The 230,686-nt window shown below is 62.5% G+C and carries 203 protein-coding genes and 4 pseudogenes (2 of these 207 only partly in view); 111 read left to right on the top strand and 96 right to left on the bottom strand.

Features of this window, described 5'->3' with window-relative positions:
- The 4 genes from A3AI_RS45740 to A3AI_RS0104095 all read right to left on the bottom strand — a co-directional run.
- Positions 1-397, bottom strand: the start of a protein-coding gene (locus A3AI_RS45740) for a GAF domain-containing protein (protein WP_024514344.1). Its footprint begins 4,139 nt before the window's first position; only the first 397 of its 4,536 coding nucleotides appear in the window; the start codon lies at positions 395-397; its stop codon lies off the left edge, out of view.
- Positions 398-677: 280 nt separating this feature from the next.
- Positions 678-893 (bottom strand): hypothetical protein, encoded by a 216-nt coding sequence (locus tag A3AI_RS47215; RefSeq protein ID WP_156927622.1) that lies wholly within the window; start codon positions 891-893, stop codon positions 678-680.
- A gap of 287 nt (positions 894-1,180) precedes the next feature.
- Positions 1,181-1,975, bottom strand: a complete 795-nt coding sequence (locus A3AI_RS0104090; RefSeq protein WP_024514346.1) for an adenylate/guanylate cyclase domain-containing protein — start codon at positions 1,973-1,975, stop codon at positions 1,181-1,183.
- 113 nt (positions 1,976-2,088) lie between these two features.
- Positions 2,089-2,922: a universal stress protein gene (locus tag A3AI_RS0104095; RefSeq protein ID WP_024514347.1), complete on the bottom strand. Its 834-nt coding sequence runs from the start codon at positions 2,920-2,922 to the stop codon at positions 2,089-2,091.
- A 394-nt stretch (positions 2,923-3,316) separates the two neighbouring features.
- Here A3AI_RS0104095 and A3AI_RS0104100 point away from each other — a divergent pair, with 394 nt between their 5' ends.
- Both A3AI_RS0104100 and A3AI_RS0104105 read left to right on the top strand, forming a co-directional pair.
- Positions 3,317-5,104, top strand: coding sequence for a PHA/PHB synthase family protein (locus A3AI_RS0104100; RefSeq protein WP_024514348.1), 1,788 nt, complete (start codon positions 3,317-3,319; stop codon positions 5,102-5,104).
- 84 nt (positions 5,105-5,188) lie between these two features.
- A complete protein-coding gene (locus A3AI_RS0104105; RefSeq protein WP_024514349.1) occupies positions 5,189-5,989 on the top strand; it encodes a class I SAM-dependent methyltransferase in 801 nt (266 codons plus the stop codon).
- A gap of 219 nt (positions 5,990-6,208) precedes the next feature.
- On the opposite strand, the gene A3AI_RS0104110 is transcribed toward A3AI_RS0104105, so the two are convergent.
- Positions 6,209-7,192 carry an ABC transporter substrate-binding protein gene (locus A3AI_RS0104110; protein ID WP_245286825.1) on the bottom strand — a complete coding sequence of 328 codons (984 nt, stop codon included), beginning with the start codon at positions 7,190-7,192 and terminating at the stop codon, positions 6,209-6,211.
- A 111-nt stretch (positions 7,193-7,303) separates the two neighbouring features.
- A complete protein-coding gene (locus tag A3AI_RS45100; RefSeq protein WP_156927623.1) occupies positions 7,304-7,648 on the bottom strand; it encodes a sugar phosphate isomerase family in 345 nt (114 codons plus the stop codon).
- 189 nt (positions 7,649-7,837) lie between these two features.
- Between A3AI_RS45100 and A3AI_RS0104120 the strand changes: the two genes are divergently transcribed.
- Both A3AI_RS0104120 and A3AI_RS0104125 read left to right on the top strand, forming a co-directional pair.
- Entirely contained in the window at positions 7,838-8,938 is a 1,101-nt protein-coding gene (locus tag A3AI_RS0104120) for a TIGR03617 family F420-dependent LLM class oxidoreductase (protein WP_024514350.1), read from the top strand.
- 38 nt (positions 8,939-8,976) lie between these two features.
- A complete protein-coding gene (locus A3AI_RS0104125; protein WP_024514351.1) occupies positions 8,977-9,837 on the top strand; it encodes a TIGR03620 family F420-dependent LLM class oxidoreductase in 861 nt (286 codons plus the stop codon).
- Positions 9,838-9,859: 22 nt separating this feature from the next.
- Here A3AI_RS0104125 and A3AI_RS0104130 read toward each other — a convergent pair whose 3' ends face one another.
- Positions 9,860-10,750 carry an LLM class F420-dependent oxidoreductase gene (locus A3AI_RS0104130; RefSeq protein WP_024514352.1) on the bottom strand — a complete coding sequence of 297 codons (891 nt, stop codon included), beginning with the start codon at positions 10,748-10,750 and terminating at the stop codon, positions 9,860-9,862.
- A gap of 105 nt (positions 10,751-10,855) precedes the next feature.
- On the opposite strand from A3AI_RS0104130, the gene fgd reads away from it, so the two are divergent.
- The 4 genes from fgd to cofC are packed head-to-tail and all read left to right on the top strand — an operon-like array spanning position 10,856 to position 14,272.
- Positions 10,856-11,860: a glucose-6-phosphate dehydrogenase (coenzyme-F420) gene (fgd, locus tag A3AI_RS0104135; RefSeq protein ID WP_024514353.1), complete on the top strand. Its 1,005-nt coding sequence runs from the start codon at positions 10,856-10,858 to the stop codon at positions 11,858-11,860.
- 17 nt (positions 11,861-11,877) lie between these two features.
- Positions 11,878-12,651 carry a coenzyme F420-0:L-glutamate ligase gene (cofE, locus tag A3AI_RS0104140; RefSeq protein ID WP_024514354.1) on the top strand — a complete coding sequence of 258 codons (774 nt, stop codon included), beginning with the start codon at positions 11,878-11,880 and terminating at the stop codon, positions 12,649-12,651.
- Complete coding sequence (gene cofD / locus A3AI_RS0104145) at positions 12,648-13,598, top strand: 2-phospho-L-lactate transferase (RefSeq protein ID WP_024514355.1); 951 nt, start codon at positions 12,648-12,650, stop codon at positions 13,596-13,598. Before cofE ends, cofD begins: the two co-directional genes overlap by 4 nt.
- A complete protein-coding gene (cofC, locus tag A3AI_RS0104150) occupies positions 13,595-14,272 on the top strand; it encodes a 2-phospho-L-lactate guanylyltransferase (protein ID WP_024514356.1) in 678 nt (225 codons plus the stop codon). The genes cofD and cofC overlap by 4 nt, the downstream gene beginning before the upstream one ends.
- Here the strand turns inward: cofC and cofH are convergent.
- Positions 14,269-16,635: a 5-amino-6-(D-ribitylamino)uracil--L-tyrosine 4-hydroxyphenyl transferase CofH gene (gene cofH, locus A3AI_RS0104155; protein WP_051382285.1), complete on the bottom strand. Its 2,367-nt coding sequence runs from the start codon at positions 16,633-16,635 to the stop codon at positions 14,269-14,271. The genes cofC and cofH overlap by 4 nt on opposite strands.
- A 113-nt stretch (positions 16,636-16,748) precedes the next feature.
- Between cofH and A3AI_RS45105 the strand changes: the two genes are divergently transcribed.
- Positions 16,749-17,711: an LLM class F420-dependent oxidoreductase gene (locus A3AI_RS45105; RefSeq protein ID WP_198030056.1), complete on the top strand. Its 963-nt coding sequence runs from the start codon at positions 16,749-16,751 to the stop codon at positions 17,709-17,711.
- Positions 17,712-17,824: 113 nt separating this feature from the next.
- On the opposite strand, the gene A3AI_RS0104165 is transcribed toward A3AI_RS45105, so the two are convergent.
- From A3AI_RS0104165 to A3AI_RS0104180, 4 genes are all read right to left on the bottom strand, one after another.
- Positions 17,825-18,679 carry an LLM class F420-dependent oxidoreductase gene (locus A3AI_RS0104165; RefSeq protein WP_024514359.1) on the bottom strand — a complete coding sequence of 285 codons (855 nt, stop codon included), beginning with the start codon at positions 18,677-18,679 and terminating at the stop codon, positions 17,825-17,827.
- Positions 18,680-18,736: 57 nt separating this feature from the next.
- Positions 18,737-19,693, bottom strand: coding sequence for an LLM class flavin-dependent oxidoreductase (locus A3AI_RS0104170; RefSeq protein WP_024514360.1), 957 nt, complete (start codon positions 19,691-19,693; stop codon positions 18,737-18,739).
- A 20-nt stretch (positions 19,694-19,713) separates the two neighbouring features.
- Positions 19,714-20,736 carry an LLM class flavin-dependent oxidoreductase gene (locus tag A3AI_RS45110; protein WP_051382286.1) on the bottom strand — a complete coding sequence of 341 codons (1,023 nt, stop codon included), beginning with the start codon at positions 20,734-20,736 and terminating at the stop codon, positions 19,714-19,716.
- Between the two features lie 121 nt (positions 20,737-20,857).
- Positions 20,858-21,895, bottom strand: coding sequence for an LLM class F420-dependent oxidoreductase (locus A3AI_RS0104180; protein ID WP_024514362.1), 1,038 nt, complete (start codon positions 21,893-21,895; stop codon positions 20,858-20,860).
- Between the two features lie 229 nt (positions 21,896-22,124).
- Between A3AI_RS0104180 and A3AI_RS0104190 the strand changes: the two genes are divergently transcribed.
- Positions 22,125-22,586, top strand: a complete 462-nt coding sequence (locus tag A3AI_RS0104190) for a nitroreductase family deazaflavin-dependent oxidoreductase (RefSeq protein ID WP_156927624.1) — start codon at positions 22,125-22,127, stop codon at positions 22,584-22,586.
- Between the two features lie 359 nt (positions 22,587-22,945).
- Complete coding sequence (locus A3AI_RS0104195) at positions 22,946-23,635, top strand: nitroreductase family protein (RefSeq protein WP_024514364.1); 690 nt, start codon at positions 22,946-22,948, stop codon at positions 23,633-23,635.
- Positions 23,636-23,962: 327 nt separating this feature from the next.
- Here the strand turns inward: A3AI_RS0104195 and A3AI_RS0104200 are convergent, their stop codons facing one another.
- The gene (locus tag A3AI_RS0104200) at positions 23,963-25,138 is read right to left on the bottom strand and encodes an LLM class flavin-dependent oxidoreductase (RefSeq protein WP_024514365.1); all 1,176 of its coding nucleotides are present in this window, start codon (positions 25,136-25,138) and stop codon (positions 23,963-23,965) included.
- A 661-nt stretch (positions 25,139-25,799) separates the two neighbouring features.
- Between A3AI_RS0104200 and A3AI_RS0104205 the strand changes: the two genes are divergently transcribed.
- The 4 genes from A3AI_RS0104205 to groL all read left to right on the top strand — a co-directional run bounded on the left by A3AI_RS0104205 (position 25,800) and on the right by groL (position 29,981).
- Complete coding sequence (locus A3AI_RS0104205) at positions 25,800-27,596, top strand: NAD(P)/FAD-dependent oxidoreductase (protein WP_024514366.1); 1,797 nt, start codon at positions 25,800-25,802, stop codon at positions 27,594-27,596.
- Between the two features lie 441 nt (positions 27,597-28,037).
- A complete protein-coding gene (locus A3AI_RS49210; RefSeq protein WP_245286827.1) occupies positions 28,038-28,142 on the top strand; it encodes a KUP/HAK/KT family potassium transporter in 105 nt (34 codons plus the stop codon).
- A gap of 16 nt (positions 28,143-28,158) precedes the next feature.
- Positions 28,159-28,278 (top strand): hypothetical protein, encoded by a 120-nt coding sequence (locus A3AI_RS47220; RefSeq protein ID WP_198030057.1) that lies wholly within the window; start codon positions 28,159-28,161, stop codon positions 28,276-28,278.
- A gap of 62 nt (positions 28,279-28,340) precedes the next feature.
- Positions 28,341-29,981 (top strand): chaperonin GroEL, encoded by a 1,641-nt coding sequence (gene groL / locus A3AI_RS0104215; protein ID WP_024514367.1) that lies wholly within the window; start codon positions 28,341-28,343, stop codon positions 29,979-29,981.
- A 284-nt stretch (positions 29,982-30,265) separates the two neighbouring features.
- Here the strand turns inward: groL and A3AI_RS0104220 are convergent, their stop codons facing one another.
- The 5 genes from A3AI_RS0104220 to A3AI_RS0104240 form a co-directional block, all read right to left on the bottom strand.
- A complete protein-coding gene (locus A3AI_RS0104220; RefSeq protein ID WP_024514368.1) occupies positions 30,266-30,490 on the bottom strand; it encodes a dodecin in 225 nt (74 codons plus the stop codon).
- Between the two features lie 28 nt (positions 30,491-30,518).
- Positions 30,519-31,847: an MFS transporter gene (locus A3AI_RS0104225; RefSeq protein ID WP_024514369.1), complete on the bottom strand. Its 1,329-nt coding sequence runs from the start codon at positions 31,845-31,847 to the stop codon at positions 30,519-30,521.
- A 503-nt stretch (positions 31,848-32,350) separates the two neighbouring features.
- Positions 32,351-33,307, bottom strand: a complete 957-nt coding sequence (locus A3AI_RS0104230; protein WP_084800826.1) for an MBL fold metallo-hydrolase — start codon at positions 33,305-33,307, stop codon at positions 32,351-32,353.
- A gap of 52 nt (positions 33,308-33,359) precedes the next feature.
- Positions 33,360-33,755 (bottom strand): cupin domain-containing protein, encoded by a 396-nt coding sequence (locus tag A3AI_RS0104235; RefSeq protein ID WP_024514371.1) that lies wholly within the window; start codon positions 33,753-33,755, stop codon positions 33,360-33,362.
- Positions 33,756-33,803: 48 nt separating this feature from the next.
- Positions 33,804-34,559, bottom strand: a complete 756-nt coding sequence (locus tag A3AI_RS0104240; RefSeq protein WP_024514372.1) for an SDR family oxidoreductase — start codon at positions 34,557-34,559, stop codon at positions 33,804-33,806.
- A gap of 291 nt (positions 34,560-34,850) precedes the next feature.
- On the opposite strand from A3AI_RS0104240, the gene A3AI_RS0104245 reads away from it, so the two are divergent.
- The gene (locus A3AI_RS0104245; protein ID WP_024514373.1) at positions 34,851-36,428 is read left to right on the top strand and encodes a winged helix-turn-helix domain-containing tetratricopeptide repeat protein; all 1,578 of its coding nucleotides are present in this window, start codon (positions 34,851-34,853) and stop codon (positions 36,426-36,428) included.
- 36 nt (positions 36,429-36,464) lie between these two features.
- On the opposite strand, the gene A3AI_RS0104250 is transcribed toward A3AI_RS0104245, so the two are convergent.
- The gene (locus A3AI_RS0104250; RefSeq protein ID WP_024514374.1) at positions 36,465-38,252 is read right to left on the bottom strand and encodes an adenylate/guanylate cyclase domain-containing protein; all 1,788 of its coding nucleotides are present in this window, start codon (positions 38,250-38,252) and stop codon (positions 36,465-36,467) included.
- Positions 38,253-38,479: 227 nt separating this feature from the next.
- Between A3AI_RS0104250 and A3AI_RS0104255 the strand changes: the two genes are divergently transcribed.
- From A3AI_RS0104255 to A3AI_RS0104280, 5 genes are all read left to right on the top strand, one after another.
- Entirely contained in the window at positions 38,480-41,860 is a 3,381-nt protein-coding gene (locus A3AI_RS0104255) for an adenylate/guanylate cyclase domain-containing protein (protein ID WP_024514375.1), read from the top strand.
- Positions 41,861-42,478: 618 nt separating this feature from the next.
- Positions 42,479-42,658, top strand: coding sequence for a hypothetical protein (locus tag A3AI_RS49215; protein WP_024514377.1), 180 nt, complete (start codon positions 42,479-42,481; stop codon positions 42,656-42,658).
- 265 nt (positions 42,659-42,923) lie between these two features.
- On the top strand, positions 42,924-45,485 hold the full coding sequence (locus A3AI_RS0104270) for a hybrid sensor histidine kinase/response regulator (RefSeq protein ID WP_024514378.1): 2,562 nt from the start codon (positions 42,924-42,926) through the stop codon (positions 45,483-45,485).
- Between the two features lie 521 nt (positions 45,486-46,006).
- Positions 46,007-46,696: a sensor histidine kinase gene (locus tag A3AI_RS0104275; protein WP_198030058.1), complete on the top strand. Its 690-nt coding sequence runs from the start codon at positions 46,007-46,009 to the stop codon at positions 46,694-46,696.
- 57 nt (positions 46,697-46,753) lie between these two features.
- The gene (locus A3AI_RS0104280; protein ID WP_024514380.1) at positions 46,754-47,383 is read left to right on the top strand and encodes a response regulator; all 630 of its coding nucleotides are present in this window, start codon (positions 46,754-46,756) and stop codon (positions 47,381-47,383) included.
- A gap of 692 nt (positions 47,384-48,075) precedes the next feature.
- On the opposite strand, the gene A3AI_RS0104285 is transcribed toward A3AI_RS0104280, so the two are convergent.
- The 6 genes from A3AI_RS0104285 to A3AI_RS46000 form a co-directional block, all read right to left on the bottom strand.
- Positions 48,076-51,228: an efflux RND transporter permease subunit gene (locus A3AI_RS0104285; RefSeq protein ID WP_024514381.1), complete on the bottom strand. Its 3,153-nt coding sequence runs from the start codon at positions 51,226-51,228 to the stop codon at positions 48,076-48,078.
- Positions 51,225-52,472, bottom strand: a complete 1,248-nt coding sequence (locus A3AI_RS0104290; protein WP_024514382.1) for an efflux RND transporter periplasmic adaptor subunit — start codon at positions 52,470-52,472, stop codon at positions 51,225-51,227. Before A3AI_RS0104290 ends, A3AI_RS0104285 begins: the two co-directional genes overlap by 4 nt.
- 274 nt (positions 52,473-52,746) lie before the next feature.
- The gene (locus tag A3AI_RS0104295) at positions 52,747-53,232 is read right to left on the bottom strand and encodes a DUF992 domain-containing protein (protein WP_024514383.1); all 486 of its coding nucleotides are present in this window, start codon (positions 53,230-53,232) and stop codon (positions 52,747-52,749) included.
- 16 nt (positions 53,233-53,248) lie between these two features.
- Entirely contained in the window at positions 53,249-53,833 is a 585-nt protein-coding gene (locus A3AI_RS0104300) for a hypothetical protein (protein ID WP_024514384.1), read from the bottom strand.
- A gap of 7 nt (positions 53,834-53,840) precedes the next feature.
- A complete protein-coding gene (locus tag A3AI_RS0104305; RefSeq protein ID WP_024514385.1) occupies positions 53,841-54,962 on the bottom strand; it encodes an AI-2E family transporter in 1,122 nt (373 codons plus the stop codon).
- Positions 54,963-55,012: 50 nt separating this feature from the next.
- Positions 55,013-55,252, bottom strand: coding sequence for a hypothetical protein (locus tag A3AI_RS46000; RefSeq protein WP_084800829.1), 240 nt, complete (start codon positions 55,250-55,252; stop codon positions 55,013-55,015).
- Positions 55,253-55,761: 509 nt separating this feature from the next.
- On the opposite strand from A3AI_RS46000, the gene A3AI_RS0104310 reads away from it, so the two are divergent.
- On the top strand, positions 55,762-56,472 hold the full coding sequence (locus A3AI_RS0104310; protein ID WP_024514386.1) for a Bax inhibitor-1/YccA family protein: 711 nt from the start codon (positions 55,762-55,764) through the stop codon (positions 56,470-56,472).
- A 136-nt stretch (positions 56,473-56,608) separates the two neighbouring features.
- On the opposite strand, the gene A3AI_RS0104315 is transcribed toward A3AI_RS0104310, so the two are convergent.
- From A3AI_RS0104315 to A3AI_RS0104345, 7 genes are all read right to left on the bottom strand, one after another.
- Positions 56,609-57,112: a DUF1269 domain-containing protein gene (locus A3AI_RS0104315; RefSeq protein WP_024514387.1), complete on the bottom strand. Its 504-nt coding sequence runs from the start codon at positions 57,110-57,112 to the stop codon at positions 56,609-56,611.
- A gap of 167 nt (positions 57,113-57,279) precedes the next feature.
- Positions 57,280-59,061 carry a complex I subunit 5 family protein gene (locus A3AI_RS0104320; protein ID WP_024514388.1) on the bottom strand — a complete coding sequence of 594 codons (1,782 nt, stop codon included), beginning with the start codon at positions 59,059-59,061 and terminating at the stop codon, positions 57,280-57,282.
- Positions 59,061-59,402 (bottom strand): NADH-quinone oxidoreductase subunit K, encoded by a 342-nt coding sequence (locus tag A3AI_RS0104325; RefSeq protein WP_024514389.1) that lies wholly within the window; start codon positions 59,400-59,402, stop codon positions 59,061-59,063. Before A3AI_RS0104325 ends, A3AI_RS0104320 begins: the two co-directional genes overlap by 1 nt.
- Positions 59,402-60,343 carry a hydrogen gas-evolving membrane-bound hydrogenase subunit E gene (gene mbhE, locus A3AI_RS0104330; protein ID WP_024514390.1) on the bottom strand — a complete coding sequence of 314 codons (942 nt, stop codon included), beginning with the start codon at positions 60,341-60,343 and terminating at the stop codon, positions 59,402-59,404. The genes A3AI_RS0104325 and mbhE overlap by 1 nt, the downstream gene beginning before the upstream one ends.
- The gene (locus A3AI_RS0104335) at positions 60,340-60,633 is read right to left on the bottom strand and encodes a cation:proton antiporter (RefSeq protein WP_024514391.1); all 294 of its coding nucleotides are present in this window, start codon (positions 60,631-60,633) and stop codon (positions 60,340-60,342) included. Before A3AI_RS0104335 ends, mbhE begins: the two co-directional genes overlap by 4 nt.
- On the bottom strand, positions 60,630-60,920 hold the full coding sequence (locus tag A3AI_RS0104340) for an MrpF/PhaF family protein (protein ID WP_024514392.1): 291 nt from the start codon (positions 60,918-60,920) through the stop codon (positions 60,630-60,632). The genes A3AI_RS0104335 and A3AI_RS0104340 overlap by 4 nt, the downstream gene beginning before the upstream one ends.
- The gene (locus A3AI_RS0104345) at positions 60,913-61,407 is read right to left on the bottom strand and encodes a Na+/H+ antiporter subunit E (RefSeq protein ID WP_245286828.1); all 495 of its coding nucleotides are present in this window, start codon (positions 61,405-61,407) and stop codon (positions 60,913-60,915) included. Before A3AI_RS0104345 ends, A3AI_RS0104340 begins: the two co-directional genes overlap by 8 nt.
- 614 nt (positions 61,408-62,021) lie before the next feature.
- Here A3AI_RS0104345 and A3AI_RS0104355 point away from each other — a divergent pair.
- The 4 genes and pseudogenes from A3AI_RS0104355 to A3AI_RS0104365 all read left to right on the top strand — a co-directional run bounded on the left by A3AI_RS0104355 (position 62,022) and on the right by A3AI_RS0104365 (position 67,221).
- Positions 62,022-63,128: an efflux RND transporter periplasmic adaptor subunit gene (locus A3AI_RS0104355; protein ID WP_024514395.1), complete on the top strand. Its 1,107-nt coding sequence runs from the start codon at positions 62,022-62,024 to the stop codon at positions 63,126-63,128.
- Complete coding sequence (locus A3AI_RS0104360) at positions 63,125-66,187, top strand: efflux RND transporter permease subunit (RefSeq protein ID WP_024514396.1); 3,063 nt, start codon at positions 63,125-63,127, stop codon at positions 66,185-66,187. Before A3AI_RS0104355 ends, A3AI_RS0104360 begins: the two co-directional genes overlap by 4 nt.
- Positions 66,188-66,234: 47 nt before the next feature.
- A pseudogene (locus A3AI_RS49220) lies at positions 66,235-66,351 on the top strand (amino acid APC transporter); the annotation flags it as partial.
- A gap of 234 nt (positions 66,352-66,585) precedes the next feature.
- Positions 66,586-67,221, top strand: a complete 636-nt coding sequence (locus A3AI_RS0104365; RefSeq protein WP_024514397.1) for a response regulator — start codon at positions 66,586-66,588, stop codon at positions 67,219-67,221.
- Between the two features lie 23 nt (positions 67,222-67,244).
- Here A3AI_RS0104365 and A3AI_RS42165 read toward each other — a convergent pair.
- Positions 67,245-67,604: pseudogene (locus tag A3AI_RS42165) on the bottom strand (alpha/beta fold hydrolase); the annotation flags it as partial.
- A gap of 89 nt (positions 67,605-67,693) precedes the next feature.
- Positions 67,694-70,534 (bottom strand): ATP-binding protein, encoded by a 2,841-nt coding sequence (locus A3AI_RS0104375; RefSeq protein WP_024514399.1) that lies wholly within the window; start codon positions 70,532-70,534, stop codon positions 67,694-67,696.
- A gap of 330 nt (positions 70,535-70,864) precedes the next feature.
- Between A3AI_RS0104375 and A3AI_RS0104380 the strand changes: the two genes are divergently transcribed.
- Both A3AI_RS0104380 and msrA read left to right on the top strand, forming a co-directional pair.
- The gene (locus tag A3AI_RS0104380) at positions 70,865-71,533 is read left to right on the top strand and encodes a sensor histidine kinase (RefSeq protein WP_024514400.1); all 669 of its coding nucleotides are present in this window, start codon (positions 70,865-70,867) and stop codon (positions 71,531-71,533) included.
- Between the two features lie 129 nt (positions 71,534-71,662).
- Complete coding sequence (msrA, locus tag A3AI_RS0104385; protein ID WP_024514401.1) at positions 71,663-72,178, top strand: peptide-methionine (S)-S-oxide reductase MsrA; 516 nt, start codon at positions 71,663-71,665, stop codon at positions 72,176-72,178.
- A 128-nt stretch (positions 72,179-72,306) separates the two neighbouring features.
- Here the strand turns inward: msrA and A3AI_RS0104390 are convergent, their stop codons facing one another.
- Entirely contained in the window at positions 72,307-75,144 is a 2,838-nt protein-coding gene (locus A3AI_RS0104390; RefSeq protein WP_024514402.1) for an ATP-binding protein, read from the bottom strand.
- Positions 75,145-75,270: 126 nt separating this feature from the next.
- On the opposite strand from A3AI_RS0104390, the gene A3AI_RS0104395 reads away from it, so the two are divergent.
- Together A3AI_RS0104395 and A3AI_RS0104400 are read left to right on the top strand one after the other, a co-directional pair.
- Positions 75,271-76,260 (top strand): Bug family tripartite tricarboxylate transporter substrate binding protein, encoded by a 990-nt coding sequence (locus A3AI_RS0104395; protein WP_024514403.1) that lies wholly within the window; start codon positions 75,271-75,273, stop codon positions 76,258-76,260.
- 305 nt (positions 76,261-76,565) lie between these two features.
- On the top strand, positions 76,566-79,427 hold the full coding sequence (locus A3AI_RS0104400) for an ATP-binding protein (protein ID WP_024514404.1): 2,862 nt from the start codon (positions 76,566-76,568) through the stop codon (positions 79,425-79,427).
- Between the two features lie 124 nt (positions 79,428-79,551).
- On the opposite strand, the gene A3AI_RS0104405 is transcribed toward A3AI_RS0104400, so the two are convergent.
- From A3AI_RS0104405 to A3AI_RS0104445, 9 genes are all read right to left on the bottom strand, one after another.
- A complete protein-coding gene (locus A3AI_RS0104405; protein ID WP_024514405.1) occupies positions 79,552-80,187 on the bottom strand; it encodes a 2-hydroxychromene-2-carboxylate isomerase in 636 nt (211 codons plus the stop codon).
- A gap of 119 nt (positions 80,188-80,306) precedes the next feature.
- Positions 80,307-82,217 carry a flavin-containing monooxygenase gene (locus tag A3AI_RS0104410; protein ID WP_024514406.1) on the bottom strand — a complete coding sequence of 637 codons (1,911 nt, stop codon included), beginning with the start codon at positions 82,215-82,217 and terminating at the stop codon, positions 80,307-80,309.
- Positions 82,218-82,236: 19 nt separating this feature from the next.
- Positions 82,237-83,037 carry an SDR family NAD(P)-dependent oxidoreductase gene (locus A3AI_RS0104415; protein ID WP_024514407.1) on the bottom strand — a complete coding sequence of 267 codons (801 nt, stop codon included), beginning with the start codon at positions 83,035-83,037 and terminating at the stop codon, positions 82,237-82,239.
- Positions 83,034-84,530, bottom strand: a complete 1,497-nt coding sequence (locus A3AI_RS0104420; RefSeq protein ID WP_024514408.1) for an AMP-binding protein — start codon at positions 84,528-84,530, stop codon at positions 83,034-83,036. Before A3AI_RS0104420 ends, A3AI_RS0104415 begins: the two co-directional genes overlap by 4 nt.
- Before the next feature lie 152 nt (positions 84,531-84,682).
- Positions 84,683-85,393, bottom strand: a complete 711-nt coding sequence (locus A3AI_RS0104425; RefSeq protein ID WP_024514409.1) for an ABC transporter ATP-binding protein — start codon at positions 85,391-85,393, stop codon at positions 84,683-84,685.
- Positions 85,390-86,142: an ABC transporter ATP-binding protein gene (locus A3AI_RS0104430; protein WP_024514410.1), complete on the bottom strand. Its 753-nt coding sequence runs from the start codon at positions 86,140-86,142 to the stop codon at positions 85,390-85,392. Before A3AI_RS0104430 ends, A3AI_RS0104425 begins: the two co-directional genes overlap by 4 nt.
- Positions 86,139-87,092: a branched-chain amino acid ABC transporter permease gene (locus A3AI_RS0104435; protein ID WP_024514411.1), complete on the bottom strand. Its 954-nt coding sequence runs from the start codon at positions 87,090-87,092 to the stop codon at positions 86,139-86,141. Before A3AI_RS0104435 ends, A3AI_RS0104430 begins: the two co-directional genes overlap by 4 nt.
- Complete coding sequence (locus A3AI_RS0104440) at positions 87,089-87,988, bottom strand: branched-chain amino acid ABC transporter permease (protein ID WP_024514412.1); 900 nt, start codon at positions 87,986-87,988, stop codon at positions 87,089-87,091. Before A3AI_RS0104440 ends, A3AI_RS0104435 begins: the two co-directional genes overlap by 4 nt.
- A 7-nt stretch (positions 87,989-87,995) precedes the next feature.
- The gene (locus tag A3AI_RS0104445; RefSeq protein ID WP_036047429.1) at positions 87,996-89,231 is read right to left on the bottom strand and encodes an ABC transporter substrate-binding protein; all 1,236 of its coding nucleotides are present in this window, start codon (positions 89,229-89,231) and stop codon (positions 87,996-87,998) included.
- A 496-nt stretch (positions 89,232-89,727) separates the two neighbouring features.
- On the opposite strand from A3AI_RS0104445, the gene A3AI_RS0104450 reads away from it, so the two are divergent.
- The 8 genes from A3AI_RS0104450 to A3AI_RS0104485 all read left to right on the top strand — a co-directional run bounded on the left by A3AI_RS0104450 (position 89,728) and on the right by A3AI_RS0104485 (position 98,129).
- Positions 89,728-90,618: an N-acyl homoserine lactonase family protein gene (locus A3AI_RS0104450; RefSeq protein ID WP_036047430.1), complete on the top strand. Its 891-nt coding sequence runs from the start codon at positions 89,728-89,730 to the stop codon at positions 90,616-90,618.
- Positions 90,619-90,746: 128 nt separating this feature from the next.
- Positions 90,747-91,694: an ABC transporter ATP-binding protein gene (locus A3AI_RS0104455; RefSeq protein WP_051382288.1), complete on the top strand. Its 948-nt coding sequence runs from the start codon at positions 90,747-90,749 to the stop codon at positions 91,692-91,694.
- A complete protein-coding gene (locus A3AI_RS0104460) occupies positions 91,691-92,392 on the top strand; it encodes an ABC transporter permease (protein WP_024514416.1) in 702 nt (233 codons plus the stop codon). The genes A3AI_RS0104455 and A3AI_RS0104460 overlap by 4 nt, the downstream gene beginning before the upstream one ends.
- A gap of 9 nt (positions 92,393-92,401) precedes the next feature.
- Positions 92,402-94,015 (top strand): Gldg family protein, encoded by a 1,614-nt coding sequence (locus A3AI_RS0104465; RefSeq protein ID WP_024514417.1) that lies wholly within the window; start codon positions 92,402-92,404, stop codon positions 94,013-94,015.
- Positions 94,012-95,058: a DUF4340 domain-containing protein gene (locus tag A3AI_RS0104470; RefSeq protein ID WP_156927627.1), complete on the top strand. Its 1,047-nt coding sequence runs from the start codon at positions 94,012-94,014 to the stop codon at positions 95,056-95,058. The genes A3AI_RS0104465 and A3AI_RS0104470 overlap by 4 nt, the downstream gene beginning before the upstream one ends.
- Positions 95,055-96,146, top strand: coding sequence for a HupE/UreJ family protein (locus tag A3AI_RS0104475; RefSeq protein ID WP_024514419.1), 1,092 nt, complete (start codon positions 95,055-95,057; stop codon positions 96,144-96,146). The genes A3AI_RS0104470 and A3AI_RS0104475 overlap by 4 nt, the downstream gene beginning before the upstream one ends.
- Before the next feature lie 90 nt (positions 96,147-96,236).
- On the top strand, positions 96,237-97,028 hold the full coding sequence (locus tag A3AI_RS0104480; protein ID WP_024514420.1) for an SDR family NAD(P)-dependent oxidoreductase: 792 nt from the start codon (positions 96,237-96,239) through the stop codon (positions 97,026-97,028).
- A 171-nt stretch (positions 97,029-97,199) separates the two neighbouring features.
- The gene (locus tag A3AI_RS0104485) at positions 97,200-98,129 is read left to right on the top strand and encodes an RNA polymerase factor sigma-32 (protein ID WP_024514421.1); all 930 of its coding nucleotides are present in this window, start codon (positions 97,200-97,202) and stop codon (positions 98,127-98,129) included.
- Between the two features lie 48 nt (positions 98,130-98,177).
- Here A3AI_RS0104485 and A3AI_RS0104490 read toward each other — a convergent pair whose 3' ends face one another.
- From A3AI_RS0104490 to A3AI_RS0104505, 4 genes are all read right to left on the bottom strand, one after another.
- Entirely contained in the window at positions 98,178-99,140 is a 963-nt protein-coding gene (locus A3AI_RS0104490) for a GlxA family transcriptional regulator (RefSeq protein ID WP_024514422.1), read from the bottom strand.
- Positions 99,141-99,200: 60 nt separating this feature from the next.
- Positions 99,201-99,917, bottom strand: a complete 717-nt coding sequence (locus A3AI_RS0104495) for a response regulator transcription factor (RefSeq protein ID WP_024514423.1) — start codon at positions 99,915-99,917, stop codon at positions 99,201-99,203.
- Positions 99,918-100,217: 300 nt separating this feature from the next.
- On the bottom strand, positions 100,218-101,198 hold the full coding sequence (locus tag A3AI_RS0104500) for an agmatinase (protein ID WP_245286829.1): 981 nt from the start codon (positions 101,196-101,198) through the stop codon (positions 100,218-100,220).
- Positions 101,199-101,250: 52 nt separating this feature from the next.
- The gene (locus A3AI_RS0104505) at positions 101,251-101,892 is read right to left on the bottom strand and encodes a glutathione S-transferase family protein (RefSeq protein ID WP_024514425.1); all 642 of its coding nucleotides are present in this window, start codon (positions 101,890-101,892) and stop codon (positions 101,251-101,253) included.
- A gap of 438 nt (positions 101,893-102,330) precedes the next feature.
- Here A3AI_RS0104505 and A3AI_RS0104510 point away from each other — a divergent pair, with 438 nt between their 5' ends.
- From A3AI_RS0104510 to A3AI_RS0104545, 8 genes are all read left to right on the top strand, one after another.
- Positions 102,331-103,491, top strand: coding sequence for a transporter substrate-binding domain-containing protein (locus A3AI_RS0104510; RefSeq protein WP_024514426.1), 1,161 nt, complete (start codon positions 102,331-102,333; stop codon positions 103,489-103,491).
- Complete coding sequence (locus tag A3AI_RS0104515) at positions 103,488-104,150, top strand: ANTAR domain-containing response regulator (protein ID WP_024514427.1); 663 nt, start codon at positions 103,488-103,490, stop codon at positions 104,148-104,150. The genes A3AI_RS0104510 and A3AI_RS0104515 overlap by 4 nt, the downstream gene beginning before the upstream one ends.
- Positions 104,151-104,161: 11 nt before the next feature.
- Positions 104,162-105,400 (top strand): urea ABC transporter substrate-binding protein, encoded by a 1,239-nt coding sequence (locus tag A3AI_RS0104520; RefSeq protein WP_024514428.1) that lies wholly within the window; start codon positions 104,162-104,164, stop codon positions 105,398-105,400.
- 107 nt (positions 105,401-105,507) lie between these two features.
- The gene (locus A3AI_RS0104525; protein WP_024514429.1) at positions 105,508-106,380 is read left to right on the top strand and encodes an ABC transporter permease subunit; all 873 of its coding nucleotides are present in this window, start codon (positions 105,508-105,510) and stop codon (positions 106,378-106,380) included.
- Between the two features lie 22 nt (positions 106,381-106,402).
- Positions 106,403-107,455: a branched-chain amino acid ABC transporter permease gene (locus tag A3AI_RS0104530; RefSeq protein ID WP_036047518.1), complete on the top strand. Its 1,053-nt coding sequence runs from the start codon at positions 106,403-106,405 to the stop codon at positions 107,453-107,455.
- A gap of 3 nt (positions 107,456-107,458) precedes the next feature.
- Positions 107,459-108,175 (top strand): ABC transporter ATP-binding protein, encoded by a 717-nt coding sequence (locus A3AI_RS0104535; protein ID WP_024514431.1) that lies wholly within the window; start codon positions 107,459-107,461, stop codon positions 108,173-108,175.
- Positions 108,168-108,893: an ABC transporter ATP-binding protein gene (locus A3AI_RS0104540; protein ID WP_024514432.1), complete on the top strand. Its 726-nt coding sequence runs from the start codon at positions 108,168-108,170 to the stop codon at positions 108,891-108,893. Before A3AI_RS0104535 ends, A3AI_RS0104540 begins: the two co-directional genes overlap by 8 nt.
- Positions 108,894-108,924: 31 nt before the next feature.
- Complete coding sequence (locus tag A3AI_RS0104545; protein ID WP_024514433.1) at positions 108,925-109,914, top strand: acetamidase/formamidase family protein; 990 nt, start codon at positions 108,925-108,927, stop codon at positions 109,912-109,914.
- A gap of 174 nt (positions 109,915-110,088) precedes the next feature.
- On the opposite strand, the gene A3AI_RS0104550 is transcribed toward A3AI_RS0104545, so the two are convergent.
- Both A3AI_RS0104550 and A3AI_RS0104555 read right to left on the bottom strand, forming a co-directional pair.
- On the bottom strand, positions 110,089-110,691 hold the full coding sequence (locus A3AI_RS0104550; protein ID WP_024514434.1) for an ANTAR domain-containing response regulator: 603 nt from the start codon (positions 110,689-110,691) through the stop codon (positions 110,089-110,091).
- A complete protein-coding gene (locus A3AI_RS0104555; protein WP_245286831.1) occupies positions 110,688-111,905 on the bottom strand; it encodes a transporter substrate-binding domain-containing protein in 1,218 nt (405 codons plus the stop codon). The genes A3AI_RS0104550 and A3AI_RS0104555 overlap by 4 nt, the downstream gene beginning before the upstream one ends.
- Positions 111,906-112,226: 321 nt before the next feature.
- Between A3AI_RS0104555 and A3AI_RS0104560 the strand changes: the two genes are divergently transcribed.
- The 8 genes from A3AI_RS0104560 (at position 112,227) to A3AI_RS0104595 (ending at position 120,936) form a co-directional block, all read left to right on the top strand.
- The gene (locus A3AI_RS0104560) at positions 112,227-113,744 is read left to right on the top strand and encodes an amidase (RefSeq protein WP_024514436.1); all 1,518 of its coding nucleotides are present in this window, start codon (positions 112,227-112,229) and stop codon (positions 113,742-113,744) included.
- Between the two features lie 160 nt (positions 113,745-113,904).
- Positions 113,905-115,128, top strand: coding sequence for a transporter substrate-binding protein (locus tag A3AI_RS0104565; RefSeq protein ID WP_024514437.1), 1,224 nt, complete (start codon positions 113,905-113,907; stop codon positions 115,126-115,128).
- 70 nt (positions 115,129-115,198) lie between these two features.
- Complete coding sequence (locus A3AI_RS0104570) at positions 115,199-116,065, top strand: branched-chain amino acid ABC transporter permease (protein WP_024514438.1); 867 nt, start codon at positions 115,199-115,201, stop codon at positions 116,063-116,065.
- On the top strand, positions 116,062-117,132 hold the full coding sequence (locus A3AI_RS0104575) for an ABC transporter permease subunit (RefSeq protein ID WP_024514439.1): 1,071 nt from the start codon (positions 116,062-116,064) through the stop codon (positions 117,130-117,132). The genes A3AI_RS0104570 and A3AI_RS0104575 overlap by 4 nt, the downstream gene beginning before the upstream one ends.
- A gap of 4 nt (positions 117,133-117,136) precedes the next feature.
- Positions 117,137-117,859: an ATP-binding cassette domain-containing protein gene (locus tag A3AI_RS0104580; protein ID WP_024514440.1), complete on the top strand. Its 723-nt coding sequence runs from the start codon at positions 117,137-117,139 to the stop codon at positions 117,857-117,859.
- Positions 117,856-118,566 (top strand): ABC transporter ATP-binding protein, encoded by a 711-nt coding sequence (locus A3AI_RS0104585; protein WP_024514441.1) that lies wholly within the window; start codon positions 117,856-117,858, stop codon positions 118,564-118,566. Before A3AI_RS0104580 ends, A3AI_RS0104585 begins: the two co-directional genes overlap by 4 nt.
- A gap of 38 nt (positions 118,567-118,604) precedes the next feature.
- The gene (locus A3AI_RS0104590) at positions 118,605-120,119 is read left to right on the top strand and encodes an amidase (RefSeq protein WP_024514442.1); all 1,515 of its coding nucleotides are present in this window, start codon (positions 118,605-118,607) and stop codon (positions 120,117-120,119) included.
- Between the two features lie 61 nt (positions 120,120-120,180).
- Positions 120,181-120,936: an SDR family NAD(P)-dependent oxidoreductase gene (locus tag A3AI_RS0104595; RefSeq protein ID WP_024514443.1), complete on the top strand. Its 756-nt coding sequence runs from the start codon at positions 120,181-120,183 to the stop codon at positions 120,934-120,936.
- A 27-nt stretch (positions 120,937-120,963) separates the two neighbouring features.
- Here the strand turns inward: A3AI_RS0104595 and A3AI_RS45115 are convergent, their stop codons facing one another.
- The 15 genes from A3AI_RS45115 to A3AI_RS0104670 all read right to left on the bottom strand — a co-directional run bounded on the left by A3AI_RS45115 (position 120,964) and on the right by A3AI_RS0104670 (position 137,985).
- Entirely contained in the window at positions 120,964-121,710 is a 747-nt protein-coding gene (locus A3AI_RS45115; RefSeq protein WP_024514444.1) for a class I SAM-dependent methyltransferase, read from the bottom strand.
- A 90-nt stretch (positions 121,711-121,800) separates the two neighbouring features.
- Entirely contained in the window at positions 121,801-121,971 is a 171-nt protein-coding gene (locus A3AI_RS47230) for a hypothetical protein (RefSeq protein ID WP_156927629.1), read from the bottom strand.
- Between the two features lie 157 nt (positions 121,972-122,128).
- On the bottom strand, positions 122,129-123,247 hold the full coding sequence (locus A3AI_RS0104610; protein ID WP_024514445.1) for an endo-1,4-beta-xylanase: 1,119 nt from the start codon (positions 123,245-123,247) through the stop codon (positions 122,129-122,131).
- Positions 123,244-123,654, bottom strand: a complete 411-nt coding sequence (locus A3AI_RS42180) for a hypothetical protein (protein WP_024514446.1) — start codon at positions 123,652-123,654, stop codon at positions 123,244-123,246. The genes A3AI_RS0104610 and A3AI_RS42180 overlap by 4 nt, the downstream gene beginning before the upstream one ends.
- A 7-nt stretch (positions 123,655-123,661) precedes the next feature.
- On the bottom strand, positions 123,662-124,888 hold the full coding sequence (locus A3AI_RS0104620; RefSeq protein WP_024514447.1) for a glycosyltransferase family 4 protein: 1,227 nt from the start codon (positions 124,886-124,888) through the stop codon (positions 123,662-123,664).
- A 9-nt stretch (positions 124,889-124,897) separates the two neighbouring features.
- The gene (locus A3AI_RS0104625) at positions 124,898-126,175 is read right to left on the bottom strand and encodes a glycosyltransferase family 4 protein (RefSeq protein WP_024514448.1); all 1,278 of its coding nucleotides are present in this window, start codon (positions 126,173-126,175) and stop codon (positions 124,898-124,900) included.
- Positions 126,172-126,966 carry a WecB/TagA/CpsF family glycosyltransferase gene (locus A3AI_RS0104630; RefSeq protein ID WP_024514449.1) on the bottom strand — a complete coding sequence of 265 codons (795 nt, stop codon included), beginning with the start codon at positions 126,964-126,966 and terminating at the stop codon, positions 126,172-126,174. Before A3AI_RS0104630 ends, A3AI_RS0104625 begins: the two co-directional genes overlap by 4 nt.
- A gap of 275 nt (positions 126,967-127,241) precedes the next feature.
- On the bottom strand, positions 127,242-128,681 hold the full coding sequence (locus A3AI_RS0104635) for a lipopolysaccharide biosynthesis protein (RefSeq protein ID WP_024514450.1): 1,440 nt from the start codon (positions 128,679-128,681) through the stop codon (positions 127,242-127,244).
- Between the two features lie 3 nt (positions 128,682-128,684).
- Positions 128,685-129,734 (bottom strand): acyltransferase family protein, encoded by a 1,050-nt coding sequence (locus A3AI_RS0104640; protein WP_024514451.1) that lies wholly within the window; start codon positions 129,732-129,734, stop codon positions 128,685-128,687.
- Between the two features lie 30 nt (positions 129,735-129,764).
- Positions 129,765-130,862 (bottom strand): glycosyltransferase, encoded by a 1,098-nt coding sequence (locus A3AI_RS0104645; protein WP_024514452.1) that lies wholly within the window; start codon positions 130,860-130,862, stop codon positions 129,765-129,767.
- A gap of 8 nt (positions 130,863-130,870) precedes the next feature.
- Positions 130,871-132,271, bottom strand: coding sequence for a VpsF family polysaccharide biosynthesis protein (locus A3AI_RS0104650; protein WP_210163678.1), 1,401 nt, complete (start codon positions 132,269-132,271; stop codon positions 130,871-130,873).
- The gene (locus A3AI_RS0104655; protein WP_024514454.1) at positions 132,271-134,589 is read right to left on the bottom strand and encodes a Wzz/FepE/Etk N-terminal domain-containing protein; all 2,319 of its coding nucleotides are present in this window, start codon (positions 134,587-134,589) and stop codon (positions 132,271-132,273) included. Before A3AI_RS0104655 ends, A3AI_RS0104650 begins: the two co-directional genes overlap by 1 nt.
- The gene (locus tag A3AI_RS0104660; protein WP_245286832.1) at positions 134,570-135,712 is read right to left on the bottom strand and encodes an outer membrane beta-barrel protein; all 1,143 of its coding nucleotides are present in this window, start codon (positions 135,710-135,712) and stop codon (positions 134,570-134,572) included. Before A3AI_RS0104660 ends, A3AI_RS0104655 begins: the two co-directional genes overlap by 20 nt.
- An 852-nt stretch (positions 135,713-136,564) precedes the next feature.
- A complete protein-coding gene (locus A3AI_RS0104665) occupies positions 136,565-137,116 on the bottom strand; it encodes a polysaccharide biosynthesis/export family protein (RefSeq protein WP_245286846.1) in 552 nt (183 codons plus the stop codon).
- A 131-nt stretch (positions 137,117-137,247) separates the two neighbouring features.
- Positions 137,248-137,985, bottom strand: a complete 738-nt coding sequence (locus A3AI_RS0104670; protein ID WP_024514457.1) for a metallophosphoesterase family protein — start codon at positions 137,983-137,985, stop codon at positions 137,248-137,250.
- A 762-nt stretch (positions 137,986-138,747) separates the two neighbouring features.
- Here A3AI_RS0104670 and A3AI_RS0104680 point away from each other — a divergent pair.
- Positions 138,748-139,497: a sugar transferase gene (locus A3AI_RS0104680; RefSeq protein WP_024514458.1), complete on the top strand. Its 750-nt coding sequence runs from the start codon at positions 138,748-138,750 to the stop codon at positions 139,495-139,497.
- Positions 139,498-139,810: 313 nt separating this feature from the next.
- Positions 139,811-140,464, top strand: coding sequence for an FkbM family methyltransferase (locus A3AI_RS0104685; protein WP_245286833.1), 654 nt, complete (start codon positions 139,811-139,813; stop codon positions 140,462-140,464).
- A 56-nt stretch (positions 140,465-140,520) separates the two neighbouring features.
- Here the strand turns inward: A3AI_RS0104685 and pgm are convergent, their stop codons facing one another.
- Positions 140,521-142,161 carry a phosphoglucomutase (alpha-D-glucose-1,6-bisphosphate-dependent) gene (gene pgm / locus A3AI_RS0104690; RefSeq protein ID WP_024514460.1) on the bottom strand — a complete coding sequence of 547 codons (1,641 nt, stop codon included), beginning with the start codon at positions 142,159-142,161 and terminating at the stop codon, positions 140,521-140,523.
- 60 nt (positions 142,162-142,221) lie between these two features.
- Here pgm and A3AI_RS0104695 point away from each other — a divergent pair, with 60 nt between their 5' ends.
- From A3AI_RS0104695 to A3AI_RS0104745, 10 genes are all read left to right on the top strand, one after another.
- Entirely contained in the window at positions 142,222-142,428 is a 207-nt protein-coding gene (locus A3AI_RS0104695) for a hypothetical protein (RefSeq protein ID WP_024514461.1), read from the top strand.
- Between the two features lie 343 nt (positions 142,429-142,771).
- Complete coding sequence (poxB, locus tag A3AI_RS0104700) at positions 142,772-144,508, top strand: ubiquinone-dependent pyruvate dehydrogenase (RefSeq protein WP_024514462.1); 1,737 nt, start codon at positions 142,772-142,774, stop codon at positions 144,506-144,508.
- 33 nt (positions 144,509-144,541) lie between these two features.
- Positions 144,542-145,639 carry a mandelate racemase/muconate lactonizing enzyme family protein gene (locus A3AI_RS0104705; RefSeq protein WP_024514463.1) on the top strand — a complete coding sequence of 366 codons (1,098 nt, stop codon included), beginning with the start codon at positions 144,542-144,544 and terminating at the stop codon, positions 145,637-145,639.
- A gap of 149 nt (positions 145,640-145,788) precedes the next feature.
- The gene (locus A3AI_RS0104710; protein ID WP_024514464.1) at positions 145,789-146,268 is read left to right on the top strand and encodes a YidH family protein; all 480 of its coding nucleotides are present in this window, start codon (positions 145,789-145,791) and stop codon (positions 146,266-146,268) included.
- A 64-nt stretch (positions 146,269-146,332) separates the two neighbouring features.
- Positions 146,333-146,536, top strand: coding sequence for a hypothetical protein (locus A3AI_RS0104715; protein ID WP_024514465.1), 204 nt, complete (start codon positions 146,333-146,335; stop codon positions 146,534-146,536).
- Positions 146,537-146,954: 418 nt separating this feature from the next.
- Positions 146,955-148,421, top strand: a complete 1,467-nt coding sequence (locus tag A3AI_RS0104725; RefSeq protein WP_024514467.1) for a hypothetical protein — start codon at positions 146,955-146,957, stop codon at positions 148,419-148,421.
- Positions 148,414-149,250: a hypothetical protein gene (locus A3AI_RS45120; RefSeq protein ID WP_024514468.1), complete on the top strand. Its 837-nt coding sequence runs from the start codon at positions 148,414-148,416 to the stop codon at positions 149,248-149,250. The genes A3AI_RS0104725 and A3AI_RS45120 overlap by 8 nt, the downstream gene beginning before the upstream one ends.
- Positions 149,251-149,270: 20 nt before the next feature.
- Complete coding sequence (locus A3AI_RS42190) at positions 149,271-150,290, top strand: hypothetical protein (RefSeq protein WP_024514469.1); 1,020 nt, start codon at positions 149,271-149,273, stop codon at positions 150,288-150,290.
- A gap of 13 nt (positions 150,291-150,303) precedes the next feature.
- Complete coding sequence (locus tag A3AI_RS0104740; RefSeq protein ID WP_024514470.1) at positions 150,304-151,398, top strand: OmpA family protein; 1,095 nt, start codon at positions 150,304-150,306, stop codon at positions 151,396-151,398.
- Positions 151,399-151,521: 123 nt separating this feature from the next.
- A complete protein-coding gene (locus A3AI_RS0104745) occupies positions 151,522-153,135 on the top strand; it encodes an acyl-CoA synthetase (protein ID WP_024514471.1) in 1,614 nt (537 codons plus the stop codon).
- Between the two features lie 95 nt (positions 153,136-153,230).
- Here A3AI_RS0104745 and A3AI_RS42195 read toward each other — a convergent pair whose 3' ends face one another.
- The gene (locus A3AI_RS42195) at positions 153,231-153,482 is read right to left on the bottom strand and encodes a hypothetical protein (protein WP_036047436.1); all 252 of its coding nucleotides are present in this window, start codon (positions 153,480-153,482) and stop codon (positions 153,231-153,233) included.
- Positions 153,483-153,627: 145 nt separating this feature from the next.
- On the opposite strand from A3AI_RS42195, the gene A3AI_RS49225 reads away from it, so the two are divergent.
- The 4 genes from A3AI_RS49225 to A3AI_RS0104770 all read left to right on the top strand — a co-directional run bounded on the left by A3AI_RS49225 (position 153,628) and on the right by A3AI_RS0104770 (position 154,917).
- Positions 153,628-153,861 (top strand): hypothetical protein, encoded by a 234-nt coding sequence (locus A3AI_RS49225; RefSeq protein ID WP_024514473.1) that lies wholly within the window; start codon positions 153,628-153,630, stop codon positions 153,859-153,861.
- A gap of 113 nt (positions 153,862-153,974) precedes the next feature.
- Positions 153,975-154,193, top strand: coding sequence for a DUF6894 family protein (locus A3AI_RS0104760; protein ID WP_024514474.1), 219 nt, complete (start codon positions 153,975-153,977; stop codon positions 154,191-154,193).
- Between the two features lie 10 nt (positions 154,194-154,203).
- Positions 154,204-154,410, top strand: coding sequence for a hypothetical protein (locus A3AI_RS0104765; protein ID WP_024514475.1), 207 nt, complete (start codon positions 154,204-154,206; stop codon positions 154,408-154,410).
- 144 nt (positions 154,411-154,554) lie between these two features.
- On the top strand, positions 154,555-154,917 hold the full coding sequence (locus A3AI_RS0104770) for a PRC-barrel domain-containing protein (protein ID WP_024514476.1): 363 nt from the start codon (positions 154,555-154,557) through the stop codon (positions 154,915-154,917).
- A 72-nt stretch (positions 154,918-154,989) separates the two neighbouring features.
- On the opposite strand, the gene A3AI_RS0104775 is transcribed toward A3AI_RS0104770, so the two are convergent.
- Positions 154,990-155,250, bottom strand: coding sequence for an ATP-dependent Clp protease adaptor ClpS (locus A3AI_RS0104775; RefSeq protein WP_245286834.1), 261 nt, complete (start codon positions 155,248-155,250; stop codon positions 154,990-154,992).
- 175 nt (positions 155,251-155,425) lie between these two features.
- Positions 155,426-155,596: a hypothetical protein gene (locus tag A3AI_RS48670; RefSeq protein ID WP_198030059.1), complete on the bottom strand. Its 171-nt coding sequence runs from the start codon at positions 155,594-155,596 to the stop codon at positions 155,426-155,428.
- A 258-nt stretch (positions 155,597-155,854) separates the two neighbouring features.
- On the opposite strand from A3AI_RS48670, the gene A3AI_RS0104785 reads away from it, so the two are divergent.
- The gene (locus A3AI_RS0104785; protein WP_024514478.1) at positions 155,855-156,058 is read left to right on the top strand and encodes a hypothetical protein; all 204 of its coding nucleotides are present in this window, start codon (positions 155,855-155,857) and stop codon (positions 156,056-156,058) included.
- A gap of 177 nt (positions 156,059-156,235) precedes the next feature.
- On the opposite strand, the gene A3AI_RS0104790 is transcribed toward A3AI_RS0104785, so the two are convergent.
- The 3 genes from A3AI_RS0104790 to A3AI_RS0104800 form a co-directional block, all read right to left on the bottom strand.
- Entirely contained in the window at positions 156,236-158,548 is a 2,313-nt protein-coding gene (locus A3AI_RS0104790; RefSeq protein WP_024514479.1) for a molybdopterin-dependent oxidoreductase, read from the bottom strand.
- Between the two features lie 122 nt (positions 158,549-158,670).
- Entirely contained in the window at positions 158,671-159,690 is a 1,020-nt protein-coding gene (locus A3AI_RS0104795) for an amidohydrolase family protein (RefSeq protein WP_024514480.1), read from the bottom strand.
- A gap of 186 nt (positions 159,691-159,876) precedes the next feature.
- Positions 159,877-160,551, bottom strand: coding sequence for an RraA family protein (locus A3AI_RS0104800; RefSeq protein WP_024514481.1), 675 nt, complete (start codon positions 160,549-160,551; stop codon positions 159,877-159,879).
- A gap of 256 nt (positions 160,552-160,807) precedes the next feature.
- On the opposite strand from A3AI_RS0104800, the gene A3AI_RS0104805 reads away from it, so the two are divergent.
- Positions 160,808-162,280, top strand: coding sequence for a GH1 family beta-glucosidase (locus A3AI_RS0104805; protein ID WP_024514482.1), 1,473 nt, complete (start codon positions 160,808-160,810; stop codon positions 162,278-162,280).
- A 137-nt stretch (positions 162,281-162,417) separates the two neighbouring features.
- Complete coding sequence (locus A3AI_RS0104810; protein ID WP_024514483.1) at positions 162,418-163,434, top strand: L,D-transpeptidase family protein; 1,017 nt, start codon at positions 162,418-162,420, stop codon at positions 163,432-163,434.
- Positions 163,435-163,445: 11 nt separating this feature from the next.
- On the opposite strand, the gene A3AI_RS0104815 is transcribed toward A3AI_RS0104810, so the two are convergent.
- Positions 163,446-164,297, bottom strand: a complete 852-nt coding sequence (locus A3AI_RS0104815; protein WP_024514484.1) for a VOC family protein — start codon at positions 164,295-164,297, stop codon at positions 163,446-163,448.
- A gap of 231 nt (positions 164,298-164,528) precedes the next feature.
- Here A3AI_RS0104815 and bluB point away from each other — a divergent pair, with 231 nt between their 5' ends.
- Positions 164,529-165,188 carry a 5,6-dimethylbenzimidazole synthase gene (gene bluB, locus A3AI_RS0104820; RefSeq protein WP_024514485.1) on the top strand — a complete coding sequence of 220 codons (660 nt, stop codon included), beginning with the start codon at positions 164,529-164,531 and terminating at the stop codon, positions 165,186-165,188.
- Positions 165,189-165,425: 237 nt separating this feature from the next.
- On the top strand, positions 165,426-167,384 hold the full coding sequence (locus tag A3AI_RS0104825) for a DEAD/DEAH box helicase (protein ID WP_024514486.1): 1,959 nt from the start codon (positions 165,426-165,428) through the stop codon (positions 167,382-167,384).
- A 45-nt stretch (positions 167,385-167,429) separates the two neighbouring features.
- Here A3AI_RS0104825 and A3AI_RS0104830 read toward each other — a convergent pair whose 3' ends face one another.
- The gene (locus A3AI_RS0104830; protein WP_024514487.1) at positions 167,430-168,941 is read right to left on the bottom strand and encodes a helicase HerA domain-containing protein; all 1,512 of its coding nucleotides are present in this window, start codon (positions 168,939-168,941) and stop codon (positions 167,430-167,432) included.
- A 239-nt stretch (positions 168,942-169,180) separates the two neighbouring features.
- Positions 169,181-169,429, bottom strand: coding sequence for a hypothetical protein (locus tag A3AI_RS0104835; protein ID WP_024514488.1), 249 nt, complete (start codon positions 169,427-169,429; stop codon positions 169,181-169,183).
- Between the two features lie 406 nt (positions 169,430-169,835).
- Between A3AI_RS0104835 and A3AI_RS0104845 the strand changes: the two genes are divergently transcribed.
- From A3AI_RS0104845 to uraD, 3 genes are read left to right on the top strand one after another with little or no spacing between them, the layout of a single operon-like run.
- Positions 169,836-170,249: a DUF3830 family protein gene (locus A3AI_RS0104845; protein WP_024514490.1), complete on the top strand. Its 414-nt coding sequence runs from the start codon at positions 169,836-169,838 to the stop codon at positions 170,247-170,249.
- Positions 170,249-171,184, top strand: coding sequence for an allantoinase PuuE (gene puuE / locus A3AI_RS0104850; protein ID WP_024514491.1), 936 nt, complete (start codon positions 170,249-170,251; stop codon positions 171,182-171,184). Before A3AI_RS0104845 ends, puuE begins: the two co-directional genes overlap by 1 nt.
- 8 nt (positions 171,185-171,192) lie before the next feature.
- Positions 171,193-172,080 (top strand): 2-oxo-4-hydroxy-4-carboxy-5-ureidoimidazoline decarboxylase, encoded by an 888-nt coding sequence (gene uraD / locus A3AI_RS0104855; protein WP_024514492.1) that lies wholly within the window; start codon positions 171,193-171,195, stop codon positions 172,078-172,080.
- A gap of 619 nt (positions 172,081-172,699) precedes the next feature.
- Here uraD and A3AI_RS0104860 read toward each other — a convergent pair.
- Together A3AI_RS0104860 and A3AI_RS0104865 are read right to left on the bottom strand one after the other, a co-directional pair.
- The gene (locus A3AI_RS0104860; RefSeq protein ID WP_024514493.1) at positions 172,700-175,426 is read right to left on the bottom strand and encodes a molybdopterin-dependent oxidoreductase; all 2,727 of its coding nucleotides are present in this window, start codon (positions 175,424-175,426) and stop codon (positions 172,700-172,702) included.
- The gene (locus A3AI_RS0104865) at positions 175,423-176,253 is read right to left on the bottom strand and encodes an FAD binding domain-containing protein (RefSeq protein WP_024514494.1); all 831 of its coding nucleotides are present in this window, start codon (positions 176,251-176,253) and stop codon (positions 175,423-175,425) included. Before A3AI_RS0104865 ends, A3AI_RS0104860 begins: the two co-directional genes overlap by 4 nt.
- 242 nt (positions 176,254-176,495) lie before the next feature.
- On the opposite strand from A3AI_RS0104865, the gene A3AI_RS0104870 reads away from it, so the two are divergent.
- On the top strand, positions 176,496-177,842 hold the full coding sequence (locus A3AI_RS0104870; protein ID WP_024514495.1) for an 8-oxoguanine deaminase: 1,347 nt from the start codon (positions 176,496-176,498) through the stop codon (positions 177,840-177,842).
- A 102-nt stretch (positions 177,843-177,944) separates the two neighbouring features.
- Here A3AI_RS0104870 and A3AI_RS0104875 read toward each other — a convergent pair whose 3' ends face one another.
- The 3 genes and pseudogenes from A3AI_RS0104875 to A3AI_RS0104885 form a co-directional block, all read right to left on the bottom strand.
- Positions 177,945-178,433, bottom strand: a complete 489-nt coding sequence (locus tag A3AI_RS0104875) for a nucleoside deaminase (RefSeq protein ID WP_024514496.1) — start codon at positions 178,431-178,433, stop codon at positions 177,945-177,947.
- Positions 178,433-178,840 (bottom strand): annotated as a pseudogene (locus A3AI_RS46005) (ABC transporter ATP-binding protein); the annotation flags it as partial. The gene A3AI_RS0104875 and the pseudogene A3AI_RS46005, both read right to left, overlap by 1 nt.
- A pseudogene (locus A3AI_RS0104885) lies at positions 178,812-179,316 on the bottom strand (substrate-binding domain-containing protein); the annotation flags it as partial. The pseudogenes A3AI_RS46005 and A3AI_RS0104885, both read right to left, overlap by 29 nt.
- A gap of 401 nt (positions 179,317-179,717) precedes the next feature.
- Between A3AI_RS0104885 and A3AI_RS0104890 the strand changes: the two are divergent.
- On the top strand, positions 179,718-180,986 hold the full coding sequence (locus A3AI_RS0104890) for an allantoate amidohydrolase (RefSeq protein ID WP_024514499.1): 1,269 nt from the start codon (positions 179,718-179,720) through the stop codon (positions 180,984-180,986).
- A 162-nt stretch (positions 180,987-181,148) separates the two neighbouring features.
- Here the strand turns inward: A3AI_RS0104890 and dctA are convergent, their stop codons facing one another.
- The 4 genes from dctA to A3AI_RS0104910 all read right to left on the bottom strand — a co-directional run bounded on the left by dctA (position 181,149) and on the right by A3AI_RS0104910 (position 185,195).
- The gene (gene dctA / locus A3AI_RS0104895) at positions 181,149-182,471 is read right to left on the bottom strand and encodes a C4-dicarboxylate transporter DctA (RefSeq protein WP_024514500.1); all 1,323 of its coding nucleotides are present in this window, start codon (positions 182,469-182,471) and stop codon (positions 181,149-181,151) included.
- A 155-nt stretch (positions 182,472-182,626) separates the two neighbouring features.
- Positions 182,627-183,331, bottom strand: a complete 705-nt coding sequence (locus A3AI_RS0104900; RefSeq protein WP_024514501.1) for a DUF1045 domain-containing protein — start codon at positions 183,329-183,331, stop codon at positions 182,627-182,629.
- A 20-nt stretch (positions 183,332-183,351) separates the two neighbouring features.
- Positions 183,352-184,542: an alpha-D-ribose 1-methylphosphonate 5-triphosphate diphosphatase gene (locus A3AI_RS0104905; protein WP_024514502.1), complete on the bottom strand. Its 1,191-nt coding sequence runs from the start codon at positions 184,540-184,542 to the stop codon at positions 183,352-183,354.
- Positions 184,543-184,544: 2 nt separating this feature from the next.
- On the bottom strand, positions 184,545-185,195 hold the full coding sequence (locus A3AI_RS0104910; protein ID WP_024514503.1) for an LbetaH domain-containing protein: 651 nt from the start codon (positions 185,193-185,195) through the stop codon (positions 184,545-184,547).
- A gap of 184 nt (positions 185,196-185,379) precedes the next feature.
- Here A3AI_RS0104910 and phnC point away from each other — a divergent pair, with 184 nt between their 5' ends.
- The 4 genes from phnC to phnE (A3AI_RS0104930) all read left to right on the top strand — a co-directional run bounded on the left by phnC (position 185,380) and on the right by phnE (A3AI_RS0104930) (position 188,997).
- Positions 185,380-186,192 carry a phosphonate ABC transporter ATP-binding protein gene (phnC, locus tag A3AI_RS0104915; RefSeq protein WP_024514504.1) on the top strand — a complete coding sequence of 271 codons (813 nt, stop codon included), beginning with the start codon at positions 185,380-185,382 and terminating at the stop codon, positions 186,190-186,192.
- A 72-nt stretch (positions 186,193-186,264) separates the two neighbouring features.
- Positions 186,265-187,194, top strand: coding sequence for a phosphonate ABC transporter substrate-binding protein (phnD, locus tag A3AI_RS0104920; protein WP_024514505.1), 930 nt, complete (start codon positions 186,265-186,267; stop codon positions 187,192-187,194).
- Positions 187,195-187,270: 76 nt separating this feature from the next.
- The gene (gene phnE / locus A3AI_RS0104925) at positions 187,271-188,155 is read left to right on the top strand and encodes a phosphonate ABC transporter, permease protein PhnE (RefSeq protein ID WP_024514506.1); all 885 of its coding nucleotides are present in this window, start codon (positions 187,271-187,273) and stop codon (positions 188,153-188,155) included.
- A 5-nt stretch (positions 188,156-188,160) separates the two neighbouring features.
- Entirely contained in the window at positions 188,161-188,997 is an 837-nt protein-coding gene (gene phnE / locus A3AI_RS0104930) for a phosphonate ABC transporter, permease protein PhnE (protein WP_156927660.1), read from the top strand.
- A gap of 547 nt (positions 188,998-189,544) precedes the next feature.
- Here the strand turns inward: phnE (A3AI_RS0104930) and phnF are convergent.
- The gene (phnF, locus tag A3AI_RS0104935) at positions 189,545-190,270 is read right to left on the bottom strand and encodes a phosphonate metabolism transcriptional regulator PhnF (protein ID WP_024514508.1); all 726 of its coding nucleotides are present in this window, start codon (positions 190,268-190,270) and stop codon (positions 189,545-189,547) included.
- A gap of 133 nt (positions 190,271-190,403) precedes the next feature.
- Here phnF and phnG point away from each other — a divergent pair, with 133 nt between their 5' ends.
- Genes phnG through A3AI_RS0104980 form a run of 9 tightly spaced genes read left to right on the top strand, consistent with a single transcriptional unit; the run spans position 190,404 to position 197,398 of the window.
- Positions 190,404-190,880 (top strand): phosphonate C-P lyase system protein PhnG, encoded by a 477-nt coding sequence (gene phnG / locus A3AI_RS0104940; RefSeq protein WP_084800844.1) that lies wholly within the window; start codon positions 190,404-190,406, stop codon positions 190,878-190,880.
- A gap of 3 nt (positions 190,881-190,883) precedes the next feature.
- Entirely contained in the window at positions 190,884-191,492 is a 609-nt protein-coding gene (gene phnH, locus A3AI_RS0104945) for a phosphonate C-P lyase system protein PhnH (RefSeq protein ID WP_024514510.1), read from the top strand.
- A 3-nt stretch (positions 191,493-191,495) separates the two neighbouring features.
- Entirely contained in the window at positions 191,496-192,599 is a 1,104-nt protein-coding gene (locus tag A3AI_RS0104950; RefSeq protein ID WP_024514511.1) for a carbon-phosphorus lyase complex subunit, read from the top strand.
- Positions 192,596-193,480: an alpha-D-ribose 1-methylphosphonate 5-phosphate C-P-lyase PhnJ gene (locus A3AI_RS0104955; RefSeq protein WP_024514512.1), complete on the top strand. Its 885-nt coding sequence runs from the start codon at positions 192,596-192,598 to the stop codon at positions 193,478-193,480. The genes A3AI_RS0104950 and A3AI_RS0104955 overlap by 4 nt, the downstream gene beginning before the upstream one ends.
- Positions 193,473-194,273 carry a phosphonate C-P lyase system protein PhnK gene (phnK, locus tag A3AI_RS0104960; RefSeq protein WP_024514513.1) on the top strand — a complete coding sequence of 267 codons (801 nt, stop codon included), beginning with the start codon at positions 193,473-193,475 and terminating at the stop codon, positions 194,271-194,273. The genes A3AI_RS0104955 and phnK overlap by 8 nt, the downstream gene beginning before the upstream one ends.
- Before the next feature lie 9 nt (positions 194,274-194,282).
- Positions 194,283-194,981, top strand: coding sequence for a phosphonate C-P lyase system protein PhnL (phnL, locus tag A3AI_RS0104965; protein ID WP_024514514.1), 699 nt, complete (start codon positions 194,283-194,285; stop codon positions 194,979-194,981).
- 39 nt (positions 194,982-195,020) lie between these two features.
- The gene (locus A3AI_RS0104970; RefSeq protein ID WP_024514515.1) at positions 195,021-196,175 is read left to right on the top strand and encodes an alpha-D-ribose 1-methylphosphonate 5-triphosphate diphosphatase; all 1,155 of its coding nucleotides are present in this window, start codon (positions 195,021-195,023) and stop codon (positions 196,173-196,175) included.
- Positions 196,172-196,762 carry a phosphonate metabolism protein/1,5-bisphosphokinase (PRPP-forming) PhnN gene (gene phnN / locus A3AI_RS0104975; RefSeq protein WP_024514516.1) on the top strand — a complete coding sequence of 197 codons (591 nt, stop codon included), beginning with the start codon at positions 196,172-196,174 and terminating at the stop codon, positions 196,760-196,762. Before A3AI_RS0104970 ends, phnN begins: the two co-directional genes overlap by 4 nt.
- A gap of 24 nt (positions 196,763-196,786) precedes the next feature.
- Positions 196,787-197,398, top strand: coding sequence for a pyridoxamine 5'-phosphate oxidase family protein (locus A3AI_RS0104980; RefSeq protein ID WP_024514517.1), 612 nt, complete (start codon positions 196,787-196,789; stop codon positions 197,396-197,398).
- A gap of 18 nt (positions 197,399-197,416) precedes the next feature.
- On the opposite strand, the gene A3AI_RS0104985 is transcribed toward A3AI_RS0104980, so the two are convergent.
- Together A3AI_RS0104985 and A3AI_RS46010 are read right to left on the bottom strand one after the other, a co-directional pair.
- Positions 197,417-197,632, bottom strand: a complete 216-nt coding sequence (locus tag A3AI_RS0104985; protein ID WP_024514518.1) for a hypothetical protein — start codon at positions 197,630-197,632, stop codon at positions 197,417-197,419.
- Between the two features lie 1,243 nt (positions 197,633-198,875).
- Complete coding sequence (locus A3AI_RS46010) at positions 198,876-199,199, bottom strand: DMT family transporter (protein ID WP_084800831.1); 324 nt, start codon at positions 199,197-199,199, stop codon at positions 198,876-198,878.
- Between the two features lie 211 nt (positions 199,200-199,410).
- On the opposite strand from A3AI_RS46010, the gene A3AI_RS0104995 reads away from it, so the two are divergent.
- From A3AI_RS0104995 to A3AI_RS0105020, 6 genes are all read left to right on the top strand, one after another.
- Entirely contained in the window at positions 199,411-200,616 is a 1,206-nt protein-coding gene (locus A3AI_RS0104995; protein WP_024514520.1) for a BtaA family protein, read from the top strand.
- 155 nt (positions 200,617-200,771) lie between these two features.
- On the top strand, positions 200,772-200,957 hold the full coding sequence (locus A3AI_RS0105000; protein ID WP_024514521.1) for a hypothetical protein: 186 nt from the start codon (positions 200,772-200,774) through the stop codon (positions 200,955-200,957).
- 332 nt (positions 200,958-201,289) lie between these two features.
- On the top strand, positions 201,290-202,639 hold the full coding sequence (locus A3AI_RS0105005) for a c-type cytochrome (protein WP_024514522.1): 1,350 nt from the start codon (positions 201,290-201,292) through the stop codon (positions 202,637-202,639).
- Positions 202,636-203,133, top strand: a complete 498-nt coding sequence (locus tag A3AI_RS0105010; protein ID WP_024514523.1) for a (2Fe-2S)-binding protein — start codon at positions 202,636-202,638, stop codon at positions 203,131-203,133. The genes A3AI_RS0105005 and A3AI_RS0105010 overlap by 4 nt, the downstream gene beginning before the upstream one ends.
- A complete protein-coding gene (locus A3AI_RS0105015; RefSeq protein ID WP_024514524.1) occupies positions 203,130-205,355 on the top strand; it encodes a xanthine dehydrogenase family protein molybdopterin-binding subunit in 2,226 nt (741 codons plus the stop codon). Before A3AI_RS0105010 ends, A3AI_RS0105015 begins: the two co-directional genes overlap by 4 nt.
- A 67-nt stretch (positions 205,356-205,422) precedes the next feature.
- Positions 205,423-206,400 carry a quinone oxidoreductase family protein gene (locus A3AI_RS0105020; protein ID WP_024514525.1) on the top strand — a complete coding sequence of 326 codons (978 nt, stop codon included), beginning with the start codon at positions 205,423-205,425 and terminating at the stop codon, positions 206,398-206,400.
- A 257-nt stretch (positions 206,401-206,657) separates the two neighbouring features.
- Here A3AI_RS0105020 and A3AI_RS0105025 read toward each other — a convergent pair whose 3' ends face one another.
- Both A3AI_RS0105025 and A3AI_RS0105030 read right to left on the bottom strand, forming a co-directional pair.
- Complete coding sequence (locus tag A3AI_RS0105025; RefSeq protein WP_024514526.1) at positions 206,658-206,933, bottom strand: hypothetical protein; 276 nt, start codon at positions 206,931-206,933, stop codon at positions 206,658-206,660.
- A 162-nt stretch (positions 206,934-207,095) separates the two neighbouring features.
- Positions 207,096-207,716, bottom strand: coding sequence for a S24 family peptidase (locus tag A3AI_RS0105030; protein WP_024514527.1), 621 nt, complete (start codon positions 207,714-207,716; stop codon positions 207,096-207,098).
- Positions 207,717-207,863: 147 nt separating this feature from the next.
- Between A3AI_RS0105030 and A3AI_RS0105035 the strand changes: the two genes are divergently transcribed.
- Positions 207,864-208,400: a GcrA family cell cycle regulator gene (locus A3AI_RS0105035; protein WP_024514528.1), complete on the top strand. Its 537-nt coding sequence runs from the start codon at positions 207,864-207,866 to the stop codon at positions 208,398-208,400.
- Between the two features lie 47 nt (positions 208,401-208,447).
- A complete protein-coding gene (locus A3AI_RS0105040; RefSeq protein WP_024514529.1) occupies positions 208,448-209,026 on the top strand; it encodes a DUF6456 domain-containing protein in 579 nt (192 codons plus the stop codon).
- 146 nt (positions 209,027-209,172) lie between these two features.
- Here A3AI_RS0105040 and A3AI_RS0105045 read toward each other — a convergent pair whose 3' ends face one another.
- Entirely contained in the window at positions 209,173-209,568 is a 396-nt protein-coding gene (locus tag A3AI_RS0105045; RefSeq protein ID WP_024514530.1) for an SPW repeat protein, read from the bottom strand.
- Between the two features lie 114 nt (positions 209,569-209,682).
- Positions 209,683-212,037, bottom strand: coding sequence for an outer membrane protein assembly factor BamA (gene bamA, locus A3AI_RS0105050; protein ID WP_502685729.1), 2,355 nt, complete (start codon positions 212,035-212,037; stop codon positions 209,683-209,685).
- Between the two features lie 239 nt (positions 212,038-212,276).
- Here bamA and A3AI_RS0105055 point away from each other — a divergent pair, with 239 nt between their 5' ends.
- The 4 genes from A3AI_RS0105055 to A3AI_RS0105075 all read left to right on the top strand — a co-directional run bounded on the left by A3AI_RS0105055 (position 212,277) and on the right by A3AI_RS0105075 (position 216,006).
- Complete coding sequence (locus A3AI_RS0105055) at positions 212,277-213,344, top strand: hypothetical protein (protein WP_024514532.1); 1,068 nt, start codon at positions 212,277-212,279, stop codon at positions 213,342-213,344.
- 55 nt (positions 213,345-213,399) lie between these two features.
- Positions 213,400-214,077, top strand: a complete 678-nt coding sequence (locus A3AI_RS0105060) for a methyltransferase family protein (protein WP_024514533.1) — start codon at positions 213,400-213,402, stop codon at positions 214,075-214,077.
- 66 nt (positions 214,078-214,143) lie between these two features.
- Complete coding sequence (locus tag A3AI_RS0105065; protein WP_024514534.1) at positions 214,144-214,902, top strand: SPFH domain-containing protein; 759 nt, start codon at positions 214,144-214,146, stop codon at positions 214,900-214,902.
- 762 nt (positions 214,903-215,664) lie between these two features.
- A complete protein-coding gene (locus tag A3AI_RS0105075) occupies positions 215,665-216,006 on the top strand; it encodes a phasin (protein WP_024514536.1) in 342 nt (113 codons plus the stop codon).
- Positions 216,007-216,401: 395 nt separating this feature from the next.
- Here A3AI_RS0105075 and A3AI_RS0105080 read toward each other — a convergent pair whose 3' ends face one another.
- Positions 216,402-217,232: an alpha/beta hydrolase gene (locus tag A3AI_RS0105080; protein ID WP_024514537.1), complete on the bottom strand. Its 831-nt coding sequence runs from the start codon at positions 217,230-217,232 to the stop codon at positions 216,402-216,404.
- Between the two features lie 408 nt (positions 217,233-217,640).
- On the opposite strand from A3AI_RS0105080, the gene rocF reads away from it, so the two are divergent.
- Positions 217,641-218,618 carry an arginase gene (rocF, locus tag A3AI_RS0105085; RefSeq protein ID WP_024514538.1) on the top strand — a complete coding sequence of 326 codons (978 nt, stop codon included), beginning with the start codon at positions 217,641-217,643 and terminating at the stop codon, positions 218,616-218,618.
- Between the two features lie 2 nt (positions 218,619-218,620).
- Here the strand turns inward: rocF and A3AI_RS0105090 are convergent, their stop codons facing one another.
- Complete coding sequence (locus tag A3AI_RS0105090) at positions 218,621-220,168, bottom strand: FAD-dependent monooxygenase (protein WP_024514539.1); 1,548 nt, start codon at positions 220,166-220,168, stop codon at positions 218,621-218,623.
- Between the two features lie 460 nt (positions 220,169-220,628).
- On the opposite strand from A3AI_RS0105090, the gene soxC reads away from it, so the two are divergent.
- The 3 genes from soxC (at position 220,629) to A3AI_RS0105110 (ending at position 223,012) form a co-directional block, all read left to right on the top strand.
- A complete protein-coding gene (soxC, locus tag A3AI_RS0105095) occupies positions 220,629-221,918 on the top strand; it encodes a sulfite dehydrogenase (RefSeq protein WP_024514540.1) in 1,290 nt (429 codons plus the stop codon).
- Positions 221,911-222,468, top strand: a complete 558-nt coding sequence (locus tag A3AI_RS0105100; RefSeq protein ID WP_024514541.1) for a c-type cytochrome — start codon at positions 221,911-221,913, stop codon at positions 222,466-222,468. The genes soxC and A3AI_RS0105100 overlap by 8 nt, the downstream gene beginning before the upstream one ends.
- Positions 222,469-222,763: 295 nt before the next feature.
- The gene (locus A3AI_RS0105110; RefSeq protein ID WP_024514542.1) at positions 222,764-223,012 is read left to right on the top strand and encodes a hypothetical protein; all 249 of its coding nucleotides are present in this window, start codon (positions 222,764-222,766) and stop codon (positions 223,010-223,012) included.
- A gap of 166 nt (positions 223,013-223,178) precedes the next feature.
- Here A3AI_RS0105110 and A3AI_RS0105115 read toward each other — a convergent pair whose 3' ends face one another.
- Positions 223,179-224,393: a mandelate racemase/muconate lactonizing enzyme family protein gene (locus A3AI_RS0105115; RefSeq protein WP_024514543.1), complete on the bottom strand. Its 1,215-nt coding sequence runs from the start codon at positions 224,391-224,393 to the stop codon at positions 223,179-223,181.
- A gap of 170 nt (positions 224,394-224,563) precedes the next feature.
- Positions 224,564-225,334, bottom strand: a complete 771-nt coding sequence (locus A3AI_RS0105120; protein WP_245286835.1) for a transporter — start codon at positions 225,332-225,334, stop codon at positions 224,564-224,566.
- Positions 225,335-225,831: 497 nt separating this feature from the next.
- On the opposite strand from A3AI_RS0105120, the gene A3AI_RS0105125 reads away from it, so the two are divergent.
- Positions 225,832-227,664, top strand: a complete 1,833-nt coding sequence (locus tag A3AI_RS0105125; RefSeq protein ID WP_051382290.1) for a potassium transporter Kup — start codon at positions 225,832-225,834, stop codon at positions 227,662-227,664.
- A 250-nt stretch (positions 227,665-227,914) separates the two neighbouring features.
- A complete protein-coding gene (locus A3AI_RS0105130) occupies positions 227,915-229,261 on the top strand; it encodes an MmgE/PrpD family protein (RefSeq protein ID WP_245286836.1) in 1,347 nt (448 codons plus the stop codon).
- A gap of 23 nt (positions 229,262-229,284) precedes the next feature.
- Here the strand turns inward: A3AI_RS0105130 and A3AI_RS0105135 are convergent, their stop codons facing one another.
- Positions 229,285-230,686, bottom strand: partial view of an oxaloacetate-decarboxylating malate dehydrogenase gene (locus tag A3AI_RS0105135; RefSeq protein ID WP_036047542.1) — the 3' portion only. Its footprint extends 215 nt past the window's final position; 1,402 of the gene's 1,617 nt are visible here — the last part of the coding sequence; its start codon lies off the right edge, out of view; its stop codon occupies positions 229,285-229,287.

Below are 230,686 nucleotides of genomic sequence, written 5' to 3' on the forward strand. Positions count from 1 at the left end.
CAAGCCGGCCAATGGCAGTCTTTGGACCTGGCCGTATCGGCCCATGCTGATCCCAGAATGTGCGATAGGCCGGAGGGACGTCGTGCAAATGCACCGCGTGAAAACGCTCACCGTCGTACAGCAGGATGTGGCCGAATTTGGCGTCACAAATGCGCAACGCGTTTCCGAGCATTGCCTCAAATACAGGCTTCATGTCCCCCGGTGACGAACTAATTATCTTCAGGACTTCAGCGGTCGCAGCCTGCAGTTCCACCGCCTCGTCGCGTTCGCGCCTTAGGCGCTCCATGGGCTGCGCGTGGTCAACGGACGACTGCGCCGGCGGCGCCTTGCGAGTCGCCCTCGGCTTCTTCGCGCGCTGGCTCTTTGCGGGGCGTGTTGTTGCAGTGCGTCGCTGCATGTCGCTCCCTCATGGCGGCGCGTGATCTTAGCAAATCCCGAGTTTTGCGCCATGGCACGAAGGCCGCATTGGGCCAAAACCGGCAATGCTCTGATCGAGCGGAGGAGTTCTGTTTATCCTCAGAAGGCGGACATCTGCGCTTTTGGGCAAACGGCTGCGCCGCCTTGGTGGCCGCACGCAGGTGCCGCTTTCGAGCAGAAAGAACCAGCCTCGGCCCGGTCGCCAGATCAAGGCCGGCGTATTCGGCCGGCGAGCCCGTGGCGACTCTCGTCGGAAACAATCACGTGTGGCATTTGCCGCGAAAGGTATCGCAATTATCGCCGGCATGACAAAAGCGGTAGCGCCCTGAATCTCCGGCGTGACACTCACAGGTCTTCTTCGTGACAACCCCATCAGGACAATGAGGAAAGCGCTTGAATCTGATCGCGGAAAGCGCCGGCCCAGCCAATAGATAGGAAAGCAAGGCATATGCGAAAAGCAGCCCGAGCTTTCTCATGGTTCGTCTCCTGACTCGTTCTCGTTTGGACGACCTGTCGCAAGGGGTGGAATCTATTTTACTGCGATGACGCCGCGCGGTCGAGCGATGACGGCGTGCTGGACCTCAACGCAGACGTAGCGCGTTTGATGTCTGCTATGCCCTTAGCAGCGACCGATGCGGTGAAAAACCCGCCGTCAAAATGTCCTAACGCCTGGCCGTTCGCCATGTTGGCTCTCAGCACCTGCAGTCGCAGCATCCAACCGATCACAAGACTGATGTCCACCTCTCGCGGGACTTCTTAATATTCAATATTCGACCCGATACAGGCGCCATCGTTCCGGCACGCCTTTGAGTTGGTGAAGGCCGCGATCCTTGAAGCGGATCCCAGACTGCGACATCAGATCCTTGACCGCGCTCGAGACCAGGACTTCGCCGGCACGCGCTTTCGCCGCGACGCGCGCGCCGATGTGAAACGCGAGACCGAACACCTCCGCGCCGCTCACCTTGTATTCGCCCGCGTGCAGCCCCACCCTGACCTCTAGCCCAAGCGTGCGCACCGCCTCGCGGATTGCGGTCGCGCAGCGGACCCCCGCAACCGGCGCGACGAACGTTGCCAGCAGTCCGTCCCCCGTCGTTACGACTTCTTTTCCGCGCAAAGTCTTGAGCTCTCTACGGACGGCGGCGTAATAGTGATTCATCACCTGTGTCCAACGCGAATCGCCTAGCCGCGCGGCTTTTTCGGTGGACCGGACGATATCAACAAAGAGGATCGTGGCGAGCGTTTGTTCGAGCTCGGCGTCACGGGCGGCGGTTCGGCGCCGGTTCGCAATACTTCCAACCAGCAATTCATAGCGATGGTTGCGTCGCCGCGCGATCGCGGTTTTTGCATAGTCTTTGGCACGCTGAACCGTGCTGCAACGAATTGTCTTAGCCCTCGGCGGAAGCTTCCAGTAAACCTTCCGCCCATCTCCGACGCCATGAACCTCCACAGCGCCCCACTTCAGGAAAATCGTCGAGCCGACCCGTCGAACGCACCATGCCTTTGACGTGTAACCGGAAACGTTCGACTGATGGACTCCGATGCGAAGGAACTTGGGCATGGACCTGCGGCCGATCGAAAGACCGTTTGGGACTACCTGGGATGAAGCGTAGTCATACATTCCTGCGTTGGCAATGGTACGGCCGGCGGGCAGCTGACGCGGCCGATGATCGGCTAATGGGCCATTAGCACGGGCAGGTCAGCATGTTCCATAATGTGCCTCGTGGCGCCGCCGAAAATCATTTGCCGTAGTCTATTCCGGGTGAAGGCTCCTTTGATAAGTAGGTCGCAGCCTCTTTCTCGTGCTGCATCCAACACTGCCTCACCAGTGCTTCGACCTTCCAGTTGGACGCTCATCGATTCCGCGGCAATGCCGTTGCAATGCAATTGCTGGAGGATCTGATCGGCGGATGGCCCCGGGACGTCCTGCCCGCCGACCACGCTCAATACGGTGACGCGGTCGGACAAGTGAAGAAGCGGGGCGGCGAAGGCGTTTGCCCGAGCTTGCTCGGTGCTGCCGTTCCAATGGATCATGATGTTGGACGCGATTTGCCTGGGAGCCTTCGGCGGTGATAGCAAAACGGGTCTGCCGCTCTCGAACAGCGCGGCCTCGATCACACGATTAACCGGACCGGTGACCTCGGCGTCGGGCCTGGTTAGAACGATGATATCAAAAGCCCGCCCGTAGCTTCCGACAAAAGCCTCACCGTCCGGCGCTGCCGCCCGCCAGCCGAAACACGGTGGATGAAAATCGGTGGAGGCGCGCGGAATGCCATGTTCCTGCATGAAGGTCTCGAATAAGCGCCGGATCTCCTCGGTTTCTTGAGCAGCCGTTGCTTCATATTCGGCAAAGGGAACGACCAGCTCAGCGGCGGCGTACTGCGGAATGCCGAACCTGAATGCAAAGCCCTCGATATAGGCCCCGGTACGCTGCGCCAGCGTAACGGCCGTTTCTAGCGCGGACCTTGTGGCCAAACTATTGAACGTCGGAACCAGTATCGTTTTCATTCTAGGCTCTCTCTGCCACCTCAGGCACGCCCGGCGGATGATATTCCAGTCCACGAACCATTGGTGAAGAAGCCCGACCAGCGTGCCTGCGTCCCAGCCCTTCTCGAGGGCGTAAGAGATCGAATCTCCGCTCGCCTCCAACTTAATTGGGTCGGAAACGGCGGGACAATGCAAGAAAGAAGTCTCGCGGCGCACAAGGCCAAGCCGCGACGCACAACGTCGCGCTCGGGACGTCTCCACTCTCGGTAGCGGTATCTCTGTGTCGATGGACTTGGCGGCCGGTCAAACTCCATCATTCCCTCCAAATACCGATAGCAAGATGCTACGCTTCTAAAACACCCGAGCGTTTCCAATCCGACGTTCGGGCCAAGAGAGACGACCCAAGGGAAGAAACATGGCCAACAAAGCAACGCAGCCTGTGTGGGATCCCCTCGCACTTGCAGGGCAACTCCAAAACGTCGCTCAGCAAAGCCAGGCGCTGATGCAGCGCTTCTTGTCCAATCAGGCTGATGCCACAAAGCTCGGCATGGGCGACACGTCGACCCTCGGCTTCGATTTCGCCGACCTGATGACGCAGATGATGGCGGATCCGACCACGGTCGCGAAGGCGCAGATAGATCTTTTCAATGACAGCCTGGCTGTCTGGCGCAATACAACCGATCGCATTTTTGGACTCCAAACCCCTGAGGCAGACAAGCCAAGAGACAAGCGTTTCAAGCATCCTGAATGGACCAGGAATGCGGTCTTCAACTTTGTGAAGGAAAGCTATCTGGTCGCCGCAAAGTCGATCCTGTCGACCGTCCGGGAAGTCAAGGGCATGGATGAGGGGGCAGCCCGCAAGGTCGACTTTTATACGCGGCAGTTCGTCGATGCGTTGTCACCATCGAATTTCGTTGCGACCAATCCGGAAGTGCTCGCCATGACCGTCGAGACAGGCGGACAGAACCTGCTGCGCGGGCTGGAAAACCTTCTGGCCGATCTTGGGCGCGGCGATGGTCGCCTGTCGATTACGATGACCGACATGAAGGCGTTCCGTCTTGGCGAAAACATTGCCACCACGCCCGGCAAAGTCGTGCATCAGAATAATCTCATGCAGTTGATCCAATATACTCCTTCCACGACTGCGGTTCGGAAGCGACCGTTGCTCATCGTTCCGCCGTGGATCAACAAGTTTTACGTTCTCGATCTGCAACCGAGGAATTCCCTCATCAAATGGGCTGTGGACCAGGGACACACGGTATTCGTCATTTCATGGGTCAACCCCGACGAGAAGCTCGCCGAGAAGGGTTTTGAGGACTACATGCTGGAGGGGCCGATCGCTGCCCTGGACGCGATCGAGAAGGCAACCGGCGAACGTCACGTCAATACGATCGGATATTGTCTCGGCGGCACTCTGCTCGCATCGACGGCGGCGTATCTGGCGGCGAAAAATGATGATCGGATCGCAAGTGCGACGTATTTCGTTACGCTGGTGGATTTCACCGACGTGGGCGATATGGGCGTGTTCATCGACAACGAGCAGCTCGCCTCGCTCGAAAGGCGGATGCGCGAACGCGGCTATCTCGACGCCCAGGACATGGCGACATCGTTCAACATGTTGCGCGCCAATGACCTGATCTGGTCGTTCGTGGTCAACAACTACCTGCTCGGCAAGGAGCAACTTCCGTTCGATCTTTTGTTCTGGAATTCGGACTCGACGCGCATGCCGGCCGCGATGCACTCGTTCTATCTGCGAAAGATGTACCAGGAGAATCTGCTGGCGAAGCCCGGCGGCATCAATCTTGCGGGGACGGCGATCGACCTCTCGAAGATCACGATTCCGACCTTCCTGTTGTCGACGCGCGAAGACCATATCGCTCCGTGGCAATCGACCTATGCGGCGACCCAGCTTTACTCCGGCCCGGTCAAATTCGTGTTGTCTGCCTCGGGACATATGGCTGGCGTAATAAGCGCGCCGGGCAGCAAATACGGTCACTGGACAAACGACAATTTGCCGCGAAGCCCTGACGATTGGCTTTCCGGGGCAACCGCGCACCAAGGCTCCTGGTGGCCGGTATGGGATGAATGGATCACTCGGCTCGAGCCGGAACGTGTTCCTGCCCGCGAGCCCGGCGGCGGCAAATTGCCGGTGATTGAGGATGCTCCCGGTGCCTATGTTCGGGTAAGAGCTGTCGCCGCGTGATGGCTTTGGCGGGTTTCATGCGCATTACGGAGCAGGGGTCCTGGACTCGAATGTCAAGGATTTGGCGAGCGCGCGGAGGCTTCGATGGCATCGGAATTCAACGTCCACAACGCCGCCGGCTACGAGCAGCTCATGGGCCGCTGGAGCCAAAAACTCGCGCCCCTATTCATCGACTTCGCGGGGGTCGCCGAGGGCGAAAGAATTGTCGACGTCGGCTGCGGCACAGGTAGCCTGACCTTCGCGCTCGCCAGCGCCGTCGACCTCGCCGAGATTGCTGCAATCGACTACTCGCCAGTCTTTATCGCGGAAGTAATCCGGCGCAACACGGATCCGCGAATAAAAGTTCGGCAGGCGGATGCCTGCGCTTTGCCCTTCGCGGGCGGAACATTCGACCGCGCTTTGGCGCTGCTCGTGCTCCACTTCGTTCCCGAAGCGGGTAAGGCAGTAGCCGAGATGCGCCGCGTCGTTCGGCCGGGTGGCATTGTTGCAGCAGCCGTGTGGGACCATCTCGGCGGCATGCCCGGCATGCGCATGATGGTCGACACGGTCGCTGCACTTAGTGAAGGCGGGCGCCAGCTGCGCAATCGCTATTGCTTCCAACCGATGATGCAGCCTGGCGAAATGAGGCGGACTTTTGTCGGTCAGGGTCTCCTAGATATTACGGAAGTGCAGCTGATGATCCGTATGGACTACCAAAGTTTCGATGACTATTGGGCTCCGATTGCCGCTGGCGAAGGGCCGCTCGGCAAGTATGTGGCAACCCTCGACACTGCGGTCCGAGCGCATACTGAAGCCGCGGTGCGCGATGCCTACGAGGCCGGCCAGTCCGACGGCCCGAGATCCTTTGCGAACGTCGCGTGGGCCTGCCGCGGCATCGTTCCTTAACTCGACGGTCAGAGCAGTCTTTTCCAAAGAGTCCTTAGCCCCAAATCGTTCGTCTCGCCGCGAAGAGGCCCTCGATATTTTCGCCGATGGCGAGGTCAGCTTTCGAGTCAAAACCGCAACTTTGCGGAAGAGGGCAGCTTTCGGCGCAGAGCGGACATTCGGATCGGCACGTCGCACACGGGCCATCGACGGACTCATGTGGCGCAGCAAAAGGCATTTCTACTCAATCACCTCGTCCGCCCGGCCGCTTAGCGCAAGCGGAACGGCGATGCCGAGCGCCTTGGCTGTCTTGAGGTTGATAATCAGCTCTACCTTGGTCACCCTCTGGATAGGCAAATCACCCGGGTTCGCTCCCTTGAGAATTTTCCCGGTGTAGATACCGACCAGCCGGTAAGTTTCTGTTTCATCGGCTCCGTAGCTCATCAGTCCGCCGGCCGCTACGAACGGGCGATACGTGAAGATCGCAGGCACCGCGTAGCGGAGCGTCAGCGCCCCAAGCCGCTCCATGCGTGAATTGAAGAATAAATAGGGTCCGATGACGAGCGCATCGGTTCGTAAGGCTGCAAAGACCGCGTCCAGATCGCGATCGGTGCTCGCGTATAGAACATGGAGTTGCATTCCGAGGGCGGGAGCCGCCGCCTGCAGGGCGCGCATGAATTGCTCAGTAATAGTCGCAGAGGAAGGATTGACAAGTATGGCAATGTTGGTCGCCGAAGGCAGCAATTCGCGCAGGAGCTCTAGCTTCTTTTGCCCCACCTCGACGTTCAAATTGGTCACGCCCGTCAAGTTTCCGCCCGGCCGACTTAGGCTTGCTACAAGGCCGAGCGTGACCGGGTCACTGGCCGTCTCGAACACGATCGGAATTGTGGCAGTCGCCGCCTTTGCCGCCACTGACGCGGGACTGCCGCCCGCGGCAATCACCCTCACCTGACGGCGAACCAATTCGGCCGAAAGCACCGGCAGTCGATCGTCATGATCCTCCGCCAAGCGATATTCGACAACCACGTTCTGACCCTCGATATATCCTTCCTCTTTCAGCCCGACGGCAAACGCGTGCAGACGGGCCCTGTACCCTTGAAGCGACGTACTGCCGAGGAAGCCGATCACCGGCATCGCCGCCTGCTGCGCGCGGGCGGCTAGCGGCCCCGCGACTGCACCACCGAGCGCCGCTAGGAATTTTCGTCGTTCGATGTAGCTTGCCATGCGCCTCTCCGGTCGGAGGTCATTCATGGAATGGATGAATAATACCACGCTTTGATCGCTCGGTCCGCGACTAAGGCTGGGCAAGACCGCCTTAGGTCATTCGCTGCGGACCTAAAGCGGCCCCACGGCGCTCCCAGCGGCACCTAGGAAAGTGCGGCTGATCCTCATCTGGCTGACGGCTGCGGTGGCGACCGCGTCGACACAGCCGCCGACCAGAGCGTCCGCGCTTCCGCCAACGACGATCAGTTGGAGGTCTTTCCGCCGCAGTACGGCCGCCGCGATGTCGATCGCATTGGTCGCGATCACCAGGCCCGCATTCTCAGGCACGGCGTCGACGATTGCGAGGTTCGTGCTGCCGTTATCAAGGAACAGCAATTTACCCCTCTCAATGGTTGTCACCGCGGCGTGAGCCAGACGCATTTTTTCGGTTCGTCTTATCTCGATGCGCGCCGCCATCGGGATCGTCGCTGCTGTCAGCGGCAGAGCGCCCCCATAGACTCGGCGGCAGCGACCTTCGGTCGCAAGTTGGCGTGATGAAGCCTTGGCGTGATGAAGGGCACGATGAAGCCTTGGCACGATGAAGCCTTGGCACGATGAAGCCTTGGCATGATAAGATACAGCAGCCGTTCACCGTGGAGCGACGACGTGTTGCTGGAAACACTTCTGCCACTGGGCAAGGTCGACCCCGGCCTGCGCGCGCCCGAAATGCCTCTCGATCTCCATTCCATCGCCGCCGACGCGCGACTGCTGGAAGAGATCGGCTACGACGGACTGGTGGTCGAGGAAACCAAGGACGATCCGTTCATCGTGCTGGCGCTGGCGGCCCAGACGACGCGGACGCTGAAGCTCGGCACCTCGGTCGCCATCGCGTTTCCGCGCAGTCCGACCGTGACCGCGATGAGCGCGTGGACGCTGCAGAAGCTGTCCGGCGGCCGCTTTACTCTCGGCCTCGGCACGCAGGTGAAGGCCCACATCGAGCGACGTTTCGGCATGCCCTGGACGCCCGCCGGGCCGTGGATGCGCGAGTACGTGAGTGCCGTTCGCGCGGTGTGGGATTGCTGGCAGAACGGCACGCCGCTTGACGTCAGGGGGCCGCATTACAACATCAATCTGATGGTGCCCTTGTTCAATCCTGGCCCGATTGAGCATCCCGTCATCCCCATCCATCTTGCAGCGGTGAACCAGGTGATGTGTCAGGTGGCGGGCGAAGTCGCCGAGGGAATCCGGCCGCATCCAGTATGCACGCCGTCCTACATCGAGAAGGTCATGCTGCCGGCAGTGCGGGCGGGCGCGGCCAAGGCGGGGAGATCGCTGGATCGTTTTCAGGTCTGCATGAAGCCGCTGGTCGCCACAGCGGCCAACGAAGCGGAGTTGGCGCCCAAGGTGCGCGATGTGCGCGCGCGGATCGCCTTCTATGCCTCGACGCCGCAATATCGCGCCGCGTTTGACCATCTTGGTCTGGGTGATCTCGCGGACCGGCTGAAGCTGCTCTCGCGAGCGCAACGCTGGGAAGATATGCCTCAGCATATCAACGACGACGTCCTACACACTTTCGTGACGATCGCGACCCATGACACTATCGGCCGTAAGCTTTGCGACCGCTATGGCGGCGTCGTCACGAACTGCGAGTTCTCGATTGCGGTGAAGAACGACGGCGATCGCGAGCGTCTGCGCCAGCTCGCCAGCGACGTCCAGTCGGAAGGCGATGCGCGCGCCCGGCGCACTATTCTCGGAGGCGCAGCCTGACAGCGGCTCGCGCGCACCTTCAACCGGAGAAAATCGACATGAAACTCGGACGCCTTGGTGTGTGGTACGGCACCGATAAACTCGACGGATCGCAACTGCGTGAACTCGTGCGCACGGTCGAAAATAATGGCTACTCGACCCTGTGGTATCCCGAATCGCGGGGCTACGAGTCGATGTCGCTGGCGGCCTGGCTGCTGTCGAGCAGCGAGAAGCTGGTGATCGGCAGTTCAATCGCCAACATCTATGCACGCGATTCCTACACTGCGCAGCGCGCCATGGTTTCGCTGAACGCGCTCTACGGCGACCGGTTCGTTCTCGGTCTCGGCGTCAGCCACATTCCGATGGTCGAGGGTCTGCGCGGCCATCGCTACGACAAACCATTGGCCGCGATGGGCGCCTATCTCGACGGCATCAACAAGTTGGCGCCCGCCGGCGAACTGGCGCCGGTCGTGGTCGCAGCACTCGGACCGAAGATGTTGGCGCTGAGCGGCGCCAAGTCGCGTGGCGCCGTCCCATACAACGTGACGCCGCAGCATACGGCTGAGGCCGCCGCGATCCTCGGGCCTTCGAAGTGGCTCGCAGTGGAGCAGAAGGTCACGCTCGAGACCGATCCCGCGAAGGCCCGGGCGCTCGGGCGCAAGGAACTGTCCCGTTATATGGCGCTGCCGAACTATCGCAACAGCTGGCTGCGCCAGGGCTTCACCGAGGCCGAACTCGCCGACGGCGGTAGTGACCGGTTCATCGATGCGATGGTCCTGTGGGGCGACGCCGACACGATCAGACGCGGCTTGAGGGCGCACTTCACGGCCGGCGCCACGCATGTCTGTCTGCAGCCCGTCCATGCGGACGGCGATTTCGCCGCTCGCGATCGCATGCTGGCCGCGCTCGCCGACACCTGAGGCGCGCGCGTGCCGCCCTGACTCAGAGGAGATCGGCGACGGCGTTGCGGTAGCGGCGCATCGCGCCGACATGGTCGGTCATGCTTCGGCCGGCCATGCGCTTGTGGTGATAGCCGCCGAAGGTGTTGTGCAGCGTGACATGCGTGACGCCTGCCTTCTTCCAGAAGCTGATTTCCTCGCGCCAGTCCTTTTCGGTCCCCGTGCCGGTTGAGGTCCAGACCTCGATGCCAACCGACGCCGGATCGCGTCCCTCGGCTTCCACCAGGCGGCGCAGCTTGTCGAATTCCGCGACTGCCTTGGGTCCCGGCGGTTCAGACAGCATGATCCAGCCGTCGCCCCACTTTGCGGTCCGCTGCAGCGTCACATCCATGTGACCACCGAACCACAGCGGAATTCTGCGACGTGACGGCAGCGGATTGATCCCGGCGTCCTGGAGGCGGTGCCACTTGCCCTCGAACGTAACGTAGGGATCGGCCCACAGCGCGTTCATCACCTGGACCTGTTCCTCGGACCGCTTGCCCCTGTTGTGGAAATTCTCGTTGAGGCCGACGAACTCCAATTCATTCCAGCCCACGCCGATGCCGAACCGGAAGCGGCCGCCGCTGAGCACGTCGAGACTGGCAGCCTGCTTGGCGACCAGTACCGTCTGACGCTGCGCGAGGATCAGCACCTGGGTAGAGAGCTCGACCTTTTTGGTGCAGGCAGCGATGAAACCGAACGCCACGAAGGGGTCGTGGAACAGGCCGAGGCTACCCGCACGGCCGCTGGCGGGGTTGGCCGGGTTGCCGCCGAGCACGTGGTCCGCCAGCGTCAGGCCTTCGTAGCCTTCGGCCTCGGCGAGTTCAGCGAATTCGCGCACGATCGGGCCATCGCCACCGATATCGCCGAAAGGCAGGGCTATTCCAAGATGCATGGTCGCTTCCTTTTTGGCTGGTTGCCGGTTTCCCGCTAATCTATAGATTTCCGCGACGGGTAACCATGGCATCGGCATCGACCGGTGCCAGCCAGGAGACGTGCGGTGATCAAGCTCGGATACAAGGCATCGGCAGAGCAGTTCGCGCCGGGCAAGTTGCTGGGCTTCTCGTGTCTTGCCGAGGAGGTCGGTTTCGATTCGGTCTTCATCAGCGACCACTTTCAGCCATGGAAGCACGTCGACGGCCATGCGCCGTTCTCGCTGACGTGGCTGGGCGCGCTGGGTGCCAGAACATCGCGCGTCGTGATCGGGACCAGCGTGCTGACGCCGACATTCCGCTACCATCCTTCCATCGTCGCCCAGGCGTTCGGCACGATGGGCGTCATGTTCCCGGGACGCGTCGTGCTCGGCATCGGCACCGGCGAAGGATTAAACGAAGTGCCTTCGACCGGCCAGCCTTGGCCGGAATTCAAGGAGCGCTTCGCTCGCCTGCGTGAAGCCGTCGCGCTGATCCGGGCGCTCTGGACGCAGGAGCGGGTCAGCTTCGAGGGCCAGTACTACAAGACTGACAAGGCGACGATCTACGACCGCCCCGACACGCCGGTGCCGATCTATGTCGCGGCCGCGGGTGCCCTTGTGGCGCGTTACGCCGGCCGCGCCGCCGAAGGTTTCATCTGCACCAGCGGCAAGAACCCGGAACTCTATACCGAGACTTTGCTGCCGAAAGTCGCGGAGGGCATCGCGGCCTCGGAGGATCCGTCGCGGTCCTACGATCGCATGATGGAGGTCAAGGTGTCGTTCGACACCGACAAGGTGCGAGCGCTCGAGGACACCCGCCACTGGGCGGCGCTGGCACTGACGCCTGAGGAAAAGACGACGGTAGAGGATCCCGTCGAGATGCAGCGCCTCGCCGACGCGCTGCCGCTGGAGCGCGCCGCCAGTCGATGGATCGTGTCCAGCGACGCCGACGAGCACGTCGAGAGGATCGGTTACTATGCCGGTCTCGGCTTCCGGCATCTGGTGTTCCACGCGCCCGGACCCGACCAGGCGCGCTTCCTGAGGCTCTACGGCGAGCACGTGCTGCCGCGGCTGCGCAAGCGTTTCGGTTGAGTGCGCAGGATCGGCCGATGAAACGCAGCAACGTTGTCGAGATGCTTGCCGTCCCCGGCATTCCGCTGGTGCGTGAGGACGACGATCTCGTCGCCTTGATCGGCGAGGGGCTGGCGCAGGGTGGCCTCGTGCCTCGTGGCGGCGACGTCTTCGTGCTGACGCAGAAGATCGTGTCCAAGGCCGAGGGGCGCATGGTCGATTTAGCCACCGTCGAACCCTCGACCGAGGCGATCGAACTCGCCGGCAAGGTCCATAAAGATCCGCGCCTTGTCCAACTGATCCTGTCGGAATCGGTGCGCGTGGTGCGGGCAAGGCCGGGCGTTCTGATCGTCGAACACCGGCTGGGTTTCGTGATGGCCAATGCGGGCATCGACCAGTCCAACGTGGCCTCACCCGATGATCCCCAACGCGCACTGCTACTGCCGGTCGATCCCGACGGCAGTGCGGACATATTGAGGAAGCGCCTGTCGCTGAGGTTCGGGGTGCCAGTGGCGGTGATCATTAGCGACAGCTTTGGCCGTGCCTGGCGGCGCGGTACCTGCGGCGTCGCGATTGGCGCAGCCGGTTTACCGTCTCTGATGGACCTGCGAGGCTCGCCCGATCTGTTCGGCCGCGAGCTTCAGGTCAGCATCACCGGGCACGCCGACGAGATCGCGGCTGCAGCGTCGCTCGTGATGGGGCAGGGTGCCGAAGGCCAGCCTGTCGTGGTCGTGCGCGGTCTGACATGGCGTGGTCCCGACAATAGTGCGTCCGAGCTGGTGCGCCCAGCCGAAGAGGACATGTTCCGATGAGCAAACGACTTGTCGTGGCACTGTCCGGCGGAGTCGGCGGCGCCAAGCTGGCGCTCGGTCTGAGCCGCGTCCTGCCGGCCAACGAATTGCTCGTGGTCGCCAACACCGGCGACGATTTTGAGCATCTTGGACTGAGCATCTCGCCCGATATCGACACGCTGACCTACGTCCTCGCGGGCATCGACAATCCCGCCACCGGCTGGGGCCGGCGTGACGAGACGTGGTCGTTCATGGACAGCATCGGCGCGCTCGGCGGCGAGGACTGGTTTCGGCTCGGCGATCGCGATCTCGCGCTGCATGTCGAACGCACCCGGCGCCTCCGCCTGGGGCAGACACTGTCGGAGGTGACCGCCGACATCTGCCGGCGCCTCGGCATCGGTCCCCGCGTGGTGCCGATGAGCGACGACCGCGTGCGGACCCGCGTGCGCTCCGACGCGGGCTGGATCGACTTCCAGGACTACTTCGTACGCCAGCAGTGCAGGCCGGTTGTCCATGAGCTGGCTTTCGACGGCGTGACACTCGCCCGGCCGCATGCCAACATCGTGGCGGCGCTGCGCTCGGGCGAGGTGCGGGCCGTGATCATTTGCCCGTCCAATCCTTTCATCAGTGTCGAGCCGATCCTGGCGATCCCCGGCATGCGCGATGCGATCAAGGCCAGCGGCGCACCGGTTGTCGCGGTGTCGCCAATCATCGGCGGGCAGGCCGTCAAGGGCCCGACCGCGAAGATGATGCGCGAGCTCGGCCTCGAGGCCAGTGCCGCCGGCGTCGCCGCACGCTATGGCGACCTGCTCGATGGCTATATCGTAGATCACGCCGACGCCGATGGGGTCGGCAATGTCGGCGCGCGGGTCACGATCGCCAGAACCCTGATGAAAAGCCTGCAGGATCGGGAGACGCTGGCGCGGGTGGCGCTCGCCGCGGCGGATGCACTGGCCTCGCAGCGATGAGCGACATCTGGGCGGTCATTCCGGTCAAGGAGTTCGATGGCGCCAAGCATCGGCTGTCGGGCCTGCTGGCGCCGTCAGAACGCCGTCTTCTCGCCGAGACCATGCTGACGGACATGCTCGAGGCCGTTGCCGGCTCCCGGCTTCTGGCCGGCGTGCTGATCGTCACGCTCGATCCACATGCGACGGCTCTTGGCGAAAAGATCGGTGCGCGGATCGTGACCGAGGGCGCGCGGGACGGACATACCGGCAGCGTGAACGCCGGCCGCCGCCTTCTCGCGCGCGAAAGGCGCGACGGCATGATCACGATGCCGGGAGACATTCCAGCCACCCGCTCCGGCGAAATCGACGCGGTATTATCGGCGCATCTCGCCGCGCCCTCCTTCACGATCTCGCCGGCGCATGACGACCTCGGATCCAATGCTGTCGTCTGCTCGCCGCCGGAATCGGTGCCGCTTCGCTTCGGCGACAACAGCTACTTTCCGCACCTCGATGCCGCGCGCCGTCAGGGCATTGAGCCGACGGTGATCCGTAAGCCCGGAATTGCAATGGATATCGACCATCCGATCGATTTGGCGCTTTTCCTGCGTCTGCCGCAATCAGCGGGCACTCGCACTCGCGCGCTCCTCGACGAATTTGGCGTTCCCGCGCTGCTGGCCGCGCGCGGCATCGCCTAACAGACCGCCGTTTTCTTGCGCGGCGGCGTCTGCACGATCGGCTCCAAGTCGGCCGCGGTCATGGATGCCGCACGACGGTGTTCTGGCACCGGCCGATAGAGAGTGTCGCGTTGCATCGGTTCGCGGCCGATCGAGCGGATGAGCGCTTCCATCTGGTGCGGCGGAAACTCCTGACCGTGCTGGGTGCCGGCGGCGCGCGAGATGCTCTCGTTCATCAGCGTGCCACCGAGATCGTTCGCGCCCGAATTCAGGCAGACTGCCGCGCCGGCCGGCCCCATCTTCACCCAGGACGTCTGGATGTTGGGGATCATCGGATGCAGGACCAGGCGAGCGACCGAATGCATCATCACGGCTTCGCGGAACGTCGGGCCGGGGCGCGCCATGCCGAGGCGATACATCGGCGCTTCCATGTGAACGAAGGGCAGCGGCACGAACTCGGTGAAGCCGCCGGTTTCGGCCTGCAAGTCGCGGAGCGCGAGGAGATGTTTCGCCCACGAGCTCGACGTTTCGACGTGCCCGTACATGATGGTCGAGGTGGTGCGTAGTCCCGCCTTGTGGGCGGCGCGCTGCACGTTGAGCCACTGTCCGGTATTGATCTTGTCGGGGCAGATGATGGCGCGTATCTCATCTTCGAGGATTTCGGCCGCCGTTCCGGGCAGGGTGCCGAGACCGGCCGCCTTCAGCCTTACGAGGAACTCGTGGATCGCGAGTCCGAGCGTGGCCGCACCTTGCGTCACCTCCAGGGCCGAGAAGGCGTGGATGTGCATCTCCGGAACGACCGCCTTGATCGCCTGGCAGATCGCTTCGTACGTGGCGCCGGTATAGTCGGGATGGATGCCGCCCTGCAGGCACACTTCCGTCGCCCCGCGATCCCACGCCTCGATCGAGCGACGCGTGATCTCCTCGATGGCGAGATCATAAGGTGCGCCGCGCAGATCCTCGTGCGTGCGGCCTTTCGAGAAGGCGCAGAACTTGCACTTGAAGTAGCAGATGTTGGTGTAATTGATATTGCGGTTCACGACGTAACGCACGACGTCGCCACTGACCGCGCGTCGCAGCGCGTCGGCGGCCTGCGTGACGTACCGGTGGTCGGCGTCGCGTGCCGCGAACAGATGCACGATGTCGTTCGAGGCGAGCCGTTCGCCCGACGTAGCACGCTCGACGATTCTCGCGATGCGAGCGTCGACGATTCGGGCGAACGCCGGCGGCGCCGGCGGCGGCTTGGTGTTGCCGGGTGCCCAATCGTCGTCGCGCGCGAAGCCTTCGGCGTCGCTCATGCGCCGCGCGCGGATGGCAATGTCGGTAGCCAGCCAGGTATCGGCGGCGCGCACATAGGCGGGATAGATCGGCAGGCGGTTTACCAGCAGCTTGCCCGCGTCCGCGCTCTTGCGGGCGAGTTCGGCAATGGCAGGCCACGGCGCTTCGGGGTTCACGTGATCGGGCGTGACGGGCGAGATGCCGCCCCAGTCGTTGAGCCCCGCGCCGATCAGCTTTTGATAGACTCCGGGCGACAGATTTGGCGGGGCCTGGATATTCATGTCGGGCCCGAGAACGAGACGCGCCGTCGCGATGGTCCACAGCAGGTCGTCGAGATCCGGTTCCTGCGAATTGGCAAGCTTGGTGTCGGGCTTGGCCCGGAAGTTCTGGACGATGACTTCCTGGATGTGACCGTGGGCGGCGTGCAGGTCCCGGATGGCCTCCAGCGCGTCGATCCGCTCGTCGCGTGTCTCGCCGATGCCGATCAGGATGCCGGTCGTGAATGGAACCTTCAGTTCGCCGGCCAGACGCAGGGTTTCCAGCCTGACTGCAGGATGTTTGTCGGGAGAACCGTAGTGGACGCCGCCCTGCCGGCAGAGCCGCTCGCTGGTGGACTCCAGCATGATGCCCTGGCTGGCCGTCACCTCGCGCAGGCCGGCGATCTCCTCGCGCGTCATCACGCCGGGATTGGCATGCGGGAGCAATCCTGTCTCGCGCAGCACCAGCGCGCACATCGCGGTCAGATAGGAGATCGTGGTGTCGTGGCCGAGCGCCTTCAATCCGTCGCGCGCGGCCTGATATCGCAACTCGGGCTTGTCGCCCAGCGTGAACAGCGCTTCGGTGCAACCTGCGGCCGCGCCGGCACGAGCGATGCTCAGCACCTCGTCGGGGGAGAGATAGATGGGCTTGCCCGCACGCGGCACTTCCGCGAACGTACAGTAGTGACAGACGTCGCGGCAGAGTTTCGTGAGCGGAATGAAGACTTTGCGCGAGTAGGAAATCAGCCGGCCGTGGGCGGAATCGCGCAAGGCCGCGGCTTCCGCCATCAGTTGGGCGAGCGGAGCGTCGAACTGCTGCCGCGTCACCTGTCTACCGGTTGCCGTCATAATCCGTCGTTTCCGTCTTCAGAGGGGCGCATGTCGTCGCGGGACGCGCTTGCCGCCACCCGCTGATGGCCGCATGGTGTCGCATCGACGCCAGCGATGCAATACGAGGAGGGATGCAACAAATGCTGATCGGCTTCAACGCACCGACCGCCGGCCCCCTGTCGGCCGCGGATAACCTTTCGAAGATCGTGGTCGGTGGCGAGGCGTTGGGCTTCGACTACGCGACGTTCAGCGACCACGTGGTGATTCCGACCGCGATCGCAGCCGAATATCCCTATAGCGCCTCCGGGGAGTTCCCCAGCGGGTCCCGCGGCGAGCGGCACGAACAGCTGACGGAGATCGCCTGGATCGCCGCGAAGACGACGCGCCTGCGTCTCGTAACCTCCGTCATGGTGGTGCCGCATCGACCGGCCGTGCTGACCGCCAAGATTCTTTCCAGCATCGACGTTCTCTCTGGCGGCCGGTTGACGCTGGGTATCGGTGCGGGCTGGATGCGTGAGGAGTTCGAGGCCATCGACGCGCCGGACTTCGATGCGCGTGGAACGGTGACCGACGAATATGTGCGCGCCTTCGTCGAACTCTGGACGAAGGATGCGCCGAAGTTCGACGGCAAGCATGTCCGATTTTCCAACATCCTTCTTGAGCCAAAGCCCGTGCAGAAGCCGCATCCGCCGATCTGGGTCGGAGGCGAGAGCGGTCCGGCGCTGCGGCGGGCTGCCCGCATCGGCGATGCCTGGTATCCGATCGGGACCAATCCGCAGAATCCGCTCGATAGCCTGGCGCGTTTCAAGACCCAGGTGGACCGCCTGCGCAAGATGACCGCCGAAGCGGGGCGCGATCCAAAAGTGGTCGGCCTCAGCTTGCGTTGCACGGCGTTCGGTGAGACCGCGCCACCGCAGGCCAGTGATGGCGAGCATCGCCTGTTGGCCGGCGCGCCGGCGCTCGTCGCCGCCGACATCAGGGCGCTCCGCGACATGGGGGTTGGCTGCATCGATTTCGGATTCGGCGGCTCGACAGCCGACGAAGTCCTCGCCGGTATGCAGAAATTCAGAACCGAGGTCTTGCCGCTCGTCTAAATCGCGATGAGATTCGGTTGAATAGTCATCGCGCTTTAGGTCTTTGATTGAGCATGATCTTTTCGGAGAACCGCTACACTTCTCCGGATCATGTTTTAGCCTCTGCCGCCGGCTTAGCTGCCGAGCTGGCGGATCAACGTCGCCCAACGATCGAGTTCCGGCAGGATCGTATCGGCCTTGCCGGAATCGAGGCTGACCACCAGGCGCGAAACGCCGTCGTCGCGGTCGCGCTTGAGCATGTCGAGGTTCTCCTTGGCGCCCCAGATCGTGATCGGCATCGACGCCAGGTCGCGGCCGGCTTCAGCCGCCATCTCGCGGAACTTCGGCAGCAGGGCCTGCACGTCGGCATATTGGGTGCGTGCGCGGTGAGGCATCCAGCCGTCGCCGTAGCGCAAGGCCCGCCGCGCGCCGTGCGGGAAAGCGCCGCCGACGATGATCGGCGGGTGCGGTTTCTGGACCGGCTTCGGCCAGGCCATCATCGGCGCGAAGTTCACGAACTCGCCATGGTACTCGGCCTTCGACGCCGTCCAGATCACCTTCATGGCCTCGATACGCTCGCGTGCCAGCTTGTGGCGGCTCGCGAAAGCGGTGCCGTGGTTGGCCATCTCGTCCTCGTTCCAGCCGTTGCCGATGCCGAACAGGAAACGGCCGCCCGAGACCTGGTCGATCGAAGCGACCTGCTTGGCGGTCTGGATCGGGTCGCGCTGAGCGATCAGGCAAATGCCGGTCCCGAGCAGCAGCGTCTTGGTCACCGCCGCGGCGGCGCCCAGCACCACGAACGGGTCCATCACATCGTAGTACTTTTTCGGGAGATCGCCGCCGCTGGGGAAGGGCGACTTGCGCGTTAATGGAATGTGGGAGTGTTCGGGCACCCAGAGTGAATCGAAGCCGCGGTCCTCCAGCGCCCGCGCAAGTTCGGCTGGCGACATCGAGTAGTCGGTAAAAAACATGGCTCCGCCGATGCGCATCGTTCTCTCCCTCGTGGCGTCGCTCGCGGACCGGTTGGCCGGCGATGGATTTCGTCGTTATCTGTCGGTCGAGGCGACCTTCGGACGTCTCGGCCACCGCGCCGCCGCGCGCGGCAACACGTGCTCGATCAGCAAACGAGTCTGGGCCAGAATGGCGTCGTCATCGCCGCCCAATGGCCGCAAGATGAACTTCGACACGCCGACATCGACGTATTCGGCGAGGCGCGCGAGGATCGTATCAGCGTCGCCGATCGCAAACGCATGCGTGGCGTCGCGTCCGGTGCGTTTGGCGTAGGCATCCATCGCCCTGCCGACGACGGGCGTATCCTGGTTGCCGAAATGGAACGCGAAGCCGGCGCCGTAATGATCGTCGTCGATTGATCGGCCGGCTTTAGTAGCGGCGGCCTTGATCGCGGCTACGACGCGCCCCGCCTCGGCCGGCGGGTCGCCGCCAGCCTGCCAGCCGGTGCCGAAGCGCGCTGTGCGCCGGACCGCCGCGTCAGTCGAGCCGCCGATCCACATCGGCAGGTCGGGCTGCACGGGCTTCGGCGCGATTGAGACGCCCTTCAACTCGTAGAAGGCGCCGCTGAAGTCGACCGACTCCTCTCGCCACAGGCGGCGGATGATCTCGAGGCACTCGTCGGTCTTGCGACCCCGCGTCTTGGTGTCTATGCCGAGTGTCTGCCATTCGGGTGCCAGCGGGCTACCAATGCCGAAAGCCGGCAGCAGGCGGCCCTCGGACAGCACGTCAACGGTCGCACACTGCTTGGCCAGCAGCACCGGGTCGCGGAACGCCAGCGACACGACGTTCATGCCGAACCGCAAGCGCCGCGTGCGCCCCGCCAGGGCCGCCATCGTGGTCATCGATTCAAGGAACGGTTGACGGCCGACGATCCGGTCGGTCTGCCAGATCGAATCCACGCCGCCGGCCTCACACATGTCGATCCAGCGCCAATACGCCGCCGCGCCGGAAAACGGAAATTCCGCACAGCCCAGTCCGATTCCGACACCCATGCCCCGTCCCTTGTTCTGCTCTAGGCCGCGGCGGCGGCTTTGACGCGGGGCGCCACGTCGCGCACGAAGCGTTCGAGACTGCCGTTCATCTGGTCTGGCCGCATGCCCGGCGGCACCGCCCAGGTGACGAGGTCGGTGATGCCGTATTCGCGCACGAAGGACGTCAGTTCCTTCACGCAGTGCTCGACATTGCCGACCACCCACGTCTGCGGGATGCTGGCCTCCCGCGTGTTGCCCGAAACGCCGCCGGCCGCGCTCTCGTCCTTGTTGAAGCTGCGATAGACTTGTCCGCGATAGCGCTCGGCGGCGCGCACGGCCGGCCACTCTCGTTCGGCGTCGTCGGTTACGAGGCAGGAGCGGATGATGCCGACGCGATAGCTGTCGGGGTCGCGGCCCGACGCCTTCAGCGCCGCGCGCCACGGATCGAGCACCATTGACCGCGCACCCTGCGGCAGGAAGTTGCTGTCATTGCGTGCCGCGCGCTGCGCGCCGGGCTCCGACATCGCAGCGATCCAGAGCGGCGGCCCACCCACTTGCACGTAACGCGGCCTGATCACCACGTCGTCGAAATCGTAGCGCTTGCCGTGGAAACTGAACTTCTCGCCGGTGAAGCAAAGTCGCAGCACCTCGATTCCCTCGTCCGTCAGCGACACCCGGCGCGAGACGGGCAGACCGAAGCCGCGGAACTCGTGCGGTGCGTAGCCCATGCCGACGCCAACCTCGATGCGGCCATTACTGATATTGTCGAGCACGGCGAGGTCCTCGGCCAGCCGCAGCGGATGGTTGAACGGCAGCAGGCAGACGTCGCTCGACAGCCGCACACGCCTGGTACGCGCGGCGATCGCGGCCGCCATCGGTACCCACGACGGCAGGTAGCCGTCATCGAGGAAATGGTGCTCGGTAAACCACACGAGATCGAGCCCGAGCCCGTCGAGCATGGCTACCTGATCCATGATCGCGGCGTACAAGCTTGGCATGTCCATGCCTGATTCCGGCGTATTGCGGAAATCGTAGACGGTGCCAACGCGAAGGGGTGGACGCATGATGCTTGTTCTCCGCTCATCTCGATGTGCGCGTGGAGCACGAGCTAGTGGCGCGCTCCCGGAAGAGACCGCGCAGGGTTCACCGCGTGGCTGGCGCATTGTCCATCCGCCCGCTCGCAGCTCAGATCAGTCGTGCGGCCTTGGCCATCACCTCGATGGCCTCGGGCTGGCTCGATCGCACGCTGAGCGAATCCGCACCGCTGTCCTCCCAGGCGCGGTAGCGTTCGCGGATGCGGGCGGGTGGGCCGACCAGCGATTTCAGATCGACCCACTCGTCGGGCACGGTGGCGATGGCTTCTTCCTTGTGGCCGGCGAGATAGAGTTCCTGGATGCGCTTGGCGGCGTCGCCAAAGCCACGCCGAACCATGACGTCGTTGTGAAAATTCTTGGTCCGGTGACCCATGCCGCCCACATAGAGCGCCACCTCCGGCTTGAGCCGTGTCAGCGCCGCTTTCACGTCGTTGTCGACCTCGACATGGACGGAGGCCTGGATGGTGAAATCCTTCAGGCTCTTGCCGTTGCCGGCACGGCGGAAGCCTTCCTTCAGCCACGGGCCGTACTCCTCCATGGCGCCCGGCACGAAGCCCATCGGCAGCCAGCCGTCGGCGATCTCTGCCGTTAGCTTGACCATCGTTTCGCCGCCGGTTGCGAGATAGATCGGGATGTCGGGATTCATGTGCAGGATTGATTTCAGCGGCTTGGCCAGTCCGGCGGAGCCCTCGCCCTTGTAGGGCAGACTGATCTCGCGGCCTTCGTGTGTCACGGGGCCTTCGCGCTTGAAGATCTTGCGCATGATCGCGACGTAGTCCTTGACCCGATAATAGGGCCTGCCCCACGGTTGGCCGTACCACCCCTCGACGATTTGTGGTCCCGAGACGCCCAGGCCCGCTATGAAGCGGCCCCCGCCGGCCATCATGTCAATGCTGGCGGCCGACATGGCGGCATTGGCAGGCGTTCGCGCGGCCAATTGCATGATGCCGGTGCCGAGCTTGATGCGGCTGGTCCTGGCGGCCAGGAACGCGAGCGGCGTGATCGCATCGGAGCCATAGGCTTCGGCCGACCAGACCGAGTCGTAACCCAGTTCTTCCGCGCGCTGCACGAGTGCGACCGGCACCTCCAGATGTGCGCCCGAATGACCGATTGACAGACCAAGCTTCATCGTCACGTCCTCCGCGGCCCTAAGGATACGAAGGGCCGGGTCGCTTGAACAGTGTCGGCGAAGGCCGGGAGACTGCCATGAAGGGCGGCTCGCCGATGCGCTTGCCGCGCGCCATGATGGCGTTTGGAAGGCGCGATCCGGGAGTGCCAAATCGGCTCGCTCTTGAATCCGGATTTGGCCGATTCGGCGCCCGATGGTATATTCCCTGCAGCTTTAAACGGAGGGCACGATGGCTGAAGCGAAACTCGCGCCGAACCTGCCGGACTGGATGCTCGAGCACGCGAACCGCTATCTTGCTAGTGGCGGAACCGACGGGCATATGTACAAGGTAACCTTGCCCGAGCGAGGTGAGATCACGGCGCCAGCGCTGCTGTTGACCACCACCGGCCGCAAGTCTGGCGATAAGTTCATATTCCCGCTGTTCTATGGAATGGACGGCGGCAGTTACTTCGTGGTTGCCTCAAAGGGCGGCGCGCCCGAACACCCAGGGTGGTATCGCAACATTCTCGCGACGCCAGACGTCGAAGTACAAGTCGGGACCAAGAAGATGAACGCGCGGGCCAGGACAACGGAGGGCGAGGAACGCCGCCGGCTTTGGACAAAAGCGCTCGAATTCTGGCCGCCTTACGCCGACTATCAGCTCAAGACCGAGCGCGAGATACCGGTGGTCGTGCTGGACCCGGTCAATTAGGGTACGTGGCAGCGGGCAACCTCGGCGACGGTGCTGCGCGTACGGCTTTATCTCGCCGGCCTCGCCGGTTTCCATGGCGCATCGGAGTGAGAATCCGCGCTGGACTTCCCGCGATGATAATTCGACCATTGCGTCTGCTCTCCTAGCCCGCCAGAAATGAACGCGCATGAGATAGTCTTATCGAAGCCGGGCGCGGCCTTGCGAGAGACCCAATTCGTGTCCGTGACGAGATCGTCGGCCTGATTTGTCTCGATCTGCCCATTTACTTGAGCGCCAGCTACCAGCGTCCCGTTCAAGTCTCCGACCGACGAACATTCTCGGGCGCAGATCGAAGCTACAAAGACACTGTGAGGCTTGCGATGCTTGAGATCGGACTGTTCGACGCCATCTACTCCGCACGAGCGCTGCGCCGGCTCAAACCCGATCCCGTCCCAGACGAGATCATCACCCGCATTCTGGATGCCGCCATCCGAGCGCCCTCGGCGGGCAACACCCAGAACTGGGCATTCATCGTAGTGCGCGATGGCGAGCAACGGCGCCAACTGGGCATGATCTACCGCAAGGCTTCCGATATCGCGAGCGAGATGTACAAGGCGCGCAGTCGGCCTGCGCATATGACCGAAGAGCAGTATCGGCGCTTGATGACTTCCGGAGCATATTTGTGGGACCACATGGGTGAAGCGCCGGTGCTGCTGGTTCCCTGCCTGCAAGAGCGTGCCACGCCGGCGCGCGCAACGTTGCCGCCGTTTTTAGACGCGATGTATGAGCGAGAGCTTGCTTATGAACGGCGGATTCACGGGGCGAGCATCTATCCGGCTGTGCAGAACATCATCCTGGCATGCCGTGCGTTCGGATTGGGCACGTTGATTACGACCAACCACATCCGGTGCGAGGAAGAAGTTAAGGCGCTGCTCGGCTTGCCACCCGACGTATCGACCTACGCGTTAATGCCGATCGGCTATCCGCAGGGGAAATTCGGACCGCTGGCACGCAAACCGGTGAGCGAGGTGGCATATGTGGATCGTTGGGGCGTCGCGTGGCCGAGTTGATCGATGGTCGTGGGTGAGATCGTGGATCGCTTCGTATCCCAGCGCGGTGCAACGGCAGGTGGTCGCAAGATAAATCGTCGCAAAACAGGTCATTGCAAGGTTCCACCATGTTGCGCCATCGGCACGGGGTGTGCCTATTCAAAAGCCCGCTGCCGGCCCTTCACCCGGTCTTGAGCGAGGGATGTCTCCTTGCGGAATCTGTTACGTTCTGGCGACCGATAAAGAAATTCAGCGCCTGAACGAACTGAGCGCGCTGTGCGTATCGGGCGGGCGAGCGCCGAAGGGCGCTCGCCCGTAATGGCTAGATTTGCAGCGCTGCCGAACTGCTCAAGCCTGCCGCTTGGCCACTTCCGCGCCATAGCGCGCTCGGGCATCTTCGACGGCTTGCGCCTGTGCCGCCGCGAGGCTCTCGCGGACCTCCTTGGCGCGGCGCGCGGCATCAAGCGTTGCCTGCGCGTGGCCCTGGAACTGCGGCATCACCTCGCGTGCGATCAGTTCATAGCTGCGCATCGTTGCCGAAGGATTGGCCCAGTTGTGCGCCAGCAGGAGATAGGCGCCGAAGCCGCCGTTAGATTGTTGCCACAACCGCTCGATCTGGGCGGCGCACGCGTCCGGCGTGCCGATAGCACCGAGGCCTGAGCCGTTGATGAACTCAATCATTTCGGCGACGGAGTTGCCGACCACCGCCATTTGGGGGAATGCGGCGACCTGCTGGAAGTACCGGAACCAATGCTCGATGCCATATTCCACGTCGCGATACGCCTGTTCTTTGGTCTCCGCGATGTGGCACAGGCCAACAAGCCGCCACTTGCTCCGGTCGACGGTCTTGCCATGCGCCTTCGCCTCCGCACTCAGCACATCCCAGTGCAGCGCCAGGGCATCAAAGCCGGCGGCGGTGGTGGCGCCCACCGATAGCATGCCCAGGCCATATCGGCCGGCAAGCTTGGCGCCGGTCGGGGACGCTACGGCAGCGACAGCAACGTCGAACAGTGGATTGGAGTGAGGCCGCAGGTGCAGCCGCGCCTCGCGCAGGTCCCAGCGATCGTTTTTGAACGTGACCGGTTCGTCGCTGGTCAAAAGCTTGGTGATGATGGCAACGCCATCTTCCAGCAACCCGCGCGTCTGACTCTGCTGCAGCCCGATCATGGCGCCGTCGGTGGGTAACGAGCCTGGGCCGAGGCCGAGCATCGTCCGCCCCCGCGTCAAATGGTCAAGGAGGACGATGCGCTCAGCGACCCAAAGAGGGTTGTGGTACGAAACGCTGATCACCCCGGTGCCGAGTTTGATGTGACGCGTGCGCTCGGCTGCCGTCGCTATCATGATTTCCGGAGAAGCGGAGAGCTCGGTGCCAGCGGAGTGATGCTCGCCGAGCCACGCCTCATCATAGCCGCAGCGATCCAGCCATTGGATGAGATCGAGATCGCTCTGCAATGCGAGCGTTGGGTTGATGCCGGGCTTATGGAAAGGAGCGAGGAAAATGCCGAAGCGCAGGCGCTGAGTCATTGGGAAGGTTCCTCCGCTTTTATGATGGGGCCTTTGCTGGCCTCCTGATCCGGATCAAGCTGGCGCTTCATCCGCGGTCCCCCGATTAGGGGATTGGATCGACACGATAACCTCTCCCTGCAGCGAACTGCAAGACGTTGTTATTGCCGCAAAGCGGTCGTCCGCTCCAGCTTCCACGGTAGCAACGGGCCAGAGGCGAACATGACCCGATGCCTGCGCGATATCCACCTATCGCTCGAGCCCCCGTCGCTGACGCTGGCAAGCACGAATGAGCAAGTTAATGCGAACCAGGGTTTCGGCATGCGTAGCCGGAGACCTGCCGCTTGTCAGTCGCGGGAATAGGACGGTCCCGAGAGAAGCGGCACGTACGCGCTGAGCTTGCAATCCTGCACCGCGAGGCGAGCCGTCATCGGAAGCAGACGTGCCCGGTTCTCCCAAACTCAAATATGGCGATCACGGTGATCAAGGCAATATTTGGCACCATTTGCACATTCGAAACGTGCCCTCGTCGATGCGCGAATTCGTATCTTGGTGAGTGAACGCTTAGGAGCGCGAAAAAGGCCTGCTGGAAAATCGGACTGCGCGAGTCTGGATTCATCCAACAATTGAGATAACGTTGCTGTATCCGCAGCAAGCTGAAAAACGACACAGGGAGGAAATGATGCTCGACACCACGCTGAACGCGCGCATTCAGAGCTTTCTTGACAAATTTGATGCGGCACTTGCGGCAGGCGATATCGGCGCCGCGGTAGAGATGTTCGCGCCGGAATGCTACTGGCGCGATCTCGTTGCCTTCACCTGGAACATCAAGACCATGGAAGGCCGCGATCAAGTGCGACAGATGCTCAGCTCATGCCTTGCGCACGTACAGCCCCGCAACTGGAAAATCGCCGAGGGAGAAAGCGCAACCGAAACCGATGGCGTCACCGAATGCTGGATCTCGTTCGAGACTGGCGCCGCACGCGGCTACGGCCTGATCCGCCTGCAGAACGGCCATATTTGGACCCTTTTGACAACGTTGGTCGAACTGAATGGGTACGAAGAAAGGGCGGGGTATACCCGGCCGCTCGGAGCTCGGCACGGCGTCAATCCTGGCGCCAAAACCTGGAAGGAGCTGCGAGACGAGGAAACCGAGCAACTCGGCAACAAGACCCAGCCCTATGTGCTCATCATCGGCGGCGGGCAGGGCGGCATCGCACTCGGCGCGCGGTTGCGCCAACTCGGCGTGCCCACCATCATCCTCGAGAAAAACGAACGCGCCGGCGATTCCTGGCGCAGCCGCTATAAATCGCTCTGCCTGCATGACCCGGTCTGGTACGACCATTTGCCCTACATCGACTTCCCAAAGAACTGGCCAGTGTTCTCGCCCAAGGACAAGATCGGCGACTGGCTGGAGATGTACACCAAGGTCATGGAGCTGAACTACTGGACCGGTAGCACGGCCAAACGCGCGAGCTGGGACGACGCCAAAAAGGAATGGAACGTTGTGGTCGAACGTGGTGGCAAGGAGATCACGCTCAAGCCGAAACAGCTGGTGTTTGCGACCGGAATGTCCGCCAAGCCGAACATGCCACAATTCAAGGGCATGGACACATTCAAGGGCGAGCAGCACCATTCCTCGCGCCATCCAGGTCCCGACCGCTACAAGGGTAAGAGGGTCGTCGTGATCGGCTCTAACAATTCTGCGCATGATATCTGCGCCGCCCTATACGAGGCCGGCGTCGACGTGACCATGGTGCAGCGCTCGACCACCCATATCGTGCGTTCGGATTCGCTGATGGAATCGATCGCTGATCTCTACTCCGAACGCGCAGTGCGCGGCGGTATGACGACGGCGAAAGCTGATTTGATATTCGCCTCGTTGCCATACAAGATCCTGAATCAGTTGCAGAAGCCGGTCTACGACAAGATCCGCAAGGACGACGCCGATTTTTATGCAGGGTTGACGAAGGCCGGTTTCCGGCTCGACTTCGGTGACGACGATTCCGGGCTGTTCATGAAGTACCTGCGTCGCGGCTCCGGCTATTATATCGACGTCGGCGCCTCGCAACTTATCATCGACGGTAAGGTCAAGCTCGTGGCCGGCCAGGTCGAGGAAATCACGCCTAACGGCGTCAAGCTCGACAATGGCAAGGAACTGCCCGCCGATGTGATCGTCTACGCGACCGGCTACAGTTCGATGAACGGCTTTGTTGCCGATCTCATCAGCCGGGAAATGGCCGACAAGGTCGGCAAGGTCTGGGGGCTCGGCTCCAATACGACCAAGGACCCCGGCCCATGGGAAGGCGAACAGCGCAACATGTGGAAGCCGACGCAGCAGGAGGGCCTATGGTTCCACGGTGGCAATCTGCACCAGTCGCGCCACTACTCGCAGTTCCTCTCCCTGCAGTTGAAGGCGCGCTACGAGGGCATTCCGACGCCGGTCTATGGCCTGCAAGCCGTCCATCACAAGGCCTAGGGGCTTCATAACGCGCCGTGGGCTCGTGCAGTGGTCCAACAGCGCCCGGGCTTGGAGCGGCAATCAGGCTTTCGTTTCGAGACGCTGCGAACGGCAACGTGTGGGGCGGCCAACCATCCTGGCCGCCTCCTGCATTCCTTGCGTCTCAGATTCGCGCAGAGAGTGCGCACCTTGTTCGCGCCCAAACCCGATAATACCACAAGCGCCGCTTAGTTCGACCATCCTTAATCCGAAACTCAACAAATGTCGCGCTCTCTACGACCAGTCGTCGGCCCGTTTTCCGCAGTCGCGAAGGAGGGACGCGAAGCCGGGTAGCCGCCTCCTTCACAGCGCGCGTTTTCTACCCTACTCTGAATGCCTGAATGCTCTTGGTGCGGGATGTTCGGATGACCGCCCTTCAGACCGACCTGCCGCCCCCACACCCGCGTCCGGAAACTGCCGATGGTTGCGCTCCTTACCGCGCTCGGGGTTATCTACGGAGATGTTGCCGCGAGTCTGCTTTACGGTTTGAAGCAGGCGATTGCCGAGGGCGGGGGTCGCGCCTGAAACAGTGATAGGAGTCGTGTCCCCAATCTTATGGGTCATTTTCCTGATCGTTGGGCTCAAATACGCCATCCTGATCTTGCGCGCCGACAATACTCGAAGGATGAGGTTAGGACCCAACTCCATCTCGTTCTTCTAGGTGCCCGCTTCAAGAGCAGCACCTCAGGACGAAAGCCGAGATCAACTAAGGGGAAAACAGATATGTCAGCGAAAGAAGTCAAATTCGGCGTCGACGCGCGCGATCGCATGCTGCGCGGTGTCGACATTCTCGCCAACGCCGTGAAGGTCACCCTCGGCCCCAAGGGCCGCAACGTGGTGCTCGACAAGTCGTTCGGTGCGCCCCGCATCACCAAGGACGGCGTCGCCGTCGCCAAGGAAATCGAACTCGACGACAAGTTCGAGAACATGGGCGCGCAGATGGTGCGCGAAGTCGCCTCAAAGTCCGCTGACGCGGCCGGCGACGGCACCACCACCGCAACCGTGTTGGCGGCCGCGATCGTGCGCGAGGGCGCCAAGTCGGTTGCCGCCGGCATGAACCCGATGGATCTCAAGCGCGGTATCGACCTCGCGGTCGACGCGGTTGTTTCGGACCTCGGCAAGAACTCCAAGAAGGTCACCTCGAACGAGGAGATCGCCCAGGTCGGCACCATCTCGGCCAACGGCGATGCCGAGATCGGCAAGTTCCTTGCGGACGCCATGAAGAAGGTCGGCAACGAGGGCGTGATCACGGTCGAAGAAGCGAAATCGCTCCAAACCGAGCTCGACGTCGTCGAGGGCATGCAGTTCGACCGCGGCTATATCTCGCCTTACTTCATCACCAACGCCGACAAGATGCGGGCTGAGATGGAAGACGCCTACATCCTCATCAACGAGAAGAAGCTCTCCTCGCTGAACGAGCTGCTGCCGCTGCTCGAGGCCGTGGTGCAGAGCGGCAAGCCGCTCGTCATCGTCGCCGAGGACGTCGAGGGCGAGGCGCTCGCCACTCTGGTCGTGAACCGTCTGCGTGGCGGCCTCAAGGTCGCCGCCGTCAAGGCGCCGGGCTTCGGCGACCGCCGCAAGGCCATGCTGCAGGACATCGCGATCCTAACCGGCGGCCAGGCGATCTCGGAAGACCTCGGCATCAAGCTCGAGAACGTCACCCTCAACATGCTTGGCCGCGCCAAGAGAGTGATGATCGACAAGGAGAACACCACGATCGTCAGCGGCGCCGGCAAGAAGGCCGACATCGAGGCGCGCGTGGCGCAGATCAAGGCGCAGATCGAGGAGACCACCTCTGACTACGACCGTGAGAAGCTGCAGGAGCGTCTGGCCAAGCTCGCGGGCGGCGTCGCGGTGATCCGCGTCGGCGGCTCGACCGAGGTCGAGGTCAAGGAGCGCAAAGACCGTGTTGATGACGCGATGCATGCGACCCGCGCAGCAGTCGAGGAAGGCATCCTGCCGGGCGGCGGCGTCGCCCTGCTTCGTGCCTCCGAGCATCTCAAGGGCATTCGCACCAAGAACGACGACCAGAAGACGGGCGTCGAGATCGTGCGCAAGGCGCTGTCGTGGCCGGCCCGCCAGATCGCGATCAACGCCGGCGAGGACGGCTCGGTCGTGGTCGGTAAGGTCCTGGAGAAGGAACAGTACGGCTATGGCTTCGACGCACAGACCGGCGAGTACGGTAACCTCGTCAGCAAGGGCATCATCGACCCGACCAAGGTTGTCCGTGTGGCGATCCAGAACGCGGCGTCGGTTGCGGCGCTCCTGATCACCACCGAAGCGATGGTCGCCGAGCTGCCGAAGAAGGCCGCGCCCGCGGCCGGCATGCCTCCGGGCGGCGGCATGGGTGGTATGGACTTCTAAAGCGCGATGGGATCAGGTTGAATCGCCACCGTGCTTTAGCTTTTTGATTGAGCATGATCTTCTCGGAAAACCGCTACACACTTTTCCGGATCATGCTCTAAGTTCGACCGTTCAGCGCGCAAAAGAAAGAAGGGCCGGCGGTAATGCCGGCCCTATCTGCATTAGCCTGGCCACACGACCATCTCGGCGACGATAGCTGCATGGAGATGACCGCTCTCCAGGGATGAAGGTCATTCTCGCCAGTTTAATGATCTCAGATTCACTTCAGATTGCCCGATAAAACACTACTCCTCGAGTGTGAAGCCAACTCGCAAAGTGACCTGGTAATGTCGGATAGACCCATTTTCGATATGGCCTCTCGTTTGCACGACTTCGAACCATTTCATCTCGCGAATGGTCTTTGATGCGCGGGTGATGGCGTTTTGAACGGCATCTTCGATACTTTTTTCGGAAGATCCTACGAGTTCTAGAATCTTATAAACATGATCCTTCATTTCGATTGCTGGCATGGCGAACCTCCGCTGGTGAGCCAGTCTGCTACTTGACGCCACTTAGCGCGTCTCTACGAGCCCCCCGCAGTCGGCCAATTGGTACGCCGCACGCCCTATTGGCAAAAAACGCAACGGCACCCGAGGCAAGCGAGCACGCAGCGAGAAAGTAAAGGGCAATTTCAAAACTATTGGTCGAATCCTTGATCCAGCCCACGATGAAGGGGCCGACATAGCCTCCGAGATTCCCGATTGAATTGATCAGCGCGATGCCGCCGGCCGCAGCGGTTCCGCTCAGGAATATCGAGGGAAGCGGCCAAAAGGCAGGTCGTACGCCGTAGATCCCGGCGAGAGCGAGCGACATCGCCGCGAGCGACCAAAAGGAGGTTCCGAGCAATCCGGCAGCCACGAATCCAATAGAGCCCATCACCGATGCGCTGATCAGGTGCCATCGACGCTCCGGCCTTCGATCGCTCGACCAGCCCCAGACCAGAAGCGCGATCATGCCAACGAGAAAGGGGATCGCCGACGCAACGGACGTCATCAGATTGGACAGGCCGAGACCCTTCACGATTTGCGGCATGAAGAAGCTCGCCCCGTAGCCAGCCGTGACAGTCAGCACCCAGATGATCGAAAGGTTGATGACACGTGGGTCCATCAATGCCTTGCCGAGAGTCAATCGCTCGCGCGCTTCGAGCCTGTCTCGTTCCCCGGCCAACTCCCTTTCCAGCCATTGGCGCTCGTCGGCGGCAAGCCAGCCTGCGAGGGAGGGGCGATCGACCATGACTCGCAGCACGACGAACGACAAAATGACTGCTGGCGTTGCTTCGATGAGAAAAACCCACTGCCAGCCTCGCAGGCCGAGGACTCCGTTCATTTCGAGAATTGCGCCGGACACGACATTCGAGAGCGCGTTCGCGCCCGGCACGGCGAGGAACAGGGCCGCGATGATGCGGCCTCGATATCGATCAGGGAACCAGTAAGTGAAATAGAGCACAATGCCCGGAAAAAAGCCGGCCTCGGCAACGCCGAGCAGAAAGCGAAGCACAAAAAAGCTTTTCGGTCCGGCGATGAAGGCGCATGCCGCGGACAAAATCCCCCAGGTAAACATGATCCGGGCGATCCAGAGCCGCGCGCCCACACGCTCTAGAATAAGGTTGCTCGGGACCTCGAAAAGAACGTAACCCAAGAAGAATATGCCGGCCCCGAGGCCGTAGGTGAAGGCGCTGAAACCCAGATCCTTGTTCATGGTCAGTGCCGCCACGGCGATATTGGCGCGATCGACATAGGCCACGCAATAAGCGACTAAGACGAGCGGCAAGATGCGCCAGCATATCTTCTTGATGATCGCGGTTTCAAATGCCTTCGGCGCATCCATGGGCGCTCTCCGAAAAAAGGCAGCAGATAAAATAAATTCAAATAGGCCGCGGATACTGGCCGAATTGCAACGCTCTGACAAGCATCGGCGCGACCTGTCGGGTTCACTTGCGGACTTCTGCCTCTTCGGTGCGAAGTCTGCGCTGCTCGCATCGTAACAATTTTCGCTTAGTGACAGAATTGCTGTCCGATTTTCCAATGGTCGGTCATGTTGACCGACGATATGCTGCAACAAATCTGCGGAGGCCGCTCATTCGTTGCGCGCAGCATGCGCGCAACTGAATGTGGAACGGCGGGCTGTTGTCCGCCGCTGTCATTTCAGGCGCCTGCTTTACAATTCATAATTGTGTCGCCTGCTTCCGCGGCTCCCGTGGCGTTCGCGATGGGTAGGCACCGCCCGTCGGCTTGTGACTGTTATACGTCAATGATAATCGCCTCCCTACCGCCCGGCCATCCGTTTCGTTTAAACGCATGCGGTGGCCTCGTTCGGCACTAAACAAGCGGTCAGTACTCCCAGGGGCCCGGTACCCAGCGAAAGACGTCGCCGTCGACCGCCACATGGCAGACGGACGGGAACGACAGGTGAGTGGCCACCAGCGACTCTCGGTTCGCCGCCAGCTCCCGCAAAAGACTGACCCGGACGCGGGCCGCCTCCTCGGGGTCGTGTTCGAAGCCGTTGTACCAGTCGGGGTGCTCGAACCCGACCTGGAACACGGCGTCACCAGCGAACGTCAGCCGGCTGCTACCGGATGCCAGGCGGACCACGCTGTGCCCGGGGGTGTGGCCGCCAGTGCGTGTGACGAGCACCCCTGGCGCCACCTCGTGCTTCTCCTCGAACGTGCGCAACTGGCTCTGGTACTCGTGCAAGAACCGCTTGGCCGTCCGCCGAAGCGCGTCTGGGAATCCCGGCGGCATGGAGACGTGGGAGAAATCGGGAGACTCCCAGAACTTGGTTTCGGCGGCTGCCACGTGGATGCGCAGGTCCGGACGCAGCCGGTCCCTCACCCCGTCGACGAGCAGCCCGCCAACGTGGTCCATGTGCATGTGGGTGAGCACCACGTCGGTCACGGATGCGAGATCGATGCCGGCGGCCTCCAGTCGCTGGACCGTCCGCCCGGCCCGCGGCAAGTCCGGGAACTCCGCCCCCATCCCAGCGTCGATGAGTATGGTCCGGCCGCCGCTACGGACCACGACCACGTTCAGCGCCCACTCGAGCACGTCCGGCGGAAGGAACATGTCTTCCAGCCAAGCCGTCCGGACAGCCGGGTCGACGTTGTGGCCCAACATCGCGCCTGGCAGCGATAGCACCCCATCGCTGACCACCAGAACCTCAATGGCGCCGACCTTCAGCGCGTAGCGCGACGGAACCAACTCGGGCTCCGGTCTACCGTGGATGTCCTTCGCGTTCACCTTGTCGGCGCGGTACTTGACCGGGGGCTGCGAGGTGTTGTCCAAGCTCATGTTTGTCTCCTGCCGACTGCCTAGCTTTCGAGTAATTTGCGTTGCGCAATGGTCACTGTGCGGGCACGACCGCCGGGGCGCCCTTGTCCTTGATCAAGACCACCAGGAATTTCGCCGGCTGGGTGCCGCTGGCGTTGCGGTCGACGACATGAACGTCATCAGGGCCTTCATAGAAGCTTTGTCCTGGTGTCAGTGTCACCTGTTGTCCGCCCTTCAGCTGCATCACGACGGAGCCCTCCAGCACGTACACAAACGCATGTGCATTGTGCCGGTGGATAGCACTCGATCCGCCGGGCGCATGCTCGACCGTAATCATCAGGGCTTCCCTGCCGGGTGCCTCCGGAAGATCCTTGGACATGTGTGGCGTGACCTTAGGCTCCTGAGCCTGAGCCACCGCCGTGCCGGTCGTGAGGCACAGAAGAACCAACGCAACGAGTTTGATCGTCATAGTCGCCTCTTTCGTTCGTTGCCTGGGATCATGGTTATCTCCTGTGCCTCAGCTCTGAACCGCGTTGCGGCTGAGCCAGTCGTCGAAGCGGATGGAGCCGAGGCGGGGGCGATCACCGGGCGTCAGCGAGCGGTCGTTCAGCTCGGCTCCGAAGTAGCGCCAGTGCACGTCAGCGATCACCTTGCGCTGGTCACCGCTCGCCGCCAGGAATTTGCGCGCGAACTGGTCCATCGGACAGGCTTCCGGACCCGCAACCTCGACGGTGCCGTTCAGCGGCGGTGCGAGCGTCAGTTCGGCCAGGTTGGCGACCACGTCGTCCGAGGCAATCGGCTGGAACAGCGCCGGCGACAGCCGGACCACATTGCCCTCTGCGCCCGATTTGACGATGCCGCCGACGAACTCGAAGAACTGCGTCGAGCGCAGGATCGTATAGGGAATGCCGGCCGCCTTGATCAGATTCTCCTGCGCCACCTTGGCGCGGAGGTAGCCACTGTCGGGACTGCGATCGCTGCCGACGATCGACAGCGCCAGATGATGCTTGACGCCGGCGGCCTTTTCCGCGGCCATCAGGTTGCGGCCCGAGGTCTCGAAGAATTCGAGCACCGCCTTGTCCTCCCACACGGGCGCGTTTGCCAGATCGACGACGACCTGTGCGCCGGAGAGCGCCTCTTTCAGTCCCTCGCCCGTGATGGTGTTGACGCCGGTATTGGGCGAGGCCGCGATGGCATCGTGACCCTTCTCCTGTAGTTTCTTGACGAGCTTTGATCCGATGAGGCCGGTGCCTCCGATGACGACAATTTTCATGATTTTGCGCTCCAAGGGCATGCAGGGGGTGTCAGATCGCGTCTTATTCGATGCGCAAGGATGCCGGATCAGCGGCCGGAAAGCCTTGTGGCGGCCTTCAGGCGCGCTTGAATTTAGCCTGGATTTCCGTCCAAGACATCGGACAAAGGAGCAAAACGTGCCAACAGCGGCCGCTGTTCCGGCAATTTCCGCTTGCTTTACCGGCGCGACAACTCGCGCGAGCTTCGACGATGATCATCGTGCTATCAACAGCTTGCCGGCCATGCCGATGGGTGACGATGAGAGGGCGACGTGCAGTACGCGTTCGAAGACTACGTGATCGACTCGGACCGGCGGGAGCTCACGCGCAGCGCCGAGCCGATCGCCGTCGGGCCGCAGGTCTTCGACCTGCTGCTCCATCTGGTGCGGAACCGCGAGCACGTCGTCAGCAAGGACGAACTCCTGGATGCTGTGTGGGCCGGGCGGATCGTCTCTGAATCGACCCTGGCCAGTCACATCAACGCAGCTCGCAAGGCCATCGGCGACAGCGGGCAGGACCAGCGCCTGCTTCGAACCATTGCCCGCAAGGGATTCCGGTTCGTCGGCGATGTCAGCGAGATCGCCAGCCGCTCCGTTGCGGCCTGCACCGAGCCCGATGCACCGGGCAAGACCATCGCAGAGGCGCCGGCCCTCCCCGACAGGCCCTCCATCGCCGCGCTCCCGTTCCTGAACCTGAGCGGCGACATCGAACAGGAGTATTTCACCGACGGCGTGGTGGAGGACATCATCACGGCGTTGTCGCGCATTCGCTGGCTGTTCGTGATCGCACGCAATTCGAGCTTCACCTACAAGGGCCGCGCGGTCGACGTGAAACAGGTCGGCCGCGAGCTCGGCGTGCGCTATGTGCTGGAAGGCAGCGTGCGCAAGGCGGCGCACAAGGTGCGCATTACCGGGCAGCTGATCGATGCGACCACCGGGACGCATCTGTGGGCCGAGCGCTTCGAGAGCGCGCTCGACGATATTTTCGAGCTGCAGGATCAGGTCACCGAGGCCGTCATCGGCGCGATCGCGCCGCAGCTCGAGCGGGCCGAGATCGAGCGCGCGAAGCGCAAGCCGACCGAAAGCCTCGATGCCTACGACTACTATCTGCGCGGCATGGCGCACCTCCATCTGGGATCCAGGGAGTCAATCGACGCGGCGCTCGCCCAGTTCAGCCAAGCGCTCATGCGCGACTCGCATTTCGCGTCGGCCTATGCGATGGCGGCGTGGTGCTATTTCTGGCGCAAGGTCAATGGTTGGATGATCGATCGCCCGGGCGAGATCGCCGAAGGCGCCCGCCTGGCGCGCCGGGCCGTCGACCTCGGTCGGGACGATGCGGTCGCGCTCACCCGTGGCGGGCATGCGCTCGCCCACCTCACCGATGACCTCGCCGGCGGCATCGCCGTGCTCGACCGGGCGCTCGTGCTCAATCCCAATCTCGCGTCGGCCTGGTTCATCGCCGGATTCCTGCGGACCTGGAACGGCGAGCCGGACGCCGCTATCGAGCACTTCTCGCACGCCATGAGGCTGAGCCCACTCGACCCCGAGCTCTACCGCATGCAGGCCGGACTGGCGGTGGCGCATCTGTTCGCTGGGCGCTTCGACGCCGCGTCGTCGTGGGCGGAGAAAGCCTTCCGGGAGTTACCGAGCTTCCTGATGGTCGTCAGTGTCATCGCGGCGAGCCATGCGCTCGCCGGCCGGTCGGACGAGGCGCAGCGCGCGATGAAGCATCTGCGCGAGCTCGACCCCGCGCTACGCGTCTCCAATCTCGCGGATTGGCTCCCGATCCACCGGCCGGAGGACCTCGCGACCTTCGCGGATGGGTTGCGGACGGCAGGGCTGCCGGAGTGAGGCGCGGGGCGGATCAGGTACTGGCAAATAGAGACATCAGCCCTCAGGTACCCCGGCAATACGCATGCCCTGACAGATCCGCTCCACCCCGGCAAGGTACGTCAGATTGTCGTTTGATTTAGCTGCGGTGCGGAAGCGGCGGATGGTAAAGCCTGGATCGAGCGCAAGTCCGGCCTTTGCAGCGGCTCGCGCCTCATCCAACGCACCGAGCAAGCCCAAGGCAGCCGCCAAATGAATATGAGTGAGAGGAAAATTGCGGTTGGCCTCAATGCTTCGTCGTAGCCAATCGACGGCTTCGGCATTCGCGCCGAGTTGCATCTTGGCCCTCCCTAGAAGATGCATCCACCAGTAGGCAAAGGTATCGCGAGGAGAGAGGCGGAGAGCCTCAAGTATATGACTTTCCGTCTCGTCAGCGCGACCAATTAAAAATTTTGCCAAACCACGGGCGGCATGAGCGTCGGCTAGATTGGGATTGAGCACCAATGCCTGTTCGCATTCAGCAATCCCTTGCACAGCGCGGCTGGTGAAAATGTAGACACAACCCAGGATAAAGTGGGCCGGGGCATCATCCGGAGCCAACGAAAGCGCGTTGATCGCGTTCGTTTCAGCCGCCGAGAAGCGCACGCTCCGGTCGTCAGTTAGCAGGGCGGCCCCCACTGCCAGGTCGACGCTAGCGAGGCCGACCAGCGCTCCGACACTTCGGGGATCGATGGCCAGGGCGCGCTCGAAAAAACTACGCGCCTGGGTCAGGCGCTCGGGGGTCGTCCCCTTGTTCAAGCAGGCATTGCCTTGAAAATTCAGGTCCGCTGCGTCGGGATCGAGCGAGCGCCCCGCTCGTCGCGCCTCAGCCTCAACGAGTTGGGTATTCAGTGCGTTAGCGAGGCGAGCGACGATTTCATCCTGCATGTCGAACAGATCGGCGACAGGTTTGTCGAAACGGTCGGACCATAGGTGCGCGCCGGTTTCCGCCTCCACGAGCTGAACGTTTACGCGAAGTCGATCGCTGCCACACTGCACCGAACCTTCCAGCGCGTACCGAACGTTCAACTCTCGGCCAATTTGCTTGAGATCAACCGCTTTACCTTTGTAGGTGAACGCGGTGTGTCGGCCGATGACGAACGAACCGCTGATCCGTGACAAATCCGTAGTTAGGCTCTCGGTCACGCCGTCAACAAAGTAGTCTTGCTGCGGATCGCCGCTAAGGTTGGCGAAAGGCAGCACGACGATGGAAAGGCGAGGCGGTGAAAGCTGCTCTGATCTCACGGGCTCAGCTCGTGTTGCCGAGCCATCCCTGGCCACCGCATAAACTCTGACCGGAAGGGCGATGTTTTTGAGATTCTGCTCGCCTAGATCAGCGAACGTAGCTCCGACCTTTCCCCGGACGTAATCGCAGACGGAAGACGAGATGTAGATGCCGCCTGGCTCTGCGATGCTCTCAAGCCGCGCGGCAATATTCACGCTGTCCCCAAAAATGTCATGCGGCTCGACAATTACGTCGCCGATATTGATGCCGACGCGGAGGGCAATACGATCGCCTTCCGCGTCATCGATTGTAAGTTCATCAATATGGGCCTGAAATTTCATCGCGGCCCGAACAGCGTCGACCGCGCTGGGAAACTCCGCCAATAGCCCGTCTCCGGTGTTCTTCACGATCCTGCCGGCGTGCTCGGCGATGGCCGGTTGGACGGCTTCGGTCAGGAGCGCGGTCAGCCTGGCGTGCGTCGCCTCTTCGTCCCTATGCATTAGCCGCGAATAGCCAGCTACGTCGGCGGCCAATATCGCCGCCAACCTGCGCCCGACCCGCACTGGCCGCTCGTGCACCATGTCCGCAATCCAACCTTGGAGCCATTGTACGACGGATCAGAGAGGATGCCCATCCGACTGGTGTCGGTTATTGGCCCCAGCCCTTGTTCAAACGGCGGTTGGCGGAGACAGGCCTGCTTGAGGCGAGATCGGCGCGAATGATCCAGACCGATCATCCAGCAAGCGCTACTCTAGACAGGCTGTCTCACCTGGGGGATCATGTAGCACTGGGCTAACGGGGCGCCGCCATGGACGTCGGAAGTTGGCTGCGGAGGCTTGGCCTCGAACAATATGAGGCGGCATTCCGTGAAAATGAGATCGACGGCGAGGTCCTGCCGAGTTTGACGGCGGAGGACTTGAAGGAGCTTGGCGTCGCATCTGTCGGGCATCGCCGCAAACTGCTCGACGCCATTGCCGCCTTGCGGGCAGGGGTAAGCGCACCTCCACCACTATCCGAGGCGCCTCCAGCAACCGACAAAGCGGGCAAGGACACCGCCGAGCGCCGTCAGGTCACCGTGATGTTCTCAGATCTGGTCGGTTCGACGTCGCTCTCTGCACGCATGGACCCAGAGGACCTGCGCGAGATCATTTCGGCCTATCAAACATGCGTTGCCGGTGCTGTGCGCCGGTTCGAGGGGTTCGTCGCGAAGTACATGGGCGACGGTGTGCTCAATTATTTCGGCTATCCACAAGCGCACGAGGACGATGCCGAGCGAGCCGTTCGCGCAGCGCTGGAAGCGATTGCCGCAGTGGGCGCACTCAAATTGTCCGTTCCGCTGCAGACGCGCGTCGGCATCGCGACCGGAATGGTGGTTGTCGGCGATCTGATTGGATCAGGAGAGGCACAGGAGCGCGGCATCGTCGGCGAAACACCTAATCTTGCCGCGCGCCTGCAGGGCGTCGCTGAGCCGAACGCCGTCGTTATTGCCGAGAGCACCCGGAGGCTCCTGGGCAACCTGTTTGAACTGAAGGATCTTGGACCGCAGGACCTCAAAGGTATCCCGGGCAACATCAGAGCCTGGGCGGCACTGCGATCTTCTTCGGCCGAGGGCCGGTTCGAGGCGTTACACGCGGGCAGACGACTGACAGAACTCATAGGACGCCAAGAGGAGCAGGACGTACTGCTACGGCGCTGGTCGATGGCCAAGACCGGCCAGGGCCAGGTGGTTTTGCTTTCTGGAGAACCGGGAATAGGCAAATCACGGCTTACCGCAGCAGTCATGGAAGAACTGGCCTCCGAGCCGCATACGCGCCTGCGCTACTTCTGCACACCGCAGCATACAGACAGCGCGCTCTTTCCCATTATTGGCCAGATGGAGCGTGCGGCTGGACTGACGCATGACGATACCGCGAAAGCCAAGCTCGACAAACTCGACAACTTGCTCGTGCGGACTTTGACCTCGACCCAGGATACCGCGCTCTTTGCGGAGATGCTCTCGCTCCCGAATGATGGACGTTATTCCGCGCTCAAGTTCACCCCGCAGCAGCGCAGGCAGAAAACGTTGGAAGCGCTCGTCTCACAATTGGAGGCACTGACTCGCCAAAATCCAGTGCTGATGATTTTCGAGGACGCGCATTGGATCGATCCAACGAGCCTTGAAGCAATCGGTCGGGCGGTGGACCGGATCGTAAACTTTCCGCTGCTGCTGATCGTGACGTTCCGGCCGGAATTTGACCCGCCATGGATCGGACAGCCTCGCGTAACGGCTCTCACGATCAATCGACTCACACAGCCCGACGTAAATGCCATGATCGACGGGGTCGTCGGCGACAAGTTAATTCCGGCGAGCATCAGGCGGGATATCGTCGAGCGCACCGATGGCGTCCCGTTGTTTATAGAGGAAATGACAAAGGCCGTATTGGAGGCGGAGGGGGAGCGCGAGGCGCGCCGGATTGCAGCTGCAGTTCCGTCTCCAACCCAGGCGGTCCCTGCAAGCCTGCACGCCTCGCTGATGGCACGCCTCGACCGGCTAGGTCCCGCCAAGGAGGTGGCGCAGATCGGCGCCGTAGTCGGACGCGCCTTCTCGCACACGCTGCTGGCAGCCGTCGTGCGCAAGTCGGACGCGGAACTAGGATCAGCGCTCGATCGCCTTATCGCGGCCGGATTGCTATTTCGGCAGGGCATGTCGCCGCATGTGACGTACGTGTTCAAGCACGCCCTGGTGCAGAACGCCGCCTATGGCACGCTGCTGCGCGAACCGCGCCGCAAGCTTCACGCTCGCATTGCCGCAGTCCTTGAAATGCGGTTCCCCGAGGTTGCGGAGAGCCAACCGGAATTGCTGGCGCGTCATTGCACGGAGGCCGGGTTGACCGAAAAAGCTGCGGAGCTTTGGGGAAAAGCGGGACTTCGGTCACTCGCGCGCTCAGCGCTGGCAGAGGCCACGGAGCAACTCGCCAGCGCGCTTGCCCAGATTGCCGCCTTGCCGGGCACGACCGCTCTGCGCCGCCACCAAATCAAGCTACAGGTTGGGCTTGCGAACGCTCTCATGCATACCAAAGGCTATGCTTCGTCCGATACCAAAGCATCGCTCGACCAGGCACGTCTGTTGATCGAGCGAGCGGAAGCCCTTGGAGAAGCGCCCGAAGACCCGCTGCTGCTGTTTTCGGTTCTCTATGGCTTCTGGGTTGCGAGTTACACCGCGTTCAATGGCGACCTCGTGCGCGAGCTTGCGGCTCAGTTCCTCACACTCGCCGAAAAACGGGGCGCGACTGAGCCACTCATGATCGGGCATCGTGTCGCGGGGATTTCCCTGCTGGTTACCGGCGACTTCGCGCAAGGCCGAGCCCATCTCGATCGGTCGATCGCACTATACGAGCCCAGCAAGCACCGTCTGCTGGCGACGCGATTCGGCCAAGACAACAGCGTGGCGATCCTCTCCTATCGATCGTTGGCCCTGTGGGGGCTGGGTTATCCCACGGCCGCGCTCACGGACATCACGCATTTGGTCAGGGATGCGCGCGAGATCGGTCAAGCGGCCACGTTGATGTACGCGTTGTTCTATGCATCGTTGACGGTTGCTCTGTGCGGGGACTACTCGACGGCGAGCGCGCGCGCCGATGAAGTCGTCGCACTGGCTGACAAAAGCGGCTCATTGTTTTGGAAGACGGCCGGAATGATCAATCAAGGGACTGTATTGGCCTTGACCGGCAACGCGTCCGACGCAGTCGACTTGATTGCGTCCGCGCTCGCGAGCTATCGTTCGATGGGGGCACAGTTGTTTACGCCGTTCTATTTATCATGCCTGGCGCAGGCTCATGCCCAACTCGGCCATGCCAATGATGCTCGGCGACGCATTAATGAAGCGATGATGGCGGCGCAAACAACAAAGGAAAGATGGTATGAAGCCGATATCCATCGTATCGCCGGCGAAATCGCCCTGATGTCGCCGGAGCGGGATGCAGCAAAAGCCGAAGCCTACTCCGAACGGTCGCTCGCCATCGCACGTGCACGGCAGACGAAATCCTTTGAGCTGCGCGCGGCTACGAGCATGGCTCGGCTATGGCGCGATCAAGGGAAGCAAAACGAGGCCCGGGAACTTCTCGCTTCGGTCTACGGTTGGTTCACCGAGGGCTTTGACACGTTGGATTTGAAGCAGGCCAAGGCCTTGCGCGACGAACTGACCCAGTGAGGGCGTTGCGAACGATTTCGATCGCTTTGACCTGCAGTGCAGCCGAGCACGCGAATGGCGAGAAAGCTCAAGACGTGTCAAACTTCGTTAGGTTCTTCGATCTGGACGAACATGTCTTGTGAGATCGGAGCGTCGCTTCACCTGCTGTCCCTCGGCAATTCGTGATTTGTGAGTGAAGCTGACGCCGCTTGAACGCGGTCAGCATGATCACGATTGCGCAACAGACTGCATTGATCCCGTTGACCCATGCCATGGTCGGGTCATCCAAATTGTAGCCGGAGTAGACGGCTGTCGATGCATTTGCGGCCAGCCAGAGAATCCAAGTGGAATATGAAATCGCGGTCGCACCATTAGCGTCGCGTGCGATCGTGTATATTTGCGGCAAATACGAGACGAGTCGAAGCGTATTGAAGATCGTGAAGGAATAGTAGGAGACAGCAGCGAGCATCTTTGGCGTCTTCCAGTCCCGATGTTTTCAAACGATATCTCTCGGACTGGTTACGGCACGATGTCGGCACGGACAAAGGATATTACAATAGTATTTCCGCTAGTGTGTTTGCGCTGCGGAACCGCTTGGTGGCAAATCCGCATTTGGAAGCCAACTGAAGAACGGCTGAAATGGCGGTAACCCACTTCGACGCCGCGGGCGGCGTTCTTGGCAAGAAGCTCTCGCTCGATATCGAGCTCCAAATGACGCGCTGCGCAAGAGGCGCCGAATGGTCAGCAGGGCGGGCGCGTCGCGTCGCCTTAACGGCGGCGCCGCCACGTCGCATCGGTACACTCTCGCTGTCGCTTTGAAACAGGGCCAGGAGAGGGATACGTGTTGCCGTTGTAACCCGGATTCTCGATACCGAAATCGCCTCGAAACGAAGACAGTGCAAGTCCGTTCGAGTTTAAATGCAGAAAGGTTGAAGAAGAGATGATAGAGAGCCGCTGAAAAATGACATGAGCTCTTCAGCTGCACAGTATGTGGTGAGCGGCGCTCAGCGGACGTAAAACGCGCGTCGAAGGACATGAGTATAGCAGCTCGCCTCGGCTAGAGTTCCAACCTGAAAGGCCATCGGTGACTTTGTTGTCGCGCCTTTTCGTGCTGGTCGCGGTCGCTCTTTTGCCGGCAATCGCTATTCAGTCCCACAATGAATTTGACCTTCGTCGTTCGCGCCAAATCGAGGTACACAGGCAGGCGCTCAGCTTGGCTCAGCGCGCCGCTGCTGAACAACAGCGGATCATCGACGGCGTTCACCAGGTTCTTATAGCGCTCTCGGAATTGCCCGCGATCAAGGCGATGGACCCGCGGGCTTGCAGCGCATATCTGGTGGCAACCAAACGGAGATATCCGTTCTTTCTCGCCTTTATCGCTGTCGACATGGATGGCCAATCGTTTTGCTCCACGTCCGGCAAAAGCGTGAGCGTTGCGGGCCGAGTGGATTTCATGACCGCCACGAGAACCGGAAAATTCGCCGTCGGCACTTTATCGACCGGCGTATTGACCGGCCGTAAGATCATTCCATTCGCGCTGCCGTTTTATGCTGAGGACGGCCATATGGCGGGCGCCGTGATGACAGCAATCAGTCTGGATTGGCTCGCCAAGTTCATCGAACAAATGAGCGTTCCAGCTGGCGCTGCAGTCGCTATTGCGGATCGCGATGGAATCTATCTCGCTCGCTACCCCGATAATGATCGCTTTGTGGGCCGGACGATGCCAAGCGACCAATATCTGCTTGCGGGCTATCCAGGAACGACGGCAGCGCGCGACCTTGATGGGGTCGATCGCATTGTGGGCTATTCTCGTCTGTCGGAGGATCAGGGAGGGATTTTCGTCACGGCCGGCTTCGACAAGGCGCAAGCGTTCGGCGATATCCAAAAGAGGGTATGGCATGGGGTATCCCTAATTCTGTTGGGGGCATCGCTTGTGCTGATGCTGACGTGGTTGGGTGCACGTCGCTTTATCCATCGCCCGTTGGGGCAGTTGGTGGAGGCCGCCAACCAATGGCGACTCGGCGACTATTCACGCCGCGCCCAGATCGTGGATGAACACTCCGAAATAGCCACGGTCGCCGAAGCGCTAAATTCCATGGCCGATGCGCTGGCGGAGCGGGAGCGCGAACTATGCGAAGCCAAGGAGAAAGCTGAGCAATCGAGTGTCAGGATCACGAGGATATTTGAGAGCACGACGGACTGCGTCCTCGTCGTCGATCCCAATTGGTACGTCACTTATCTAAACGAACGGACCAAGGAGCGGTTTTGTGGAGGGCGCGACATCGTCGGGATGGCGGTATGCGACGCCTTTCCCGAGCTGGTCGACACCGACATCTCGACTTGGCTCGGTGCGACGACTTCGTCGCAGAACTGCGACTCTTTCGAAAGGTTCTGTGCCAGCCAGAATGCCTGGTATGAGGTCAAACCGTTTCCTTCCGACGAGGGCCTCGTACTCTTCCTTCGCGATATCACGGACCATAGAAACGCTGTGGAGGCTCGTCGCCTGATCGAGGAACAACTTCATCAAAGCCAAAAGATGGAGGCCATCGGTCAGCTGACGGGGGGAGTTGCCCACGACTTTAACAACTTGCTTTTGGTAATCTCCGCGAATCTCGAGCTAATCGAAGACCACATGGCCGAGAACGACCAGATCCGGGCACTCGTGGTAGCGGCGTCGAAAGCCACGGACCGGGGCATGAGCCTGATCGCACAACTCCTCGCTTTTTCTCGCCGGCAAAAGTTGAACCCAAGGCAAGTCTATGCGAACGCTCTCTTTCGTGACTTTCAGGGGCTCATCCATCGCGCACTCGGAGAAGGATACGCGATCGAGTTTATCTCCGATGATCAACTTTGGCCATGCCATGTCGATCAAGCCCAGTTGGAGTCCGCACTTCTCAATCTTGTTCTGAATGGGCGCGACGCTATGCCGGATGGAGGCGAGCTGGAGATTGAGGCGCAAAACGTGGTCTTGGACGAAAATGCCATCGCGGGTGCTGCACCCGGATCATACGTCCGGCTTTCCGTCAAGGACATAGGACGCGGCATGGCACCCGAAATCGTAGATCGAGTGTTCGAGCCGTTCTTCACCACAAAGGAGGTCGGCAAGGGCACCGGGCTCGGCCTCAGCATGGTTTACGGATTTGCCAGGCAGTCCGGTGGTGCCGTCACCATCGAGAGCAAACTTGGAGTAGGGACGAAAATTAGTCTTTACTTGCCTAGGTCAGCTGAAGCGCCTTTTCCGGAGATTGCGGCGGTGCGCCCGAAGGACGCGCCAAGGGGGGCAGGTCGGGTCCTCGTGGTTGACGATAACGAGGATGTTTTGAGCGTCACGTCGGTTATGTTAGAGGCGCTTGGCTATCAAGTGGCCTCCGCGCGCAATGGGGCCGATGCTATCCAGTTACTTAGAAGCGGCAAGCAGTTTGATCTCCTGTTCAGCGACGTTGTGATGCCGCAGGGCATTACCGGCCTTGAACTCGCTCGCGAGGCCAAACGGCAGTGCAACGGCATCAAGATTCTACTCACTTCGGGTAACGCAGAAGACGTATTGACACGGTATGGTGCAGCGAACGAGTTTCCGGTCATCGGCAAACCCTTCCGCCGGGCAGAGTTGGCGCGATGTCTACAGCTCTTGATGCGAGGAAAGTGACTGTCTTGTTGGACACGGCCGGCCGTTCCGGCAAAGGACCTGGCGGTCTTTCGACGGCGAAACCGCGAGTTTCGGGGCATTGTGGTATTTTTGAATTCGAAGTCGAAAGTCCCGGTGGTGAATCGAGGTTGGTCTGCCGGACCGGTAAGTAGTGCTGTCCTATCGTCTTTGGTCAACGTGATCCCGCCCGAACCGCGATGCCCGCGACGCGGCGTCAGCCGCTTTCCCTAAAATCTCTCATGGAGCAGATTGAGCGAAGGATATCGATCCAAGTTTGGTACGCTCCCACACAGCGCCGAGATTCTTTGCCTATAGGATTTCTACGTAGTGGTTTATACTGAGGGTGTAGCCAGATGATCGGCTCAACTTATGAGAAATTGCCTGAATTTGCGTCAGAACCAGCGCGTCATTAGTCGCTGGAGAAAAGCGAGTGCGTCATGACCCTTCAGAATTCGGTCGTCAGTCGCAATCTTCGAAATGTCTCTGGAGGTGTGAGACGAACTTGCAAGTTGGATTCGGAGTTGGAAACGCTGCGAGAAGAGCTTTATCGACGAATAGCGTCCGAACTTCATGATTCAACATGCCAGCATCTGATCGCAGCGAGCCTTGGCGTGATGCAGGTGAGAAACGCGCTGAGAGATCCAGTGAAGGCTGAGGAGCACTGCGAGCAAGTCGACATTTCAATCAATCTCGCCCTGAAGGAATTGCGTTCGCTCACCTATTTGCTCCACCCGCAGAGGCTGTTTGAGGGTGGGCTCAAAACGACAATCGAGCGATACGCGGAAGGTTTCGCAGTTCGAACATCCCTGATGGTCGCGGCCTCGATATCTCCGGCGGTGGACAATTTGCCACCGGAGAAGCAGCAATCGTTGATGAGAATTATCCAAGAGGGGCTGACGAACGTCTATCGTCATGCGAGGGCAACGACAATCGACATAACGATTGAGGCGAGGGAGAGAGAATTCCAGCTCGAAATTCGAGACGACGGGCAAGGCATGACGACCCGCAGTCGTGTGTGCCAATTCCGGTCGCCAGCGCTGGGGACGGGGCTTCGCATCATGCAAGCCAGACTGGAAGAGATGCATGGGCGGCTGGAGATCTTGTCCGCCCCGACAGCGGTGCGTCGAGGAACCACTCTGCGCGCGATCTTTCCGCATGCTTTTGTGGTCGAGCGGAACGGCCGCCGGTGTCCACAGAAGAAAGGCTGTTAACGGCGCCCTCGCGGCTCGTTTGGCTTTTCCCCGCAGCGGATCAGGGAGGTTCATCCCATGAAGCGGATCCTTATAGCTGACGATCATGATGCAGTACGATGTGGGATACGGGCCGTGCTCGAGCAGCGTCCAGGCTGGAATATTGTTGCCGAGGCGGCGGATGGAAGGACGGCGTTTGAGGCGGCTCTTGAAGAGCGGCCCGATGTTGCGATCATCGACTTCTTCATGCCTCGTATGACAGGAGTGGAGGTAACGAGAGGGATTAAAAAGCATCTCAAGGAGACGGAGGTGCTGATTTTTTCCGCGCATGAATCCGAAGTGCTTGCGCATGAGGCGTTTCAAGCTGGCGCCCGCGCATTTCTGGCGAAGTCCGATGCGAACAGGTTGCTGTTGGCAGCCGTCGAGGCCCTCTTGGCACGCAGGCCATTTGTGGGCGGACGATATTGTGTTCAACCGCGCCGGGAGCTGGAGGAAGTAAGTGAAGGACACGCGAGGCTCTCTCCGCGGGAGCGGCTCGTCGTTAAGCTCGTAGCTGAGGGCTATAGCAACAAGAGCATCAGTGCCATCCTGAACTCAAGTGTGAAAACCACGGAAACCCATCGGGCGTCAGCCATGGGGAAACTAGGCGTAAACTCGATCGCCGGACTTGTGCGCTACGCGGTCAGGGCCAAATTGGTCGAACCATGAGCGGCCGGTAGCGAAGCTCTATCCTACCCGATAGGCATAGGGATTAAACCGGAGCGGAATTTCATCCAAGCGACTTCCTCCAGGAGGGCGCTTTGGTCTTTTGATCGCAAGATCTTTTCGGAAGACCGCTACATACTTTTCCGGATCATGCCCTAGACCCATCGCCATCCGCAGCGACGTCGTCCGCGGTGCCACCAGCATACCCAGCGGCGCCGGCGCCGCCGCCGCGGTGGAGGAGGAGGAGATCCCCATCCCGGTCCCCAACCGGGACCAGGGCCCCACTGCACTTCGGTCACCAGGTTCGGTGGCGTTCCGGCCTTTCCGGGAAGGGGGGCGACCGGCATCGCCTGCGCAGCCTCAATGAACCGAACGCCGATGGCGCCGACTGCTGCGGCGGCAATGGCATTCTGCGCAAGACCGAGGAAAGTGCGGCGGGTAGGAGTGTTCATGATCGTGTGCCTTTCTCGTTGCGCAGTCTTCTTGTCAAGCAGCCTTCCGCACGGACTGAAGGGCGTAAAGTGGCCACGCCGCACCATTCGAGATCAGATCGCCCCCAAGCTGAGCTTGGCGGCACTTCCATTGGCTAGCGTGGATGGTAGCCGTGTGCCCGCAACGCCAACATCCGACGAAACCCTGAGTAGCACGATGGGGATACTCCCGGCGCCCTGAATGCCCGTCGGCGGTCGACTTTCCTATTGAGCGCTTTGGTCGATACGTCGGTTCCCAACCGGTGAACCGTGTTTTGCCTTCGTCCGCTCGCGCAGACGCTGGAACGTCACATAGAGCATCGGCACCATGAAGATTCCGATCGAACTTGCGGCGAGCATTCCGGCAAACACCGCGGTCCCGACCGCTCTGCGGCTCTGTTCGGCGGCGCCGGTTGCGATTACGAGCGGCAGGAGGCCGAGAATGAAGGCAACCGAGGTCATCATGACCGCACGGAACCGCATATGCGCGCCGAAGATTGCCGCGTCGGCGAGCGCCATGCCAGCCTCGCGTTGCTCCTTTGCGAACTCGACGATCAGGATGCCATTCTTGGCGGCGAGCGCTATCAGCACCACGAGACCGATCTCGCCGTAGAGATCAAGGGCAAGCCCGGAAAGCTTGATGCCCACGTATGAGCCGAGTACGCCGACGACGATGGACAGCAGCACTGGTATTGGGATCACCGCACTCTCGTAGAGTGCTACCAGGAACAGATAGGCGAACAGGACCGCAAGCATGAGCACGATGCCGGTTTGGCCGGAAGCTTGTTGTTCCTGGTAGGCGGTGCCTGTCCAGGCAAAGCTGTAGCCGGCAGGCAGCACGCTGTCGGAAATCTCCGTCATTGCCGCAAGCGCGGTGCCGGACGATACACCCGGCGCGGGACTGCCGTTCACGGTCACCGAACGATAATTGTTGTAGCGGGTAATCACCTGAGGTCCGGTTACGATCTTGATGCCGGCGAGCGACCTTATCGGCACCATCTGGTCGGCGCTGTTGCGCAAGTAGATCCGCCAGATATCGGAGATATCGGCACGGTCAAACTCCTCGCCCTGCACGTTGACCTGCCAGGTGCGCCCGTAAAGATTGAAGTTGTTGACATAGATACCGCCGAGCGTCGCCTGGAGCGCGGTGAAGATATCGCTGACATTGACCCCGAGCGCCTGAGCCTTGCGGCGATCGATGTCGAGATAGATGGACGGATTGGTCGCAGTGAACGTTGAGAAGACGCGCGCAAGCCTCGGATCGGCGTTGGCAGCGCTGATCAGCGCGCCGGTGACGCTCGACATGGCTGCAGGGCTCTGCCCCTCCAGCGCCTGGAGCTGGTATTCGAACCCGCCCGAGGTGGAGAGGCCGATGATCGGCGGCAGGTTGAATGGCAGCACGTTGGCCTGCTGGATTTGCGAGCCAGCCTCGGAGACGCGTCGGATCAGCGCCTGGGCCGAATCCGCAGCGGCTTTGCGGTCGGCGAACGGCTTCAGGCGTGTGACCACCAACGCACTGTTCGGTTCGGATGCGCCGTCGAGCAATGAAAAGCCGATCACGGAAAGGACGTGATCGACGGCCGGAATTTGTTTCAGGATATCCTCAATTTGCCGCGTCACTTCACCGGTGCGGGCCACGGACGCGCCGTCCGGTAGCTGCACGGAGGTGAAGAAAGCGCCTTGGTCCTCCTCGGGAAGGAACCCCGTCGGCGTGATCAGCGACATACCGAAGATGCCGCCGGCGAAAAGGGCGACGAGCAGGAGCGATAACGCTGCCATGCGCACGAGCCGGCGAACCCCTCCGCTGTAGCGGTCGCGTACCCAGTCAATGCCGCCGAGCACGCGTCCCATGACGCCGCGGCGCGGCCCAGCGTGACGCAGGAAGAGAGCGCAGAGGGCGGGCGAAAGCGTCAGCGCGTTCAGGGCCGAAATCAGCATCGCCGCGCTGATCGTTACCGCGAACTGGCGAAAAAGCACACCGGAAATTCCCGGAATGAAGGCGATTGGCACGAATACGGACAGCAAGACCAGTGTGATCGCGATAATCGGTGCCGTAATCTGCGTCATGGCCTTCTTGCTGGCTTCGATGGGCGAAAGGTCGGGCTCTTCCTCCATCACGCGTTCGACATTCTCCACCACCACAATGGCATCGTCCACGACGATGCCGATGGCGAGCACCATCGCGAGCAGAGATACCGTGTTGGCCGAATAGCCGAGCGTCAGCAGTACGGCGAAAGTGCCGATCAGGCTCACCGGCACTGCAACTGCAGGAATCACGGTGGCGCGGAGACTGCCGAGGAACAGGTAGACGACGATTGCGACCAGCACGAAGGCTTCGCCCAACGTGCGCAAGACTTCCGTGATGGTGTCGCGCACGAAAGTTGTCGAGTCATACTGCACAAGGTAGCCGAGGCCCTCGGGAAACCGCTTCGACAGCCGTTCCATCACATCGTGCACAGCCTGCGCGGTGGTCACGGCATTGGCGCCGGGCGCCAGGTAGATCGCGATCGGCACGGCAGCGCGTCCGTCGATCCGTGCCTCGCTGTCAAGATTTTGCGCACCCATCTCGACGCGTGCCACGTCCTTGACGAGCAGGGAGGAACCGTCGGGATTGGCGCGCAACACGATATTGGCGAATTGATCGACAGTCGCCAGCCTGCCCAAGGTCTGGACGTTGAACTGGAACTGCTGCTCGTCGCTGATCGGCCGCGCGCCGATGCGGCCGACCGGCGCCTGGACGCTTTGCGTCCGGATCGCCGCGATGACATCCGACGGCGTGAGATTGAGGCTGGTGAGCCTTTGCGAGTCGAACCAGATCCGCATCGAGTAGTTCATCTTGGCCAAAAGATTGGCCTGACCGACTCCCGGGGTGCTGGCGATCGCATCAAGCACGTTGATGATGGCATAGTTGGTGATGAAGATCGGGTCCTGCTGATTGTTGGCGCTGTAGAGGACGAGAAACTGCAGGATGGCCGACGAACGCTTCTGCACCGTCAGCCCCTGTTGCTGCACTTCCGTCGGCAGTTGCGAGAGCGCACTCTGCACGCGATTGTTGACATTGACGGTGTTGATATCGGGATTGGTGCCGAGCGCGAATGAAACCGTCAGCGTGTAGCTGCCATCATTGGCGCTGGTCGATTTCATGTATAGCGCGCGGTCGACCCCGATTACCTGTGCTTCCAAGGGTTGGGCGACGCTGGTCTCCACGACTTCCGCGGAAGCGCCAGGAAACCTGCCGGCAACAGTGACTTGCGGCGGCACGATGTCCGGGAACTGAGCCACCGGAATCTGTGTCAGTGCCAGCGCGCCCGCGATCGTGATGATGAGGGCGATCACCATCGCAAGCCGCGGACGATCGATAAAGACGGCGGATATCATGGCTTGTTGTCCGGCGGGTGTGCTCGACCAGAAGCACCATGGTCAGTCTGTGGCGCCGCCTCGTCCGCGCCAGACTTCATGTTCGACTGGATCAGCTGGCTTGCCGGCCCCGGCGCGACGGTCTGGCCCGCGCGAACACGCTGCAGTCCCTCGGCGATCACCTTGTCGCCGGGAACGAGTCCACTGATCACGGATGCGACAGTGGAGGTCGACTGCCCGAGCTGGATGCGGCGCTGCTCGGCCTTGTTGTCCGTGCCGACCGTGAAAACGTAGTCGCCCCGCTGATCGGAGAGCACTGCGGAGCGCGGGATCGCGAGGACCTCAATCGGCTCGCCACCTTCCAGCACGACAGTGACGAACTCGCCATCGGTCAGCTCGTGAACGGTAACGCCCGCCGCCGAAGGGGCTCTCAGAATCGGATTTGCAATCTCACCACGGACAGTGATCGTATCGGTGTTTTGCGCAATCGTATTGTCGACGAAATTCAGCTTCCCCGTCTTACCGTACATGCGACCGTCGGGCAGTCGCAGCCTGATCACCACCGCTTCCAGTCCGCCCCGTGGTCCATAGCGTTCGCGCAGTTGGAGGCCCTCACGCAGCGGCACCGGAAATGTGACATACATGGGATCCTGGCTGACAATCGTGGTCAGCACTCCGGAATTTGGGCTGACGACGTTGCCTTGGGTCACTGCCGTGCGGCCGATCTTGCCATCGATCGCGGCGCTGATCATCGTATAGTCGAGATTGATCTGGGAGGATTGAACCTGTGCCTTTGCAGCTTGCACTTGAGCTTCCAGGCTGAGCTGGCTCGCAAGCGCCGCGTCATAGGTCGATTGTTGTCCGGCCGGACCGCCCAGCAAGGTACGAGCGCGATCGGTTGTCAGTTTGGCATTGTCGAGGGTGGCCTGCAGTTGCGCGACCTGCGCTTGCTTGGCCGCGAGATCGGCTTCGAATGGCGCGCGCTCCAAGAGATAGAGCTGATCGCCCTTCTTGACTTCGGCGCCTTCCGTGAACATCCTCGCTTCGAGAAACCCGGTAACGCGCGCGACAACGTTGACTCGGTTCACCGCTTCGATCCGCCCGAGGAACTCGCTACTCTCCGTTATCGGTCGGGTGGCCGCTTCGATGACGCCGACCGCAGGTGGTGGCGCGTCTGAAGCCGGCTGCGTCCGGCCGGCTTCGCTGGTGACAACCGCAACGACAATCGCTGCCAGCAGTCTGATCGAGACTCCAGCAAAGGACATGTCCGCTCCTTGCTCCATCCCCAGAGCAAACCGCGGGATCAGTGCATCACCATAGCCTCGGTCACTACCGCATGTTCCTGCCACGCGTAACCAAGGCACTCTGCCGGATCTGCTGTCACGGACGGTTATGCCGTGTTCCCGAACTCAGTCGATCGTATCGACCAACACGCGCAAGATGATAGTTGGAACCCGCAGTTCCTCCATCCGAGGAAACCCTGAGCGGCAGAGAGGAACATTCTCCGGCGCATGGCGAGGTGGTCGCATCACGGATGAGTCACCTGCTTCGGCGAGAGTCCAGCGTCAGGTTGGTTACTCCCGCAGCGACGTTTAATCCAATCGCTCGCTCGACGGACACTGGTTGCAGCACGATCGTCCGGCGCGAGCCACCGATCAGGACGTTGACGCCGAAGCCAGGGCCCAATGCAACATTGCCGCTCGCGCCCACATAGCTTCCCCGCAAGGTGCCGGGGCCGATGCGAGAATTCCTGGCGAAAACCGCCCAGGACAACACGCCCCCGCTGGTCGCGCCGACGTCGAGACCGACCCGCCTGATCCGTCCGACATAGACATACTGCCGAGGCGGATTGCTCCCGTAGAATACACAGCGAAGCGATTGCGCCGATCCAACCACCAGTCCAATGCGTGACGTGCTGGAACAAAGCAGCCTCCCGACCCTGAACCTCTCGGCATGCGCGGGCGGCGCAATGGCACAGATCAAGGTGGTCGCGCCGATGGCTGCGAGAAGCAGGTTGTTTCGCATTCGAAGCTCCGTTTGGCTATTCGTCTGCGGAGGTCGCTCTCGGACGATGGTCTCGACTGAGCCAGAACGTGATGCCAAGGCCGATCAGCAATGCGGCGCCAAGCAGGAAGAAAATGACGGATTGCTGCAGCCAGGAGATCGCAGGAACCGCCAGTCCCATCGCAAGGCCGAGGAACGCGATCTGCAGCGAAAGGAGACTGACGCCTGCGAGGAATGTGCCGAGCGCGAGCAATATCAGGAGGATCAGGCTGGTTGCGGGGGTCGGGAGCAGTTGCTGAACGCCCGACAACAGCATGATGTTCATCGTGATCAGGACGGCAACCCAGTGCAGCGCCTGAGTCCAGATCAGTCGCCACCGGGCCTCCTTGCTATCCAATTCTGGCCACTTGTTGATGACACAGACGACGCCGATGGCAAGCGCCAGAAACTCCCAGTAGCGGACGAGAGGTTGATGCGAGGCGTTGGTGTAAGCGACGCCAGCAATGGCGAGCACCAGCGCAACAATATAGGGAAGTTGCTGCCACAGAAAACGAACCACGACGGAACGAGTCTGCGAGGATCCCGTACCATCGTCGTTTCGCTCGACCTCGGTTTCGCTCATGAATCGCTCATTTTCGATTGTCGTTTTGCTTGCGCATGTCGCCAAGGTAATCCTCGACGTAGAATCTGATGACTGCGACCCGGCCGACTGCTACCAGCGGCATGGCGAGCGCGATGCCCAGAACGCCGAACAGTGCGCCCAAAAGCACGATCGCAACCAACGTCCAGGCGGGCGGCGTGTCGACCGCCTGGCGCTGAATCAGCGGACCGATCACATAGCCTTCGATCGATTGAATGACCGTGTAGACGATGACCGCCCAGATCAGCAGTGAAGCGCCAAGCGGCATTGCCACAAGCGCAATCGGGATTGCCGCAACGATGGGCCCAAGATAGGGAATGAAATTCGACAGGCCTGCCTGAAGTCCCAGCACGAAGGGACCGGGAAGTCCGATGAGATAAAGCGCAGCCCACACGCACAGCGTCATCAGAACAATGCGGATGAGCTGTCCGACGAACCAAAACCGCAGAACGCTGCCCATCTCGTCCATCACCGCTCGCATCCGAGGGCGATATGATGGCCTGGCCAGTATCACCAGGCTGTCGCGGTGGCTGGCTGGAGCAAACGCAAAGAGGATCCCGAGAAAGACGATCACGAGCGCTCCGGTCAGGACAGTCGACGCACCGCCAAGGACGAGTTGGGCATGGCGGAGAAAGCGGCCCTGGTCGGAAAACAGCCATTGCGCCAAGTCGCGGCCCCATTCCGGCCCAAGCAGGTCGACGCCGTATGTCAGAAGATGCTGCTGAAGGACGTCAAGCTGACTGTCCATCACACTCAAAAGCAGCCGTGTTTGTTCCGGTAGCTTGGCCGCGCCCCAGATGATGCCAAGTCCCGTCAAGCCGGCAAGCAGCAGAAGCACGAGCGTCAGCCTCAGGGTACGGTTGAGCGGGAGGACAGGCGCCAATGCCCTCGCAGCGGCGTCCAGAAAGGCTGCGAACAGGACACCTGCGAAGACAATCAGGAGGCTGGAGGCGGTCTGCCACACCAGGAAGAGAACGACGCAGGCAACGAGCAACTTAAAGCCTGCCGCAAGAAGACCGCGCCGGTCGTCATCAGCTGGGATCAGTCCAGTGGGTTCGTCGTGGATCACAACCCTGCGAAACCGCTCCTGCCCCGTTCCGGTGTCGTTCATCGGCCGGCCACCTCGAAAAGGGCTAGGATAATCCGCGCCGAGACTTGACGCTAGGTACCAACGCGGCGGCTGCCATAATGGGGATGTCTACCGCCGCGATGACGCCAGTAGCGATGTTTCGTCGGGTTGGTGTTCGTATTGGGCGTCGTGCGGCCCGCCGCGGGGGCGCCGCTATCCTTTGTCGTCAACGCGCCCTTGTCGTTCGACTGGGCCAGAGACGCTGGACCTGGCGCGATCATTGCCGCGAGTCCTCCAAGGATGAGGGCACTGCAGACCGTTGAAATATTCATGCCGAACTCCTCAACAAGTGGCAACGGTGTCAGATCGCGATTGCGCCGCCCGCCAGCGCAAAAATGGCTGTGTATGCGCCAATCGGGATGCCGGCTAACCCTTTAGGGTATGACGTTAGAGGCAGCCTTCCAGAACCAAAATCAGTGATTCTCCGTAGAGAGCAGGGGCGGGAAACCTCATGCGAATTCGCAGCGGGACCTCGTCGTGAAGGGAGCGGCTGCGCCTTGGTCACGTCTGGACGTCGGTTGCCGACCCGGAGCCCGCTGCGAGCACGAAGCCCCGCGGAAAACAATTCACCGGCTTCTGCGAGCTCCACCGCGATGTGCTACGCGTGGAGAATTGCGGGCGCCCCGGTTGGCAAGTTCGCGTCCGGCTGGGCCGCCGGTGTCAGCATGAGAGTACCGCGGAATAGGGTAATCGTCGTTCCGGACTAGGGTAATCATCCGATGCCCTGAGCAGGGCGTGAGGCGTAGCGTGGCCCCGCTGCTCACGCGAGGGGAGATACGCGATGTCAAACTATGATCAAAATCTGGCGGCCTCCGGGGCCGGCAACACGGCGCTCGCAATCGACGCCGGTCTGCGCAGCTACATGTTGCGCATCTATAACCATATGGCCGCCGGCGTCGCTCTGACGGCGCTCGTCGCTTGGCTGACTTACCAGGTCACCGGTCCGGCACTGCTGCAGAATCCACTGATGTGGGTATTCATCCTGGCGCCTCTGGCACTGGTGTTCTTCATCAGCGCTCGCATCAACACCCTTTCGGTGACAACCGCGCGGGGGCTGTTCTTCCTTTATGCTGCCTTGGTGGGTGTGTCGCTTTCGATCCTGTTCCACATCTACACCAATTCCTCCATTACGCGCGTGTTCGTCATTACGGCCGCGACGTTCGGCGCGCTCAGTCTTTTTGGCTACACCACCAGGCGCGACCTTTCCGGATTGGGTACCTTCCTGTTCATGGGGCTGATCGGCATCATCATCGCAAGCCTGGTCAATCTCTTCCTGAGGTCGACGGGGCTCGATTGGCTGATTTCGGTCGTGGGTGTCGGCGTCTTTGCCGGCCTGACCGCTTACGACACGCAGCGGATCAAGGCGATGTACAACAGCACGGATGATGAACTCTCCGCGGGTCGCAAGTCGGTGATCGCCGCCTTATCGCTCTACCTCAACTTCATCAACCTGTTCATGATGCTGCTGCGCCTCGCTGGGGGGCGGCGCTAACCCGGATTTAGATTCTGGTTCGGTTCTCTCGGGAGGGCGAGGCGGAGCTTTGATAACGCGAGGAGCTAAAGCGCGAAGCGATTCAACCTAACCTGATCGCGCTTTAGGGACCCGACGTATCAGCCGAATGTCCGGTCTAGGCTGCGGGCTTCGCCGCTGCCTTCGCGAGCGCATCGCGCAGGACTTTTTCTTTTTCGTCATCGAGGGATGTTTTCAGCACGGTGCCGCCGGCGTCCTGAATTTCCCTGAGCACCTTGTCTGCGGTCATGTTCTTGACCAGGATGAACAAGGCGGCGTTGCCGGGCTGGATGCTCGTTGCCAAGCCCTTCATGAAGGAATCGTCGATGCCAAAATCGGTGAGCGCACCGCCAAGCGCACCCGAGGCGGCGCCCAGCGCGACACCCACGATCGGGTTGAGGAATAACACGCCAATCAGGAGCCCCCAGAAGCTTCCCGAGACCGCGCCCATCGCGGTCGTATTGACAAGCTGATTCAGCTTGATGTCGCCTGAATCGGTTTTGACGGCGATTACGGCATCACTTAGCGTTATCAAATATTCCTTCTGCAGGCCGAGAAGACGTTGGCGCACCTCTTCCGCCTTGGCTTCAGACGGATACACGATCGCTATGAGATCAGACATGAAAGGCCTCCTGCTCCACGATGCTGCCATCGACCGGGACCGAAGGGCGCTGGCGCGTTGTGGTTGAGGCTATCCGGCAAGCCGCGGTCGCGGCATCAGAGAAAACCCTCGGGCGCTCGGATGAATGTTCCCGCGCGGCGATCTCTGTGCTTTTTTCAGGTTACATATCACGGGCTTGCGAGCATAGATGCTGCGAACAACGCCGCCAGCGATAGGAGGCAGATGCATGCCGTGGGCCATTGACGAAGAACGTCATCGCATCTTCCGATGAGATCGCTCGGGGCAAGGGCTGCGCGACGGACCGGGTCGATCGCCTCCAGAAATGCCTTCCAGCGCGATAGATGTTCGGGCGGAAGCTCCCAGCGGCCCAGCAAGATCGCAACCATTGCGCCTCCCAGGAGCGGGAGGAGCGCTTTGGAAAGTGCCGCAAAGCCAAGCTTGTCCGAACCGCCGCCGAGCGGAATCGGCAGATAGGCCTCCCACGGCAGAAAGCCGAGCAATAGCGAGCACAGCGCCAGCGCAAGGGCTGCGACCTCTTGAATCCGCGGTGCGGCGCTGCCCGAGGTAGTTTGCCTGCCTGCAGGCACCATCGCATGTGCCAGCACCAGCACAACATAGGCTCCCGTGAAAATTCCGCCTGCGTGAAGCACCACAGCCCACCACCATTGTCCTTGCTCGGCTGCCGCCTGAAGCAGCAGCTCCTTGGCGAGGTACGCACCGCCCGGCGGCAGGCCCATCAGTGCAAGACCGCTTAGCGCGAAAGCGAGTACGCTGATGGGCAGTATCCGCCCGACGCCGCCCAACCCCGAGATGCGATCCTGACCAAGCGTTGCATAGATCGACCCGGCCGCCATGAACATCGCAGCCTTTGCGGTGGCGTGGGAGACGGCTTGCAACAGGCCGCCCGCCAATGCGCCTCCACTCTCAAGCTTTCCGGAGCTACCGAACGCAAGCGGAAACATCAGGAACAGATACCCGATCTGGGCGAGCGTCGAATATGCGATCAGGAGTTTCAACCGTTGCTGGCGCAGGGCTACAACGCTGCCGAGCACGATCGCCGCCGCGCCAAGCACGGCGAGCAATTGCGTGGCAGCGAAACCGGGCAGGCCAGGCATGACGTTGAACCAGAGCCGGACGACTATGAAGAAGGATCCCTTCACGACCAGGCCGGATAGGATCGCGCTGGCCGCCGACGGTGCCCCCGCGTGAGCGGGCGGAAGCCAAAGGTGCAGCGGGAAAAGTGCCGTCTTGGCGAGAAGACCCGCTGTCATCAAGGCAGCTGCAGCCAGCGCGGCAGGCTGTGCGCTGACGCGATGCGACAACAGCACGATGTCGAGTGTGCCATGCAGGCCATAGAGCAGCGCCGTGCCCAGCAGATAGAGCACGGAGCCGAGCAATGCAAAGAGCAGATATTGCATCGCGGCCCACAGCGTGTCCGCACGGCCCTCAAGCGAGACCAACGGCACTGCGGCAAACGTCAGCAACTCGAGGGCGACATAAAGGGTAAAGAGATCTCCACCCAGGAAGATCGTATTGAGCGCCCCCCAGATCGCCAGTAGCAAGATCCAGAACGCAAATGACGCGCGGGTTTTGGTCGCGGTGGGGGGAAAATCAGCGGCGGCAAAAGCGGCGACCGCGCAGATCACGGCTGCAGTCGCCGCGAGCATCACCGCCGACAATCCGTCCGCGCGCAGCGCTATTCCCAACGGTGGCGACCAGGTGCCCAGCAGGTAGACGATGGGGCCCTTGCTCTGCGGCAGTGCGACGAGAATAGCCAGGGTAATGGCCGATCCAAGCAGGATAGCCACGTATGCGACGAGTCTGACGTATCGGTCGCCCAGAACGAATGCCACCAAAACGCCTGCGACCGGGACGACGATCGAGAGCACCAGCAGGGATCCCCCTGGTGAGGATGTCATCGCGTCCAGCGCCGGGGCAGGGGACAGCATCAGCCACCGGGCGGATCGGAGGCGGCGCTCGGCTGCACGCCAGTCTTCAGTGTTGTGGAGCCGGTCGTCTGCGATAGCCGCAGCAGGAGCGCGATCGCCAGAGCCGTTGCGGAAAACGCGACCACGACGCCGGTAATCACCAAGGCCTGCGGCACAGGGTCATTGCCCATGCCCGCTGCCGCACCGCGTCGCCCGATGATACCGAACAGGAGGAATACACCGCTGCCCATCAAATTGAAGGCGATGATCTTCCGGAGCGGTTGCGGATTCGTGATCAGGCCGTAAAGGCCCAGTCCAACCATGGTAGCGGCACAAATTCCGAAGACCGTCACAGCGCTCATCACTTCACGCTCCGTTCCGGTGCGCCGGCGATCAGCAGGCCGAGGGTTACCGCGATCGTCAAGATCATCGCGACTTCAATGCCGAGTATCAGCGGCTTGGCCTGCGCCGGCGGATAAGCAAGGAATGCGGCACCAAGCCAGAGTCCCGCGAGGCCGACGACAAGAAATAGGCCGGGTCCCGCGACGAGAACCAGTCGCCACCTTCGACTGCTTACGGGTGGCGTGTCGGTCAACCCGGCCATGATGGTAAGCAGCCACATGGATGCGAGAATCGCGCCGCCCTGAAAGGCCCCGCCGGGGTGGTTGGCGCCGGTCCAGAGGATATAGATCCCGACGACGATACCGACGGGTGGCAGCAAGCGCGCCAGAAAAACCAGAACGCCATGTGGATCGGCCCGATGGCGCGGTCCCGGATGGCCGCCCCAGGCACCATCCGTTGCAAGCGACCAAACGCCGACGATGGCGAGCAAGAGCACGACTTTCTCAAGCATGGTGTCCATCGCGCGGAACGCCATGAGCACGTTGGTGACGGGGTTGGTCATACCTGTGGCCCACGCATGCTCAACAACTGTCGGGGCAAGGGTCGGTGCTGGATCGGGCAGCAGCAGGACTGCGCCGGCCAGCGCCGCGCCGGTCAGCGCAGCCAATACCGCCGCGGCCACTTGCGTCGCCTTGCCCGGCGCTTCCGTCAACACCAGCTCGGTGTTCCGTAATCGTGCCGCGGCTCCCAACAGCAATACGCCGCCCAACCCTCCGCCGATCGCGGCCTCCGTCAGCGCAACGTCGACAGCGTCGAGGCGCACCCAGACCAGTGCCACCAGCAGTCCATAAGCAACGAAACCAACCGTCGCCGAATAGGTCTCGCGCACTGCCGTTGTCCATATGCCGAGGCCCAGCACTACCGCGGCGAGCACGATCTCGAAGGCGGTCGCGACGCTCATTTTGCTGTCTCGTCTTGTCGTGCATTGCGCGCGATCAGCTGCGAGACAGTCGCGCCCGCAAGCATTACGAGCAGCCAGATGCTGACCAACTTCAACCCGTCGCGCAGGCTGCCTGCCTGCGGGAGCAACCCGACCACGATCAGACCCAAGCCGAGATTGTCCGCTTTAGTAAGCGCGTGCAGTCGGGTCAGCGTGTCGGGAAAGCGAAGCAGGCCGACGGTGCCTGCCAGGAAAAAGAACGCGCCTGCCGAGACCGCTGCAATCGTCATGATGTCGCGTACGAGGCTCATTCTTCCCCCGTTGGTTCGGTGCCATTGGCCTCGAGGCTGGAAAGCCCCTTCTTGACGAAGGCGATGGAGGCGAACGTGGCGAGAAGTGCCAAGGTCAGGGCGACATCGACTGCCGCGGGTACGCGGGCCACAGTGCCGAGCAAGAGCAGCACGGCAATACCTCCGGTCCCGATCAACTGTGCCGCCATCATACGGTCGGTGTCTCCCGGACCACGCAGAATCGATACCAGCCCCAGCGCCAGCATCGCCAGGACGAAGCCTACAGCGGCTGTCAGGAAATCATTCATTGTAGAGCGCTCGTACCAATGCCGCTTCCTCGGCAGCGAGCTCAGCCAGTACCGGCTGTTCGATGTCGAGGCAGTGATAGAAAAGCTGCCCGTCCCGCTCTCCGGTTGGAACCGTGCCCGGCAGCAGGCTGGTGAGCGTCGTGAACACGTTGCGGCGCAGCCCTCGTGGAAGACGGGTTGGGTAGGCCACGAATCCCGGGCGCAGCGGTAGCCGGGGGTCGAGTGCGCGCCTCGCAACGTCCGCTCCGGCGACGATGGAGTGCACCAGGAAGAAGAATACCAGTTGGAGGATGGCACGAAGCGAGCGCCGCGAGGTGCTCGGCTCCAGCAGACGCAAGCTCGTCCACGTCGCCGCGACGACAGCTGCCGTTGCGGCAGGAATATCTCCGATGTCAGCGCCAGCTAGCACGAGCCAGAGGCAACTGAACCATGCCGCTCGCGAAGCAGCGCTTAGCCACCATCTTCCGGCCATGATGCCTGCGGTCACGTTTCGTCTTCCTGAACTCATCCTGAAATTCTTCGATCGAATTGGAGTGTGCCGCCAGGCTTTGCGGTGCCTCGAAGAACCGGTCTTGCGCATTTGATGAAGACCGATTCCGGTGGCGGCGCCGCAGTCGGCCTCTGCAGCCGGGAATCAGTCTTCAAGTCGGCGCGCCGCTTCGCGTTGCGATACATTACCATCCAAGACGGCTCGGACACTGTCGGACTCAGGTTCGGCCGCGTTCGCGGCACCGGCCGAGACATCTGCCGCTCAAGCGATCTGCCACTTGGGCGGCGATCAAGCCGATTACCTTCTCTTCGTGCGCAGGTTCTCGGATTGGTGACGCCGATCATGAAGCGTCAGCTACGCGGTGGCATTGCCTCGTACAATGAATTGACCGGATGATCGCACCATGCGCTCCCGTCAGCGCGGGAGATATCGGGTGATTGCCTGAGCATGCATCGGGAATTACCCACCTCTTGATAACCGCAATCGCATCCCGCTGCACCGGGTGGATTTACCGATATCTGCAGTTGGTCCTCTCGGCAAAAATACGGAAGGCGCAGCCGTCGGAAATACTGACTTCCGGCGAAATTGTCGCAACTGGAAGGGCTTCTGGGATGCGTGGCAGCCGAACAAGGCCTCGACAAGTCGTTTCCCTGGCGCTTGTAGCAACGGCTTGCTCACTGATGTTGGCGTCCTGCGGCCGGGAAGCGGAAACGGAAGCTGCGCCTCCGCCACGCCCGGTTCGGACCACGACGGTGGAGAAGCGGGAGAGCTCGATTCCGCTGACCTTCACCGGGCGCATCGAGGCCGAGGACGAGGTGACCGTGGCTTTCCGGATTTCGGGACGGCTGCTCGCGAACGATACCAAGATTGGTGATCGGGTTGAGGCTGGACAGCTGCTGGCACAACTGGAATCGCAGAACGAGCTCAACACTTTGCGGCAGGCACAGGCGGCCCTTGGCGCTGCGCAAGGCCAGTTGACGCAAGCGCGTAATCATTACGAACGTCAAGAAACGTTGTTGGCGCAGGGGTGGACCACGCGCGCCAATTTCGACGTGGCGACGCAGGCACAACAAACTGCCCAGTCGCAAGTCGAGGCGGCGGAGGCTCAACTGAACACGGCCCACGACCTCGTCAGTTTCACCGAACTCAGAGCCGACGCACCGGGCAAGATCACCGCAACAGGTCCATCTGCCGGCGAGGTTGTTCAGGCCGGGCAGATGATTGCCAGGATTGCGCGGCAAGGCGGCCGTGACGCGGTGTTCGATGTTTCCGCTCAGTTGGTCAGATCCGCCTCAATCAATCAGCAGGTCATTGTCAGTCTGGCGGACGATCCGAAAGTGACCGCGCGAGGACGCATTCGTCAGATCGGGGCGCAAGCCGATCCCGTCACGCGAACGTTCGAAGTTAAGGTCGGCCTGACGGATCCCCCGGCAGCCATGCAGCTCGGCGCGACCGTGAACGGGCGGGTCGAAACCAGTTCGGGGCCAGTGATCGAAATACCGGCGACGGCATTGACGCGGATGAATCAGCAACCGGCCGTATGGATCGTCGATCCGTCGACCAACATGGTTTCGGTACGCAATGTGGATGTCCTGCGGTTCGACCAGGCGCAGGTGACCATTTCGCAGGGCCTGGACGCGGGAGAGATTATCGTTACCGCGGGCGTTCAGGCACTTCATCCGGGTCAAAAAGTACGCCTGCTCGGGTCAGAGCCATGAGCAGAATTAACCTGTCCGATTGGGCAATGAAGCACCGCTCGTTGGTCGTCTATATGATGATCATCGCGGTGGTTGCCGGTGTACTGTCCTATTTCCGGTTGGGACGCAACGAGGATCCCGCCTTCATCATCAAGACCATGGTCGTCCAGGCCGCCTGGCCCGGCGCTTCGGTGGAAGAGACGATGAAGCAGGTCACGGAGCGCCTCGAACGTTCCCTGCAGGAAACACCTCATCTCGACTTCCTTCGAAGCTTCACGCGAGCCGGTGTCGCAACCATCTTTGTGAACCTGAAGGGCAGCGCCAACGCGAGGGAAGTCTCCGACACCTGGTACCATGTGCGGAAGACCGTCGGAGACATGCGTCATACGCTGCCCGCCGGCGTGATCGGACCCGGCTTTAATGACGAGTTCGGGGATACGTTCGGCATTATCTATGGCTTTACAAGCGATGGCTTTGGTCAGCGTGAGCTGCGCGATCGGGTCGAAGACATTCGCTCGAAGCTGCTTCTCGTGCCCGATGTGTCAAAGATCGAGCTTTTGGGCGCACAGGATGAGGTGATCTTCGTCGAATTCTCGACCAGGGAGCTGGCGACGCTCGGCGTTGATCGATCCGCTCTCATCGCTGCGCTGCAGTCCCAAAATATCGTCCGGCCGGCGGGAGTGATACAGACCAGCTCGGAAAGCATTTCGCTTCGCGTGTCGGGGAGCTTCCAGTCCGAGCAGGACATAGCAAACATCAATTTTACCGCCGGCGGACGCATGCTTCGACTGAGCGATATCGCGCGCGTCCGGCGCGGTTATGCCGACCCTCCCCAGCCGATGTTTCGAGTCAACGGCAAACCGGCAATAGGGCTTGCAATCGCCATGCGGGATGGCGGCGACATTCTGGCGCTCGGTGCCAATATCAGACGGGCGATGGCGCAAATCACCGCGGATCTCCCCATCGGAATCGAACCCAGCCTGGTCGCGGACCAGCCAGTTGTGGTCGATCAGGCTATCCGCGAGTTTATGGTCTCGCTCATACAGGCGATCGCCATAATCATGGCAGTGAGCTTCGTCAGCCTCGGCGTGCGGCCCGGCCTGATCATCGCGCTCGCGATACCGTTCACGCTGGCGATTGTCTTTCCGATCATGGGGCTCGTCCACATCGATATGCAGCGAATATCGCTTGGCGCGCTTATCATCGCACTTGCGTTGCTGGTTGACGACGCGATGACGACGACCGACGCCACGCTCACGCGGCTGGCGGAGGGGGCCAGCAAGATCGAGGCCGCAACGTTTGCATACCAGACTCATGCCACGGCGATGCTCGCAGGCACGCTGGTGACGATCGCAGGTTTCATACCGGTGGGCTTTGCGGCGAGCTCGGCCGGCGAATATACGTTTTCGCTCTTCGCCGTGGTGACAATCGCATTGCTGGTTTCCTGGTTCGTCGCCGTTGTTTTCACGCCATTGCTGGGAGCAGTCATTCTCGTTCCGCCCAGGAGGGAGAGCGCGGCAGCGCCGGGAAGAATCTTCCGTATGTATCGGAGCTTCCTGACCTCCGCCATGCGCGCGAAATGGCTGACGATCGCAGTCTCGCTGGCGCTGTTCGTTGCTTCCTTTCTCGGGCTGTCATTGATCCCGCGGCAGTTCTTTCCATCGTCGGATCGTCCGGAGTTGCTCGTGGACATCAGCCTTCCGCAGAATGCTTCGATCTACGCGAGCGAGGCAGCGGCGAAGCGCCTTGACGCGGCGCTCTCGGCCGATGCCGATGTGGCGCGGTGGAGCACCTACGTTGGACGCGGCGCCATTCGCTTCTATTTGCCCCTCAATGTTCAGCTCCCGAACGATTTCTTCACACAGGCCGTCGTTGTCGCGAAGGATGTCGCCGCACGCGAGCGCCTGCATTTGAAGCTCGACAAGCTGCTGGCGCAGGAATTCCCAAAAGCCATTGCGTTCGTTTCTCCGCTTGAACTTGGACCGCCGGTCGGATGGCCGGTGCAGTATCGCGTCAGCGGACCAGACGTGGAACGGGTACGTGAGATTGCGCTGAAGGTCGGACAGATCGTCGCCAGCAATCCGGACGCGAAGCAGGTGAATTTCGATTGGATGGAGCCCGATCGCCAGGTACGCATTCGCGTTGATCAAAACGAGGCGCGGCTTCTCGGTCTCAGTTCACAGGCGATCGCGACCGTCCTGAACGCCGTCATATCCGGTACGCCCATCACCCAGGTTCGTGACGATATCTATCTGGTCAATGTGGTGGCGCGCGCAACCGACGAGCAGCGAGTCTCGCTTGATAGTCTCCGCACTCTGCAGGTGCCACTGCCCGGTGGACAGACCGTTCCTCTGAGCCAGTTTGCCTCTTTTGAATACGATCAGGAGTTTCCGCTGATCTGGAGGCGTGATCGCATTCCTACCCTCACGGTCCAGGCGGCGATCGTCGGTGACAAATTGCCGGAGAGCGTGGTTGATTCGCTGTCGCCGGCGATCGAGAAACTCAGAAAGAGCCTGCCTCCCTCATACGGAGTGGTCGTCGGCGGCACGGTGGAAGAAAGCCGGAAATCGCAGGCCTCTGTGCTGGCTGTGGTGCCCGTGATGTTGTTGGTCATGTTCACGGTCCTCATGGTGCAGCTGCAAAGCTTTTCGAAGCTTTTCATGGTCCTGAGCGTGGCGCCGCTCGGTCTGATCGGTGTTGTCGCAGCATTGCTGCTTTCCGGCAGGCCCCTGGGCTTTGTCGCCATTCTCGGCGTGCTCGCGCTTCTCGGCATGATCAGCAAGAACGCGGTCATTCTGATCGGCCAGATCGATGCCGAACGGGCCTTGGGCAAGTCTCCCTGGGAGGCTGCGGTGGATGCCAGCAGCTCCCGCTTTCGACCCATCATGCTAACGGCCGTTTCGACCGTCCTTGGGATGATTCCGATTGCACCAACCGTGTTCTGGGGACCGATGGCATTCGCGATCATGGGCGGCTTGCTGGTTGCGACGGTCCTTACGCTTGTCTTCCTGCCGACGCTTTACGTGACCTGGTTCGGCGAAAAAGGACTAGCCGCCCCTTCCGCGCAGCAGACGCCTTAACAGGGCGAGGCCAGATCGACTCGAAGAATCCTGACCCGACACTGGGTGTAGTCACCGCCGCCGCTCGAACCAAGGATAAGCTGAACATCTTTGGGAGCGAAAACGAGAACAAGGTGCCCGCGGCAGCGCTTTGGCTGACCAACATCATGGTCCAACTCTTTGTCAGCCGGTTTCGTTGAAAACGTGCGGCGTGGATGGAGGTGTTGAAGCACAATATCGCGAGATTTGGTCGTTCCAGCCATGCCTGACCGAGGGCACGATCGCGTATATTCAGTAAATTCGCCTGCAAATCTGGGGGTTTTGTGGGATAACCCTTCGAATGACGATCAGTATCCTGAGGTAAATTTGCTGCCGTTGATCGCCAGACAGGTGCCGCGCCGTAACACAGGAACGACGCAGTGAAGCGCATCGTGATTGCCGATGATCATGAGGTCGTACGTTCTGGGCTCCGAGCAATCGTTGAATCTCACTCTGACTGGACCGTCAGTGGAGAAGCGACCAACGGCGAACAGGCGGTCGCGTTGACGCTTGAGACCAGGTCGGACGTCGTGATCGTCGACTATTCGATGCCGCTGATGAACGGCATCGAGGTCAGCCGCCGCCTCAAGTCGCTCCATCCGCGCACCGAAGTGCTGATTCTGACGATGCACGAAAACGAGGAGCTGCTGACCGAGGCCCTTCTGGCCGGTGTACGCGGGTTCCTGTTCAAGTCGGACGCCAGGAAGCACTTGATTTCCGCAATCGAGGCGCTGCTTGACGGCAGACCCTACTTCACCAGCGTCCTGCTGGAGAAGTTACTGCACGACTACCAGAACAACAGGCAGAACAAATTGGATATGTTGCTCACGCCGCGTGAGCAGAGCGTCGTCCAACTCATTGCGGAAGGACACACCAACAGGTCGATCAGCGCCGTCCTGAAGCTGAGCGTGAAGACGGTCGAGACTCATCGCGCGTCTGCAATGCGCAAGCTTGGCATGTCGTCGACGGCCGAGCTTGTCCGCTACGCCATTCGCAAGAAGCTCGTCAGTCCTTGATGGCGCCTTCAACGACCGCGGCGCTATCCTCCGTGAGTATCAAGACGTGCAAGGAAATGCAGCACGAGCTGCACGATATCGTCGGTCGCTTCGTCGAGTGCGAAATGCCCGGCTTCCAGGATGTGAACTTCCGCCTTCGGCACGTCGTCGGCATAGGCCGTGGCACCCGCGAGGGTGAAAGACGGGTCATATTTGCCCCACACCACCAGCATTGGCGGCTGCATATCGCGAAGCCACTTCTGCCAGCGCGGATAGGACGCAACGTTGGTCCGGTAATCCAGGAACGGCGTGGTCTGTATGTCCGCATGGCCCGGCCGCGTGAGAAATGCGTACTCGTCTGTCCATGTGTCCGGATCGTAGCGATCAGGATGCGGACTGGAGCCAGGCGTTAGCTCGGCTGGACCAACCATCGGGAGTGGCCGGACGGCGCCGCGATCATCTGGATGCGCGGAGCCGCAGGCGAGGCGCCAGCTCAATTCAGGGCGCCCAAGAACTGCTTCGCAACGACCAGATCGCGGGTCGAGAGGCCCTCCTGGTATCTTGCCACAAGGGGGGCGATCAGCGCCCGTGCGTCTCCGCTTCGCCCGCTCCTTTGCCAGATGCGGCCGAGGCTGACCGCGCCACGCAGCTCCCAGCCGAGGGCGAACTGCTTGCGCGACAAGGCCAGCGACTTCTGTAGACAGGTTTCGGCCTCCGCGGCGTTCCCTGAAAGGTCCAGTATGTCACCCTTGACCCGGAGCATTTCCGGCATGTCGAAGGACTCCCCGCGATCGCCGCAGTGGGCAATGGCGGCATCGATCGTGCTTAGTGCGTCCTCGATCCGGTTCTGGAGAGTGAGGCCCTCGGCCAGCGCCGTCGCGAACACGGTGATCATGATCCGATGGCGCGTGGCGTGCAATGTCGCCTGGCTGCGGCGAAGATGTTCGAGGCCGCTGGCGATGTCTCCGCGCCGCAGCAGAAGCTCACCCTTTTGCCCGATGCCCACGGCGTGATAAGGACCGAGAAAGTGCTGCGCGGCATGATCGATCAGCCTCTCGATCAGGCTTTCGGCCTGGTCCCAGTCGCCGACCCACAGGAAAACATAGATCGTCCAGATCAGCGCGATGCCGAGCGTCAGCGGTTGTTCAAGCTGTTCTGCCTCTCGAACGGTATATCGAGCCGCCGCGATTGCCTGGTCGGGCCGGCCGGTGAGCCATAACCCGCGAGCGAGGGCGACCAGGGCAACGATGCGATCGTCGTAACCGAGATGTCCGATATCAAGCCGCTGCGAGCGCGCATTATGCACCATCGCGCTTTCGCAGAATGCGACGGCCTTGTCTTGATTGCCGATCAGGTGATGTGCCACGCCCAGCATCCACTCGACATTCACGGTGCTGGTCGGGTCGTTGAGCTTCCTGGCGACGGTCTCTCCTTGCTGGCCAGTCCCGAGCGCGCCGTGAAAATCTCCGACCCGCGTCAGGTAGATGTGCAACCCGCGCAGCAGCCAGAGCTGCCAATGCAGATCGTCGAGCGTCCTGGCCAGATGCAGGCTTCGTGTGAACGCGGACTGGACGGCCTCCGTATTGCCCTGCGTGAACATCACGGAGACGCCGAGCGCCGCCTGCAACGTCATTTCCTGACGGTCATCTGTCGATGTCGCATCGAGAGATGCGAGCGCCCGTTGGGTCCAGGTGTAGCACTCCGTCAACAACGACATCTCAAGAAATAACTGGGCTGCGGAGGCGGCCAGAGTGACGCCAGTTGCGTGATCGCCACGGTCGGAGAAACTCCAGGTCAGCGCGGCCCGCACGTTGGGCAAGTGCTCGGCATAGGCAAGAAAGCCGCCGGCGTTTTGCAGCCCGGCCGATTTGAGGGAAATGTCCTGCAGGAAATCGCGGAAATATTCGGCATGCGCGCGTGCGACTCGATGTGCTTCGCCAGTCTCCGCCAGTTTATCGGCCACGAAGGCGCGGGTCGTATCGAGCAGCCGATATCTCAATCGCCGCTCAGTCGGAGACGTCGCGATGAGGCTCTTGGAGAGCAGGTTCGAAAGCGCCTCTACCGCGTCGGGCTCAATGACGCCCTGACTGGCCGCGATCGCAACGGCCGCTTCCAGCGTGAACGACCCGACGAACACCGACAGGCCGCGCAACGTGGCGCTTTCCGTCGCCGAAAGCAGGTCGTAACTCCACGCGAGCGCCGCGCTGAGCGTCTGATGCCGTGGGATAGCCGTGCGCCGTCCTTGCCAAAGTAGGGAGAAGCGACTGTCGAGCAGCGAGGCGATACCGGCGATGCCATACGCATTGACCCGTCCGGCGGCAAGCTCGATCGCAAGCGCGATACCGTCCAGGCGCCGGCATATTTCGGCGACCAGCGGGACCTCGTCCTCGCCGAGCTTGAATTCGCTTAAGCTCTCCGTGATGCGGTCGATGAAGAGCTGTGCTGCCGGATAGGCAAGGACGTCAGCTGCACTCAGCCCGTGGCGCTGCGGTGGGCAATCCAGTGGAAAGAGACGAAAGACCCGTTCGCCTTCCGTGCGGAACGACTCCCGACTGGTTGCAAGAACGTGGACCTCCGGCACCTCCCGAACAATGCGTTCGGCCAGCGGCGCCAGCGCATCGAGCAGATGCTCGCAGCTGTCAAGGATCAGCAGCATTTTGCGGCTGCGCAGGTAAGTCAGCAGGCCAGGCACGGGGTCGTCGGAGTTGACGGTCAGTTCAAGCGCGGACGCGATGGTGCCAGGAACGAGCCTGGCATCCCTCAGGGCGCCGAAATCGATGAAGATAGCCTGTCCGCCGAAATCAGGAAGCTGGCGATGTGCGACGGCGACGGCGACCGAGGTCTTGCCGATGCCCCCGGGACCGACGATGGTTACAAAGCGATGCCGCGAAAGCCCGGTCGAGATCTGTTCGATGTCCTCGCGTCGCCCGACCATGCCTGCGAGCGGCGAGGGGAGGGCGCGAGGGAAGGATACCGTGCCAGTCGCCTGCGTCCCTGAGGAGGTGCGCACGAGAGGAGCAGCGAGGCAATAGCCGCGTCCGGGTACATTGACGACGTAACGACCACCTGCGGCGCCATCTCCCAAGGCTTTGCGCAAAGCCGCGACGTGGAAGCGCAGGCTGCCTTCGTCCACATTCACGTCAGCCCATACTCTCTTGGCCAACTCTCTCTTGTCGACGACTTCGCCGGCATGCTCGGCAAGGGCGATGAGAATGTCGAGCGCACGGCCGCCAATGTGAAGCGGGGTGCCAGTCTTCTCTAGCAACCGCGACTTCGGAAACAGTTGAAATGGCCCAAAGGATATGGCCGGGCCATGGTTCTGATTGTCTGGCACGCCGATGTCACAATGAAAGGGAAGCCCGGAGATTGCTGTTCTGGTCTAGCAGAAGCAGGCCGCGAGTAAACTGGTGGAGAGTAGCGAGTTCGTTTCCGCATTCTCCAAACCGGCCGCTATTGTCAGACGGTGGTCATCAAATTGTACTTACAGCGTAATGGCTTAACGGGTTTCCGGAGGAGTTGCCAGGTGCCGGTTCCAATGGGATGGGGGTGCGCGGCAGGGCGTCAAGTGCTTCACATCATAACAAAATCTTGCAACGTCTAACGAGCCAAAGCCGAGCGTTTCCCGCAGTATCGGCTTCGAACAAACCGAACAGGGAAGATCATGATGCTTGGCTTCGGCTCTCGACCAAATGACAACATCGCTCAACCCCATCAAGGAGCCAACATTGACGAGCAGGCGAACGATTGGGAGCTCGTGCTTCGCGAAAGCCATCACCGGATGAAGAACACGCTGACGCTGCTCGGTGCGTCAGTGCGGCGCGATTTCGCGCGGTCTGGATCGACCGACCTGTCCGTCGCGGTTGATCGGTTCGAAGGGCGCGTTGTGGCCTTTGGGAGGCTCTATCGGCTCCTGTCTGACGATGCTGATAGCAGCCGACTTCCGGTCGCCGCATTCTTCGAGACATTGTGCGGTGCTCTGTCGGAGGCGATTCTGGAGCCAGCCGGCATCCGCTGCGAGGCGGCGATCGAAGATGGGACCCTCGCAGGATGGAAGTGTCATCGCCTCGCGCTGATGCTGACCGAGTTGGTCACGAACGCGGCCAAGCATGCTTTTCCCAACCGTAGCGGCGGAATTATCCGCATCCAGATCGCAGCTCGCGAGGGCTGTTGGCACTGCACGGTGGCGGACAACGGTGCCGGCGTGACCGGTTCTCTTCAAGGCACCGGCGGTCGTATCATGGAAGGCCTCGCCCGAAGCATTCGGGCTCAGGTTCACGGCGAGGCGAGCCGGAGCGGAACAAGGGTGACAATCGTGGTGCCTGCGTTGGATTAGAGCCGGCCAAACCTCGAGAACCGGCTGGGCTTCCATGTCGGACAGCTTGGCGGCTGACACACATTCGGCCGGGCTGGAGAAAGTGATATAGAGCGATCCGTAGTTGTCTCGATCAAGTGGAGCAAAGCAATGACGACAGAGCGCGCGGTCCTCGCCGGAGGATGCTTCTGGGGTATGCAGGATCTGATCCGCAAGCAGCCGGGCGTGATCTCCACACGCGTCGGCTATACCGGCGGCGAGGTGAGGAACGCGACTTATCGAAACCACGAAGGCCATGCCGAGGCGATCGAGATCATTTTCGATCCTGCAAAGACAAGCTACCGAACATTGCTGGAGTTCTTCTTCCAGATCCACGATCCGACCACGCTCAATCGTCAGGGTAACGACTGGGGAACGAGCTACCGCTCGGCGATTTTCTATACGACGGACGAGCAGAGAAGGATCGCCGAAGACACGATCGCGGACGTCGATGCGTCGCATCTGTGGCCCGGTAAGGCTGTCACCGAAGTCAGCCCCGCGGGCGACTTCTGGGAAGCCGAGCCGGAGCACCAGGATTATCTCGAGCGCTATCCGGACGGCTACACCTGTCACTTTGTCCGGCCCAACTGGAGGCTGCCGCGGCGGGCAGCAGCTGCGGGAGGCTAGCCATGACCTAGGAATACTGGATCAGCTTCTATTCTGATCCCTCGGCTTCAAGCGATTGAGCGAGGGTCTTGATACCGCCGACCTGAGAGTTGTCGAACGCCTGCTGACCACGTTGCGTTAACTTCGCCTCAGGACCGGAGCTGCGCGATCAATTCACGCGTGGCCCGCATGTCGGCAATGTCAGATCCCTCCTTGAACGACCCATACACGTTTTCGAGAATCTCCAGAGCCGCTCCATTCTGGTCGAGTCCGATCTTGAACCGTGCGATGCTGATCGCGCATCTCAACTCCCAGAAGCGTGCGCCCTGTTGCCCTGCGATTTCGATAGCCTCGCCAAAGCACTCATCGGCGAGAGCCGAATGCCGGTCCTCTCTCAGCAACAGCTCTCCTTTGATGCGGATCAACTCCGGGAGATACCAGCGCTCCTGCCTGTTCTTACAGCGTGTCAACACGTCATCGATCACTTCAAGGCCGCGATCAACCTGTTGAGCTTCTCCAAAGCATGCCGCGAGCTCGCCCAGCAAAGGAAGAAAGCGGGGTAGGAAACGGGTGTCCCCGGCGTTATCGAGCTGTTCACGCAGCAGGAGCAGGCCCGTCTCGATGTTCCCGCGCTTCGCCGAGACGATCGCGTTGAAGGCGCGGGCCCAAATCGCCCAAGGCCGTATTGCGTGGCGTTCAGCATGTTCAAGCAGTTCGGTGGCATAGCTTTCCGCGCCATCGAAATCACCGGACAGAAAAGCAATCGGGCAGGCGGCCTGTCCCAACACGCTGCAGAAAGTCAGCGCGTGGCCGGCCATTCGCCCTTCTTCGATGTTTCTTGCGACGAGTTCGAGGGCCTGATCTGCCAGACCTTGTAGCCACAGTATGCGGGCGCGGAAGTATTGTGTCGAAGTCCGGAGATCGAGTGGAAATATCTTGGGTTTGTCAGCCAGCACATGCAGCGAGGCGTGCACCCTGTCGATACGGATCCGAGCGGCCGCCTGGTCACCAAGATAATGCAGCGCGACCGCCATGAGCCTATCGCCCAGCATGAGATCTGTCTTGTCGGGAGACTCCGTTGCCGCGCTTGTGAATCGCTCGGCGAGCGCCCGTGCCTCCCCGAACTCTCCATTGTTGAACTGATCAATGCACAGTCCCCATAGTGCGCGCAGCCGGAAATCATTGTCGTTAAGCCGATCCGCCAATCCAAGTGTGGCCTCGAGGATCGGGCGCGCTTCCCGCGCGCGGCCCTGTCCATACATCAGCGACAATCCCAGCGCCGCCAGCAGGTGCATGCGCACTCGGTCGCCGTCAGCGGTTTCGCCAAGTGCTGCCAGTGCCGTTCTGGTCCGCTCGCGGCATTCGGCGAACAACGACAGGCGTACCCAGAGCGTAACGGCGGCCCCTGTCAGTGCGATTCCAAGCGGCGCGTCGCCGTCGCGCGAGAAAGCCCAGTCCAGCGCCGCGCGCACATTGTCCAACTCCGGGCCGTAGATGCTGAGCCAGGCCGGCAACGGAAGCGACGTTTCGGTTCCCGCACGATCGAACAGGTCTCGGAAATACTCGGCGTGCCGCCGCGCAAGCCGCCGAGCCTCGCCAATGTCCTCGAGCTTACCATGCGCGTATGTGCGTGTCGTATCCAGCAGCCGATACCGCATCACCTGTGCGCCGGAAGGCGCAATCAGCGATTTCGTGACCAGACTGTCAATCGCCTCGATGGCCTCCGACGCACTCAGCCCGCCGCCGCTGGCGACCGCGGCAGCGGCTTGCAGCGTGAACGGCCCGACGAATATCGACAGTCCTCGCAAGGTGGCGCTTTCTGTCGCGGACAACAGGTTGTAGCTCCAGTCAAGCGCAGCGCTGAGCGTCTGGTGTCGCGGGACGGCCGTACGCCGTCCCCGCCATTGCAGCGAAAAGCGACTGTCGAGGAGAGACGCCGTGCCCGCGATGCCATATGCATTGACGCGTCCCGCCGCGAGTTCGATCGCAAGAGCGATGCCGTCGAGACGGCGGCAGATATCCGCGACGAGGGGCGCTTCTTCCGCGCTGAGCTCAAACCGCCCCGTGCTTCGGGCGACGCGTTCGGCGAAGAGTTGAGCCGCCGGATAGGAAAGGACGTCGGCAGCAGTCAAGTTCTCGTCCTGGGGCGGACAATCCAGCGGGAAGAGCCGAAAAAGCCGCTCGCCATCGCTGCGGAATGACTCCCGGCTCGTTGCAAGAACATGAAGCTGCGGCACGTCGCGAACAATGCGCTCGGTCAAGGGCGCCAGCGTATCCAACACATGCTCGCAACTGTCAAAGATGAGGAGCAGCGGCCCGGATCGCAAGTATGTCAGCAGGCCCGGTACCGGATCTTCCGAACTGCCAGTCAACCCGAGTGCGGACGCGATCGTGGTTTCGACGAGGTTGGAATCCCGCAGCGTTCCGAAATCGACAAAGAAAACCTGTCCTTTGAAGTCGGCGAGCCGGCGATGTCCCACGGCAACGGCCACTGCGGTCTTGCCGATGCCACCCGGGCCGACGACGGTTATAAAGCGGTGAAGCGACAGTCCGGTTGAGATCTTCTCAATGACCTCCGCTCGGCCGATCATCTTCGCCGGCGGAGGCGGAAGCGACCGGGAGGCAGCCACATGAGCCTGGGACGCGCCCGAAGGTGCGGCGGCGAGTGGTGCAACAAAGCAGTAGCCGCGCCCGGGAACATTGACGACATGACGGGCGCCTTTACTGCTGTCGCCGAGCACCTTGCGCAACGCCGTGATGTGGAAGCGGAGGCTGCCCTCGTCCACATTTACGTCGCCCCAAACTCGCTTCACCAATTCCCGCTTTTCGATGACTTCGCCCGCTTGCTCGGCAAGGACGATGAGAATGTCGAGTGCACGTCCTCCGATCTGAAGAGGAGCGCCATCCTTCTCCAACAACCGCAAGTTCGGAAGCAGGCGGAACGATCCAAAGGAAATGGCCGAGTTTTGATTATGCTTGTCTGGCACGCGCCACTGCCCCCTCTCAAAAGGGAGTCACATTTGCTTTTTGGTCTATCAGAACAATGCCTTAAGTGACAAACTGCGGGGAACGGATTGCGCGCCTCTAGAATTTGCCGAGTTCCGGAACAGGATATGCTTTCGCTTTCGCGGCGACAATTTATCAATAGGGCTGGGTGTGCGGGCGCGCTTGCCGTTATTCCGCGCAATGGAAGATCTGGCGATTACCCATCCCGTCCCATTCGACTGGTGATCCCTTACGCGGCCGGTGGATCGGGCGACCAGATCGGGCGTCCTTGGGTGGACAAAATCGCATTCCGGCTTGGTCCGGCCTTTGTCGAGAACGTCGGCGGTGCGGGCGGTGCGATCGGGGCTGCGGCGGTCGCACGCGAGCAGCCCGACGGCTATTCGCTGCTTCTGGGTAATGGCAGCACCCAGGTCATTATTCCGCTGGCATCGCCAAATCCCGGCTATGCGATCAGTGATTTTCGGGCCATTTACCGTCTCGTCAGCAGCGCGCTCGTTTTCGCAGTTCATCCCTCGGTGCCGGCTCACAATCTGCGAGATCTGATCGCCTACGCGAAGGCCAATCCTGGCAAGCTTTCCTATGGCACGCCCGGGGTTGGCACCGGCAATCATCTCGTCGGCGAATTGTTCAAGCAGCAGGCGGGCGCGCCGGCTATCGTCCACGTTCCCTATCGAGGAATCGCGCCGGCAACCAACGACCTGGTCAGCGGTCAGATCCCGCTGATCATCGCAGTCATGTCGATCCAATTGCAGCAACTGAGCCAGGCCGGCAAGATGCGACTGCTCGCGGTGACAACCGAGAGGCGCTTGATCGGTGCGCCGGAGATACCGACCGCGGTCGAATCGGGCATGCCGGATCTGATATATGAAGGATGGTTCGGCCTTTTTGCACCCAGGTTGACCGAGGATGCGATCGTAGACCGGATCGCCCAGGAAACGCGTGCGGCAATGGCCGACATGGTTCTGCAGGCTGCGTATCGCTCCCAGGGCATGGAGCCGGACAGCGATTCGGGTCCAGACAAATTTCAACGAATTGTCGAGGCGACGTCGGCGAGCTTGGCGCCCGTGATCAAGTCGATCGGGCTTAAGTCCTTGTGAGAGATGTTGCGTATGGGCCTGCTTCGCGGTCGGCTCGCATTATGGCCGGGCCTTCCGTCGCTACCTTGCGATTGTTCGTTCAGGCGTTAGTTAGCACCCCGAACCCTTGTCATGAGCGCCCCGGAGTGGCAAACCCTTTCGCGTTTATGCAGGGCGAGGCTCGTGCCGCGACTGGCCGAGACATGTTACATTAGGCCGTTCCATCGGCTGACGAAGTTCAATTCGAGACTGCGGTGTCATAAACACGCGCGTAAGAGTTGATCGATTTGCCGAAGGTCCTGTGACGAAGTGTTGAGGTCGCAGCCTTGCAGCAACAAGCTGACGAAACCGGAACATTCAAATTTGGGCCGTTCTGGCTGATCGCGCTCGAAAAAGTGCTGATCAAAGAGAACAAGCCCGTTGCGCTGGGCAGCCGTGCTCTCGACATCCTGATCGCTCTCGTCGAGCAGGCGGGCGAGGTCGTGAGCCACCGGGAACTCGTCAAGCGGGTGTGGCCCGACGTCATCGTCGAGGAGTCCAGTCTTCGGGTTCATATCGCTGCTCTGCGCAGAGCGCTTGGCGATGGCCGAGACGGTGCGCGCTACATCACCAACGTACCCGGCCGCGGTTATTGCTTTGTCGCATCGGTCCAGCGGGACGCGAAAGGCGATTCGTCTGCGCGGGCGCCGATGCGGACACTACCGGCGCGCTTGCAGCGGATGATTGGCCGCGATGGAATTGTCGAGGCCTTTCGCGCGGAAGTCACATCTCGGCGGTTCGTCAGTATCGTGGGACCTGGGGGCGTTGGTAAAACCACCGTGGCTGTCGCCGTCGCGCATGAATTGGCTGGAGACTTCCACGACACGGTCTGCTTCGTCGATCTCAGCGCTCTCCAGGACGGCGAACTGGTTGTTCCGGCCGTAGCATCAGCGGTGGGATGTATCGAGCAGACGCAGGACTCGCTGCCGCGCCTTTTGGCGTTTCTTGCTGACACGCGGATGCTCCTTGTTCTCGACAGCTGCGAGCATGTCATCGAGCCGGTGGCGGTTTTGACGGAAGGTCTCTTCCGCGAAGCGCCGCTCGTGCACATCGTCGCAACCACTCGGGAGGCGTTGCGGGTAGAAGGCGAGAGTGTTCATCCGCTGCAGTCGCTTGACAGTCCATCCGGCGGAACTGATCTCACAGCCGTCCAGGCGCTGGCCACCCCCGCCGTACAGCTCTTTGTGGATCGGGCGGCCTCCGGCGGATACCGTCATGATCTGACTGACGAAGACGCGCCACTCGTCGCGAGTATTTGTCGGCAGCTCGACGGGATGCCGTTGGCGATCGAACTGGCGGCCAGCAGGGCCAGCACATATGGAATCCGCGGCCTGGCGCAACTGGTCGGCAATCGCTTGATGCTGCTTTGGCAGGGGCGGCGCAGCGTGCCAAGGCATCAGACCCTCGCGGCAATGCTCGACTGGAGCTACGATCTGTTGTCGGAGCACGAGAAATCGATTCTGTGTGCACTGTCCGTCTTCGTCGGTGGCTTCACGCTCGAAATGGCGCTAGCCGTTGTATCCGGACTGGGGTCTGACGGACTTCAAGTCTCAAATGTTGTAGTCAGCCTCGTCGACAAGTCGCTGATCTCGGTCTCGAGGACGGGCGACGCAAACCTCTTCCGCCTCCTCGATACCACGCGAGTGCATGCGGCGGTTAAGTTGAAGGAGAGCGGGCAGGCAAACGCAATCGCAAGGCGACATGCACTCCACCATGCCGAGCGTCTCGTTGGAATTCGAGATAATACGCTGAAGAACCGTGATCTAACGGCATACACGCGGCATCTCGGCGACATAAGAGCCGCTCTCGAATGGAGTTTTTCGGAAGCAGGCGACAGCGCGGTCGGTGTGACGCTCGGAGCCGGGGCGGTGCCGTTGTTCCTCAAGATGTCGATGCTGAGCGAGTGCCGACGCTGGTGCCTGCGGACACTGGATGCGTTGGTCGAGGGAGATCGCGGGACAAGACTCGAGATCGGACTGCAACTCGCATTGGCGACATCGTCGCACCATGCTCACAGCGATAGTGCCGAGGAGGCGAAGGCGCTGGAACGCGGGTTGAGCCTCGCCGATACGTTGGGAGATGTCGAGTATCAGTTGGAATTGCTGGCCGGACTCAATCTTTATTGGACTCGTTTTTCGGACGCTGGCGCCGGATTAGCTGCGGCAGAACGCTACGCGGCGATCGCCCGAGACGTAGGCAGATCCAGGGAAAATGTGACGGCCGAGTGGATGCTCGGAGCGAGCCATCATCTGGTGGGAAACCAGGCAGCAGCGCAGGACAGTTATGAAAGCGGCTTCAAGCGCGCGGCCGCGGCCGGCGTCAACGACGTGTATTCCTTCGGATACGATCACCAGGTGAGGGCCTTGATCGGGTACGCGCGGACGCTATGGCTGCGCGGCCTTCCCGACCAAGCCGCCCAATTCGCATATAAAGGTATCGAAGTCGCTGGACGGCAAGGGCATCCTGTCTCGCTTGGCATCTGTCTTCTCCATGCCACGCCAGTATTCCTATGGCGCGGAGACCAGCAGGTCGTGGAGGATCTCATCGAGCGGCTCATCACTCATGCCGCCAAGTACTCGCTGGCGTCGTACCATGCCATGGGACTGGGCTTGCGAGGCGAGCTTATGATGGCAAAGGGAGACACGCGAGGCGGCGTCGAATTGCTGCGGGCTGCCCTGCCAATCCTGCGAGCCGGACGGCGATACGTCGTTTCATCCCCGCTTTCCCGTGCCTTGGCCGAAGGCTTGGCCAGGATCGGGCATGTGGCAGAGGCGAGCGCCACCATTGACGCGACCCTGGCCGAGGCCGCAAGCAGTTCCGGAACGTTCGAACTGCCGGAATTGATGCGGACACGGGCTGAGGTGCTGTTGGCGGCCTCGCGAGAGAACTGGCCGGAAGCTGAGGCTTCGCTCAAGAGCTCGCTCGACCATGCGCAGCGGCAGTCGGCACTTGGGTGGGAGCTGCGTTCCGCAATGATGTTGAGCCGCTGGTGGAAGGACCGAGGGCGCGAAGAGGAGGCACGAGCCCTGCTTGCCGGTGTGTACAAGAGATTTGCCGAAGGGTTCGAGACTGTCGATCTGCGTGAGGCGGCGCGTCAGCTTCGCGAATTCAAGGGAAAGAGCCCGCGGAAACGAAATCCCTCGCCGTAGCGGGTCAGCAGCCTTAAGTCGGCGCGTGCATTTGACCTGCATCGTGCATTTGAGCAGCGGTTTGCCACCGGATGTTAGCAGCGGCTCGCGGCCGCATAGCGGTCGCAGCGCGGCGGCGTTCATCTTAACCTTGCTGCCGATGACGGCTGCCGAGCGCCGCGGCAATTCCTTCCGGATTCTGGATACGCTCGATCAGCATGTCGATGCGATCTCCGCCCCAGAACAATTCGCCGTTGAATACCATGGTCGGAACGCCAAACACCCCGAGCGTTTCCGCCTCGTCAATGATGCGATCGTGCTCAACGCGCGCCGGTCCCTTGACATAGGCCTGGAATTCGCCGGCCGATCCGCCGACCGAGGCAATCACACCGGATATGGCCGCAAGATCGTCGATCTCCAGATCGTGGCTCCAGAAGCGCCGAAACACCGTGTCGTGATAGGGACGGAAGAAGCCGTGACGTTGAGCAAACAGCATGCCGACGCTGGAATAGAAAGCGTCGTAAATTCGCCGCGGGCCCTTCATGGTGAGGCCCTGGGCGTTGGCAAAACGACGTGCGTCCATATAGGCATAGCGAACCTTGCGCCAGAAATGCGGGGTACGTTCCTCAACCGTCCCCATGAATTCCGCGATGCGCAGCGTATAGGGCAGCCACTCGAGCTCGACGTCAAACCTCCCTTCGAGCTCGAACAGTCGCTTGTTGGCGACGAAGGCGTAGGGACTCTTGTAGTCGGTGTAGATTCGTACGCGTGGCTTTTCCATCGCGGGTCCTTCCTGTCTCAGAGCTTTTCCGACGCAGGACGCAGATATTCGCCGAATAATTGCCGCGGGGAACATAGGCGACTGATAGCGGGATCTGGCAGTCGCGCCCGTTCCGCATCCTACGCTTCCGTCAGGCGATATCGGTCAAGGTCGGCGTCATGGGTCATCGCCCAGTAATCGACGAAGCGCCAGGGCATCGCGGAAAACACCCGGCCGTTTTTGTTGCGGTAATAGGTGGTCATGCCCGGATGGGTCCAGATCATCGCCTCATGCTCGACATCGACCTTGCGGACGTAATCGTCGTGAACATCCTGGCGGACATCGATTGCAGCGATGCCGCGCTCGATCATCTCGACCAGGCAGGCCGAGATGTAGCGGCTCTGGCATTCGGATTGAAATATCACGCTGCCGCCATGCGCGGGGCCGGAATTGGGACCGAGCATGCAAAACAGGTTGGGGAAGTCAGGGACCGTGAGGCCGAGATAGGCGGTCGGATTGTCATTGGCCCATTTGTCCTGGAGTGTCCTGCCGCCGCGGCCGGTAATGTCGAGCCGGGCCGCCATCTCGGTGACCTTGAAACCGGTGGCAACCACGACGACGTCGAACGGTCGTTCCTTTCCATCCACGGTCAAAATGCCATCGCGGGTGAAGCGCTCGATGTGATCGCTGACCAGCTCTACATTGGGCTTCGTGAGTGTCTTGAACCAGCCATTGTCGAGCAGGATGCGTTTGCCGTAGGGCGGGTAGGTTGGCACGCATTTTTCGATCAGGTCGGGGCGATCCTTCAATTCGGAGAGGATAAAGTCGGTGAGTTCCTCGCGGTGCCGATCGTTGCCCTTGTTGACCGCACGATCAGGGTGCGGCCAGGCAGGGTCCTTGCGCAGGAACGGCAATAGCCCGTCGCCATAGCGCCAGAACATGTTGAAGCGGTACCACTGCACGTAAAACGGTAGATGCGCGAGCAGCCACTGCGCGCCGTCGGTGATGGGGTCGGAATAGCCGTTCACCGGCCGCGCCCACTGGGCGGTCCGCTGAAACACGGTCACTGAGGCCACGCGGTCAGCAATGGACGGCACCAGCTGCATCGAGGTCGCGCCGGTGCCGATCACGGCAACGCGCTTGCCGTCAAGCTTGATGTCGTCGGACCACAGCGCCGAATGCAAGGTCAAACCCTTGAAATCATCCTCGCCCTTGAAATGCGCAGGCGAGGGATCGTTGAGCTGGCCGATGGCGCTGACCAGCGCCGTCGATTCGAAAGTCTCTTCGCCGTTCTCGGTCTTCAGAGTCGAATTCCAGCGCTGCTTGCGATCGTCCCAGCGCGAAGAGGTCAGCCGCGTGTTGAGGCGCAGATGTTCGCGAATGCCGTACTCGGCAGCGACCTTCTTGAGGTAATCGAGCAATTCCTCGCGCTGGCAGAAATAGCGGGTCCAGGCGTTTCGCGACCCGAAGGAGTAAGAATACGAATGGTTCGGCGTATCGACGCCGCAGCCGGGATAGCGGTTGACATACCACGTGCCGCCGAGTTCGGCATTCTTCTCGACGATGGTGTAGGGGATGCCGAGGTGGCCCAATGCGACGGCGAGCGCGATGGCACAGACGCCGGCGCCGACAATCAGCACATGGTGTTCCGTGAGAGTTTGGTCCGGCGGACGCCGGCGCCAGCGCGCTTCGCGGGCGACAAATCCCATCTCCTCGCGCATCAGCGACGCGTATTCGGGCGCCACGTTCTCGCCGAGGCATGCACGCATCATTTTCAGGATCAATTCGTCGCCGGGATCGGTGATAACCGGCTGCGGATTATCGTCAGCGAACAGCTTTACGACGGCAGCGCGGATGTCTTCCTGAATCTCGGCAGGTACGCCGGCATCGGGATCGGGGATCAGGCGCACGTCGCGCTTGGGCCTGTAAGGCGGCTCCAGCCAACGCTGGTCGCCTGTCATATGAACCAGCACCATCAGGAGGCAGCGGATATCAGCCTCGGCAATGGCGGAGGCGAGGTCGAGCTTTCTGCGCGGCAATTCGACGTTCATGATGCCCTTGCCCTCGAAGTCAATTGGACGGCGCCTCGCGCAACCCGCCATAAGCGTCCCACGTCGAACCTGCGATGAAGCCGGCGTCCACAGGGAGATTGACGCCAGTGATGCCGCTGCTGGCCGGCGACAGCAGCCAGGCAATGGCTTGCGCGACCTCGACCGGTTCAACCAGCCGGTTCATCGCGGCGTTGCGGACGAGCCGTTCCCTGCTCAATGCGCCCGACGCGATCCCGGCCTCGAGCGCGGCCGTGCGCGTGAAGCCCGGCGAGACGGCATTGACCCGAACGCCAGCGCGTCCCCATTCGGCGGCCAGCGTCTGCGTGATCTGGATGACGCCGGCCTTCGCGGCCGTATAGGCATGGATTGGGCCCGACGTCATGCCGGCCACGGAGGCGACATTGACGATCGCACCGTGCTTTCTCCGCGCCATGCGTTCGCCGACGTTACGTGCGACCAGGAATGTGCCGCGCAGATCGATGTTGATCTCGCGGTCCCAATTCTCCATGCGCACCTTCTCGACCGGATGCATCTTGCCAAAGATGCCGGCGGCATTGACCAGGCCGGAGATAGGACCATGCGCAGCTTCGATCGCAGCGATGCCGCTTGTGACCGCGGCCTCATTCGAGACGTCGAACGCCTCCGGCCACAGCATGATCGCGGCTTCCTCCAGCGGCTCCGGCAGAATGTCGACAATGACCACTTTGTGGCCCTGCCCGGCGAGCAGGGTTGCGGTTGCGGCTCCGATGCCGCGGCTGCCGCCAGTGACAAGGACGATCCCGTCAGTTTCCTTTTGGTGCTGACAGGGTTGTCGCGTCATCGCATTGTCTCCAGTTCGGCGCGAAGTACGCGCTTGAGCACCTTGCCCGAGGGATTTCGCGGCAGGCTGTCGCGGATCACGAGTTCCCTCGGTACCTTGAAGCTCGCGAGTCGCGATCGGCAATGGGTCGCAAGCGATGGAAGGTCAAGCGCGGCATCTTCGGCGAGTACGACGACCGCGACCGGCTTTTCGCCCCATTGCTCGTCGGTTAGGCCAACGACGGCGACTTCACGCACCTCGGGCAGTTCGTAGATCACCCGTTCCACTTCGGAAGAGGCGATGTTCTCGCCGCCGGAGATGATGATGTCCTTCTTGCGGTCGGTGAGATAGAGGAAGCCGTCCGTGTCGAGATGCCCGACGTCGCCGGTGCGGAACCAGTCGCCGAAGAAGGCTGTTGCGGTCTTGTCGGGGTCCTTCCAGTAGCCCCGAGTGACCTTTGGGCCACGCAGGCAAATCTCGCCGTCCTCGCCCGGGGGAAGGCAGTCGCCGCGATCATCCCGGATTTCGATCTCGACATGGGCAATGGCGCGTCCAGTCGATCCGATCTTCTCGATCTCGCGTCCGGCTTCCATGAACGTGTCCCCGCCGACGGTTTCGGTCAGACCGTAAGCATCGATGTAGCGCGCGCTCTTGAAGAAATCGGAAAACGCGCGAATGCGCGCTTCCGGCGTCTTCTCGCCGCCGCCAATCGCCCATTTCAGGCTACAGACGTCGTAACGATGGCGGTCGGGGTAGGTGAGGAGGGCGGTGGTCATGACCGGCGCGAACCACGCCGCATTGAGTCTCTCAGCCTCGATGGCAGCGAGCGCCGGTCCGGGCTCGAAATTGCGTTGAATGGAGAGCAGGCCGCCGTGCCATAGCACCGCGATGCCAGGCAGATCGAGGCCGCCGACGTGATAGAGCGGGCCGACAACGAGCAGCCTGGTATCTGCGTTCAATCCCAGCACCAGCGTCTGGTCCGCGGATTTCCAGTACACGTTCTCGTAGCTGAGCATGACGCCCTTCGGGCGATCTGTGGTCCCCGACGTGTACATCAGTCGCATCAGGTCTTGCGGCCGTCGTGGATGCATCGGAGCAGCGACGGCATCCGGAGCGAGATGCGTGGCGCTTGCCTGCGCGGCCTCGTTCAGCAGGACAATCGGCACATCGCCTGCCGTGATCGCGGCCAACTCCTCATCCGCAATAAGAAGGCGCGCGCCGGAATTGTCGACGATGTAGGCGACCTCATCTCGGGAGAGACGATAGTTGATCGGCAGAAACACCGCGCCAACATGACTCGTCGCAAAGACCAGTTCGAGGAACGCGGCGCTGTTCTTCATCAGCACCGCGACCACGTCATCAGCACCGATCCCGCGTGAGACCAGGAAGCCCGCAACCCTGCGGATGCGATGGTCGAAGTCGGCGTAGGAAATATGCTGCCCGCGGAATTTCAACGCGCAGCGGTCCGGCGTACGCCGCGCATGAAAGGCGATGAAGCTGGAGAGATTGATCATTCGCCGTCTACTTGGCCGCAGTTTTCGGCTCCGCTTTGGATCAATTATGCCTCGTAATCCACGTTGAAGTCATCCCCTGAGCCAGGAAATTCTGAACGTCAAGGAAACAGCGCTCATCTCCGTTTCACAAACTGTGAGTGGCGGCGTGATCGCTACATTGCAAGATAGCGCCGGCGGATATCTTGATTCCCGGCAAGACCGGCCGTGTCCTGGCGATGTACCACCTTGCCCTTGTCGATGACGACCGCCTCCTCGGCAATCCGCAAGCAGAAATGCATGTTCTGTTCGGCGAGCAGGATGGTGGCGCCACTCGCTCCCAGTTCCCGCAACACCTTGCCGATGGTGGCGACCACGATCGGGGCGAGCCCTTCGCTCGGTTCGTCGAGCAGCAGAACCAGAGGGTTGCCCATCAACGCACGGGCGATCACCAGGAGTTGTTGTTCGCCGCCGGACAGGCGGCCTGCTGCGCGCGTCCGGAGCTTAGTGAGCAGCGGGAAGGTTTCCCAGATGCGCGCCAGTGTCCAGTCGCGCCGTCCGTCGGGACCGCTCTTGGCCGCGATCGAGAGATTGTCCTCCACGCTGTGCTCGGGAAACACCTGCCGATCCTCAGGCACATAGGCGAGGCCGAGCCGGGCGCGGGCGTGCGGCGGCGCACGGGTGATGTCGTGGCCGGCAAAGAGGATGCGGCCGCGCCTCGCGGGCACTATTCCTGCAAGCGTTTTCATGGTCGTGCTCTTGCCCGCGCCGTTGCGCCCGAGCAGCGCCAGCGTACGCCTTTCGGGAAGAGCGAGATCGACATCGAACAGGATCTGGCTTGCGCCGTAAAAGGCGTTCAACCCTTCGGCGCGCAGAAGGTCGGTCATGCCGCGTGTGCCTCCGTGCCGAGATAGGCGTCGATCACCGCCTGGTTGTTGCGAATCTCACCCGGAGTACCTTCGGCCAGGACACGGCCGTAGCACAGCACGCGAACGGTGTTCGCGACCTGGAAGACGATGTCCATGTCGTGCTCGATGAACACCAGCGTTAGCTTGCGCTGTTCCCACAGGCCACGCACGCGCTCGATCATGCGCCAGCGTTCCTCGGGGCCCATGCCTGCTGTCGGCTCATCGAGCAGAAGCACCTTGGGTTCGAGCGCCAGCGCAATGGCGATATCGAGCAGCTTTTGGTCGCCGTGGGAGAGGATCGCGGCCTCGACGTTGGCGACATGGGTCAGGCCGACCAGCTCCATCACCTCGCCGGCGCGCTCGCGTACGCCCGGTGGCGGAAAGCGGCGGGCGAGATTGCCCCACTGGCCGACATGGGCGGTGACGGCGGCCATCAGGTTGTCTGCTACCGTCATGGTCGGAAAGCAGCTTGCGACTTGAAAGGCGCGTCCGATGCCGAGGCGCATCCGTTCGGTCTTGGAGAGACGACAGACGTCCTTCTCGTCGAGCAGCACCTGACCGGCATCAACCGGGAATGCGCCGCTGATCAGGTTGAAGAAGGTGCTCTTGCCGGCGCCGTTTGGACCGATCACCGCGGAAAGCGACCCCGACGCAAAGTCCAGCGACACATCGTCAATGGCCCGCACGCCACCGAACGCCTTTGTGAGATTTCTGATCTCGAGCTTCATCGCAGACCTCGGGGCCACACCAATCTGAAAAAATCGAGCACGCCGCGGCGGAAGCCGAGAGCGAAGGCAAGGATTACGATCCCCAGAACCAGCCCATAATATTCGGTGAAGCGCGTCACCACGTCGTTCAGCGCGAGCAGGATCGCGGCGCCCAGGACCGGTCCGAGGAAGCTGTTGATGCCGCCCAGCATGACGGCAAAGATCGCCTGGCCGGAATTTGGCCAGTCGGCAAGTTCCGGATAGGCCCCCGAGACGAAGAGTGCGGCGAGCACGCCGCCCAGTCCTGCAAAGGCGCCGGCGATCGTGAAAGCCCACAGCCGGGCCCGCCACAGAACGACACCCAGGAAGCTCGCGCGGTTCTCATTGTCGCGGATCATGCGCAGCGTTTGGCCAAACGGACTCGCCGAGATGTGGCGCAACGCCAAGAGCCCGAGCACCGCTACGACCGCGCAGAATTGGTAAAGATGAAGCTGTGAGCCGAGCTCGAAGCCAAAGATCTGACGGCGCGGGATGCCGCCGCGCAGGCCCTGGTCACCGCCGGTGAGGCTCTGCCAGGAGATGACCACGCTGTAGAACAGCATCTGAAATGCCAGCGTGATGAAGGCGAAGTAGTCCGTGCTGAGGCGCACGCAGATCGCGCCCACGCACAGCGCGGCAAGGGTCGTGACCAGAACCGCGAGCACGGCGGCGACGGGCAGCGGGAGGTCCGTCATCTGCATTGTCAATGCGAAGGCGTAGGCGCCAAGGCCGTAGAACATGCCATGGCCGAACGAGACCATGCCCGTGTTGCCGACCAACAGGTTGAGCGAGGTCGCAAACAGCGCCATGGCGCTCAGGCGGATGACGAAATCCTCGAAGGCTGGGCTGCGGTGGACGAGCGGGATCGCCAGCACCACGATCAAGGCTGCTGCGGCGATCGCGCTATCGCGCAAGGCGGGGCGGCCCTTCATGAGCTGCGTCCGAACAGGCCCTGCGGGCGCAGCAGCAGGATGGCGATCATGACGATGTAGATCAGCCCATCGGTGAACTGGGGAAAACCGATCGTGCCGAAGCCGCGGACCATGCCGATCAAGAGCGCCGAGACCAGCGCGCCCGCAATCGAGCCCATGCCGCCGATCACCGTGACAATGAAGCTCTCGATCAGGATCGAGAAGCCCATGCCCGGGGACAGCGAGCGTACGGGGGCGGCGAGCGCGCCGGCGAGCCCCGCGAGCCCGCCCCCGACAGCGAAGACGATCGCGAAAAGCAGCGTCGTGTTGACGCCCAGCGCCGAAACCATCTGAGGGTTGAGGGCGGCGGCACGCACCGTCTTGCCGAGCCGTGTCATCGAAAGGCCGAGGCCAAGCACGATCGCGATCAGCGCAGCAATACCGATCAGCACTGCGTAAAAGGGCGGTACGACGCCGCCTGCTATGAAGAGCGGCGGGACCTGGAACGCCGGCGGCATTCCCATGGCGTGGAACTCGGGCCCCCAGACGATTTTCACAACATCATCGAAGATCAGCACCACTGCATAGCAGATCAGCAGCTGCATCAGCACGTTGGAGCCGTAGACGCGGCTGATCAAGGCCCGTTCGAACACCACGCCGAACAGCGCCATCGCAAGCGTCGCCGACAGCACGGCGGCGGCGTAGCTGTCGGTCACGCCGAGGGCGGTATAGGCGACGTAGCCGCCCAGCATGTAGAAGGTGCCATGGGCGAAGTTCACGACCTTCAGCACGCCGAAGATCAGGGTCACGCCTGCAGCAACCAGGAACAGCAGCATGCCCACAATCAGCCCGCTGGTGGTCTGGGTGACCAGACAGGCGGGCGTCGTGAGGCAGGCACCGAGTGCGTCGAGGTCCATCCGAAGCTCAGATGTACTTCTGCTGCTTCTTCCACTCCGTCTCGAGCTCGATGATCTTGCCCCAGTCGGCGGCTTTCACATCGATGATGAACGGCTCCTTCGGCGTGGTCTGACCCCAGCCGATGGCGTAGTTGATCGTCGTGTGGTCATCGCGCATGGTGATGGTTCCGTCGACGCCGAACGGCGTGTCGATCTTCATGCCCGTCAGCGCCGCGGCAATCGCCTTGCCGTCGAGCGAGTTTGCCTTCTTGATGGCCGCCTCGTAGAAATGCATCGCGACCGTGTTCTGCCACGACCAGTTGGTCGGCCGTTCGTTCCACCGCTTGAGATAGGCTTGGCCCCATTCCTTGTTGGCAGGTGTATCCGGGAAGGTCTCGAGATAGCGCGTCGCCGACTGGATGCCGGGCGGCAGATTCTTGATGGCGGCCAGCACGGGATAGTCGACATTAGGCGTCGCCACCGCCATCTGCGTGAACAGCGCATAGATGTTGCCTTGGTTCACGAACGCCGAGAGGTCGCCGGCATAGAGCAGCGTAAACAGCGCCTGTGGCTTGGCCTGGATCAGCTTGGTGATGACCTCGGTGAAATCGGGCTGGCCGAGCTTGGGCCAGGCCTCGGTGACTATCTCGATGTCCGGCTTGAATTGTTTGAAGAACTGCAGGTACTGCGCGGTGGTGTCGCGACCATACGCATAGTCCGGCGAACAGGTCGCCCATTTGTTGAGCTTCTTGGCGTTGGCGTATTCGGAGAGATAGATGCTGCCGGCCACCGCGTCGTGCACGCCCTGGCGTGCGACCCGGAAGGCGGTGGGGACGCGGATCTTGGGATCGGCGGTCAGCGATGAGGTCTCGCTGTTGGTGTGAATGCAGGCGACGCCGAGGTCGCGCACGACTTCCTGGACCGCGAAGGCGCCGGACGAGGCCTCGGCATCGATCAAAAGCTCGCAACCCGTGCTGTTCACCAGCTCGCGTGTCAGGCGGGCGGCCTCCTGGGGCTGCCCCTTCGAATCGCGGAAAACGAATTCGATTTGCCGGCCGAGAAAGCCGCCTGCGGCGTTGATGCGATCCTGCTCCATCATCAGCGCGTTGCGCGAGGAGGTGCCGAGCAGCGCGATCGGCCCCGACAGGATGCTCTGCATTCCGATGCGCAGCGTATTGGCCTGTGCCTTGGCCACCCAGGGGGCCGCCAGCAGGCTGGCCGCACCACCAGCCAGCATAGTGCGACGCGTAATGAGTCCGTTCATTGAACTGCACCTCCCATGATTTTATTATTGTAACTTGATTATTGTGGCTCGGTTTTTGCGATAACCGGCTGTTTTTATTCAGGCTGCCAACTGTAGCGGCGATTGCGTTCCGATCAAGCTGGCATTTGGGCGGTGGTCGAAGCCTGCAACCGGCACCGAAAAGTGTCGGCGCCGCAGTCTTGATCGTTGAGCAGCTCCTGCATGTGCCTGGACTTGGCGGGCCATGCGACCAGGGCCGGCGAGGGTCAGATTGACGATCAAGATGCCGGGGGCCAGCGGGCGACATTCGGCCGCGCTGTCTCGCTCCACCAAATAAAGTCCGCACTGCGGCCGTGTGGGCTGGCGGGATCGATCGCTGTCTTGTTGCCCTGCAGCAAGCAGTCAACGCAATTTCCCCGGACCGGGGGCGCTTGGCCCCTGCACAACCGCCACAAACCTGTGGTAACAATCGACCGTCCGAAAGAACTGCAGAATAATGTCAAACAGGGAGGACGATATGCTGCTGCGTTGTGCGAGAGTCCTTGGCGCGTTGACCGTAGGACTGCTTCTGACGGCCGCCGGGGCAATGGCGGCGGAGGCCCCGAAGGAGATGAAGCTCTATGTCTTCAGCTCCGGGGCGCTGAACCTAGATAAGTCGATCATCCAGAACGGCGCCAGCGGCAAGGTGCAGATTCCCGTGGGCTTCTTCCTGATCCGTCATCCCAAAGGGGACGTGCTGTTCGATTGCGGCAACAACGACAAGATCATCACCAATGCGGACTACTGGGGGCCGTTTGTGAAGGCGCTCGATCCGGGCCGCTCGCCGGACATCGCCATCGACACCCAGCTCAGCAAGATCAATGTCAAGCCGTCGGACATCAAGTACGTCGTGCTCGGACATTTCCACGTCGACCATGCCGGCAATATCGGCAAGTTCCTGGATTCGACCTTCGTGTATCAGCGCGACGAAATGAGGAACGCGTTCTGGCCGGCACCGGGTTATGCGACTTTCTTCATTACCGATGATTTCGCCATGCTGCGAAACAGCGTGGGCGGCTCGATGCCGAGCAAATACAAGACAATCGAGCTCGACGGCGACCTCGACCTGTTCGGCGACAACAGCATCTATATCCATCGAACGGTGTCGCACACGCCCGGCAGTCAGATCATGGTCGTGCGGATGCCGAAGACCGGAACGGTGGTGCTGACCAGCGACGCCGTCTATCTGCAGGAGAATCTCGACAAGAACATCCTGCCGAGCATCGGCAGCGTCTATGATCCCGTCGGCATGCTCGACGCTTATGCCTGGGTCAAGCGGGTGCACGACGTCGAGGGCGGCGACATCATCTTCGCCCACGATCCGGACGTGTACAAGGCGCACAAGCATTCGCCTGAATATTACGAGTGATCGAGCGACACGGTCGTGCCGCGAGCTGATTTAAATCCCGGGCGTTGCGCCCGGGATTGTGGTCGCGGGGACGTTTTGCGCGCGATCGCGGTCATCTGGTGGTGCAAGATTCTGGGTTCTGTAAGCTGATGTCCCCTCTGGTGCTGGCGCAGGATGTCACCAAGTGGTACGGGCCGCGCCGCGCCGTCACCGACGTATCCTTTGCCATCGAACAAGGTGAGATCGTCGGTTTGCTCGGGCCCAACGGCTCGGGCAAGAGCACGATCTTCCGCATGTTGACCGGGTACCTTGTGCCGACCTCCGGGCATATCGAAATCGCCGGCCATGACGTCGTCTCCTCGTCGATCGAGGTTCGCCGCGTGATCAGCTATGTGCCGGAGGATGCCCCGCTCTACGATCACATGCGGGTCGGTGAATTTCTTCACTTCATGGCCAATCTCAGAGGATTGCGGGGGCGAGCCGCAAAGGCGGCAGTCGACGCCGCGGCCGAGCGACTCGATCTCACCCGCGTCATGATGCTCCTGACCGCAAAGCTCTCCCGCGGCTTCCGCCAGCGCGTTTCGATCGCGCAGGCGCTGTTGGGAAATCCGCAAGTGCTGGTGCTGGACGAACCGACCAGCGGGCTCGATCCGCATCAGGTCATCGCTGTTCGCGATCTCATTCAGTCGCTTTCGGGAAACCACACGGTGCTGATCGCTTCGCACATCCTCCCCGAGATCGAAAAGATCGCTTCGCGGGTCATGATCCTGCTCGATGGCATGCTTTTGACCCCTGATGCGCTGAAGACGGAGACGGAGGGGACCATGTTGCGGCTTGTGGCAGCCGCTCCAGAAGCAGCCGTCCGAGGCGTCGTCTCTGCGATCGCCGGCGTGCGCGACATCACAGCCGAGCCGGACGCCGGTTCGAACGCGATGCATTACCTGGTCAGGGCCGAGACGCGCGCGACGCTTGCCACTGACATCGTGACAGCGTTGGTCAAGGCCGGCGTCGCCGTCTCAGGGGTGAGCGAAGCTCGTCCGGATCTCGAGCGTGTTTTTCTCGATTTGACACGGCGGTCGTCGAGGGTGGCCGCATGAGAAGCTTTGCCATCCTGTTGCGGAAGGAGGAGATGGCGCTGTTTTCGTCGCCGATCGCCTATGCGGTGATGACCGTGTTCCTGCTCATCATGGGCTACAGCTTCACGCTCACCTTGTTCATCAGCCATCAGCCCAGCATGGTGCACGTGTTCTTCCAGATGTTCGTGCTGTTCATGCTGACCGCGCCGCTGATCACCATGCGGCTGCTGGCGGAGGAGCGGAAGCTGCGGACCATGGAGGTGCTGCTCACCTCGCCGGTCTCCGAGGTTGCGATCGTGCTTGCGAAATATTGCGCCAGCATGAGCCTGATCGTCGTGCTGCTGCTGCTCTCGGGCTGCTACGCGGCGGCGCTGGCCTGGTTCGGCGATCCCGATTTCGGACCGATCTATAGCGGGTATCTCGGTCTGCTGCTGTTCGGTTCGGCCCTGGTCGGCGCGGGGCTTTTGGCGTCGGCGCTCACAGCCAACCAGGTGATCGCAGCGCTGATTTCGCTCAGTGTCTTCCTGCTTTTATGGATCATCGACAATTTCGGCTGGCTGCTGCCGAGCCCGGCAGACACGCTGGTGGTGAATCTGTCGCTCGCGGTACATTTTCGCCCCTTTGCAGTGGGTTCGATCTACCTCTCGGACGTCGGCTTCTTTCTCAGCGTCACACTGCTGACGCTGTTGTTGACCGTGCGGGCATTGGCGCGGCGATAGGAGAGACGAATGTCGCGGTTGACCCGATCCGATCTGATCGTCGCCGCTCTCATCGCCGCCGCTATGCTGTTCGGCGCGCTCGGTTTCGCAGGATTTTCCGACAGGATATCGAACAGCTTGTTGTTCGTGGCCTGGTCGCTGACCCTGCTGACGCTGTTCGCGCTCGCGGTGCGCCTGCCGCTGCGCGGCCGCGGCTCGCGGTGGACGGCCTGGGCCGCCAACACGCTGATTGTCTGCGGCGCGCTGGGCGCTACGGTTGCCGCGAACGTCGCCCTCTATCGCCACGACGTGCATTTCGATGCGACGCGCGAAGGGGTGAACACCCCGCCGGCGCAGCTCGCCGATCTTGTCGACGAGCTGCGATCCCCGCTCTCGCTGACCTATTTCTACAATGCCAGCGACCCCAATGCGCTCGCCGTACGTGACATGATCGAGATCGCGGCACGCAACCATCCGCTGCTGGCGTTCCGTGCCATCGATCTCGACAAGGAGCCGGGGCTCGCGCGCGACATCGGCGTGCATTCGTACAATACAGCGGTGCTACAGGCCGGTGACCGCAAGGTGCTGGTCGAGAACGTCACCGACGCCGCGCGTCTCGGTTATGCCGCGCTCCGCGTCCTCCGACAGCGCGCCGAGACGATCTGCTTCGTGACCGGCCATGGCGAGACGTTCCGCCCGATGCCGGGCCACTATCACTTCAGTCATGTCGAGACATTGAGGGGGCATGATATCCCGGGCGCCGGCGACGTGCTGGTCGCAGAACCCGAGCAGCTCGACCGGCTTCAGCTTGCGCTGAACGAGATCGGTTTCGAGATGCGTCCCCTCGTGATGGCGACGGCAACCACAATTCCGACCGATTGCACGGTGGTTGCAGAGATCGGCCCGCGAACCGCGTTATTGGCGGGCGAGGCGGATCTCCTCGCCGACTATCTCGGGACTGGCGGACGGCTCGTGATGCTGATCGATCCGCAGTTTCCGGTTGGAGCCGACCTGCAGAACCGTCTGCTGACCCCGCTCGGCTTGTCGAGCGAACCGGCCATCATCATCGATCCTCTGAATCATTTTCGCACTGATCCCGATAAGGTCGCGGTGCCCTATTATCCGCCGCATCCGATCACGGGGCGTCTTGCGCTGACGGTGTTTGCGCAGGCGAGACCGATCCGCCTCAGCCAACCTCTAGCGGCAGTGAAGTCGAGCGTCCTTGCCGCCAGCAGCCAGGACAGCTATTTGCGGCCGCCGTCGGCGGCCGGCGGCATCGCCGTCGCTGCCGGCGGACCGGCTCCCGCCGAAGTTGAGCATGGCGCCCAGGCTCTCGCAGTGGCCGTAGAAGGAGCCTTTCCGGGAGCCGCGTCCAACAAGCCCTTTCGGCTCGTGATCGCAGGCACCAGCAAATTTGCGACCAACGAGTATTTTTCCTATGTCTCCGATGGCGAGCTATCGGTCGCCATCATGCGCTGGCTGGCCGACGACGACGCGTCGCCGAATCTTGCGCCGCGTACCTACAATGTGCCTGAGATCGTGCTGACGAGCGCGCAGATGCGCGACACCTTCATCGCGCTTGAGATATTGCTGCCGCTCAGCACGGCTCTTTTTGGCGTCGCGATGTGGTGGAGGCGACGTTGACGGGCGCGACGGCGCGATGGAAAATGGTGCTCGCCGTCACGGTGCTGCTCGTGCTTCTCCTGGCCTTGGCTCTTTCGGGGCAATGGCCGGAGTTGCGCAGCAAGCTGGTATCCTCGCCAAGAGGCCTTCTCGCCATTACGCCTGACGACATCGAACGTGTCGACATCCGCGCAGGCGCCGAGAGCGTCGTGTTGCGGCGCGAGCCGGGCGGATGGACGATTGAAGGCGTGGATGGCATCGCGCCGGCTGAGCTTGTCTCCCACATCGATACGGCCTTGAGGTTTCTCCGGGTCAGCGAACCGTCGCGCGAGATTCCCGCGGGCGAGCTTGCTGCCGAGAGCTTTGCCGCGTTCGGGCTCGATCCGCCATCCGAGGCTGTCGTGCTCGAGACCCGCTTCGCCGCCACGGCGACCGTGAACTTTGGGACGACAAATCCGGCAGGCACGTCGCACTATGTCAGGCTGGGCGGCGCGCCGGCAGTTTATCTGATGCCGCGCCACGTGACGGAGGAGTGGCGGCTGGTGCTCGACATGGCGCGGCGGCTGCAAGGCAAGGCCAGCCTCGCCGCCGCAAGCCGCGGCGCAGACCTGCTGTTGCCGGTCTCGATGACGCAGGTTTGGGCGATCGAGATCGTGGCGGCTGGCAAGCTCACGCGGTTCGAGCGCGACGCGGCAGGGGCATGGTTCAGGCATGTCGGTCAGCATTCGCACATAGCCGGCGCCGATGTTCATGTCGCCGATCCCGTGCAGGCGACGATCATCGATGGCGCATTCCGCGCATTCGACTCGGCAGTGGCGGAAGCGCGCGTCGGGCCTGGCGATGCGGTCCATCTCGCCCAGTACGGCCTCGCCTTGCCGACGCAGATCGTGATGTTTTACGCGCGCGACAGCTCGACGCCGTTGGCGCGGCTCGAGTTCGGCGCGCCCGCCGACAGGCTTGATCGATATGCAAGGCTGGCCCCGGACGGCGCGATCGTCACCGTTGCAGAGTTCGAGCCGAGGCGCCTGACTGAGCTCCTGAAGACCGTCGGAGCAGGCTCGTGAGGTTGCGGCGCGTGCTGCTGGCGGGGGCAATTGCGTTTGGTGCCGTGGTCGCGGTGCAGGCTCACCAGGTCAATCTCTCGACCGCGCGAGTCACATTGGCTGCCGATCGCAGCGTCAACGTCGAGGTCGGGCTCAAGGGCAGCGATGCCGACCGCCTTGCCGGCACCGCAATTTTCGATCCGCAGCGCGACCAGGTTGATCCAACGCTGGCAGCGGCTTCGGCCGCACCGATCGTCGCTTACGTCAGCGCGCATATCGCCGTAGTGGGTGCTGATGGCACGGCTTGCGTGCCGGGCACGGCTACACTCGTGCCCGACGGGGACGGCGTGATCTTTCGCAACCGCTTTTCCTGCCGGGGTGTCGCGGGCGACATCATCTATCGTTCGACGGTGCTGACGGACATCGATCCCGCCGCGCGCCAGGTGGTCTTGATCGGCGAGGGCGACAGCGCTCCGCAGGCATTGCTCGATGGCTCCAACACCGAGGTCACGCTTTCGGCTCCGCCGCCGTCGCTGCTCTCGACGCTTGAGCGCTACCTCGTCACTGGCATCGAGCATATCTTCCTGGGCTACGATCACATCGCCTTTTTGGTCGCCGTCGTGTTGTGGGCACGGCGGCTGGTGCCGGTGATCAAGATCGTAACCGCCTTTACGATCGCGCATTCGATCACGCTGTCGCTCGCCGCGCTCAACATCGTTGTTATTCCCAGTGCCGTTGTTGAGCCCGCCATCGCCGCGTCGATCGTGTATGTCGCGATGGAGAATTTCTTCACACGCAATATCGACACCCGCTGGCGGGTCACCTTTGCATTCGGGCTTGTGCACGGGTTCGGCTTTGCCGGCGCTCTCCGGGAGGTCGGCCTGCCCACGAACGCCGTCGCGACCGCGCTTGCGGCCTTCAACATCGGCGTCGAGATCGGGCAGGTCGCCATCGTTTCGGTCGTGGTTCCGGCGCTGATTGTGTTGGACCAGCTGATGGCCGTCGACAGGACCAAGCCAGTGAGAGCCGCTCCTCTGGTCTATGCGCTGTCGGCGCTCATCACTGTACTCGGCAGTTACTGGTTTGTTGCGCGCGTGTTCGATGCCTAGTGGTCGCCATGGCTTCGAGGCCGCGGCCGGAGTAGGCTGCAGCAATGAGCGGATGTTCCCTTGCGCAACTGAACCTGATCGGGACCAGATATGAGCCTCCTCAGCAATCCATTCGACCCCGCGCGCGAAGCAGCTCTGGTGACAGGTGCGGGAAACGGCATCGGTCGTGCCATCGCGCAGGCCCTGGTCGGGGAGGGCGTGCGAACCGTGTTCGCGGACGTGAGCGGGGAGAGAGTAGCTGCGGCGATCGCGGCCGCACCTTGCCCCGAGCTGGCGGTGCCGTGGATTGGCGATCTCGCGCATCGCGATGCCTGGGACGCGCTGCTGACCGATGCGCGGAGCGCCGTGGGACAAGTGACTCACTTCGTCCACAGCGCTTCGCCTCCGCGACGCGAGGCCGACCATGCCCTCGCGGTAGACCCTGAAACTTGGGAGCAGATGCGCTCGGTCAATGTCGATGCCGGCTTTTACCTGTCGCGTGAGCTTGCGCGTCAGCTCATCGCGGCAAAGGTGCCCGGATCGTTCCTGCTGCTTACGTCGCTTCATGCGGGCACGCCGCGAAATCTGCCGCATTACAGCACGTCCAAGGCGGCGCTCGCGATGTTGGTCAAGGAGCTGGCGAAGACGCTTGGCCGCTTCGATATCAGGATCAATGCACTCGTTCCCGGAGCAATTGCCGCGGGTGGATTCGTCGCCGATCCGTCGCTGGCTCGGCACATTCCGCTCGGCCGGATCGGGAAGGCCGAGGATCTCGCGCCATTGGCTTTGGCCGTGCTCTCGAACCGCATTTCCGCTTACGTCACGGGGGCTGCTTTCGTGGTTGATGGCGGCCTGTCCTTGACGAACTGGTTCGACCCGCCAACTCTGGACGAGCTGTCGTAGCGCACGCTGATGTGATTCTCGCTGCGCAATAGCAGAGCCGTGACCGAGACAGGATGACGCGGCGGCCGCCGCTAAACGCGAATTTAGCTTTTTCAAATACAATTTAATCGCTCCAGGGCATGCCGCGCGCCTAGAGTCCGCATCACCGGGCTCGAATGATTGGAGCTGCAGATGTCTGATAATAGCGTGGCTGTTGCCTACAAACCACCGAGCGCGCCGGACGGAGCCGCCGGCTATGCCAGAGGTTACGCCTCGATCATCAAGCAATACGATCTGCTCGAGAGAGGGCAGGAGCAGGAGCTCGCGCGACGCTGGCAGGACCGCCGCGACCAGCGTGCGAGCGATGCTCTCGTCGAGAGCCATCTCAGGCTCGCCGCGCGTGTGGCACGCAGCTACCAGGGATACGGCCTTCCGCTTGCCGACCTGATCGCAGAGGCCAATCTTGGACTGGTCATGGCGGCGGCGCGCTTTAAGCCTGATCATGGCGCTCGGTTCTCGACCTATGCGGTGTGGTGGGTCAAGGCTGCTATTCGCGATTACATCCTGCGCTCTTGGTCGCTGGTCAGGATCGGGACGACGTCGGCGCAAAGGAAGCTGTTCTTCGGGCTCAGGCGTGAAATGAGGAAATTCGCTCGCAACGGAAGCGGGCTGACGCCTGCTACGGTCGAAGCCGTGGCTGCGGCGCTCAAGGTCACGCCTCGCGACGTGATCGAGATGAATAGTCGGCTGTCCGGCGACTTGTCTCTGAATGCGCCGGTTTCGGATGACGGACAGGCGATCGAGTGGGAAGCCACGCTTGCCGACGAATCTCCTGACGCCGAAACGATCGTCGCGGAGCACGACCAGACCACGCAGCGGGCGAGAGCTGTCCGTAATGCCCTGTGCGTCCTCAACGAACGGGAACGACGGGTGTTCGAGGCCCGGCGGCTCAGCGAGGATCCACCGAGCCTTGAGCAGCTGGGACGTGAGCTGTCGATCTCCAATGAACGCGTGCGGCAGATCGAGGTGCGCGCCTTCGAGAAGGTCAAGCGTGCGGCCTCCGAAATCCTGATGGACAGAGCCGGCTCCGGTTTGCCGGCGGCACTGCCCGCCCATGCCTGACCGGATTGATCTTCCGGACGATGACGATGATGGAGGTCATTGGAGGCGCTATCCACGGAACCTCTCCCGGTATTCGCTGGGGCTGGCACCGATCCGCCTGAGGAAGGCCCGCCGCATGGTGTCCGGGTTGGTGAACCCGCAACTGAACGCGACGCGTTGCAGCGGTTTGTCGGTGTCCTCCAGCAGTCGTCGCGCCGAATCGACGCGCGCCATCTCGACGAAATCGGCCGGCGTGATCCCTGTCTCCTGAAAGAACACCCGCGTGAAATTGCGCACGCTCATTGCCGCGCGCGCAGCGAGGATCTTCACGGTCATATCGAGCGACAAATGATCGAGAATCCAGTGTTGCACCGATTGAATACGTCCTTCCGTCGCGAGCTGCGCTGCAAGATGCGCGCTGAATTGCGATTGGCCGCCCGGCCGCTTGAGAAACACCACGAGGCGGCGGGCCACCGCGAGCGCGACGTCGCGGCCGTGATCGTCCTCGATCAGCTTCAGCGCGAGATCGATGCCGGCCGTCACGCCGGCTGACGTCCACAGCGGGCCGTCCTGCACGAAGATCCGGTCGGGTACGATCCTGGCCGCGGGAAACCGTTCCGCCAGCTCGCTGGCATGCTGCCAGTGTGTCGTCGCGTTCCGGCCATCGAGCAGGCCTGCGGCGCCGAGAAAAAAGGCGCCGGTGCAGACCGAGCCGTGACGGCGGCAGTGCGGCGCGCGCCGCCGCAACCATGCATGCAAGTCGGTCGCGCCATAGGCCTGACCATAGTCCGGCGTGCCCGCGACAAGCAGCGTGTCGATCGGCTCATCGTCCTCCAGGATCGTGCTGTTTGCCACCAGCGACATGCCACCGGCTGTCACGGTCCGCTCAGGCCCCGCCGACACCAGCCGCACCTCGTAATTGCATTTGTCGGGAGCCTGCCGATTGGCTTCCAGAAATGCGTCCAGTGGCCCGGAGATATCCAGCGATTGGGCGTTCTGCGGAACGACAATGGCAACCGGCGTGCGATACATTTCCCGTTCCCCGTGCCGCGAGGTTCCGGCGCGATGCAGCTCCGAAAATCGGGATTGGCCTCAGTGTGAGAGCGCCCGCATCGGCGCGACGGCGGTCCTGCCTGCGGTTTCGCGCAGGATGAATCCGGCCCCACGGATATTGTAGATCATGGGCGTCTCGCCGGGACGATCGACCTTGTGGCGCAGCCGGCCCATATGCACGTTGAGCAAGTTGGTGTCGGGAACGAAGTTGTAGTGCCAGACGTCCCTGAGCAGCATCTCGCGGGTGAGCAATTGTTCGCTCCGCCGCATCATGTATTCGAGCAGGCGAAACTCACGGGGCAACAGGTCGATTTCGCGATCATTGCGCTTCGCGGTCCGCTCGATCAGGTCAAGCTCCAGCGCTCCGACCTGCAAGCTGGTCTGGCGTGTATCGGCCGGCCGGCGCAGCAAGGCCTCGATCCTGGCGACAAGCTCAATGAGCGCGAATGGTTTTGTGAGATAATCATCGCCGCCCGACCGCAGCCCGCGAACGCGATCCTCGACTTTGCTGAGTCCACTCAGCACCAGTACGGGGGTCTGGATCTCTTCGTTCCGCAACGCCCGGATGATGCCAAGCCCGTCCAATCCCGGCAGCATGCGATCGACAATAATGGCGTCCGGTTGCACGGAGCGCGCTTTATTCAGGCCTTCATGCCCGTTCGATGTCCACTCGACATCAAATCCGTGATCGCTCAACCCGGCGGCTGTCAACTCGGCCAGCTCCTCATCATCTTCGATCAGAAGTATCCTTTTCATCGGCTTGCTCTCGATTGCTCGACCGCGTGCGCATTGGTTCCCGGCTCCTCAGCGAAAGCCTAGGCCGATACAATCATCAGGTCCAATCGATTTATGTTGTTACGGCGATAAGAAAATCTGATTGATCTGCGTCAACCCCCGAGTTCATCATTGGCGCCGCGAGCTGTGGATGCTGGCTTGTCTGGCTCCTGTTGGCTGCTGAGGCAGCCTTGCTGAAAGGTAGGCAGCCCGGTAGATCAGGTCCAATCGATCTAACCGTCGGGGTCGATCAGGAGATCTGATTGGTCAGGCCGCTCCCCGTTAGCGACGTCGCTTCGCGCGCTCGTGGAAGATCGAGCCGATGAAGTCGAGGCTGGTGCGCGCCGCGAGCAGCGATGTGACGCCCGAGGGGTCGTAGGGAGGCGAGACCTCGACAAAATCCACTCCAACCACGTCGAAACGCGTGGCGACTTCCCGCAGCAGGTCCTTGGCCTCGTAATAGTTGAAACCGCCATGGCTGATCGTTGCCGTCCCCGGCGCTATCGAGGGATCGAAACTGTCGATATCGATGGAGACGTAGACGCGTTCGCGATCCGGGATATGAGCGAGCGCCGCAGCCGCGCCGATCGTCCGGAATTTGCGCATGGAAACGACATGCGTCCCATAGGCCTTGGCGGCTTCGTAGTCCTTCCGGCTGACGGACGCCATGTTGTGAGGGCCGACCGTTGTGATTCCCTTCACATGCGCCATCTCCGAGGCACGGCGCATCGGGCTGCCGTGGCCCCAGCTGATGCCATTGCGCTCGTCGATGAAATCGAAGTGGGCGTCGAGATGCACGATCTGGATAGGCTTCTGGTCCGAATAGGCTGCGATCATCGCCATGGTGATGGCATGGTCGCCGCCGAGAATGTACGGCATCGTTCCCGCGTCGAGCAGTGCGCGTACCGCGAGCTCGGCGTTCGCAAGGCTGCGCTTGGTGTCGGCGTAGATGACGTCGCTGTCGCCGGCATCGACGATTTTGACTTGATCGGCGGTCAGATAGGTCACCTCGTCCTCGAAGTCGAACACGCCGTCCGGGCCGAAGCCGTGGAACATCGACATTTCCCTGATGGCGCGAGGCCCGAAGCGGGTGCCGACGCGATAGCTCGATGCGGTGTCGATCGGCACGCCGAGCACCGCGACATCGGCGCCATCGAGCTTGTCCCAATTGGTGCAGGCAGGCTGGGCGGCGAAAGTTGCGAGGCCGACGAAGGGCAGATCCATCCGTTCGGCCATATTTCGGCTCATGCTCGGTCTTGTCATGGCAGCGTCCTTCCTGACGTATTGCAGGGCCAGATGCAGGCCCGGGTTGCTTTCAGCAGATGTCTTCGGTGACGCCTTCGCGCTCATAAGCCCGACGAACCGAGGGCAGGGCCGTCACCATGTCGAGCAGCTTTGCGATGTGACGCCGTGCGCGCGGCGGGTTCGTCATCCGTTGGGCCCAGCGGGCGAGCATGACGAGATAGAAATCGGCGGCACTCAGCGTATCGCCGAGGAGGAGCGGACCGTTCGCTTCCAGGTGCTGCTCGATCACATCGAGATAGGCGCCCGCGCGCTTCTCGGCGCCACGCTCGACGATGTCGCCTGCGTCGGTGTCGTCGCCGGTCAAGCGGTCCGGATACTGCCAGATCATCAGCTCTTCCTGCAGCGAATTGGTCAGGAAGGTCATCCATTGATAGAATCTGGCGCGCTCCGGCGTCCCGACCCTGGGTGCCAGCCCTGTGTCGGGATGCTGGTCCACCAGATGAAGAACAATTGCGGCTGCTTCGAACAGCACCAGCTCGCGATCGACCAGAGTCGGAATGCGCCCGTTCGGGTTGATCTTGAGATACTCGTCGGATCGTTGTGCGTTGCGCGTTCGATCGACGAGTACGAGCTCGTATGGCAGGCCGAGCTCTTCGAGCACCATGTGAGGTGCCGCGTTTGCGTTGCTCGGGAAATAATGCAGCTGATACATCGCGTCTCTCGAAGTTTGTGTTGCCATGACCCAGAGTTAGAGGCGTGGCGGCCCGGCAACAACGACAGAGGTCCGTCGATCTTGGCCAAAGGTCCGTCGATCCGGGCCAAAGCTGCTCACCACGGGTTGCTGGCGTCGCGGGGAAGCCGGCATGCGGGAGGGTCGTTCGGACACGACCACCATGGTCATTCTTGCGCTGCACAGTTTTGCTGCAGCCAGATATGATTTGGTGCAAACGCCGCTGCAACAACGCGCTTGACAGCAAGATCGATCTAAGAGACCGTAATTGCATGCGTTGGGCAACGGCTGCCCATTGACGCGACGAGTTCAACCAGTTCCAACGCCGCGTTTGCTCGATTGCAGCGTGTTTAGTTGGTGGCGAAGACGCCCTCGGCCTGACGGCCGGCGGGCGTTTTTTTGTTTTTTGGATGGTAGCGAATGGCGCGTCAGCAATGCCGCATCGGCGTGATGTTCTCGACCACGGGGTCGTATAGCGTCGTCGCCCGCTCGATGCTGAATGGGGCGCTGCTCGCCTTTCGCGAAATCGCGGAAACCGATAGCGAGCTCTCGCTCGAGCCGGTCGTGGTCAATCCGTCGGGCGATCTCTCGCGCTATCGCGCACTCAGCCTCGATCTGCTCGGCGCGGGCATTCGCCATGTGGTGGGCTGCTATACGTCCTCGAGCCGCAAGGAGGTCATTCCCTGCTTCGAGAAGTACGACGGGCTGCTCTGGTATCCCTCACACTATGAGGGTTTCGAGAGCTCGGACAATGTGATCTACACCGGCGCCTCGCCCAATCAGCATGTCCTGCCGCTGGTCGATTACCTGGCGTCCCGCGTCGGCAGCCGCGCCTTCTGCGTCGGCTCCAACTACATCTGGGCGTGGGAGAACAACCGGATCTTTCGCGAGGCGCTGACGGCGCGCGGTGGCGCCGTGATTTCGGAGCGGTATCTGTCCGTCGGCGACACCGAGTTCGACCAGGTGATCGCCGCGATCCTCGACCAGCATCCGGATTTCGTCTTCAACAACCTGATCGGCACCAGCGCCTACGCATTTTTCCGGGCCTTCCGCGCCGCCTGTCGCGCACGTGGCATCGATCAGGCGGTCGAAATCCCGGTTGCAAGCTGCACCCTGTCCGAGCCGGAGCTTGCGGAGATCGGCCTGGAGGCGGTCGACGGCCATTTGACCTCCAGCGTCTATTTTTCCTCGCTGAAATCGCCTGCCAATGACGCATTCAGCGGTGCCTATGCCAGGGCGTTTCCGGATGGCCCGGTGTCGTCGGCCGATGCCGAGTCATCCTACATCGCGGTGAAGCTGCTGGCGGCGGCGCTGGCGCAGGCCGGCACCGATGACGCGCGCGCCGTTCGCGCGGCGGTCGCCAACCAGCGTCTGGAGGCACCGCAGGGCGAGGTGAGCATCGATCCGCAGACCTATCATGCCTGGCTGACGCCGCGCATCGCCCGATCGGGGAGCGACGGACAGTTCGAGGTGCTGCTTGAGGCGCGCAGCCCGGTTGCGCCGGATCCCTATCTTGTCCAGTCGTCGCCGCGCTTCGCGGTGGCCATGCGCTGCCCGGCGCTCCGAGTGGTGCAATCATGACCTTCCGCGTGCTGCAGAATTTCAAGGGCGGACGCGCCATCATCGTGGGTAGGCGCAGCGGCTGGGAAGTCACGCTGGAGACCACGCTCGCCAAGCTCGGGGTCGTCAGTGAATACCCTGAAATCGTCGGCGGCCGCGTGCAGATCGACGTCCGTGCGCTGCAGCCGGAGCGCGACATTCTTTTCATCGACGGCGACCTCGACGGCGCGGTCGCCATCGAGGTCGATCCTGCCTCGCGCCTGCCGCCGGTGCCGGTTATCGGGCTGGTCGGCGTCGAGGCGCCGAGCCGGTTGAAGGCGCTGGTCAACCTCGGCGCCACGTCCTTCCTGCGCAAACCGGTGCATGGCGGCGCCGTCTACACGTCGCTATTCATGGGCGTCAATCAATTCTTGCTGCGCAGCGACATGTATAGCCGCCTGCAGGATCTCGAAGAGCGCCGCCGCGGCCGCCGCGAGGTCGTGCGCGCGATCATTCTGTTGATGCAATCAGGCCTCGATGAGGAGGCTGCCTATTCCCTGCTCCGCCGCGAGAGCATGCGCGCGCGGCAGAGCCTCGAACTCTACTGCGAGGAGCTTCTGAGCAGGAGGGCGAGGCCAACCGATATTTCCTGCCGTACGACCAGCGAGGGGCTGCAAGGCGGCAAAAAGCGAGCGATGTAGGAGACACCGACATGACCGGAAATATAGTGCGGGGGCTGCGCGCCGCGGCCCTCACGGGGACGCTTGTCCTCGGCCCAGGCGCTGCCTTTGCGGCAGACCCCATCAAGCTCGGCGTGCTGGAGGACCAGTCCGGCGATTTCGCGGCCGCGACGATCGGCAAGGTCCACGCTATCCAGCTTGCGGCCGACGAGATCAACAAAGCCGGCGGCATCGACGGCCGCCAGATCGAGCTCGTCACCTACGACACTCAGTCCGATAACACACGCTACCAGGAATTCATGCGTCGCGTGTTGCAGCGTGACAAGGTCGATGTCGTGTTCGCCGGATTCTCCTCCGCGTCGCGCGAGGCCTACCGGCCGATCGTCGACCAGTTCAACGGCTTTGCGTTCTACAACAATCAATATGAGGGCGGCGTCTGCGACGGCCACATGATCGTCACCGGCGCGGTGCCGGAGCAGCAATTCTCCACGCTCATTCCCTACATGATGCAGACCTATGGCAAGAAGGTCTACACCCTCGCCGCCGATTACAATTTCGGCCAGATCTCGGCGGAATGGGTGCGCAAGATCGTCAAGGAGAACGGCGGCGAGATGGTCGGCGAGGAGTTCATCCCGCTCGGCGTGTCGCAATTCTCGCAGAGCATCCAGAACATCCAGAAGGCGAAGCCGGACTTCGTGGTCACGCTGCTGGTGGGCACCGCGCAGGCCTCCTATTACGAGCAGGCTGCGTCCGCAAATGTCAACCTGCCGATGGCCTCGTCCGTGAACGTCGGTCAGGGCTACGAGCACAAGCGCTTCAAGCCGCCGAGCCTGAAGGACATGTACGTCACCACCAACTACATAGAGGAGATCGACTCGCCCGGCAGCAAGGCGTTCTACGCCAAGTTCAAGGCCAAGTTTCCGAACGAGCCCTATGTGAATCAGGAGGCGGAGAACTCCTACCTCGCGGTCTACCTCTACAAGCAGATGGTGGAGCGCGCGAAATCGACCAAGCGCGACGACATCCGCAAGGTGATCGCGATGGGAGACGTCTGCATGGACGCGCCCGAGGGCAAGGTCTGCATCGATCCGAAGAGCCAGCACATGTCGCACACGATCTATCTTGCGAAAGTAGGCGCCGATCATTCGATCTCCTTCCCGAAGACCTGGGAGGACATCAAGCCCTATTGGCTCGGCGAGGCCGGCTGCGACCTGACCAAGAAGGATCCGATGAGTCAGTACACGCCCTCCAACCCGCCGCCCAAATCCTGACGCGGCGCGATGGCGTCGCCCTGGCGCACTCCTTCTCCCGCGCCGGGGCGGCGTTCTCGGACTTAACTTTCCTATCGTTTGAAAACCTCAACCCCTCTGGTTGGTTCATGGACATCGCGAGCATTGCTTTCTCGGCGCTCTATCAATTCGGCGATGCTTTCGCATTCCTGGTGCTGTCGGCCTGCGGGCTCGCAGTGATCTTCGGCATGATGGGCGTGATCAATCTCGCCCATGGCGAGTTCATCATGTGCGGCGCCTATGTCACGGCATCGACTGTGCATGCGGGCCTGCCGTTGCCGCTGGGGATCCTGTGCGGCGCGGCCGCCTCGGCGCTGGCCGGCGTGGTGGTCGAGCTCCTCGTGATCCGCCAGCTCTACGAGCGGCCGCTCGACACCATCGTGGCCACCTGGGGGCTTAGCCTGATCGCAACCCAGGGCACGCTGATCCTGGTAGGCTCGACCATGGCAGGCGTGGGCACGCCGTTCGGCAGCTTTCAGGTCGGCCAGTATTCCTATTCCATCTATCGTATCGTGCTGTTTACGGCCGCGCTGGGCGTGCTCGGCGGGCTGTATGCGCTGTTCAACTGGACGCGGTTCGGCGTGCTAGCGCGGGCGACCATCCAGGTGCCGCACATGGCGGCCGCGCTCGGCGTCGATACCAGGCTGATCTACAGCCTGACCTTTGCCTGCGGCGCGGGACTGGCGGGACTTGCCGGCGGCCTCTACGCCCCGACTATGACGCTGGTGCCGACCATGGGCTCCACCTTCATCATGGAAGCCTTCGTCACGGTGGTGATCGGAGGCGCCGACGTGTTCCTCGGCACCGCACCCGCGGGGGGCGTGCTGGCGGTGGTCAAGTCGGCAATGACCTCCTGGCAGGGGCAATTGTTCGGTCAGATCGGCCTGCTGATCGCGGTGATCATCGTGGTGCGGATTCTGCCGAAGGGCATTTCCGGTTTTGTGTTGCGCGAGCGCGCCTGAAGGAGTGCTTGCCGTGAACAGCATGCGCATCCTGCTCCGCCGTCTCGAAGGCCCGCAGACCGTCGGCCGCGGCCCGGCGTTCTGGAGTCTGTTCGTGCTCGTTCTTGCGGGAGCCTGCGTCTATCCGCTGGTCGCCGATGGCTACACGGTCGGCAACACCGTCTACTTCTTTGTCTGGGTGTTCATCGCGCTCAGCCTGTGTCTGATCTGGGGCTATGGCGGCTCGCTGAGCTTCGGACAAACCGCCTTTTTCGGCATCGCCGGCTATGGCTATGGCATTCTCACGCTGAATTTCGGTGCGGCCTATGGCTTCACCCTGGTGGCGCTGCTGCTCGCGGTCGGCATCGCCGCGTTCTTTGCGCTGCTGCTCGGCTATTTCATGTTCTTCGGCCGTATTGCCGGTGTTTTCCTCGGCATCGTGACGCTGGCGGTGACGTTGACGCTCGAGCGCTTCATGGCGCAGACGGCAGGGCCGGAATGGCACATCGGCGTTGCCAGGCTCAACGGCTTCAATGGCATGAGCGCGATGCCGCCGCTGACGATACCCTGGCCCGGCGGCGACATCGTGTTGTTCGCCGATATTGGCCTCTATTATCTCGTGCTTGGTCTGCTGGTGTTCGTCTATCTCGGCCTGCGCATCCTGATGAACTCGGCGTTCGGCAATGTCATCGTCGCCATCAGGGAAAACCCTGAACGCGCGGAGATGCTGGGCTACGACATCAGGAAATATCAGCTGATCACCTTCATCATCGGCGCGGCGTTGGCCGGACTCTCGGGCGTGCTCTACACGGTCTGGGGGCAATACATCACGCCGTCGAGCATGGGCATGACGGCGGCAGCGCTGCCCTTGATCTGGGTCGCGGTCGGCGGGCGCAGCGATCTCACCTCTACCCTGATCGGAACTCTGCTGGTGCTCGCGGCGTTCCAGGCGCTCACCATCTACGGCAGCCAATATGCCCTTGTCTTCATGGGCGTGCTCCTGGTGCTGACCGTGCTGATCGCGCCCAACGGGCTCGTGCTCGGCGCCATGAATCTGCTGTCCCGGTTCGGCATGCGCAAGGCAGAGGGGAAATAGCCGATGGCGCTGCTCGAACTGCGCAGGCTCAACAAGCATTTCGGCGGCCTGCACGTCACCAACTCGGTCGACCTCGCGCTCGATGCCGGCGAGATCCATTGCCTGATTGGCCCCAATGGCGCCGGAAAGAGCACGCTGTTCAGGTTGATCCTCGGCGAATATCATCCGGGCAGCGGCGATATTTATTTCGCGGGCGAGAACATCACGCCGCTTAAATCCTTCGCGCGCATCCATCGCGGTCTGTCCGTGAAATTCCAGGTGCCGGGTGTTTTCAAAGGGCTGTCGGTGCGGCAGAATCTCGAGATTGCGCTGCAAAGCCGCCATCGCGGCGTCGGGCTCGAGCGGGAGATCGACGGTCTGTTGTCGTTTCTCGGGCTCGCGGCGGAGCAGTGGCAGACCGCTGGCAATCTCAGCCACGGCCAGAAGCAGTGGCTCGAAATCGGCATGGCGATCAGCCTGAAGCCACGGCTTCTGCTGCTGGATGAGCCGACGGCCGGCATGTCGCCGGAGGAGACGTACCAGACCGGCGAGATGGTGCAGCGGCTGAACGCGGAGGGTATGACCGTGCTTGCCATCGAGCACGACATGGCGTTCGTGCGGCAGGTGGCGCAGCGGGTAACGGTGTTGCATCTCGGGCAGGTGTTCGCGCAGGGCTCGATCGACCAGATCGTCGCCGATGAGCGCGTCGCCGCGATCTATCTGGGGCAGGCCCATGGATAGGGAAACACGCAAGGAAGTGCTTCTGACCACGCTGGGCTTGCGTGCCGGCTATGGCGGCAAGCCGGTGCTGCAGGGGCTCGAGATCGAGGTGCGGGAGACCGAGATCGTCGCCGTGATCGGTCGCAATGGCGTCGGCAAATCGACCCTGATGAAGAGCCTGATCGGGCTGGTGCCGGCGATGAGCGGCTCCATCGTCTATCGCGGCGAGCCGATCGAGCTGTTGCCGGCACACAAACGCGCGCGCCTCGGCATCGGCTATGTACCGCAGGGCCGCGACGTCTTTCCCCGCCTGACCGTCGGCGAGAACATCGCCGTTGGCGCGGCGATCAACGGCGACATCCCGGAGGAGGGACGCAAGCGCGTGGTGGACGCGTTCCCGATCCTGGAGGAGCGCTGGCACCAGCGCGCGGGCACCATGTCCGGCGGCCAGCAGCAGCAGCTTGCGATCGGCCGCGTACTCGTCGCCGATCCCCATCTCATTCTGCTTGATGAGCCGTCCGAAGGCATTCAGCCGAACATCGTTCAGGACATCGCCCGCAACATGGTCGAGCTCAACCGCAAGACGGGCGTGACCATCATCCTGGTCGAGCAGAATCTGGACATGATCCGCGCCATGGCGCAGCGCTGCTACGTCATGGACAAGGGGCGCATCGTCGCCAGCCTCGACGGCAGCGCCCTTCATGATGAAATGGAAATGCGACGCCACCTCGCGGTGTGAGCGTCCGGAGCCGACAACAGAGGAGACCACCATGGCATGGCTGCAAAATTCGATCATGGCCCGCAGGGGCATCGCCAAGGGCGAGCGCGGCGTCCATCACATGATCACCGAGGCGGATCAGGGCAAGTATCACTACGTCTACGGACCCTATGTGAAGCCGGTCCTCACCGTTGATCCCGGCGCGGTCGTCTCCGCCGAGACCCATGATGCCTTCGAAGGCGCGATCAAGCACGAAACCGACAGCCCGTCCAAGATCCTCAATTTCCCCTATCTGAATCCGCAGAACGGCCCGGTCTGGGTCAACGGGGCGGAGAAGGGCGACACGCTCGCGGTCCATATCGAAAGCATCGTCCCGCGCGGCCCGCAGCCGTGCGGGACGACCGTGATCATGCCCGAGTTCGGCGGCTTGGTCGGCACTGGGCAGACTGCGCTGCTCAATCCGCCCTTGCCGGAGCGGGTCAAGAAGCTCGAGATCGACGTCAAGACCGGCACCAAGTGGAACGAGAAGATCACGCTGCCCTATGAACCGTTCATTGGCACGATCGGCACGTCGCCCGAGATCGAGGCGATCTCCTCGCTGCAGCCGGACTACTACGGCGGCAATATGGACCTGCCCGATGTCGGTGTGGGCGCGGTGATCTACCTGCCGGTCAATACCAAGGGCGCTCTGCTTTATGTCGGCGATTGCCATGCCGCGCAGGGCGATGGCGAGCTCTGCGGCGTCGCCATCGAGCATCCGACCGTGACGACCCTGCACATCGATCTCATCAAGGGCTGGACCATCGCATGGCCCCGGCTCGAGACCTCCGAGTTCATCATGACCATCGGCTCGGCGCGACCGATGGAGGATGCCGCGCGCATCGCCTATCGCGAGCTGTGCCGCTGGATGGCGGCCGATTACGGCTTCGATGAGATCGAAGCCTACATGCTGCTGACGCAGGCCGGCCGGGTGCGGCTCGGCAACATGGTCGACCCGAAATACACCCTCGGCGCCTCGATCAAGAAGTCCTTCCTGGTCTAGAGCACTTCCGGTTCTGATTGAATCAGAACCGGAGCTCTAGATTCTTGTTTTGACGCGTTTTCTTCACGCGAACCGGTCTCCACTTCGCTCGAAAACACTCAAGGCCTTCGCCATGCGACTGCCGCACAGCTATCGCGAGCCGATCAGGGAGCGGCAGCCGCCAGCCTCATAGGGTCAAGCCGTACGGCTGGACCGGTTCGGCATGCCGCCGAGTGCGATGATGTCCGCGCTCAACTGCTCGACCGTCGTGCGATGCCGCATCGCGGTCTGCCGGATCAGCGTGAATGCATCGTCTTCGCAGAGGCCGTGGTTGCGCATCAGCTGCAGCACGGCGCCGAATACCACGCGGCGGGCGCGGATCCGGTCCTCGAGCTTCTCGACATAGGCGGCACCCTCGCTGCGCCGCTGCGCGCAATCGAAGGCGACCACCAGTGCCGTATAGAGGCCGGCCGAACGCAGTGGCTTGATCAGGAACGAGGTGGGCTGCAGGTCGAGCAGCCATTTCAGCCGGCTGGGAGTTTCGGTGCCGATCAAGGCGATCACCGGCACGCTTGTTTTCAGCGGCGGGGCGCTGTCGGGCTTGATCGGAATGCTGTCCGCGTCGAGGACAATGACATCAATCCCGGTGTCCGGAACCACCAGGGCTTCCGGATCGGTCTCGGCCACCGACATGCCGAGCCGGCCGAGCTGCCGGCGCAGAATGGACATGTCCCGCTCGTCTCGCATGATCATGAGCGCGTGCCGGCCGCGCACGGAGAAAGGCGATGGTCTCGTCATGTCACGACACGCAGATGCGTTGGCCGCCGCGCGGTCGCATCCCCTTGCTTGTCCGGCCGGGCGCCGACCGAGGCGAAATCGAGATGGGAGAGGTAGGGGTCGGGGCGTTCCGGCGCGTCAGCCTCCCAGAAGATCTCGAACCGGCAGCCGTCCACGGCGCGGGCGAGCCGCGGCGTGAGAAAGCAATGATTGTTGTCGGGATCGACCCAGACTGGTCCTTGTGGCGAATTGTAGCAGTCGTTGGCGGCAGCGCGCCGAACCGCGGCAACGTCGACGGAGCCGGCTCGGCGGATCGCCCGTGCCAGCAGCATGATGCAGACATAGGTCGATTGGCTGTCCACGGAGACATGGCTGTCATCGCCGTGACGTGCCTTCCAGCGCGCGACGAAGGCCTGGTTCTCCGGCTCCTCGATGCTCTCGAAATAGGCTGACGAGGTGATGCAGCCGACCGAAGCGGCGGGCCCGATCATCTTCAGCTCCGGCTCGCAGAGGCTGCAGCTCAGCACGGGAATGGACAATCCGGCCCGTGCCGAGGCCGCGTGAAGCGCGCGCATGAAGCTGTAGCTGGATTCCCCGACCAGCGTATTGAAGACAGCCGGCGGCCTGCGGTCGATGATCTCGCCGACGATGTGATCGACCGAGATATCGCCAAGCTCCAGTAGCCGCTCGGCGAGCAGGCGCCCGCCGGCCGAGGCGACGAGGTCGCGCAGCACGCGGTTGGTTTCCCAGGTCCATACATAGTTCGAGCCGGCGCAGAACACGTCGCTGGCGATGTGTTCCAGCATGTGGCGTACCAGCGGCACCACCGTGTGGTTCGGCGCTGCCCCGACATAGATCACATTATCGCTGCTCTCGAAGCCTTCATAGCGCGCGGGGTGCCAGAGCAGGCGCTCGGTACGCTCGACAATCGGAATGACCTGCTTGCGCGAGGCCGAGGTGTAGCAGCCGACGATGTGGTCGACGCCCGCGCTGCGGATGAGGTCCTCGCATGCGGCATGGTAGGCCGGGACGACGCCGCCGGGATCGCGCAAGTGTGGGGTGAAGGTAAAGTCGAACGTCGCGCTCTGGTTGATCTCGTCGACGGCCATCAAGGCGCTCTTTTCCATCTCGCGCCCCATCATCGCGTAGGGGCCGGAACGGGAAAAGACGAGTCCCAGAGGGATCGACGGTTTTGTCATCGGCTCGGTCCGAAAGCCCTGTCTCAGCCTTTTCATCACACGTCATCGCAAGCGCCTCGATCGGTCACCTCCTTTGACCGATGCGGCTGCGCGCCAATTGTGCGGCGCCCGCTCAAAAAAGGAGCCCGCGTCAGATTGACAAGCCAGACGAGACTAAGACACAATCCTGTTCCACGTAAATACGTGTGCAACGAAACAGTCCCGCGCAGCCGACGACGTCTGGGTGACGACCTCCAAAATTTCGTTCTGGCACGTAGATCGACATTCATAGCTAAGGCAGTGAAGCCATTCGGGGCCCTCGCAGGCCACGGGTGGCTTGTTTCGTTTGCGTGCCGAACGGGAAGGAACGGGTGAAACATGGCGGTTCGTGTCCCGACGCTGGAGCAGATCAATCATCTCGCCTCCGGCTTCGGCCTTGTTCTCACCGCGGATGAGCTTGCCGCTTTTCAGCAGGCCTTCAAGGGACCGATTTCCTCCTATGGCCGGCTCGATGAGATGGTCGCCCCGAGCCTTGCGCCGGTGTCGCCGCGCTCGCCGGGCTATCGACCGCCGCCATCCGAAAATCCCTACGGCGCCTGGTACTGGAAGACGGACATCAGAAGCGGCAGCGATGGGTTATTGAGCGGCAAGAAGGTCGCGATCAAGGACAACATCTGCGTCGCCGGCGTTCCCATGATGAACGGCTCGGCCCTGCTCGAAGGCTATGTGCCGGAATTCGACGCGACCGTGGTGACGCGCATTCTCGACGCTGGCGGCACGATTGCCGGAAAGGCCGCCTGCGAAGACCTCTGCTTCTCGGGCGCAAGCCACACCTGCGCAACCGGTGTGATCCGCAATCCGCATAATCCTGCGCACAGTGCCGGCGGCTCCTCCGGCGGAAGCGCCGCGCTGGTCGCAAGCGGTGAGGTGCCGATGGCACTCGGCGGCGACCAGGGTGGCTCGATCCGTACGCCCTCGAGCTGGTGCGGCGTGTACGGCTTGAAGCCGACCTGGGGCCTGGTGCCGACCACCGGCTCGATGCCGATCAGCTATTCGGTCGATCATTGCGGGCCGATGTGCGCCTCCGTCGAGGATGTCGCGCGGCTTCTGACCGTGATCGCCGGCCATGACGGCTGGGACACGCGCACCATCGCCGCCCGAACCGGCAACTATATGGGTGCGCTGACCAAGCCGGCACGGGGCCTGCGCATCGGCATCCTGCGCGAGGGCTTTGGCCATCCTGAAAGCGACCCCGCGGTCAACGAGAAAGTCAGGCAAGCGCTCGGCCAACTGGCCAAGGCCGGCGTGGAAAGCACGGAGGTTTCCGTGCCCTGGCATCTCGACGGGCCGCATGTCTGGAGCGGCGTGATCCTGGAAGGCGCGGCCGAGATGATGCTCAAGGGCTACGGGGTTGGCAACAATGTGCAGGGCTATTATCCGCTCTCCATGCAGGAGGCGCTCGCGCGCGGCATGAGCAGCCGCATCAACGACGTCTCGCCAACGGTGAAGCTGGTGCTGATGCTGGGCGAATACATGCATCGCAACTATCACGGGCGCTATCACTCGAAGGCGCAAAACCTGCGCGGGTCGCTGCGCCGCGCCTATGACGAGGCCCTGGAGACATTCGACGTGCTGGCGATGCCGACCATTCCCTTCACGGCGACGCCGATCCCGTCGGCCGATGCGCCGCTGAACACGATCATCGACGTCGCGCTCAACATGCAGGCAAACACCTGCTCGTTCGACGTATCGGGGCATCCTGCCTTCACGGTGCCATGTGGACGGGTCAATGGTTTGCCGGTCGGGCTGATGCTGGTTGGACGCCATTTTGAGGAGCCAACCCTGATCCGGCTCGCCCAGGCCATCGAGGCCGGCAGTGACTGGAAGCTGAACTAGGCTATGGGTCGGCGAAGGGCTCGAGCGAAGAGAACGCGATGCCGCTTTGATGACAATCGGCTCGCGCAGGGTCGCGTACGGCGGGCGAAATTCGGATACTGGCGTGCGATTTGCACGGAATTTGAGAACGGATCGAAAAGAGTGTGGAGGGCTTGAGGCAATGACGATCAATCGCAGGACGTTCTTGAAGGGCACGGCGGCGACCGCTTCCGCCGGACTGTTTTCCTCATCGGCTTGGGCCGAAGATCCAATCGGCGTCGCCAGCATTCATGATCTGTCCGGCGGGCTCGACATCTACGGCAAGCCGATGGTCGACGCGCTGACGCTCGCCATCGAGGAAGCCAATGCCGCGGGCGGGTTGCTGGGACGCCAGCTCAAGCTGATCAATTATGACACCCAGTCGAACATGCAGCTTTACACCCAGTTCGCGCAGCAGGCCGCGCTCAAGGACAAGGTGGCCGTCGTGCATGGCGGCATCACCTCCGCCTCGCGCGAGGTGATCCGCCCGGTGCTCGACCGCTTCAAGACGCTTTATTTCTACAACACGCAGTATGAGGGCGGCGTCTGCGACCGCAACCAGTTCGACACCGGCGTCACGCCGGCGCAGACCGTCGAAAAGCTCGTCCCCTATGCCATGAAGAAATGGGGCAAGAAGGTTTACGTGGTCGCCGCAGACTACAATTACGGCCAGATCACCTCGCAATGGGTGAAGAAATACGTCATGGAGAACGGCGGCGAGGTCTCGTCGATCGACTTCTTCCCGCTCGACGTCACCAATTTCGGCCCGACCATTTCCAAGATCCAGGCGGCAAAGCCCGACTTTGTCTGGTCGGCCCTGGTCGGGGGCGCCCACATCTCCTTCTACCGGCAATGGGCGGCAGCCGGCATGCGCGCGAGCATCCCGATGGCGTCGACGACGTTCGCGGTCGGCAACGAGCACATCGTGCTGTCGCCGGAGGAATGCAACGGCATGCTGGTCTGCTACAATTATTTCCAGGACCTGAAGAACCCCGTCAACGAAGCCTTCGTGGCAAGCTTCCACAAGCGCTTCGGCGCCGATTACCCAAACATCACCGAGCTCGCGATGGGCACCTATCAGGGCTTCCGGCTGTGGGCCGAGGCGGTGAAGAAAGCGGGAAGTGTTGACCGCCTGAAGGTTATCGACGCGCTGGAGACCGGGATCAGCATCGACGCACCCTCGGGCAAGGTGACTATCGACCCGCCGACGCACCATTGCGTGCTCGATGTGCACATTGCCGAGGTCAGCGACAAGAAGCTGAAGGTGCTTGAGGATTTTGCGCAGCAGAAACCGGCGGATACGGCCGCAGTTTGCAACCTGATCAAGAACCCGAACGACAACCAGCAGTACGTGATCAAGATCTGAGGGGATGGGCACGAGCCTTTCGGCTCGAAGCAATCGGGACGTTGAAGAGTTTGGCAATAGGAAAGTGAACGTGGATCTCGTTGCTCTTCTCGCAATCCAGGTCCTTTATGCTATCGCGAGTCTTGCGCTGATCAGCGTCGGGCTCGCGATCATCTTCGGCATGATGCGGGTGATCAATCTCGCCCATGGCGAGTTCCTGATGCTCGGCGGCTATGCCGCGATCGTCGCGACCAGCCACGGCATCAGCATCTGGCTTTCAATGCTGGTGGTGGCGCCGATTGTGGTCGGCATCATCGGCGTGGTGGTCGAACGCACCATCATCCGTTTCCTGTATGGCCGCATGATCGACACCATGCTCGCCACCTGGGGGCTGAGCCTGCTGCTGGTCGGGTTGACCACGGCGATCTTCGGCAACACGACGGTGGGCATCTCCGCGCCGCTCGGCAGCATCCAGATCGGCGCCTATCGTACCAGTGCCTACACGCTGTTCGTGATCGCGGTGGCGGTGGTGACGCTGGGCGCCATCTTCGCGGTGATGCGCTGGACGCGGCTCGGCCTGATCGCACGCGGCACCATGCAGAACGCCAACATGGCGGCGGCGCTCGGCGTCAATCCGCCGCGCGTCTACGCCGTCACCTTCGGTGTCGGCGCCGCGCTGTCGGGCCTTGCCGGCGCGGTGCTGGCGCCGGTCTCCGGCGTGTTTCCGACCATCGGCGTCGCCTATGTGGCGAAATCCTTCATCACCGTGATCGGCGGCGGTGCGGCCATCTTGAGCGGCACGGTGTCTGCATCCGCCCTGTTCGGCGCGATCAACCAGATCGCGACCTTTGTCACCACGCCGGTGTTTGGCGAGGTTGCCTTGCTTGCGGCCGCGATCGTGCTGATCAGGCTGCTGCCGCAGGGCATCACCGGCCGCTTCTTCCGGAGAGGGCTGTGAGCGCTCGTCATCTCAACCTTCTGGGTCTGGCGCTGGTCGGCATCATCGGCCTTGCCGTCATGTGGCTGACGCCGCGGTTCGCCGAACTCGACACCGTGCTCGATCTCACGGTTTACATGATCATGGCGATCCTGGCGCTCAGCCTTGCGTTGATCTGGGGCTATGGCGGCATTCTCTGCTTCGGGCAATCGGCCTTTTTTGGGCTTGGTGCCTATACCTACGCGATCGCGATGTTCAACATGGGCGAAAGCACGGTGCCGTTGCTGCTCGCGATCGTCCTCCCGGCCGCCTTCGCCGCGCTGCTCGGCTATTTCATGTTCTACGGCCGGATCAGCGATGTCTATCTCGGCGTTATTACGCTCACGGTGACGCTGATCCTGTTCAATTCGGTGAACTCCACCGCGGGTCCCGAATTCCATATCGGTGCCGCGCGGCTTGGCGGCTTCAACGGCATCCCGGGAATTCCCCCGCTCAATTGGCCGTTCAACAAGACTGCGCCGATCGATCTCGAGGGCATGTTCTATCTCTCGACTGGCGCGCTGCTTCTGACCTATTTCGGATTGCGGCTGCTCTTGGCGAGCCAGTTCGGCCGCATCATCGTCGGCATCAGGGAGAACGAACGGCGTGCCGAGCTGCTCGGATACGATCCGCGCGCCTACAAGCTGGCCACCTTCACCATCGGCGGCGCGCTGGCCGGCTTTGCCGGCTGCCTGTTCGCCAATTGGGGGAACTTTGTCAGCCCGACCATTTTCGGGCTCGCGCAATCCGCGCAGATCATCATTTGGGTGATCGTCGGCGGGCGCGGCACGCTGATCGGCCCGGTCATCGGCTGCATCGGCATCCAGTGGCTGAGCGCGGCGCTCGGCGCGAACCAGCCGAGCGGCAGTTCGGACTTCTGGTCGAAGATCTTTGCCAACGCACCGCTGATTCTCGGCGTCATTCTCATCGCCTTTGTGCTGCTGGTGCCCAAGGGATTGGTGCCCACGCTCGGCGATCTCGGGCAGATGCTGCTGAATGGGCGGCGCGAACGCAAGCAGCGCGGCCTCGCGCCGCAACAGGCGGAGTAGGGCGATGGCCGAGCCGCTGCTGCAGACCCGCGATCTCTCGATGCATTTTGGCGGCGTCAAGGCCGTCAACGACGTGAACTTCACGCTCGCCCAGGGCGAGCTGCGCTGCCTGATCGGCCCGAACGGCGCCGGCAAGAGCACCTTCTTCAAGATGCTGACCGGCCAGCTCGAGCCGACCCGTGGAGAGGTGCTGTTTCGCGGCAACGACATTTCGCACGCCCATGCCCACACCATCGCGCGCATGGGGATTGGCATCAAGACCCAGGTGCCCAGCGTGTTCGACGGCTTGTCGGTCCGCGAGAATATCTGGCTTGCGGCAAGCCGCCTCAATTCGCGCGAGCGCGCCCGGCGGCTGGTTGACGAGATGCTGGCGCGCATCGGATTGACGCAAGCCGCGGACCGTATCGTCGGCCAGCTTGCGCATGGCCAGCGTCAGTGGGTCGAGCTCGGGCTCGTGTTGGCGACCGATCCGGAGCTTATCCTGCTCGATGAGCCGGCCGCCGGCATGACCCATGAGGAGGTCCAGAAGACCGCCGAGCTGGTGCGCGAAATCAACCGCACCAAGGCGCTGATCGTGGTCGAGCACGACATGCAGTTCATCCGCATGATCGCCAAGCAGGTCACGGTCTTCAACCGCGGCAGCATCCTGGTGGAGGACTCGGTCGAAAATATCCTGCGCAACCCGCTGGTGCGCGATATCTATCTTGGCAAGCAGGCCGCCGCATGATGCTGGATGTACAGGGACTCCGCACCGGCTACGGCCGCATTCCGATCCTGAACGGGATCAGCTTTGCGGTCGGCGAGGGGGAATTTGTCGGCATTCTCGGCCATAACGGCATGGGCAAGACCACGCTGTTGCGGGCGTTGATGGGCTTTCTGCCGGCGACGGGTGGCTCCGTGCAGTTTGCCGGCACCGATGTGACCGCGCTCGAGCCCTATCGCCGCGCGCGGCTCGGTCTCGGCTACGTGCCGCAGGGCCGCGACATTTTTCCCGGCCTGTCGGTCCAGGACAATCTGCGCATGGGCTGCAGCAAGCAGCCGGGCTCCAGCGAGACCGAGACGATCGAGACGGTGCTGGACGAATTTCCGCGCCTGAAGACTCTGCTCGATCGGCCCGGCAGCGCGCTGTCCGGCGGCGAGCAGCAATTGCTGGCGATCGCGCGCTGCCTGTGCGGCAAGCCGCGCCTCATCCTGCTCGACGAGCCGACCGAAGGCATCCAGCCCTCGATCATCGATGAGATCGTCGAGACGTTGTTGCGGCTGCGCGACAGCAGCGGCCTCACCATGATTCTGGTGGAGCAGAACCTCGACTTCATTGCCGCGCTGTCGCAGCGGATCCTGATGATCCAGAAGGGCAGGATCACGCAGGAAGTGAAACCGGACAATCTGCACAATGCGAGCCTGATCGGCGAGTTCATCGGAATTACCGCCTAAAATCGATCAACCGAACAACGACCACAGGGAGAACAGCCATGGCAGTCAGACGTCCCACTCTCGATCAGCTGCGCAGCGTTGCCGAGGATCTCGGCATGCACATGAGCGACGCGGAGCTGAAATCCTATGACGGCCTGATGCAGGCCAACTACCTGGCCTATGACGCGGTCGATGCGATGGCCGATTACGTGCCCGCGGTCAAATATCCGCGCACGCCCGGCTACCGGCCTGATGGCGAGGAGAACAAGTACAACGCCTGGTACATCAAGACCGAGATCAAGGGTGCTCCGAACGGCAAGCTCGCCGGCAAGAAGATCGCGCTCAAGGACAATATCTCGCTTGCCGGCGTGCCGATGATGAATGGCGCCTCGACGCTGGAGGGCTATACGCCCGACACCGACGCCAGCATCGTGACGCGTATGCTGGATGCCGGCGGCACCATCGTCGGCAAGGTGCATTGCGAATATTTCTGCTTCTCTGGCGGCAGCCACACCTGCGCGGCGGGCCCCGTCCACAATCCGCACAAAATGGGCTATTCCGCCGGCGGCTCGTCCTCGGGTAGCGCGGTCGTGGTGGCGCTCGGCGAGGCCGACATGGCGATCGGCGGCGATCAGGGCGGCTCGATCCGTATTCCGGCGTCCTTCAGCGGCATCTACGGCATGAAGCCGACATACGGCCTCGTGCCCTATACCGGCGTGATGCCGATCGAGCTCACGCTCGATCACACCGGCCCGATGACGCGTACGGTGCGTGACAATGCGCTGCTGCTGGAAGTGCTGGCCGGTCCTGACGGTCTCGATCCGCGGCAGGGCGCGCCAAAGGTCTCGAGCTATACGGAGGCGCTCGGCTCTGGCGTGCGGGGGCTGCGCATCGGCGTGGTGCGGGAAGGCTTTGGCCATGCGAGCTCGGAAGCCGAGGTCGACGCCAAGGTCAAGGCGGGCGCCGATCTGTTCAAGAAGCTCGGCGCGACAGTCGAGGAGATCTCGGTGCCGATGCATCTCGCCGCGCCCGCGATCTGGCTGCCGATCGCCGCCGAAGGCGCGACCGAGTTCATGATGAAGGGCAACGGCATGGGGACCAACTGGCGCGGTCTCTACAACACCACGCTGCTTGATGCCCATTCGGCGTGGAGGCACCGCGCCGACGAGCTGTCGGACAGCCTCAAGATCACGATGCTGCTCGGCCAATATTTCACCAAGCATTATCGCGGTCATTTCTACGCCAAGGCGCAGAATCTCAATCGCAAGCTGCGCGCCGCCTATGATGCGGCGCTCTCCAGCTACGATCTCCTGCTGATGCCGACTCTGCCGATGACGGCGACGCCGCTGCCGCCGGCCGACGCGCCGCGCGAGCTCTATATCCAGCGGGCCTTCGAGATGGTGCCGAACACCGCACCTTTCAACGCCAGCGGACATCCGGCCATGAGCCTGCCCTGCGGCATGAGCAACGGCTTGCCGATCGGCCTGATGCTGATCGGCAAATACTACGACGAGCCGACCATCTATCGCGCCGCCGCCGCGTTCGAGGGCGCGGGCGACTGGACCAAGATGTAGTCGATCGGGCGGCCGGCGCGAGAGGGCGCCGGTTGCCCCTTTTCACCTGATGGAGGCGTCGATGGATCTCGGGCTGAAGGGAAAGAACGTACTGGTGACCGGTGGCAGCAAGGGCATTGGGCTTGCGATCGCTGGACTATTCGCCGATGAAGGCGCCAATGTCGCGATCTGCGCGCGCAATGCCGATGATGTCGCCACGGCCGTGAAGTCCCTCGCGGCAAAAGGCGTCAAGGCGTCGGGGAGGGCGATCGATGTCGCCGATCCCGCGGCGCTGAAGGCATGGGTCGAGAGCGCAGCCTCCGAACTCGGTGGCATCGACGCCATCGTCTGCAATGTCAGCGCGCTCGCCGTGGGCGACACGCCCGAGACCTGGGAGAAATCCTTCCGCACCGACATGATGCACACGGTCAATGCCGTGGCGGCAGCAAAGCCCTATCTGGAGAAATCGAAATCGGCGTCGATCATCGTCGTTTCCAGCGTGTCCGGCTTCGAGGTCGATTTCGCCGCGGGCTCCTATGGCGCCATCAAGGCGGCCTTGATCCATTATTCCAAGGGCCTCAGCAACCAGCTTGTGGCCAAGGGCATTCGCGTTAACGTCGTCTCGCCTGGCAATACCTATTTCGAGGGCGGTATCTGGCACAACATCGAACACGGCAATCCCGATCTGTTCAAGACGGCAATGGCGCTTAACCCGACGGGCCGCATGGGAACGGCCGAGGAGGTCGCAGCCGGCGTCGTCTTCCTGGCAAGTCCGCGGGCGAGCCGGATCTCCGGCACCAACCTGATTGTCGACGGCGCGTTGACGAAGGCGGTGTAGCCCGCGACATCGGCGCTGGCGCGCCCGTCATGTCCGCGTCGCCAGCCCACCGGCGGCCAGGCCTGACGCAGCGGTCTCCGATGGCGTGAACGCCGGTGACGGCTTGATGTCGCCGGCAATGATCACCCTGCCTCTGAAAATACGCGTTGCGCGGGACTCGAAATAGCCCCGCACCTCTTTCGTGTAGAAACCGATTTCCGGCTCCGCGTTGAACTCGAGCGCGATCGTACCGCCGGGTTTCAGGTAATTCTTCTGGAGATCGTTGAGAAAATAATCCCACTCTTCCGGTCCCCACAGATTTTCCGTCTTGTGCCCATTGAAGCAGATCTGGTGCGCGGTGATGACGTCGAAGCGCTTGTCGAGAATCGGCAGGTTCTTGCGGGGCTCGATTCTGAATCCGGTCCGCGGAATGCCGAACAGGGCGATCATGTCGCGGTAGAATTCGTAAGTCGGAAGATCGATGCCGTGGACGTCGTGACCGAGATGCTTGCAGCAATAGAGAAAGTAACCGGCGCCACAGCCGAGATCCAGCACTGCGCGCGACGAGCCCTTGTCGAGCCCGAGCTCGATCGCCCGCATCATCTTCGACCGCAGCCAGAGCTGCTTGTCGAAATATTTGTAGCTGTCATAGCCCTCGGAGCTGTGACTGGCGATCACCTGGCGGAACCTCTCCTGGTCGATCGCCGCGTCAGCCTTCCCTGCGAGGGTGCGGGCACGGAGGAAATTGGAGAGGTCGGCGACTGAATACTGCAGACGTGTAGTGCTGAAAACCATGACGGGGCTCCGTTGGGGCGATGTATCGGCCGCGGAACGATCGTGTGAGAACAGGCGGGAAACGGCACGGCCGCCGTTGTCCACCTTGAACTAATCCTTCCAGGGTCTGAAGCTCCTGGTGTCGCCGGGGCCGAGACCGCCAAGATGGCGCAGCACGTCGTCATAGCCGCGGTCGGTGGTCTTGTAGGTCAAGGTATCGTCGATCTCCTTGCCGTCGCTGGTCAGGCGCAGATGCAGGGTCAGAGAACCATCGTCTTGCATCGTGGCCGATCCCGTGAATGGCATGGACGGCCTTGCTTCGGACGGTGAAGGCTTGATGTCGTCACCGAGAGCCGACCGGCTAGCGCCAGGCAGCGCCAAGACCAGGAGAAGACATCCGCCGGCGAATCGCATGGATTTATCTCCCGCTTTGCTGCCTTCAGCGCGCCTGACCGCTTGTGGATGTCGCGGAGCGACCGACGGCCTCGAATGACTGGGCGATCGCATTCCAGAGCGGCTTTGGTTGCATCTTGTCGTCATATGGAAGTGGCCTTGCCGGGCGCGCATTTTTGTAATTGGCCATTCCGCGATAGAACGAATAGTTGTCGGCCAGCTCCCAGGTGATCAGCGCCTTGACCGCGGGATGTCGCAGCGTCAGCTGCAGGAAATCCTGCGCAGTCTTGGCGACCGCCGCATCGCGAGCGGCGACGTCGTCCGGGAAGGTGCCGTCATAGACGTCGAATTCGGTGATGTAGATATCGACGCCGAGGGCGCCGAGCTGGTGAAGGAATTCGTCGAAGCGGGCCGGATCGTGCGGGTATTGCGGTTGCAGATGCCCCTGCAGGCCGACGACGTCGAGCTTGACGCCGGCATGTTTGAGATCGGCGACGAGCTTCAACAGCCCGCTGCGCACGGCGAGCCCGACCTCGTCGTCGCGCTCGGTCTGCGCTTCGTTCAGCACCAGCTTGGTTTTCGGGTCGATCTGCGCGGCGCGCAGGAAGGCGCGGCGGACGTAATCGGTGCCGAAGGCGTCATACCAGGGGCCGAGCCGAAAGCCGCCCGGCGCGCGATGCCCCGGCCAGAACGGCTCGTTGACAACGTCCCATGACTGCAGTCGCCCCGCATAATGCGCGACCACCTCCTCGATATAGGCATCGAGATAGGCGCGCCGCTCGTCGGCGGTCATGTTCTTGATCCAGTCGGGCACCCATTCATTCCAGATCAGGCAATGCCCGCGCATCGCGATCCCGTTGCGGTCGCAGAAGGCAAGCAACCGGTCGGCCGTCTCGAAATGCTTCGGTCCCGGCTGCGGCGCGATCCGGGCCATTTTCAGCGCGACGTCGGTGGTGATGATCTTGGTCTGCGTGACATAGAGGTCGCGATAGGCCGGGTCCTTGTCGATCACCTCCGCAGCGGCGGCGCCGAACAGATAGCCGTTTTGGGCGGCGATCGCGCCCAGGCTCGCGGGTGGCGCCGCCGCGATTGCGGTCCGGCTTCCGCCGGCAGCAAGGCCGGCGACCGTCAGCTGCAAGAGGTCGCGACGCGAAAATGAGCTCATTGGGCAAGACCCTTGATCTTCGGGCAGGAGGTGGACGAGGTCGAGGAGATCCTGACGATGTCGGCGAGCGACTTGTCTGCCGCGAGCTCGCGCCGGGTGAGGAAGTGCAGCGTCGAGCGCGGATAGGCGTCGCAGAATTGCGAGAGTGTCGCGGCTGTTGCCGCAATCGTGTCCTGTTTCGGAATCACGGCGATGCCGCCGTCCTGCAGGACGTAGGCATCCTTGACATTGGCCATGGCCGCGGTCGCCAGGCATTGCTTGAACAGATGGTCGTATTCCGTCGGCGGGCGCATCAGCTCACCGCCAAGGCCGCCGAGCAGATAGGTGCGGCTTTTGTCGCAACTATCCGCGTAGGCCGGTGAACCGGCCAGCGCGAGAAGGATGGCGATGAAGACGGGTCTCGTCATGCGACCCTCAAGCCGGAAAAGCCGGCCGCGTGGAATTGAGCCGGCGCGCCCGATGCGCGCCGAGCGACTGGTAAGCGGCATCGGTCTCGGCCGCAGCCGGCTGCGCCAGCCCATAGGTCTCCGCAGCGCAACGCTTCCATGATAAGTGCCGGCTGTGCGCGACGGCGCCGTCTGCGAGCGCCGACCTTGCGGCGGCATCGCTTGCCAGTCGGGTGAGCGCTGCCGTGATGTCATCTCGCGACGGCGGCACGAGCAGTCCCGTCCGGTCGCCGGTCACGGCATCGCCGACGCCGCCGATGTCGGTTGCAACGCTGGGCAGCCCCGCGGCACCAGCCTCGAGATAGACCAGGCCAAATCCTTCCACCCGCCCGGAGGATTCAGGCAGGCCGGTGAGGCAGAAGAAATCGCTCGCGCCATAGAGGTCGCGAATCTCGGGGTCGGGAAGCCGGCCCAGGAAGCGAATGTCGCAATCGAGACTTGCGGCCGCGGCGCGCAATTCCAGCACATAGTCGCTTTCGCCGTCCGGTCCGATCACCAGCCAGGTCAGTCGGTCGCGCAGCGTCGGAGCCAGCGCGGCGAGCGCCGAGAGTGCCAGCAGATGGCCCTTGCGCCGGGTGAGGCGGGCGACGGTGATCATCACGATGCGGTCAGCCGAAATTCCGTGAGCCTTGCGGGTGACGGCGCGTGTCGCCCGCTCGCCGAACCAGAATTCCGACACACCGAGCGGAATGGCGTGGACGCGATTGGCATCGATCTCAAATCGCCGGCGGAACAGGTCGCGCGTGAAGCGGCTGTTGGCTGCGATCGTCGTTCGCCTCCCGAATACGCCGGCACAGCGGATGGCGAGCCGCTTCAGCGGCACCTGGGTCTCGTTGATCTCGGTGCCATGGACGGTCATCAGAATCCGGGCCGGCGTCAGCCCGCGCGCAAGCGCGACGGGAATGAAGAACGGCCAGTCGGCAGCGTGGACGACGTCGAACTGGCCGGATGCCATGCGACCGCGTGCCAGCAAGATCTTGGACGGCAGGTCCCGCATCGAATGTGCGCCGCCTTTGAAACGCTGGACGCCGAACGGCAGGCCGCGGTCGTCAGCCCCGTTGTCGCGGCCATAGTCCGGCGCAACCAGCGTCACGTCCGCGCGGAGTTCGGTCGCGGCGACCGCAATCTCGCGGGCATAGGTGCCGATTCCGCCATTGATCGGCGCAAATTCGCTCGTGAGCAGGAGTATCCTCAAGGCATCACCTCAGTAGACCGACGGGGTGAGCGCAATTCGCCGCGCATCCTGGAGCTCCTGGTGATAGCGGAAAACGCGAGCGAGCTGCTTCGACGGCGTGAAGTCCTCGATGGCGTCGGCGATCCGCGCATGATCCGTCTCGCCGCGGCCGATCGCGTCGCGCACATCCATGAACCGATCCGCAAGCGTCTCTGCCAAGTCCTCGGTCGGGCCGGAGCGGCGGACAAGGAAGCCGCTGGTGCCGTCATGGATCACGGATTCAAGCTGCGGCAGATGCATGGCGACAACGGGGCGCCCGACCGCAAGCGTTTCGAGCACGCAGCGGGGCATGCCTTCGAATTCGGAAGTCAGGATACCGGCATGCGCGAACGCGAGGGTGGCCGCCATTCCGGCTGCATCCTTGAAGCCATGGCGAACGGTGATGTCCTCGACGGCTGAAAATTCTGGAAAGCGTTGCGGGTCGCTGGTTCCGATATAGTGAAACTCGAGCCTGCCATCGAGACGTCGGCGCAGACGGTCGAGCGTCCGAAACATCAGCGGAGGATTCTTGAACTCGTCGAGCCGGCCGGCGAAGACAACGCGAAATGGGGCGAGTTCCTGCGGGAAGGGGGTTGGTCGGAAAATATTGGTATTGACCCAGGTCCATAGCGTGTCGATCTTGCCCTTCTGACGCGGATAGGTTTTCTGCAGCCGCTCGGTGATGAACGGGTTGACGCAGAGGAATTTTGCGCTCGTTGCGACCGCAAAGCGCTCGCCGGCATTGTGCACGAACCAGTATCTGCGGAGCAGCGAGTCCATCTGTAGTTTGGGCACGCCCTCGCCGTGCAGCATCTGCACGAAGGGCAGGCGGGTTATGACCGGAAGCCAGGAGTACTCGACGCGGCGCAGGTCGATGGTGCAGCGTCGCGACCGGATCAGCCGTGAGATCGGGCCGAAATAGCGCAACAGCGCCAGGAAAAACTGGCCAGTCAGCGAGGCGCGAATGGTGCGGGACGCCTCGCGCGCCTGCATGTCGGAGAAATGCACAATGGGCACGAAGTCGAAGGTTCGGCCGCGAAAAGTCAGCCTGTGAACTTCGCCGAGCTTCAGGTCGCCCCTGGAATCCACGCCGATGAAGAGCAGATCCGTGTCGTCAGGATGAAAGGTGATGAAATCCCTGATATAGGTCTCGAGACCGCCAACCTTCTCCCCGCGGGGATCAAAGGGATGGATCAGGCAGATCTGATAACGGGGGCGGACGCGGTTGGCGTTTCGTGCGCGCAACGCCAGGGTCATTGTCGAGGTCATGCGGCCTTCCTTATCCGTGCGGTAACAATCTGTGGAATGGTGCGCGCCACGAGCCGCGGGACAACCGCCATGCATCGCGCATAGCGCGGCGCCAGGCGGCGCGGGTCATTCAGCATTCGCCAGGCCCATTCGAGCCCGATCTTCTGCGTGATCGATGGCGCTCGCTTCTGCGTGCCCGCGATGAAGTCGAGTGCCGCGCCGATGCACAGCATTCCGGTTCCGTCGAGCTCGTCGATGCAGCGCGCGGCAAAGACTTCCTGGCGCGGCGCACCGAGCGCCACAAAGCAGAGCTTCGCACCGGAGGCGCGGATGCGATCGATCGCGAGGTCCGCTTCGCTCGAATAGGGATCAAAGTTCATGCCCGGCGCGTAGGTACCGGCGATCCTCAGGCCCCGAAACCTTTCAGCGAGGCGCTGCGCGGTCAATGACAGCGTCTGCGCGTTGGAGCCCATCATGAAGACGGGAAGACCTCTGCGCCGTGCTTCCCGGCAGAGAGGCTCCACCAGGTCGGCGCCCGTCGTGCGCTTGATCGGAGTGCCGATCAGATGACTTAGCATGACAATCGGAAAGCCGTCCGCAGTCACGAAACGCGCACGGCGATAGGCGGCGCGGAAGTCGGCACGTTGCTCCAGCTGCACGACGTGATCGAGGTTAAGCGTACAGACGCTGAAATTGTCGCCGCTCTGCGCGGCCGACACGATGGAGGAGACTGCGTCAGGAAGCGACGAGACATTGATCGTGATCCCGTCGATAGTGAGATTGCGCTGTGGTTGCGCGTGAGCGTCCAACATGTCGATTCCCTGATGACGGCTGCAAGAACGAACACATGCATAAAGTAACGATGCTGTGCCCACCGCCGAGGCAACGGGAACCAGGAGTCGAAAAGCACTCGCAACGAACGTCGCATAAATAACCCAACTATTGCATCCAACTATTGCGTCGCAACGATGGCGATGCCGTCACGCAGCATGATCAAGTTGTCGGCAGCGCGATCATCATTGGCAGCTCTCCGACGAAGACTTCGTTACGCAGTAACACTTCGCGCGTGTCGTCGCGTGGAACCACTTCAAGACTCCGACTGCCGTTGACGCAGCTTCATCAGCCTGAACAAGAATTGCGCATAGAACACGCCGAGTGCGGCGACATAGACTGCACCGCCCGCGACGACATGCCCGATCAGCGCGAGCATCGACGATGCTTCAGGAAGCATCCTCAGAAGCGCGGCCATGATGGCGGTGGCGGCGATAAGCGGGACGAGATGTTCCATCGGCAATGTCAGGCCGAAGCGCGAAAATGCGATCACAAAGCTCGTGATCGCGGCAATGAGGGCGGCGACGACTGTTGCCCCGGCCGCGCCGCTCAGTCCCCAATAGTGCACAAAGGTGTAGCTGAGCAGCACGGTGACGCTGGCATCGATGGTGGCGACAACGGCCAGAAGTTTTGTCCGGTTGTGCAGCAGGAACGTCTGATCGACGAAATGTGCACGCAGGCTGCGGATGGAGCCGGCGAGCACCGAGAGCGGCAGGATAGCGAGCGTGACGGCCTGGAACGACGGCGCGATCAGGAGATGAACGATCTCGACGCGCAGCATGAAGATGCCGGTGATGCAGGGAGCCAGGATTGCGATCAGCAGGGCGCTGTTATCAGCGAGTTGGCGCATGGCGACTTTGCTCCCGTGCCGCTCCATGCTGTTGACCGCGATCGGGAAGGCCGCTGCCGTCACCAGCATGGCCGCGAAGGTCGCCGCGCGCTGGCCAAGCCCATAGCCCACGGCGAACAGGCCGGCAGCCGCCACGCCCAGCATCTCGTTGACGACAAAGCGAGACGCGTTGAGCCCGACCCAGCCAAGCGCGCCGCTGAGGATCAGCGGCGTCCCGTAGTGCAGAGCGTGATTGATGATATTGCGATCGAGCGGCCACAGGCCACGGCCTCGGCCCAGGCGCGGAAACACGATCACCGCAGCGGCGAGCTGGGCAACGGCGTAACCAGCAAGGGGCCAGGCCGGGGAGCGATCGATCACCTGGATCAGGAAGAGGCCGATTGCGAAACCAAGCGCCGGGCCCAGCGTGACCTGGATGGTGTAGATGCCGATCTGATGGCGGACCCGCGCTCGCTCGCCGATATAGAGGTTGAATGTACGGGTGATGACGTAGGCAACTGTCGCAACGGCAAGTCGTGTGTCGGCATCCGGCGCGATTACCGTGAACAGCATCACCAGCACAGCCACGCTTTGAATGATGGACGACGCGAGCAGCAGGGTGTTTTCGGTGCGATAGAAGTGCGCCGCGTTCCCCTCCTCCTGATGGCGGCCGAGGAAACGCAGGGCGTATTGCGACCACCAGGCGAGAAACGCGATTTGCAGGAGCTCGTGGGTCGCGGTGACGAGCGTGATGACACCAAGCGTCGGCTCGTCGACGACATGGGTCCAGACGATCATCGCGACAAGCTGGGCGAGTGGGCCCACGACCTGCGCAGGCAGGTAAAGCAGGGTGTTCCGCAGCAGCATCGGTCAGGCTCCCAGCCAGCGGTGGAGACGGGCGGGCACGAATTCCCTGACCAGGATCAGGGCGGCGATGCTGGCTGTCGCCGCCGCAACATAAGTGATGGCGGAGGCCGCAGCCGGGCCCAGCGCCCGCAGTCGCGCGTGATCGCGCAGCAACATCACAAAGAAGATATGCCAGAGATAGATGAAGTAACTGCCGGAGCCGAGCGAGGCGATAAAGGGAAACCGGGCATCCAGTGCAAGAAACAGGCAGCAGGCTAGCGCGGCATAGCCAAAGAAGGCGATCGAATCGTAGTCGGCAGCATCGCCCACCGAAAACAGCCGCACGGCTGCATATACAATGTATGCGGCGGTCGTCGCGCCCAGGAGCAGCGTGCGCTGGTTCGCAAGAGCCTGCCTGACTTGGAATTCGCCCAGCAGCGTGCCCAGCGCCATGAAGGTGAACCAGAAGGGAATGTCGCGCATGCGCACTTCCTCGACCAGGCTTTCAGCGAGACCGGAGCGAAGCAGCAGCGGATCGAGATAGCTGCCGGCGACAAAGCCGAAGACGACGGCGAGGAGAAGCAACGCCACGCGGCGGCTGTCTGATCGCGGACCGCGGCTCGTGATCGTGAAGATCAGCCAGAGGGCGACCGTGCAGCCGACATAGACGAATACGTAATAATAGACGAAGAGGTAGGCGAGGCCGAATCGCGCAAGCGTCGTCGTGGCGCGATGGTCCATCGCCGGATTATGCAGCGCCATGTAGATGTAGGCCGCAGCGAATGCGATCGCGTAGGGGACCAGCGCAGCCTGCAGGCGCTTGCCAAGCGGAACCTTGCCCAATACGGCAGTTAGATAGCCGGAGACGAACAGGAAGATTGGCACGCATGGCCGCAAGGCCGCGTCGATCGCCGTTTGCCAAGCGTTCAGGGGCTGTTGCAGCGAATGGATGCCGATCACCATCAGGATGGCGACGCCACGCATGGTATCGATGCCGATATCCCGGGTCGTAGCCCCCGCGCGCGCCTGCAATTCGGCTGTTGGAAATGTGTGGTGAGCGGCCAAGGGAGTCATCTGGTGCCATCCCGCATCTACTTTTCGTTCTCAGTGTTCGGCGATCCGGTCGGCCCGATGGGGTGCCGGCGCGGGTGCGCCGTCCCTGGCAAGTCTCGCGATCAGTGTCACGACGGCATCGCGGTCGGCGCGTGCGAGTGCGTTCCAACGCGCGAGGTTCTCGGTGCCCAGCGCGACGTAACGTGAACGCCACGCGCCATCCGCGAGCATGCCGGTGATTGTTGTGGCCGCGGTCTTCGGCTCGGACGGATCGACGAAGATGCCGGACTGGCCGAGCACCTCGCGGAAGATGGCAGCATCCGGCGCGACGATCGGCAGGCCGGCATATTGGGCTTCGAGCAACGGCAGGCCGAGACCTTCCTCGTGTGAGGTGCATATGAAGATATCGGCTTCCGTAAGCAGGGCCCGTACGCGGTCGTCGGGGCGGTAGCCATGCAGCGTGACGCCCGGGAGGCTCTTGAGAATGTCCCAGTCTTCGCCCCAACCCCGCCTTCCCAAGATATCGAGCGTGACATTGGGACATTCGAGCGAGCGTAGCGCCGCGGCGATCTTTGCCGCCGCCAGGAAATTCTTCCGCGGTTCGACCGTTCCCAGCGCAACCAGCCGCAGGGTGCGGCGGTGGTCCCGGCGATGATCTTGGCGGTCCGCACGGCCGTCTGCATTGAGGCCGAAGACATTGCGCACGGGAGGCCGGTAGAGCGTGATTGCGGCGTCGGGGCGACAATGCGCGGCGAGTTTCTCGCGCGTGTCGTTGGAATTGGTGAGAAAGCGGGGATAGCGGCGCAGTGCCAGCCGGAACGGCGCGGCCATGTAGAGGCGGGCGCGCAAATTGAGATCGGCTGGCCGCGACAGCAAGAAGATGTCGTGGATGTAGGGCAGCACGCGCGCCGCAAATGGCCGCAGCAACGGGCTCGGCGGAAAGCCGGGGCACAGCAGCAGCGATGACGATGTCGCAAGTCGCAACGGCAGCCGGAAGGTCTGGCGCAGGATCATTTGCCTGCTGCCGCGTGCCGTGACGGGAACGACATCGAGGGGTGCAAGGGCCGAGCGAGAGAACAATTCGAGCGTGACGCGTTCGAGGCCGGTGACGTGGCGTCCGAGATGGGTATGGTCGACATAAATCGTCATGCATGGCCTCAGGCGTAGGCAGTTGCTCGTCGCAGCCGGGCGCGCGGCTGCCGTACCGGTGCAACCGCCCGCTCGCGCGGCAGCAGCAGTGTGATCATCACCGCGAACTGCGCGAGCTGGATGTTCTTGGAGGAGAAGCTGACCGAGCTTGCCGCGATGATGATGATCAGTAGCAGGACCAGCCATGCGGCGTTGCCCGAGCGTTTCAAAATCTCGGTAAAAAGGGCAGCCAGGCCAAGCGTCAATATGACCGTGGAGACGAATCCGAACTGGATCATGCCGGCGATCCAGAAATTCTCGATGCCGGCTTTCAGGCCGGAGGAGTTCTGGAGTGCGGTGGCGCGGACCGGATCTGGGCCCAGGACAAGCTCGTGCCAATCAAACCGGGAAAGCAACTCGACGGCGGCGTAGCGTGCGGAGGCGCTGCCCTTGTCGGAGGAGAATCGCAACAGCATCTTGTCGAAGACCCCGGTATTCAGCGCCAGGAAGATCAGGGCGGCGCTTGCGAACGTCAGGCAGATGGCGCCGGCCACCGCGAGCAACGGGACCCGTTCGCCGCGCAATACGCGGAACACCTGAAAGGCGGCCGCGCCGGCGATGATGAAGAGCGTCGTCACCAGCGACGTCCGGCCGCCGAATGCCATGAGGGATGTCAGCGAGAAGGTGATGAGCGGCAGGCGCAGGATGATCGGCGGACACAGGACAGGGCGAAACACCAGCGCCAGGACGTAGCCGGCGACGACGCCGGAGGCTGTCAGCGGATGGCCGAGCAGTGCCGAGGCACGCCATTCCCCCGTTATGATGACATCGCCGAGGATCAGCGGAATCAGGTGGTGGCCGGTGAAATATTCATGATAGCCGATGACGATATTGATCAGGATGGTGAGATGAAGGGCCCACAGCAACGGCCTGCGTTGTTCGGGCGTCAACCGCCAGATCACGAGACACAGCAGCAGCGGCAGCAGGAAAGTGTCGATGATCACGGTGAAGGGGTGTCCGGTCGCGATCATCTGGGTCAGCAGGCAGAGCCAACAGGCGAGGTAGAAAAGCAACAGCCGAGCGCCAGCGAACATCCTGACGATGTCGCCGACCGGATCGCCGTTGCGAATGATCATCAGGCCGAACGCGAGCACGGTGAAGTAGGTCGCCGGATGCAGCTTCTCGTAAAAATTCCCGCCGCTGGTCAAATAGTGGATCTTCCAGTAGCTCAGCATCCCACCGGACAGGGTGAAGAGGCTCACCGCTGCCAGCAGCATGAACCCCACGATCGCGGCGTCGATCAGCCGTATCAGCGCGGCGGGCCTGCTGACTTCGCCGCCTGTCGACCGCACAGCCGCCGCGGCGCGAACCGCGGTTGCGGGCAAGCGCACGGAAGCAACCGGAGACGCGGCTGGGGCACTCAGCGGCATTATTGCGCAGCCTCCGCCCTGAGTGCGGCGGTTGCGTAGGGCTTGAGATAGGCCGAGCTCTGGTAATAGTCGTAGAAGCGCAGCCGGCTCAGATCGACGCGTGTCAGCACCGTTCCGAGAATCTGCTCATGGACCGGCGACAGGAGCTCCATGGTGTGAGAGAGCACCTCGCCCGGCGTCTGGTCCCAGGCGAGCGCCAGCACGATCCGATCGGCAAGCTCGGCGAGTGCGCGACCATCGACCAGCGGTACCAGAGGCGGGGAGTCGATGACGACAAGCTCATAGCGGTGACGGCAATACTCCAGGACATCGACCATGCGATCCGAAAACATCAGCTCGGTGATGAACTCGGACCGCCTGATGGTTGTCGACGGCAGGATCGAAAGCCCCGTGCTTGGGTCCGTCAGGATCGCGCGCTCGGCGGCGACCTGGCCGAGCGCGACCTCGAGCAAGCCGGCCACGGCACGCGGGCAGAGCGAACGGGTCAGCTGCGGATTGCGAAGGTCTGCGTCGATCAGGAGCGTACGAATCCCGAGCGAGGCCAGCGACTGGGCGAGATTGGCCGCGAGCGTGGTCTTTCCTTCATTTTCGAGCGCGGAGGTGACGAGCACGACCTTGATCGGCTGAACGCGTAAGGTGCGCTGAATGGCAAGCCGGATGGCGCGGATCGCGTCGGCGAAGAAGGTGCCGGGCGCTTCGATCGCATAGCGCATCAGCGGAGGCTGCAATGCAGCCGGCAACAGCGCCGGGGTCCTCGGATCGTAGCGGTCAAGCTCGCTGCGGCCGAGCTTTGCTCGTCCGGCAAGCTCGCCGGCGCTGATCAGCGGCACCGCGGCCAGCGCAGGCACGCCGGAGATCTCCTCGGCCTGCTCCAGCGTCTTCACCCGCGCGTCCACGTAGTCGGCGAGGAAGGCGAGAACGCAGCCAATGCCGAAACCCAGTATCGTCGCAAGCCCAAGCACCGGCGTCGATTTGGGCCATGACGGCGCAATCGGGATAGAGGCCTTGGTGACGATTCGGGAATCCGGCAACTGCAGGCTCTGCTGTGCGGTGCTCTCCTTGAAGCGGGCGAGGTAGGACTCATAGAGCGTCCGGTTGGCCTCGGCCTCGCGCTGCAGCTCGCGCAGACGCACCTGCGCCTGCCCGGAGTTGTTCGCAACGCCCTGGAGCTGATCGAAGCTCTGCTGCAGCGATGTCTCGCGTGAGCGCGCGACATCATAATCATGCCGGGTGCTCTGCAGGATGCGCTTGATCTCATCGTCGATCAGCCGCTGGGTGTCCTTGAGCTGCGCGTGCACGTTGGCGACCGCGGGGTGGCGCGGCCCGTACTTGCTGAAGAGCTCAGCTTCGTTCTTGGCGATATCGGCGTATTGGGTGCGCAGCCGCGCGATCACGTCAGAGGAGATTGCCGCGCTGATGCCGCCGGCATCGCCGCCGCTCTTGGACAATTGCTGGGCCTGCTCATACTTTGCGCGCGCTTCCGCGGTCTGGGCGCGGGCGCCGATGAGCTGGTTGTTGAGGTCGGTGAGCTGCTGGTCGTTGACCGTCACGCCCTGCGATACCGTGAGGTTGTTGGCGGCCCGAAAATCCTCGACCGCCCGTTCCGAGGCTACGACGTGCGACTTCAGCTCGTCGAGCTGCCCGTTCAGCCAGTTCGACGCGATTTTCGTAGCGTCGTTCTTGGCGCGGACCTGCTCGTCGAAATACGCGTCCGCGACGGCATTGGCGAGCTCAGCTGCCTTGCGCGGCGATTTCGAGCTGACATTGATATCGACAAGGAAGGTCGTGCCCTGCCGGGCCACCTTCATTTGCCGCTGCAGGATATCGACCGCGCGGGCCACGGCGGCATCCTGTGCGCTGGCGCCGCCCGCAGGACCGCTGCTGCGAAACAGCCGCTTGATATGGTCGAGTACTGTGGGCGGCGGATTGAATTCCTCATCCCCGGTCAGCTTCAGCTTTTCCACCACGCGCTGCAGGATTGCGAGCGACTGGATCAGCAGCGCTTCACTGTCGATCGTGCCGTCGTCGGTGCCGTAATTCGACGTTTCGACCTGCGACTGGTTCGATTCGATTGCGGTTGCACGCCGCGGATCGACCAGAACCGTCGAGGTCGCCGTATAGAGCGTGGTTGACAGGAACAGCAGGTAGATCAGCGCGAGTCCGGCAAATATAGTCGGTGGGAGCGCGACCAATCGCCAGCGTCTGCGCAGGATCCGGGCCATTTCGCGAAGGTCGACGGTTGCCTGCGACGTCTTCGCAGGCAAGGGTGCCGCCGCTTCGCCCAGCTGCGACGGCTGGTCAGAACTGCGCTGTAACATTCAATCCAACCTGATGTTTGTCGTAGCTGAAGATGGGAACGTCGCTGTTGCGGTTCGTGTAGGTGTGATAGACGGCGATCGAACCGTAGCGACTGAGCTTGTATTTGACGCGCTGATCCGTGGTGATGACATCATCCTTGCGGATCATGCCGAAGAAGCGGTCCACCTCGTACGCGCCGGTCGCCGAGAACACGACGTTGCGACGTAACTCATAGTCGATGCCGAGCTGCAGGGCGTTCGCGAGCACGCCGCTCGAGCTGGTCTGCGCCGTTTCCGTGACAAGCTGTTCGGCCTTGAAGTTGATGTCGATCAGCCGCGTCGGCCGCCAGGTCAGCAGGGCCCGATAGGACGGGCCCGCGATGGTGCCGATGGTCGGATCGACGAATTGCTGTTGCACGTAGCCCGCGCCGATCTCGCCGGAGATGAGATTGGTCAGCCCGAAGGTGACGCCCGAGAGTGCGCGGTAGCCTTGTGAATCCAGCGGCTGGCCCGGCAACCCCTTGACGTTGCGGTCATTGCCCTCGGCGGCGACGAACACGCCGAAGATCGACGAGATGGTGTAGTCGGCGCGGCCGTGCAGCGAATAGATCTGGCCGCTGAGGCTGCTCTGGTCGATCACGGTGCCGTCCGCGGCTCGCGTCGAGCCATAATCATACGAGTCGGTGCGGAAGCCGAACGACGTGATCAGGCGGTTGAACTCCTTGCGCAGGCTGACATCGCCGGAAAACAGGTCATAGGGTGTCGGCTGCACCGCGCCGGCCGGCGAGCTCAGCGATCCCACCGCGAGATTGAGGTGCGCGATCTGGAAATTAGTGAGCAGCGTGGTGTCGTGCGAGATGTCATACCAGGCATTGCCCTTGAGGCTTGCGTTGGTCTGGTTCAGCCCGGGATTGCCGTTGTAGGCGATTTCCTGGGCATCGAGCGTCACATCGATGCCGTGTCGCTCCCACAGCGTATAGGCGCGCAGCATTGGCTCGATCGTGGCTGCAATGTCCGACCGCTTCAGGAAGTTCGAAGAGAAGACATTGCTGTCGTAGAACCCGCCAGCGAGGAATGACGGCAGGAACATCCAGGACCCGTCGCGGATTCCGACGGGCTCATATCCGGGCTGTTGTCGCTGCATTACCGGCATGTCCTCCGGAGCGACCGGCTCGCGATTTTCCGGAGCTGCCAGCTCCGGCAAAGGCGTCGGGTCGAATATCCGTTGCGCATTCCACGGCGGAGCGGTTGGCTCCATTATCTGCGGAATCGTCTGTGCCGCTGCCGGTGATGCGAGGCCGAGCACAATCGCCATCGCCAATAGCGTTGCAAACTCCAGACCACGCCGACGGGATGATTTCGGCTGATGAAATCCTCTTCCATTCGCATTCGGGCATGAGAGAGCAAACGCAGACATTCGACCACTTGTCCTTTATGGGCGGCGACGAGCACCGTTACTCAGCCGTGTCGAGGTTCGATCACTGCCCAAAAAAAACAGCGTGACGTTCGTTTGCGGTCCACAAGACCAAACCGCATTGCAGGGCATTCCGGATTCAGAACGAAGAAGTTCTCACTCACTGCAACGTGAATGAAGGGAAAAAGGTTTCCGCGTCGCAAAAAGATTTTGCATTGCAAAGAGACGACACTGTGGCGGGACGTCACGCGAAGAGCGAACGCTGCGAAGTGCGTTGGAACTGTGGCCTATCGAGTTGCATAAGTAGCGCGCAGTTCATCGTGACTAACACCTTATAGAGAGCATAAGTTATAGAGAGTGTGTGCTTCGCGTGATGCATGCGATAATTCGTGCGCGTCGCGAATGCTGAGTGTTACGCGGTAACGTTCGCCACACATCGCGTTCGAGCATCTTGATTAAGAAGACTGCGTTGCGGCGCTGCTTGTGTACATCCCTTGCGGTACGCGTATCATGAGTGCAGCATTGCATCACTCGACGAGCGCCGCGATGAGACGCAGGATGTGTAGCTTGCCGACGAAAACGTCAGAAGTAGCGCTCGGGGATTCGAATATTGTCGCCAGGAAAAATCGGAACCGGTAGATCCAGCGAGTAGACTTCCTCGGCGGATGTGCCAGCGCGCCGCAGGTAGACTTTGTTTTCGTTGGCGCGATAGGTGAAGCCGCCAGCGCTTGCGACGGCATCGAGGACGGTCAAGCCGATACGATAGGGAAATTCGCCGCCCTTTTTGACTTCGCCAAGTATATAATAAGGACGATAGAGCGCCACTTCGACATTGACGCGCGGGTCGCGCACGATGCCTTTCGCGAGCGCCGAAGTGACCGCGCCTTCGAGTTGCCGTGTGGTCAGACCCTCGGCCCTGACATGCCCGGCGAGCGGAATCGAAATCTGGCCGGTGCTGTCCACTTCATATTCGCCGGTGATGTCAGGCTCGCCGTAGACTTTCACGCGAACACGGTCGTTCGGGCCAAGGATATAGGTGCTGGCGGTGGGAGCTTGGACCGGCCGCTGCTCTTGCGCGGAAACTGCAAAGTGTGGGCCGATGCCTGCTGCTGCAAGCGCGATCAAGGCAAACACCCAAGAGAAGCGAGTCATTCGTTGCTGCATGGCTTCATCCCAACAGATAGAATTGGCACGGATAGTTGTTGCGCAAAGACGGCAAAAGAATGTGAGCATCCGCCGCTGCGCATCGATAGGCGAAGATCAGCCTATAGAAATTGAATTGATCTGCCTTCGAGAACCGCACATGTCAGCTTTCCCGACTGCCATGCACCCGTGTCGATGTTGATGCGATTGGGACGCACATCGGGATGGGGAACTGGTGTATGCCCATGAACAATGCACTTGCCGTGATGATGTTCGGAGTTGAGGAACTCGTCGCGGATCCAGAGCAGGTCGTGCATCGATTGCCGATCGAAGGGAACCAGGGGACGGATCCCCGCATGCACGAACAGATAATCGCCGCAACATATCCATGGCTTCAGACACTTCAGGAACAGCATGTGAGCGTGCGGAAAGGCCTGGCGGAATCGTGCCTGCAGCGTCTCGGGCTCTTCTCGGCGATCTGGCCGCAGCTGGACTCCATAGGAGGCCAGCGTCTGAAGCCCGCCGAGCTTGAGCCAGCTCTCAAGCGAACGCGGATCTTTCAGAAAGCGCTCGAGCAGTTCCTCGTGATTGCCGCGCAGGCAGACTGCGTTGTTATGCACCAGTCGCGCGGCCAACAGGTCGATGACGCTTCTCGAGTCGGCGCCACGGTCGACATAATCGCCAAGATAGACCTCAACTGAATAGGCAACGGGTCTTCGATCGACATCGTTATCGATGAGTTCGAGAGTCTCGGCGAGCAGGTCGGCTCGTCCGTGGACGTCGCCCACGGCGTAGATGCGGGTGTCTGCCGGCGTCGAGGCGGTGGTCGACGGCGAATTAGCAGCGGAGTTGAAGAGCATGATCCGCGATAGCGATCATGGAACCGGCTCGCGGTCAAATCAAAGTCGCGCCGTCATGCACTTGTGCAGATGATCTTAGGCCAGCGCGACGGCAAGCGCGGCGATGATCGCGATCCAGACCGCCGCGTTCCCGACGATGATTCGGTTCCGCAGCTTGCGATCGGGTGCTTCACGCGGTTTGAAGCGAAGGAGCACGACAGACTCCGCGATCGGCCTGTTGGCACGGGACCGGGCTGCCGACCCGGTGACGGCGTATCTAATTGTGCAGCGGTGCCGTCATTGACGGTCTGTGACATTCCAAGCCCCCGCTAAGTCGTCAGACCACGGAGCACCAATGTATTTTCCATGAATGAGTTCATTCAAAAGCAGAGATGTGGCGATTGTTGATTTTCGTCGGAACCGCATTCCCATCCAAGGCGCGTGCGAGCGTACGCGAGCGCGCAAAAGGTTCCTGGGTTTTGCGTGATGCATGGCTGCGTCGAGTGGAGCGCAGCGCAATTCGGATGCACATTGACGTAAGCGCTTTCAGCGCAAGGCAATTTTCTGCATTGCAAGAATCACAGGAGGCGGTTCCGCGCTCGCAACAGCAAACATCTTCGCTGCACCGCCCAATTTCGCTCATGAACTTCGGAAAAGTGTCAGCAAGGTAGTTCGGCGAGTCACGTGTTCGTTGATGGTTGCGTGCCGCGGAGAGTTCGGCTGTTGCCGGCACGTGCCGCGTCGTTCTTCCCTGATGTGATCAACTTGGCAAGAGGCGAGAGCATGGCGGCTACCCTTGCGGCGCGTTTGGAGCAGGACAACATCGCACCGCTTCTTCCTGAGCGGAAGTTTATCTCGGTAAGGCCGGTCGAGTGCGAGCGCTATCGGCATCGTAGCCGTTATCGGCGCCGTACCTTTCACATTGAACCGGCCGCATCGATCAGAAAGCGGCTGTTCGATGTCGTAATGGCGGGCGCGGCGTTGACGTTCTTTGCGCCGCTGCTGCTCGCCATCGCCGTGACCATCAAGCTGACATCGCCGGGGCCAGTGCTGTTCTTCCAGTACCGCTATGGCTATCGCAACCGGCGCTTCAAGATCTACAAGTTCCGCTCGATGCGCGTCGATGCTGGCGACACCACCGGTGTCAAGCAGACGGTCGAGGGCGACAGGCGAGTGACGTGGATCGGCAAGATCCTTCGCAAAACCAGCCTCGACGAGATTCCGCAGCTCCTCAACGTCATCAAGGGTGACATGTCGCTGGTCGGTCCGCGACCGCACGTGCCGGGCATGTTGGCGGCGAATCTCCCTTATGAGGATCTCGTACCCTACTACTTCCAGCGGCATTCGGCCCGTCCCGGAATCACCGGTCTCGCCCAGATCAGCGGCTGCAGGGGCAGCACGGTCGAAGCGCGGCGCGCCATCTCACGGATCGACTACGATCTCGATTATATCGAGAAGTGGTCGCTGAGGCTGGATATCACGATCATCCTGCGCACAGTTCGCAGCGAATTTCTCTCAGGTAGCGGTTTCTAGGACATGATCGGGACCATGAGGCCGCGTCAGCGTTGGGCTCGTAGCGGACGATCATGCTCGATCAAGAAACTGAAGCGTGACGACGGATCAACCCGGTCTCGCGCTTTGGGAGTATTGGAGCGAACAGGTCGGGGATGTCGTCTTGGCCGGGGAAGTTGGAAAAGAGATCATGCTCATGAGCACCAAGAAGCGAACCAAGGAGCTGTTGAAGGACGCATTCCCCTCGCTCTGGGTGCGCTGGCATTTGACATATCAGGCGAAATCGGCGGAGCACGAGCTCGAGTTCCTGGACAAGGTCGTTCCGCCAGGGGCCGTGACCGTCGATGTCGGTGCCAACTGCGGCCTCTATACCCGCAAGCTCGCGCCCCTCTCAAGGAAGGTTTATGCCTTTGAACCATCCCACAAGATGGCGGGGCTGTTGCGGCGGACCTCGGCACCAAATGTGAGCGTTCACGAGATCGCCCTGTCGGATCAGGTCGGCGAAGCCGAGCTGTTCATTCCAAAAGACAATGAGCAACTGGTCTACGGCCTTGCCTCGCTCGAGCGGAGACCGATGGCGCCAGAGCATAAAGTCACGTCGACGCGGGTGCCAATGGCGAGGCTGGATGCGATCGTTCATGAGGACGTTGCCTTCGTCAAAATCGACGTGGAAGGGCACGAGCTCAATGTCTTGAACGGTGCGGTCGAGCTGCTTGAAAACAGTCAGCCGGTATTTCTGGTGGAAGCGGAAGATCGGCATCGCGCGCAGGCAACGCGGCTGTTGTTCGAGTTCTTCGATGTGCGTGACTATCGTGGATATTTTCTCGCAGACAGCCGCGCGCTCCCTGTCGATCAGTTTCGTGTCGAGGCCATGCAGGATGCATCTGTCCTGCTGCCCAATGGCGGCCGCGAGGACGGAAAGAGCTACATCAACAACTTCTTCTTCTTTCCGCAGCATCTGGATGGTGAGGCGATGCTGAACGACTAGGCGGAGGTGTACCGAGTTTTGCAGTTCGCAGCGATTCAATCGGAACTCATTGCGACCTAGAACAACGTCGCCAGCGCGCTTTGCGCGTCGCTCTGGATTCTCTTCAGATGCGCTTCGTCGCGGAAGCTTTCCGCGTAGATTTTGTAGACATCCTCGGTGCCGGACGGCCGCGCGGCGAACCAGCCCATCTCGGTCTCGACCTTGATGCCGCCGAACGGCTGGCCGTTCCCCGGCGCCGTGGTCCGGGTCGCGTGAACCGGATCGCCGGCAAGCTCCTTGATGTTCAACCGTTGGGGGCTTGCGGACTTCAGGGCGTTCTTCTGTTGCGCGTTCGCCGGCACGTCGATCCGCGCATAGAAGGGAACGCCGAGTTCGGCGGTAAGGTCGTTGAAGAGCTGGCTCGGATCGCGTCCGGTCCTGGCCAGGATCTCCGCGGCGAGCAGGCCCAGGATGATCCCGTCCTTGTCGGTGGTCCAGACCGAGCCGTCCCGTCGCAGGAACGAGGCGCCGGCGCTCTCTTCGCCGGCAAAGCCGAACGAGCCGCTCCCAAGGCCCTCGACGAACCATTTGAAGCCGACCGGGGTCTCCACCAGCTTCCGGCCGAGCTTTTTGGCGACGCGGTCGATGATCGAGCTCGAGACAACGGTCTTGCCGATCGCCGCCTGTGGTGACCATTGCGGACGATGTCCGAACAGATAGGCGATGGCGGCGGCGAGGAAGTGGTTCGGATTCATCAAGCCGCCGGATCGCGTCACGATGCCATGCCGGTCGGCATCGGTGTCGTTGGCGAAGGCGACATCGAACCGATTGCGCATCGCGATCAGGCTGGCCATCGCGTAAGGCGACGAGCAGTCCATGCGGATCTTGCCGTCCCAGTCCGCAGTCATGAAGCGAAACGTCGGATCGACTGCATCGTTGACGATCTCGGCCTTGATTCCATAGCGCTCGACGATGACGGGCCAGAAATGCACCGCGGCGCCGCCCAGCGGATCGATGCCGATGTCGATGCCGGACGCCTTGATGACGGCCATATCCACGACATTGGTGAGGTCGGACACGTAGGGGCCGACATAGTCATGGGGGTGAACGAACTGCCCGTCCTTTGCACGTGCATAGGTGATGCGGGACACGCCCTTCATCCCGGACTCGAGATAACGGTTAGCGGTCTTCTCGACCTTGGTGGTGACGTCGGTGTCCGCGGGCCCGCCATGCGGCGGGTTGTATTTGTAGCCGCCATCATCAGGCGGATTGTGCGACGGCGTGATCACGACGCCGTCTGCCAGCGCAGTTGTTCGTCCCTTGTTGTAGGTCAGGATCGCATGCGAGATCACCGGCGTCGGCGTGTAGCCGCCGCGATCGTCAACCATGACGTTGACGCCATTGGCGGCAAACACTTCGAGCGCGCTGACCAGGGCTGGCTCCGCGAGCGCGTGGGTGTCGATCCCGATGAACAGCGGCCCTGACAGGCCGGCTTCGCGGCGATAGTCGCAGATCGCCTGGGTCGTGGCCAGGATATGGTCTTCGTTGAACGAGCTTCGCAGCGACGAGCCGCGATGTCCTGAGGTACCGAACGCGACTCGCTGAGCGGCATTGGCAGGGTCCGGCTTGGCTGCGAAATAGGCCGTCACCAACCTCGGTATATCGGTGAGGGACTCCGGGGCGACCGGCTTGCCGGCATTGGGATCGAGAGCGGCCACTGAATTTCTCCGGACGAGACGACAACCATCGCTATAACGCACGAAACCTAACACATATCCATGGCGTGGGCGGCCGATCTGGCGAAGGGCCGGCCGTCCCGGACAGAGGCCGCGGCCGGCCGCGGTCAGATCCGATCAGGACGCAGTCGAATTTCCGGGCACTGCATCTATCTGGGTTACGGCGCCCAGAACTCGCTGCAGCTCGCCAAAACCCCTCCAGACGTCATCTTCTCCACTGTCTTCGGCAACGGCACGACGACGATCTAACGCGGTCAGCCCGTCCGGACCTTGATTTCGCTGCGAAATCGTCCGCCTCTCGATCCGGTGCCCCCGGGCTTCGAGCACCGGTTGCGAACTAACGGCATCTCACAATACCTAACAGGACATATTGTCGCCGCTCGCATAACCTCCTTAGATCGAGGTCTGTGCACGGCCGATCCGCAGCCTCCAGCGGCCGCGCTGCAAACGAACGCGATTGTCATTTGGCGGCGCGCAAAGTGGCGGGTGAACTCCGGCTGGACGGCAGCGCACCAACGCCTGAATTGCAGCCCGCCGATTCAGCTGCGTGACCAAGGTCAAGAACCCCTGCAAGAACCCCTGGGAGAGTGAGATGGCGATCGAAAATGTGGCCGATCTTTTCGTGGCAACGCTGGAACAGGCCGGTGTCAAGCGAATCTACGGGATCGTGGGCGACAGCCTGAACGGTCTGACCGAGGCGCTGCGAAGCCGGAGCACGATCGAATGGGTGCATGTCCGGCATGAGGAGGTCGCGGCCTTCGCCGCAGCCGGCGAAGCGGCGATGACCGGCAGCCTCGCGGTCTGTGCCGGCTCCTGCGGGCCAGGCAATCTGCACCTCATCAACGGCCTTTTCGATGCGCACCGCAGCCGAGTGCCGGTGCTTGCGATCGCCGCCCAGATTCCGTCAGGGGAGATCGGAGGCGGCTATTTCCAGGAGACGCACCCGCAAAACCTGTTTCGGGAATGCAGTCATTATTGCGAGCTTGTCTCCGACGTGAGCCAGATGCCCTACGTCCTGGAGAATGCTATTCGCGCCGCCATTGGTCAGCGTGGCGTCGCCGTCGTCGCCATTCCCGGCGACGTAGCGCTTCGCAAGGCGCCGCAGCGCGCGCCATCCGCCTCGCGCAGTCTTGCGCTCGCGGCCCCCACGGTCGCGCCCGAGGCGCAGGAGGTCAAGGCGCTCGCGTCCATGCTCAACGATGCGCGGCGGATCACGCTGTTCTGCGGACGTGGTTGCGCAGGCGCGCATGCGGAGCTGATGCAACTTGCCGAAGCCCTGAAGAGCCCGATCGTTCATGCGCTGGGCGGCAAGGAATCTGTCGAATACGACAACCCGTACGACGTCGGGATGACCGGCTTCATCGGCTTCTCGTCAGGCTACGCGGCGATGCATGCCTGCGACGCGCTGCTGTTGTTAGGGACGGATTTTCCTTACAAGCAATTCTTCCCCACAGACTGCAAGATCGCACAGATCGACATCCGTCCGGAAAATCTGGGGCGGCGCTGCAAGCTCGACCTTGGCCTTGTCGGCGACGTCGGCCTGACGATCAAGGCATTGCTGCCGCTGCTCAAGGCGAAGACCGAGCGGAAGCATCTCGACGCCGCGATCGCGCATTATAAGAGCGCGCGTGAAGGCCTTGATTCGCTGGCCCAGGGCACACCGGGACGCAAGCCGATCCATCCGCAATATCTCGCAAGGGTGGTCAGCGAACAGGCGGCGGACGACGCTGTCTTCACCTTCGATGTCGGCACCCCGACGATCTGGGCCGCGCGCTATCTCAAGGTGAACGGGCGCCGCCGGATGATCGGCTCTCTCGTACACGGCTCGATGGCGAACGCCATGCCGCAGGCAATCGGGGCGCAGGCGGCGCACCCCGGTCGCCAGGTGATCTCGCTATCCGGCGACGGCGGCTTCTCGATGCTGATGGGCGACCTGATCACGCTCACGCAGATGAAGCTGCCGGTCAAGGTCGTGATCTTCAACAACGGCGTGCTCGGCTTTGTCGCGCTTGAGATGAAGGCGGCCGGTTTTGTCGACACCGGTGTCGACCTCGCGAATCCCGACTTCGCCGCGATGGCGCGGGCGATGGGCCTGTTTGCGCGCAGGGTCGAGGATCCCGGCGAACTGCCGTCGGCGATGAAGGAGATGCTCAGCCATAACGGGCCCGCGCTGCTCGATGTCGTGACTGCCAAGGAGGAGTTGTCGATGCCGCCGACGATCACACCGGCGGAGGTCAAAGGGTTCAGCCTCTGGGTGCTGCGCGCCGTGATGAACGGTCGTGGCGACCAGGTGATCGATCTGGCGAAGACAAATCTGCTGCCGCGCTAGGCGGACCCGATCGCAGGACATGAGGAGCACGCCATGAAGATTGCCCGCATCGAAGCTATTCCATTGCGGATTCCCTTTACGACGGGTGGGCCGTCGGGCGTGGGCGTGTGGGGCGCGGGGCAAACGGTGGATTCGCTGATCGTATCGGTCACGACCGATGCAGGTGTGGTCGGCTGGGGCGAGGCGTTCGGGTTCAAGACCATTCCGGCCATCAAGGTCGCCATCGATACCGTTCTGGCGCCTGACTGCATCGGTCGGGATGCGACGCAGATCGGCAGGCTGATGCTCGACCTGCAGAAGAAATTCCACGTCTTCGGGCGTAGCGGCGCGCTGATCTACGGCCTTTCGGCCATCGACATTGCGCTGTGGGATATCGCCGGCAGGGCGGCGAACAAGCCGGTCTACAAGCTGCTCGGTGGCAGCGACGCAAGCTCGCTTCCCGCATACGCAAGCCTGACCCGTTATGCGGACCCTGAATTCGTGGCAAAGAACGTCACGCGCGCGCTGAGCAGCGGCTATCGTCATCTGAAGTTGCACGAGATCGACGTCAACTGCGTGCGCGCCGCGCGCGAGGCAGCCGGCGATGACATTGAGATCATGCTCGACGTCAACTGCCCATGGTCCGTGCGCGAAGCCCTCGACATGACCAGGAAGCTGCGCCCGTTCAACCTGCGCTGGCTCGAGGAGCCGGTCTGGCCGCCCGAGAACTATTCGGGACTTGCCCGGGTCCGGCAGGAGGGCGGCATCCCGATCGCCGCCGGCGAGAATGCCTCGACCGCGATGGATTTTCAGCATCTGCTTGAAGCGAAGGCGGTCGACTTCATTCAACCGAGCCCCGCCAAAATGGGCGGTATCACGGAGCTTGCGAAGGTCTTCGCGCTGGCGAACGCCAACAACACCACCGTGAAGGTTCATACGTTCTACGACGGCCCGGGCCTGCTTGCGGCCGTACATGCAAGCGCGGCTTTCGGCGGGCCCGATGCGTGGGTGGAGTGGCGCTATTTCGACCTCGAGGCGCAGCTCTATGGCGAGGCCATCATCCCGAACAAAGGCGCAATCGCAGTTCCGCAAGCCCCGGGACTGGGTCTCGAGCCGAGCACGGACGTCATCCGCAAATATCGTCAGGCCTAGAACGTGATGCGGACCGGTGGGGCGTGTTAGCGCAAAGTGTGTGATCCCTCAAACACCTCCTAACGTGAGCTAACAGCGGTTAACACGACACATTGCCGCGACCGTCATAGCCTGCAGTCATGGAAACATGAGCGCGGTTGAGGTCGCCAATGATCCGCAGTTACAATGATCACGCTGCAAACGAGCGCACGTTCCTGGCCTGGCTGCGCACGGGACTGTCGGCCGTGACGTTGGGGATCGTCGTCAAAAAGGGTTCACTCCTTGCCGCGATCGCTGGCGCGTCGTCGCCCCAGCTAGCGGGTTCGGTTCCGGACCATCTCTCCAGCTATGCGGGGCCTGCCCTGGTCGGCTTAGGCGTCGGAGCGATAGCTGCGGCCGCCATCCGCTTTGTCCGCACCGCCTGTCGGATCGACGATGAAAGCGTACACTCCGCCGGGGTTGTTCGGCTAGCTTCGGCTTTTTTGCAGCGGCGGCCGGAAGACGCTTTGACAAACGACGCTCCGGCGTCCAGCCGCAAGGGGACTATCTTGCAGAGAGCGCAGCGGCTCAACCTGAGGCTTGTCGGAGGTACCGACGATCCTCGGACCACGGCAGCCGCATCGCAAGCGAATCACCCTGTCAAGGGTTGACGGGCGTCTCTTACGATGCAAGCTCGTGCGTATGGGGCGATTTGCGCAGACGCGCTGGGCGCGCATGAGCAGCGGGCAGTATTGCTTGATCCGCGATCTCGGCCTGGTCAAGGGAGGCAAGGGGCTGCGGCACCACGAGGTGGTGCTCACGCTGTCGTGTCGCGGTATCGTCCGTTTCCTGATCGGTGTCGCGCGCCAGACCCGTTGGCGCGATGTGGGCAGGGGACTCGATCGGATATCCCGCACAGCGGACCAGTCGCGCAAATAACTGCGTACCCCGAACAACAAACGGCTCCGGCCTGGAGCTTGACCGGCCCCCATTAACATTCGGACATGAACGGGCAGGGCGAAAGCCCGCGCGATTGCGCCCTGTCGTGCGCGAGCACGCCATTGGCCGCCCAAAGGTCGCCGCGAAGTCCGAATTTGACAGCGCGGAGCGTCATTTTTTGGCAAGGCCGGTCGAGACCGTCGGGAAGCCTGTGCGCGGCCGCTTGGCCGGCCTTTGCCGCAGGCCACAATCCCGCTAGGTATGGCGGATCAAGCCGCATGTCGGCTGCTTTCCGGACAGGCCTGTGTACGACCTCAATTCCCTCAACACGAACGAGCCGAGGCCATGGCACGGCGCGTTGCGCCATCGACGCTGCCGCCTCGCTCCCCAAGGCCCCATAGGATAGACTGAAATCGGCATGAGCGCTCCCGGAACCCGCCAATCGCCCATTGCGCGCATTCGCGCGCTCTTGAACCAGCCGACGCATCACTATCGTCCGGCGACCACGGTCTTTCTCGATCTCAATGTCGACCGCCTGGCGGACCAGTTCGAACTGGTCGCCCGCGGCAGTGAGCGCGGCGCGGAGGGGCGGCCGTCCTCGGACGCCCAGACCATGGACGATATCGAGCACCGGGTGGTCGAGCGTATCGAGGCGCACAAGCAGGATGCGCACACGATCTATCTCGATCACCTCCACACCTATGACGAGCGGATCACGGCGCTGAGCTTCGAGGAGCGGTTTGCGACCATCCAGCAGGCCGCGCCCGAGGCGGTCGGCGATTTCAGGGCGGAGGCGACCGTCGGCCGCGACGAGCTGTTCGTGCTGCGGCGGCGGCTGAATGAATCCGAGATCGAGCGCGAGCGCTTCCGCGCCCGTCACCGCATCGAGCGCCCGGCGCGGCTGTCGAGCCCGGGCAAGATCATCCTCAAGATCGGCGTCCTTGCCATTCTGTTCATCATCGAGGTCGTGATCAACGGCAGCTTTCTCGCCAAGGCCAATGTCGGCGGCCTGCTCGGCGGCGCGGCGCAGGCGGTCACCTTCGCAGCATTGAACATCATTGCCAGCTTCTTCTGGGGCATGGTGCTGATCCGCCTGATCAACCGCCGTAACTACTTCCTCAAGCTGATCGGGCTTCTCTCGTTTCTCGCCTATGTCCTGTTTGCGGTGACGCTGAATCTCACCCTTTCGCATCTTCGCGAGATACCGCCGGCGATCGCCGTTTCCGACAATGTCGGCCAGGTGGTGCTGCATCGCCTCCTCACCGCGCCCTACGCGCTCACCGACATCAATTCCTGGGTGTTCTTCTCCATCGGTTTCATCTTTTCGCTGATTGCGATGGCCGATGGACTGATGTTCTTCGATCCCTATATGGGCTATGCGGGGCTGGAGCGGCGTTGGATCGAGACGACCCGGCGGTTTGCCGACGCCAGGATCGAGCTGATCGAGCGGTTACGCGATATCCGCGAGGACGCGACAGAGACCATGAACGAGGCGGCACGCGATTTGTCCGTTCGGCGCAGCGAGTATGATGCCCTGCTGCAGGGCCGCGAGCGGCTCGCCCAGCGCTTTGCCCAGCACCAGAACCAGATCGAGCAGGCCTGTCGAGCCTTGCTCGAGATCTACCGTGAGGCCAACCGGAAGGCGCGCACCACGCCTGCACCTGATTATTTTGCCAAGGCCTATGCGATGGAGCGCATCGCCTACACGGCCGCCGAGCCGGACTCCAGCGCGCGCGAGCACCTGCGCAAGATGATCGCCGACACCCAGGAGATATTGAACCAGCAGATCAAGGCCATCCACGACGCCTTCGACAACGCGGTGAAGACCTATCGCGAGATCGACGAACTCCTGCCCGAGAAGAAGCCGGAGACCAAGCGTGGCTAGGCGGCGTCCGCGACAGCGCAAGGATTCCGGGCTCGGCTGGGCGGGCCTCGGTGGAATTCTCCTGCTGCTGCTCGCCATCGCCTCCGGCGGCGCACTGGCCTATTTCTATTTCTCCGCACCCGCACGCCCCGTGCTCGATGCCCAGACGCTGTGTCCGGTCAACGGGCCGCAAGGCATCACCGTCGTCCTGGTCGATACCTCCGACGACCTGCCGGAGACCACGCAGCGGGAGATATTGGGCCAGCTCGACGACATGATCACCACGCTGCCGCCGTTCTACCGGCTCGACATCAGGGTGCTGGATATCGCGGGCGTGCGCAGCCGTTCGCTGTTCTCGAAATGCAATCCCGGCGATGGCGCAGGCCTCAGCGAATGGACCGACAATCCCCGCATCGCGCGCCTCAGATGGATCGAGGACTTCCGCAAGCCCGCGGCGCTCGCGATGAAGAGCAGCATCGCAGCCGCGAAAGCCAACAACTCGCCGATCATGGCGGCGATCCAGGACATCGCCATCGACCAGTTTTCCAGCGCAGCCAGCCAGGACGCAAGGAAAACGCTCTATGTCATTTCCGACATGATTGAACACACCCGCGACTACAGCCAATATCCCAGGGCGGGTGACCTGTCGTTCCAGCGTTACAGGCAGTCGCCGGCCTATTTGAAGTTTCGCACCGATCTTCATGGCGCTACGGTCATCATTCGGTACGTGACCAGGCAGGTGAACGGACAGCCTCTGGTTGATGGGACCAAGCACGTGGAGTTCTGGAAGGCCTGGATCGAGGACAGCCGCGGCATTTTCGGCGGAGCGAAGCGGCTCCAGGGTGCGTGACGGAAGGAGCAGGAACTAGCGTGGCAGCCTATGACGAGACACCGCGTCTGCCGCCTGGCCTGTTGAACGGGCTGTTGTTCTTTGCCGTGGTGGTCGTGGGCAGCGGCTATATCATATTCGCCAAGCTGGAGGATTTCGGCGCCGTCGCGGTCACCTCCGTCCCGGTTCTGATCATGATCGGATACGGGGTGCTGTTGGGCGCGCGGCTGTTCCGGCTGCGCGACGACCAGGCCGGCGACAATCTCTACTACATGGGCTTCCTGTTCACGCTCACGAGCCTTGCGGTCTCGCTCTATCAGTTTTCGGCGGCAGGCTCCGCGGAGCAGATCGTGCAGAATTTCGGCATCGCGATCGCCTCGACCATCGCGGGCATTGCGCTGCGCATCCTCTTCAACCAGATGCGGCGCGATCCGCTCGAGGTCGAGGCGACGGCGCGGCTTGAGCTTGCCGAGGCCTCGCGGCGGGTGAAGCGGGAGTTGGAGAGCGCGATCCTGGAGTTCGGCTATTTCCGCCGTGCCACCCAGCAATCGATGGGCGATGCGATGGACGAGGTGCGCGAGAGCATGGACAAGGTCCGCGGCCTGTTTGCCGGCGAGGTCGAGCGGCTTGCGGCGGCCGCCGGTCGGCCGCTCGAGGAGACAAACCGGAAGTCGGCGCAGACGCTGGACAATCTGAACGAACGCACCGTCCAGATCCTCGATTTCTCCAGGCAATTGGTGCAGGAGGGCGAGCAGCTGGCGCGCAGCACGACCAATGTCGTCAAGGCGATCGACTTCACGCTGGCAAAACTGGCTGCGTTGCAGATGCCGGACCGCGCAGTCGACAGCAAGCTCGCGCCGATGATCCAGGGCCTGACCGAGGCAGTCAACGCGTTCGGCGAGAGCACCGAGGCGCAGGCGAAAAATATCGAAATCAATCTCAAGCACACCCAGAACGCCGTCGTTGCGATCGCCCAGGTCCTGCAGGAGATGCGCACCACCGAGACGGCAAAGTCCGCCCCGCGTTCGCGCGGCGCCAGCGCCGCAACGGACCGGTCCTGAGAGGAAACTGGCCATGGAAGGACAGATTGTACAGCAGCGCTCGTCCTACCGGCAGGGCCTCGTTCTCGGCCTGACCATGGCCGAGATCATGATCCTTTTGGTGTTCTGCCTTCTGATCGCGATGGCGACCTTCCTCAAACGCGAGGAGAGCAAGCGCGTCGCGGCCGAGCAGGAGCTGCGGCAGGAGCGCCGCGAGATTGCGCAGGCGCGCAGCGTGCTGGCCGAGCTCAAGCCGAGCGCGGCGCTCGGCGAGAAGCTGCAGACCTGGTCGGGCCTGAGCGATCCGCAGGCGATCGACCGGTATTGGCGGGAGCTCGTGGATGCCCGTACTGTGGTGGGTGAGATCGAGAAGAGCGGCATGTCGGTCAAGGAGTTCCGCGACACCCTCGCGACGGTCGCGGCGCTGCGCGCCAACGGCATCGACGCCGACAAGGCGATCCGCAATGCCCAGCTTGTCGCCGCGATCGAGCGTGCGATGACGAAGCCCGGCCAGCCGCCGGCGCCGACCCAGGCAATTTTGGATACCATCGACCGCGGCGTGAACGGACCGGGTCCGGCCGGCCACCAGTGGCCGCCGATCATCCGGATGAGCGAGGCCGACGGCTACTTCTTCAGGACAAGAAGCGCGGAATTGTCGCCCGCCTTCCGCGATACGCTGCTCAACGTGACGCCCCGCGAAATCCTCGACTACATCAGGAAATACGACGTCGATGTGATCGAGGTGGTCGGACACACTGACGAGCGCCCGCTTCTGGCCCGGCAGTTCTCCAATCTCGACCGCGACCTTTCCTTCGTTCTGAAGAACAACGCCGACGTCGCCAGCCTCATTCCCGCCGACAACGCCGGGCTAGGCCTCGCGCGCGCCGTGTCGGTCGTCAGCGTGCTCAGGCTGAGTCCGCTACTTGCCAACTACAAGATCATCCCGCTGTCGGGCGCGCAGCTCGTCAATACCGACGAGACGCTCGCCCTCGACGGATCGGCGGAAGACATCCAGCAGCGCCGCCGCATCGAAATCCGCCTGCGCAAATCCGTGCCCCATGAACCGGCCATCCCGAGCGACCCGGCCATCGATTCCTTCCCGCGCTCGATCATGACGACGCCACGGTAATGGCTTGTCCCGTCGCCCGTAGCGTCTGCACGCAATATTGACCCTCCGATCCACAGCACCTTAGGCTGACGGGTCACGAAGATCGGGCGTCAAGCCCGCGGCGGGGCGCGGTTTGGGGGAGATATGAAGAGCGACATCGCAAGCACAATTTCGAAGGCGCGCGAGCATTCGATTGGCGACCTGTTGCGGCGTTCTGCCCAGCGCGATCCGAACAAGATGGCGCTGATCTGCGGCGAGGTGCGGTGGACCTTTGCCGGGATGGAGGCGATCTGCAATCGGCTCGCCCGCGGCCTGCTCGGGCTCGGCGTTGGCAAGGGAGATCGGCTTGCCGTGCTGTCGCGCAATTCGCATGCCTTTGCAGCCTTGCGCTTTGCGGTGGCGCGGATCGGTGCGATCCTGGTGCCGATCAACTTCATGCTCAATCCGGACGAGATCAATTTCATCCTCGCCAATTCCGGCGCGAAGCTGCTGGCCGCGGGCCCCGATCTTGTCGAGACGGCGCGTACCGCAACCGCCAAGGGCTCGACGATCGAGAAGCTGATATGGCTGCCGGGCGAAGATCCGGCTGCGCCGCCGGCCGGCATGACCACCTTCGACGATCTCCTCGATACCGACGCGTCGGCGCTTGAGACGTCAGTCGATGCCCGCGATCCCGCCCAGATCGTCTACACCAGCGGCACGGAGTCGCTGCCGAAAGGCGCGATGCTGACCCATGAGGCGGTGATGTGGCAGTATGTCAGCTGCATCATCGACGGCGGCATGGCGGCCGGTGACAACGTGCTGCACGCCTTGCCGCTCTATCACTGTGCGCAGCTCGACGTCTTTCTCGGCCCCGCGATCTATCTCGGCGCCTCCGGCGTGATCACGTCCAAGCCGGTTGCCGACAACATCCTGGCGCTGATTGAGACACACAAGATCACCGCCTTCTTCGCGCCGCCCACGATCTGGATCGCGATGCTGCGCTCGCCCTCCTTCGACAAGACCGATCTCTCTTCGCTGCAGAAGGGCTATTACGGCGCCTCGATCATGCCGGTGGAGGTGCTGCTCGAATTGCAGCGGCGTCTGCCGAATGTGAAATTCTGGAATTTCTACGGCCAGACCGAGATCGCGCCGCTCGCAACCGTATTGAAGCCGGAAGACCAGCTGCGCAAGGCGGGCTCGGCCGGCAAACCGACCATCAATGTCGAGACGCGCGTGGTCGATGTCGACATGAAGGATGTCGCGGCCGGTGAGGTCGGCGAGATCGTGCACCGCTCGCCGCATCTGTTGTCGGGCTACTACAATGACCCGGCAAAGACCGCGGCCGCCTTCAATGGCGGCTGGTTCCACAGCGGCGATCTCGCCACCGTCGACGCCGAGGGCTATGTCACCGTCGTCGATCGCGTGAAGGACATGATCAAGACCGGCGGCGAGAATGTCGCGAGCCGCGAGGTCGAGGAGATGATCTACCGCCTGCCGGCGGTGTCGGAAGTCGCCGTCATTGGTCTGCCGGACCCGCGCTGGATCGAGGCGGTCACTGCGATTGTCGTGGTCAAGAGCGGCGCGGCGCTGGACGAGGCCGCTGTGATCAAGCATTGCGCGGGCGCCATGGCGCATTTCAAGGTCCCCAAGCGCGTCGTCTTCGTCGACACCTTGCCGAAAAATCCCTCCGGCAAGCTGCTCAAGCGCGAGCTGCGCAAGCGCTTCATGGACGGTGATACGCTGGATGGCGCGGTGCAGAAGAGCTTTGGCACGTAAGCGTCAGCCGCAGCCGCTCTGGCCATAGGTCACGTGTCCACCGAGCCGAGGCCAGACAAAAAAAGCTGTTGCGGGCGCGGGCCCCTTCGAGGTCCTCACTGCGACCGCCGACCCGTCTTGAAGCTGTAAGGTCCCTTCGGCTGTCGTCGCAAGCCGTCCGGCAGCACCTCCTCCTCACTGGGCATCGGTTCCGAGCGGACGTCGGCGCCGTGCTGCGCTGCTTCGTGCGGAGTGACCGCTTCGTGCACCTGATCGGGGGCTGGGCGGCCGGCGTCGTTGACGGCGTCATAGGCACCAGACCGCGTGTCGCGGAAGTCGGTGCCGGCAAAGCTGCGTTTTCTGCTCATCTCAAAGGTTCCGCTTCGCGTTCCGAGGTACCCTCGTGAGCTAACCTCGCCAGCCGCTTTTGTTTCCCGGAACAGGTCGGGCGCCGGCGCGGAACGCAGCATACGGATCAACGTTAACTCCGGTAGGACAAGAGAGGCATCGACCATGGGACTTGCGCAATACGCCGTCACGGCCGTTGGCAATCATTGGACTGTGCTCCACGACGGGGACGCGAAGAGCGAATACGAGACCAAGGAAGCCGCATTCGAATCCGCTGCAGCCGCCGCGTCGCTCGCGATCCGTCAGGGACACGAGGTGCATCTCAGTGTGCCAGGCAATGCGCAAGACGGGGCGGGGCGACGCGCGGGAGCGACGGCTCGAGTGGAATCGGGGGACTGACCGGTCGCGCACGTATGCGCGCGCGGCGCTGTCCCTACCATTCCGCTCGACGAGCAGAACAAGCCTGCGGCAGGACGCTGATTTCGTGGTGATCTCCTCCCGCGGAGAGCGAGATGTCCCTTTATCATTTTGATCTGGCGAACACCAAAACCATCGAGGACAAGGGGACCTTCGAGCTGGACGACGACATCGAGGCGCTGGATCTGGCAGACTTGATCGCACGCCGAATTCTCCGGCAACGTCCAGAGCGGAAGAACCGGCACTATTTCATTATTGTCACCGACGAAGCGGGCGAGGAGATTGTTCGCGTTCCGCTCGAGATCATTCACTGAAAGGAAAGCGATGGCACACTCTCAGCAGGGTATTGTCCGCGACCGCCAAGGTCAGGAGCAGCCGGCCGACAAGGAGCGCGCGCAACGAGTTCATAAGGTCGACCCGAACAAATCAGTGTCGCGCGAGGCCACGCGCGATCCACGATTGAACGACGCTGAGAAAACGCCCGGCTCCGGCATGACGCCAGACGACAAGGGCGAGCCGCCAACCGGTTGAAAAAGTCGTGTTTCGACCTGTACGGTTGTACGCGATCGTACGCTCCTGCGCGGATGCTTCCCGACGGCCTCGGTCATGCCGGCTGCGGAACCCGCAGCGACACCGCGCCGTTGGATCGCATGCACATCTCAAAGGGAGATTGGAATGGCCACCGACGCGAGAGAAACCGGCAACCTGATTGGAAGTGATAAGGTCGAAGGCACCGCTGTTTACGGCGCAAATGAGAGCAAGATCGGTTCAATCGAACGGGTGATGATCGACAAGGTCAGCGGCAAAGTATCATATGCGGTGCTCGGCTTTGGCGGTTTCCTGGGCCTTGGCAATGATCACTACCCGTTGCCATGGCAGTCGCTCAAATACGACAAGCGTCTTGGCGGCTATGTCACCGGCATCACCGAACAGCAGCTGCGCGGGGCGCCGAGATACGGCGAGGACGCCGAGTGGAATTGGAGCGACGTTGCAGGCAATCGCGCGCTCAATGACTATTACGGCGTTCCCATCGTCTGAAGCATTGCAAGGAAAGAGGCCACCCCGATCGGGGTGGCCTCGAAACGCCTCAAGCTTCAAGCAGGGCGATGCTTACCAGTTTTCCCACCTGTCTCCTCGCCAGTAGCCACGGCCCTCATGCTCGCGGAACACATAGTGCTCGCTGGGACCCGACCTCCAGTTGTCATCATGCACGATGACCCGCGCCTCCGGCGGATAACGATAGGCCTCATGCGTGTGCCAGCAGGTGTTGCCGCTGCAGACGATCGCTGCGGATGCACTCATGCTGGTGATGGCCACGAGGCCTGCACCGACTGCTGCGCTCGCAAGGGTCTTACCCAATGACGTCATCATGTCCTCCTCTTGATGTCATTGCCCGCCTGCCAACAGCGTAGAGGGTGGATTCGTTCCGGCAACCGAGAGGCATTGACGGGTAAGGAACCGGCGGAACAAGCCGCGCATTTGCCCATACATTTTGAGCCCGCCCGTGACTTTCTCGGATCGCGTTGGCTGGCTGGCGGCACGGCATTTACGCGGTGTGCCCCGGCTCAACGTCCTTCGGCGTCTTCTTCTCGCGTTGCGGCGTCATCTTTGCTGGATCCGGCGCGCCGGGAACGCCGCGCGGCCCAAACTGCCGGCGCTGGATGTCCTCTTCGGAGAAGGCCGGTTCGACGCCGTTTGGTTCGCGAGGTCTGGCCATGAGATGCTCCTTTGCAGTGTGAGAATGCCCCTGGGGCAATGCCGCGGCTGAAGGCCTGTTCCAGAGGGGCGCGGCGCGATTGCGGGTAAGCCGAACATTGCGGTATATCCGGCGGGACGCCGGCATTACCGGATTAAGTTCTTGTGAGAATAGGCGAGCTTCCTTGAAACCGGGGTCGCAGACATCATTTGTGAATACAGGTTCCGGCCTGTCGCCGTCCGGGCGGCATGAGATTTGCGGGGCCACCAGACACTTACAATGAGCACTTCGATCAAAAGTCACGGTCGGTTCTGGACCGAAGAGGACGACAATTTGCTGCGCACCATGGCAGCGGCCGGCAAGAGCATCACGCTGATGACAGTGAAGCTCGGCCGCCCAATACGCACCATCAGGTCGCGCGCCCAGGAGTTGCATATTCCATTGCCCGGCGAGGACAAGACGACCAAGCGTTGGATGGGTTAGACGTCCGGTGGCGACCCGTCATCCGGAGGAGCGCGAAGCGCGTCTCGAGGGATGCGGGTCTCGACGGATGAACGGCTCACGCCGTAGCCCTGGGGCCGTCGCCCTTCGAAGCTCGCTTTCGCGAGCGCCTTCAGGGTGACGGTGACAATTTGGAGCTCTTCGCCCCGAGGGCCAGCTCTACTGATGGATCCGCTGCGAGATCGCATCGAGCGCCGCCGCTTCAGCGGCCGGCAGCCTCTCGAGCCGGACGGCGACATGTTTGTGATAGGGCGTGCCGGCGACCGGATCGCGATTCTCGCTGTCGGTCAGGACGTTCACGCGCGGCCCGTTGCTCAAGCGCTCGCCGTCCCTGGCCGGGTAGGATTGGCCATAGCCATGGGGCAGCGCCAATTGGCCCTCGCGCATGCTGTCATCGGCCTTGGCGCGCGCGACGATGTGCCCGGCGCGCGATTTCACAACAATCCATTCGCCGTCAGCCGCGCCGAGCGATGCCAGGTCCCTGGCGTTGACCAGCAGCGCACCGTCGGGATCGTCGCGCCGCCAGGCTGGATCGCGGAAGATCTGGTTGGCATTGAACATCCGGCGCTGGCCGGCTGCGAGGATGAAGGGATAGTCCTTCGCGGGGCCTGCGGTCGCCGGATCGAGCCTGTTCAGCCAGTCCAGCATCTCGGGGATCGCGAGGTGGACCTTGCGGTCGGGATGGCTGATCAGCGACCAGACCTCGTCATAGGTATGGGTCGTGATGGCTGCGCCGCTGCGCCCTGCTACGAGCGCATCGAACAGTGCGTCCCCCAGTTCCTTGTCGGACACCTCGCTGCTCGCGCCAAGGGCGCGCCGCACAGCATCGGGCGCACGCTTGGCACAGGCGAGTGCCGCGCCCCAGAGCGGTGCCGCCGCAGCCGTTCCTTTGGGCAGGCTTGCGCCTAGCGTGTGGTAGAGCACGAGCGCACCGAGCGGCGTCGCGGCGGGATTGGCCGCCATAAAGCCCCGGAATGCCGTGGCGAAGGCGGGACGCGAACGCACGGCGGCCTCGCGCAAGGGCGCCAGCACATTGTCGCCCGGCAACAGGCCGAGCGCACGGGCAAGGCGGCTGTAGATCTCGGGCTCGGGCAGGGTACCTTCGAGTGGCGGCACCACGCCGGGGCGGATGTGGAAATAATTGGTGGGGAATTCGAAGTTGAACAGCGTGAATTCGCACTTCTCATATTGCGAGGAGGCGGGCAGCACATAATGGGCAAGCCGCGCGGTTTCGGTCATGGCGACGTCGACGACGACGCAAAGCTCCAGCGCCTGCAGCGCCCTTTCCACCTCAGCGGTGTTGGCCGCGGTGTTGGCGGGGTTGGAGCTGTCGATCCAGACGCAGCGGAGCCGATCGGGATGGTCGCCAAGCACCGCCTGCGCAAATAGGTTCGGCGGCAACAGGCCCCCAATCACCTCCGTGTCGGTGGGCGTAAATTTCTGGTTGGGTGAGTTGCCCCACAGCGGCTGCAGCCAGCTGTGCAGCTGGTTGGTGCCTTTGCGGCCGAAGCTGCCCGTCAGCATGATCAGGAGCTTTTCCAGATAGGAGTTGAGCGTCGAGTTGACGCCCTGCTGGATGCCGAGCTCGACGCGGACCGTCATCGCTTTGGCCGCAACGATCATGTCGGCGCAGCGCTCGATCTCATCAAGCGGGATGTCGGCAGCCTGCGCCCATGCCTCAACCGGGATGCGGCGCAAGGCCGTCTCGACCTCGGCATATCCTTCGGTGTGCTGCATGAGAAAGTCATGGTCCAGCGCGTCGCGCTTGACGAGGGTGGCGAGAATAGCGCCGAGCAAGAATGCGTCCGCGCCTGGCCGCACGGCCAGGTGAAGGTCGGCCATCTCGGCGGTTTCGGTGCGCCGCGGATCGATCACGATCAGCTTGCGGTTCGGATCCTTGCGGATCTGGTTGAGCTGGTCGCGGGCATTGGGAAACCCGTGCGCGACCCAGGGATTGGCGCCGATCACGAACAGCAGGTCGCAATGGTGGACGTCCTCGGCGGTGTGGCAGGTCTGGCTGCCGAACAGGTGGCCGTTGACCCAGAAATCGCCGGTCTTTTCCTGCGATAGCGCATTGAAGACATGGCGTGAGCCGAGCGCGCGCAGCACCGCATTGGCATAGGCGCCCCCGGCATGGTTGCCCTGGCCTCCGCCGCCATAGAGCGCGATGCTGTTTCCGCCATGATTTTCGACCACGGAGCGCAAGCGTGCGGCGATTTCGGCAATCGCGGTATCCCAGTCGATCGCCTCGAACGTGCCGTCGGCGCGGCGGCGCAGCGGCGTGGTCAGCCGGTCGCGGTGATGCGCGTAGAACGGGATCCGCGCGGCCTTGTTGCAGAGATAACCTTGCGATTTCGGATTGTCGCGGTCGCCGCGCACCTTGGCAATGCGGCTGTCGTCGACAAGAACCTCGATGCCACAGTTGACGTAGCAGAGATTGCAAGCCGTCTTGTGCCACGCCTGTGCCGACATCGCAAATCTCCCTTCAGCTCGATCGTGGAACAAACAATTTACATGACGATCATCATAGAAACAAATGAAAAGTGCCGGCTCAGGAGCCGGCAAAATCAATATAAAGCGAGCTGTTGGTCAGATTAATTGAACAACTCGGCTGGCAAACGGCCATAAACGCGTCTGGCGTTGCCTGCAAAGATTGCGCGCTTCTGCTCCGCGGTCAGCTGAGCGGAGCCATCGATATACCGCCGCGTGTCGTCATAGTTGAAGCCGGTCTCGGGATCGACGCCCCTGACAGCGCCGACCATCTCGGACGCAAACAGGATGTTCTCGGCAGGGATCACGCGGGTCAGTAGATCGATGCCCGCCTGGTGATAGACGCAGGTGTCGAAGAAAACGTTCTTCAGCATGCTCTCGGCGAGCGGCGGCCGCTTCTGGTCCTGGGCGATGCCGCGATAGCGGCCCCAATGATAGGGGATCGCGCCACCGCCATGCGGGATGATGAACTTCAGGGTCGGAAAATCCCTGAACAGATCGGACATCAAAAATTGCACGAAGGCGGTGGTGTCGCCGTTGATGTAGTGGCTCGCCGTGGTGTGGAAGGCGCGGTTGGCGGCGAGGCTGACATGGATCATGGCGGGCACGTCGAGCTCGACCATCGCCTCATAAAGCGGATACCACCAGCGGTCGGTAAGCGGCGGATCGGTCCAGTAGCCGCCGCTCGGATCGGGGTTGAGGTTGCAGCCGACGAAGCCGAGCTCCCCGACGCAGCGCTTGAGCTCGGAGATGCAGTTCTTCGGCTCGACGCCGGGCGATTGCGGCAGTTGACAGACGCCGGCGAAATTCTTCGGGTAGAGCTGGGTGAGGCGGTAGATGAAGGTGTTGGACAGAAGCGACCAAGCCTCGCTGACCGAGGCATCTCCGATGTGGTGGCTCATGCCGGAGGCGCGGGGCGAGAACAGCGTCAGCGACGTGCCGCGCTCGCGCTGCAGCTTGAGCTGTGCGCTCTCGACCGAGGCGCGCAACTGGTCGTCGCTCACTTTGAGAGAATCCACGCTCGGCCGCTGCGCTGGGTCGTTGATGGCGGCGATCTGGCGCTTGCGCCAGTCCAGCATCTCCCGAGGCTCGGTGGTGTAATGGCCGTGGCAATCGACGATCATGCCGCCGGTGCCAGCGGCGCGCGTCTTTCCTTCCATAGCCTCGATATTGGTCGCGGGCGGAATCGAGGCGGCGGCCGCCGCCTGCCAGAGCGGAACGTGCGGACCGCAGCAGGCACAGTGAGCCGGATGTGTCATTCCAGCATAATTGAGCATGGTGAACCTCCCTCGCGGCAGCGATGCAGACGCTCAGCGCTCGATGGTGCAACCGAGTTTCGTGAGCGCCGCATCGACCCAGGCGCGGTCGCTGTTGCCGGCCTTGATCGCGGCAAGCTGCTTGATCTCGGCCTGGTGCTTGGCTTCTGTGGCTTTCAGCACCTCCGCGGTGACATCGAACGGAACGCAGACAATGCCGTCGCCGTCGCCGACGATAAGGTCGCCCGGCGCAATCACCATGCCTTCAATCGCGATCGGCACGTTGATCTCGCCGGGGCCGTCCTTGTAGGGCCCGCGATGGGTGACGCCGGCCGCGAATACCGGGAAGTCGCCGGCATGGAGCGTGTCGTAGTCGCGGATCGCGCCATAGATGACGATGCCTCCGAGGCGGCGGGCTGCGGCATGCGCCACCATCATTTCCCCGATCAGGGAATTGGTGAGATCGCCGCCGCCATCCACCACGATGATGTCGCCGGGCTCGGCCGTGTCGAGCGCCTTGTGCACCATGAGATTGTCGCCGGGGCGGGTCTTGACGGTGAAGGCGGCGCCGGCCAGCACGCCGCCGCGATGTATCGGCCGCAGCGCCGCACCGCCCGCGGTCATCCGTGACATGGAATCGCTGATGTTGGCGACCGGCAGTTCGCGGAAGCGCGCGATAGTTGCGTTATCCACCTTGCGTTCGCGTTTGCGGATCTGAAATCCAATCACGGCTTGCTCCTCGCTTTTCTTCTTCGATTGTCATGCCCCGCGCGAATTCGGCCGGCGAGGCGCGAGCCTCAGTCAACCCCAGCTCGGCAGGGAGATCAAGGCGATGGCTGCAAGGACAGTCGCGCGTTTGCACCGCCTTCTACAAACCCGATGCATGTGCAAGACGCGCCAATTAATTTCCCGCGCTCGGGTTGTCCGGCCCGTCTTTTTCAAGCAGATTGCACCCCGAAACGCGACAAATCCGAGGGCATGACAGGTGCTGGAAAAATTCTCGCGCCGTACGTTTGCGAAGCTGGCAGGCCTGGCTTCGCTTGGCTTGGGGACGACTGCTGCAAAGGTTGAGGAAGCCCACGCTCAAGCTGTGGCCCCGAAACTGGCTCCAGGCAGCTTCCCCAGCGGATTTATCTGGGGCACGGCAACCTCCGCCTACCAGGTCGAAGGGGCCGTGAAAGAGGACGGCAGGGGACCGTCGATCTGGGATACGTTTTCGCATCAGCCCGGCCATATTGCCGACGGCACCAGCGCCGACCGCGCCAACGATCACTATCATCTCTACAAGGAGGATGTCGGCCTGATCAAAGACCTCGGGGTCAAGGCCTATCGTTTTTCGATCGCCTGGCCGCGGGTGTTTCCGGAGGGGACCGGCACGCCCAATCCCAGGGGTCTCGACTTCTACAATCGGCTGATCGATGAATTGCTGGCCAACGGCATCGAGCCATACGCTACCCTCTATCACTGGGACCTGCCGCAGGCGTTGCAGGATCGTGTCGGCGGCTGGCAGTCCAGCGAGACCTCGAAAGCCTTCGCCGATTATTCGGCCTATGTCGCGGAGCGGATTACCGATCGGGTGAAAACCCTGTTCACGCTCAACGAGGTCGGGCGCTTTCTCAATTTCGGCTATGGCTGGGCGATCGATGCGCCGGGTCTCAAGCTTCCGCCGAAGCAGCTCAACCAGGCGCGTCATAATGTGGCGCTAGCGCATGGGCTCTCCGTGCAGGCGATCCGTGCGCATGGGCGCGCCGGCACGCGAGTAGGACCGGCCGAGAACATCGCGGCCTGCGTGCCGGCGATCGACACGCCGGAAAACGTGCGCGCTGCCGAAATCGCGACCCGCGAATTGAATGCCGGATTTCTCGATGTCATTCTCGAGGGTAAATACACCGAGCATTTCCTTGAGTATGCCGGCGCGAACGCGCCGACCTTTACTGCGGATGAATTGAAGATCATCGGCGAGCGCAACGACTTCGTCGGCCTGAATATCTATGCCCCGCAATTCTATGTGGAGGCAACCGACAAGGTGCCGGGCTTTTCCGTGCTGCCGTTTCCGAACTCGTTTCCGCACATGAACTCGGAGTGGCTCAGGATCGGTCCCGAGACTGCCTATTGGGTGCCGCGGCTTGCAGCCAAGGTGTGGAACATCGACACCATCTACATCACGGAAAACGGGACATCGAGCGTCGACCAGGTTACGCCCGACGGCAAGATCTACGACCTCGACCGCATCATGTTCCTGCGCAACTATCTAACCCAGCTGCAGCGCTGCATTGCCGAGGGTGTGCCGGTGCGCGGCTACTTCCTGTGGAGCCTGATGGACAATTTTGAATGGATTTTTGGCTTTGAGAAACGCTTTGGGCTTTACCACGTTGATTTCGACACCCTCGTTCGCAAGCCGAAGCTCAGCGTCGACTTTTACCGCAACGTGGTCGCACGCAATGCGGTGGACGTTTAGGACGAGACACGGGAATAGCCAGGAATAGTCAGTAATCGTGACCGATTGCGCGGTTGCGGAAATCCGTCTCGGTTTGTTGAATTGACCATGCGGCGAAGAATGACATTGTTCGCCCTTTCAATTTCGGATTCAACGAGATGCTTGGTCGTCAAATTGGCTCCATTTTGTTCGTTGCTTTCATACCCATTGCAGCAGCTGCCGCGGAAATCGATCCGGCGGGGATAAATGCTGCCGGCTACGCCGAAGTTAGCCTGGACGGCGACATTCACGCCGAGGTCGTCAAGGCGCAGATTCTGCTCGATCGCGCCAATCTGTCGCCAGGAGAGATCGACGGCCAGTATTCGGCACGACTGGAGCAGGGGATTGCCGCCTTCGCCGAAGCCTATGGTCTACCCGCCGACACTGGCTGGAGCCGCGCGCTCTGGCTTTCGCTCACCTCCAATGTCACCGGTCCCGTCCTCGTCGATTACGCGCTGACCAGGGACGACCTGAGGGGTCCCTTCGTGCAGCTGCCTTCGAAGATCGAGGACATGCAGTCATTCAAGACGCTCGGCTTTGCCAATGTGCGCGAGGCGCTCGCCGAGAAATTTCACATCAGTGAGCAGTTGCTCGCAGCGCTCAATCCCGACGCATCGTTTTCCGAGGTGGGCGAGAAAATCCTGGTTCCTAATGTTCTCGTTTCCGGCGTATCAGGCGAACGCAAGGCCGCCGCTGCGCGCATCGATGTCGACAAGGATCGGCAAACCGTGAAGGTCTATTCCGCGAAGAATGATCTCATCGCGTTCTTTCCTGCATCTGTCGGCAGCGATAACAAGCCGTCGCCATCGGGAACGCTGAAGGTCACGCTGATCGAGAGCGATCCGTCCTATCACTACAATCCGAAATACCAGTTCAAGGAGGTCGAGAAGCAAAGGCCGTTCGATCTCAACCCCGGCCCCAACAATCCGCTCGGCACGACTTGGATTGCGCTGTCCAAGCCGAGCTACGGCATTCACGGCACGCCAGAGCCGTCCCGGGTCGGCCTCGCCGCCTCGCATGGTTGCGTGCGCCTCACCAATTGGGACGCGCAGCGGCTCGCGGGCATGCTGACCAAGGGCGTACCCGTCAATTTTAAGGCCCGCAGCGAAATCGACTCTGTCTTCGTCGCATATTGAGAACGGCTGATCTAATCGCCGACGAAAGCGAGCAGCGTGCCATTGCCGGCTGCTGGCGGCACGCACATCGACCCACCGCTGCGAATAGCGACGCCGCCCAGCGCCTTCTCGGCAGCGGCGAGATCGGCGGCAATGACCAGGCCGGCACTGCCGCGTTCGGGCAGGACTGCGAGCGGCACTTGTGGGTAGCGGCTCGCCAATTGCTCCTTGGTCATGAAGACGAAGTCGGCGCGATTTGCGCCGGAGAGCACCACCACGCTGCCGTCAGCCTGTTCGCGCGCCTCGCGATCAATCATGCCCGACAGATGCGCGGCCTCCACAGCGGGCTCCGGCGACACCAGCAGCACCTGCCGCAGGCGCCTGGCGCCATTGGCATGCGTCATCAGCTCAGGGATCCATACGGTTTCGCGGGTTTTGTGCTGGCAGGCGAAGATGCGCACGCCGCCCGGCGCTTCCGCAACCGGCCACTGGAAGGTGCGGAATTTCGCAGCCGACACCCTCCCGTCCGGCATGGTCACCGGACGCTCGAAATCGGTCGGTCCAACCGGCGGGTAACCGCGGGCACGAATTTCCTCCGCGCCTGCAGCGGAATCCAGCGCGGTGAAAGCGATACGCTCGATGCCCTCGCGCTTCTCGAGAAAAGCGCGCGCCGGCACGTTGTGCTCGGTCGGGTTCAGCACGCCGAGCAGCTCGATGTAGTCAGGGTCGAGCATGATCGTGTAGTTGCCCGAGCCCATATGCGCGCTGTGCGTGCCGCGTGGCGAGACAGTGAAGCCGAGCTTCTTCCAGTTCGCTGCCGCCTGATCCAGATCCCGGACCATGATCACCGCATGGTCGATACCGACGACGTTCTTGAGTGCCACTTCAAATTTCTCCAGCGAAAGCTTTGTTGATGCCGGTCGAGGCCAAAGGCGGCCTGGGACGGCCGCGCGAGCCGGCGGCGGCCTTTGGTGCGGTCGTCTCGGGCAATGTACGATGGAAGGAAAATCGAGTCATTTTCTTAAATGGCAGCGGGACGCCAAAATTTGCGTCCAACCGGGCGGTCGGGGTTCTTTTGCTGTTGGGTACGAAGTCCGTTGTGGTAATACGCGGCTATGACAGGCGAAGCTACAACGCGGCCGCCGCGCTTCGATGCGGCTTTCAGGGCGCAGTTCGCCGAGCTCGTGCGCTGGCGCCGCGACGTGCGCCGTTTTCGCCTCGACGCCGTCGCCCCCGAGTTGCTGGAGCGGCTGCTCGCGCTCACCGCTTGTGCTCCATCGGTGGGCCTGAGCCAGCCCTGGCGCTACGTGCTGGTGGAGAGCGATGAGCGGCGGCACGCGATCCGCGACAATTTTTTGCAAGCCAACAAGGCGGCGCTCGAAGGCTATGGCGGCGAGCGGCAGGCGCGCTATGCGCGGCTCAAGCTCGAGGGGCTGTCGCAGGCGCCGGTCCATCTCGTTGTCTGCGCCGACGAGACGACGGCGCAGGGGCATGGCCTCGGGCGCCAGACCATGCCGGAGACCATCCGCTATTCGGTGGTCGCCGCAATCCAGACGTTATGGCTTGCCGCACGCGCCGAAGGGCTCGGCCTCGGCTGGGTCTCGATTCTCGATCCTGGCGCGGTGAGGTCGGCCTTGGATCTTCCGCCAGACTGGACCTTCATCGCCTATCTGTGCATCGGCTGGCCTGAGGAGGAGCATGACGATCCCGAGCTGGAGCGGCATGGCTGGCAGGAGCGGACATGCGCGGAGTCGGTCAAACCGCTCAAGCGGTGAGACCGGGCGCAGACACCCTCAACATGCGGTAAAAAGACTCCCAAATGCCGGATGTAGCGGGGACGGGCTGGCCCTGAGGGGAGGCGCCGACGCGGTATGGGGCATGGTGATTTGGCCTCTCTTGGCGTAAAGCGTCTGAATCAAATCGCCATGCGGGCTGCTTTGCCACCGGGCGGCCGGCTTCAGGTCGCTTCGGCTTGACGTCCTGCGCCTGAACCAACCAAGGTTTTCCATCTCGTGCCATTCCCGACCACAAGTCCGCCGCTCGCCCGAGCTTTAGCCGAGCGCAGCTACGATCGGCCGACCCCCGTTCAGACCGCCGTGCTTGCAGAAGAAGCTTCGGACCGCGACCTGCTCGTTTCGGCCCAGACCGGCTCGGGCAAGACCGTCGCTTACGGGCTCGCAATTGCCAGGAATCTTCTGGGCAGCGTCGAGCGGTTTGAGCCGGCCGCAGCGCCGCTTGCCTTGATCGTCGCGCCAACGCGCGAACTTGCCTTGCAGGTACATCGCGAACTCGCCTGGCTTTATCAATATGCGGACGGGCGCGTCGTCTCCTGCGTCGGCGGCATGGATCCGCGCCGCGAACAGCGCGAGCTTGCCGCGGGCGCACACATCGTGGTCGGAACGCCCGGCCGATTGTGCGATCACCTGCGGCGAAATCATCTCGACGTCTCGGAATTGAAGGCCGTCGTGCTCGATGAGGCCGACGAGATGCTCAATCTCGGCTTTCGCGAGGATATGGAATTGATCCTCAGGACCACGCCGGACGCGCGTCGAACATTGTTGTTCTCGGCGACATTCCCGCCGGGCATCGTTGCGCTGGCGAAGCAGTATCAGCAACGGGCGTTCCGGATCGAGGTTGCCGGCGACGAAGGCGGCCATGCCGACATCGAGTACCGCGCCATACGGATCGCTCCTGGTGATGTCGAGCACGCGGTCGTCAATGTCTTGCGCTTTTTCGAGTCGCCGAGCGCGCTCGTGTTCTGCAACACGAGAGATGCCGTCAGGCATTTGCAGGCCGCGCTTTTGGAGCGCGGGTTTTCCGTGGTCGCGCTATCAGGCGAATTGACGCAGAACGAGCGAACCCAGGCGCTGCAGGCGTTGCGGGATGGACGCTCCCGCGTCTGCGTGGCGACGGACGTGGCGGCGCGCGGCATCGACCTGCCGAGCCTCGACCTCGTCATTCACGCGGATCTGCCGAAAGACCCCGAGGTCATGCAGCATCGCTCGGGCCGCACAGGCCGTGCGGGGCGCAAAGGTGTCAGCATCCTGCTGGTGCCGCCGGCGCGAAAGCGACGTGCGGAATTGCTGCTGAATCTGGCCGGTATTGATGCCATCTGGGGCACGGCGCCCCAGGCGGAAGAAATCCGCAAGCTCGATCATGAGCGCATGCTGCAGGATGCGGTATTCACCGAGGAGACGACCTCCGACGATCTGATCCTGGCGCGGGCATTGCTCGCCGAGCGATCGCCCGAGGACATCGCCGCGGCGCTCGCGCGGCTCTATCGCACGCGCCTGCCTTCGCCCGAAGATATTCTCGATCCCGGTCAGGATAGCGGCCGGTCCCGTGATGGCCACGGTCGGGAAAACGCCCGGATGTCGCGCGGCGACGATCGGCCCAGTGGGTCCCGGTCGAAGACAGGAAAATCGTCGTCGCGTCACGGCATGGCGGAGGCCAGCGTATGGTTCCGCGCCGCCATTGGACGAAAAAAGAACGCGGAAGCGCGCTGGCTCTTGCCGATGATCTGCCGTCGTGGCGGCATCGACAAGCATGACATCGGCGCTATCCGGATTATGGACACGACCACCGAGTTCGAAATTTCCGAGCGGGTGGCAGCATCCTTCGCGGTCAAGGTCCGGCGTCCTGACAAGGAAGACAACATCCGCATCGAGCCGCTGGCGGACAGGCCCCGCGGTGAGTCGCCTCCGGAAAAGCAGCCACGCGCGCCCTGGCGCGAGGCCGGCGATACCGATCGCGATGCGCGCCGAAGCGACAATTCTCGTGACGAGACACGACCACAGCACCGTGGCAAGCCTCACGGCGAACACAGGTCGAAATTCGGCGGCGAAAAGGCTTTCGGCAAGAAAAACAAACACCGGAACAAGTCCGGCCACGCGGGACTAGCGCGGCCGGGAGGCGCGTCGCGCCCGAAAGGCGCATCCGGAAAGAAGGTCGGGAAAAAGCGTCGCGGCTGATCAGCCGCTCAGGTGCATGAGGGGAGTGCGCGCTCGAACATCGCCCTATGGAGACGCACTGTTGCAGCCTTGCTCCGTCGGCAGCTCCTCGGCATTGGGATCGCCCGGTGCAGTCGCCCAGGCCAGCTCGACGAGTGTCACGATCCTCCGACCTGCGCCGTCAAGCTGGCAAACGATGAGGCCCTGCTCCTCGATGTAGTTCAAAAGACGCTGCGCGCGGCGCAGCGAGTGTGAGCCATAGGCCCGTGCAATCGCTGCATCGCTCGGGCAGGGCCACCCCTCCTTTGCCGCGCGGGCGATCATCATGAAGATACCTTGCATATCCTCGGGGAGGATGGAGGCACGGAGCGAGACGTCCTGCCACGCATCGTCCTCCGCCAGATCTGAGCCGACCCCGGCGCGGGCATGCGTCAGCATGCGGCGGAATTCACCGAGGTCCGGCGCCGCCGAACCGAGCCCCTCGATGCGGCAGCGGACCACGAACTCCTGATAGAGGACGCCGATGGCGCGAAACCCGGCGTCGGGCTCCGCCAGGATGGCACGCAGAATACGGTCCACGCGCTCTCGCCGCTCCGCCAGTTCTTCGGCGCTGAGCAGCTGCTCGAGCGGATCAGGACCAGGCTCCAGAGCCGCCGACTTCGCCGCCATGAGCTGGTTGAGCAGATCCGGCGACGGCCGGCGCTGGGGGCGGATATTCTCGGGCGGCGCCGCTGCAAGGATGATGGCGCGTGCGTCCTCCAGTGTCGCTTCCGGCAGCGGCATCAGACGCGGGGTCGCATTGCGCGGACTTGTATCCGTTGGACCGATGCGCAGTCCCAGCGGACGGCGGGAGAGGGCCGGGCCCAGCGCCATGAAATGCCCGCGCTCGAGGTCGCGGAAAGCGTCGGCCTGCCGTCGCTCCATGCCGAGCAGGTCAGCGGCGCGCGCCATGTCGATATCCAGGAAGGTGCGGCCCATCAGGAAATTGGACGCCTCGGCCGCGACGTTCTTGGCGAGCTTTGCCAGTCGCTGGGTTGCGATGACCCCTGCAAGCCCGCGTTTGCGGCCACGGCACATCAGGTTCGTCATGGCGCCGAGCGAGAGCTTGCGCGCTTCGTCGGACACCTCGCCCGCGATCGCCGGCGCGAACAGCTGCGCCTCGTCCACCACCACCAGCATCGGGTACCAGTGGTCGCGGGCGATCTCGAAAAGTCCATTGAGGAACGCAGCGGCGCGCCGCATCTGGTTCTCGGCGTCGAGCCCCTCGAGATTGAGCACCGTGGAGACGCGATGGATGCGCGCACGCTCGCCGGCGATCTGCAGGCTCCGCTCGGTATGCTCCTCGGCATCGATCACGAGGTGACCGAAACGTTCGGCGAGCGTCACGAAGTCGCCTTCGGGGTCGATGATGGTCTGCTGCACCCAGCTCGCGCTCTGTTCCAGCAGACGGCGCAACAGGTGGGATTTGCCGCTTCCCGAATTGCCCTGCACCAGCAGCCGCGTCGCCAGCAATTCCTCCAGGTCGAGAACAGCCGGGGAGCCTGCCGTCGTGTGTCCCATCTCGATCGCAACGGCCATGTCTCGACTCAAACGTCTCCTTGCGGGGGAGGGCTTAGCAACCTGATCGCAGCCCGTCGAGCGGCCGCTTCATGTTCCACACAGCCGCGCGACGGAGGCCCGGCCGCGCCCCTTGCAGGAACGTTTCTGGCTTTTGATCGTCCGCTACAACGGCGAGCCGGGGCACTGCCCCACAAACTGCAAGTCCGCCGAAGCGCTGGCGCATCGGCGGACTTGATCAGACAATTCAGGATTTCAGCCTACTGTCCGGCGGGTGCGGATATTACGCCGCCTTCAAGGTGTGACCGCAGATAGCCATAGTCCGGATAGCCAGGCAACCACGCATAGGAGTCGCGGTAGCGATAGGCGTAGGGATCGCGATATTGGTCGGCCGCGACCGGCGCCGTGCGATACGCCCTCACGTGATGGCGCTCGTGTGCGGTGGCCGCGCCGATTGTCGTGCCGGTCAGTGCGACGGAGGCCAGGATAGCAAGCACAGTCTTCTTCATTTCATCTTCCCCGTGATTTTCGGGCGCTACCCGCAGCGATCCAAGACGAGTTGCGGATCGGCTCGCCACGGGAGATATGGCCGGCCTCCGATGAATATTACGCCATCTGCACCACGAAGAGGCGAGCAAATCTCGTGATCAGCTGCTCCATTTCGGCTAAATATTCGGCAGTCGCGGCACCTGTGCTGATAGACTTCGCATGCGTGATCCGGTTCAATGCCGGGAACCAAGGTTTTGTGAGCCGCCGCGCCGTCTCCGCGGGCCGAGGTCAAGCCGGCGCCGCCGCCAGAGCCTGAGACCCAGCGGAGCGGCCTCTTCGGCTGGTCGTTCGACCGCCGGCAAGATCAATAGTCAACACTCAATACCCGACACCATCGACCACGAGAGCGATCCGAAAGAGCAATCCATGAGCCAACTGATCATCCGAGCGGGCGACTTCACTTTCGAGGGCCGATTCGAGGAGCAGCTCGCACCCAAGACCTGCGCCGCCTTCAAGAAGCACCTGCCGTTCGAGAGTCAGGTGATCCATGTCCGCTGGAGCGGCGAGGGGGTATGGATGCCGCTCGGCGATCTCGATTTCGGTGTTTCCTACGAAAACCACACCAGCTATCCGGCGCCGGGCCAGATCATCCTTTATCCCGGCGGCATCAGCGAGACCGAGATTCTGCTCGCCTATGGCAGCGTGCATTTCGCGAGCAAGATGGGCCAGCTCGCCGGCAACCATTTCATTACGCTGACTTCGGGGCTGGAAAACCTGCCGGCGCTGGGCAAGACCGTGCTCTGGCAGGGCGCGCAGAAGATCCGCTTCGAGATGGTGTGATGGCGGACGCCCCATATCCCCGCGACCTGCGCGGCTACGGCCGCAACCCGCCGCATCCGCACTGGCCGGATAATGCCCGGATCGCCGTGCAGTTCGTCGTGAATTTCGAGGAGGGGGGCGAGAACAACATCCTGCATGGCGATGCGGCGTCGGAGGCTTTCCTCTCCGATGTCCTCGGCGCGCGACCATGGCCCGGCCAGCGCCACGCCAATGTCGAGTCGATGTTCGAATATGGCTCGCGCGCGGGTTTCTGGCGGCTGTGGCGGATGTTCACCGAGCGCAAGCTTCCGACCACCGTGTTCGGCGTGGCGACCGCGCTAAAGCGCAATCCTGAGATCGTGGCCGCAATGAAGGAGGCCGGCTGGGATATCGCAAGCCATGGCCTCAAATGGATCGAGCACAAGGACATGTCGGAAGCGCGCGAGCGCGCCGAGATCGCCGAAGCCATCCGCGTCCACACCGAGGCCACCGGCGAACGCCCGCGCGGCTGGTACACCGGCCGCTCCTCGTTCAACACCATCCGCCTTCTGATGGAAGCCGGCGGGTTGATGTATCTGTGCGACTCCTATGCCGACGACCTGCCTTACTGGATCAAGGGAGCCACAGCGCCGCAGCTGATCATTCCCTATACGCTCGATGCCAACGACATGCGCTTCATCAATGCGCAGGGCTTTGGCGGCGGCGATGAGTTCTTTACCTACCTGAAGGACAGCTTTGACGTGCTCTATGCCGAAGGCGAGACACAGCCCAAGATGATGTCGGTCGGGCTGCACTGCCGCGTTGTCGGCCGTCCGGGCCGAGCCGCATCGCTGATCCGCTTTCTCGATTACGTCCAGAAGCATGATCGGGTCTGGGTGCCGACGCGGCTTCAGATCGCCGAGCACTGGCACAAAAATCTCGCGCATCTCGCCGAAAGCGCGCCAGGCTTGGGTTAGGACGCGCGATGTCGCAAACAACGCTTTCGGAGTTGAACGCCTCGAGCAAAGGCGACTTCGTCGTGCAGCTCTCCAACGTCTTCGAATATTCGCCGTGGATCGCCGAACAGGCCGCATCGCTCCGGCCGTTTGCCGGCGTCGTGCAGCTGTTCGACGCCATGAAGGCGGCCGTGGATCGGGCGCCAGAGGAGCTGCGGCACGCGCTGATCAAGGCGCATCCTGACCTCGCCGACAAGACGCAACGCGCCGCCGGGCTGACCGCGGAATCGAATGCCGAGCAGAACAGTGCAGGTCTCGATCGCCTGTCGGATGCCGAGTACGAGGCCTTCGAGCGCGTCAACAACGCCTACCGCGCCAAGTTCGGCTTTCCCTATATCGTCTGCGTCCGGCGCCAGACCAGGGATTCCATCCTGCGCGATTTCGAGCGCCGCCTGCCGAACGACGCCGCGGCCGAAACGCAGCGATCGGTCGAGGAGATCTTCCGCATCGCCGCCCTTCGCCTCGATCAGCTCGTGATCGGGGATGACCGGTTGAAGGTGCACGGCCGGCTCTCCACCCATGTGCTCGACAATCACAATGGCAAGCCTGCGTCCGGCATCGAGCTCGTCTTGACGGAGTTGTCCGAGCTCGGCGCTGCCCGCGTGATCACGCGCGCCGTCACCAATTCGGATGGCCGCACCGATGTGCCCTTGATCGGCGGCCGGCCGGTGCCGATCGGCCGCTATGAGCTGACATTTTCCGTCGGTAGATATTTTGCCGCGCGCGGCGTGCCGATATCCGATCCGCCTTTTCTCGACGAGATTCCGCTGCGCTTTGCCGCGAGCGAGCCGGAAGGCCACCTGCACGTTCCGCTCCTAGTCACGCCCTGGAGCTACGCGACCTATCGCGGGAGCTAGGGCGTGTAACAAGGCCGTAGATGTCGGCTTTTGGTGGCTCAGCAGAAAGCTTCTGCTCGATCAGAGCATTGCTGGTTTTGACCCGAGGGCGACATCCAGCGTGTCGGTTGAGAGCTGTTTTGCTAAACGCGCTGGAACCTGCATCCATGGTGCTGGGTTATTCTCGGATTCGTAAGCCAAGGGAGAAGACAAGCCAAGGGAGATCAAGCATGAAGATTGCGACCATAGCGTTGGCTGCTGCGTTCGCGCTCTCAAGCACGTTCGCATTTGCATACACAACTCACCATAAGCACAAGACCCACCATGGCACGACCTACCAAGGTACGGTCGGCATGGGCGGTGGGCCCGGTCGTGCAGGCGCGGCGAATGGCACCGTGGGCACCCCTTCAGGCGGCTGGTACGGCGCTAGAGGTGGGTTGGTTGGCGGCTCGAGTAACGGTGTCGACAGGCCGACTCGTTAATCACGAACGCGACGGATGCGGCGACGGCCGGCTACAATTCGACGAGGCTGAGTGGGGCGTGCGCAGTCGCACCTCCCGCTCTTATCAGAGCAGTGTTCCCGACGCGTAGCCATCCTTCGTGACGCGGCCTTCAGCCGCTCCTCTGGATGAGGTCGGCATCACGTCTCCCCGAACTTCTCCATCAGCTGCGGAAACAGCCGGTCCGGCTTGAACGGCACCGCGGTGAAGCGAATGCCGGTGGCGTCGGCGAGCGCGTTGCCGAGCGCCGCGGCGACCGGGTTATACGGGCTCTCACTCATCGACTTGGCACCCATCGGTCCGACCGTATCGTAGGTGTCGGCGAAAAGAACCTCGGTGCGCGGCACGTCCGCAAACTGCGGCAGATGATAGTCGCGGAAGCGCGGATTGACGATGCGGCCGCCGTCGTCGATGACCATCTCCTCGTAAAGCGCGGCGCCGAGCGACTGCGCCACGCCGCCTTCGATCTGGCCACGGCATTGCATGGGATTGGCGACGCGGCCGGCGTCTGCCGCCTGCACGCTCTTCAGGATTTTGACCTGTCCCGTGCCCTTGTTCACGGCGACGCGAAAGCCTTGGACATTGAAGGCGACCGAACGTGGCGTGCCGCCGGAATTGCCGGTGGCTGCAAGCGTCATGCCTTGCTGGTGCGCGCTTGCAGCCAACGCCGCATAGGAGAGTTGTTTGCCGCCGCAGACGGCGGAATCGCTTTCCAGCATGCAGCCCGCGACATCGGTTCCCAGCGCCGTCGCTGCAAACGCCTTCAACTCACCGGCAAGCTTTTCGGCCGCGACTTGGGTCGCAAGACCGGCGACAAAGGTGCCGGCCGAGCCATAGGCGCCGGTGTCGTGACCGCCATGGGCGGTGTCGGATTGCCGCAGGCGAATCTGGTCCACGGTCGTTGCAAGCGCCGAGGCCGCGATCTGGCGATGCACCGTGCTGGTGCCGTTACCAAACTCCGCGGTGCCGACCGTCAGCTCGAAGCCTCCGTCGTCGCGCAGTTCAATCGCGGTGTCCGCGATGTGTCCGTCGGGCGGGACGGTATCGATCATGGTGAGCGCAATGCCTTCGCCGACCAGCCAATCCGGCGAGAGATCGGCTTGCGCTGTCTCCGCCTGCATCGCGCGTTCGACCAGGTCGAGGCATTGGTCGAGGCCGTAGGAGCCGTACACCACGTCGGTCTCGCCATAGCCTTGCGGTGACAGCATGGGATCGCCGGGCTTCACGATATTGCGCCGGCGCATGTCGTAGGGACTGATGCCGAGCTGTTTTGCGAGCTCGTCGATTGCCGCTTCGACGGCCAACAAGGTCTGCGGCAGACCGTAGCCGCGGAAGGCCCCGGCCGGCACCGTGTTGGTATAGGCGACGACGGCATCGACCTTCTTGTTCGGGCAGTTATAGACGCCGATGCTTTCGCCGCAGGAGTGGAACAGGACCGGGCCGGCATGGTTGCCATAGGCGCCGGTGTTGGAGAGGACGTCGAGATAAAGCGCCGCCAGCTTGCCGTCCTTGTCGGCGCCGGCCTTGACGGTGACGCGCATGGGATGTCGCGTCGAGGTCGCGATGAATTGCTCCTCGCGCGTGAGTTCAAGCTTCACCGGCCGGCCGGTCTTCAGCGCGGCCAGCGCCAATATGTCCTCGACGAACATCTCCTGCTTGCCGCCAAACCCGCCGCCGACGCGTTCGCAGAACACGCGAATTTTTTCCGGCACCAGGTTGAAAATCTCGGTCAGCGCGCGGCGCGTCAGGAACGGCACCTGCGTGCTCGAGCGCACGGTCAGGATGCCCTGCTCATCGACCCAGGCGAGACCGCCATGGGTCTCCAGGGCGGCGTGCTGGACGCGCTGGGTGGTGAAGGTGCCTTCGTATCTTGCGGCTGAGTTGGCAAGGGCGGTTGCGACATTGCCGAACTCGCCATGCGCCTCGGCCACGATGTTGCGCGCTGCATTGGCAACGCGCTGCTCAGTGGTCCGGCCCGGATGGATCACCGGCGCGCCCGGCGCGATGGCTTGGGCGGGCTCGAACACGGCAGGCCAGGTCTCGTAGTCGATCGCAAGCTTGCGGCAGCCTTCTTCCGCGGCGGCCTCGGTCTCCGCGACCACGGCGGCCACGCGCTGGCCGATGAAGCGGACGACCCTGTCCAGCATGAGAGTGTCGTCCGGGTCCATCCAGGCTTTCTCGTGCCGCGCGGTCGAGTACAGCCGGTCCGGCGAGTCCTCGTAGGTCAGCACGGTGGCGACACCCGGCACGCCCAGCGCCACCGTCTTGTCGATCGATTTGATCCTGGCATGCGGATACGGTGAGCGGACGAGCTTGATGTGAAGCAGGCCCTCGATCTCGGTGTCGAACGTGTAGCGCGCGGCCCCGCGCACCACCAGCGGGCCTGCGGGTGCGGGCAGGCTGCGGCCGAACGCTGCACCAGCCTCGACCTCCTCGATATTGGTCTTGCCGTCGAGCGCGTCCTCTATCGCGCGATAGCCGGTGCAGCGGCAGATATTGCCCTTCAGCGCCGCGCCCAGATCCTGGCGCTGCGCCTGGTTCAACGAGGCGCAGGTCAGGATCATGCCGGCGGTACAGAAGCCGCATTGGAAGGCCTGGGCGTCGAGAAAGGCCTGCTGCATCGGATGTGCATGGCCTTCGGTACCGAGTCCCTCGATGGTCGTCACCGCATGGCCCTCGGCGCGAAACGCCGGGATCAGGCAGCTATGCACCGGCTCGCCGTCGATCAGCACGGTGCAGGCGCCGCAATCGCCGGCGTCGCAACCTTTCTTCACTCCGAAATGGCCGAGCTCGCGCAGGAAGGTGCGCAGGCATTGCCCGGCGCGCGGCGTTTGCCAAAGGGATTTGCCGTTGATCTCAAAACTCATGGCGGCGCCGCCGCGCCCGAGAGCTCGGACCGGATTTCCTCGGCGAGCCGCAAAGTCATGTGCTTGCGCCAGAACGGCTTGCCATGGATATCGTCGTGATAATCGCCGTCGCCGATGCCGTGCAGGATCGCCTCGCGCAGCTCGTGCGGCGCGGGCACCTTGCCGAACGCAAGCCGCACCGGCCGCTTGGTCGAAGCGCTCACCGTCAGCAGCAAGCCTCCCTCGGCCGCGATGCTGCCGATCAACAGCGCGGCCGAGCGGCCGACCGGCGCCAGCGAGATCTGCCTGAAGGCCGAGCGCCTTTTCAATGCGGCGAGCGGTATGTCGATCTGCCGCAGCAAATCGCCCGCCGCGAGGACATTGCGCTGGTTGCCGGTGACGAAGTCGAGCACAGTGACCTTCCGCTCGGTGCCGTCGGCGCGCCAGATGGTGCAGACGCCGTCGAGGGCCGAGGTCAGCGAGATCATGGGCCCTGCCGGCAACGACATGCAGAGATTGCCGCCGACGGTCGCGGTTTTCCAGATTTTGAAGGACGCAAGGAAGGCCCTGCAGCACTGGTTGATCAGCGGTGCCGCCAGCCAGTCTGGGGGGCAGGCCAGCGCATCGAGCTGGGCGATGGTGCAGGTCGCGGCCATCGTCAGGCCGGTTGCGTTGACCTCGAGCGGCGGCCATTTCAGGTCGGCAAGGTCGATCAACCGGGAGAGGTGGACTTGCGGCTCCGAGAACAGCCAGGTGCCGCCTGCAAGCCACGCGTCGCCTGCCGTCCAAACGGGCAGCTCGGATCGGGCTCGTGGCCGGGCGACGTCCTTGATTGTGTTCAAATCCATGTAAACTTCAATGCTTTCAACCCAATCCTTCTGCTTGTAACAGTCTTGCAAGACCAGCGCCAATTCGGCCGGTCCTTGAATTGCAGGTCCCCGAATTACCGGAACGCAATTATCCTCGGTCATTCCGGGGCGCTTCGAAGAAGCGAACCCGGAATCTCGAGATTTCGGGTTCGATGCTTGCGCATCGCCCCGGAATGACGGCCAGTGCTTTAACTCTAAATTGAACACGGATGCCGCGCGCCATGGAGCAATCACAAGCCATCTGGATCAAGGATCCGACCGGTATTTTTGCCGACGGCGCCGCGCGTGGCGTGGTGGTGAAAGACGGCAGGATCGTCGAGCTGGTGCCGGCCGGCGGCACACCGGCGACCGCGGATGCCGTGGTATTAGATGCCAGCCAGCACGTGGTGCTGCCCGGGCTCATCAACACCCACCACCATTTCTACCAGACGCTGACCCGGGCGCTGCCGGCTGCGATGGATCGCGAACTCTTCCCGTGGCTGCAGGCGCTCTATCCGGTGTGGGCGCGGCTGACGCCGGAGAGGCTTGAGCTTGGCGTCACGGTGGCGATGTCCGAATTGCTGCTGTCGGGCTGCACCACCACGACCGACCATCACTATGTCTTTCCGGCCGGGCTTGAGGATGCCCTGGACATCGAAGTCGCCGTGGCAAAACGGCTCGGCATGCGCGTTCTGCTGACACGCGGCTCGATGAACCGCTCGCAGCGAGATGGCGGGTTGCCGCCCGACAGCGTGGTGCAGGATGAAGATACTATCCTCGCTGACAGCGCGCGCGTGGTCGTGAGGCACCATGAGCGCGGCGAGGATGCCATGGTGCAAATTGCGCTTGCGCCATGCTCGCCGTTTTCGGTGACGACCTCCCTGATGCGCAGGACCGCGGAGCTTGCCGAGAAGCTCGATGTCCGGCTGCACACGCATCTCGCCGAGACCGCGGACGAGAACACATTCTGCGAGCAGCTCCACCATTGCCGTCCGCTCGATTATCTCGAGCAGTGCGGCTGGCTCAATTCCCGCACCTGGCTTGCGCACGGCATCTTCTTCAATGCCGAGGAGATCAAGCGGCTGGGCCGGGCGAGGACGAGCATCAGCCACTGCGCCTGCAGCAACCAGCTGCTGGCGTCGGGCTGCTGTCCGGTCTGCGAGATGGAGGCGGCGGGCGTCGGCATCGGCCTCGGTGTCGATGGCTCCGCGTCGAATGACGCTTCCAATCTGATGCAGGAGGTTCGCGCCGCGTTCCTGCTGCAACGGGCGCGCTATGGCGTGCTCAAGGTCAGCCACAAGGACGCGCTGCGCTGGGCCACCAGAGGCTCGGCGGCATGTGTCGGCCGGCCGGAGCTTGGCGAGATCGCGGTGGGCAAGGCCGCCGACCTTGCGCTGTTCAAGCTCGACGAATTGCGCTTCTCCGGCCATGGCGATCCCGTCGCCGCGCTGGTGCTGTGCGGCGCACATCGCGCCGACCGGGTGATGGTTTCAGGCAAATGGGCCGTTGTCGACGGCGCCATTCCGGGCCTCGACGTCGCCGACCTGATCCGCCGTCACAGCGCAGCGGCGCGTGCGATGCAGGGCTAAACCGAGGCAGAGCGCAGCGAAACCCATCATGTCACATGCGGCGAGAATTCGTGGGTTTCGCTGCGCTCTACCCACTCTACGAGCGACGAACGACGCTGGCGGCTACTTCCACACGCCATCGTGCAGCGCGGCGGCTTCGTCCTCGAGCAGCGGGCCGACGACCTCGGTTGGGCGCTGGCCGTTCTTGAAGACCTCGCGGCAGGGCAGGTCGAGAGTGGGATTTTCCGGATGGTTGCCGGTGATGCCGCGCAGGCGGTGCTCGCTCAAGCCATAGACCAGACGGCCGATGCCGGCCCAATACATCGCGCCCGCGCACATCGCGCAGGGCTCCGCCGAGGAATAGAGCGTGGATGCCGCAAGCACGTCCTTGGGCAACGTCCGGCAGGCCTCAGTCGCCAGCAGCCGTTCGGCATGTGCCGTGCCGTCATGTGCCGGCATATAGCCGTTCTCGCTCTCCAGCAGCACCTTGCCGTCCTTGTCGACGAGAATGGCGCCGAAGGGATGGTTGCCGTGGGTCATGGAGCGGCGGGCCACCTCGAAGGATCGCCGCAGGAAATGCGCATCGCGGTCGCCAGAACTCGGATCGGACATCAATGGCCTGCCATGTGGCGGCCAATCTCGGTCAAATCGGCTTCGCTCGCGCGCGCCTCATAGACCAGCTGGCCGTGAAACATCACGACCAGACGATCCGACAATTCCAGGAGCTCGTCCAGATCCTCGCTGACGAGAAGCACGGCGGCACCGCGGTTTCGCGCGGCCATGATCTCGGCATGGATTTGCGCGACCGCGGCGAAGTCCAGCCCGAAGCAGGGATTGGCCGCGATCAGGACCTCGACATCGCCGCCGAGCTCGCGCGCCAGCACCGCGCGCTGTACATTGCCGCCCGACAGCGCCGCGATCGGCGTCTCGGGCGTGCGGGTCTTGATCTTGTAACGGGCGATCTTCCTCCTCGCATCCTCGCGAAACGCCGACTTCTTCAACCACCACGAAGCCGAGCTTGCCGCTCTTGGTCGAATAGCCCGCGACGATGCCGGAGACGTATTGCGCTTCGTCGATATAGCCGAAATAGCTGCCCGCGTTCTTCGGGTCCTTGTCGGTCCAGAGGCCGCCGCAGTGCTCGAAGTGCAGCTTCGGGTACCTGTTGGCCATCTTGATCATGTGCGGGTTGTAGTAACGAGGTCGGGAATAGCAGCGTAGCACCGTCGAGATTGATCATGGACTCCATGGTCTTCTCGACCGCGTCGGTTTCGGGGACCTTCTCCTCCTCGACCACCTTGATGCCGGGCAGCTTCTTCAACGCCGCCGCACCTTGTGCGTGTGCCTGGTTGTAGCCGTAGTCATCGCGCGATCCGACATAAATAAGACCAATGGTTGTGTCGACGGCGAAAGCCGAGCGCATGCCCAGCGCTGAGCCCAAGGTCAGGGCGGCGCTTCCCTGCAAAAGATGACGTCGTGAAATCCTGCCAAAATCCATTGCCTGCTCCCTTGGCGGCTAAACCGCCGCTTATCTCGTGGCCACGCCGATCGGCGGAGCCCGGGAGCTACAGTCGCAAGCTTCGTGCCACAGCTGTTTTACTGTGCGATGCAGACAAGATATTGAAATATCGACAATATTTAACCCGTCCAAAACTTGGGCTGGCGTTCTATAGATAAAAAAATAAGCTATATCTTTGAATTGTATGCAAGAGAGTTGAGCAGCCGGTAAGCCTGTCCGGAGCGTGGGGATCGAGGCCGCCGGCGGCATTTATCGCTGGCCAGGCGTGTTCAGGCTGCTACCAGTCCGTGCGTGCGGCGACGGCCCCCCAGTATTCGACATCGCGCCGCTGGCACCGAACTTGTATCGATGGGTGGACGCGATTTTCAGACATGAGCAAGATGGACGTTGGCACTGCTGGGCGTGAAGATCTGTCGCTGGGGCGCGAGATCGCCGAGCGGATCAACGCGCTTGCCGCGATCTCGGAAGACCCTGCCAATATCACCCGCATCTTTCTGACATCCGAGCATCGCGCGGCGGCCGACCTGATTCTGGGCTGGATGCGGCAGGCCGGCATGGCCGCGCATATCGACGCGATCGGTAACGTCTGCGGCCGCTACGAGGGCGAGCGTCCGGGCCTGCCGGCGCTGATGCTGGGCTCGCATTACGACACGGTGCGCGACGCCGGCCGATGGGATGGCCCGCTCGGGGTGATCACCGCGATCTCCTGCGTTGCCGATCTGCACAGGCGCGGCCTCAGGCTGCCGTTTGCGATCGAGGTGGTTGGCTTTGCCGACGAGGAGGGCGTGCGCTTTGCCTCCACTTTGCTCGGCAGCCGCGCGGTTGCCGGCACGTTCGACGAGGCCGTGCTCGGCGTGCGCGACATGACGGGGGTGTCACTGGGCGAGGCAATCACGGCGTTCGGACTTGATCCCGATCATATCGGCAAGGCAGCGCGGGTTCGCGGCGAACTGCTCGCCTATATCGAGCTGCATATCGAGCAGGGGCCGGTGCTGGAGCAGGAAGATCTCGCCGTCGGCGTGGTCACGGCCATCGCCGGCGCCACACGGCTCGCAGCGAGGCTGACCGGCATGGCCGGACATGCCGGCACCGTGCCGATGCGGCTCAGACGCGACGCGCTGTCAGGCGCGGCCGAATGCATCGGAGTGATCGAGGAATTTTGCCGCACTGACCAGGCTGGTCTCGTCGGCACCGTCGGATATATCCACGCGTTGCCCGGCGCGACCAATGTCATCCCGGGCCAGGTCTCCTTCACCATCGACATGCGCGCGCCGACCGACATGCACCGCCGCCGTGCGGTCACCGATGTCGCCAGGCAGATCGAGGCGATCGCGAAGCGCCGCGACCTCGCCTTGCAGATCGACGTCACCCATGAGAATCGCACCGCGCCTTGCGCGCCCTGGCTGAAGGCGCAGATCGCAGACGCGATCGCGGCCGAAGGCTTTCGCGTGTTCGAGCTGCCGAGCGGAGCAGGCCATGACGGCATGGCCATGATCGACATCGCCGATGTCGGCATGATCTTCGTCCGCTGCCGCGGCGGCATCAGCCACCACCCCGACGAGCATGTCGAACTCGCCGACGCCGACGCCGGTGCGCGTGTGCTGCTGCGGCTGATCGAGAATTTCAGGCCGCAGGCGGGCGGGAAGTAGCGACGGCTGTAGCGGCTGACCTCTCCCCGGCGGGGAGAGGTCGGCGCGTAGCGCCGGGTGAGGGGCCGCAGCGCCAACGAGGGACCTGAACCCCTCACCCGATTTGCTGGCGCAAATCGACCTCTCCCTTCGGGAGAGGTGTCGGCGACAGCTCAGCTCCATCTACCCCGCCGTCACGTCGACGTACTCGCCGCCCTCGAGCACTTGGGCTGCCTTGGCGCGATCGAGATCGCCTTCCCATGAGGCAACCACGACGGTTGCGACGCAATTGCCGATGAGGTTGCCGAGCGCGCGGGCCATGCCGATGAACCAGTCGACCGACAGCACCAGCACCAGGCCGATCGCCGGGATGCTCGGCACCGCGTTCAGCGTCGCTGCCAGGATCACGATCGCCGAGCCGGGCACGCCATGCGCGCCCTTGGAGGTGACCAGCGACACGCCGAGCACCAGCAGGAGATCGCCGAGCGAGAGCGGTGTGTTGGTCGCCTGCGCGATGAAGACGACCGCGAGCGTCAGATAGATCGAGAAGGCGTCGAGGTTGAAGGAATAGCCGGTCGGAATGACAAGACCCACGACGGAATCCTTCACCCCCATCCGCTCGAGCTTGCGCATGATCTGCGGCAGCACCGCATCCGACGAGGCGGTCGCCAGCACGATGGTCAGCTCCTCGCGCAGGTAGGCGAGGAATTTGAGGATGTTGATGCCTGCGAGCGCCATCACGCCGCCGAGCACGCCCAGCACGAAGATCGCGACCGAGACGTAGAACAGCATCACCAGCGAGACCAGCTGCTTGAGCGAGCCCACGCCATATTTGCCGACGGTATAGGCGACCGCGCCGAGCACGCCGAGCGGCGCCGTCCGCACGATCAGGCCCATGGCGCGGAACAAGACGGTCGAGACCGCCTCGATCATGGAAGCGACCTTCTCGCCCTTCTCGCCGCCGACCAGGGACAGGCTGACGCCGAAGATGATGGCGAAGAACAAGACCTGCAGCACGTCGTTGCGCGACAACGCATCGAAGGAGGTGGTCGGGATGACGTTCAACAGGAAGGCGCCGATGCCTTCGCCCTTCAGCTTCTGCGCATTGCCGGCATAGGTCGAGAGCGCCTTGGCATCGAGGGTCGAGGGATCGATGTTCATGCCGTGGCCGGGTCCGAACGCGAACGCGAGCAAGAGGCCGACGACCAGCGCGACGGTGGTCATGACCTCGAAATAGACCAGCGCCTTGACGCCGACGCGGCCAACCTTCTTGAGGTCGCCGGCGCCGGCAATGCCATGCACCACGACGCAGAACACGATCGGCGCCACGATCATGGAGATCAGCTTCAGGAAGGCGTCGCTGAGGATCTTCAGGCTGACCGCTAAATCCGGCGTAGCCACGCCGAGCGCGATCCCGAGCGCCAGCGCCGCCAGCACCTGGACGAACAGGGACGTATAGAACGGCTTTCGCAGGGATGTCGTGGTGGTGGTCGTAATGGTCGCCATAGGTCGCTTCCCCGGATGTTGATCGGATCCGTTGCAGCAACAAGCGTGCCAGTTTTCGGGCCGAAGTGCGATCTCTCAGGGCGGTAAAATCAGCGGATTGCCCGGCTTTCGGCTGACGACCGGGATGGCCTCGTGGGCAGCCGGCCGATCCGGCGTCACGCCGCGGGCCGCATGGCCCAGTTGCCGATGATGCGGAAGCGCGCATCGCCTGCGTCCTGCCGGAACAGCGCGATCCGGTCGACCGAAAGGCTGTCGATGCCGGTGGCCGCAAAGCGCCCACGCAGCATGTCGAGCACGCTCCCGCGGCGGGTCGAGTCGAGCCGGCCGGTCAGGGTCATATGGAAGCGGAATTCTTCCATCACATAAGGATAGCCCCAGCGGTCGAGATGATCGCGCTGGCGCCCGGTCAGCTTCTCCGGATTGCGTCGTGCGCGGTCGCGCTCGCTCAGCGCTGCGCGAAAGCCGTCGAAAGCGGTGACGCCGTCGGCCGCGAGCTGCTCCAGCGGCAGCGATCGCTCGGCCGGGATGATTGCGATGAAGCCGCTGATCGAATCGACCACCGGCCTGAAGTTGGGAATGGTGTGCGGCCCAGCCGCGAAAGCGGCGCACGCCGCGACCAGCTCGGCCTCGGTTTTGCCGGGCGCCAGCGCAAACGGCGCCTTCAGCGTGGCGTGGAAACCATATTTGCGGGGATCGCTCGTCACCTCGCGCCAATCCGGGATCGCTTCCGCCACGCCGCCCGGAAAAGGCAGGTCCTCGCCAGTCCAGGCGTCATAGCCCAACAGCTCGGCGCCGAAGCGGTCGAGCGCTGAGCCGCGCGGGGGGGCGTAGTAGATCGCGTAGCGAGGGAATCCGGTCATGCGCTGAGAATAAAGCCGCCTTACTCCGCCGCAACCGCGCGTGCGGCGTTTGTTACGGTGCCGATGCGATCGGCGTCGGTCAGGTGGACCAGCCGGCCGGCTGTGATGACGGCGACAATGCGTGGCCGCAAAGCTGCGGCATCGTCGACCAGGAGGATATCGGCGCGACGCCCTTCGGCGATCTCGCCGCGATCGGAAAGGCCGGTGGCGCGCGCGGGCGCGGCCGAGATCAAATCCCAGGCCTGGGGCAGCGGCCGCACACCATCGGCAGCGAGGCGGAAGGCGGCCAGCAGCGGCGCGGGATAGTAATAGTCCGACGCCAGCACCGAGCAGAGGCCTTTCTCGATCATGTCGGACGCCTTGGTCCAGCCGGTGTGGCTGCCGCCGCGCACGACATTGGGCGCGCCATACACAATGGCGTCGCCGCCGCCGGCCGCCTCGCGCGCGGTCTCTTCGTTGACAGGAAACTCGGCAATGCCGACGCCTTGCGCGCGAAACGCCTGCCGCATCTCCGGGCTGTTGTCGTCATGTGAGAGCATGCGCACGCCGGCTTGTCGCGCGACCTGCGCAAGTCGCGCGATCGAGGCCGGCACCGCGTCGGCGCGCGAGACGATCCGCTCGACCAGTTGGTCGAAGGCTTCGCTGGACAGCCCGGTGCGCTCGACCATGCGGTTGCGCTTGCGCGGCTTGGCAAGGTCCGCGACCGTGCCGTCCATATGGTCGTTGAATGCGAACAGATCGACCCGTCCGTCCCCGAGCCATTGGATGATTTCTTCCTCCGCATCGAGATTGTAGGTCTCGTGCCGCAGATGGAAGCGGGTGTCGGCCTTGAGCTGCGGCCGCAGGCTCTCGATCGCCTCGCACAGCCGCGTGGCATTGTCGCCGGAGCGCAGGCCCGGCTCCCACGACCAGGTCGTTGCGTGAAACACCGTCGTGATGCCGTTGGCGATCGCCTGGTGATCGCTGTCGCACAGCGCCACGTCGATCGGAAAGTCGACGCCCGCGCGCGGCATCATCTGCCGCTCGAAGGCATCGCCGTGCAGGTCGACGATGCCCGGCAGCACCAGAAGATCTCGTGCATCGATGGACAGCGCGCCGCGGCCGCCGGATGCGCCAACGTCGCGAATCCTGCCGCCGGCAATTCGCAGCGAGGTTTCGGTGATGTCGCCGTCAATCAGGGCGCGGCCGCCCTCGATCAGGATGTCAGTCACGTTCAGGCACTTTGCTTCCGGAGAGAGGCTGATTGCGCCTCGTATTTGTCGAGAAATGCCTCGATGGTCAATTTACGGAAATCGGGGAGGGCCATGCGCAGAGCGGCGTGGTCCCAGTTCCACCAGCCAAGCCGCATCAGCCGCCCGGCGATTTCTTCTGAAAACCGTCGCCTGATCGCGCGGGCCGGATTGCCGGCGACGATGGTGTAGTCAGGAACGTCCTTGGTGACGATCGCGCCACCTGCGATCACGGCGCCATGGCCGATGCGGCGGCCCGGCAGCACGATCGCGCCATGGCCAATCCAGACGTCGTGACCGATATGAACGCGATGGCTCTTGCGCCAGGCGAAGAACTCGGCGTCGTCGGCCTCGTCCGCAAAATAGGCGCTGGCGCGATAGGTGAAATGCGCCTGCGTCGCGCGGTGCATCGGATGATTGCCCGGATTGATCCGCGTCATGGCGGCGATCGAACAGAACTTGCCGATCGTGGTGTAGGTCATCTGCGCGTCGTTGACGACGTAGGAATAGTCGCCCATCTCGACATCGAGCAAGATCGTGCGCGCTCCGACCTCGCAATAGATGCCGAACTTTACGTCTTGTACTTTCGCAGTAGGATCGACCGTCGGTTCGATCGCGAGTGCCTTGCCAGCCATTCGGTATTCCATGCGCCAAAGAGTTGAACGCGCTCCTCTTCTTCATGCCTCATGACAGAGGAATGACAGTTCGGTGACAGGCGCTTTGCGGTGTGGATCATAGTCGCAGCGCAGCGCGACTGTCACACGACTGTAGAAAACGAGCGCTAGCGGTGGCCCGAAGACGAACGGACCGGAGCAGCGAATGTTGGTGGTGGAAGGTTTGACGTGCCGTTTCGGTACAAAAGCCGCGGTCGACAGCGCTTCCTTTTCCGTCGCGCCCGGTTCCTTTGTCGGCGTGATCGGCCGCTCCGGCGCCGGCAAGTCGACGCTGCTGCGAACCATCAACCGTCTCACCCCCGCGACCGAAGGCCGCATTCTCTATAACAACGTCGATGTCACCGCGCTGCGCGGCAAGGAGCTGCGGCAATGGCGGGCGCGCTCGGCCATGATCTTCCAGCAGTTCAACCTGGTTGGCCGGCTTGACGTGCTGACCAATGTGCTGATGGGGCGGCTGTCGGAGGTTCCGTTCTGGCGCTCGCTGGCGCAGCTCTGGCCCGAGGAGGATGTCGCAATCGCGATGTCGGCGCTCGACCAGTTCGACATGGCACAACTCGCCGCGCAGCGCGCCGACCAGCTGTCCGGAGGCCAGCAGCAGCGCGTGGCGATCGCGCGCGCGATGGTGCAGCAGCCCGAGATCATCCTCGCAGATGAGCCGATCGCCTCGCTCGATCCCCGCAACACCAAGATCGTGATGGATGCGCTGCTTCGCATCAACAAGCATTTCGGCATCACCGTGCTCTGCAACCTCCATTCGCTCGATCTGGCGCGCAGCTATTGCGACCGCCTGCTCGGCGTGGCCGCGGGCAAGATCGTGTTCGACGGCGCGCCGGCGGAGCTCACCGAGCACGTCGCGCGCGAGCTCTACGATCTCGAGGCCAATGAAGTCTTGGGCGCGGCGCCCACAGACGTCTCGGGCGCAACCGTTCCGGCCCTCAGCAGCGCTGCCGCGGCCTGAAGTCCCGCACTGCCCCGGCCGGGGCGGGCGGTTTTCAAAAGCGTTGACGACCATCAACAACAGGGGTGCTTTATGATCAACCGCAGACTGGTTCTCGCTGGCGTCGCCGCCATGGCGTTCGCGACCTCCGCCTCCGCCGAGGACTGGAAGGCGAAATATCCGGAAATCACCTTCGCCGTGATCCCGGCCGAGAACGGCTCGGGCGTTACCGAACGGTTCACGCCCTTCGTGAACTATCTGTCGAAGGAGCTCGGCATCAAGGTGAACCTGCGGGTTGCGAACGACTACGCCGCGGTGATCGAGGGCCAGCGCGCCGGCAATATCCATATCGGCTATTACGGCCCGGCCTCGTTTGCGCGTGCGCGCCTGACCGGCGTCAAGACCGACGCCTTCGTGATCGACGTCAACTCCGACGGCTCGAAGGGCTATTACTCGGTGTTCTATGTGCTCAACAAGAGCCCGTACCAGAAGCTCGAGGACCTCAAGGGCAAGAATCTCGGTCTGGTCGATCCCAACTCGACATCGGGCAACAACATGCCGCGGTTCAAGATGAACCAGATGGGCATCGATCCCGATCATTTCTTCAACCAGGTCATCTTCACCGGTAGCCACGAGAACGCCGTGCTGGCGCTGGCGCAGGGCACCGTCGACGTCGCCGCCAACTGGTGGAATGCGGAGGATGATTCCAACCTGACGCGCATGCTCGCCAAGAACATGGTGAAGAGCTCGGACGGCACGCCAATGAAGAAGGAGGACTTCCGCACCATCGTGAAGTCCGACCTCATCATCAACTCGCCCTACGCCTATCTCAGCGACCTGCCCGACGACATGAAGGCGGCGATCAAGCAGGCCTTCCTGGACGCGCCGCAGAAGGACGCGGAAGCCTTCAAGAAGCTCTCCGACGGCAAGAACCGGCCGTGGCAGCCCGTTGCCAACGAGGACTACAACAAGACCATCGAGCTGATCAAATTCGTCGACAGCCTGCGCAAGAAGGCGTCCTGATCGATCGGTGGACTGGATTGGCCGGGTCCTTTGCGACCCGGCCTTTTTTCTTTGCAGGCCACCCAGGCAGCCTCCGATGACGACAGCCGTTTCCATTCTCCCACCCCAGCAGCTTGCCGAACTCAATCGCGCCTATCGCAGGGAGGTGGCGCGCAAGCGGCTGCGCACCGCGCTGGCGGCCGCGCTGTTCCTCGCCGCGCTTGTTGTCGCGGCGTTCGGAGCGGAAGTGAACCTGAAGACCTTTTTCACCTACATCGGCAATTTCGCCAGCTATTTCGACCGCATTCTCACGCTCGACAGCGGCGCGCGGGTCTGGACCGATTTCGGCGAATGGTTCTGGGGCTGGCGGAAATGGCTGCACCTGCTCGGCGAGACCATCCTGATCAGCTATGTCGGCACCTTGATCGGGGCAGTGCTCGCATTCGGGCTGAATTTTCTCGCGGCTGAAAACACCTCGCCCGGCCCCGTTCTGCGGTTCGTGGTCCGACGCCTGCTTGAATTCGCCCGCACGGTGCCCTCGATCGTGTTCGCGCTGATCTTTGTCATCGCCTTCGGGCTCGGCCCGATGGCGGGCGTGCTGGCGATCGCCATCCATTGTGTCGGCGCGCTGGGCAAGCAGTATTCCGAAATGGTCGAGAACGCCGACATGAAGCCGGTCGAGGGCATCCGCTCCACCGGCGCGAGCTGGATCAGCTGCATGCGCTTTGCCGTGTTGCCGCAAGTGATCGCGGGCTATGCGAGCTACACGCTGTTAAGGCTCGAGATCAATGTCCGCGAGGCGTCGGTGATGGGGTTTGTCGGCGCCGGCGGCATCGGCCAGGAGCTCGTGGTCGCGATCCGCAAATTCTATTACTCCGACGTCAGCGCGATCCTGTTGACGATCATCCTGACAGTGTTCGTCATCGACATCGCCACCGGCTGGCTGCGCAGCCGCCTGTTCGGCAGGGAGGCGCGGACGTGAGCCAGATGCCGGCGGCGGATCGTAATGCTTTGCAGGCGCGTTACCCCGAAATCTTCAAGCGACCGGCCTCCGCGCGGCTCGCCATGCCCGCGATGCTGCTGGCGGCACTCGCCATCTTCGGCTTCGGCCTGGTCGATCTCGACTTCTCGCCGACACGGCTGATCGCAGGACTGCATCAGCTTGGCTGGATCACCATGATGATGCTGCCGCCCGATCCCGGCTCCTCGCTGCCGCTTTATCTGAAGGCGCTCGGCGAGACGTTGTCGATCGCGCTGCTCGGCACCACGCTTGCGGCGATCATGGCACTGCCGGTGAGTTTGATCGCGGCGCGCAACATCGTGCCCGACGTGGTGCGCTTCCCGGTGCGGCGCTTCCTGGATTCCGTCCGCGGCATCGATACGCTGATCTGGGCCCTGGTGTGGATCAATGTCGTCGGCCTCGGTCCCTTCGCCGGCGTGCTCGCGATCGCGGTGTCGGATTTCGGCGCGTTCGGCAAACTGTTTTCGGAAGCCGTCGAAGGCGCCGATCGCAAACAGGTTGAGGGCATCCGCGCCTCCGGCGGCACGACGTTGCACGAAATCCGCTTCGGCCTGATGCCGCAGGTGCTGCCTGTCATTGCCGGCCAGGTGCTCTATTTCATCGAATCCAACACCCGCTCGGCGACCATCATCGGAATCGTCGGCGCCGGTGGCATCGGACTGCAGCTCGCCGAGCAGATCCGGGTGCTGGAGTGGCAGAAGGTGTCGTTCCTGATTCTGATGATCCTGGTCGCGGTCGCCGCCATCGACTGGATCTCCGGCAAGCTGCGCTTTGCCATCATCGGCCGCCGCGCCGTGGCGTGATCGAACTTTGCCCGTCGTGTTAATCTGTCGCATTCCGTCGGGTTGACGATTCCGAAAATCAGAAGTATTCTTGCCGCTATCCCGCCTCGCTTTGCAGAGGGGCGTATCGCGGTCGTCACGACACGTGAGGCGGGATGCGGTGGACGCGGATGTGCTGACCGACGAGCGGCGCATGATGCGGACGGCGAAGTCGTGTGGTCCTGGCGCGCCCATGCAGGCGCCAAGTTGGCGACAATGCTAGCGCATTGCGCCGGCGACAGTGGCAAACGCTGGTTCACTGGGGAGAGCGCGTATAAGCCGTAAACCATCGCGCAGGGAAGGCCGGTGTGATCACCGCCTGTACCTGTGGTTTTCGCGCTCGCGCAAACTTTCTTTGCGCGGGAGCCTCGGGTGCAGCGGCCACCCGGCTTTCCCTGCGCCCTCTCACTTCCAGGGAGGGTGATCGTTGTCAGAGCTCGGGCGAATTCCGTCGCGAGACTGCAGCTCCATGTTCTCTCTCGGTGTCATGCCGCGCCCGGCCGATGATAGCGGAATGTGCTGTGGGAGTTCAGCTCTCCACCAGAAATTCGACGCGCTCTGCGGCAAAGCGCGAGCGCTTGGTCACCAGCGGCTTGCCATCGCCATCGACGTCGGTCGCATCGACCACCAGCACGGGACGGCCAAGAGCAAGGTCGAGCCGCGCGGCGTCGGTCGCTTCTGCAATCGCGGCCCTGATCCGGGTCGACCCGCGGCGAAAGTCGCGCACCCCGTAATGGTCGAGCAGCCTGGTCATCGAGCGCACACTGGCGAACACGCGGCCCGCGTCCGGGAATTTCTCGACCGAAAGCCATGTGGTACTGACGCAGATCGGCGCGCGGTCGGCCAGTCGTACCGCCTCGATGCGGACCAGCAGCGCTCCGGTTCTCACAGCCAGCAATCGTGCGAGTTCGCGCGTAGCCGGCTCTTCGCTCGCCTCGATCAATTGCCCGCGCGGTTCGCGGCCGCCGGCGCCGACGATCTCGGAAAATCGTGTCCGCGAGCGCAAAGGATAGGCGAGGCGAGGCGCTTCCACATAGGTGCCGCTGCCGCGTTCGGCGCGCACCAGACCGCGCTCGGAGAGCGCTGCCAGCGCCCGCCGCACGGTGTGGCGATTGACGCGATAAGCTTCCGCGATTTCGACTTCGCCGGGCAGTCGCTCTCCAGCCGCATACCGGCCTTCGGCAATGCCGCGCTCGATGCCATCCGCGACCTGACGCCACAGGGCGACGCCGGAACCCGTGTCCTGCAAGCTCATGGAGCGACGCTATCACTCTGTAGTGCGAAAATCACGTGTTTGTCACGAAACAGTCATGGCGTTTCATTATCGAGTTGTCTAGTATCATAGACAACTTGAATCACGCAAGAGAAACCAGGCGTCGAGGCCGATGATGAACTCCCGGAATCGGATGCTGCAGGACGAAAATCCTGATGTCGCGCGGCGCAGGGCGGCGATGGCCGTGCTGGCGCGTGCCGCGAGCGAAGAGATTGCGGCCTGTCTCGAAGGGATCGCTTTGCCCGCCTTCGAAAACCTGCGCGAGGCGGAGAGTGGCCTTGTCATGGTCCGCGGCCGCATCGGCGGCGATGGCGCGCCGTTCAATCTTGGAGAGGCTACAGTGGCGCGGGCGGCGGTGCGGCTTGCGAGTGGCGAGATCGGCTTCGGCTACACGCTCGGCCGCAACAAGGACAAGGCGCTGATGATCGCGCTGTGCGACGCGCTGGTGCAATCCGGCGAGTTTGCAGGTGTGGTCGAGACAAAGGTGATCGCGCCGTTGCGTACGGCTCACCTTGCCAGACAACAGCGGCAGGCCGCGCAGACGGCGGCCACCAAGGTCGATTTCTACACCATGGTTCGCGGTGAGGGGTGAGTGATGACGACGATCGCCGAACTGCCCGCAGGTTTCGCCGACAAGGTGTTGTCGGCTCAGACGACGTTCCGCTCGGTGATGGAGGCGATGGCGCGCCCGGGCTCCGTGCAGCGCGTGATCGCTTCCGTTGACACGCCGCCGCATCTGATGCGCGGCACGGCCGCGATCGCGCTGACGCTGTTCGATCACGACACCCCGGTCTGGCTCGATTCCATGCTTGCGGAAACGACTGAAGTGAAGATGTGGCTCAAGTTCCATAGCGGCGCACCGGTCATTTCCGATGCTTCCGTCGCGAGCTTTGCCCTCGTCAGCGAGGGAGCTGCGCTGCCGCAGCTCGATTGCTTTGCGTTTGGCAGCAACGAATATCCTGACAGGTCGACGACGGTCATCCTGCAGGTCGACAGCCTGATGCACGGGCCGCAATACGAATTGAGCGGCCCCGGCATCGACGGCCGCGCGATTCTGCAGGCCTCGTTCAAGCCGAACGACCTGTTCGAGCGGCTCGCCATCAATGTCGCGTTGTTCCCGCGCGGCATCGATGTCGTGCTGGTCGCCGATGATGCGATTGTCGCAATCCCGCGCACGACGCGCTGTGTCGGTTACGGAGGTTGACGGATGTATGTTGCGGTCAAGGGCGGCGAACGCGCAATCGAGAACGCTCACCGCCTGCTGGCGCATGAGCGGCGGGGCGACAGGGATCTGCCCGAGATCACGCTGCCGCAGATCTCCGAGCAGCTCGCGCTCGCGGTCGATCGCGTGATGGCCGAAGGCTCGCTCTATGACCGCGAGCTTGCAGCGCTCGCCATCAAGCAGGCGCGCGGCGACATGATCGAGGCGATCTTCCTGGTGCGCGCCTTCCGCGCCACCCTTCCACGCTTCGGCGCGACCGAACCGATCGACACCGGGCGGATGCAGGTGCGGCGGCGCGTCTCCTCGACTTTCAAGGACATTCCGGGCGGCCAGATCCTCGGGCCGACCTTCGACTACACCCATCGCTTGCTCGATCCGCAGCTTGCAGAAGGCTTCGTTCCCGATGAGCCAGCGATGGCCGCCGCGCTGGAAGGTGCCACTCCCCGCGTGACGGATATTCTCGGCCGCGACGGCTTGATCGAGCCCTCGCCGCAGGGCGAGGCCGATCGGCCGGTCGGCGATCTCACGCGCGAGCCTTTGAGCTTCCCGGCCGATCGCGATCTGCGCCTGCAGAACCTCGCGCGCGCCGACGAGGGTTTCCTGCTCGCGCTCGGCTATTCCACGCAGCGCGGCTACGGCCGCAACCATCCCTTTGCCGGCGAGATCCGTTTCGGTGAGATCGAGGTCGAATTCTTCGCCGAGGATGTCGGCTTTGCGGTGCCGTTGGGATCGATCGAGCTCACCGAGTGCCAGATGGTGAACCAGTTCAAGGGCTCGGCCACGGAAGCGCCGTGCTTCACCCGTGGCTATGGCGCAGCCTTCGGGCAAAGCGAGCGCAAGACCATGTCGATGGCGCTGGTCGACCGCAGCTTGCGGGCCCGCGAACTCGGCGAGGAGGTGCTCGCGCCGGCGCAGGACGAGGAGTTCGTGATGTCGCACTCGGACAATGTACAGGCGACCGGCTTTGTCGAGCATCTGAAGCTGCCGCATTATGTCGACTTCCAATCCGAGCTCGGCCTGTTGCGCAAGCTCCGCAAGGAATTTGCCGACGTACAAGGCAATGAGGAGTTGCAGGAGGCCGCGGAATGAACGCGCCGGCCTACAATTTCGCCTATCTCGACGAGCAGACCAAGCGGATGATCCGCCGTGCCATCCTGAAGGCGATCGCAATTCCGGGTTATCAGGTGCCGTTCGCCAGCCGCGAAATGCCGATGCCCTATGGTTGGGGCACCGGCGGCGTGCAGGTCACGGCCGCGATCCTCGGGCCCGATGACACGTTGAAGGTGATCGACCAGGGCTCCGACGACACTACCAACGCGATATCGATCCGCAAGTTTTTCGAGAAGACGGCCGGCGTTGCAGCCACCACGTCAACTCTGGACGCAACCGTGATCCAGACGCGGCACCGCATCCCGGAAGCGACGCTGCATGCGGGGCAGGTGCTGGTCTACCAGGTACCGATCCCGGAACCCTTGCGCTTCCTCGAGCCGCGCGAGACCGAGACACGGCGCATGCATGCGCTCGGCGAATACGGGCTGATGCATGTCAAGCTCTACGAGGACATCGCGCGCTTCGGACATATCGCGACCGCTTATGCCTATCCGGTGAAGGTCAACGAGCGCTATGTAATGGACCCGTCGCCGACGCCGAAATTCGACAATCCCAAGATGGACAATTGCGCGGCGTTGCAGCTGTTCGGCGCGGGGCGCGAAAAGCGCATCTATGCCGTTCCGCCCTACACCAAGGTGGTGTCGCTCGATTTCGAGGATCATCCGTTCAGCCGCTACCGCTTCGATGCGCCATGTGCGCTGTGCGGCTCGGAGGATAGCTATCTCGACGAGATCGTCACGGACGATAAGGGCGGGCGAATGTTCGTCTGCTCCGATACTGATCATTGCGAGAGCCGGCAGGCGCAGGGTCATCGCGGCACCGAGAGCGCGGCGCCGCACAAGGAGGCGCGTCATGGCTGAGACGAATGACGGCCTTGCTTCAGACGAGCCGCTGCTGGTCGTGGATGGTTTAGCCAAGAATTACGGCAGGCTCACCGCCTGCCGCGATGTCTCATTCACGCTCTACCCAGGCGAGGTGCTGGCGATTGTCGGCGAATCCGGGTCCGGCAAGTCGACGCTGCTGCAGCTGTTGTCGGCGCAGCTTGCCCCGACATCCGGGCGCGTGTCCTATCGCATGCGCGACGGCGTGTTGCGCGATCTGGCGACGCTTGGCGAGGCCGAGCGGCGTTTCCTGTTCCGCACCGACTGGGGCTATGTGCACCAGGATCCGGCGCAGGGCCTGCGCATGGCGGTCTCCGCCGGCGCCAATGTCGGCGAGCGGCTGATGGCGGTGGGCTGGAATCATTACGGCCGTATCCGCGACGCCGCCTCGAGCTGGCTTGAGCGGGTCGAGATCGACACCGCGCGCATCGACGATGCGCCGCGCACCTATTCGGGCGGCATGCGCCAGCGTCTGCAGATCGCGCGCAACCTCGTCACCGAGCCGCGCCTCGTCTTCATGGACGAGCCGACCGGCGGGCTCGATGTCTCGGTGCAGGCGCGCCTGCTCGATCTCGTGCGCAGCCTGGTGAACGAGCTTGGACTTGCCGCGATCGTGGTCACCCACGATCTTGCGGTGGCACGGCTGTTGTCGCACCGGGTGATGGTGATGAAGGCCGGCCACGTCATCGAGACGGGGTTGACCGACCAGGTGCTCGACGATCCGCGCGAGCCCTATACCCAGCTTCTCGTCTCCTCGATCCTGCCTCCATAGGGACTTCCGATGACTGCGATGATCGAGATCAACAATGCGGAAAAGACCTTTACCATGCATCTGCAGGGCGGGGTTAGGCTGCCCGTGGTGAGCGGGGTGTCGTTCGACGTCAATGCCGGCGAGTGCGTGGTGCTGGCGGGGCCGAGCGGCGCCGGCAAATCGTCGATCCTGAAGATGATCTTCGGCAATTACCGCTGCGACGGCGGGCGTATCGGGATTCGTCATCAGGGCGCGCTGCTCGATCTGGCCCGCGCCGAACCGCGCGAGATCCTGTCGGTCCGCCGCGCCACGATTGGTTATGTCACCCAGTTCCTGCGTGCCGTGCCGCGGGTGCCGACCATCGACGTGGTGGCTGAGCCGTTGCTTGCGACAGGCGTGTCACGTGACGAGGCGCGCCAGCGCGCGGCGCAACTGCTGCGCCGCGTCAACATTCCCGAACGTCTCTGGTCGTTGCCGCCATCGACCTTCTCGGGCGGCGAGCAGCAGCGTGTCAATATCGCGCGGGGTTTCATTTCTGACCACCCGATCCTCCTGCTCGACGAGCCGACCGCATCGCTTGACGCGAAGAACCGCGAAATCGTGGTTGAGCTGATCGCCGCAAAGAAGCGCGCAGGCGTCGCCATCGTCGCGATCGTACACGACGACGAGGTCCGTCACGCCATCGCCGACCGTATCGTGGATGTCACAACGTTTGCTGCTGCAGCATGACGCCATGGATTTTTAAGGGAAATTGAAGAGAGATCTGAAATGACTACGCGCCGAGATACTGTCATAGGCAACGCCCGTATCGTGCTGGCGGAGCGCGTGATCGAGCACGGCTGGATCGCGCTGGTCGCTGGCCGCATCGCCGAAATCGGCGAGGGCAAGGCCCCCGAGGCAGGCGTGGACGCCGCCGGCGACCTGATCATGCCCGGCCTCATCGAGCTCCACACCGACCACCTCGAGGCGCATTACGTGCCGCGGCCGAAGGTGTTCTGGAATCCAGTCGCGGCCGTGATTTCCTATGACGGCCAGCTCGCGACATCGGGGATCACCACGGTGCTGGATTCGCTGCGGGTCTGGCGCGAGGACGGTGCTGAGGAGGTCGATGGCCGCGCCGTTGTGCTGGCGGAAGCGATTGCGTCAGCTCGCGAGGCGAGCCTGTTGCGCGCCGATCACTTCCTGCATCTGCGCTGCGAAATTCCGATGCCGAGCGTGGTCGAGGAGGCGAAGGAGCTGGTCGGTCGTCCCGAGGTGAGGCTGATGTCGCTGATGGACCACACGCCGGGGCAGCGGCAGTTCCGCGACGAAGCCAAGCTCCGCGATTATTATCGGGGCAAAGGTGGCGGCAAGACCGACGCCGAGCTCGACGTGCTGTTCGAGCGGCGGCTGGCCTATCAGAAGGCCTATGCCGCCGACAACATGCGGTCGATCGTCGCGTTGGCGCATCAATACGCGGTTCCACTTGCGAGCCACGACGATACCACGGCAGAGAATGTCGCCGACGCCGTGCGCGATCACGTCGCGGTCGGGGAATTTCCGACCACAATGGAGGCCGCACGCGGCCTGCACGAGGCCGGGATCGGCATTCTCATGGGCGCGCCGAACGTGGTGCGCGGCGGCTCGCATTCCGGCAACATCGCCGCGGTCGATCTCGCCTGCGAAGGGCTCCTGGACATCTTGTCGTCCGACTATATTCCGTCGAGCCTGTTGATGGCCGCGCTGCAACTGCCGCGGCGCGTGCCGACCATCGATCTCGCCTCCGCGGTGCGCACCGTGACCAAGGCGCCTGCGGAAGCAGTGAGGCTCACCGATCGCGGCGAGATTGCACGAGGCAAGCGCGCCGATCTCATCCGCGTGCATGTTGCAGGCGAGGTTCCGGTGGTGCGCAGCGTCTGGCGCGAAGGGGATCGGGTGGCATGAGCGAGCTGCCAGCGATCTCGCCCGCACAAGCGACAGCGATCGGGCCAGGCCGGCTCGTCCTCGTAGTTGGCCCGAGCGGCGCGGGCAAGGATACCTTGCTCGGGCTTGCCAAGGCTGCTTGCGCCGACGGCGATGTCGTGTTCGCGCGTCGCGTTGTGACGCGAGAGGCGTCCTCCTTCGAGGACAATGCGCAGCTGTCCGACGCAGATTTTCTCGCAGCGGTTGGGCGGGGCGAATTCGCGATGCATTGGGAGGCGCACGGTCATCGCTATGGCCTGCCGCGCGAAATCGACGACGACATTCGCGCCGGGCGAACGGTGGTCGGCAATGTCTCCCGCACGGTGATCGAGCCGATGCGGCGCGCTTACGCCAATGTCGTGGTCGTCGCCATTACCGCGCCTGCGGATGTGCTGGCGCAGCGCATCGCCATGCGGGCGCGAGCCAGCGACGGCGCGTCGCCGGATCGGCTGACGCGGAAACTCGCCGATGATGCGGCGCCGGACAAGACCATCGTGAATGTCGGTAGCGCCGACTTCCATGCGCGCCAGTTCGTGCAGATCATCCGGGGCAGGCGGGTTGACGAATAGGCTGACAAACGAGGGAAAGGCGCGATGTCGGTGATTGCCACCATCGAACAGCTCGAGGCGATCTACGGGCAGACCAACGATGCGTCCACCGTCAAGGTCGCCGACCGTGTTACTCCGTCCTACCGCGTGATGATCGAGAAGTCGCCGTTCGCGGCGCTCGCCACCGCCGGCCCGGAGGGGCTCGACTGCTCGCCGCGCGGCGATCTCTCCGGCTTTGTACGCATCCATGACGAGAAGACATTGATGATGCCTGATCGGCGCGGCAACAACCGCATCGATTCGCTGCGCAATATCGTGCGCGATCCTCGCGTTGCGCTGCTGTTTTTGATTCCGGGTTGTGGCAATACGCTGCGCGTCAACGGCAGCGCGCAGGTGTCGGCCGACGCCGAACTGCTTGCCTCGTTCAAGATGGAGGGCAAGGCGCCGCGGACGGTCATCGTCATGACGGTCGATGAGATCTATTTCCAGTGTGCGCGGGCGATCGTGCGCTCCGATCTCTGGAACCCCGACAGGCGCATCGATCCAAAGTCACTGCCGACGCCTGGGCAGATCCTGGCCGAGATGAGCGACAATCGGGTCGGCGGTGAGGAGTATGACCGCGTCTGGCCGGAGCGGGCGCGGCAAACGATGTGGTGAGGCGCCTTGGTTGATCCGTCATGCCGCGAGGTCGAGCAGCTTCTCCGAGCCTCGCACCAGGATCTTGCGTCCCTTCGCGGTGATCACAGGCCGCTCGTCCTTGAACGCGGCAAGGCCCAGGGCCATCAACTCGGCGAGAGCCGGCCGGCTCGGTGCGCGCCGGTCGGGTGAGCGAAGCGCCTTCAGCATTTCCCACTGATCGGGGTTCAGTTCGCAGTCGGATTCGGAGTTCATGCTGCCTCAGAATAGTAGCATTGGTCTCGTGTGCGCCTCTTACAAAGCCCGCATGAAGATCATGCGACCATAAAGAGTACCGGTGTCGCTTTCGAACAAGCTTTGGTGAAATGGGGGATTGAACCAAAACAGTGGAGCAGGTTACGCAACTGTCACATCGGCGTGGCAAACGGTCGTACCGGCCGTTCGAATCGGCCGATGCGTCATTCTGACGCCGCATTTGCATGGATCCAGCGCCCTGAAATCAGATTTCGTTCAGAAGAAGTTTACCACTAAATCCCGGCTGAAGGGCCTGGGCGGCGTGCTCGTCAGTCTCGCGATCGCCGTTGGTGCGGTGTTCGCGCTCACGCACGCACTCAGGCATGTCCGCTACGACGAAGTCTTCACGATCATCCGCTCTACGGATGTGAGCGTCATTGCGCTGTCGATGATCCTGGTGACGGCGTCATACGCCAGCATCACGCTCTATGACTGGCTCGCGCTTCACACCATGGGACGCAAGGATGTTCCCTATCGCATTGCAGCGCTCGCGAGCTTCACCAGCTATCCGATAGGACATGGCATCGGCGCCGTTGCGCTGATCTCGCCGGTGATTCGCTATCGCATCTACGCGAGCAAAGGGCTGACCGCGTTCAGCGTCGCCAATATCTGCTTCCTCACCGGGCTTACATTCTGGCTTGGCAACATGACAGCGCTCGGCTTCAGCCTGTTGTATGAACCCGCGGCGATCAGCGTCATTGATCGTCTCTCGCCGAACGTCAATCGCGCGCTGGCGGTGGTGCTACTTTGCGCTGTCGGTGCCTTCCTGATCTGGAGCTGGTCGTTTCCGCGTCGCTTCGGCAGGAGCAACTGGCTGGTTCAGCTTCCGTCCGGCCCTCTGGTCCTGCTTCAGATCGTGGTCGGTCTGCTTGATCTCACAGCGGCGGCGCTCGCGATGTATGTGCTGCTGCCGCCGCCAGTGGATATCGGGCTGTTCCGGCTGATGGCCGTGTTCATTGCCGCGACACTGTTCGGCTTCGCGAGCCATGCGCCGGCGGGACTGGGTGCGTTCGACGCCACCATTCTGATCGGGCTCGGCGGCGAAAATCGCGAAGCATTGCTGGCTGCGCTGCTGATGTTCCGCTTCCTGTATCACTTCGTGCCGCTCGTGCTGGCAGTGGTCCTGTTCGGCTGCGTCGAGGCGCTGCGCAGCCTGCAGGCAAAGAACGCTACGGCAAATAAAACTGTGGACCCGCAGGGGATATCAAACGGGCGAGTTGAGCTTCAGCCCGATCATTCCGGCGATGATCAGCGTCAGGCAGATGAGGCGAACCGGATCGGTCGGCTCGCTGTAGAGAATCATGCCGGCGATGATGCTGCCGACGGCACCGATCCCGGTCCACACCGCATACGCCGTGCCGAAGGGTAGCGAGCGTAGCGCCAGCGCCATCAAGGCGAAACTGAGCACGATCGCCACAGCGGTGGCCGCCGTCGGCCAAAATCGTGTCAGCCCGTCGGAATATTTGAGGCCGAGTGCCCAGGCGACCTCGAGCAGCCCGGCGCCAAGCAGCGCAAGCCATGCGCTCATGGGTTCGTCAGCTCCGCCCTACTCGTTAACGCCGCTCGGTTCCTGCGCATTCACGTGTTCCTGAACGAAGTGTTCGACATTATTCGTTGCGATATTCGCGCGACAGGCATGTGACAAGCGCGCGTGCAGCCGCGCCTCTTGGTCGCAAGCCGTTGTCGCAAAACTGCAGTGCTGCAGCGATAGCGTTGACTATTGTTGAGTCGAGGCACGTATGAATACGCAGCTGATCGCGGATGCGGCGAACAACAGTCTGACGCAGAATGATCCGACCATTTGGGACAGGATCATCGCCTTCTGGCTCCGGCGCCTCGTCTACACCCAGATATGGGAAGATCCGCAAGCTGATCTCGCCGCGCTTCAACTGCCGCTGGGTTCCACCATCGTCACCATCTCGTCCGGCGGCTGCAATGCGCTATCCTATTTGACCGCGCAGCCCGCGCAGGTTTACGCCGTCGATCTCAACGAAGCGCATCTTGCGCTGCTCAAGCTCAAGCTCGCCGGCATTCAGGCCTTCACTTCCTATGCCGACTTCTGGCAATTTTTCGGCGAGGCCGCGTCCCCCGCCAATGCCGAACTCTATCGTTCGCGGTTGCGGCCGCGGCTCGATGCGCAGGCGCGGACCTATTGGGACAAGCGCAACATCCTCGGCCAGCCGCGCTACGCCCACTTCACCAACGGCTTCTACCGCCACGGCATGCTCGGCCGCTTCATCGGGCTGTCGCATGTCGTGGCGCGGCTAGCCGGCGTCGATCTCGATTCCTTTCTGAGGGAAGAGATTGACGCGCCCGCACGCGTCGAGGCGCTTGCGCGGCTCGAACGCCTGTTTCAGTCACGGCTGGCGCGGCTCATGACACAGACTCCGGCGCTGCTGCTCAGCCTCGGCATCCCGCCGCAGCAGCGGGCCCTGCTCGACGACGGTGCGTCGCTCAATGAGGTTTTGTACCGGCGGCTGTTGCGGCTCATCGACGTGCACCCCAGCGATGACAATTATTTCGCCTGGCAAGCCTTGCGGCGTCGCTATCGAGGCCCGGGTGACCGTTGCCTGCCACCCTATTTGCAGAGGCGCAATTTTGCGCGGATGCGCAATGACGCGGGCCTGATCATCCCGGTGCATTCCGACCTCCGCGCGTTCCTGGAGAGTCTTCCCGCCCGGGAGGTCGATGCGGTCGTTCTGTTGGACTGCCAGGATTGGATGGCATTGGACGATATCCGCGCACTGTGGGATGCCATCGATCGCGTCGGCAGCGATCAGGTTCGCGTGATCTTCCGGACCGCCGGCACACGCTCGCCCCTCGACCGCAAGGAGCTCGCTCCCTTGCTCGAGATCTGGCGGCGCGACGACGAAAGCAGCGAGATCGGCTACGAACTCGACATGTCGGGCGTCTATGGCGGCTTTCATTGCTATGTGCGGCGCTGACGCTGGCTTCGTTGCCGGCCATGTTGCGCTGCGATGTCTGTGTTGTTCGCAGGCACAACATGGAGTGCCTTTTGCATCGCGCACCAAGACAAGGCGCACCGGACTCTGCTAAAGTCTCGCTTGCGAACTGGCTTCACACCCATGGAGCAGGGGTCATGAACAGACTCGTGGAGATACGCAGTCAGGAGTCGATGTGCCGAGAGCGGGCCGCGTTGGATTCCAAGCGTCGCGTCTTCTGGCTGGCCCAGGCCGAAGAATGGGAACGGCGTGCGCTTGACGAAATCGCGTATCATTTCCGTGAGTGCAATCTGGCATCGGCGGACCAGTCGGCCGTGCGCTAGGGCTCTATCTGTTAGACAAGATCGCTTGCTTACTTCCGACGCGATGCGCGTCGAGGGGAGCGCAGCGTCATGAGCGTTTTCGCCGTGCTCGCGCGCCGGTTGCATCCTCTGGCGATGCCAGGTGCCTGGGCGTTGCAGGAATGGCAGATCAACAGGCGGTGAGTTGGGCTTCGGAGGTCGGCAAAATGATGTCCGGCCGTGCTAAAGCGCGATGAGATTTGGTTGAATCGTCATCGCGCTTTAGGTCTTGATTGAGCATGATCTTTTCGGAAAACCGCTGCACACTTTTCCGGATCATGCTTTAGGAACCCAGCAAAAGGCCGCGGAGACGGATGGCAAGATCTGGCATTATCGGGGGCGTTGTGGCTGCGCTGGTCATTGCCGGCGCGGTCCTTGGGGTTGTGCTGGTGTGGCGACCGGCGATTGCGGCGATCGATCCGCCGTCGCCGCAATCCTTCGCTCCCGAACTGGTCAAGCGCGGCCGCGAGCTAGCGGCGCTCGGCAATTGCAATGATTGCCACACGGTGCGTGGGGGTAAAAATTTTGCCGGCGGCCTTCCAGTGCCGACGCCGTTCGGCACCATCTTCTCGACCAACATCACCCCAGATGCCGAGACCGGCATCGGCCGTTGGTCGGAAGGCGCCTTTCGTCGCGCGATGCGGTTGGGGGTCGATCGCCAAGGCCGGCATCTCTATCCGACCTTTCCCTACGACCACTTCACCAATGTCACCGACGAGGACGATCGCGCGCTGTATGCTTACCTGATGACGCGGGAGCCTGTCGTTGCCGCGGCACGGCCAAACCAGCTGCGCTTCCCGTTCAACCAGCGTGTGGTGATTGCCGGCTGGAAGCTCTTGTTTCTCCACCGCGAAACCTATCATCCGGATGCGACGAAGAGCGCCGAGTGGAACCGCGGGGCCTATCTGGTCGAGGGTCTCGCCCATTGCGGCGCCTGCCATACCCCGCGCAACGCTTTGGGCGCGGAGCGTACCAAGGTGGCCTTCTCCGGCGGCGAGGCCGATGATTGGAGCGCTTATGCCATCAACACCAAATCACCGGCGCCGGTGGCGTGGGACGCGGATGCACTTGATTTCTATCTGCGCAACGGTTGGCATCCCGATCATGGCACCGCGCGCGGGCCGATGGCGCAAGTGGTGAAGAACCTCGCAGCAGTTCCGGCGAGCGACGTCCATGCCATTGCAGTTTACATGGCCGATGTGTTCGGCGTACCGCACGCCGCCCGCGATCGCGCGGCGGTGGTCGCGGAAGCCCGCTCGGGTGTCGGCAGGGCGCCGGATTCGGAGGGAGCGGCGATTTTTGCCGCGGCCTGCGCGAGTTGCCATGACAGCGGCAGGCCGCCGCCCTATGGCGGGATCAATCTCGCGCTGAGCAGTGCACCGAGCGCGCCAGATCCGCGTAATCTCGTCAATATCGTGCTGGCCGGCGTGCGGCCGGTCGAAGGCGAGCGCAGCCCGATCATGCCAGGTTTTGCCGGCACCATGAATGATCAACAGATTGCGGTGTTAGTGAATTATCTGCGATCGCGCTTCACCAGCCAGCCGCCATGGGGCGGCTTTGAAAAGACGATCGAAGAGGCGAGGCGGACGCAGACCGCGTATCTCACGACCTCGGCAGCGCCAACCAGCGCGCCCGCCAGCGCAACGCAGCGAGACAAGCCATGACGACACTGAAGGTCAATGGTCAGGAGCACCAGATCGAAGCGGACGCCGATACGCCGTTGCTCTACGTGCTTCGTGACGAGCTGAAGCTCAACGCCGCCAAGTTCGGCTGCGGGCTCGGGCAGTGCGGCTCCTGTACGGTCATTGTCGACGGCAAGGCCGTGCTGTCCTGCGTGACCCCGCTGCTGCTTGTGGAGGGCAAGCAGATCACGACGCTGGAAGGCTTGGGCACCGACGAGGCGCCGGCGCCGATCCAGCGCGCCTTCATGGAAGAGCAGGCGGCGCAATGCGGCTACTGCATCGCTGGAATGATGATGCGGGCGCAGGCGCTGCTGCAGCGCAATTCGAAGCCAACTGACGCGGAGATCCGCGCCGAGCTGGCGCCACATCTCTGCCGCTGCGGCACGCATATGCGGATCCTGCGGGCGGTGAAGCGGGCTGCTCACCTGATGGATACCGCCGAATTGCTTCCGGCCAACCAGGGGAGCGCGCGATGAACGCCCCGGTCATTCTCGATCGCAGAAGCGTGCTCGCCGGCAGCGGCGCGCTGATCGTCAGTTTCTCGCTCGGTCGCGCCTTGGCCCAGGAGAAGGCCGCGACTCCCGCGCCAAGCTTGCCGGCGAGCCTCAAGACCTCGCCTTATCTCGATTCCTGGATACGCATCGATGCCAACGGCGCGATCACGGTCTTCACTGGTAAGGCGGAGCTGGGGCAGGGATTCAAGACCGCGTTTCAGCAGATCGCGGCCGAACAGCTCGACGTGCCCTTTGCGTCGCTGAAAGTCATCACCGCCGATACCGGCCTGACCGCAAATGAGGGCTACACGTCCGGCAGCCATTCCATGCAGGACAGCGGCACCGCGATTTTGCACGCCGCTGCGCAGGCACGCGCGCTGCTGCTTGCGGAGGCAGCGAAGCGGCTCGATTTGCCGGCCGAAACTCTCCGCACCGACAACGGCGCGGTCGTTGCCGCGGACGGGAGACGGCTCGGCTATGGCGAGCTCGTCGCCAGCGACCTCTTGCATACGCAGGCCCAGCCGGAATCGCCGCTCAAGGATCCCGCGACCTTCAAAGTCATGGGCCAATCGGTTCCGCGGGTCGACATCCCGGCCAAGGTGACGGGTGGCGCGGCCTATATCCAGGACATGCGGCTGCCCGGCATGGTGCATGCGCGGATTGTGCGGCCGCCGAGCTATGGTGCGCAGCTCGTGGAATGCGACGCGGCAGCGGTCGAGAAAATGCCCGGCGTCCTCAAGGTCATTCGCGACGGCAATTTCCTGGCCGTGCTCGCAACGCGGGAATTCCAGGCCATCAAGGCGATGCGTGCGCTCGCAGGCGGCTCGAAATGGCAGGAGAACGCGAAGCTGCCGAAGCAGGATGAGCTGCCAACCATGCTGATGGCGCTGCCGTCGCATGATTCCACCATCTTTCAACGCAGCGATCCGTCGGCGACCGGTCTGAGGACGATCGAAGCCAGCTACACGCGTCCCTATCAGTCGCATGGCTCGATCGGGCCGTCCTGTGCGGTTGCGCATTTCGTCGATGGCAAGATGACCGTGTGGTCTCACACACAGGGGGTTTATCCTGATCGGCAGGCGATCGCGGAAATGCTGAGGATGCCGCTTGGGGACGTCCGCGTCATCCATGTCGAGGGCTCCGGATGCTACGGCCATAACGGCGCCGACGATGCGGCTGGCGATGCTGCGCTGATCGCGCGCGGCATGCCGGATACGCCGGTGCGGGTGCAGTGGATGCGCGAAGAGGAGCACGCCTGGGAGCCGTTCGGCCCTGCCATGATGACGAAGCTGAAGGCCTCGCTCGATGGCAATGGCAAGATCGCCGACTGGCATTTCGAGGTCTGGAGCAACACTCATTCCATGCGCCCGGGCGGTGCTGGTTGCCTGTTGGCCGCGCAGCATATGGCGCAGGCCATCCCCGTGCCGCCAGCGAAGCCGCTTCCGTTGCCGGAAGGCGGCGGCGACCGTAATGCGATTCCGATCTACACCTTCCCCAACGCGCATGTCGTGCATCACTTCCTTCCAGATATGCCGGTGCGGATTTCGGCGATGCGAGCGCTTGGCGCGTATCATAACGTATTCTCGATCGAGAGCTTCATGGACGAACTTTCCACGCTCGCCGGTGCCGATCCGGTGGAGTTCAGGCTGAAGCATCTCGACGATCCGCGCGGCCGCGACGTCATCGCCAAGGCCGCCGAAGGCTTTGGCTGGCTCAAGGGGCAGACGGCGCCGCGCGATCGCGGCTTCGGCTTTGCCTTTGCGCGCTACAAGAACCTTGCGGCCTATTGCGCCATCGCCACCGAGGTCGAGGTCAACCGCGAAACCGGCCGTGTCCGGCTGGTTCGTGCGGTTGCGGCCGTCGACAGCGGGCAGGTGGTGAACCCGGACGGATTGGTCAACCAGATCGAGGGCTCGATCGTGCAGTCCACAAGCTGGACACTCTACGAAAGCGTGAGCTTCGACGACACGCGCATTACCAGCATCGACTGGCAGACCTATCCGATCCTGCGCTTCGACGCGGTGCCTGACAGCATCGACGTGCACATCATCAACCGGCCGGGCCTGCCTTTCCTTGGCAGCGGAGAAACCGGGCAGGGACCGGCCGCGGCCTCGATCGCGAACGCAATTGCGAACGCAACCGGCAAGCGGTTGCGGGATTTGCCCTTGAGCCGGAAGCGGATCAAGGATGCGATCGATGCTTGAGCTTGTGCCGCGGCCAATGTAGCCAGTGTCGCTGCTGTCACACCACGATCTTCAAGGGAGTAACGCCATGGTTCACGCGATCCGCTTTCATAAGACCGGCGGGCCGGAAGTTCTGGTCTGGGAGGAAGTCAATGTCGGCAAGCCCGGCCCGGGCGAAGCGCGCATTCGCCACACCGCAGTCGGGCTGAACTTTGTCGATATCTACAACCGCTCCGGACTCTACGCGGCCGCATCGCTGCCCAGCGGGCTCGGCAGCGAGGGAGCCGGCGTGGTCGAGGAGGTCGGCCCCGGTGTCACCGACCTGAAGCCCGGCGACCGCGTCGCCTATGGTTCCTCGCCGCTCGGCGCCTATTCCGAGGCGAGGCTCATCCCCGCCGCCAGCCTGCTCAAGCTGCCTGACGGCATCGATGACAAGACCGCGGCTGCAATGATGCTGAAGGGCCTCACGGCCCAGTATCTGATCCGCCAGACCTACCGGGTGAAGGCCGGTGACACCATCCTGCTGCATGCCGCGGCCGGTGGCGTCGGTCTGATCCTGTCGCAATGGGCCAAGCATCTCGGCGCCACCGTGATCGGCACGGTTTCGAACGAAGAGAAGGCGAAGCTGGCGCAGGAACACGGCTGCGCCCACACGATCAACTACACCCGTGAGGATTTTGTGAAGCGCGTCGACGAGATCACGGGCGGCAAGAAAGTGCCGGTGGTTTATGATTCCGTCGGCAAGGACACGTTCCTCAAATCGCTCGACTGTCTCGCCCCGCTCGGCGTGGCCGCGCTGTTCGGCCAGTCTTCCGGTTCGGTCGAGCCGCTCAATCTCGGCCTCCTGGCCCAGAAAGGCTCGCTCTACGTGACCCGGCCGACCCTCTTCACCTACGCCGCCAAGCGGGAGAACCTAGTCGCGATGGCGAACGAGCTGTTCGACGTCGTGAAATCAGGCGCCGTCAAAATCGAGGTGCACCAGACCTATCCGCTGAAGGATGCCGCCAAGGCCCACACCGATCTCGCCGCGCGCAAGACCACCGGTTCAACGGTGCTTTTGGTCTGAGGGTTCTTCTCCTAGAGCATTTCCGGTTCTGATTGAATCAGAACCGGAGCTCTAGATTCTTGTTTTGACGCGTTTTCTTCACGCGAACCGGTCCCCACTTCGCTCGAAAACACTCTAATCCGTCGTCCTGAGCTGCGTAGCGCAGCGGAGGCGTCGAAGGATGAACGGCCCCGCTGATGCAGCCGGGCCGTCGCCCTTCGAGACAGCCGCTGTCGCGGCCTCCTTCAGGGGGACGGTTCCGTCCCTTTCTCGCAGGTCTAAACCGCCTCGTGCTTGCGCAGGTCGCGCGCATGGTCGAAACGGTCGGCCTGCAGATCTACCTGCGTGTCGGCGACCTCGGGCAGGGCGGCCTCCGAGAGAATCTGCTCTGTCACATCCTCGACCGAGCGATCGGCGATTTCATGGATGAAGCTGATATTCTTGTACTCTCCGGAGGCCACGCGCGAGACGACCTCGCGCCTGGTGATCTCGGGGTCGACAACGGCCTCGCGGCCACGGCGGCCGTAATCGATCATCACGACGAAATATTGCATGCGGCTTTCGGAGACTTGGCTGAATCAACGGACCCATTGTTTCCGAAAGTCAGAATTTTGTCAAGTAAATTCTGATAATCGAAAATATCTTGTTCGTCCCCGAGGGCAAATTACCCGCCAATCCCGCGAAAAGGGTCGAGATTCGCGAGAACCGGTCTTCCGCTATTTCGCGGAGGCCTTTGTCTTCCGTTCACGGGCCGCGGAGCGGGAGCGCATCCGCGCGATCTGGGCCCGCGGCAGGGTGACGCAGATTTCCCCGATCCAGTCCAGCTTGACCCCAGTGATCGTCTTGGCGTTGAAACTCGTCAGGTTCACCATGCTGGGCGATTTGCCGCGCTCGATGGTCTTCAGATAGCGCTCGCCGGTCTTCAGGCGCACGGCGGCCTCCTCACCATAGAAGCTCGGCAGTGGATGGCGCTGCTCGCGATAGACCACGATCACGTCGCCATTTTCGTATTTCGGCAGCATGGAATCGCCTGAAACCTCGAAGGCGATGGTTTCTCCTGAGATCGGGAACGGCAGTTCGACCTCGCCCAGCCCCTCGGGCGGGACCTGCTCATATTCCGGCTCGATCACGGCGCCGGCACCGATCCGACCCATGATGGGCACGTAGTTCAGTTCCAGATATTCCATGATCACCGCGACTTCGGCGGCCTTGATCAGGCGCTGGCCGCCGAGAATTTCTGACACGGCGCCGGCGCGCACGCCCATCACGCGCGCCAATCCTCCCTTGCTCTTGCCCGTCTTCTTCAGACCCCGTTCGATCATTTCAACGTCCAGCATGCGAATCTCTCCCTACGCCTCGCATCCTTCATATCAATTACGATTATCAGAAACAAGCTTGACTTTTCGTTCGAAATATCGGAAATAGATATGTCTGCGCATGATTCTACCTGAGCGGGTCGGCGCACAGGAGAGGCCAAACAGAAAATGCAAGCAAGTGAGTGGGCGCCCGAGCATTGCAAGGCGCTGCAAGACTATCTCGCCCTCGGCATGTCCTTTGCGGAGATTGCCAGAGAGATCAACGCGAGGTTCGGAACCGCCTATAGCCGCAACGCAGCGATCAGCCGCAGCAAGCGCATGAAGCTCACCGCGCCCAGGCGTCCCCTGGGACTACCGAAAGCGCGTCCTCGGACCGGGGCCGAATTGGCCGCAAAATCGCGCGAAAATCATCGGGCGGAGGTGGCGCGGCCGGTGGCGGCCCCACCCCCGGGGCGTCCCGAGCCAGTCAGGCTCCGTTGTGTCGGCATCAGCCCGCGCCTTGTGCCGCTGGTCGAGCTCGATGCATCGGACTGCCGCTATCCCTATGGCGGGGATAGGGAAAACGAGCCGATTACGTTTTGCGGCCATCCGCGCCTTGCCGGCTCGAGCTATTGCGCACCGCATTTTCACCTGACGCGCGGACCCGGCACGGAAGCGGAGCGCGACGTTGCACCCGTCGCGCTGCGGCTGGTGCGGGCGGCCTGAGGTACGCCGTCGATCAACCATCCATTGCAGAGCTGTAAGGAGGCAACGTGGCGAGAGCCAAGCGTAACAAATCATACCGACTGGCGAAAATGCACGACCGGCGTGCGCAAGATCTGCCGCTCAATGCGGAGGTCGCCCGCGTCGAGGTCGACGATCCCTTTGCGCTGCAGCCCGGGGATAAGATCGTCGCCCTGCGCTCGATCCGCAACGATCCCCTGGGGCGGCTGCATTCGCACCGCCAGATCGACGAGGCGCAATACCAGGCCGGGCGCGCCTTCCAGAATGACTGGGAGCGGGCGGAGCGCGGGCCGAAGGCCGTCGACCCGACCCGCGAATATGTCGATGGCGCCCAGATGCGCGAGCCGATTACCGAAGGCCAGCGCCAGGCGGTGCTCAGGCTCAACAATTGCGAGCGTGAGCTCGGCGCCGATGGCTCGGCTATCGTCCACGATGTCCTGATCCAGGGGATGACCATGGAGCAGGTGGGGCAACGGCGTGGGCTGGAGAGCCAGCGATGGAACGACTATTTCGCCCGGCGCTTCAAGGAATGCCTCGACCGGCTGGCGCTGATCTACGGCTTTGTGACGGAGAAGAACAGGCCACGGTCGCGCCGCTTTCCGGTATGACCCCGACCGCTGTGTTGACCCCCAGCGCGCAGTTGAGCTCGACGAAGGCGCATCGCATCGTCTGTTCGTCACGCGCGAGCGCCGGCTGAGGCGACCTCATGAGCTTCATCAACGCCTGACCTCTTGATTGAGGGCACGCCGCGCCCTCAATGCTGATGCGATGCCGCAGAGGCGTCCGCCCGATCCCGACGAGGCGGCTCCAGATGCGCCGCATCGTAGTGCAGCCACAGGTCAAGAACGGCGAGGAACGCGACGACGATTCCGACGCCGATGCTGAGATGCATTGCACGGGTGTGGGCAAAGCCGAGCAGCCAGGGCGACACGATCAGCCACAGGCCCAGCAGGAAATTGGTCCACTCTTCCCAATCCTTGTAGGCGATCATTGCAGCCAGCGAGATCACGGCGATCACGGCGCCGGTGGCCCACAAATCCATCTTTCCGGGTCCATTGGTCAGCCTGAACAGCCATGGGGCAACGAAGAGCAACGCCGCGAGCAGCAGGTTGTAGAGATCAAGGACGGATTCGCGCTGCCATCGCCGCATGACGAGACCTCCTCGGGGACAGAGAAAGAAACCGGCGAGAGCTCCGCTGGTTCCGGCGCGGAAGCCCAACGTGAGGTAGACTTTCGGCTGAGGCTTGCGGCGTGCGGCCGCGCGTCAGAAAGACGGGCCGGCGGTGAAGTTGAACGGCTGCACGACGTCGTAAGCCGCCTTGCTGAGCGGGACGGCGTAGCTTGCCGTGAGCGGACCGAACGGCGAGTCCCAGGTCAGACCGACGCCGACCGAGGAGCGGATGACAGTCGTATTGGCAATCTGTGCGGTCTGGCCGGAGAAGCTGGTTGGACCCTTGTAGCCGAACACCGTGCCGGCATCGACAAAAGCGGCGCTGCGCAGGCCGTACTCATCGGGCACGCCGGGTATGCCGCTCTGCAATTCGGCCGTGGTGGCCCAGTACATGCTGCCGCCGACATTATCCATGGTCGAGCCCGGCGTGAGGTCGCGCGGGCCGAACCCGTCGGTTGCGAAGCCACGCACCAGGCTCGGGCCGCCGAAGAAGCTGTTCATCAGCGGCACCTGCGACCCGCCCCAGCCCGTGATGTAGCCACCCTGGGCCCGCACCATGCCGACGAGATCGCCGCCGAGCGACTGGTAATAGCGCACATCTTCCGCCGTGCGCAGGAACCGAACGTCGCCGCCGAGACCGGCGAGATCCTGGGTCAGCTGCGATCTGAGGCCGCTGGTCGGCAGCTTGTTGTTGTCGAGCGTATTGTAGGTGACGGTATCGCCGACCGACGAGACCAACTGCCGCCCGGCTGCGGCCGCTTGCTGGATCGGCAACGACACCGTGTTGGCGGGGACGTTCGACGGTAAAGTGACGTTCTGGTCGTAGAGCGAATACCGCCACAGTACATTGGTCTGCTCGGTGATCGGCGTGCCCATAGACAGCGTCATGCCATAGCTGTCGGTGCCATAGGATTGGTAGGTGCTGGGAACGGTTTGTCTGTAGAACAGTTGAAGACCGCCCGAGATATGGTCGCCGAACAGGTCGGGATCGGTTGCCGACAGCTCGACGCCTTGCGCATACTGTCCGTAGGTCATCGAGGCCTGGACGCTATCGCCGGTACCGTAGAAATTGCGGTCGCCAATCTTGACCTCGCCGAGCCAGCCATCGGTGCTTGAGTAGCCGCCGGACACGGTGAAATCACCGGTCGACTGGTCGACGACCTCGACATCGAGCACCACGCGATCGGACGCGGAGCCGGGCTTTGTGTTGATCTTGACCGATTTGAAATAGTTCAAATTCTTCAGGCGCCGCTCGGCACGGTCGAGCAGCGTCTTGTTGTAGGCATCGCCTTCGGCGATGTCGAACTCGCGCCGGATCACATAGTCGCGGGTGCGCGTATTGCCGTGGATCTCGATGCGCTCGATATAGGCTCGGGCTCCCTCGTCGATCACGAAGGCCACGTCGATGCGGCCCGCTTCGGTGTGATTCACGATGCGGGGCGTCGCGTGCGCGAAGGGATAGCCGAGCTTCGCCAGCTCCACCGCCAGCGCCTCGCTGCTCTTGTCGAGGGTGCTGCCGTCAAACAGCGCGCCATTGCGTGTGGTCAGCAGGCGGCGCAGCTTCTCAGCGTCCAGGCCCGGTACGTTGCAGGTGATGCCGATGTCGCCGAAGTGATAGAGCGGCCCTTCTTCGATGGTGAAGGTCAGCGCAAAACCCTTGGTCGCCGGATCATACTCGGCTCGGGCGGCGGTGACGTTGGCGTCGGCATAGCCGTGGTTGCGATAATAGCTGCCTAGCCGTTCGCGGTCATCGTCGACCTTGTCGGGATCGTAGGTGTCGCTGCCGGTGAGGAGGCTGATCAGCGAGGCCGCCGAGGTCTTGATCACGGCAGTGAGCTGGCGGTTCGAGAAGGCACGATTGCCGACGAAATTGATCTGGCGCACTGGGGTTTTCGGGCCCTCGGTGATGGTGTAGACGAGATCGACGCGGTCGTTGCCACGATCGATGATCTCCGGCACCACGCCGACTTCGTCGCGCCCGACATGACGGTAGGCGTCCACGATCCGCCCGACATCGGCCTGCACTGTCGCGCGCTGGAGCGGGCCGCGTGCCTTGGACTGCACGACGGCGGTCAGGTTTTCGTCCTTGACCTTCCTGTTGCCCTCGAAGGCGACACGATCGATTACCTTGGCTTCTCTCAAGCTCACGACAAGGTGATCGCCGGCACCTGTGATCTTCACATCGTCAAACAGACCGGTCGCGACCAGAGCCTTCAGCGCCGCATCGCGCGCGGCATCATCATAGCGCCCTTCGGAATTGGGATGGAAATAGGAGCGGACTGTCTCGGCGTCGATGCGGCGATTGCCCTCAACCGCGACGGTTTCGCGCGCGGGCGCGCTATTTTGTGCCCAGGCCGCCGCCGGAATAGCCATGAACGCCAGGGCTAGCAGCGCTGCCGCGATAGGCCTCGGTCGCCCCTTGACCGGAAGGTTGTCTTTGTCCGTCACATTCCGCCTGTCGGATGGTTTGACGGCAGGATCGAAGTGCGCGCGCCGGGCAAAAGAATGTCACACCCAAGGAAAATTGCCGACGGACATTAACGTCGCCACAATTTCGACGTGAAGCCGATCCGCCCCTTCCCCGAAACATTCGCATAGCTGCTTCAAACGCCGCTTAGCCAAGCGCCAGGCATTGGTTCGCGGCCTAAACCCCACAGATGGCCGCGAGTGCCTCGTGGGAGCATCATATGCGTAACGTCGCCCTCGCAGCCTCTGTCGTCTGCCTCAGCATCATGGCCATCGGCTGGCCGGCATCGGCTGCCGTCACACCCGATATCGATCCGCACGCTTCGCTCGGCGTGGTTCAGCAATGGATCTACAATTACCGCGCCAAGCCGGACTATGCGCATGTGCCGGCAGCAGTGCGCGTGCTGTTTCACACGCAGACCTTTCGCGAGCCGGAGAATGCCGGTATCTACCTCGGCTTCATTGCCGGCGCGATCGGATCGAACCCGGCCAAGGCCGAGCAACTCGTCAACAGCTTCTTCCCGGTGCCGCCCGAGGACGAATGGGTGATCGTGCGCGCCATCGCCTATTCCGGACTGCCGGACTGGCGCAACCTGTTGCGCAGGATCGAGCCGAAGATGCCGGGACGTCGTGTGATGATCGACGGCTATCTCTCGTCCAAACTGCCGACGCTGTGGGAAATTCCGCTCGAGCAGGCCAGACCCGGCACGTTCGACAAGATCCGCTCGGCCTTCACCAAGAATCCGTTCAAGAAAGAGGAAAAGAAGCTCGACACGACGCTGAGCTATGCCGGCAACCAGGATCTGCTGGACACCTTGTGGGGCTATTATTTCGCGACCGGCTCGCATCTGCCGATCCTGCGCGTCATGCAGATGCTGCCGTGGTCGAAGAGCCGAGACACGCTCGACAAGCTCACCGTCGGCAGCATGGCACGTTACACGCTAGCAAGCTATGCGGTGCGTGATTCCGAGTTGCGCGAGTTCCTGCGCAGCGAATTGCCGAACCAGCCGGCTCCGATCAAGGCACCACTCGCCGAAGTGATTGAAGCGGCCGACACCGTACAACTCGCGGCTGTTCGCAAGGATGCGCTGGCCGCCGTCGAGGAGCTCAAGACCAAGGGATCGGATGCGCGGCGCAACCTCGATTTCTGGGGACAGGTCGGCGTCGGCGCAGTGGCGCTGGGCTGTGTGTCGGCGGCTGCGCTCGGCCAGATCGAGGTTGGCATTCCCTGTGTGATCGGCGGTTCCGCCTCGCAGGGCCTGCTGTCGTTCTGGGAAAAGCAGCAATGACGGAATGGCAGGCGGCCTGAGCTCGGCGCTTCGTATCCCGTGTTAGAATGGCCCAATGCATTCGCTGAATCTGAGAGCCTTCATTGGCCTCGCAATCCTAATCCTTGTGATGGCCGGCCTGCTGTTTGGCGCGGCGGGGACGCTGCATTATTGGCAGGCGTGGGCGTTCCTTGCCTGCTATTTCGCCGCCTCGATTGCGATCACGCTCTATCTCGCGAGCCGCGACCCGGCGCTGCTGGCGCGGCGAATGCGCGGCGGTCCATGGGCCGAGAAAGAGCCGGCGCAGAGGGTGATCATGTCGGTGGCCTCGGTCGGCTTCATCGCGCTGCTGGTCTTGCCTGGACTTGACCACCGCTTTGGCTGGTCTCACATGCCGGCCGCCATGACGATCGCCGGCAACGTGCTGGTGCTGCTCGGCTGGGCCGGCATTTTCCGTGTCTTCCGGGAAAACAGCTTTACCTCCTCGACCATCGAGCTTGCCGCCGATCAACGCGTGATATCGACCGGGCCTTACGCGATTGTTCGCCATCCGATGTATGCGACGGCGCTCGTCATGCTGCTCGGAATTCCGGTTTCGCTCGGCTCCTGGTGGGGCGTGCTGGTCGTCGTTGTCCTGCTGCCGGCACTGATTTGGCGGCTGTTGGATGAGGAGCGTTTCCTGGCCGGCAGTCTACCCGGCTACGTCGCGTATCAGGGCAGCGTGCGCTATCGCCTGTTGCCACGTGTCTGGTGATAAGCTTCGCAGTTCGCTAAATTGCCACGCGGCCGACCGGCCGTCGCGTCGACCCGGGAGGACGCCATGGGATGGATCTTCGTTATCATCATCGTGCTCTATCTTCTCGCTTCGCTGCGGGTGCTCAAGCAATATGAGCGCGGCGTCGTGTTCCTGCTCGGCCGGTTTGCCGAGGTGCGCAAGCCCGGACTGATGATGATCTTCGTTCCCATCCAGCAGATGGTGCGGGTCTCCTTGCGCATCGTGACGATGCAGATCCCCTCGCAGAAGATCATTACCCGTGACAACGTCTCGATCGATATCGCGGCGGTGGCCTATTATCACGTCACCGATCCCGAAAAGTCGGTGATCGCCATCGAAAACGTCTACAACGCCATCAATCAGATCAGCCAGACCACGGTGCGCAACGTGGTCGGCCGCTTCAGCCTCGATCAGTTGCTTTCGGATACCGCGGGCATCAACGAGCAGATCAAGAACGTCATCGACCAGCACACCGAGCCTTGGGGCGCGCAGGTGACGGCGGTCGAGATCAAGGACATCATGCTGCCGGATAACATGCAGCGGGCAATGGCGCGCGAGGCAGAAGCCGAGCGCGAGCGCCGCGCCAAGATCGTCGCCGCGGAAGGCGAATATCAGGCGGCCGTCAAGCTCGGTGAAGCGGCCGACATCATCGCGCAACACCCGGTCGCGCTGCAGCTGCGAACCCTGCAGACCATGGCCGAGATCTCGGTTGAGAAAAACTCCACCATCATCTTTCCCGCCCAGTTCGTGTCGACAGTGCAGGAAGCGGTTGCGCAGCTCACAAAGGATTCAGCAGTGAGGTAGGTCACCGGGTGGGGCTTATCGCCCGGCCGATGAGGGCATTTCCGACGGTCGCGAGCATCCCGGTGGCGGCTTCCCGGGCAACGGTTTAGCTTGCTGGATTGGTTGTTCCTTGGCATAATTTCAACCTAATGGAGTTCCGTCCGCCTTTATCCAGCAGTGCTAATCGGGCTGTCGGGTATCGTCAGGGCCTGGGTGGCCAGATCATCTTTGGGCGATGCCCTATGCCTGTTGGGAGAATCCGTCACTGTTTTCTGTCAGAGGTTCGCGATGAGAAATCCCAGGTCGATTGCGGAGATGCATGACAGGCTCGCGGTTCCGGCAGTCGAAACGGTCGAGAGCCTGCGTCTCCTGCGATCCTTTGTTAAGCTCACACCCAGACAACGACGCGACATCGTCGAATTGGTCGAGCGCCTCGCCATCGAGCATTCGCCTGCTCCGGATTGTCCGCAAGCGTGACCGCAGCTCGGGCAAAAGCGATGCGGGCGGAGCTCATAACCCCATGGCTGGGGTGTTGCGAAAAGCTTCGCCGGGCGATGAAAGGGAGACGGGAAGCCGCAACCCGACTTCGCATTTTTGGTATTCGCGTCCGGGTGCCCGGACCGGCCTGCACTGTGCCGCTCGACATCATGCGCCGCCCGCCCGGGACGCCGATCTGGGAGCTGGAAGCCGTCAGGCTGAACTGAACCCTTCCGGTCGCCGATTCACCTTGCAACCCGGCCGCCGAAGGCGTCATGCTGCTCATCGCAATGGAGGAGAGCAACAATGGCTGAATCAAAACTGGAAGTCCCGGCCGAATTGCGCGACATGGCCGAGAAGACCATCGACCAGGCGGAGCGGGCGTTCGGGATGTTCTTCGACGCGGCAAGCAAATCGATAACGACAATTCCGGGCCCGGGTACCGAGGTTTCCAAGCAGGCCTTGTCTCTCACCGAGCAGAACATGAAGGCTGCCTTCGAGCACGCTCGCAAGCTTGTGCATGCGACCGATCTTCAGGAGGCGATGCGGATCCAGTCGGACTTTCTGAGAACGCAATTCACAAATGCCGGCGAGCATATGCGGGAGATCACCGGCAAGATCATGTCGGCCGGCAAGCCCAAATCCTGAAACGGTTCTCGCGACGCGCCGTCGCAACGCGGCGAGATACATCGCGTCGTGCGGACTTCCGCGCGGAGCCGATACAGGTCGCAATATCTGCGGCCTCGTTTCGGCTCAACGGGAAGGTCGCCAACCGTTCATCCGCAGCATGACGGCGGAAAATTGGACAGGTCGATCCGCGCCGCGATCGACTGCAGAAGCCGCACGGCGTGCCGACAGATCCGGGGGGGCGAAGAAGCATTGATCGGTACCGAAGCGACCTGCAGGTCCGAAGCGGCGCGCGCCATCTACTGTTCCTTGTCCCTGTCGCCAGGCATCTTACCGAAAAACCCGGCTTTCCATGCTTCGAGCATGAGGCACGTACCGCCGCCGCGCCTTGATCTGTCTCAACAGGCAAGGAAGGCTCAGTAGTCGCCCGGATTGGCGATCATCGGCTCGGTCGTGTTCGCAGCGCTGAGATCGCTGGAGGCGGCATCGCCAAGGAACTTGTTGAGCGTCGCCTGAATCCGCTCCTTCAGCGCGTCGGGCCCGCGATCGCTCAACTGTGTGTGGAGCGCGCCGGTATTGACGATATCGACATTGCCGGAATTGGCGGCCCCTGGAGCCGGCAGCACACCTTGGTCGGTACGGAAATTCGGATCCTTGGACCGAAAGGAGAGGATCTTCAAATGGTCACTGAGTACGAAGGGCACTCGCAGATTATCGAGCGTGATCACCTTGGACACCAGCTCGGGATGCTGCTTGGCAACATACATCGAGACGTCGCCGCCGTTGGAATGGCCGACCAGCGTGATATGGCCGTAGTCTGCGTTCGGCTGCCGCTTCTGCAATTCGCCGAGGACGAACAGAATATTGGCTTCGCAACGCATGTAGACGTTGCGCCGGCCGACATAGGGCATGCCGACCTTCGTCACCAGCGGCGGATCGCTGGGGAGGTCCTGCTGAATACTGGCGACGAGATAGCCGCGCGCGGCGAGGACGTTGGCCAGGAACGAATACTCGGTGTTCCTCACAGTGTTACCATTGCTGATAATGGCGACCGGAAGCTTCCACAGGCCGTTATTGGCCTTCATTTCGTAGTCCCAGCGCACCGCCAGATCGATGGAAACCGGCCGCTGCCGGACGGCATCGAACAGGCTCAAGGTTTCATGCCGGATCGCCCACTTGCTGATGGCGAAATATTCGCCGCCGGCGAGCAGGCAAAGGCAAGCCAAGATAGCAAAAGCCCTCTTCATCGTTTCCAGCCGTATCACTTTGTCTCAAGAGATGGTGATAGAACGCCCGGCAGGCGATGCCAGGGTGGCGGCCGGAGGATTAAATTTCGGCAAGTTATTATGGCGACAGGATGACGGATGGAACCTTGGCGCGTAGCAGCTATCACCCGACGCGTTCCGCGACCGGCCGGATCCTGCCTGGCGGCTTTTTGGGTCCAGATTGATTTAGCCGATCCGCAGCGGGCGCTACAGGCCGTGCGGCCGTCGTCGTGACCGCATTAGAGGCCTGGCGTCAGCCATATGCCGCAGCGAATCATCTGGGCTCCCCGACCGAGCGCAACCGGTAGCGCACGGACTGGCAGAATCGCTGCTACGCTGGGATGTTTTTCGGAGCCTTGATTTCGAAAGCTCGGTCGAAAAGGACGCGCAGTGACCCACGCCGCCAAACTGGAATCCACGCGACGCATTGCGCTGCTCGGCGCCCCCATCGACATGGGAGCCTCCCAGCGCGGCACACTGATGGGGCCAGCGGCGCTTCGCACAGCCGGCCTGTCGACATTGCTTGAAAGCATGGATTTCGACGTTACCGATTACGGCGACCTCACCGTCGCCGGCATGACCGATCTCGCAGACGTTCCGCCGCAAAATGCCAAGCACTACCGGGAAATCCAGCGCTGGACGCGGCTGCTCAGCCGGCGGGGCTACGAGGTGGCCCAGACAGGCGCGGTCCCGATCTTCCTGGGTGGCGATCATTCGCTCTCGATGGGCTCCGTCACCGCAATGGCACGCCACTGGCAGGAGCTGGAACGCCCGCTTTTCGTGCTGTGGCTCGATGCGCATGCCGACTACAACACGCCTGCGACCACGCTGACCGCCAATATGCACGGCATGGCCGCCGCGTTCCTGTGCGGCGAAGGCGGCCTCGATGGTCTGTTGGGTGAGGAAGTTCGCAGTCCGATCGATCCTGACAGGCTCGAATTGTTCGGCACGCGCTCGATCGATAAATTGGAGAAAGATTTGTTGCGAACGCGCCGCGTCTCCATCGCCGATATGCGCGCGATCGACGAATTCGGCGTCAGCGTCCTGATCCGACGCGTGATCGACAAGGTGCGGTCCGCAAAGGGCGTGCTGCATCTCAGCTTCGATGTCGATTTCCTTGACCCCGAACTGGCACCCGGCGTCGGCACGACGGTGCCCGGCGGCGCGACCTATCGCGAGGCGCACCTGATCATGGAGCTCCTGCATGATTCCGGGCTGGTCCGCTCGGTCGACATCGTCGAGCTCAACCCCTTCCTCGACGAGCGCGGCCGGACCGCACGCACTGCGGTTGAGCTGATCGGCAGCCTGTTCGGCCAACAGATCACGGACCGCCCGACGCCGAGCAATGCCATCGTTCCGGGAGAGTGAGGCTATTGCGTCTTCCGGTTCGCGACTGATCCGGGTTGGATGTGATGATCGGCGAAATAGCGATCGAGCAGGGCAGGTGAGCCGCGCGCTTCAGCCAGTGCCACATAGCTGTCCGGCCTCATGAGATAGAGGGCGTCGCGGGCGAGGCCTGCTGTATGGTGCTCCTCGCGCCACGCAAAGACGTGTAGCGGGACGTTGTGCGCCCGGCAACAGGCCGCAAGCTCGTCCTCGGCCGTGCCATAGACGTGCACCTGCCATTCCATGCGTGCGAGCGGCTTGAAATTATCGACGCCGTCGCACGCGATCCAGGGCAGGCGGTCTCCGCCATGCACGTGTCCGGCGATGCCGCGACTGAGCGGCCCGTCGCGATAATTCAGCATGACCTGCGAGACGGTCCGGAACATGAATTCGCGGACGGCTTCGAAATGGGTGGCGAAGGGGAACAGCACGGGCGCGACGCGCGTGCGCAGGACGTCGGCGATACGGCCCTCGGCGGTCGCGAAACTGAAGACGCGATCGGTGGTCGCGACCAGCCGCCGCGCGAAGCCGATGCGCTCGCTCTCATAGCTGTCGAGCAGCGCGTCCGGCGCGCGTCCACCGACGACGGCTGCAAGCTTCCAGGCCAGATTGATAGCATCGCCAATGCCGGTATTCATTCCCTGACCGCCGGCGGGGCTGTGGATGTGCGCGGCATCGCCGGCCAGGAACGCGCGGCCCTGACGGAAGTGCTGCGTGACCCGGTGATGGACGTGGTAGGTCGAGAACCAGTTCACCTTCTCGATCTCAACTTTCAGATGTTGGATCGCGCGGCTGCTGACATCCTCGAATTTCAGGCTCTCCGGATGTTGAGCGCGCTCGTCGCGCACCGTGCCGATCAGGCGTGCACGGCCCTGGCCCGCCAGCGGGAAGACGCCGAGAAAATCCGCTTCATCGAGATCGACATGCAATTCGCCATTGGTTGCCGGGCCAGAGGCCTCGACATCCGCCACATAGAAGAGCTGCCGATAGGTGCCGCCCGGAAATCCCGTGGCAAGGCTCTCGCGTACCAGGGAACGCGCACCGTCGCAGCCAGCGATGTAGCGTGCCTCGCAATCCTGATCTTGGCCGTCGCTGCCGCGGATCCGGGCAATGACGCGCCCGTCGCGCTCGGCGAAGTGGAGCAACTCGGTGCGCCGTTCGACTGCCACGCCAAGCGCTTCAAGCCGCCTGATCAACAGACGCTCATGCTCGTCTTGCGGAAAGATATGCAGGAACGGGTAGGGCGTCAGGCCCGCGCCGACATTCTCGAACACCAGCCGTGCCGCCGCCTCGCCCTTGACCCAGAGATTGACGGCCGGGACCCTGTGCCCACGCGCGATCACCTCCTCGGTGAGATCGAGCTGCCGATAGAGCTCGAGCGTGCGCGCCTGCACCGCGAGCGCGCGCGAGGTGGTGCCCGGCTCGGCGGTCTTGTCGATGATGCGGATTTTGACGCCGAGCTTGGCAAGCCACAACGCAAGCACGAGGCCGGTTGGTCCCGCGCCGACGATCAGAACTTCGGTCTGTACCATTGGCTCCTCCCTGGGGACGCTCCGACGGAGGAGACCGCGCGGAGGGTCGGTGGATGGATCGCTTCAAAATCTGAAGCAATCTAGCGGACCAACTTTTCCGGAGTGTGGCCGGAAGACCAAGTCGGATTCTGCTATTTCTGTTCCTTAAATGGTGCGCAGCAAAAGAGGCCGCCAAGCAGGACGGCCTCTCTCTCTTGTTGAAGATTACTTGAAGATTAGTGCTCCCACCACCGGCGTGAACTTTGAGGGGGCGGTACTGCCCGCACCAGGATGTGCTATTGTCGAACTCACGGCTGCCAGGAGCCGGCTGCGCGGAAGGCTCGGGGAAGAAACTCTTGCCGTGAGGCCCTCATTTGGGACGGTTTCGGCCGAAAATCACCCGTCTTCGAAATATTTGCGGACCATTTGCCAATCGCTCAATCCGTCTATTTGATGCGTTCGTGTGAACGGAGAATCGAGCATGACTGAGCTGACTGACGCCGACAACGATCAGGATCGCGCGGTGACATCGCGTCGTCATTTTCTGCGCAGCGGCGCTGCGGTCGGCGGCGCCGCGCTCGCAGGCGGTCTTGCAGGCATATCAGAGGCGCGTGCCGAGATCGACAATCTCCCGCCCAATGTGCCCGAATGGATGAAAGCCCCCGGCGATCCCATGGGTAGCCAGCTTTACGGGGCGCCGTCTCCGTTCGAGAAGAGCGTGGTCAAGAACATCCCGAAGAACCTGCCGCAATACATATCGGCCTCGGGACGTACGCCGCTGCAGGATCTGGACGGCATCATCACGCCCAACGGATTGTTCTATGAGCGCCACCATGGCGGCGTTCCCACCATTGATCCGGCGCAGCATCGGTTGATGCTGCACGGCCTCGTCGAGCGTCCCCTGATCTTCACCATGGAAGACATCAGACGCTTTCCGTCGGAGTCGCATATCTACTTCCTCGAATGCTCCGGCAATCCCGTCTACAAGAAGCCCTATGGCAAGACCGCTTCCGATCTTTGCGGCCTGTTGAGCTGCGCCGAATGGACCGGTGTCAGCCTGAAGCTGGTGCTTGCCGAAGCGGGATTGAAGCCGGAGGCCAAGTGGATCGTTGCCGAGGGGGCAGATGCGGCAGCGCTGACGCGCAGCATTCCGATCGAGAAGTGCCTCGACGATGCCATGCTGGTCTATAGCCAGAACGGCGAGCGGTTGCGCCCTCAGCAGGGCTATCCGCTGCGGCTGCTGCTGCCCGGCTTCGAAGGCAATATGAACGTGAAGTGGCTGCGCCGCCTGCATGTCACGGCGGAGCCCGCGTATTCGCGCGAGGAGACCTCAAAATATACCGACCTCATGCCGGACGGCTCGGCGCGCGAGTTCACGTTCTACATGGAAGCAAAATCCATCATCACGCGGCCTTCCGGCGGCCAGCGGCTGGGCTCAAAGGGCTTTCACGAGATCAGCGGCCTCGCCTGGAGCGGGCACGGCAAGATCCGGCGAGTCGACGTTTCGATCGATGGTGGCAAGAGCTGGCAGGAAGCGCAGCTACAGGAGCCGATCCTGACGCGGGCGCTGACGCGCTTTCGTTTGCCCTGGCACTGGAACGGCGAGGCCACGACCATTCAAAGCCGTGCCATCGACGAGACCGGTTATGTGCAGCCAACGCTCGCCGAGCTGCTCGCCGTGCGCGGTGACAATCATTTTTACCACAACAATGCAATCTGGCCCTGGCATATTGCCGAAGGTGGCGAGGTGACCAATGCAGCCAATGCGTAAGGTTTGGACGACCGCGCTTGCGACGTTGCTGCTGACGTGTCTCGCACGCGCCGAAACGCCGCCGCCCTACGGCATCGGTCGGGTGGCGACGCCGGCCGAGATCGCCGGCTGGAATATCGACATCGGGCGCGACGGCAGAGGCCTGCCACCCGGCAGCGGCACGGTCTCCCATGGGCGCGAGGTGTTCGAGCAGCAATGCGTGGCCTGCCATGGCGACAAGGGGCAGGGAGGGGTCGGCGACAAGCTTGTCGGAGGCCAGGGCACCTTGGCCACGGCCAACCCGGTGCGTACCGTCGGCAGCTACTGGCCCTATGCGCCGACCTTGTTCGACTACATCCGTCGCGCCATGCCGCAGAACGCGCCGCAGTCGCTCTCCAATGACGACGTCTACGCGGTCTCGGCCTACGTTCTCAATCTCAACGGCTTGCTGCCGGCCGACGCGACGCTCGATGCCAGGACGCTTTCGGCGATCAAGATGCCGAACCGAGATCATTTTACCGGCGATGCCAGGCCTGACGTCAGAAATCCTGCCTGCCTAAGCGGTTGTTGACGGTATCGCTTCGCTGGCGAGCGTTTTGCCGGAGGTTCGGGCAGCCGATCTAGGCTGCTCGCATTTTCGTGTTTGAGCAGATGTGGTGAATTTCACATCGGGCGATGGCATCGGAGCGCATTGTTCTGCGCATTGAGAATCCAGAGCGCCGGTTTCGCCGTCCTGACCATTATCAGGTTGCTGGCAATCTATCTTGCCGCGGGGGCGCGCGGAACGGCGCCCGCTGATTTCGGCTGAGGTTTTTCCCTGAGCGTCTTGCGTCGGTACACATCTCGAACGACAGGCGGAGGATCGGATGTACGGTGAAGGCGACGACGCGGGGCACTGCTCGAACGGGCTGACGCCAAGCTATTTTCGTGCAGCGACCAGCGAGGACCGGCTCATCTACCGAAGATGGATCGGCGGCATGATCGTGTTCTACTGCGCCCTGTTGCTGGTCTCGGGCGTCGTGGCGTTCACGAACACCGGCAGCCGGACGCAGGTCAGCAAGCTGCCAGACAGCCAGGTCAACAATCAGGCGATCGCGTCATCGCGGCCTAACTAGAGTGTTTTCGAGCGAAGTGGGGACCGGTTCGCGTGAAGAAAACGCGTCAAAACAAGAATCTAGAGCTCCGGTTCTGATTCAATCAGAACCGGAAATGCTCTAGCCAGAGCAGCAGCGAACGCCGCACATGCAGCGTTCGTCGACTTGGATTGCGCTGGCGGCGCGATTACGTCTTGCGTCCGTAGTTCAAGAGGCCGCCGGCCTGCTTCGGCGGATGGGCGCGCAATGCCTCCTCATTGGGTTCGGTGCCCCAGCCCGGTCGGTCGGGAATGATGAGATGGCCGTCGACGATCTCGGGGAGGTGGCTGAAAAGCTCGTGGTCCCAGGCGAGCCGGTCGATGTCGATCTCCATGATGCGCAAGTTCGGCACGGCCGCGCAGAAATGCGCGTTCATCATGGAGCAGAGATGGCCGTAGAAATTATGTGGAGCGACGTTGACCTCATGGGCTTCGGCTGATGCCGCGATCTTCAGCGATTGCCAGACCCCGTTCCATGGCGTGTCGATGATTGCGACGTCCATCGCCTGTTCGCGGAAATAAGGCAGGAATTCGCGCAAGCTTAACAGCGTCTCGCAGGACGATATCGGATGCGGGCTTTGCTCGCGGATATATCTAAGCGCCTCCGGATCGAAGGTATCGATCTCGATCCAGAACATGTCGAGATCGGCGATCTCCCGCAGGATCTTCAAGAACCCTTCGGTCTTGGCGTGGAAGTTGAGGTCGAGCAGGAGATCGACATCCGGGCCCGCGCCGTCGCGGATCGCTTCCAGATGCATGCGCAGGTCGCGCAGCACGTTGCGCTCGACATTGAGCTCAGGCTGGAACGGCGAGCCGAAGCCGGGCCGCCAACCGGTGGGCTTGCCGCCGTCATAGGTGAAGATGTTGGTCTTGAGCGCGGTGAATTTCTTCTCGCGGACCTCGCGGCCGATCGCCTTGACGCCGTCGAGGCTTTCGATTGCCGGCTTGTACCAGGCGGGATGGTTGATCCGCCAGGTCGCGCAATGCGACCAGTAGACGCGAACCCGGTCGCGGATCTTGCCGCCGAGCAGCTCGTAGCAGGGGACCCCAAGCAGCTTGGCCTTGGCGTCGAGCATGGCGTTTTCGAGGGCACCAAGCGCCTGCGCCACCACGCCCCCGGCGGCTGGACGTGTCGCCGCATAGAGCTCGGCATAGGTTCGCTCGTGTTGAAAGACATTTTGCCCGACCACACGCGCCGAGAGACGCTGGATCGCGGCGCTCACTCCCGGCGAGCCGAACCCCTCGTCATATTCGCTCCAGCCGATCGCGCCGTCCTCGGTGGTGAGCTTGACAAAGTGGTAATTCCGCCAGCCGGCATCACAGGCGAGCAGTTCGATATTGGTGATCTTGGACAGTGCTGGCATGGATTTTCCTCGGCGCTCCCTTGACGATTCTTTTGCGCTGTTACCCGATTATGCCGAGAGGCATGCCATCGATCCATCCCTATGACTGCAACTCGCCCATGTAGGACGGATCGGGCCGCTGCAATGCCGCGATCTGAGGACAGCGAGCGTGCCGCACGCCGGGCTCACGTCTAGCGCGCTGGCGTCCCAAACAGTCCATCGACGCGAAAGGAATAACCGATGCCGACGATGTAGTTCGGGGCGTTGTGATTGAGGCCAACGGCCAGATGGAAGTCGACCTGCTGAAGCTTGCTCAAATGATAGATGCCGCCTGAGTTGATCATCAGGCTTGGGCCCGCGCCTTCCGGATAATCACCGACGTATTCGGCGAATGCGCTGAACCTCTCGCTGAGGCTTTTCTCGATCACGAAAGTCGTCTCGGTGATGCGTCTTGCCGTGAAATCAGACGGGCGGAAGAATTCAGTGAACATGCCGCTGACGCCCCAGCCCTCGTGCAATTCCCACGACCATGGAAATTGCAGATAGGGTTGCGGACCACGACCTGCGATAGCGACCGCGCCGGTTGGCACGGCCATTCCGAATACGGCTGACAAGTCGATCTTTCCGGGCACCGGGCTGATCTGCCATTTGATCGCGGGCGCCACGTCCGAAAATCCGGTGCTGCCACTTCCGTTCACGGTGCCAAAATAGGTTGGCAAGTCCACCAGCACTTCCAGGCACGGCGCGACGCCGAGCCGCCAGCGGCTGTTGGTGCCGTCGATGCTTCGGCCTCCGTCGCGGGAACTGAAATTAACGCCGTTTTCACTTTGAAGACTGCCAAAGGGCACCACTAGGCTCGAATTCGTCACATCGGGCCTGTCGGTTGTGATCTCGTCCTTTGCTGTTGGACAGGCCTCGGCTGCGGCTCTGTCCACTGTACCCAGGACCGCAAGGATCGACACAACCCAGATTCCCACGTTGCTTACGCTGGATCCGCTCACGACAATCCCGATCGACATGTCCAGGCCATGCGCAGCCTTCTGACCATGAATGCCGCATGGGGCCGATTATTCCTTACCGCTGCGTAACGGGGAACCGCGTGGCGCCACCATTTCTAGATTTTTTTCAGAGCCTGTTCAGCCCTGTCCCGCCAAACTCCCGTCCAACCTGCGTAGCGACGTTGCCACGCCCTTGTGAAGTCCTTGCGCGACGGCAGTCTGCCGCCATGGAGCAAACGCGAGGTCGGCAGCATCTGTTGGGTGATGGGCGGAGCAGGCAGGGTCCGCGCCTCGCCATGGTGGCAGACCTATGGTACGGACGCCGTCAGGCTTTGCTTGGCTGTCGCAATCCGCGGCCATAGTCTTGATCGGGCAGAACGGACGGACAGGCGGCTGTGAGCGAACAACAGACTTTGACGGGTGGCGAGACCACGCGGCACGGGCCGCAGGGCAGGCTGACGATGCTCGCCCTTTCGGCGCTCGGGGTCGTGTTCGGCGACATCGGCACGAGCCCGCTCTACACCTTCAAGACCATTCTCGGCACGGCGGAAAAGGCCCCCGATGCCGCCGCTGTGCTCGGTGCGCTTTCGCTTGTGCTGTGGACGCTCTTCATCATCACGAGTGTCAAATATGTGCTGTTCGCGATGCGCGTCGACAATGACGGGGAGGGCGGCATCCTTGCGTTGATGGCGCTGCTCGGCGTGAAGAAGCAGCACCGGCCGACCATCATCGCTGTCGGCCTGTTTGGCGCGGCGCTGATCTATGGCGACGGCGCGATCACGCCGGCGATCTCGGTCCTGTCGGCCCTGGAAGGGGTGAACATGGCAACGCCTGCGTTGCAGCCCTATGTCGTTCCGGCGGCCGTGCTGATCCTGCTCGCGCTGTTTGCGATCCAGTCGAGGGGCACTGCGACCATCGGTCACCTGTTCGGTCCGGTAATGCTGACCTGGTTTGTTGTCATGGCAGTGATGGGTATCTTCGGCATTGCTAAGCATCCGGCGGTGTTTGCGGCGCTCAATCCGGTCTATGGCCTGTCGTACTTGTTCTCGGGCGGCTTCACCGGCTTTCTGGTGCTGGGCGCGGTGTTTCTTTGCGTAACCGGTGCCGAGGCATTGTATGCGGACATGGGGCATTTCGGTGCCGGGCCGATCAAGCTCGCCTGGTTCGCGATCGTATTCCCAAGCTTGATCATCAACTATGCGGGACAGGCCGCACTCGTGATCGACGGCGCGCCGACTGATGGCAATATCTTCTTCAGGCTTTGCCCGGACGCTCTACTGCTGCCGCTGATCGTGCTCGCGACCATCGCCACCATCATTGCCAGCCAGTCGATCATCACGGGCGCCTTTTCGATGACGCGGCAGGCGATCCAGCTTGGCTGGTTGCCGCGGCTCCAGATCAAGCAGACCTCCTCGGAAGGGTATGGCCAGATTTATGTCGGCGCCGTCAATTGGCTGTTGATGATCGTGACACTCGGACTGACTGTCGGCTTCGGCAAGTCCGACAATCTCGCGTCCGCCTATGGCATCGCGGTGTCCCTGACCATGCTGATGACCTCAGCGCTGCTCTTCATTGCCATGCGCGAGATCTGGCAATGGAGCCTGTTGGCCGCCGGCGCCGTTGCCGGATTCTTCCTGATCATCGATGGCGCCTTCTTCCTTGCCAATCTCACCAAGATTGCCGAGGGCGGCTACGTGCCGTTGATCCTCGCCGTCTCTGTGTATGGCATTATGTGGATATGGCACCGCGGGGCAGCCGCAGTTGGGGAACGGATGCGAGAGGCCCTCATTCCCGTTCCGGAATTTCTGGCGCGCCTTGCCGAGAAGAAGATTCCCCGTGTGCCGGGGACCGCCGTGTTCCTGACCCGGACCGAGCGGGACACGCCGCCGGTGATGGGCTGGCATGTCAAGCACAACCGCGCCTTGCATGAGCATGTCGTCGTGCTGCGTGCCGAGGTCTTGTCGGTGCCCTGGGTCTCCTCCGCCAATCGGATCAATCTCGCGGAAGTCGCGCCGAATTTCTGGCGTCTGCACGCGCGCTACGGCTTCATGGAGCGTCCGCATATCCCCGATCTCCTGATCCGGGGCAAGGCGCTGGGCTGCACGGTTGATGTGTCCGACGTAACCTATTATGTCGGCCACGAAACCGTGATCGCGCGCGAGGACGGCAAGGGTCTGCCGGCCTGGCAGGAGCGCCTTTTCGCGCTGATGGAGCGCAATGCGCAGCATGTCAGCGATTTCTTCAGCCTGCCGAACGACCAGGTGGTCGAGATCGGCCGGCAGATTGCGATCTGATAGCCGGCGTCGCGCCTGTCTCCTGAGAAGGCCCCGCGCCAATGTTTCGCCGGGGCTGACGATTGACCGCGACCGGGCAAAATGTCACTGGAAGGCAACGAAAAGAATTGCAAAGGGAGGCTGACGAAGCATGCAGTCGCGGCGCGGCTTTCTCAAATTGTCGGCAAATGCTGCAACAGCGCTTGGCGTGTTGCCCACCTGTGTGCTGGCGCAAAACGCGCCTTCGGCGTCATCAGCGCCTGGACCCGTCATGACCACGCTCAGCACCTATATGAGTGCAGCGCGTGCCAAGGCGCTTCCGGAGGACGTCACCGAACAGGCAAAATATCATCTGCTCGATACGATCTCGGCCATGGTTTCGGGATCGGAATTGCCGCCGGGCCAGGCAGCGCAACGCTATATCCGCGAGCGTGGTGGCAATGGCGGGGTGACGGTGGCCGGCTCGGCGTTGACGGCGCCGCCAATCGACGCCGCGCTCGCCAATGGCGTGATGGCGCATGCCGACGAGACTGACGACTCGCACAATGAGTCGCGCTCGCATCCTGGCTGCTCGGTGATACCGGCGGCATTTGCGGCCGGCGAGGCCTATGGCATCGATGGCATAGGCCTGCTGCGCGCGGTGACGCTCGGCTATGACATTGGCACGCGCGTGGTGATGGCGATGGGCGGCGCCACCTTCAGCTACGAGAGCAGCCTGTCAACGCACAGCATCGCCGGCACGTTCGGCGCGGCGGCGGCCGCCGGATGCGCCGCCGGGCTCGATACGCGGCAGACGCGCTGGCTGCTCGACTATGCCGCACAGGAATCCTCCGGCTTCATCGCATGGCGGCGGGATACCGATCATATCGAAAAGGCGTTCGTGTTCGCCGGCATGCCCGCGCGCAATGGGGTAACGGCGGCGCTACTGGTCAAATCAGGCTGGAACGGTGTCGATGACATCTTCTCTGGCCCAGACAATTTCTTCGCGGCCTACGCGCCGAAGGCCCAGCCGGATCGCCTGATCGAGAAGCTCGGCGAGCGTTACGAGATCACGCAGACCGACATCAAGAAGTGGAGCGTCGGCTCGCCGATCCAGGCGCCGCTGGACGGGGTGGAGGCGATCCGCGCGAAGAAGCCGTTCGAGCCGGACCAGGTGAAGCGGGTGACAGTACGGCTTGCGCCTTCGGTGGCGGCGGTGGTGGACAATCGCGACATCCCCGACATCTGTCTGCAGCACATGATCGCCGTCATGCTGATCGACAAGACGGTGTCGTTCCTGGCCGCGCATGACAAGGCGCGCATGCAGGATGCCGCCGTGCTCAAGGAGCGGGCCAAGGTCAACCTGGTGCGGGACGAGGAACTGGCGAAACTGCTGCCGGCGCGCGAGACGGTCGTGGAGATCGAGTTTGCGGACGGCAGCCGGGAGTCCGAGCGCATTTCCGCCGTCCGCGGCACGCCACGCAATCCGATGACGCGCGCCGAAGTGATCAACAAGGCGCGCGACTTGACGACGCCGGTAATCGGGCGCGAGGTGTCCACGCGCCTGATCGACACCGTCTTCGGCATTGAGGAGCTGGCCGACATCCGCAACCTGCGGCGAATGTTGCAGCGCGGTTGAAGCCCAATCGGCCGCGCACCTCTTCAGTAATGAGGGTCGTACATCTGGGCCTGGACAATGCCGATCAGATCGTTCGGTGTCGGCCCCTGCGCCAGCCCCCGCTGGTAGGCGACGCCGGCAACGGCCGCACCAATCTGGGCGGAGACTTCGCGGATGCGCGGCAGCGCCGGATAGAGGCTGCCCTGCTTCAGATCCGCTTCGCTCACCGCGTTGGCAAGCGTATGCGCCGCCGCCATAAACATCTCGTCGGTCACGAGGCGGCTGCCGCTGGCGATCACGCCGAGGCCCACACCGGGGAAGATATAGGAATTGTTGCCCTGGCGCGGCACGAATGTCAGACCATTGAGATCGACCGGATCGTAGGGGCTGCCGCAGGCGAATAGCGCACGGCCACGGGTGTGGCGATAGGCTTCCTCGGCCGAGCATTCGGCCTTCGAGGTCGGGTTGGAGAGCGCAAAGATGATCGGCCGCTCGTTGAGCTCGGCCATGGTCTTCAGCACGTCGGGCGTGAACGCGCCGCCGACCGCCGCGACGCCGATGATCGCGGTCGGCTTCTGGGTTTTGATCGCGGTGAGGAAGTCGTCGATGGGTGCCTGCTCATGCGCATAGCGCAATTTGTGCCCGCTCAGATTCGCGCGTCCTTTGACCACGAGGCCGCGGGAGTCGACCAGCCAGTTGCGCTTGATTGCCTCGGCTTCCGTCGCGCCCTCGGCCATCATGGCGGAGACGATCAGATCGGCGATACCGGTTGCGGCCTCGCCCGCGCCGAGGAAGAGGATTCTCTGCTCCTTGAGCTTGCCACCCGTCGCGCGCAGCGCCGAGAACAGGCCGGCCAACGCCACCGCTGCCGTGCCTTGAATATCGTCGTTGAAGACGCAGGCTTCGTCACGATATTTGTGCAGCAGGCGGAACGCCGAGTGATTGGCGAAATCCTCGAACTGGATCAGCACGCCCGGAAAGGCTGCGCGCGCCGCGCTCATGAACTCATCGACGAAGTCGTCGTAAGCGGGGCCGGTGATGCGTTGCTGGCGCAGCCCGATGTAATAGGGGTCCTTGAGAAACTCGGCGTTGTTGGTGCCGACATCGAGCATCACGGGCAGGCAAAGCTCGGGGTGAACGCCGGCGCAAGCCGAATAGAGCGAGAGTTTGCCGACTGGAATGCCCATCCCGTTGGCGCCGAGATCGCCCAGTCCCAAGATGCGCTCGCCGTCGGTGACGACGATCAGCTTGGCGCGATAGGGCCAGTTGGACAGGATTTCGGCGATATGGCCGCGATCGTTGGCGGAGATGAACAGGCCCCGCGGCCGCTGGAAGATCAGTCCGTAGCGTTGGCAGGCGAGGCCGACCGTTGGGGTGTAGATCAGCGGCTGGATTTCATCGATGTGATCGCAGACAACGCGGAAGAACAAGGCTTCGTTGCGGTCA

Source organism: Bradyrhizobium sp. Tv2a-2 (assembly GCF_000472425.1).
Taxonomy (GTDB): domain Bacteria; phylum Pseudomonadota; class Alphaproteobacteria; order Rhizobiales; family Xanthobacteraceae; genus Bradyrhizobium.

Coding starts and splice junctions, on each gene's coding strand:
- A3AI_RS0104555 (WP_245286831.1), bottom strand. CDS start 111,905: ATGAAAAGGCTGAGACAGGGCTTTCGGACCGAGCCGATGACAAAACCG.
- A3AI_RS0104190 (WP_156927624.1), top strand. CDS start 22,125: ATGGCTGAAGCGAAACTCGCGCCGAACCTGCCGGACTGGATGCTCGAG.
- A3AI_RS0104545 (WP_024514433.1), top strand. CDS start 108,925: ATGGCATGGCTGCAAAATTCGATCATGGCCCGCAGGGGCATCGCCAAG.
- A3AI_RS0104090 (WP_024514346.1), bottom strand. CDS start 1,975: ATGCCCAAGTTCCTTCGCATCGGAGTCCATCAGTCGAACGTTTCCGGT.
- A3AI_RS0104125 (WP_024514351.1), top strand. CDS start 8,977: ATGAAACTCGGACGCCTTGGTGTGTGGTACGGCACCGATAAACTCGAC.
- A3AI_RS0105110 (WP_024514542.1), top strand. CDS start 222,764: ATGTACGGTGAAGGCGACGACGCGGGGCACTGCTCGAACGGGCTGACG.
- A3AI_RS0104290 (WP_024514382.1), bottom strand. CDS start 52,472: ATGTCCTTTGCTGGAGTCTCGATCAGACTGCTGGCAGCGATTGTCGTT.
- A3AI_RS0105030 (WP_024514527.1), bottom strand. CDS start 207,716: ATGCTGGACGTTGAAATGATCGAACGGGGTCTGAAGAAGACGGGCAAG.
- A3AI_RS0104450 (WP_036047430.1), top strand. CDS start 89,728: ATGCTGCTGCGTTGTGCGAGAGTCCTTGGCGCGTTGACCGTAGGACTG.
- A3AI_RS0104875 (WP_024514496.1), bottom strand. CDS start 178,433: ATGTCCGATCCGAGTTCTGGCGACCGCGATGCGCATTTCCTGCGGCGA.
- A3AI_RS0105035 (WP_024514528.1), top strand. CDS start 207,864: ATGCAAGCAAGTGAGTGGGCGCCCGAGCATTGCAAGGCGCTGCAAGAC.
- A3AI_RS0104430 (WP_024514410.1), bottom strand. CDS start 86,142: ATGAAGCTCGAGATCAGAAATCTCACAAAGGCGTTCGGTGGCGTGCGG.
- A3AI_RS0104590 (WP_024514442.1), top strand. CDS start 118,605: ATGGCAGTCAGACGTCCCACTCTCGATCAGCTGCGCAGCGTTGCCGAG.
- A3AI_RS0104280 (WP_024514380.1), top strand. CDS start 46,754: ATGAAGCGGATCCTTATAGCTGACGATCATGATGCAGTACGATGTGGG.
- A3AI_RS49215 (WP_024514377.1), top strand. CDS start 42,479: ATGGCGGTAACCCACTTCGACGCCGCGGGCGGCGTTCTTGGCAAGAAG.
- A3AI_RS0104710 (WP_024514464.1), top strand. CDS start 145,789: ATGATCCGCAGTTACAATGATCACGCTGCAAACGAGCGCACGTTCCTG.
- A3AI_RS0104305 (WP_024514385.1), bottom strand. CDS start 54,962: ATGAACGACACCGGAACGGGGCAGGAGCGGTTTCGCAGGGTTGTGATC.
- A3AI_RS0105075 (WP_024514536.1), top strand. CDS start 215,665: ATGGCTGAATCAAAACTGGAAGTCCCGGCCGAATTGCGCGACATGGCC.
- A3AI_RS0104505 (WP_024514425.1), bottom strand. CDS start 101,892: ATGTATCAGCTGCATTATTTCCCGAGCAACGCAAACGCGGCACCTCAC.
- phnL (WP_024514514.1), top strand. CDS start 194,283: ATGACTGCGATGATCGAGATCAACAATGCGGAAAAGACCTTTACCATG.
- A3AI_RS0104995 (WP_024514520.1), top strand. CDS start 199,411: ATGAATACGCAGCTGATCGCGGATGCGGCGAACAACAGTCTGACGCAG.
- poxB (WP_024514462.1), top strand. CDS start 142,772: ATGGCGATCGAAAATGTGGCCGATCTTTTCGTGGCAACGCTGGAACAG.
- A3AI_RS0104550 (WP_024514434.1), bottom strand. CDS start 110,691: ATGACGAGACCATCGCCTTTCTCCGTGCGCGGCCGGCACGCGCTCATG.
- A3AI_RS47215 (WP_156927622.1), bottom strand. CDS start 893: ATGAGAAAGCTCGGGCTGCTTTTCGCATATGCCTTGCTTTCCTATCTA.
- A3AI_RS0104195 (WP_024514364.1), top strand. CDS start 22,946: ATGCTTGAGATCGGACTGTTCGACGCCATCTACTCCGCACGAGCGCTG.
- A3AI_RS0104465 (WP_024514417.1), top strand. CDS start 92,402: ATGTCGCGGTTGACCCGATCCGATCTGATCGTCGCCGCTCTCATCGCC.
- A3AI_RS0104985 (WP_024514518.1), bottom strand. CDS start 197,632: ATGAACTCCGAATCCGACTGCGAACTGAACCCCGATCAGTGGGAAATG.
- A3AI_RS45100 (WP_156927623.1), bottom strand. CDS start 7,648: ATGGCGGCGCGCATCGAGATAAGACGAACCGAAAAAATGCGTCTGGCT.
- bluB (WP_024514485.1), top strand. CDS start 164,529: ATGACAGGCGAAGCTACAACGCGGCCGCCGCGCTTCGATGCGGCTTTC.
- A3AI_RS0104520 (WP_024514428.1), top strand. CDS start 104,162: ATGACCGGAAATATAGTGCGGGGGCTGCGCGCCGCGGCCCTCACGGGG.
- A3AI_RS0104415 (WP_024514407.1), bottom strand. CDS start 83,037: ATGACGCGACAACCCTGTCAGCACCAAAAGGAAACTGACGGGATCGTC.
- A3AI_RS0104640 (WP_024514451.1), bottom strand. CDS start 129,734: ATGACTCCCTTGGCCGCTCACCACACATTTCCAACAGCCGAATTGCAG.
- A3AI_RS0105020 (WP_024514525.1), top strand. CDS start 205,423: ATGGTTCACGCGATCCGCTTTCATAAGACCGGCGGGCCGGAAGTTCTG.
- A3AI_RS0104695 (WP_024514461.1), top strand. CDS start 142,222: ATGGCGTGGGCGGCCGATCTGGCGAAGGGCCGGCCGTCCCGGACAGAG.
- A3AI_RS0104300 (WP_024514384.1), bottom strand. CDS start 53,833: ATGAGCGAAACCGAGGTCGAGCGAAACGACGATGGTACGGGATCCTCG.
- A3AI_RS49210 (WP_245286827.1), top strand. CDS start 28,038: ATGGTTGCGCTCCTTACCGCGCTCGGGGTTATCTACGGAGATGTTGCC.
- A3AI_RS0104425 (WP_024514409.1), bottom strand. CDS start 85,393: ATGACCGACCTTCTGCGCGCCGAAGGGTTGAACGCCTTTTACGGCGCA.
- A3AI_RS0104705 (WP_024514463.1), top strand. CDS start 144,542: ATGAAGATTGCCCGCATCGAAGCTATTCCATTGCGGATTCCCTTTACG.
- A3AI_RS0104795 (WP_024514480.1), bottom strand. CDS start 159,690: ATGATCGTCGATTGCCACGGCCATTACACCACCGAGCCTCGGGAGATG.
- A3AI_RS0104230 (WP_084800826.1), bottom strand. CDS start 33,307: ATGAGCTTGGACAACACCTCGCAGCCCCCGGTCAAGTACCGCGCCGAC.
- A3AI_RS0104500 (WP_245286829.1), bottom strand. CDS start 101,198: ATGACAAGACCGAGCATGAGCCGAAATATGGCCGAACGGATGGATCTG.
- A3AI_RS0104725 (WP_024514467.1), top strand. CDS start 146,955: ATGAGCGCTCCCGGAACCCGCCAATCGCCCATTGCGCGCATTCGCGCG.
- A3AI_RS42180 (WP_024514446.1), bottom strand. CDS start 123,654: ATGACGAGACCCGTCTTCATCGCCATCCTTCTCGCGCTGGCCGGTTCA.
- A3AI_RS0104095 (WP_024514347.1), bottom strand. CDS start 2,922: ATGAAAACGATACTGGTTCCGACGTTCAATAGTTTGGCCACAAGGTCC.
- A3AI_RS0104440 (WP_024514412.1), bottom strand. CDS start 87,988: ATGGACCTCGACGCACTCGGTGCCTGCCTCACGACGCCCGCCTGTCTG.
- A3AI_RS0104170 (WP_024514360.1), bottom strand. CDS start 19,693: ATGGGTGTCGGAATCGGACTGGGCTGTGCGGAATTTCCGTTTTCCGGC.
- A3AI_RS0105130 (WP_245286836.1), top strand. CDS start 227,915: ATGACCACGCTCAGCACCTATATGAGTGCAGCGCGTGCCAAGGCGCTT.
- A3AI_RS46000 (WP_084800829.1), bottom strand. CDS start 55,252: ATGAATATTTCAACGGTCTGCAGTGCCCTCATCCTTGGAGGACTCGCG.
- A3AI_RS0105005 (WP_024514522.1), top strand. CDS start 201,290: ATGGCAAGATCTGGCATTATCGGGGGCGTTGTGGCTGCGCTGGTCATT.
- A3AI_RS0104650 (WP_210163678.1), bottom strand. CDS start 132,271: ATGCCGCTGAGTGCCCCAGCCGCGTCTCCGGTTGCTTCCGTGCGCTTG.
- A3AI_RS0104610 (WP_024514445.1), bottom strand. CDS start 123,247: ATGAGCTCATTTTCGCGTCGCGACCTCTTGCAGCTGACGGTCGCCGGC.
- dctA (WP_024514500.1), bottom strand. CDS start 182,471: ATGGCGACCATTACGACCACCACCACGACATCCCTGCGAAAGCCGTTC.
- A3AI_RS0105100 (WP_024514541.1), top strand. CDS start 221,911: ATGCGTAAGGTTTGGACGACCGCGCTTGCGACGTTGCTGCTGACGTGT.
- A3AI_RS0104445 (WP_036047429.1), bottom strand. CDS start 89,231: ATGAACGGACTCATTACGCGTCGCACTATGCTGGCTGGTGGTGCGGCC.
- A3AI_RS0104340 (WP_024514392.1), bottom strand. CDS start 60,920: ATGAATGATTTCCTGACAGCCGCTGTAGGCTTCGTCCTGGCGATGCTG.
- A3AI_RS0104255 (WP_024514375.1), top strand. CDS start 38,480: ATGGACGTCGGAAGTTGGCTGCGGAGGCTTGGCCTCGAACAATATGAG.
- A3AI_RS0105000 (WP_024514521.1), top strand. CDS start 200,772: ATGAACAGACTCGTGGAGATACGCAGTCAGGAGTCGATGTGCCGAGAG.
- A3AI_RS0104360 (WP_024514396.1), top strand. CDS start 63,125: ATGAGCAGAATTAACCTGTCCGATTGGGCAATGAAGCACCGCTCGTTG.
- A3AI_RS0105080 (WP_024514537.1), bottom strand. CDS start 217,232: ATGAAGAGGGCTTTTGCTATCTTGGCTTGCCTTTGCCTGCTCGCCGGC.
- phnE (WP_024514506.1), top strand. CDS start 187,271: ATGACGACAGCCGTTTCCATTCTCCCACCCCAGCAGCTTGCCGAACTC.
- A3AI_RS0104105 (WP_024514349.1), top strand. CDS start 5,189: ATGGCATCGGAATTCAACGTCCACAACGCCGCCGGCTACGAGCAGCTC.
- A3AI_RS0104595 (WP_024514443.1), top strand. CDS start 120,181: ATGGATCTCGGGCTGAAGGGAAAGAACGTACTGGTGACCGGTGGCAGC.
- A3AI_RS0104645 (WP_024514452.1), bottom strand. CDS start 130,862: ATGACGATTTATGTCGACCATACCCATCTCGGACGCCACGTCACCGGC.
- A3AI_RS0104670 (WP_024514457.1), bottom strand. CDS start 137,985: ATGCTCTTCAACTCCGCTGCTAATTCGCCGTCGACCACCGCCTCGACG.
- A3AI_RS0104540 (WP_024514432.1), top strand. CDS start 108,168: ATGGATAGGGAAACACGCAAGGAAGTGCTTCTGACCACGCTGGGCTTG.
- A3AI_RS0104205 (WP_024514366.1), top strand. CDS start 25,800: ATGCTCGACACCACGCTGAACGCGCGCATTCAGAGCTTTCTTGACAAA.
- A3AI_RS0104900 (WP_024514501.1), bottom strand. CDS start 183,331: ATGACCGGATTCCCTCGCTACGCGATCTACTACGCCCCCCCGCGCGGC.
- A3AI_RS0104535 (WP_024514431.1), top strand. CDS start 107,459: ATGGCGCTGCTCGAACTGCGCAGGCTCAACAAGCATTTCGGCGGCCTG.
- A3AI_RS0104100 (WP_024514348.1), top strand. CDS start 3,317: ATGGCCAACAAAGCAACGCAGCCTGTGTGGGATCCCCTCGCACTTGCA.
- A3AI_RS0104240 (WP_024514372.1), bottom strand. CDS start 34,559: ATGAAAATTGTCGTCATCGGAGGCACCGGCCTCATCGGATCAAAGCTC.
- A3AI_RS46010 (WP_084800831.1), bottom strand. CDS start 199,199: ATGAGCGCATGGCTTGCGCTGCTTGGCGCCGGGCTGCTCGAGGTCGCC.
- A3AI_RS0104515 (WP_024514427.1), top strand. CDS start 103,488: ATGACCTTCCGCGTGCTGCAGAATTTCAAGGGCGGACGCGCCATCATC.
- phnK (WP_024514513.1), top strand. CDS start 193,473: ATGGCTGAGACGAATGACGGCCTTGCTTCAGACGAGCCGCTGCTGGTC.
- A3AI_RS0104810 (WP_024514483.1), top strand. CDS start 162,418: ATGCTTGGTCGTCAAATTGGCTCCATTTTGTTCGTTGCTTTCATACCC.
- A3AI_RS0104950 (WP_024514511.1), top strand. CDS start 191,496: ATGTATGTTGCGGTCAAGGGCGGCGAACGCGCAATCGAGAACGCTCAC.
- A3AI_RS0104955 (WP_024514512.1), top strand. CDS start 192,596: ATGAACGCGCCGGCCTACAATTTCGCCTATCTCGACGAGCAGACCAAG.
- puuE (WP_024514491.1), top strand. CDS start 170,249: ATGGCGGACGCCCCATATCCCCGCGACCTGCGCGGCTACGGCCGCAAC.
- A3AI_RS0104315 (WP_024514387.1), bottom strand. CDS start 57,112: ATGTCTGATCTCATAGCGATCGTGTATCCGTCTGAAGCCAAGGCGGAA.
- A3AI_RS42195 (WP_036047436.1), bottom strand. CDS start 153,482: ATGAGCAGAAAACGCAGCTTTGCCGGCACCGACTTCCGCGACACGCGG.
- A3AI_RS0105115 (WP_024514543.1), bottom strand. CDS start 224,393: ATGCCAGCACTGTCCAAGATCACCAATATCGAACTGCTCGCCTGTGAT.
- A3AI_RS0104285 (WP_024514381.1), bottom strand. CDS start 51,228: ATGATATCCGCCGTCTTTATCGATCGTCCGCGGCTTGCGATGGTGATC.
- A3AI_RS0104715 (WP_024514465.1), top strand. CDS start 146,333: ATGAGCAGCGGGCAGTATTGCTTGATCCGCGATCTCGGCCTGGTCAAG.
- A3AI_RS0104165 (WP_024514359.1), bottom strand. CDS start 18,679: ATGCGCATCGGCGGAGCCATGTTTTTTACCGACTACTCGATGTCGCCA.
- A3AI_RS0104775 (WP_245286834.1), bottom strand. CDS start 155,250: ATGATGACGTCATTGGGTAAGACCCTTGCGAGCGCAGCAGTCGGTGCA.
- A3AI_RS0104525 (WP_024514429.1), top strand. CDS start 105,508: ATGGACATCGCGAGCATTGCTTTCTCGGCGCTCTATCAATTCGGCGAT.
- A3AI_RS0104680 (WP_024514458.1), top strand. CDS start 138,748: ATGGCGGCTACCCTTGCGGCGCGTTTGGAGCAGGACAACATCGCACCG.
- A3AI_RS45105 (WP_198030056.1), top strand. CDS start 16,749: ATGCAACAAATGCTGATCGGCTTCAACGCACCGACCGCCGGCCCCCTG.
- cofC (WP_024514356.1), top strand. CDS start 13,595: ATGAGCGACATCTGGGCGGTCATTCCGGTCAAGGAGTTCGATGGCGCC.
- A3AI_RS0104355 (WP_024514395.1), top strand. CDS start 62,022: ATGCGTGGCAGCCGAACAAGGCCTCGACAAGTCGTTTCCCTGGCGCTT.
- phnG (WP_084800844.1), top strand. CDS start 190,404: ATGAACTCCCGGAATCGGATGCTGCAGGACGAAAATCCTGATGTCGCG.
- A3AI_RS0104760 (WP_024514474.1), top strand. CDS start 153,975: ATGTCCCTTTATCATTTTGATCTGGCGAACACCAAAACCATCGAGGAC.
- phnH (WP_024514510.1), top strand. CDS start 190,884: ATGACGACGATCGCCGAACTGCCCGCAGGTTTCGCCGACAAGGTGTTG.
- groL (WP_024514367.1), top strand. CDS start 28,341: ATGTCAGCGAAAGAAGTCAAATTCGGCGTCGACGCGCGCGATCGCATG.
- A3AI_RS0104740 (WP_024514470.1), top strand. CDS start 150,304: ATGGAAGGACAGATTGTACAGCAGCGCTCGTCCTACCGGCAGGGCCTC.
- A3AI_RS0104580 (WP_024514440.1), top strand. CDS start 117,137: ATGGCCGAGCCGCTGCTGCAGACCCGCGATCTCTCGATGCATTTTGGC.
- A3AI_RS0104565 (WP_024514437.1), top strand. CDS start 113,905: ATGACGATCAATCGCAGGACGTTCTTGAAGGGCACGGCGGCGACCGCT.
- A3AI_RS0104480 (WP_024514420.1), top strand. CDS start 96,237: ATGAGCCTCCTCAGCAATCCATTCGACCCCGCGCGCGAAGCAGCTCTG.
- A3AI_RS0104420 (WP_024514408.1), bottom strand. CDS start 84,530: ATGATCAATCTCTCCAGCTTCATCGCCTTTCATGCGCGGCGTACGCCG.
- A3AI_RS0105090 (WP_024514539.1), bottom strand. CDS start 220,168: ATGGTACAGACCGAAGTTCTGATCGTCGGCGCGGGACCAACCGGCCTC.
- A3AI_RS0104770 (WP_024514476.1), top strand. CDS start 154,555: ATGGCCACCGACGCGAGAGAAACCGGCAACCTGATTGGAAGTGATAAG.
- A3AI_RS0104235 (WP_024514371.1), bottom strand. CDS start 33,755: ATGACGATCAAACTCGTTGCGTTGGTTCTTCTGTGCCTCACGACCGGC.
- A3AI_RS0104455 (WP_051382288.1), top strand. CDS start 90,747: ATGTCCCCTCTGGTGCTGGCGCAGGATGTCACCAAGTGGTACGGGCCG.
- A3AI_RS0104625 (WP_024514448.1), bottom strand. CDS start 126,175: ATGACCTCGACAATGACCCTGGCGTTGCGCGCACGAAACGCCAACCGC.
- cofD (WP_024514355.1), top strand. CDS start 12,648: ATGAGCAAACGACTTGTCGTGGCACTGTCCGGCGGAGTCGGCGGCGCC.
- phnC (WP_024514504.1), top strand. CDS start 185,380: ATGTTGGTGGTGGAAGGTTTGACGTGCCGTTTCGGTACAAAAGCCGCG.
- A3AI_RS0104635 (WP_024514450.1), bottom strand. CDS start 128,681: ATGCTGCTGCGGAACACCCTGCTTTACCTGCCTGCGCAGGTCGTGGGC.
- A3AI_RS0105125 (WP_051382290.1), top strand. CDS start 225,832: ATGCTCGCCCTTTCGGCGCTCGGGGTCGTGTTCGGCGACATCGGCACG.
- A3AI_RS0104320 (WP_024514388.1), bottom strand. CDS start 59,061: ATGCTGTCCCCTGCCCCGGCGCTGGACGCGATGACATCCTCACCAGGG.
- A3AI_RS0105025 (WP_024514526.1), bottom strand. CDS start 206,933: ATGCAATATTTCGTCGTGATGATCGATTACGGCCGCCGTGGCCGCGAG.
- A3AI_RS0105060 (WP_024514533.1), top strand. CDS start 213,400: ATGCATTCGCTGAATCTGAGAGCCTTCATTGGCCTCGCAATCCTAATC.
- A3AI_RS0104130 (WP_024514352.1), bottom strand. CDS start 10,750: ATGCATCTTGGAATAGCCCTGCCTTTCGGCGATATCGGTGGCGATGGC.
- A3AI_RS0104110 (WP_245286825.1), bottom strand. CDS start 7,192: ATGGCAAGCTACATCGAACGACGAAAATTCCTAGCGGCGCTCGGTGGT.
- A3AI_RS0104785 (WP_024514478.1), top strand. CDS start 155,855: ATGAGCACTTCGATCAAAAGTCACGGTCGGTTCTGGACCGAAGAGGAC.
- A3AI_RS47230 (WP_156927629.1), bottom strand. CDS start 121,971: ATGCAAGACGATGGTTCTCTGACCCTGCATCTGCGCCTGACCAGCGAC.
- A3AI_RS0104890 (WP_024514499.1), top strand. CDS start 179,718: ATGGACGTTGGCACTGCTGGGCGTGAAGATCTGTCGCTGGGGCGCGAG.
- A3AI_RS45110 (WP_051382286.1), bottom strand. CDS start 20,736: ATGCGTCCACCCCTTCGCGTTGGCACCGTCTACGATTTCCGCAATACG.
- A3AI_RS0104845 (WP_024514490.1), top strand. CDS start 169,836: ATGAGCCAACTGATCATCCGAGCGGGCGACTTCACTTTCGAGGGCCGA.
- A3AI_RS0104435 (WP_024514411.1), bottom strand. CDS start 87,092: ATGAAGGGCCGCCCCGCCTTGCGCGATAGCGCGATCGCCGCAGCAGCC.
- mbhE (WP_024514390.1), bottom strand. CDS start 60,343: ATGAGCGTCGCGACCGCCTTCGAGATCGTGCTCGCCGCGGTAGTGCTG.
- uraD (WP_024514492.1), top strand. CDS start 171,193: ATGTCGCAAACAACGCTTTCGGAGTTGAACGCCTCGAGCAAAGGCGAC.
- A3AI_RS45115 (WP_024514444.1), bottom strand. CDS start 121,710: ATGGTTTTCAGCACTACACGTCTGCAGTATTCAGTCGCCGACCTCTCC.
- A3AI_RS0104830 (WP_024514487.1), bottom strand. CDS start 168,941: ATGGCCGTTGCGATCGAGATGGGACACACGACGGCAGGCTCCCCGGCT.
- A3AI_RS0104970 (WP_024514515.1), top strand. CDS start 195,021: ATGACTACGCGCCGAGATACTGTCATAGGCAACGCCCGTATCGTGCTG.
- A3AI_RS0105045 (WP_024514530.1), bottom strand. CDS start 209,568: ATGCGGCGATGGCAGCGCGAATCCGTCCTTGATCTCTACAACCTGCTG.
- phnF (WP_024514508.1), bottom strand. CDS start 190,270: ATGAGCTTGCAGGACACGGGTTCCGGCGTCGCCCTGTGGCGTCAGGTC.
- A3AI_RS0105065 (WP_024514534.1), top strand. CDS start 214,144: ATGGGATGGATCTTCGTTATCATCATCGTGCTCTATCTTCTCGCTTCG.
- cofH (WP_051382285.1), bottom strand. CDS start 16,635: ATGACGGCAACCGGTAGACAGGTGACGCGGCAGCAGTTCGACGCTCCG.
- A3AI_RS0104860 (WP_024514493.1), bottom strand. CDS start 175,426: ATGAGTTTTGAGATCAACGGCAAATCCCTTTGGCAAACGCCGCGCGCC.
- A3AI_RS0104180 (WP_024514362.1), bottom strand. CDS start 21,895: ATGAAGCTTGGTCTGTCAATCGGTCATTCGGGCGCACATCTGGAGGTG.
- msrA (WP_024514401.1), top strand. CDS start 71,663: ATGACGACAGAGCGCGCGGTCCTCGCCGGAGGATGCTTCTGGGGTATG.
- phnE (WP_156927660.1), top strand. CDS start 188,161: ATGCCGGCGGCGGATCGTAATGCTTTGCAGGCGCGTTACCCCGAAATC.
- A3AI_RS0104655 (WP_024514454.1), bottom strand. CDS start 134,589: ATGTTACAGCGCAGTTCTGACCAGCCGTCGCAGCTGGGCGAAGCGGCG.
- A3AI_RS0104510 (WP_024514426.1), top strand. CDS start 102,331: ATGGCGCGTCAGCAATGCCGCATCGGCGTGATGTTCTCGACCACGGGG.
- A3AI_RS0104200 (WP_024514365.1), bottom strand. CDS start 25,138: ATGACTCAGCGCCTGCGCTTCGGCATTTTCCTCGCTCCTTTCCATAAG.
- A3AI_RS0104910 (WP_024514503.1), bottom strand. CDS start 185,195: ATGGCTGGCAAGGCACTCGCGATCGAACCGACGGTCGATCCTACTGCG.
- A3AI_RS0104585 (WP_024514441.1), top strand. CDS start 117,856: ATGATGCTGGATGTACAGGGACTCCGCACCGGCTACGGCCGCATTCCG.
- A3AI_RS0104745 (WP_024514471.1), top strand. CDS start 151,522: ATGAAGAGCGACATCGCAAGCACAATTTCGAAGGCGCGCGAGCATTCG.
- A3AI_RS0104630 (WP_024514449.1), bottom strand. CDS start 126,966: ATGTTGGACGCTCACGCGCAACCACAGCGCAATCTCACTATCGACGGG.
- A3AI_RS0104335 (WP_024514391.1), bottom strand. CDS start 60,633: ATGAGCCTCGTACGCGACATCATGACGATTGCAGCGGTCTCGGCAGGC.
- A3AI_RS0105010 (WP_024514523.1), top strand. CDS start 202,636: ATGACGACACTGAAGGTCAATGGTCAGGAGCACCAGATCGAAGCGGAC.
- A3AI_RS0104660 (WP_245286832.1), bottom strand. CDS start 135,712: ATGCAGCGACAACAGCCCGGATATGAGCCCGTCGGAATCCGCGACGGG.
- A3AI_RS0104835 (WP_024514488.1), bottom strand. CDS start 169,429: ATGAAGAAGACTGTGCTTGCTATCCTGGCCTCCGTCGCACTGACCGGC.
- A3AI_RS0104410 (WP_024514406.1), bottom strand. CDS start 82,217: ATGAACGTCGAATTGCCGCGCAGAAAGCTCGACCTCGCCTCCGCCATT.
- A3AI_RS0104295 (WP_024514383.1), bottom strand. CDS start 53,232: ATGCGAAACAACCTGCTTCTCGCAGCCATCGGCGCGACCACCTTGATC.
- A3AI_RS0104460 (WP_024514416.1), top strand. CDS start 91,691: ATGAGAAGCTTTGCCATCCTGTTGCGGAAGGAGGAGATGGCGCTGTTT.
- A3AI_RS0104220 (WP_024514368.1), bottom strand. CDS start 30,490: ATGCCAGCAATCGAAATGAAGGATCATGTTTATAAGATTCTAGAACTC.
- A3AI_RS0104980 (WP_024514517.1), top strand. CDS start 196,787: ATGTCGGTGATTGCCACCATCGAACAGCTCGAGGCGATCTACGGGCAG.
- A3AI_RS0104250 (WP_024514374.1), bottom strand. CDS start 38,252: ATGGTGCACGAGCGGCCAGTGCGGGTCGGGCGCAGGTTGGCGGCGATA.
- A3AI_RS0104395 (WP_024514403.1), top strand. CDS start 75,271: ATGCTTTCGCTTTCGCGGCGACAATTTATCAATAGGGCTGGGTGTGCG.
- A3AI_RS0104405 (WP_024514405.1), bottom strand. CDS start 80,187: ATGGAAAAGCCACGCGTACGAATCTACACCGACTACAAGAGTCCCTAC.
- soxC (WP_024514540.1), top strand. CDS start 220,629: ATGACTGAGCTGACTGACGCCGACAACGATCAGGATCGCGCGGTGACA.
- A3AI_RS0104790 (WP_024514479.1), bottom strand. CDS start 158,548: ATGTCGGCACAGGCGTGGCACAAGACGGCTTGCAATCTCTGCTACGTC.
- phnN (WP_024514516.1), top strand. CDS start 196,172: ATGAGCGAGCTGCCAGCGATCTCGCCCGCACAAGCGACAGCGATCGGG.
- A3AI_RS0104865 (WP_024514494.1), bottom strand. CDS start 176,253: ATGGATTTGAACACAATCAAGGACGTCGCCCGGCCACGAGCCCGATCC.
- A3AI_RS0104225 (WP_024514369.1), bottom strand. CDS start 31,847: ATGGATGCGCCGAAGGCATTTGAAACCGCGATCATCAAGAAGATATGC.
- A3AI_RS0104485 (WP_024514421.1), top strand. CDS start 97,200: ATGTCTGATAATAGCGTGGCTGTTGCCTACAAACCACCGAGCGCGCCG.
- A3AI_RS0104870 (WP_024514495.1), top strand. CDS start 176,496: ATGGAGCAATCACAAGCCATCTGGATCAAGGATCCGACCGGTATTTTT.
- A3AI_RS49225 (WP_024514473.1), top strand. CDS start 153,628: ATGGGACTTGCGCAATACGCCGTCACGGCCGTTGGCAATCATTGGACT.
- A3AI_RS48670 (WP_198030059.1), bottom strand. CDS start 155,596: ATGGCCAGACCTCGCGAACCAAACGGCGTCGAACCGGCCTTCTCCGAA.
- phnD (WP_024514505.1), top strand. CDS start 186,265: ATGATCAACCGCAGACTGGTTCTCGCTGGCGTCGCCGCCATGGCGTTC.
- A3AI_RS0104495 (WP_024514423.1), bottom strand. CDS start 99,917: ATGAAAAGGATACTTCTGATCGAAGATGATGAGGAGCTGGCCGAGTTG.
- A3AI_RS0104490 (WP_024514422.1), bottom strand. CDS start 99,140: ATGTATCGCACGCCGGTTGCCATTGTCGTTCCGCAGAACGCCCAATCG.
- cofE (WP_024514354.1), top strand. CDS start 11,878: ATGAAACGCAGCAACGTTGTCGAGATGCTTGCCGTCCCCGGCATTCCG.
- A3AI_RS0105015 (WP_024514524.1), top strand. CDS start 203,130: ATGAACGCCCCGGTCATTCTCGATCGCAGAAGCGTGCTCGCCGGCAGC.
- A3AI_RS0104310 (WP_024514386.1), top strand. CDS start 55,762: ATGTCAAACTATGATCAAAATCTGGCGGCCTCCGGGGCCGGCAACACG.
- A3AI_RS0104530 (WP_036047518.1), top strand. CDS start 106,403: ATGCGCATCCTGCTCCGCCGTCTCGAAGGCCCGCAGACCGTCGGCCGC.
- A3AI_RS0104325 (WP_024514389.1), bottom strand. CDS start 59,402: ATGAGCGCTGTGACGGTCTTCGGAATTTGTGCCGCTACCATGGTTGGA.
- A3AI_RS0105055 (WP_024514532.1), top strand. CDS start 212,277: ATGCGTAACGTCGCCCTCGCAGCCTCTGTCGTCTGCCTCAGCATCATG.
- A3AI_RS0104380 (WP_024514400.1), top strand. CDS start 70,865: ATGCTTGGCTTCGGCTCTCGACCAAATGACAACATCGCTCAACCCCAT.
- A3AI_RS0104765 (WP_024514475.1), top strand. CDS start 154,204: ATGGCACACTCTCAGCAGGGTATTGTCCGCGACCGCCAAGGTCAGGAG.
- A3AI_RS0104560 (WP_024514436.1), top strand. CDS start 112,227: ATGGCGGTTCGTGTCCCGACGCTGGAGCAGATCAATCATCTCGCCTCC.